Annotated in this window: 163 protein-coding genes, 1 tRNA gene and 2 pseudogenes; 63 read left to right on the top strand and 103 right to left on the bottom strand. The window is 62.4% G+C overall.

Annotated features, from left to right (window positions below; genetic code table 11):
* Positions 1-153 precede the first annotated feature (153 nt).
* Both NKI67_RS20170 and NKI67_RS20165 read right to left on the bottom strand, forming a co-directional pair.
* A complete protein-coding gene (locus tag NKI67_RS20170; RefSeq protein WP_023674933.1) occupies positions 154-1260 on the bottom strand; it encodes an aldo/keto reductase in 1107 nt (368 codons plus the stop codon).
* Positions 1261-1314: 54 nt separating this feature from the next.
* Positions 1315-1743, bottom strand: a complete 429-nt coding sequence (locus NKI67_RS20165) for a nuclear transport factor 2 family protein (RefSeq protein ID WP_023674932.1) — start codon at positions 1741-1743, stop codon at positions 1315-1317.
* Positions 1744-1857: 114 nt separating this feature from the next.
* On the opposite strand from NKI67_RS20165, the gene NKI67_RS20160 reads away from it, so the two are divergent.
* Positions 1858-2796: a LysR family transcriptional regulator gene (locus tag NKI67_RS20160; protein ID WP_023674931.1), complete on the top strand. Its 939-nt coding sequence runs from the start codon at positions 1858-1860 to the stop codon at positions 2794-2796.
* On the opposite strand, the gene tsf is transcribed toward NKI67_RS20160, so the two are convergent.
* The 5 genes from tsf to NKI67_RS20135 all read right to left on the bottom strand — a co-directional run bounded on the left by tsf (position 2797) and on the right by NKI67_RS20135 (position 7425).
* The gene (gene tsf, locus NKI67_RS20155) at positions 2797-3720 is read right to left on the bottom strand and encodes a translation elongation factor Ts (RefSeq protein ID WP_352471655.1); all 924 of its coding nucleotides are present in this window, start codon (positions 3718-3720) and stop codon (positions 2797-2799) included.
* A gap of 119 nt (positions 3721-3839) precedes the next feature.
* The gene (rpsB, locus tag NKI67_RS20150; RefSeq protein WP_031211288.1) at positions 3840-4637 is read right to left on the bottom strand and encodes a 30S ribosomal protein S2; all 798 of its coding nucleotides are present in this window, start codon (positions 4635-4637) and stop codon (positions 3840-3842) included.
* Positions 4638-4841: 204 nt separating this feature from the next.
* Complete coding sequence (locus NKI67_RS20145; protein ID WP_352455747.1) at positions 4842-5120, bottom strand: DUF4031 domain-containing protein; 279 nt, start codon at positions 5118-5120, stop codon at positions 4842-4844.
* 43 nt (positions 5121-5163) lie between these two features.
* The gene (locus NKI67_RS20140; RefSeq protein ID WP_352593433.1) at positions 5164-6462 is read right to left on the bottom strand and encodes a lysophospholipid acyltransferase family protein; all 1299 of its coding nucleotides are present in this window, start codon (positions 6460-6462) and stop codon (positions 5164-5166) included.
* Between the two features lie 135 nt (positions 6463-6597).
* Positions 6598-7425, bottom strand: a complete 828-nt coding sequence (locus tag NKI67_RS20135; RefSeq protein WP_023674927.1) for a cell envelope integrity EipB family protein — start codon at positions 7423-7425, stop codon at positions 6598-6600.
* A gap of 138 nt (positions 7426-7563) precedes the next feature.
* On the opposite strand from NKI67_RS20135, the gene NKI67_RS20130 reads away from it, so the two are divergent.
* The 4 genes from NKI67_RS20130 to NKI67_RS20115 all read left to right on the top strand — a co-directional run bounded on the left by NKI67_RS20130 (position 7564) and on the right by NKI67_RS20115 (position 10577).
* Entirely contained in the window at positions 7564-8028 is a 465-nt protein-coding gene (locus NKI67_RS20130) for a RidA family protein (RefSeq protein WP_352593436.1), read from the top strand.
* Positions 8029-8042: 14 nt separating this feature from the next.
* The gene (locus tag NKI67_RS20125) at positions 8043-8771 is read left to right on the top strand and encodes a glycerophosphodiester phosphodiesterase (protein ID WP_023674925.1); all 729 of its coding nucleotides are present in this window, start codon (positions 8043-8045) and stop codon (positions 8769-8771) included.
* A 40-nt stretch (positions 8772-8811) separates the two neighbouring features.
* Positions 8812-10026, top strand: a complete 1215-nt coding sequence (locus NKI67_RS20120; protein WP_352636757.1) for a GNAT family N-acetyltransferase — start codon at positions 8812-8814, stop codon at positions 10024-10026.
* Positions 10027-10145: 119 nt separating this feature from the next.
* A complete protein-coding gene (locus tag NKI67_RS20115) occupies positions 10146-10577 on the top strand; it encodes an HIT family protein (RefSeq protein ID WP_352593442.1) in 432 nt (143 codons plus the stop codon).
* Between the two features lie 96 nt (positions 10578-10673).
* Here NKI67_RS20115 and clpA read toward each other — a convergent pair whose 3' ends face one another.
* From clpA to NKI67_RS20100, 3 genes are all read right to left on the bottom strand, one after another.
* On the bottom strand, positions 10674-13142 hold the full coding sequence (gene clpA / locus NKI67_RS20110; RefSeq protein ID WP_352593445.1) for an ATP-dependent Clp protease ATP-binding subunit ClpA: 2469 nt from the start codon (positions 13140-13142) through the stop codon (positions 10674-10676).
* A gap of 6 nt (positions 13143-13148) precedes the next feature.
* Positions 13149-13475, bottom strand: a complete 327-nt coding sequence (gene clpS, locus NKI67_RS20105; protein WP_023674921.1) for an ATP-dependent Clp protease adapter ClpS — start codon at positions 13473-13475, stop codon at positions 13149-13151.
* Between the two features lie 274 nt (positions 13476-13749).
* Positions 13750-14079: a phasin family protein gene (locus tag NKI67_RS20100; protein ID WP_352471661.1), complete on the bottom strand. Its 330-nt coding sequence runs from the start codon at positions 14077-14079 to the stop codon at positions 13750-13752.
* Between the two features lie 298 nt (positions 14080-14377).
* Between NKI67_RS20100 and NKI67_RS20095 the strand changes: the two genes are divergently transcribed.
* The gene (locus NKI67_RS20095) at positions 14378-15763 is read left to right on the top strand and encodes a D-alanyl-D-alanine carboxypeptidase (RefSeq protein ID WP_352593448.1); all 1386 of its coding nucleotides are present in this window, start codon (positions 14378-14380) and stop codon (positions 15761-15763) included.
* Between the two features lie 47 nt (positions 15764-15810).
* On the opposite strand, the gene NKI67_RS20090 is transcribed toward NKI67_RS20095, so the two are convergent.
* The 4 genes from NKI67_RS20090 to NKI67_RS20075 form a co-directional block, all read right to left on the bottom strand.
* A complete protein-coding gene (locus NKI67_RS20090; RefSeq protein WP_352593451.1) occupies positions 15811-16509 on the bottom strand; it encodes a DnaJ domain-containing protein in 699 nt (232 codons plus the stop codon).
* Positions 16509-17240 (bottom strand): vWA domain-containing protein, encoded by a 732-nt coding sequence (locus tag NKI67_RS20085; protein ID WP_352593453.1) that lies wholly within the window; start codon positions 17238-17240, stop codon positions 16509-16511. The genes NKI67_RS20090 and NKI67_RS20085 overlap by 1 nt, the downstream gene beginning before the upstream one ends.
* 124 nt (positions 17241-17364) lie before the next feature.
* Positions 17365-17802 (bottom strand): DUF1489 family protein, encoded by a 438-nt coding sequence (locus NKI67_RS20080; RefSeq protein WP_023674916.1) that lies wholly within the window; start codon positions 17800-17802, stop codon positions 17365-17367.
* Positions 17803-17887: 85 nt separating this feature from the next.
* Entirely contained in the window at positions 17888-19291 is a 1404-nt protein-coding gene (locus NKI67_RS20075; protein ID WP_352624899.1) for an L-serine ammonia-lyase, read from the bottom strand.
* Positions 19292-19461: 170 nt separating this feature from the next.
* Between NKI67_RS20075 and NKI67_RS20070 the strand changes: the two genes are divergently transcribed.
* Positions 19462-20205: a DUF599 domain-containing protein gene (locus NKI67_RS20070; RefSeq protein ID WP_023674914.1), complete on the top strand. Its 744-nt coding sequence runs from the start codon at positions 19462-19464 to the stop codon at positions 20203-20205.
* On the opposite strand, the gene NKI67_RS20065 is transcribed toward NKI67_RS20070, so the two are convergent.
* From NKI67_RS20065 to NKI67_RS20040, 6 genes are all read right to left on the bottom strand, one after another.
* Entirely contained in the window at positions 20154-20948 is a 795-nt protein-coding gene (locus NKI67_RS20065) for a YdcF family protein (protein ID WP_023674913.1), read from the bottom strand. The two genes, NKI67_RS20070 and NKI67_RS20065, sit on opposite strands and share 52 nt — an antisense overlap.
* A 29-nt stretch (positions 20949-20977) precedes the next feature.
* The gene (locus NKI67_RS20060) at positions 20978-22543 is read right to left on the bottom strand and encodes an amidase (RefSeq protein ID WP_352624901.1); all 1566 of its coding nucleotides are present in this window, start codon (positions 22541-22543) and stop codon (positions 20978-20980) included.
* On the bottom strand, positions 22543-23001 hold the full coding sequence (locus tag NKI67_RS20055) for a GNAT family N-acetyltransferase (protein WP_352620059.1): 459 nt from the start codon (positions 22999-23001) through the stop codon (positions 22543-22545). The genes NKI67_RS20060 and NKI67_RS20055 overlap by 1 nt, the downstream gene beginning before the upstream one ends.
* A gap of 7 nt (positions 23002-23008) precedes the next feature.
* Entirely contained in the window at positions 23009-23296 is a 288-nt protein-coding gene (gatC, locus tag NKI67_RS20050) for an Asp-tRNA(Asn)/Glu-tRNA(Gln) amidotransferase subunit GatC (protein ID WP_023674910.1), read from the bottom strand.
* Between the two features lie 76 nt (positions 23297-23372).
* On the bottom strand, positions 23373-23789 hold the full coding sequence (locus tag NKI67_RS20045; RefSeq protein WP_352471669.1) for a hypothetical protein: 417 nt from the start codon (positions 23787-23789) through the stop codon (positions 23373-23375).
* A 24-nt stretch (positions 23790-23813) separates the two neighbouring features.
* Complete coding sequence (locus tag NKI67_RS20040; protein ID WP_352646493.1) at positions 23814-24521, bottom strand: metal-dependent hydrolase; 708 nt, start codon at positions 24519-24521, stop codon at positions 23814-23816.
* Between the two features lie 116 nt (positions 24522-24637).
* Between NKI67_RS20040 and ruvX the strand changes: the two genes are divergently transcribed.
* Positions 24638-25123: a Holliday junction resolvase RuvX gene (ruvX, locus tag NKI67_RS20035; RefSeq protein ID WP_023674907.1), complete on the top strand. Its 486-nt coding sequence runs from the start codon at positions 24638-24640 to the stop codon at positions 25121-25123.
* On the opposite strand, the gene NKI67_RS20030 is transcribed toward ruvX, so the two are convergent.
* From NKI67_RS20030 to NKI67_RS20020, 3 genes are all read right to left on the bottom strand, one after another.
* Positions 25090-25401, bottom strand: a complete 312-nt coding sequence (locus NKI67_RS20030; RefSeq protein WP_352448794.1) for a DUF6105 family protein — start codon at positions 25399-25401, stop codon at positions 25090-25092. The two genes, ruvX and NKI67_RS20030, sit on opposite strands and share 34 nt — an antisense overlap.
* Positions 25401-25955, bottom strand: coding sequence for a hypothetical protein (locus NKI67_RS20025; RefSeq protein ID WP_352646491.1), 555 nt, complete (start codon positions 25953-25955; stop codon positions 25401-25403). Before NKI67_RS20025 ends, NKI67_RS20030 begins: the two co-directional genes overlap by 1 nt.
* 159 nt (positions 25956-26114) lie before the next feature.
* Positions 26115-27743 carry a DNA alkylation response protein gene (locus NKI67_RS20020; RefSeq protein WP_352455730.1) on the bottom strand — a complete coding sequence of 543 codons (1629 nt, stop codon included), beginning with the start codon at positions 27741-27743 and terminating at the stop codon, positions 26115-26117.
* A 155-nt stretch (positions 27744-27898) separates the two neighbouring features.
* Between NKI67_RS20020 and NKI67_RS20015 the strand changes: the two genes are divergently transcribed.
* From NKI67_RS20015 to NKI67_RS19995, 5 genes and pseudogenes are all read left to right on the top strand, one after another.
* On the top strand, positions 27899-28861 hold the full coding sequence (locus NKI67_RS20015) for an aspartate carbamoyltransferase catalytic subunit (RefSeq protein ID WP_023674903.1): 963 nt from the start codon (positions 27899-27901) through the stop codon (positions 28859-28861).
* Positions 28861-30147 carry a dihydroorotase gene (locus NKI67_RS20010; protein WP_352646489.1) on the top strand — a complete coding sequence of 429 codons (1287 nt, stop codon included), beginning with the start codon at positions 28861-28863 and terminating at the stop codon, positions 30145-30147. The genes NKI67_RS20015 and NKI67_RS20010 overlap by 1 nt, the downstream gene beginning before the upstream one ends.
* A 58-nt stretch (positions 30148-30205) precedes the next feature.
* Positions 30206-30793 carry a glycerol-3-phosphate 1-O-acyltransferase PlsY gene (gene plsY, locus NKI67_RS20005; protein WP_352455728.1) on the top strand — a complete coding sequence of 196 codons (588 nt, stop codon included), beginning with the start codon at positions 30206-30208 and terminating at the stop codon, positions 30791-30793.
* Positions 30790-31914: pseudogene (gene dprA, locus NKI67_RS20000) on the top strand (DNA-processing protein DprA). Before plsY ends, dprA begins: the two are co-directional and overlap by 4 nt.
* A gap of 46 nt (positions 31915-31960) precedes the next feature.
* Positions 31961-32356: a hypothetical protein gene (locus NKI67_RS19995; protein WP_352646487.1), complete on the top strand. Its 396-nt coding sequence runs from the start codon at positions 31961-31963 to the stop codon at positions 32354-32356.
* A gap of 88 nt (positions 32357-32444) precedes the next feature.
* Here the strand turns inward: NKI67_RS19995 and NKI67_RS19990 are convergent.
* Positions 32445-32520: transfer RNA gene (locus tag NKI67_RS19990), tRNA-Lys, on the bottom strand.
* Positions 32521-32837: 317 nt separating this feature from the next.
* Here NKI67_RS19990 and NKI67_RS19985 point away from each other — a divergent pair.
* Positions 32838-33311, top strand: a complete 474-nt coding sequence (locus tag NKI67_RS19985) for a BA14K family protein (RefSeq protein ID WP_023674898.1) — start codon at positions 32838-32840, stop codon at positions 33309-33311.
* An 86-nt stretch (positions 33312-33397) separates the two neighbouring features.
* Here NKI67_RS19985 and glpK read toward each other — a convergent pair whose 3' ends face one another.
* From glpK to NKI67_RS19910, 15 genes are all read right to left on the bottom strand, one after another.
* Positions 33398-34891 (bottom strand): glycerol kinase GlpK, encoded by a 1494-nt coding sequence (glpK, locus tag NKI67_RS19980; protein WP_352568714.1) that lies wholly within the window; start codon positions 34889-34891, stop codon positions 33398-33400.
* Positions 34892-35036: 145 nt separating this feature from the next.
* Positions 35037-36764, bottom strand: a complete 1728-nt coding sequence (locus NKI67_RS19975) for an ABC transporter substrate-binding protein (protein ID WP_352646485.1) — start codon at positions 36762-36764, stop codon at positions 35037-35039.
* 78 nt (positions 36765-36842) lie between these two features.
* Positions 36843-37109, bottom strand: coding sequence for a DUF2160 domain-containing protein (locus NKI67_RS19970; protein ID WP_031211283.1), 267 nt, complete (start codon positions 37107-37109; stop codon positions 36843-36845).
* 173 nt (positions 37110-37282) lie between these two features.
* A complete protein-coding gene (locus NKI67_RS19965) occupies positions 37283-38197 on the bottom strand; it encodes a carbohydrate ABC transporter permease (protein WP_352523506.1) in 915 nt (304 codons plus the stop codon).
* Between the two features lies 1 nt (position 38198).
* The gene (locus tag NKI67_RS19960; protein WP_023674893.1) at positions 38199-39065 is read right to left on the bottom strand and encodes a carbohydrate ABC transporter permease; all 867 of its coding nucleotides are present in this window, start codon (positions 39063-39065) and stop codon (positions 38199-38201) included.
* Between the two features lies 1 nt (position 39066).
* Positions 39067-40134: an ABC transporter ATP-binding protein gene (locus tag NKI67_RS19955; RefSeq protein ID WP_352455722.1), complete on the bottom strand. Its 1068-nt coding sequence runs from the start codon at positions 40132-40134 to the stop codon at positions 39067-39069.
* 9 nt (positions 40135-40143) lie between these two features.
* On the bottom strand, positions 40144-41223 hold the full coding sequence (locus NKI67_RS19950; RefSeq protein ID WP_254817350.1) for an ABC transporter ATP-binding protein: 1080 nt from the start codon (positions 41221-41223) through the stop codon (positions 40144-40146).
* A gap of 39 nt (positions 41224-41262) precedes the next feature.
* The gene (gene glpD, locus NKI67_RS19945) at positions 41263-42789 is read right to left on the bottom strand and encodes a glycerol-3-phosphate dehydrogenase (RefSeq protein WP_023674890.1); all 1527 of its coding nucleotides are present in this window, start codon (positions 42787-42789) and stop codon (positions 41263-41265) included.
* A gap of 125 nt (positions 42790-42914) precedes the next feature.
* Positions 42915-43682: a DeoR/GlpR family DNA-binding transcription regulator gene (locus NKI67_RS19940; protein ID WP_023674889.1), complete on the bottom strand. Its 768-nt coding sequence runs from the start codon at positions 43680-43682 to the stop codon at positions 42915-42917.
* A gap of 129 nt (positions 43683-43811) precedes the next feature.
* Complete coding sequence (locus NKI67_RS19935; RefSeq protein WP_023674888.1) at positions 43812-45224, bottom strand: pyridoxal phosphate-dependent decarboxylase family protein; 1413 nt, start codon at positions 45222-45224, stop codon at positions 43812-43814.
* A 61-nt stretch (positions 45225-45285) separates the two neighbouring features.
* The gene (locus NKI67_RS19930) at positions 45286-46017 is read right to left on the bottom strand and encodes a proteasome-type protease (protein WP_023674887.1); all 732 of its coding nucleotides are present in this window, start codon (positions 46015-46017) and stop codon (positions 45286-45288) included.
* Positions 46018-46048: 31 nt separating this feature from the next.
* On the bottom strand, positions 46049-46843 hold the full coding sequence (locus NKI67_RS19925; protein ID WP_023674886.1) for a transglutaminase family protein: 795 nt from the start codon (positions 46841-46843) through the stop codon (positions 46049-46051).
* Between the two features lie 61 nt (positions 46844-46904).
* A complete protein-coding gene (locus NKI67_RS19920; RefSeq protein WP_023674885.1) occupies positions 46905-47846 on the bottom strand; it encodes an alpha-E domain-containing protein in 942 nt (313 codons plus the stop codon).
* 185 nt (positions 47847-48031) lie between these two features.
* Complete coding sequence (locus NKI67_RS19915; protein ID WP_023674884.1) at positions 48032-49444, bottom strand: circularly permuted type 2 ATP-grasp protein; 1413 nt, start codon at positions 49442-49444, stop codon at positions 48032-48034.
* Between the two features lie 172 nt (positions 49445-49616).
* Complete coding sequence (locus NKI67_RS19910; protein ID WP_023674883.1) at positions 49617-49853, bottom strand: Lrp/AsnC ligand binding domain-containing protein; 237 nt, start codon at positions 49851-49853, stop codon at positions 49617-49619.
* 241 nt (positions 49854-50094) lie between these two features.
* Between NKI67_RS19910 and NKI67_RS19905 the strand changes: the two genes are divergently transcribed.
* Positions 50095-50514 carry a DUF4864 domain-containing protein gene (locus NKI67_RS19905; RefSeq protein WP_023674882.1) on the top strand — a complete coding sequence of 140 codons (420 nt, stop codon included), beginning with the start codon at positions 50095-50097 and terminating at the stop codon, positions 50512-50514.
* A gap of 9 nt (positions 50515-50523) precedes the next feature.
* Here NKI67_RS19905 and NKI67_RS19900 read toward each other — a convergent pair whose 3' ends face one another.
* From NKI67_RS19900 to coaD, 8 genes are all read right to left on the bottom strand, one after another.
* Positions 50524-51933: a glycosyltransferase family protein gene (locus NKI67_RS19900; RefSeq protein ID WP_352646483.1), complete on the bottom strand. Its 1410-nt coding sequence runs from the start codon at positions 51931-51933 to the stop codon at positions 50524-50526.
* A 185-nt stretch (positions 51934-52118) separates the two neighbouring features.
* Entirely contained in the window at positions 52119-53249 is a 1131-nt protein-coding gene (tgt, locus tag NKI67_RS19895; RefSeq protein WP_352568723.1) for a tRNA guanosine(34) transglycosylase Tgt, read from the bottom strand.
* A gap of 24 nt (positions 53250-53273) precedes the next feature.
* Entirely contained in the window at positions 53274-53543 is a 270-nt protein-coding gene (locus NKI67_RS19890; protein ID WP_352646481.1) for a hypothetical protein, read from the bottom strand.
* On the bottom strand, positions 53533-54618 hold the full coding sequence (gene queA / locus NKI67_RS19885) for a tRNA preQ1(34) S-adenosylmethionine ribosyltransferase-isomerase QueA (protein WP_352568725.1): 1086 nt from the start codon (positions 54616-54618) through the stop codon (positions 53533-53535). The genes NKI67_RS19890 and queA overlap by 11 nt, the downstream gene beginning before the upstream one ends.
* A 12-nt stretch (positions 54619-54630) precedes the next feature.
* Positions 54631-55029 (bottom strand): hypothetical protein, encoded by a 399-nt coding sequence (locus NKI67_RS19880; protein ID WP_352568726.1) that lies wholly within the window; start codon positions 55027-55029, stop codon positions 54631-54633.
* On the bottom strand, positions 55026-55538 hold the full coding sequence (locus NKI67_RS19875) for a peptidylprolyl isomerase (protein ID WP_352568728.1): 513 nt from the start codon (positions 55536-55538) through the stop codon (positions 55026-55028). The genes NKI67_RS19880 and NKI67_RS19875 overlap by 4 nt, the downstream gene beginning before the upstream one ends.
* A gap of 29 nt (positions 55539-55567) precedes the next feature.
* On the bottom strand, positions 55568-56158 hold the full coding sequence (locus NKI67_RS19870; RefSeq protein ID WP_352471695.1) for a peptidylprolyl isomerase: 591 nt from the start codon (positions 56156-56158) through the stop codon (positions 55568-55570).
* Between the two features lie 75 nt (positions 56159-56233).
* Complete coding sequence (gene coaD, locus NKI67_RS19865; RefSeq protein ID WP_023674874.1) at positions 56234-56734, bottom strand: pantetheine-phosphate adenylyltransferase; 501 nt, start codon at positions 56732-56734, stop codon at positions 56234-56236.
* Between the two features lie 195 nt (positions 56735-56929).
* On the opposite strand from coaD, the gene NKI67_RS19860 reads away from it, so the two are divergent.
* On the top strand, positions 56930-57082 hold the full coding sequence (locus NKI67_RS19860) for a hypothetical protein (RefSeq protein WP_352646477.1): 153 nt from the start codon (positions 56930-56932) through the stop codon (positions 57080-57082).
* A 54-nt stretch (positions 57083-57136) separates the two neighbouring features.
* Here the strand turns inward: NKI67_RS19860 and gyrA are convergent, their stop codons facing one another.
* Positions 57137-59947: a DNA gyrase subunit A gene (gene gyrA, locus NKI67_RS19855; protein WP_023674872.1), complete on the bottom strand. Its 2811-nt coding sequence runs from the start codon at positions 59945-59947 to the stop codon at positions 57137-57139.
* A 148-nt stretch (positions 59948-60095) separates the two neighbouring features.
* Positions 60096-60923 carry a helix-turn-helix transcriptional regulator gene (locus NKI67_RS19850; RefSeq protein WP_352593499.1) on the bottom strand — a complete coding sequence of 276 codons (828 nt, stop codon included), beginning with the start codon at positions 60921-60923 and terminating at the stop codon, positions 60096-60098.
* A gap of 86 nt (positions 60924-61009) precedes the next feature.
* On the opposite strand from NKI67_RS19850, the gene NKI67_RS19845 reads away from it, so the two are divergent.
* Positions 61010-61540, top strand: coding sequence for a hypothetical protein (locus tag NKI67_RS19845; protein WP_352646474.1), 531 nt, complete (start codon positions 61010-61012; stop codon positions 61538-61540).
* Between the two features lie 74 nt (positions 61541-61614).
* Positions 61615-62244: a MarC family protein gene (locus NKI67_RS19840; protein ID WP_023674869.1), complete on the top strand. Its 630-nt coding sequence runs from the start codon at positions 61615-61617 to the stop codon at positions 62242-62244.
* An 8-nt stretch (positions 62245-62252) separates the two neighbouring features.
* Here the strand turns inward: NKI67_RS19840 and NKI67_RS19835 are convergent, their stop codons facing one another.
* Positions 62253-62678, bottom strand: a complete 426-nt coding sequence (locus NKI67_RS19835) for an OsmC family protein (RefSeq protein WP_352646472.1) — start codon at positions 62676-62678, stop codon at positions 62253-62255.
* A gap of 123 nt (positions 62679-62801) precedes the next feature.
* Positions 62802-63314 carry a single-stranded DNA-binding protein gene (locus NKI67_RS19830; protein ID WP_023674867.1) on the bottom strand — a complete coding sequence of 171 codons (513 nt, stop codon included), beginning with the start codon at positions 63312-63314 and terminating at the stop codon, positions 62802-62804.
* Between the two features lie 208 nt (positions 63315-63522).
* Here NKI67_RS19830 and NKI67_RS19825 point away from each other — a divergent pair, with 208 nt between their 5' ends.
* From NKI67_RS19825 to NKI67_RS19785, 9 genes are all read left to right on the top strand, one after another.
* Positions 63523-63912, top strand: coding sequence for a cupin domain-containing protein (locus tag NKI67_RS19825; protein WP_352646470.1), 390 nt, complete (start codon positions 63523-63525; stop codon positions 63910-63912).
* A gap of 82 nt (positions 63913-63994) precedes the next feature.
* A complete protein-coding gene (locus NKI67_RS19820) occupies positions 63995-64309 on the top strand; it encodes an ArsR/SmtB family transcription factor (protein WP_352448759.1) in 315 nt (104 codons plus the stop codon).
* Positions 64310-64335: 26 nt separating this feature from the next.
* A complete protein-coding gene (locus NKI67_RS19815) occupies positions 64336-64830 on the top strand; it encodes an SRPBCC family protein (protein ID WP_352646467.1) in 495 nt (164 codons plus the stop codon).
* Between the two features lie 26 nt (positions 64831-64856).
* Positions 64857-65462 (top strand): ATP-dependent Clp protease proteolytic subunit, encoded by a 606-nt coding sequence (locus NKI67_RS19810; RefSeq protein WP_352502501.1) that lies wholly within the window; start codon positions 64857-64859, stop codon positions 65460-65462.
* Entirely contained in the window at positions 65459-65857 is a 399-nt protein-coding gene (locus tag NKI67_RS19805) for a hypothetical protein (RefSeq protein ID WP_352593513.1), read from the top strand. The genes NKI67_RS19810 and NKI67_RS19805 overlap by 4 nt, the downstream gene beginning before the upstream one ends.
* Positions 65858-66553: 696 nt before the next feature.
* Positions 66554-69475, top strand: coding sequence for an excinuclease ABC subunit UvrA (gene uvrA, locus NKI67_RS19800; RefSeq protein WP_352646465.1), 2922 nt, complete (start codon positions 66554-66556; stop codon positions 69473-69475).
* Positions 69475-69885: a DUF302 domain-containing protein gene (locus tag NKI67_RS19795; RefSeq protein WP_352593519.1), complete on the top strand. Its 411-nt coding sequence runs from the start codon at positions 69475-69477 to the stop codon at positions 69883-69885. Before uvrA ends, NKI67_RS19795 begins: the two co-directional genes overlap by 1 nt.
* Complete coding sequence (locus NKI67_RS19790; RefSeq protein ID WP_352593522.1) at positions 69882-70352, top strand: GNAT family N-acetyltransferase; 471 nt, start codon at positions 69882-69884, stop codon at positions 70350-70352. The genes NKI67_RS19795 and NKI67_RS19790 overlap by 4 nt, the downstream gene beginning before the upstream one ends.
* Positions 70353-70380: 28 nt before the next feature.
* On the top strand, positions 70381-71187 hold the full coding sequence (locus NKI67_RS19785) for a DUF72 domain-containing protein (protein WP_352646463.1): 807 nt from the start codon (positions 70381-70383) through the stop codon (positions 71185-71187).
* A gap of 46 nt (positions 71188-71233) precedes the next feature.
* Here NKI67_RS19785 and NKI67_RS19780 read toward each other — a convergent pair whose 3' ends face one another.
* From NKI67_RS19780 to urtA, 6 genes are all read right to left on the bottom strand, one after another.
* Positions 71234-71434 carry a hypothetical protein gene (locus NKI67_RS19780; protein WP_023674857.1) on the bottom strand — a complete coding sequence of 67 codons (201 nt, stop codon included), beginning with the start codon at positions 71432-71434 and terminating at the stop codon, positions 71234-71236.
* A gap of 212 nt (positions 71435-71646) precedes the next feature.
* Positions 71647-72342, bottom strand: a complete 696-nt coding sequence (gene urtE, locus NKI67_RS19775; protein ID WP_126041867.1) for an urea ABC transporter ATP-binding subunit UrtE — start codon at positions 72340-72342, stop codon at positions 71647-71649.
* A gap of 70 nt (positions 72343-72412) precedes the next feature.
* Positions 72413-73159, bottom strand: coding sequence for an urea ABC transporter ATP-binding protein UrtD (urtD, locus tag NKI67_RS19770; protein ID WP_023674855.1), 747 nt, complete (start codon positions 73157-73159; stop codon positions 72413-72415).
* A 7-nt stretch (positions 73160-73166) separates the two neighbouring features.
* Positions 73167-74399: an urea ABC transporter permease subunit UrtC gene (gene urtC / locus NKI67_RS19765; RefSeq protein ID WP_352622614.1), complete on the bottom strand. Its 1233-nt coding sequence runs from the start codon at positions 74397-74399 to the stop codon at positions 73167-73169.
* Complete coding sequence (gene urtB / locus NKI67_RS19760) at positions 74396-76012, bottom strand: urea ABC transporter permease subunit UrtB (protein ID WP_352622616.1); 1617 nt, start codon at positions 76010-76012, stop codon at positions 74396-74398. The genes urtC and urtB overlap by 4 nt, the downstream gene beginning before the upstream one ends.
* A 100-nt stretch (positions 76013-76112) precedes the next feature.
* Entirely contained in the window at positions 76113-77423 is a 1311-nt protein-coding gene (urtA, locus tag NKI67_RS19755) for an urea ABC transporter substrate-binding protein (RefSeq protein WP_023674852.1), read from the bottom strand.
* Between the two features lie 301 nt (positions 77424-77724).
* Between urtA and NKI67_RS19750 the strand changes: the two genes are divergently transcribed.
* Positions 77725-78120, top strand: coding sequence for a hypothetical protein (locus tag NKI67_RS19750; RefSeq protein WP_023674851.1), 396 nt, complete (start codon positions 77725-77727; stop codon positions 78118-78120).
* A gap of 46 nt (positions 78121-78166) precedes the next feature.
* On the opposite strand, the gene NKI67_RS19745 is transcribed toward NKI67_RS19750, so the two are convergent.
* Positions 78167-78877 carry a purine-nucleoside phosphorylase gene (locus tag NKI67_RS19745; RefSeq protein ID WP_023674850.1) on the bottom strand — a complete coding sequence of 237 codons (711 nt, stop codon included), beginning with the start codon at positions 78875-78877 and terminating at the stop codon, positions 78167-78169.
* A gap of 82 nt (positions 78878-78959) precedes the next feature.
* Entirely contained in the window at positions 78960-81533 is a 2574-nt protein-coding gene (cckA, locus tag NKI67_RS19740; protein ID WP_023674849.1) for a cell cycle histidine kinase CckA, read from the bottom strand.
* Positions 81534-81736: 203 nt separating this feature from the next.
* Between cckA and NKI67_RS19735 the strand changes: the two genes are divergently transcribed.
* Positions 81737-82489: a hypothetical protein gene (locus NKI67_RS19735; protein WP_352568747.1), complete on the top strand. Its 753-nt coding sequence runs from the start codon at positions 81737-81739 to the stop codon at positions 82487-82489.
* A gap of 83 nt (positions 82490-82572) precedes the next feature.
* Here the strand turns inward: NKI67_RS19735 and dksA are convergent, their stop codons facing one another.
* Positions 82573-82989 carry an RNA polymerase-binding protein DksA gene (gene dksA / locus NKI67_RS19730; RefSeq protein WP_023674847.1) on the bottom strand — a complete coding sequence of 139 codons (417 nt, stop codon included), beginning with the start codon at positions 82987-82989 and terminating at the stop codon, positions 82573-82575.
* A gap of 260 nt (positions 82990-83249) precedes the next feature.
* Here dksA and NKI67_RS19725 point away from each other — a divergent pair, with 260 nt between their 5' ends.
* The 4 genes from NKI67_RS19725 (at position 83250) to NKI67_RS19710 (ending at position 87028) form a co-directional block, all read left to right on the top strand.
* Positions 83250-83753, top strand: a complete 504-nt coding sequence (locus NKI67_RS19725) for a SixA phosphatase family protein (protein ID WP_352568748.1) — start codon at positions 83250-83252, stop codon at positions 83751-83753.
* Between the two features lie 63 nt (positions 83754-83816).
* The gene (locus NKI67_RS19720) at positions 83817-85295 is read left to right on the top strand and encodes a YcjX family GTP-binding protein (RefSeq protein ID WP_352568749.1); all 1479 of its coding nucleotides are present in this window, start codon (positions 83817-83819) and stop codon (positions 85293-85295) included.
* Positions 85292-86386: a YcjF family protein gene (locus NKI67_RS19715; protein ID WP_352568750.1), complete on the top strand. Its 1095-nt coding sequence runs from the start codon at positions 85292-85294 to the stop codon at positions 86384-86386. The genes NKI67_RS19720 and NKI67_RS19715 overlap by 4 nt, the downstream gene beginning before the upstream one ends.
* 87 nt (positions 86387-86473) lie before the next feature.
* On the top strand, positions 86474-87028 hold the full coding sequence (locus tag NKI67_RS19710; protein ID WP_352568751.1) for a hypothetical protein: 555 nt from the start codon (positions 86474-86476) through the stop codon (positions 87026-87028).
* Positions 87029-87091: 63 nt separating this feature from the next.
* Here NKI67_RS19710 and NKI67_RS19705 read toward each other — a convergent pair whose 3' ends face one another.
* A complete protein-coding gene (locus NKI67_RS19705; protein WP_352568752.1) occupies positions 87092-87358 on the bottom strand; it encodes a hypothetical protein in 267 nt (88 codons plus the stop codon).
* Positions 87359-87588: 230 nt separating this feature from the next.
* Between NKI67_RS19705 and NKI67_RS19700 the strand changes: the two genes are divergently transcribed.
* Both NKI67_RS19700 and NKI67_RS19695 read left to right on the top strand, forming a co-directional pair.
* Complete coding sequence (locus tag NKI67_RS19700; RefSeq protein WP_352636778.1) at positions 87589-89424, top strand: monovalent cation:proton antiporter-2 (CPA2) family protein; 1836 nt, start codon at positions 87589-87591, stop codon at positions 89422-89424.
* A gap of 17 nt (positions 89425-89441) precedes the next feature.
* Entirely contained in the window at positions 89442-89993 is a 552-nt protein-coding gene (locus NKI67_RS19695) for a DUF924 family protein (RefSeq protein ID WP_502894566.1), read from the top strand.
* Positions 89994-90017: 24 nt separating this feature from the next.
* On the opposite strand, the gene folK is transcribed toward NKI67_RS19695, so the two are convergent.
* Genes folK through folP form a run of 3 tightly spaced genes read right to left on the bottom strand, consistent with a single transcriptional unit; the run spans position 90018 to position 91734 of the window.
* Positions 90018-90542 (bottom strand): 2-amino-4-hydroxy-6-hydroxymethyldihydropteridine diphosphokinase, encoded by a 525-nt coding sequence (gene folK, locus NKI67_RS19690; protein WP_352455684.1) that lies wholly within the window; start codon positions 90540-90542, stop codon positions 90018-90020.
* A complete protein-coding gene (gene folB, locus NKI67_RS19685; protein ID WP_352568755.1) occupies positions 90526-90885 on the bottom strand; it encodes a dihydroneopterin aldolase in 360 nt (119 codons plus the stop codon). The genes folK and folB overlap by 17 nt, the downstream gene beginning before the upstream one ends.
* A gap of 3 nt (positions 90886-90888) precedes the next feature.
* The gene (gene folP, locus NKI67_RS19680; protein WP_352568756.1) at positions 90889-91734 is read right to left on the bottom strand and encodes a dihydropteroate synthase; all 846 of its coding nucleotides are present in this window, start codon (positions 91732-91734) and stop codon (positions 90889-90891) included.
* 96 nt (positions 91735-91830) lie between these two features.
* Here folP and NKI67_RS19675 point away from each other — a divergent pair, with 96 nt between their 5' ends.
* The gene (locus tag NKI67_RS19675) at positions 91831-92448 is read left to right on the top strand and encodes a DUF922 domain-containing Zn-dependent protease (protein ID WP_023674836.1); all 618 of its coding nucleotides are present in this window, start codon (positions 91831-91833) and stop codon (positions 92446-92448) included.
* Positions 92449-92649: 201 nt separating this feature from the next.
* Entirely contained in the window at positions 92650-94131 is a 1482-nt protein-coding gene (locus NKI67_RS19670) for an MDR family MFS transporter (protein ID WP_352568757.1), read from the top strand.
* A 27-nt stretch (positions 94132-94158) separates the two neighbouring features.
* Here NKI67_RS19670 and NKI67_RS19665 read toward each other — a convergent pair whose 3' ends face one another.
* The 3 genes from NKI67_RS19665 to NKI67_RS19655 form a co-directional block, all read right to left on the bottom strand.
* Positions 94159-95187: an NAD(P)/FAD-dependent oxidoreductase gene (locus tag NKI67_RS19665; protein ID WP_352568758.1), complete on the bottom strand. Its 1029-nt coding sequence runs from the start codon at positions 95185-95187 to the stop codon at positions 94159-94161.
* A gap of 82 nt (positions 95188-95269) precedes the next feature.
* On the bottom strand, positions 95270-95590 hold the full coding sequence (locus NKI67_RS19660; protein ID WP_023674833.1) for a 2Fe-2S iron-sulfur cluster-binding protein: 321 nt from the start codon (positions 95588-95590) through the stop codon (positions 95270-95272).
* A 97-nt stretch (positions 95591-95687) separates the two neighbouring features.
* The gene (locus NKI67_RS19655; RefSeq protein WP_352646500.1) at positions 95688-96056 is read right to left on the bottom strand and encodes an Hpt domain-containing protein; all 369 of its coding nucleotides are present in this window, start codon (positions 96054-96056) and stop codon (positions 95688-95690) included.
* Between the two features lie 285 nt (positions 96057-96341).
* Here NKI67_RS19655 and NKI67_RS19650 point away from each other — a divergent pair, with 285 nt between their 5' ends.
* Positions 96342-102728 carry an apolipoprotein A-IV repeat region-like domain-containing protein gene (locus tag NKI67_RS19650; protein ID WP_352646460.1) on the top strand — a complete coding sequence of 2129 codons (6387 nt, stop codon included), beginning with the start codon at positions 96342-96344 and terminating at the stop codon, positions 102726-102728.
* Positions 102729-102832: 104 nt separating this feature from the next.
* Here the strand turns inward: NKI67_RS19650 and NKI67_RS19645 are convergent, their stop codons facing one another.
* The 4 genes from NKI67_RS19645 to NKI67_RS19630 are packed head-to-tail and all read right to left on the bottom strand — an operon-like array spanning position 102833 to position 106915.
* On the bottom strand, positions 102833-103486 hold the full coding sequence (locus NKI67_RS19645) for an ABC-type transport auxiliary lipoprotein family protein (protein ID WP_352568761.1): 654 nt from the start codon (positions 103484-103486) through the stop codon (positions 102833-102835).
* A gap of 37 nt (positions 103487-103523) precedes the next feature.
* On the bottom strand, positions 103524-104897 hold the full coding sequence (locus tag NKI67_RS19640; RefSeq protein WP_023679998.1) for an MlaD family protein: 1374 nt from the start codon (positions 104895-104897) through the stop codon (positions 103524-103526).
* Between the two features lie 13 nt (positions 104898-104910).
* Positions 104911-105729 (bottom strand): ABC transporter ATP-binding protein, encoded by an 819-nt coding sequence (locus NKI67_RS19635; protein ID WP_352568763.1) that lies wholly within the window; start codon positions 105727-105729, stop codon positions 104911-104913.
* Between the two features lies 1 nt (position 105730).
* Positions 105731-106915, bottom strand: coding sequence for an MlaE family ABC transporter permease (locus NKI67_RS19630; RefSeq protein ID WP_352568764.1), 1185 nt, complete (start codon positions 106913-106915; stop codon positions 105731-105733).
* A 78-nt stretch (positions 106916-106993) separates the two neighbouring features.
* On the opposite strand from NKI67_RS19630, the gene dgcA reads away from it, so the two are divergent.
* Entirely contained in the window at positions 106994-107977 is a 984-nt protein-coding gene (dgcA, locus tag NKI67_RS19625) for an N-acetyl-D-Glu racemase DgcA (RefSeq protein WP_352646457.1), read from the top strand.
* Here dgcA and NKI67_RS19620 read toward each other — a convergent pair.
* Both NKI67_RS19620 and NKI67_RS19615 read right to left on the bottom strand, forming a co-directional pair.
* Positions 107948-109165, bottom strand: a complete 1218-nt coding sequence (locus NKI67_RS19620) for an MFS transporter (protein ID WP_352502483.1) — start codon at positions 109163-109165, stop codon at positions 107948-107950. The two genes, dgcA and NKI67_RS19620, sit on opposite strands and share 30 nt — an antisense overlap.
* A gap of 127 nt (positions 109166-109292) precedes the next feature.
* Positions 109293-110114, bottom strand: a complete 822-nt coding sequence (locus tag NKI67_RS19615; protein ID WP_352568769.1) for a UDP-2,3-diacylglucosamine diphosphatase — start codon at positions 110112-110114, stop codon at positions 109293-109295.
* A gap of 120 nt (positions 110115-110234) precedes the next feature.
* Between NKI67_RS19615 and NKI67_RS19610 the strand changes: the two genes are divergently transcribed.
* The 5 genes from NKI67_RS19610 (at position 110235) to NKI67_RS19590 (ending at position 114637) form a co-directional block, all read left to right on the top strand.
* A complete protein-coding gene (locus NKI67_RS19610) occupies positions 110235-111014 on the top strand; it encodes an SDR family oxidoreductase (protein WP_352448726.1) in 780 nt (259 codons plus the stop codon).
* An 85-nt stretch (positions 111015-111099) separates the two neighbouring features.
* The gene (locus NKI67_RS19605) at positions 111100-111477 is read left to right on the top strand and encodes a hypothetical protein (protein ID WP_352646455.1); all 378 of its coding nucleotides are present in this window, start codon (positions 111100-111102) and stop codon (positions 111475-111477) included.
* 52 nt (positions 111478-111529) lie between these two features.
* Positions 111530-111793 (top strand): hypothetical protein, encoded by a 264-nt coding sequence (locus NKI67_RS19600; protein WP_352568771.1) that lies wholly within the window; start codon positions 111530-111532, stop codon positions 111791-111793.
* The gene (locus NKI67_RS19595; RefSeq protein WP_352568772.1) at positions 111790-112098 is read left to right on the top strand and encodes a hypothetical protein; all 309 of its coding nucleotides are present in this window, start codon (positions 111790-111792) and stop codon (positions 112096-112098) included. Before NKI67_RS19600 ends, NKI67_RS19595 begins: the two co-directional genes overlap by 4 nt.
* A gap of 214 nt (positions 112099-112312) precedes the next feature.
* The gene (locus tag NKI67_RS19590) at positions 112313-114637 is read left to right on the top strand and encodes an NADP-dependent malic enzyme (protein WP_352568773.1); all 2325 of its coding nucleotides are present in this window, start codon (positions 112313-112315) and stop codon (positions 114635-114637) included.
* Positions 114638-114649: 12 nt separating this feature from the next.
* On the opposite strand, the gene NKI67_RS19585 is transcribed toward NKI67_RS19590, so the two are convergent.
* On the bottom strand, positions 114650-115270 hold the full coding sequence (locus NKI67_RS19585; protein WP_051406245.1) for a DUF1287 domain-containing protein: 621 nt from the start codon (positions 115268-115270) through the stop codon (positions 114650-114652).
* 263 nt (positions 115271-115533) lie between these two features.
* On the opposite strand from NKI67_RS19585, the gene NKI67_RS19580 reads away from it, so the two are divergent.
* A complete protein-coding gene (locus tag NKI67_RS19580) occupies positions 115534-116748 on the top strand; it encodes a DUF2865 domain-containing protein (RefSeq protein ID WP_352568774.1) in 1215 nt (404 codons plus the stop codon).
* Here the strand turns inward: NKI67_RS19580 and gltX are convergent.
* The 5 genes from gltX to NKI67_RS19555 form a co-directional block, all read right to left on the bottom strand.
* Positions 116666-118039, bottom strand: a complete 1374-nt coding sequence (gltX, locus tag NKI67_RS19575; RefSeq protein ID WP_352568775.1) for a glutamate--tRNA ligase — start codon at positions 118037-118039, stop codon at positions 116666-116668. The two genes, NKI67_RS19580 and gltX, sit on opposite strands and share 83 nt — an antisense overlap.
* Positions 118040-118172: 133 nt before the next feature.
* Positions 118173-119978, bottom strand: a complete 1806-nt coding sequence (locus NKI67_RS19570; RefSeq protein WP_352568776.1) for an ABC transporter ATP-binding protein — start codon at positions 119976-119978, stop codon at positions 118173-118175.
* Positions 119979-120353: 375 nt separating this feature from the next.
* On the bottom strand, positions 120354-120755 hold the full coding sequence (locus NKI67_RS19565) for a GNAT family N-acetyltransferase (protein WP_352455666.1): 402 nt from the start codon (positions 120753-120755) through the stop codon (positions 120354-120356).
* A gap of 26 nt (positions 120756-120781) precedes the next feature.
* A complete protein-coding gene (locus tag NKI67_RS19560; protein ID WP_352568778.1) occupies positions 120782-122464 on the bottom strand; it encodes an NAD+ synthase in 1683 nt (560 codons plus the stop codon).
* 65 nt (positions 122465-122529) lie between these two features.
* Positions 122530-123243 (bottom strand): DNA-3-methyladenine glycosylase I, encoded by a 714-nt coding sequence (locus NKI67_RS19555; protein ID WP_023680014.1) that lies wholly within the window; start codon positions 123241-123243, stop codon positions 122530-122532.
* 83 nt (positions 123244-123326) lie between these two features.
* Between NKI67_RS19555 and NKI67_RS19550 the strand changes: the two genes are divergently transcribed.
* Both NKI67_RS19550 and NKI67_RS19545 read left to right on the top strand, forming a co-directional pair.
* Positions 123327-123890 (top strand): DUF1003 domain-containing protein, encoded by a 564-nt coding sequence (locus tag NKI67_RS19550; protein ID WP_352646450.1) that lies wholly within the window; start codon positions 123327-123329, stop codon positions 123888-123890.
* Positions 123887-124474: a DedA family protein gene (locus NKI67_RS19545; protein WP_023680016.1), complete on the top strand. Its 588-nt coding sequence runs from the start codon at positions 123887-123889 to the stop codon at positions 124472-124474. The genes NKI67_RS19550 and NKI67_RS19545 overlap by 4 nt, the downstream gene beginning before the upstream one ends.
* A gap of 3 nt (positions 124475-124477) precedes the next feature.
* Here the strand turns inward: NKI67_RS19545 and NKI67_RS19540 are convergent, their stop codons facing one another.
* From NKI67_RS19540 to NKI67_RS19515, 6 genes are all read right to left on the bottom strand, one after another.
* Positions 124478-125065, bottom strand: a complete 588-nt coding sequence (locus NKI67_RS19540; protein WP_031212865.1) for a hemerythrin domain-containing protein — start codon at positions 125063-125065, stop codon at positions 124478-124480.
* 101 nt (positions 125066-125166) lie between these two features.
* Complete coding sequence (locus NKI67_RS19535) at positions 125167-125526, bottom strand: diacylglycerol kinase (RefSeq protein WP_031212866.1); 360 nt, start codon at positions 125524-125526, stop codon at positions 125167-125169.
* A gap of 76 nt (positions 125527-125602) precedes the next feature.
* The gene (locus tag NKI67_RS19530) at positions 125603-126022 is read right to left on the bottom strand and encodes a GFA family protein (RefSeq protein ID WP_031212867.1); all 420 of its coding nucleotides are present in this window, start codon (positions 126020-126022) and stop codon (positions 125603-125605) included.
* Between the two features lie 149 nt (positions 126023-126171).
* Complete coding sequence (locus NKI67_RS19525) at positions 126172-127545, bottom strand: class II 3-deoxy-7-phosphoheptulonate synthase (protein WP_023680020.1); 1374 nt, start codon at positions 127543-127545, stop codon at positions 126172-126174.
* 179 nt (positions 127546-127724) lie between these two features.
* Positions 127725-131222, bottom strand: a complete 3498-nt coding sequence (gene mfd / locus NKI67_RS19520; RefSeq protein ID WP_352594484.1) for a transcription-repair coupling factor — start codon at positions 131220-131222, stop codon at positions 127725-127727.
* A gap of 13 nt (positions 131223-131235) precedes the next feature.
* The gene (locus NKI67_RS19515; RefSeq protein WP_023680023.1) at positions 131236-131523 is read right to left on the bottom strand and encodes an FAD assembly factor SdhE; all 288 of its coding nucleotides are present in this window, start codon (positions 131521-131523) and stop codon (positions 131236-131238) included.
* Between the two features lie 91 nt (positions 131524-131614).
* Here NKI67_RS19515 and recG point away from each other — a divergent pair, with 91 nt between their 5' ends.
* Positions 131615-133723: an ATP-dependent DNA helicase RecG gene (recG, locus tag NKI67_RS19510; RefSeq protein WP_352594485.1), complete on the top strand. Its 2109-nt coding sequence runs from the start codon at positions 131615-131617 to the stop codon at positions 133721-133723.
* Here recG and NKI67_RS19505 read toward each other — a convergent pair.
* Positions 133675-134427, bottom strand: a complete 753-nt coding sequence (locus tag NKI67_RS19505; protein ID WP_023680026.1) for a DUF502 domain-containing protein — start codon at positions 134425-134427, stop codon at positions 133675-133677. The genes recG and NKI67_RS19505 overlap by 49 nt on opposite strands.
* 80 nt (positions 134428-134507) lie before the next feature.
* Positions 134508-136331: a glutamine--fructose-6-phosphate transaminase (isomerizing) gene (gene glmS, locus NKI67_RS19500; protein WP_352646448.1), complete on the bottom strand. Its 1824-nt coding sequence runs from the start codon at positions 136329-136331 to the stop codon at positions 134508-134510.
* Positions 136332-136558: 227 nt separating this feature from the next.
* On the opposite strand from glmS, the gene NKI67_RS19495 reads away from it, so the two are divergent.
* Positions 136559-136912: a hypothetical protein gene (locus tag NKI67_RS19495; RefSeq protein WP_023679968.1), complete on the top strand. Its 354-nt coding sequence runs from the start codon at positions 136559-136561 to the stop codon at positions 136910-136912.
* A 1-nt stretch (position 136913) separates the two neighbouring features.
* On the opposite strand, the gene glmU is transcribed toward NKI67_RS19495, so the two are convergent.
* Together glmU and NKI67_RS19485 are read right to left on the bottom strand one after the other, a co-directional pair.
* Positions 136914-138275 carry a bifunctional UDP-N-acetylglucosamine diphosphorylase/glucosamine-1-phosphate N-acetyltransferase GlmU gene (glmU, locus tag NKI67_RS19490; RefSeq protein WP_352646446.1) on the bottom strand — a complete coding sequence of 454 codons (1362 nt, stop codon included), beginning with the start codon at positions 138273-138275 and terminating at the stop codon, positions 136914-136916.
* Positions 138276-138404: 129 nt separating this feature from the next.
* The gene (locus NKI67_RS19485) at positions 138405-139352 is read right to left on the bottom strand and encodes an AraC family transcriptional regulator (protein ID WP_352646445.1); all 948 of its coding nucleotides are present in this window, start codon (positions 139350-139352) and stop codon (positions 138405-138407) included.
* A 129-nt stretch (positions 139353-139481) separates the two neighbouring features.
* Between NKI67_RS19485 and NKI67_RS19480 the strand changes: the two genes are divergently transcribed.
* Positions 139482-140387, top strand: a complete 906-nt coding sequence (locus NKI67_RS19480) for an SDR family oxidoreductase (RefSeq protein WP_352646442.1) — start codon at positions 139482-139484, stop codon at positions 140385-140387.
* A 53-nt stretch (positions 140388-140440) separates the two neighbouring features.
* Here the strand turns inward: NKI67_RS19480 and NKI67_RS19475 are convergent, their stop codons facing one another.
* Positions 140441-141187 (bottom strand): cytochrome c biogenesis CcdA family protein, encoded by a 747-nt coding sequence (locus tag NKI67_RS19475; RefSeq protein ID WP_352594490.1) that lies wholly within the window; start codon positions 141185-141187, stop codon positions 140441-140443.
* Positions 141188-141374: 187 nt separating this feature from the next.
* Between NKI67_RS19475 and NKI67_RS19470 the strand changes: the two genes are divergently transcribed.
* The 9 genes and pseudogenes from NKI67_RS19470 (at position 141375) to rpmG (ending at position 151055) form a co-directional block, all read left to right on the top strand.
* On the top strand, positions 141375-141752 hold the full coding sequence (locus NKI67_RS19470; protein WP_352594491.1) for a COG4315 family predicted lipoprotein: 378 nt from the start codon (positions 141375-141377) through the stop codon (positions 141750-141752).
* Between the two features lie 446 nt (positions 141753-142198).
* Positions 142199-144814: a type I DNA topoisomerase gene (topA, locus tag NKI67_RS19465; protein WP_352646440.1), complete on the top strand. Its 2616-nt coding sequence runs from the start codon at positions 142199-142201 to the stop codon at positions 144812-144814.
* A 6-nt stretch (positions 144815-144820) separates the two neighbouring features.
* Entirely contained in the window at positions 144821-147127 is a 2307-nt protein-coding gene (gene rnr, locus NKI67_RS19460; protein ID WP_502909354.1) for a ribonuclease R, read from the top strand.
* Positions 147127-147579 (top strand): DUF983 domain-containing protein, encoded by a 453-nt coding sequence (locus NKI67_RS19455; protein ID WP_352646438.1) that lies wholly within the window; start codon positions 147127-147129, stop codon positions 147577-147579. The genes rnr and NKI67_RS19455 overlap by 1 nt, the downstream gene beginning before the upstream one ends.
* Before the next feature lie 72 nt (positions 147580-147651).
* Positions 147652-148385 (top strand): annotated as a pseudogene (locus NKI67_RS19450) (NUDIX hydrolase).
* A 16-nt stretch (positions 148386-148401) separates the two neighbouring features.
* On the top strand, positions 148402-149577 hold the full coding sequence (locus tag NKI67_RS19445) for an MFS transporter (RefSeq protein WP_023679978.1): 1176 nt from the start codon (positions 148402-148404) through the stop codon (positions 149575-149577).
* A gap of 109 nt (positions 149578-149686) precedes the next feature.
* Positions 149687-150148 carry a YqfO family protein gene (locus NKI67_RS19440; protein WP_352455649.1) on the top strand — a complete coding sequence of 154 codons (462 nt, stop codon included), beginning with the start codon at positions 149687-149689 and terminating at the stop codon, positions 150146-150148.
* 51 nt (positions 150149-150199) lie between these two features.
* The gene (locus NKI67_RS19435) at positions 150200-150568 is read left to right on the top strand and encodes a YybH family protein (RefSeq protein WP_352455648.1); all 369 of its coding nucleotides are present in this window, start codon (positions 150200-150202) and stop codon (positions 150566-150568) included.
* A 319-nt stretch (positions 150569-150887) separates the two neighbouring features.
* Positions 150888-151055 (top strand): 50S ribosomal protein L33, encoded by a 168-nt coding sequence (gene rpmG, locus NKI67_RS19430; RefSeq protein WP_006201775.1) that lies wholly within the window; start codon positions 150888-150890, stop codon positions 151053-151055.
* Between the two features lie 68 nt (positions 151056-151123).
* On the opposite strand, the gene NKI67_RS19425 is transcribed toward rpmG, so the two are convergent.
* The 8 genes from NKI67_RS19425 to NKI67_RS19390 form a co-directional block, all read right to left on the bottom strand.
* The gene (locus NKI67_RS19425; RefSeq protein ID WP_352646436.1) at positions 151124-152191 is read right to left on the bottom strand and encodes an ABC transporter ATP-binding protein; all 1068 of its coding nucleotides are present in this window, start codon (positions 152189-152191) and stop codon (positions 151124-151126) included.
* A gap of 4 nt (positions 152192-152195) precedes the next feature.
* On the bottom strand, positions 152196-153044 hold the full coding sequence (locus NKI67_RS19420) for a carbohydrate ABC transporter permease (protein ID WP_352455646.1): 849 nt from the start codon (positions 153042-153044) through the stop codon (positions 152196-152198).
* A complete protein-coding gene (locus tag NKI67_RS19415) occupies positions 153044-153967 on the bottom strand; it encodes a carbohydrate ABC transporter permease (protein WP_352455645.1) in 924 nt (307 codons plus the stop codon). The genes NKI67_RS19420 and NKI67_RS19415 overlap by 1 nt, the downstream gene beginning before the upstream one ends.
* A gap of 214 nt (positions 153968-154181) precedes the next feature.
* Complete coding sequence (locus NKI67_RS19410; protein ID WP_031212851.1) at positions 154182-155459, bottom strand: ABC transporter substrate-binding protein; 1278 nt, start codon at positions 155457-155459, stop codon at positions 154182-154184.
* A 29-nt stretch (positions 155460-155488) separates the two neighbouring features.
* A complete protein-coding gene (locus NKI67_RS19405; protein WP_352646433.1) occupies positions 155489-156676 on the bottom strand; it encodes a PLP-dependent transferase in 1188 nt (395 codons plus the stop codon).
* Positions 156673-157407, bottom strand: a complete 735-nt coding sequence (locus tag NKI67_RS19400; protein WP_023679986.1) for a FadR/GntR family transcriptional regulator — start codon at positions 157405-157407, stop codon at positions 156673-156675. The genes NKI67_RS19405 and NKI67_RS19400 overlap by 4 nt, the downstream gene beginning before the upstream one ends.
* 462 nt (positions 157408-157869) lie before the next feature.
* On the bottom strand, positions 157870-159243 hold the full coding sequence (locus tag NKI67_RS19395) for a PleD family two-component system response regulator (protein ID WP_352568801.1): 1374 nt from the start codon (positions 159241-159243) through the stop codon (positions 157870-157872).
* A gap of 33 nt (positions 159244-159276) precedes the next feature.
* Positions 159277-159693: a response regulator gene (locus NKI67_RS19390; protein WP_348625950.1), complete on the bottom strand. Its 417-nt coding sequence runs from the start codon at positions 159691-159693 to the stop codon at positions 159277-159279.
* A gap of 172 nt (positions 159694-159865) precedes the next feature.
* On the opposite strand from NKI67_RS19390, the gene NKI67_RS19385 reads away from it, so the two are divergent.
* Complete coding sequence (locus NKI67_RS19385; RefSeq protein ID WP_352568802.1) at positions 159866-160165, top strand: DUF3572 domain-containing protein; 300 nt, start codon at positions 159866-159868, stop codon at positions 160163-160165.
* A 190-nt stretch (positions 160166-160355) separates the two neighbouring features.
* Here the strand turns inward: NKI67_RS19385 and NKI67_RS19380 are convergent, their stop codons facing one another.
* Positions 160356-161696 (bottom strand): hypothetical protein, encoded by a 1341-nt coding sequence (locus tag NKI67_RS19380; protein ID WP_352646496.1) that lies wholly within the window; start codon positions 161694-161696, stop codon positions 160356-160358.
* Between the two features lie 303 nt (positions 161697-161999).
* On the bottom strand, positions 162000-162575 hold the full coding sequence (locus NKI67_RS19375; RefSeq protein WP_023679991.1) for a GNAT family N-acetyltransferase: 576 nt from the start codon (positions 162573-162575) through the stop codon (positions 162000-162002).
* Positions 162576-162643: 68 nt separating this feature from the next.
* Here NKI67_RS19375 and NKI67_RS19370 point away from each other — a divergent pair, with 68 nt between their 5' ends.
* A complete protein-coding gene (locus NKI67_RS19370) occupies positions 162644-163972 on the top strand; it encodes a DNA polymerase IV (RefSeq protein ID WP_352568804.1) in 1329 nt (442 codons plus the stop codon).
* A gap of 248 nt (positions 163973-164220) precedes the next feature.
* On the top strand, positions 164221-164508 hold the full coding sequence (locus NKI67_RS19365; RefSeq protein ID WP_352568805.1) for a GIY-YIG nuclease family protein: 288 nt from the start codon (positions 164221-164223) through the stop codon (positions 164506-164508).
* A 623-nt stretch (positions 164509-165131) separates the two neighbouring features.
* Here the strand turns inward: NKI67_RS19365 and NKI67_RS19360 are convergent.
* Positions 165132-165638: a hypothetical protein gene (locus NKI67_RS19360; RefSeq protein WP_352568806.1), complete on the bottom strand. Its 507-nt coding sequence runs from the start codon at positions 165636-165638 to the stop codon at positions 165132-165134.
* A gap of 173 nt (positions 165639-165811) precedes the next feature.
* Between NKI67_RS19360 and NKI67_RS19355 the strand changes: the two genes are divergently transcribed.
* Positions 165812-166693 (top strand): DMT family transporter, encoded by an 882-nt coding sequence (locus NKI67_RS19355; RefSeq protein WP_023679994.1) that lies wholly within the window; start codon positions 165812-165814, stop codon positions 166691-166693.
* Positions 166694-166707: 14 nt separating this feature from the next.
* On the opposite strand, the gene dnaE is transcribed toward NKI67_RS19355, so the two are convergent.
* Positions 166708-170235 carry a DNA polymerase III subunit alpha gene (gene dnaE / locus NKI67_RS19350; protein ID WP_352568807.1) on the bottom strand — a complete coding sequence of 1176 codons (3528 nt, stop codon included), beginning with the start codon at positions 170233-170235 and terminating at the stop codon, positions 166708-166710.
* 586 nt (positions 170236-170821) lie between these two features.
* The gene (locus tag NKI67_RS19345) at positions 170822-172834 is read right to left on the bottom strand and encodes an acetyl-CoA carboxylase biotin carboxylase subunit (protein ID WP_352646430.1); all 2013 of its coding nucleotides are present in this window, start codon (positions 172832-172834) and stop codon (positions 170822-170824) included.
* Between the last annotated feature and the right edge of the window lie 291 nt (positions 172835-173125).

The raw sequence follows: 173125 nt of genomic DNA, 5'->3' as shown, positions 1-173125 counted from the left end.
GTTGTGGTTAATCACCGCTCTCGGCGTCTGCTTCGGGGGGGTGTGTGGGTGGGGGCCCCCCCAAAAATCTGGGGGTCTACTTTCTACCGTGGGGGCGCTCGAGCCCCCGGGGCCCCCGAGCCGGAAAGTTGAGATCGTGGACCGGGATAGCCGTCAGCTCACGCCGGCAAAAGTGCCTCGCATGAGCAGATCCGGCAGATAGCTTGCCGGCTTACCGCCAACCGCCTGCCCACCGGTCAGGCCGCCTTGTATTTCAGGGCCGAAGAACGAATACGGAAAGGGCGTGACCGGCCGGCTCACCGCATCGAGCCGTGCCCGAAGATCTTCGGGAATGTCGAAATCAAGCGCGCCGAGATTGTCCTTGAGCTGGTCAAGCCTGGTGGCGCCGACGATGACGGATGCAATGCCTGGCCTGTTTGCCGTCCAGTTCAAGGCGATCTGGGCCATGCTGCGGCCGAGCTGGCCGGCAACCCTCTCCAGTTCGGCGACGATTTGCCAGTTGCGATCGGTGAATTTCTGGAAACCGGGATTGGTCGAACCACGCATTGTCTCCAGCCGGCCACCATCCTCGACGATTGTATCGAAACGGTATTTTCCGCTGAGCAGGCCGCTGGCCAATGGACTCCAGACCATGATTCCGGCGCCATAGCGCGTGCCGAACGGCACGAACTCGTGCTCGATGTTGCGCTCGGCCAGCGAATATTCGAGCTGAAGCGCCGAAACCGGTTCATAGCCGCGATGCTCGGCGACGGCCTGCGCCCGGCTTGCGTACCAGGCCGGCACGTCGGACATACCGACATGCCGGATCTTTCCGGCGCGCACCAGATCGTCCAGCGTCCGCATCACCTCCTCCGGCGGCGTCAGCCTGTCCCAGGTATGGAGGATGTAGAGGTCGATGTAGTCGGTGCCGAGCCGCTTCAGCGAACCGTCTATCGCCCGCAGGATGTTCTTGCGGCCGTTGCCCCCGGCGTTCGGGTTGCCCGGTTCGGCGTTGTAGGTGAATTTGGTACTGATCACCGCCTTGTCGCGCAGCCCACGCTCGGCGATGAATTCGCCGAGCCAGGTTTCGGCCGTGCCACCGGTATAGAGATCGGCGGTATCGAAGAAATTGCCACCGGCTTCGACATAGGCATCAACCAAGGCGCGCGCGGTTTCCTTCTCCGCGCCCCAGCCCCATTCCGTGCCGAACGTCATGGTGCCGAGCGCCAGGCGGGTGACACGCAGCCCGCTGTTGCCGAGCGTGTAGTAGGACATGGTCATGGATTTCTCCTGAAGTTTGAAAAGCGGGATTGAGGTCTTGCCTGGGATACGCAGTCAGGCCTTGGCCAGCGCATCGACCACCACCTGGAAGCGGCGCGGATCGAAATAATCGTGGTAGGTGCTGATCAGACCGCTCTTGAAGTGGAAAATCGCGATATTGCTGTTGGTGTATTCAGTGCCGCCGATCAGCACCGCGCGGTTCTTGTACTCAACGACGATCGCGTCCGAATCCGCTGCCGGATAGATGGCTGTCAGCTGCGAATCGAAGGATTCGAAATTACCGAAGAGGCCTCGGAAGGCCGCCAGGATCGCGGCTTTACCATCGATGCTGTTTCCAAATCCTGCCGGCGGGTAGAAGACAAGTATACGGCCATCTTCAGCCCAAAGGTCGCCCCATGCCTCAATGTCCTTGCGGTGCATCAGATCAAAGAATTTACGCACGGTCTCGAGATTACGGGTTCGTTCGGAATCGAGGTCGGTCATTAGACGTCTCCTTGGCTGCTCGGCGATTGCCGTGTGATGCAGCCAAAGATGCGCCCTCCTTTCTCCGCCGATAAGATTGCATTATCCGAATGGACTATGCGATATCATGCATGAATGGACCGCGATCTGCTTAGCCACCTACCTGTAATCGTTGCCGTCGCGCGGCGTGGCGGCTTCGCGCCGGCAGCCGCCGAGCTCGGCATGAGCCCGTCAGCGGTCAGCCATGCGGTTCGGCTGGTAGAGGAGCGAATCGGCCAGCCGTTGTTTGCCCGCACCACGCGCAGCGTCTCGCTGACCGAGGCTGGCACCGCGCTTGTCGCTGCGGCGGAGCCGGCGCTGGAAGACATTGCCGACCGGATCGAACGTATCCGCTCTGTCAAAGGCCGGGCAAGCGGACTGCTCAGGATCAACGCGCCGCGTTTGGCGCTGCCTCTGGCGCTGATGCCCATCCTGACGGCGATGGCGGAACGTTACCCTGACGTGACGGTGGAGATCGTCACCGACGAACGTCTGAGCGATATCGTCGGCGAGGGTTTCGACGCCGGCATCCGGCTGGGCGAGATGATCGCCGAGGATATGGTGACGGTGCGACTGACAGGGCCTTTCCGCAGCATCATCGTTGCCTCGCCGGCCTATGTCGGCCGGCGCGGGCGGCCATGGGCGTTGGCCGATCTCGCCGCGCACAACTGCATCGGCTATCGGCTGTTGCGATCACGTGCGCTCTATCGCTGGGATCTGTCCGATCAGGGCAAGGATATCAGCGTCGAGACACGCGGCAGCGTGGTCGTCAGCGATCCGCTGTCGGCAAGGGAAATGGCGCTTGCCGGCATCGGCCTCGCCTATCTGTTCGAGCCGCTTGTCAAGCCCGACATCGAGGCAGGCCGGCTGGTCGAAGTCCTTGGCGAGGCATCGATCGAGGAACCGGGACTGTTCCTCTATTTCCCGCGCCGCGCCGCGATGGCCCCGAAGCTCCGCGCCTTCATCGACACCGCGCAAGAAATCGGCCGGGCATCCTCGCGGATACCCGGCCGAAAAAGCCTTTCAAACGAATAGTTACTTCTTGACCGCTGCCGCGACTTCCGCCGCGAAATCGGTCTCTTCCTTCTCGATGCCCTCACCGAGCGCGAAGCGCAGATAGGCAGCGATTTTGGCTGGCGCCCCGATTTCGCTTTCGGCATCCTTCAGCGCCTTCTCGACGGTAATGTCGGGATTGAGCACGAAAGCCTGCTTGAGCAGCACGACCTCTTCATAGAACTTGCGCAAACGGCCTTCGACCATCTTCTCGATGATCGCTTCCGGCTTGCCGGACTGGCGCGCCTGGTCGGCGAAGATCGCCTTCTCGCGTTCCACTGCGGCCGGATCGAGCTCTTCGGTGGTCAGGGCCATCGGATTGGTGGCAGCGACATGCATGGCAACCTGACGGGCGAAGGCGTTGGCGGCATGCGCGTTGCCTGTCGTCTCGATGGCCACTAGCACGCCGAGCTTGCCAAGGCCGTCGGCGACTGCATTGTGAACGTAGGTTGCGACAGCGCCGTGCTCGACGGTGAGCTTGGCCGAGCGGCGGAAGCCCAGATTCTCGCCGATGGTGCCGACAGCGTCCTTGATGGTCTCGGCGACCGACTTGCCCGAGCCCGGATAGGGAGCGGCGGCAACGGCCTCGGTCTTGCCGCCATAGGCAAGCGCGACCTTCGCGACATTGGCGACGATCTCCTGGAACGCAGCATTGCGGGCAACGAAGTCCGTCTCGGAATTGACCTCGACAATCGCTGCCTCGCGGACGCCGGAATCTACGCCGATCAGGCCTTCGGCAGCGGTACGGCCAGCCTTCTTGTCGGCCTTGGAAATGCCCTTCTTGCGCAGCCAGTCGATGGCTTCTTCCATATTGCCGTTGGTCTCGTTCAACGCCGCCTTGCAATCCATCATGCCCGCGCCGGTCAAGTCGCGGAGTTCTTTGACCTGTGCAGCCGAAATGCTCATTGTCGCCTCTTTGTCTAAATGCACTGACGCACCATCGATTTTCGATGATGCGCCTGGTGCCGGTAGCGCTTACCGCGCCAACATATTGGAAAGATGAAGGCCGCAGCCGGCCTTCGCTACTATGCTTCCGGGGTCTGGGCTGCCGGGCTCTCGGCGGCCGGGGTCTGATCGAGCGCCGGTTCGACCGGAGCCTCGACCGATGCGCCGATATCGACACCGAGCGCGCCCTGCTGACGGGCGATGCCGTCGATAGCTGCCTTGGCGATCAAATCGCAATACAGCTGGATGGCGCGGGCCGCGTCGTCATTGCCGGGGATCGGGAAGTCGATCTTGTCCGGGTCGCAGTTGGAATCGATGATGGCAACGACCGGGATGCCGAGACGCTTGGCCTCGAGAATGGCGATCGCTTCCTTGTTGGTGTCGATCACGAACATCAAATCGGGCGTCGAACCCATATCCTTGATGCCGCCCAGCGCCTTGTCGAGCTTCTCACGCTCGCGGTCGAGGTTGAGGCGCTCCTTCTTGGTCAGGCCCTGAGCCTCGCCGGCCAGCATTTCGTCGAGCTTGCGCAGGCGCTGGATGGAATTCGAGATCGTCTTCCAGTTGGTCAGCATGCCGCCGAGCCAGCGCGAGTTGACATAGTACTGGGCCGAGCGCTGCGCGGCATCGGCGACGATGTCGGAGGCCTGGCGCTTGGTGCCGACGAACAGCACGCGGCCGCCCTTGGCAACAGTGTCGGAAACCTGCTTCAGCGCCTGGTGCAGCAAAGGCACCGTCTGCGAGAGGTCGATGATGTGTATGTTGTTGCGGGCGCCGTAGATATAGGGCGCCATTTTCGGGTTCCAGCGGTGGGTCTGGTGGCCGAAGTGAATGCCAGCTTCCAATAGCTGGCGCATGCTGAAATCAGGCAGAGCCATTCTTATTTCCTTTCCGGTTAGCCTCCACGGACACAGGCATTTTTGGACTTTGTCCTCGAACGCCACCGGAGGTTTCAGCCGGATTTCTCCCGGGCAGACACCAAAGTCCGTGTGTGGAATGAGCGCGCATATAGAGGGGAAGCGCGACAAACGCAAGCGTTGTGGCGTCTTGTGGTTCAGCGTGCGGCGATCAGCGCACCGGTGTCATCGCCGCATCTTCCCCTTCGGCACCCGCACACGCCGGAAAACGGCGACGATCTCCTCGCGGCTGCATTCGATGGCGCCTAACCGCACTGCGCGGTCGCGCTCGAACCCGGTTATGTCATAATGCGGTGCCGATGTCTTCGGCGGTCCTTGGTAGGACGCGCGCTTGATGCCGAGCTGCCCGGCAAAGCGATGCAGCTCGTCGGTGTCGTCTGCCAGCAGATGGCACCAGCGGTGGCCGATCCATTTCCAGATCGCCGCATCGACATAGACCGCCATGAGATTTGCCGCACTCCTTCATCTTGCGCCGACCAACACGCCGCTAACGATGATAGAAGGGATTGGCATAGAAAATGAAGCCGCCGCCGGCCTCGAGTTGCGTCATCGTCCTGGTGACGGTCTCCTGCATCCGGTCGTGCAGTTCGGCGAGTGCCTCCTCGACGGAGCCTTGATAGGCGTGCAAGCCTAGCGGCTCCGGTACCCGGACATAGGCGCGGCGTGGGCCTGCCGGCTGCGGCACGAAACGGTTGATCGTATCGCGCAGCGTACCCTTGCAATAGTCGTTGCGGATCCGCTTCAAATGTTCGGCGATCTCCTCCTGCGTGATGCGCGGATTGGCTGAAGCCCACGGCCCGACACGCTGCAGGCGCTGGATTGTATCTGCCAGCGTTCGGACCTGCTTCTGGATTTCGGTGCCGTCCATGTTCTCCCCCAGCCAGCGCCGCGACCGGCGCAAAAGCTCGGCAGTGTCGAGCGTGCCGGCGTCGACCGAGACAAGTTCGGCAAGGCGACGGCCGAGTTCGGTCAGCAGGTCCTTTTGACGTGCGTCGTACGAAGCCCGCTCATCGGACCGCAGGCCATATGCAGCCTCATCGCGCGACAGCAAGGTCGCATAGATATGATGGATGCGCTCCGGCAGCGAATTGGCGGCACGGCGTTCGATCTTCAGGCTGTGCTCGACATAGGCGCATTCCTTTGCCAGCGCTGCCTCGACATTCCCCGTGAAAGCAAGCTTCCAGATCACGGGCGCGATCCAAACCTTGAAGTCCGGATCCGTCAGGCGGCCGCGCTTCAGCGCCTCGAACCCCATTTCGACCGCGCCCGGCAGCAGCGGGGCAATGATGTTGGCATGCCAGCCGACACCGCCTTCGGGATGCAGGAGCACGCCGTGCCCCTTCAGCGCCCAGGCCACCGAATGTTCCTTGGCGGCCGCGCTGTTGCCCGGGATTTGCGCGATCAGATTGTTGGCCAACCAGAATTTCTGCATCAGCCGGCCAAGCCCGTTGACGACGCCGTGCGTGGCCCAGGATGCCGCCAGCGGGCTTACCCGCGAGACGACCTCCTTGTCGATCATCCAGTCGGTAAAGAATTCGGGATGGTTGGGCGTGATGAACGTCGCCTTGCCCGCGCCGCAACAAGCCTTCAGCCTTTGCCGGTCATTCTCCGGAAAATCGATGTGGCGGACATTGGCGACGCCGCGCAAACCGGCCAGACGGTTGAATGGCAACAGGTCGCGAAACCCCGGAACGCCGTGCAGCATGACAATCCGGTTGACGAATGTCATAGCGTTGATCAGCGTCGCATTGGGCCGCGGCGCCACAAAAACGTCGATCCTGCTCAACCTGCTCCCCCGCGGCCCATACTGTCATAAGACGTTGATAGGCAATTGCGGCATGCTCAAGTCGATGCGACTTGCCCCGCAAGATTAAGCGCTACCATCCCGGATAGCGGCCGGCGGCTTGCCGTTCACTCGAGCTTATTTAGACGGGCAGGTCTTTGGCTGATCGAACAGCGACAGATTGACCAATTTGCCGGTCATTGAGAACTCGCCATAGTCCATGACGAGATCGCGCGTGATGCCGTTCTTGTGCAGCTTGAAGCTGATCCGGTATTCCGGCACCTCCTCGCCGCCTTTGTCGGCATCATCGAAATAGGCGATGTCGACCGGCCAGTATTTGTCGGTGGCGAGCTTGGCCAGCGCCGGCGCTTCCGGATCGGCATTGTCGGCATCGGCTTGCTTGCCGACGACGACGGTGGTGGTCACCACCTTGTTGGCATCCTCAGAGCCGTCGAACAGGTTGGTTTCGTAGAAACGCTCGCCCTTTTCCGCCTTGCCGATCATTTCGACCATTTGCTGGGTCGGGAACTGGGTCGGCGCGAGTTCCAGGCTGTTCTTCTCGGGCTTGTCGATATCGACCTTGAGACCGTTGGCTTCCTTCGTTGCGGTACCCTTGACCTCCTTGTCGAGGTTCTGGTCGACAAAGGATTTATTCACGAAGGAGAAGGTCTTGCCCTCGGCATCCTCGAAGGTGGTCATCTGCTGGTCGGTCAGCCTGGTGTTGTCGCTGGTTACGATCTGGGTCACCAAACGGAACTTTACTGTATAGCCCTCGCAAGGCGAGCCGTTGAACTCGTAGACCATGCGGCCGGTGATGCCGGTAATACCGGAACGGTCTGAAGCCTTGTCGAGTGAAATGTCGTAAACAGCACGATGCGCCTGCAGCGCAGGCACCGCAAAAGCGGGAGCCGCCCAGGAAGCCGCTGTCAAGAGAACGGCGTTGAATGCGAGGCGCGTTGCGCGCATGGGGTGCTCCGATCATCGCGGCTAATGGCAGGCCGCATGGAAAGATGGTCCAGCTTAAAAAAAGTCGTGGCGGAAGCGAGGCAAAAATAGCAATTTCGGCCCGGCCTGCGCGGCACCTTCAAGCAATAGGGAAATAGCATGAGCGAAACAATCGAAAAGCGGCTAAGCGATCTCGGCGTGACGCTGCCGGCCGCCGCCGCGCCCGCCGCCAATTACGTGCCCTATTGCCGGACCGGCAATCTGCTGTTCACCGCCGGGCAGTTGCCGCTCAAGGACGGCAAGCTCCAGGCGAGCGGACTGCTTGGCCGCGATGTCGACACCGCGACCGGCAAGGAAGCCGCAAAATACTGTGCGATCAACATATTGGCCCAGGCTCAGGCGGCACTTGGCGATCTCGAGAAAATCCGTCGCTTGGTGAAGATCACCGTCTTCGTCGCCTCGGCACCGGATTTTGTCGAACAGCATCTGGTTGCCAACGGCGCCTCGGATTTTCTCGCCGCCGTGCTCGGCGATCGCGGCAAGCACGCTCGCTCCGCCGTCGGCACCGCCTCCCTGCCGCTTAATGCCGCAGTGGAAATCGAAGCGATCTTCGAAGTCGAATGACCGGGACTGCAACCATGACCGATCTTTCCTGGCTGACCGCCCGGCCCGTCGCCCATCGCGGCCTCCACGACATGAACAAGACGCGCTGGGAGAACACCCTTTCCGCCTTCGCTGCGGCGGCCGAGCGCGGCTACGCGATCGAATGCGATGTGCACCTATCATCCGACGGCGTCCCCGTCATCATCCACGATGGCGATCTGCGGCGGCTGACCGGCGAGGACGGCTTCGTCTGGCAGCGTACGGCTGCAGAGATCACGGCGCTGAAGGTCGGCGGCACCGCCGACCATTTGCCGACGCTGCAGCAGGCGCTTGATCTGGTCGACGGCCGTGTGCCGATGGTTGTCGAGCTGAAAGGTGCTGCCGGGCACGACGAAGGCCTGGTCGAAAGCGTCGGCAAGATGCTCAAGCATTACAAGGGCAAGACCGCGATCATGTCGTTCGACCATTGGCTGATCCGCGAGTTCCCGAAATATGCACCCGGCATACCCGGCGGGTTGACCGCCTACGGCAACGACAACCACCTGATCGAGGCGCATTTCGCCATGCTGGCGCATGACATCGCCTTCACCTCCTACGCTGCCGGCGACCTGCCGAACCGGTTCGTCTCCTTCGTGCGAGAGAGACTCGGTATGCCGGTGATCACCTGGACCGTGCACGACCAGCCTGCCGTCGACCTGACCTTCAAATATGCCGACCAGATGACATTCGAAGGATTCGAGCCCGATCTGGTACGGCTTGCCTGAGCGGGCTTGTATGGGTCCGCAGCGAGCTTAAGTAAGCCTCATGGATCAAGGGGACGACTGCGAAAGACAAACGGCGAATGCGGAGCTGTCGATCCGCATCGCCGCGGGCATCGGCGCCTTTACCAGCGCTGAATGGGACAGCCTCGGCGGCACTACACGCGGCGATGCAGAATACGGCTACAACCCGCTTGTTTCATTGGCCTTTTTGAGCGCGCTGGAAGATTCCGGCTGCGCTGTTCGGCGCACCGGCTGGCAAGGCCATCACCTCAGGCTGGAAACCGCGCGAGGCAAGTTGCTCGGAGCGGTCCCCTGCTATCTGAAGTCGCACAGCCAGGGCGAATATGTCTTCGACCATGGCTGGTCGGACGCGTTCGAACGCGCCGGCGGGCGCTACTATCCGAAGCTGCAATGCGCGGTGCCGTTCACACCCGTCACCGGCCCTCGCCTGCTGGTCGGCAGGGGCGAGGACAGCCCCACCGTCAAGGCCGGTCTTGCGGCCGGTCTGAAGGCGGTGACGGATAAGCTCGGCGTGTCTTCCGCGCATGTTACTTTCGCGCCGGAGGACGACGTCCAGATATTGGCGGCGGCCGGCTTCCTGCATCGCACCGACCAGCAGTTTCACTTCTTCAACGAAGGCTTCTCGAGCTACGACGATTTTCTCGCAACATTAGCCTCGCGCAAGCGCAAGGCAATGAAGAAAGAGCGGCGCGAGGCCCTCGCCGACGGCATCTCGATCGACTGGCTGACCGGCAAGGATCTGACCGAAAAGGCCTGGGACGACTTTTTCGCGTTCTACATGGATACCGGCAGCAGGAAATGGGGCCGGCCCTACCTCAACCGCGATTTCTTCTCGCTGATCGGCGAGCGCATGGCCGACGACATCCTGCTGGTCATGGCCAAACGCAACGGGCGCTACATTGCAGGTGCCATCAACTTCATCGGCTCAGACGCGCTCTACGGCCGCAATTGGGGCTGCATCGAGGACCACCCATTCCTGCATTTCGAGGTCTGCTACCATCAGGCAATCGATTTCGCCATCTCGCGCAAGCTGAAGGTGGTTGAAGCCGGTGCGCAGGGCGAGCACAAGCTCGCGCGCGGCTACCGGCCCGTGACGATGCATTCGGCGCACTACATCGCCCATCCAGGTCTGCGCAATGCAGTGGCCGACTACCTCCAGCGCGAGCGGCGCGAAGTCGAGCGGATGAGCGAATATCTGGAAGAGCACACCCCGTTCCGCAAGGACATGGCGGAGTAGGGTAGCGAGCCCAATCGCTCAGCCGAGCGGGCCGGCACGGCCGATGTCGACCGATCGTCTTGCCCGCCCGGAACAGCTTCGCTACACGAGACAGCGAGCCAAGAACCGGAGCGCGCGCCATGGCCGAAGCAACCTATGACAGCAGCAACATCTTCGCCAAAATCCTGCGCGGAGAAATCCCTTCGCACCGCGTCTACGAAGATGACGCGGTCATCGTCTTCATGGATGTGATGCCGCAAGGGCAGGGTCACACGCTAGTGGTGCCGAAAGCGCCGTCGCGCAACCTGCTTGACGCGGATCCGGCGGCGCTTGGCCCGCTCTTCGCTCACGTCCAGAAAATTGCGCGGGCCGTAAAGAAGGCCTTCGATGCCGATGGCGTCACGGTTATGCAGTTCAACGAACCAGCTTCGGGGCAGACTGTCTTTCACCTTCACGTCCATGTCATTCCGCGCTTCGAGGGCATTCCCCTGAAACCGCACAGCGGACAGATGGAAAAGCCTGAAGTCCTGGCCGAGAACGCCGGCAAGATACGGATGGCGCTGGCAAGCTGAACCGGCGCAAACCGCTCCGGCGGGCGCCGGGTGCTTAATCGGAAGGTGTCACAAAAAAAGCCCCGTTTCCGGGGCTTTTTTTGACTTGCGGATTCGTCAGTTCTTACGCGGCAGTTGCGGCACAAGGCTGCGCTTGCCACCATCCTTGCCTTTCGGCTCCGGCTTCTGCGCCACCGCCTTTTTCGCGGCGGGCTTTTTCGCCACCGCCTTCTTGGCCTTCGGCGCGTCGTCCGGCTCTTCCTTCTTCGGCTTCACCGGCGCCTCGTCGGCGAGCGATTCGAGCTTCAGGCCGGTCTCGCCGGTTTCCTTCTTCTCGACAGTGACACGTACTGTGCCGCCCTTCTTGAGCTTGCCGAACAGCACCTCGTCGGCCAGCGGCTTCTTGATGTGCTCCTGGATGACACGGCCAAGCGGCCGGGCGCCCATGCGCTCGTCATAGCCCTTGTCGGCCAGCCATGCGATCGCCTCCTGCGACAGGTCGAATGTCACGCCGCGCTCGGAAAGCTGTGCTTCCAGCTGCATGACGAACTTCTGCACCACCTGATGGATGACCGGCACCGGCAGCGAGCCGAACGGAATGATCGCATCGAGACGGTTGCGGAACTCCGGCGTGAACAGCCGGTTGATCGCCTCGACATCGTCGCCTTCGCGCTTGGTCGAACCGAAACCGATGGCCGCGCGCTGCGCGTCGGACGCGCCCGCATTGGTGGTCATGATCAGGATGACATTGCGGAAGTCGATCTGCTTGCCGTTGTGGTCGGTCAGCTTGCCGTGATCCATGACCTGCAACAGGATGTTGAACAGATCCGGATGCGCCTTCTCCACTTCGTCCAGCAACAGCACGCAATGCGGATGCTGGTCGACGCCGTCGGTCAGAAGGCCGCCCTGGTCGAAGCCGACATAGCCGGGAGGCGCGCCGATCAGCCGTGAAACGGTGTGGCGTTCCATATATTCCGACATGTCGAAGCGGATCAGCTCCACGCCGAGCGAGGCGGCGAGCTGCTTGGCCACTTCCGTCTTGCCGACACCGGTCGGACCCGAGAACAGGTACGAGCCGATCGGCTTTTCCGGTTCCCGCAGGCCGGCCCGCGCCAGCTTGATGGCCGAAGTCAGCGCGGTGATCGCGGTGTCCTGGCCGTAGACGACGCGCTTCAACTCGATGTCGAGACCTTGCAGCACCTTCTCGTCGTCGGCGGAAACCGTCTTCGGCGGGATACGCGCCATCGTGGCGATCGTCGCTTCGATCTCCTTGATGCCGATGGTCTTCTTGCGCTTGGCTTCCGGCACCAGCATCTGCGAGGCGCCGGTCTCGTCGATCACGTCGATCGCCTTGTCCGGCAGCTTGCGGTCGTTGATGTAACGCGCCGAGAGCTCGACCGAAGCCTTGATCGCCTCGCTCGTGTAGCGAACCTTGTGGAACTCCTCGAAATAGGGCTTGAGGCCCTTCATGATCTCGATGGCGTCCTCGACGGTCGGCTCGTTGACGTCGATCTTCTGGAAGCGCCGCACCAGCGCGCGGTCCTTCTCGAAGAACTGACGGAACTCCTTGTAGGTGGTCGAGCCGATGCAGCGGATCGCGCCGGACGACAGCGCCGGCTTCAACAGGTTCGACGCATCCATGGCGCCGCCAGAGGTGGCCCCTGCCCCGATCACGGTGTGGATCTCATCAATGAACAGCACGGCGCCGGGATAATCCTCGAGCTCCTTGACGACCTGCTTCAGCCGCTCCTCGAAATCGCCGCGATAGCGGGTGCCGGCCAGTAGCGTGCCCATGTCGAGCGCGAAGATGGTGGCATTGTGCAGCACTTCGGGAACGTCGCCCTCGACGATACGCTTGGCGAGGCCTTCGGCGATTGCCGTCTTGCCGACGCCGGGATCACCGACATAGAGCGGGTTGTTCTTGGAGCGGCGGCACAGCACCTGGATGGTCCGGTTGATCTCGCTCTCGCGACCGATCAATGGATCGATCTTGCCGGCCTTGGCCTTGTTGTTCAGGTTGACGCAATAGGCAGTCAGCGCGTCCTGCTGCTGCTTCTTCTTGCCGCCTTCCTCTTGCGGCTCGGCCCCGCTCTGGCCGCCTTGCTCGTCGTCGGCGCCGCGCGGCGTCCGCGTCTCGGAAGCGCCGGGGCGCTTGGCGATGCCATGCGAGATATAGTTGACCGCGTCGTAGCGGGTCATCTGCTGTTCCTGCAGGAAGTAAGCGGCGTGGCTCTCGCGCTCAGCGAAGATGGCGACGAGCACGTTGGCGCCGGACACCTCCTCGCGACCTGACGACTGCACATGGATCACCGCGCGCTGGATGACGCGCTGGAAACCGGCAGTCGGCTTGGAATCTTCATCGTAGCCGGTGACGAGGTTGTCGAGCTCGGTGTCGATATAGGTGAGGACCGTATGCTTCAACTCGTCGAGATCGACGTTGCAGGCACGCATGACGGCCGCCGCCTCGGTGTCGTCGATCAGGGCGAGCAGCAAATGTTCAAGGGTTGCATATTCATGGTGCCGCTCATTGGCGAGCGTCAGCGCTTGGTGAAGCGCCTTTTCCAGGCCTTGGGAGAAAGCCGGCATGTTACCTCACTTCTTCTCCATCACGCATTGCAGCGGATGCTGATTCTGTCGGGCGAAATCCATGACCTGAGCCACTTTGGTCTCGGCCACCTCGAATGTATAGACCCCGCACTCGCCCACCCCATGATTGTGAACATGAAGCATTATGCGTGTGGCGGCTTCGCGGTCCTTCTGGAAAAAGCGCTCCAGCACGTGGACCACGAATTCCATGGGTGTGTAGTCGTCGTTAAGAATGAGGACCCGATACAGACTGGGCTTCTTGGTCTTGGTTTTTGTGCGCGTGATGACGGCCGTGCCGCGACCGGCCTCATTGCCGTTGCTGCCGTTCTGCATTCGCACCACGTAGCTCGTGGCAGTCAAACCTGTAGTCACGTAGTCCTGCCTCTTTCGAATCCTCATGCATGCTCGACATGTAGGTGTTCGATGGACGATTTTAAGCCCTTCTGTTTAGCTGACAATATGGCTAGGTGGCCAAACTTGACCGATTTTTCAAATCGTGAAGACCGCAGGCCCCCGATTTCGAGCTGGCATGAAAAAACCCGGCCGCGCGTTCGCGACCGGGTCTGTCTTTGCAAGCCCAGGGGCCGGCTCGGAATGTTCGTCGAATTTACTTCGCCTTGGCGACGATCGATTCGAACGGCTTGTAGGCTTCCTTGGCGAGTTCGGCATAGAGATCGCCAAGCTTGGTGGCTTCGGTGACGAAGCTCTCATAGGACTGCTTGGCATAGTCGGACTGGATATCGATCGCCTTGTCCAGCGACTTGGCGGAAAAGAGCTTCTCAACAGCGGCGCTGCCGGCTTCGAAGCTTTTCTTGGTGTACTCGCCCGCCTCGGCGGCGATAGCCTGCGCACCCTTGGACAGCGAGGCGAAGCTCTTCAATCCGGTGTCCGCAAATTCCTTGCCGTATTTGCTGAAATCTTCATAGGTCTGGGTCATTTCACGCATTCCCTTGAACGGTTGCCTTGGACGATAGACGCGGCTTGTCCGGGCCGCGTTGTGCAATGCGTGTAAATATATTGTGCAGTGCACAAAAGTCAAGATTCCCGCGGCAATGCGGATCGTGAGCTGCCGGCAATCGCTAAGATTCGAATAAAGAGAAGCTCAATCCCACAGAAAATGGTGAACGCGGCGGTTACCATAAACGGATTGGTAACGCTGCCCGCGTTAGCGTGGCCGGAGGTGAGGCAGGACCCTTTGCCGCCTCCAAGGCAACGGAAATTCAAAGGAACTATCAGTGCGTAAGGCGTTGTCGGGCTTCGTTTCCAAATCCGCGTCCCCCCTCAAAACGATCATGATCCTCGCCATGGCGATGAGCTTCGTCGTCGCGGACGCGGCCTCATCCATGGCGGCCAAGTCGGCGGCCATCGTCATCGATGCCAAGACCGGCAAGGTGCTTTATTCGTCGGACGCCGATGGCCGGCGCTATCCGGCGTCGCTTACCAAGATGATGACGCTCTATCTGACGTTCGAGGCGTTGGCGAAGGGCAGGATCAGCAAGAATTCCCCGGTCGTGTTCTCGGCCAATGCCGCTGCCGAACCGCCGACGAAGCTCGGCGTCAAGCGGGGCGGCTCGGTCACGGTCGAGACCGCGATCCTGTCGATGGTGACCAAATCGGCAAACGATTCCGCAACAGCGCTTGGCGAGATGCTCGGCGGCAACGAAGCCAATTTCGCCCGCATGATGACCGCCAAGGCGCGGGCGCTGGGCATGAGGGGAACCGTTTTCCGCAACGCCAACGGCTTGCCTGATCCCGGCCAGTTCACGACCGCGCGCGACATGGCGATGCTCGGCATCGCCCTGAGAGAGCATTTCCCGCAATATTACGGCTATTTCTCGCAGCGCTCCTTTCTTTACGGGCGGCAGCGCATCAACGGCCACAATCGTCTGCTCGGACGCATCAAGGGCGTCGACGGCATCAAGACCGGTTACACCCGCGCCTCCGGTTACAATCTGGTCTCCTCGGTCTCGGATGGCGATCGGCGCATCGTAGCGGTGGTCATGGGCGGCAGGTCCGGCGGCAGCCGCGACAGCCAGATGGCCGGGTTGATCAATGCCTACATGCCGCAGGCGTCGTCGCGCGGCGGCGGCGTGCTGGTTGCCAAGGCCGGCGGCAATCCGATTTCAGCCTTGGCCAAGGTGCTTCTACCGAAGCATGACGCGCCGACACCGGACAGTAAGCCGGACGACGATGCCGTTGCCTCTCTTGTCGAGGAAAATGCGCCCGTCGTTGAAGAGACCGCTCCGGTCGTTCAGGCCAAGAGGGTCAAGACGACGGCTGTGTCGACGGTGGACGACGTGGCGACAGCCCGGGTCGCCGCAGCCTATGCCGAACCGGCGGCAGAGGTCGATCCGGTCAGCACGGCGTCGGTGCCATCCGGCTGGGCAATACAGGTCGCCTCTTCGCCAAAACAGGCCGAAGCGAAGGCTTTCCTCGACAAGGCGACGAAGCAGGCGCCCTCCGTTCTGACCGATGCCTCCGGTTTCACCGTCGCCTTCGACAAGGACGGTGTCACCTACTACCGCGCCCGGTTCGGTGGTTTCGGTTCGAAGACGGCTGCCTGGAAAGCCTGCAACGCTTTGAAAAAGAAGAAGATCGAGTGCTACGCCGTCCAGCAGTAAGCGGCGCGCGAAACGATATCTTTCCCGAAGTTCTGCGTCGAAGGAGACTAGTTGTGATTGGAGAGCAAGACGTCCTTGGCTTCATTGATCCGCGCCGCCAGGAAAGACGTGCCACCGATATCGGGGTGCAGGCGCTGCATCAGGCGGCGGTGCGCCTTGCGGACATCCGCCGCGGCAGCCCCCGCTTCAAGACCAAGGATCTTGTAGGCCTCCTCCTTAGTCATGGCGCCAGAACCTGGCGCAACACCCAGCCCTTCGCCACCATTCGCATCAGCGTCTTTGCGCCAGATGGGAAATCTGCCGTCAAGATACGTCTCTAGCAATTGGCGGCTCTCCGGATCGCCGGAGAGTTCGCGATAGAGTTGCTGCAATTCGGCAAGCCCCATCGAGCCAAGCATCTTGCCTTCATGGCGCCCAGCCAGCACAAGGCCTTCGAGGCCGCCGGTATCGTGATCGAGTTCCATCTCAAGCGCCGCCGTACGAACTGTGGAACGCTTGCCTGGTGCCAGTTTTGCCGCCGGCCGATTCATGCGCATGGAGCCGTACCAGGCGAGCGCAGCCGACAGGATCAAGCCGCCGATGCCCTCGCGCCCGACCAGCAGCACGGCGACGCCGACCAGCCCGAGCAGCACAGGTCCAAGCGTCCTCATGCCGCCTGCAAGCTTCGCCGGATCGGCGCGCAGGAAGACAGTGACCGTGCCGAGAAACACCAGAAGCAATGCTACGAAAGCGATAATCGCGCCCATCAGTTTCCGCCGCCCCGCATATGCTCGATCATCAGCCGATCCTCCGGCCTGCCCCGGGCCTCCAGTGCTTTCAGCCCGCCGGTCGCAAACACGGCGACAGACGAAAGCAGGCCGGCCAACGTCGCGGCAGCCCGCCGATCGAACCGGAACCAGGCCCCTTTCGACAGCCGCGCAATTTCCTTGAACGCCTTTTCCGCAGCGGCATCATGGCCCTCCTGAAAGACGAAGACAGGAACGCCGTGCAGACCGAGGCTGCCGGCCTTTTCGGCCAGATCATCTATGTTTTCTTCCATCGCGTCGCCGATATAGACCAGCGCGTTGACCTTGGCCGCCGCCGTCTGTTTCAGCGCATGGGCGAGCACCTTGCCGATCTGGGTATGGCCGCTGCGGCAGTCGATGCGCGTCATCAGCTGTTTCAGAGCTTCGGTATCGGTGACGAATGCGGACGAGCGGCACTCGCCAAGGCCGCGAAAATAGACAAGTTGAACCTTGAGCGCCCCGGCCTTGCCGACGGCGTCGAACATCTCGGCCTGCAGCGCACAGGCGAGATCCCAGGTCGGCTGGCGGCTCATCGTCGCGTCGAGGGACAGGATCAGCCTACCTGAACCGGTGGCGGATGCAGCGAGCGTCCTTGCCTGACGGAGAAACGCGTCGATCTCGCCGGTGCTCGATTGAGACTCGACCGGCGCAGGATTGGCCTTTGCAGACACGGGCTGCTTCTTGTCGCTCATGACATTCAAGATGTGGCGTTGTTCCCCGGCTTGCAAGCCCAGATGAGGCGACCTGGAGGACCGGTGATGATGGCACCTGCGGACAACGCTTCGGCTGGTGGTCTTGGCGTTGCGTTTCTTGGCGTCAGAGCAGGCCGAGATCGGCAAGCTCACGCCTGAGCTTCGGCGGCATCTCGATCAGCCCGGCTTTGCCCTTGCCGAGATCGGCCGGCGCGTCCGCCGGCTTCAGGTAGCGCCACCCCTGGAATGCACGGCGCGGTTGCCAGTCAGTGCGCACGACCTCGGGATCGAGGATCAGATGGCAACGGCCGATGCCCTCGTCATCGGTGAAGGGCCGGATTTCGGTGATCAGCTGGCGGCATTGGACATTGCCCTTGATCACCCAGTAGAGCGAGCCGCCGCCGGTAATCTCGGCGCCACGCGTCGGCACCATGCGGGTGGTGTGGTAGTGCTCGGCCGGTTCGCCGGCGCGGCGCCGCTCGTCGAGACGGAAGGCAATCCACTCTTCCAGATCCTCGACGCTGTCACAGCCGACGCAAAGCTTTATGAGATTGAGAGACATCGTTTAAGGTTTAGTCCAACACGCGAACGCGTCAACGGCCTGATCGACTTCTCCACAGTGGTGGTCCATGCCGCCAGATTGGCGCTCAACACTCCACGACATTGACGGCCAATCCGCCAAGGCTGGTTTCCTTGTACTTTTCGTTCATGTCGAGACCGGTCTGGCGCATCGTCTCGATCGCGGCATCGAGCGGCACGAAATGAACGCCGTCGCCCTTGATGGCCAGCGAAGCGGCGGTCACCGCCTTGACGGCACCAAGCGCGTTGCGCTCGATACACGGCACCTGCACCAGGCCGCCGACCGGATCGCAGGTCATGCCGAGATGATGTTCCAGCGCGATCTCGGCAGCATTCTCGACCTGCTCGGGCGTGCCGCCCATGACGGCGCACAATCCCGCCGCAGCCATTGCCGAAGCCGAACCGACCTCGCCCTGGCAGCCGACTTCCGCCCCCGAGATCGAAGCATTGGTTTTGATGATGCCGCCGACCGCCGCCGCCGTCAGCAGGAAATCGCGGATGCTGGGCTGGTCGGCTTCGGGATGGAAATGCAACCAGTAGCGCAGCACTGCGGGCAGAGTGCCGGCCGCCCCATTGGTTGGCGCGGTGACGACACGGCCGCCGGCAGCGTTCTCCTCATTGACCGCCATCGCATAGATCGAAAGCCAGTCGTTGGCGAGCAGCGGGTTGGGCCGGTTCTGCTGCCATTGCTCCTGCAGCTTGTCGTGCAGCATCCGGGCACGGCGGCGCACCTTGAGTCCGCCCGGCATGATGCCGTCTTGCGACAGGCCGCGCTCGATGCAGCCCTTCATGGCGCTCCAGATGCCGTCGAGGCCGGCGTCGAGCTCCCCGCGCGACATCTGCGTCTCCTCGTTGACGCGCTTCATCTCGGCAATGGAAAGCCCGCTTTTCGCTGCCATGGACAGCATTTCGACGGCGTTCTTGAACGGATATGGAACCTTCTTGCCTTCGGTTGTCGCCGAGCCCCTCGCCTTCATCCGCTGCAATTCTTCCTCAGAAACGACAAAGCCGCCGCCGATCGAATAGTAGACGCGCCTCAGCAGCAACCGGTCGCCGGCATCATAGGCAGAGAAGGCCATGCCGTTGGCGTGACCCGGCAGTGGCGTCTTGCGATCCAGCACAAGATCCGTTGCCGGGTCGAAACGGTAGGACGAATGGCCGCGCGGCGAAATCCGCTTCTCGGCGGCGATGCGAGCGACGATGCCGTCTGCTAGGTCGGGATCCACCGTCTGCGGCGTCTGGCCGGCGAGGCCGAGCACCACGGCACGATCGGAGCCATGGCCGATGCCGGTATAGGCGAGCGAGCCATGCAGGCTGGCCGCGATCCGGTCGACCTTGGCGCCGGCCGGGCGCGGCCAGTCGTCTCCCGCAATCTCGTCGAGAAACCGCCGCGCGGCCGTCATCGGCCCCATCGTGTGCGAACTCGATGGGCCGATGCCGATCTTGAACAAGTCGAAAACCGAAAGGAACACGTGGGCGTTTTCTCCTGGGACCCTGTTGAGGTCTACATATAGGAATTCCCATGATGTTTTCCGCTGTTTTAAGGACCGCGGCGCTGCACCTGCCGACCTTGTTTGCTCCGGCAGCGACATTCCAGCTTCGACCATCGAAGCGCCCCCTCCGCCTGTGGTAAAAGCAACGCATGAGCGATTCCTTTCACCTATCGACGGCCGACCTTGCGGCGCTGGGGTTCTTCCTTACCGCGTGGGTGCTGCATACGCTCGCCGCCGACGGAATGCTGGTCAGCCGCATGTCGCTGACGAGGGCTATGAACGCGCAGCGCGAGGCCTGGATGCGGACCATGGCCGAACGCGAGATCCGCATCGTCGACACCGCTATCATGAGCGGGCTGCAACAGGGGACCGCCTTCTTTGCCTCCAGTTCGCTGATTGCGATCGGCGGCTGTTTTGCCCTGCTCGGCGCCTCCGATCAGGTTCTGACCGTGCTGAGCGACCTGCCGTTTGGCGCCACGTCCTCACGCGCGGCCTTCCAGACGAAGGTGTTCGGGCTGGTGCTGATCCTGGCCTTTTCCTTCTTCAAGTTCGGCTGGGCTTACCGGCTGTTCAACTATTGCTCGATCCTGATCGGCGCCGTGCCGATTCCACATGGCGAGGCGTCGCGCAATCCGGTCACCGAAACGGCGGTGTGGCGTGCCGCGCGCATGAACATGCTGGCCGGAAAGCATTTCAATTCGGGCCTGCGCGGCGTGTTCTTCTCGATCGGCTATCTTGGTTGGTTCGTCGATCCCACCGTCTTCGTGCTATCGACGCTGCTGCTTCTGGCGGTACTGGTGCGCCGCCAGTTTTTCTCGGCGGCGCGGCAGGCGGTGCTCGGTCAGCCGCCCGGTCCGGGGAAAGGCCGATCGATGCGGCCCGACAGCCAATAAGCGGTGAGCCCTATCCATTCGCGGATCGCAACAGTGGTGACCTCCAGCCAGTCGCCGGGATAAGGCAAGGTGCCGATGCTTTCCTTGCCGGAAGTGCGATAGTCGACCGGCCACGGAACGGTCGAAAAGCCGGCTTTGTCGAACAGCGCCTTGGCGCGTGGCATGTGGAAGGCCGAGGTCACCAGCAACCAGGTCTCGCCCGGTTTCGGCGTCACCAGTTCCCTGGTAAAGACAGCGTTCTCGTAGGTGTTGCGGGATTTGTTCTCGAGGATCAGCCGATCGGCCGCCACGCCGAAAGCGGCAAAAAAACGCGGCGCGGTATCTGCATCGCCTTCGCCGCCGCGGAACGTTTCGATGCTGCCACCGGAGATAACGACTTTCGCTGTCGGGAACCGCCGCGCCAGCACGGCCGCCTCGACCATCCGGTCGCCGCTGGAGTTCATTTCATAGCCGCCACGCACCAGATTGACGGCGCCATCCAGACTGCCGCCAAGCACTATGATACCGTCAACCTTTTCCGGCAGCGGCGGCCTGGGGAAGCGTTCCTCCAGCCGATTGAGCATCATGGGGCCGAGCGGGCTCCATATCGAAACCGCCAGAATGAGGAAGGCAAGAGCGCTGCCGGCGGTCGCCAACCGTCGCCGCCCGAACATCGCCGCGATCAGCCCCGCCAGCAGCAGGAAGATCGCGAGATTCAACGGCTCGACGAAGAACCCGAGAACCTTGGAGACATAGAAGAACATCCCTCACCCCCTCAAGATGAGAAACGATCCTACCACCATTTTTCCGGCTGAAATGTGCCCGCCGCCTGTTCGATGACATGGGCGGTCTGGAACAGCGTTTCCTCGTCGAAGGGCCGGCCGATCAGCTGCAGGCCGAGCGGCAGCCCCTTGGCGTCGAGCCCGGCTGGAACCGCTATGCCGGGCAAGCCGGCCATGTTCACCGTCACCGTAAAAATGTCGTTGAGATACATCTTGACCGGGTCGGCGGCCATGTCCTCGTCGGCGATGCCGAAGGCAGCGGAAGGCGTTGCCGGCGTCAGGATGACGTCGACGCCTGCTGCGAACACATTTTCGAAATCGCGCTTGATCAGGTTGCGAACTTTCTGCGCCTGCAGATAGTAGGCATCGTAATAGCCGGCGGAAAGCACATAGGTGCCGATCATGATGCGGCGCTTGACCTCACGCCCGAAGCCGGCGGCGCGGGTCTTTTCATACATGTCGACAATGTCCTTGCCGGGCACGCGCAACCCATAGCGGACGCCGTCGTAACGAGCGAGGTTGGACGAGGCTTCGGCCGGCGCCACGATGTAATAGGCCGGCAGCGCATATTTGGTGTGCGGCAGCGAGATATCGACGATCTCGGCACCAGCATCCCGCAGCCAGGCAATGCCTTTCTGCCACAGCGCCTCAATCTCCGCGGGCATGTCGTCGACACGATATTCCTTGGGAATGCCGACCTTCATGCCCCTGATCGGGCGGCCGATCGCCGCCTCGTAGTCCGGCACCGGCAGGTCAACGGACGTCGTGTCCTTCGGGTCGACCGAAGCCATCGACTTCAACAGGATCGCGGCATCGCGCACGTCGCGCGCGATCGGCCCGGCCTGGTCGAGCGACGAGGCGAAGGCTACGATCCCCCAGCGCGAGCAGCGGCCATAGGTCGGCTTGATGCCGACTGTGCCAGTGAAGGCGGCGGGCTGGCGGATCGAGCCGCCGGTATCGGTGGCGGTGGCGCCGGCGCACAGGAAGGCCGAGACCGCTGATGCGGAGCCACCGGACGAACCGCCCGGCACCAGTTGGGCATTGTCCAACGTGCGCGCGGTCCTGGTGCCGCCCGCCGAAACGAAGCCGCCCTCGCCCTGATGCGTCGTCGGCATCACCACCGTGTCGAGGCGCGAACGCCGCCACGGGTTGATGACCGGCCCGTAATACGAGGTCTCGTTGGACGAGCCCATGGCGAACTCGTCCATGTTGAGCTTGCCGAGCATGACGGCGCCATCCGCCCAAAGATTGGCGGTGATAGTCGATTCATAGCGCGGCTTGAAGCCATCCAGCACATGGCTGCAGGCCTGGGTGTGGACACCTTCGGTGCCGAACAAATCCTTGATGCCGAGCGGGATACCCTCGAGCGACTCGCCCTCGCCCTTGGCCAGTTTCGCGTCGGAGGCCTTGGCCATGTCGCGCGCCTTGTCGTCGGTGACCACGACGTAGGCATTGAGCGCCGGATTGGCTCGCTCGACCGCCGATAGATAAGCCTCGGTGATTTCGGTGGCGGTGATCTCCCTGGAGCGCAATTTGGCGCGGGCCTGCGAAATCGTCAGCTGGGTAAGGTCGCTCATCAGGCAAGGCTCTTTTCGTAAAACACCGACCACTCGGAATCGGGATAATCCAGTACCGGGCCGCAACGCGAAAAACCGGCGCGTTCGTAGACGGTCCAGGCGGCGGGATGACGGTCGCCCGTCTCCAGCACCAGACGCTTAAGCCCTTCTTGGCGCGCCAGCGCCTCGATACGCTCGACAATCTTCGCGCCGATCTTGTGGCCGCGATGCGAAGGTCGCGTATACATGCGCTTGACCTCGCCTACGACAGCATCGTGGCGCTTCAGTGCGCCGCAACCGATGGCAAGGCCGTTGTCGCGGGCGATGAAGACGGTCGTGTCGCGGTCCGCCATCTGCTCGACCGTCAAATGGTAGCAATGCTCCGGCGGCGTCAGCTCCAGCAATGTGGCGTTGAGCTCCTCGACCAGCCCACGCACATCGTCCTGCAGCGGCGTCTCCGTGGCGATCTCGATTGCCATCGGCCAGCTACTCCACGACCTTAGGCACAAGGAAGAAATTCTCTTCGGTCGCCGGTGCATTGGCGACGATGTCGGCTGCCTTGCCGCCGTCGGTGACGACGTCCTGGCGCTTTTTCATTGCCATCGGCGTGACCGAGGTCATCGGCTCGACGCCGGAAACATCGACCTCGTTCAACTGCTCGACAAAGCCCAAAATGGCGTTCAATTCGCCGGTCATGCGCTCTGCATCCTCCTCGCTCACCGCAATACGGGCAAGATGCGCGACGCGCTTCACGGTTTTTATATCAACGGACATGTTTGTGCCTCGGGGAAAACCAGCGCTATAGCGGCGCGGCGCGTGCCGCGCAACATGCATCGTGCCTTCAACTGCCCTATGGCATCGCCACGCCGTCGCAGAGGAAATAACTGCCGCCGTTGCCGCTCTGCTCGCCTTCGTCGGCGGCAGGCCGAACCGATACCAAGTCGATCTGCTTCGGGCTCATCTGTGTCAGTGAGAGAACATCGGGAAAGACGTAGCCCGGCTCCTGGCATATAGCGGTCACCGCCCAGCTTGGTGAGCGTGTCGCTTTGGTGATCTGCAGGAATTCACAATTATATTCGATGCTTTCCAGGCCATTTGCCGACAGCACGATATTGCCGCCCTCGATCACCGTCTGCAGCGTATCCTTTTTGGCCTGCGCGCAGAGGTCCTCCGATTGCAGATAGACGCCCTCGATGAAATTTTCCGCGGCCAGCGTCGGCGACGCGGCAACCAGCATGGAAATGCAAAGAGAATTTCTCAAGCGCATCGTATCGTTCCGGACCGGCTTTCTTTACACCGTAATCGTCTCGCCGATCTTCGGCAACGCAACTTTCACACCCGATCCATCCAGCCCGGCCACGAATTTGTCGGCGGTCTGATCGATCATCGGAAATGTGCCGAAGTGAGCGGGAACGACCGTCTCGAACTTGAAGAAACGCTGGCAGGCAAGGGCTGCTACCGCGCCACCCATGGTGAAGCGGTCGCCGATCGGCACGATGCCGATCTTCGGTTCGTGCAACTCGTTGATCAGCGCCATGTCGGAAAAAATGTCGGTGTCGCCCATATGATAAAGCGTCTTGTCCTCGGGAAAGTGCAGGACGAGCCCACCAGGATTGCCGAGATAGGTATTCTGGCCACCCTCGCCCGGAAAGGACGATGAATGCAGAGCCTGAACGAAGGTGGTGGTGAAGCCGCCGCAATCGACGGTGCCGCCGATATTGCCGGGATTGATCTGCTTGTCACCGACGCCCTTGCCGACCAGGTACATGCAAATCTCGAAATTGGCGACCAGCATCGCGCCGCTCTTCTTGAGCACTTCGATGGCGCCGCTGATGTGGTCGCTGTGGCCATGGGTGAGCAACACGTGCGTGATCCCTTCGGCCGGCCCTTCCCAGCCGCCCGTCCATGACGGATTGCCGACCAGATAGGGGTCGATGAGGATTTTCGCGCCTTCGATTTCGATTCGGAATGCCGAATGTCCGTACCAGGTCAGTTCCATCAATGCTTTCCTCGATTTTTGCTTCGGTAGAGGATAGAACGCCGACGGCGAAATTAAAGTGCCGCGCACGCTTTGCGCGTATAGGACGTGCGGCGTCGCGGTCAAAGGAAAAGCCGTTGGGCATCATCACCATCGAGGAGTTGCCGGCCCGGCTTGGCGGCGGCAAGACCCTGGCCGGTCTCGACCTCGGCGACAAGACAATCGGCGTGGCGGTTTCCGACCGCGGCTTGTCGTTCGCCCACCCGCGCCCTGTCATCATGCGCAGGAAATTCTCGCTCGATGCCGCAGTGCTGCTCGCTCTGCTACAGAAGGAAAATGCCGGCGCCGTGGTGATCGGCCTCCCCATCAACATGGACGGCTCCGAAGGCCCGCGCGCCCAAAAATCCCGCGCTTTCGTGCGCAACATGGCTGGATTGACCGATCTGCCCTTCCTCTTTTGGGACGAACGGCTGTCGACGGTGGCGGCCGAGCGGACGCTGATCGAGATGGATTTTTCCCGCAAGAAACGCGCCGGCAAGATCGATTCTGCGGCGGCCGCTTTTATCCTCCAAGGTGTTCTCGACCGGCTTCAGGCGCTCGGCGTCGATGCCTGGTCGAAATAGCGGTTGCGCATCGCCGTGATCCAGCCACCAATCGCCTTGCGGCGGCGAAATGCCCAGAACGCCACCAGCAGCAGCCCATCGAACACGCAAGCTTTCGCCACCATGCCCGGAATAAGCGCCGGATCAACGCCGAGCATCTGTCCATAGAGCTGGAAGACGAGATCGTGTAATTGGCGGCTCAGGATGACATAGCCGAAATTGATGTCGTTGAGCGACAGAAAGAACCAGCCCCAAAACAAGAGGAGCGGAGCCGCCCACAGCGCGAACAAGGTGCGCATCAGCGGTCATCCCTCGAATCCAGCCGGCCGGAAATGCGGGCAAGCGAGGAATTATGCGCCGCTGCCTTGGCCATGACATGCGCGGCCGCTCGGATTTCGCCGGTCCCTGGAACTGCCGCGGCAACGGTCGACCGCCGCTCCGCGAGCATCGCGACATAGGACGCCAGAAGTGCCGCCAATTGCACCGCGACAATCATGAACAGCCCATTGATGCCTTGCGCGGCGCCGCCGATGACGATCAGCGACAGCACGCCCAAGGCGGAAATGAAGGCGATTCGCATGACGCTATCGGCGGGATCCGGGTTGGTCGTGTCGCTGGTCAGTGCTTCAACAAAGGCCCAGCAGAACAGCACCGCGACGACAAGCAGTGCCACGGCGAGCGGCGCCACAACGACGGCGTTTTCGAGATCGGCAAATCGAGTGTTCTGGACGGGAACGCCCAGTACGCCAAGGGCCGTCGCCACGCCTCGATTCCCGTCGATGCAAATGAACGCCAGCAGGGCGAAAACGGCCGCCCAATGCAATGCCAGAAAAGAGCTCAGAATATGCCGCATGACGCTCCTGCTTCGCAGGGCAAAGCCGCTCAAGCTGAACAATCCTTGCCTTAACCATAACACTGGGCTTTGCCACCGGCCGCCGCAATGGAAACCATTCGTTAAGGTTAACGGCCATCCACAGGGTCGCGAGAGCGGCAGCGAATTGGGCGACGGCCCTTAGTTGATCGGCGGGTAGAGCGTATCGATGATCATGCGCGCATCATGGCGGGAATCGATCATGCCATAGGTATTGCGCCACTGGCCGGCGAGGCGCGTTTCGACGAAGGCGTCGGCGATCCGCCCTGCCCCCAGCCTGCGAAGCTCTGCTGCCGCCGCCGACAATGCCAATTGCTCGGTCAAGAGCCGCGCCGAGCCCTCGTCGGTTGCAGCGACCTGCATTGCCGCCTTGAGCACGCCGACGGTGCCGCGTCCGCCGGCGCCGAGATCGCGGTCGATGCCGGCCAGCACGTCATCGAACAGGCCGGGTGCACGCCCCAGCACACGTAGCACGTCGAGCGCCATGACGTTGCCGGATCCCTCCCAGATCGCGTTGACCGGAGCTTCGCGATAGTAGCGGGCGAGCGGCCCCTCCTCGACATAGCCATTGCCGCCGAGGCACTCCATCGCTTCATAGAGCAGCGGCGGCGCAATCTTGCAGACCCAGTATTTGACGACCGGCGTCATGGCGCGGGCGAAGGCCGCCTCGCCGCGGTCGCCGGCCGCCTCGTCGAAGGAGCGCGCCAGCCGGAACGACAGCGCGGTAGCGGCGGCAACGTCGAGCGCCATATCGGCCAGCACACGCTGCATCAGCGGCTGCTCGATCAGATTGGTTCCAAACACCTTGCGGTGCCGCGTGTGGTGGACGGCCTCGGCCAGTCCGGCCCGCATGATCGCCGATGAGGCGACGGCACAGTCGAGCCGCGTCAGGGTCACCATGTCCATGATCGTCTTCACGCCCGCGCCGGGCTCGCCGACCATCTCGCCGATGGCATTGACGAATTCCACCTCCGACGAGGCATTGGATCGGTTGCCGAGCTTGTCCTTCAGCCGTTGAAAACGGAAACCGTTGCCGGATCCGTCGCCGAGCAAGCGGGGAACGAGAAAGCACGACAGTCCCTCCGGCACCTGTCCGAGCACCAGGAAGGCATCCGACATCGGCGCCGACATGAACCATTTGTGGCCGGTCAGGCGATAAAACCCGCTGCCGGCGCGCTCGGCCCTGGTGACGTTGGCACGGACATCGGTGCCGCCTTGCTTCTCGGTCATGCCCATGCCGAGCGTCAGCCCGGCTTTTTCGACCGGAGGCTTCTGGCTTTGATCGTATTTGCGCGTCGTCACCCGAGGCGCCCATTCGCGAAACAGCTTCGGGCTGGCCATCAGCGCTGCCAGCGAAGCGCTGGTCATGGTGATCGGGCAGAGATGTCCGGTCTCGAGCTCAGCCGTGAGGTAAAAGCGTGCAGCGCGCACCTGGTGGCGGCGGCCGATCTCGGCGTCGCCATTCTCCCAGACCGACGAATGCAGCCCGTTGGCAACAGAGCGGCGCATGAGCGCGTGATAGGCGGGATGGAACTCGACCTGGTCAATGCGCCGGCCCTGGCGGTCATGGGTCCTGAGCTTCGGCATCTCGACATTGGCAAGACGGGCCAGTTCCTGCGCCTCATGGGTCAGAACGAAACGGCCAAGCCCATCGAGGTCCTTGCGCACCGGATCGGAAAAGCGCTCGGCAAGCTGGATCAGCAACGGATCGCCCCGCCAGGCGTTGCCGCCGGCCAGCGGCGGCGGCTGGTTGGTCACGTCGTCAGTCACGCTTCGTCCTTATCACCTGAAGGCTGCGAATCCAAAGCCAAGGCGGTTTATAGCCTATGGCCAGCGGCGCGCGACGAAAATACCGGGGAGAACCAATCCAATCCCAAGCCGGTGCTTGCAGCCGCGGAGCCTCCCCCCTATAGCAGCGACTTGAGATGACCGACGCATCGTCCCTGCCGCTTTATCCCCACCGCCATCTTCTGGGCATCCGCGATCTTTCCCCTGCCGACATCGAGCTTCTGCTCGACCGGGCGGACAGGGCCGTTGCCATCTCGCGGCAGTCGGACAAGAAGACATCGACGCTGCGCGGCCGCACCCAGATCAATCTCTTCTACGAAGCCTCGACCCGTACGCAATCGTCATTCGAGCTGGCCGGCAAACGGCTCGGCGCCGACGTCATGAACATGTCCGTAGCGAGTTCGTCGGTGAAAAAGGGCGAGACGCTGATCGATACGGCGATGACGCTGAATGCCATGCGTCCCGACATATTGATCATCCGCCATCAATCGGCCGGCGCGGCAGCACTTCTTGCCCAAAAAGTCGGCTGTTCGGTGGTCAATGCCGGCGACGGCGCCCATGAGCACCCTACCCAGGCGCTGCTCGACGCACTGACCATCCGCCGCGTCAAGGGTCCGTTGCCGAAGCTGATCGTGGCGATCTGCGGCGACATCCTGCATTCGCGCGTGGCCCGCTCCAACATCATCCTGCTCAACGCGCTTGGTGCCCAGGTCAGGGTCGTCGCCCCTTCGACGCTTTTGCCCGCCGGCATCGAGAAGATGGGCGTCATCGTCACCCGTTCCATGGCCGAGGGTCTGAAGGACGCCGACGTGGTGATGATGCTGCGCCTGCAGCGCGAACGCATGGAAGGCGCTTTCGTACCGTCGGTGCGCGAATATTTCCGCTATTTCGGCCTCGACGCGGAGAAGCTGAAGGCGGCCAAGGACGGTGCGCTGGTCATGCATCCCGGCCCGATGAACCGCGGCGTCGAGATCGCCTCCGAGATCGCCGACGGCCCGCAAAGCGTTATCCAGGAACAGGTTGAGATGGGCGTCGCCGTGCGCATGGCGGTTATGGAAGCGCTGCTCGACCCCCGTCGAAACCACGAGGGCCGCGCCTGATGAGCATAACGGTCTTCAGCCGGGCCCACATCGTCGACCCGTCGCGCGGCATCGATGAGGTCGGCACCGTCATCGTCGAAGGCCGCAAAATCGTTGCCGCCGGCAAGGCGGCTTTGAACCAGGGCGCGCCCGAAGGCGCCACCATCATCGACTGCGCCGGCAAGACTATCATTCCTGGATTGATCGACGCGCGCGTCTTCATCGGCGAACCCGGCGGCGAACACCGGGAGACCATTGCTTCGGCGAGCATCGCTGCGGCGGCCGGCGGCGTCACCTCAATCGTCATGATGCCCGATACCGACCCGGTGATCGACAATGTCGCACTGGTCGAGTTCGTGCTGCGCACCGCCAAGGACACCGCAATCGTCAACATCTTGCCGGCAGCAGCGATCACCAAGGGGCTGGAAGGCCGCGAGATGACCGAATTCGGCCTGCTGCGCGAGGCCGGCGCGGTCGCCTTCACCGATGGCCGGCATTCTATTGCCAGCGCGCTGGTGATGCGCCGCGCGCTGACCTATGCGCGCGATTTCGGTGGCGTCATCGCGCATGAAACCCAAGACGCCGACCTCGCTTCGGCCGGCGTGATGAACGAAGGCCTTTACGCAAGCTGGCTTGGCCTTGCCGGCATTCCGCGCGAAGCCGAATCGATCCCCCTGGAGCGCGATCTCGCGTTGGCTCGGCTGACCGGCGGCGCCTATCACGCTGCCAAGATTTCGACGGCTATGGCGGCAAGCGCGCTAGCACGCGCGAAAGCCGATGGCGCCAATGTCACATCAGGCGTGTCGATCCACAATCTGTCGCTCAACGAGAATGATGTCGGCGAGTACCGCACCTTCTTCCGGCTGACGCCGCCGCTGCGCGCGGAGGAAGACCGGCTGGCGATGATCGAAGCGATCAAGGACGGCACCATCGATCTCATCGTCTCCTCGCACGACCCGCAGGACGTCGACACCAAGCGCCTTCCCTTTGCCGATGCCGCGGCCGGCGCCATCGGCCTGGAAACGCTGCTAGGCGCAGCGCTGCGGCTCTATCACAATGGCGACGTGACGCTGCTCCGGCTGGTCGAGACACTGTCGACCGCGCCGGCAAGATTGTTCGGCCTGCCCGGCGGCACGCTGAAACCGGGGGCATTGGCCGACCTTTCGCTCGTCGATCTGGACGAGCCATGGGTCGTCAGCGAGAGCGGCATCCGCTCACGCTCGAAAAACACCTGTTTCGAAGGCGCTCGACTGCAAGGCAAGGTCTTGCAAACGATGGTGGCGGGCCGCACAGTGTTTTCGGCCTAGGACGAAAACAGGCGTCACGGCTTAAAATCCGCTCAGCCAAGGAAAGTTCGGGGGAACAATGGCTTACAGTCCCGTCTTGGCATTGGTGTTCGGCTATCTTCTCGGCTCGATCCCGTTTGGCCTGCTGATCACCCGTGCCGCCGGCCTCGGCGACGTGCGCAACATCGGCTCCGGCAACATCGGCGCCACCAATGTGCTGCGCACCGGCAACAAGAGCTTGGCCGCGGCCACGCTTCTGCTCGACGCCCTTAAAGGCACCGCGGCGGTGCTGATCGCAGGTCGCTTTGCGCCCGAGCTCGGACTTTGGGCCGGCTTCGGCGCGTTTTTAGGTCATCTCTTTCCGGTCTGGCTCGGCTTCAAGGGGGGCAAGGGTGTCGCCACTTACCTTGGCGTGCTGATCGGCCTTGCCTGGCAGGCGGCGCTGATCTTCGCCGTCGTCTGGCTGGCGGTGGCCTTCCTGTTCCGCTTCTCCTCGCTTGCGGCATTGACGGCAGCAGTCGTGGTGCCCATGGCGCTGTATTTCCTGAGCACGCCGCAGATTGCCGGGCTTTTCGCGGCGATGAGCCTAATCGTCATCGTAAAGCACCGCGCCAACATTGCGCGGCTGCTTGCCGGCACCGAGGGTAAGATCGGGGCCAAGGAGTGAGCGAGCCCGACGCCGGGCCGCGCCTCAGCGACCGGCAGCGGCTGAGCTGGCTTCGTCTGATCCGCACGCCGAATGTCGGCCCGGCTTCCTTTCGCGACCTGATCAACCGGTTCGGTTCGGCCGAAGCAGCGCTATCGATGCTGCCCTAGCTTATGATTTCGGGTGGCGACAAAAAAATCGTCCGCATCCCGTCCATTGCCGAGGCCGAGGCGGAGCTGGAGACCGCCCGGCGGGCTGGCGCCCGCTTCGTCGGCATCGGCGAAGCGGATTATCCGCCGCTGATGAAAAGCATGGATCATCCGCCGCCGCTGCTCGCGGTCAGGGGCAATAGCGCGGTGTTCCGCTTGCCAGCGGTCGCCATCGTCGGCGCTCGCAACGCATCGCTGGCCGGCATCAAGATGGCGCGGATGCTGGCGGCGGATCTCGGCCGCGACGGCTATGGCATCGTCTCCGGCCTGGCGCGCGGCATAGATACGGCCGCGCACCAGGGCAGCCTTGCGACTGGCACAATCGGCGTGCTCGCCGGCGGCCTCGATTTGCCCTACCCGCCCGAAAATGCCGGCCTGTGCGACGAGATCGCCGAGCGCGGCGGCGCCATCATTTCCGAAATGCCGTTTGGCTGGCAGCCGCGCGCACAGGATTTTCCGCGCCGCAACCGGCTCGTCGCCGGTGCTGCATTGGGATTGGTGGTGGTCGAGGCCGCACAGCGCTCCGGCTCACTGATCAGCGCCCGGCTTGCCGGCGAGATGGGCCGGCTGGTCTTTGCCGTTCCCGGTTCGCCGCTCGATCCGCGCGCTGCCGGCGCCAATGGCCTGCTCAAGGATGGCGCAACCCTTGTCACCGAGGCCGCCGATATCACCAGTGCGATCGCCCCGCTGGTCGGCGCCTGGGCCCCAAGGACATCGCCGCTTGAGGAGCCGCCCGACTTTTCGGCAACGCCGCCGCCGCGCGAGGACGACCGCGACCGCGTCGTCGAGGCGCTCGGCCCGACGCCGGTGGCGGTAGACGAGATCATCCGCCACACCGGCCTGCATCCCGCGCAAGTCTTCATGGTGCTGCTGGAGCTCGACCTCGCCGGCCGGCTCGAACGCCACGCCGGCGGCAACGTCTCACTGATCTGACCGAGAGCTTGCGCATGTCACGGCAAGCAATCCCGACGTGATCCCGATGGCCGATCCGAGCAACAAACCAAAGCAGACGCTGTTCACTCGCACGACGGCCCTCGTCTGGTCAGCGCTGAGCGTCATACTGGCGCTGCAATGGTCGATGGATCTCGGCATGTCGGGTTTTCCCGACGGCTACATAACGCCCTTCGCAAGAGCGACCAGCACGCTTTTGGGCATTCTGACGGCAGCCTGCATGGCCCAGGGTCTCTACTTTTTCTTGGCCGGTGTGTTGGGCAGGAAGGTAAGCGCTACCCGTCTCGGTGTACAAATCCTTGCCGCAGCGGTTCTTACCGTGGCGCCAGTGCTTATCGTGAAGGATTGTCCGGGTTCTCAGCTGTGCAGCAAGGCCTATGAGGCACTCACAGGCACCATGCTGGACGATGGGGCGGGCGGCTAAAGCCACTGCATGCGTTCGGCACGAGGTTGTCACCCAAGTCTTAGGTACAATCTGTTACCTATGTCTCCGGGTTGGACACTTTTGATTTTGGTGAGCGCGATGGGATTCGAACCCATGACCTACTGATTAAAAGTCAGTTGCTCTACCGGCTGAGCTACGCGCTCCCGCGGGCTCAGAAAGGCCGCCCTCGAAATTGCGCGGAACATAGGGAGAGTGCCTCTGCCGGTCAACCGGAAAAAGACGGCTCGCAAACCGGACTGTCCTGCAGTGTCATCATGCCGTGCGGAGCGCTTCGGCGTCGACGGAACGGCCTCGTTCTCGCGCAAGACCGAAGCTCGCCCTCTATGCCGACAAAGGCAAGCAGCAAATCGGAAGAACCTTTGCGGATCAGCAACTTGGGATTTTTGGCGGAACAATTTGCGCAGCCTGCCCGTTTCCCGCGATAAGGGACATGCGTTTCAAGGAGAAGACGGAGAAGACCATGAATAGGATCATGTCGGGCCTGCTGGCGACCACTCTTTCGATCTCATTCGCTGCCGCGGAGATCGTGCCAGTCAACGCTCAGCCCAGCTATGCGCCCCCGGCCCAGGGGCTCACCTCGAATGTCCAGACCGTCCAGTACGAGCCGTGGCGGAGGCACCGGAATTTCAATCGCGATTTCTCGCGTCGCGATTTCCGTCGCAATTTTTCGCGTGACGACGGCATGTACTGGCGTGGCCATCGCGGCTATCGCGAATATCGTCGCGGCTATCGCCGTCACGGCGATTTCTGGTTCCCGCTGGCTGCGTTTGCTACTGGAGCGCTGATTACCGGCGCGATCGTCAACCAGAATCGTGTCTATCGTGGCGATGCCCACGTGCAGTGGTGCTATGACCGTTATCGGAGCTATCGCGCTTCTGACAACACTTACCAGCCCAACTACGGTCCGCGCCGGCAGTGCCGGTCGCCTTACTGAGTCCCAGATTAGAGGCTGCAAGCCCGCGCCCGAAACGGCGCGGGTTTTTCATTAGTGCGAATCCCGGGGCATCGGGGCATCCCTGCCTATTGCGTACTTAGCGTCCTGCGCACAGCGTGGCGCCAACCGGCCAGCTTGGCCGCACGTGTCGAAGCATCCATGTCCGGCTTGAACCGGCGCTCGAGCGCCCAACTCCTGGCGAATTCCCGCGCCTTCGGCCAGACACCGGCCTTCGAGCCGGCCAGCCATGCCGCACCGAGTGCTGTCGTCTCGAGAATTGTCGGCCGGTCGACCGGCGCATCGAGAATGTCGGCCAGCCGCTGCATGGTCCAGTCCGACGCCACCATGCCGCCATCGACCCTGAGCACGGTCTTGGCCGAGGCGGCCTTCCAGTCCTTGCGCATGGCGTCAAGCAGGTCGCGTGTTTGGAACGCGACTGATTCCAGTGCCGCGCGGGCAAATTCCGCCGGCCCCGAGTTGCGGGTCAGCCCGAAGATGGCGCCGCGCGCTCCGGCATCCCAGTGCGGTGCCCCGAGCCCGACGAAAGCCGGCACAAGATAGACGTTCTGCGTCGGATCGGCTTCCGCTGCCAATTTGCCGCTATGCTCGGCCTTGCCGATTACCTTGATGCCGTCGCGCAGCCATTGCACGGCGGCGCCCGCGATAAAGATCGAGCCTTCCAGAGCGTAGGTGGTCTTGCCGTTCAGCCTGTAGGCGATGGTGGTCAAAAGCCGGTTCTTCGAACGCACCAGATCGCTGCCGGTGTTGAGCAGCGCGAAGCAACCGGTGCCGTAGGTGGATTTCATCATGCCTGGCTCGAAACAGGCTTGGCCGATCGCCGCCGCATGCTGGTCGCCGGCCACACCGAGGATTCTGATCTGTGCACCAAACAGGCTTTTGTCGGTGATTCCAAAATCATCGGCACAATCTTTCACCTGCGGCAGCATTCTTGCAGGTATGCCAAGAATGGCCAGCAGCTCGTCGTCCCAGGCGTTTTGTTCGATGTTGTAGACCAGTGTGCGCGAGGCGTTGGTGGCGTCAGTGGCGTGGACCTTGCCGCCGGTCAGCCGCCAAATCAGGAAACTGTCGATGGTGCCGGCCAGCAGCTCGCCCTTCTCGGCGCGTTTTCTTGCGCCCTTCACCTTGTCCAGCATCCAGGCGATCTTGGTGCCGGAGAAATACGGATCGAGCAGCAGGCCGGTCTTTTTCGTGAATTTCTTCTCCAGTCCCAGCTTCTTCAATTTCTGGCACAGCGGCGCGGTGCGGCGGTCCTGCCAGACAATCGCGTTGTGGATCGGCTTGCCGGTCTCCTTGTCCCAGATGACGACGGTTTCGCGCTGGTTGGTGATGCCGATCGCCGCGACATCCGCCGCATTGCGGCCGGCTGTCTTCAGCGCAGCCTCTACCGTTTCCACGACACTCGACCAGATCTCCTCGGGATCGTGCTCGACCCAGCCGGAGGCCGGATAATATTGCGTGAATTCCTTTTGCCCGCTGCCGACGACCATCATCTTGTCGTCGAACAGGATCGCCCGGCTCGATGTCGTCCCCTGGTCGATTGCAAGGATATATCCGGTCATTCTCTCTCCCGTCGAAGCGAATTCAAGGTGCTACGATGTCTCGACGCCAGATGGCGCGGAGCCGTTCACGCAAACAGGGGAGACGGCAACATGCCGCCTCCCCTGAGCATGGCGATGCGGGCGCGGACGCCCGCATCAAACGGTCCTATTGCTGCCAGCTCTTCACCAGCTCGTCGTAGTTGATGGTGACCGGCTTTTCCTTCTCGTTCTCGATCTTGAGCTGAGGAGCGAGATTGCCCTTCTTGACCGCGTCCGTATTCCAGTAGGCGAGGTCATGCTCTTCGGCCATCTTCGGGCCGATATCGCCCTGGACGCCCGACTTCTCGATGCGGCTCATCACCTTTTCCTGCTCGCCGCAGAGCGAGTCCATCGCTTCCTGCGCGCTCTTGGCACCCGACGAAGCATCGCCGATCGCCTGCCACCAGAGCTGTGCCAGCTTAGGATAGTCCGGCACGTTGGTGCCGGTCGGCGACCACTGGACGCGCGCCGGCGAGCGGTAGAACTCGATCAAGCCGCCGAGCTTTGGCGCACGTTCGGTGAAGCTCTTGTCGTGGATCGTGCTCTCGCGGATGAAGGTCAGGCCGACATGGCTCTTCTTCACGTCGACCGTCTTCGAGGTGACGAACTGCGCGTAGAGCCAGGCGGCCTTGGCGCGGTCGGTCGGCGTCGACTTCATCAGCGTCCAGGAACCGACGTCCTGATAGCCGAGCTTCATGCCGTCCTTCCAGTAGACGCCATGCGGCGACGGCGCCATGCGCCATTTCGGCGTGCCGTCGTCGTTCAGCACCGCCTTGGCGCTGGCGTCGACCATGCTGGCGGTGAAGGCGGTGTACCAGAAGATCTGCTGGGCAACCGCGCCCTGCGCCGGAACTGGCCCCGATTCGGAGAAGGTCATGCCTTGGGCTTCCGCCGGTGCATAGGCCTTCAGCCAATCGAGGTACTTCTGGATGGCATAGACAGAAGCCGGGCCATTGGTGTCGCCGCCGCGCGCCGTGCAGGAACCGACCGGACGCGAATTCTCGTCGACCTTGATGCCCCATTCGTCGACGGGCAGACCGTTCGGAATGCCCTTGTCGCCATTGCCGGCCATCGACAGCCAGGCGTCGGTGAACCGCCAGCCGAGCGACGGGTCCTTCTTGCCATAATCCATATGGCCGTAGACCTTCTTGCCATCGATCTCACGCCCGGTGAAGAACTCGGCGATGTCCTCATAGGCCGACCAATTGACCGGCACGCCGAGGTCGTAGCCGTATTTGGCCTTGAAGTCCGCCTTGTTCTTCTCGTCGTTGAACCAGTCGTACCGGAACCAGTAGAGGTTCGCGAACTGCTGGTCGGGAAGCTGGTAGAGCTTCTTGTCGGGCGCGGTGGTGAACGAAGTGCCGATGAAATCCTTCAGGTCGAGATTCGGGTTGGTGACATCCTTGCCGTCGCCTGCCATCCAGTCGGTCAGGTTGCGCACCTGCTGGTAGCGCCAGTGCGTGCCGATCAGATCGGAATCGTTGACCCAGCCGTCATAGAGGTTCTGGCCGGTCTGCATCTGGGTCTGGATCTTCTCGACGACGTCGCCTTCCTGGATGACGTCATGCGTAACCTTGATGCCGGTGATGGCCGTAAAGGCCGGCGCCAGCACCTGCGATTCATACTGATGCGTGGCGATGGTTTCGGAAACCACCTTGATATCCATGCCGGCGAAAGGTTTCGCGGCATCGATGAACCATTGCATCTCGGCTTCCTGGTCGGCGCGCGAAAGCGTCGAAAGGGGCCCGATTTCCTTATCGAGGAAGGCCTTGGCCTCGTCCATTCCGGCATAGGCATTGCTTGCCCCGAGCAACAGGACAAGCGCAGTTGTTGATGTCAAGAATTGCCGTCGCATGTATTTCCTCCACTGTTAAAGTTCAAAGTGCGATCTGGATCGGCGGCCGGCACGCCGCCGTTCCAACAGTTTCCCCCTCTATACGTAGCGGAACACGCCGACGGCGTAGACCACGGAGAGAGCGAGAGCCCACCACAGATTGGGTCCGACTAGACCCAGCCAAGCGAGATGGATAAAGGCGCTGCCAAGCAGCGACAGGAACAGGCGGTCGCCACGCGTCGTTTCGAACCGCAGCACGCCGACGCGCGGATTGCCGCCCGGCGAGACGTATTCCCACGCCGCCATGCCGCAAAGCAGCAGAAAGATGGTTCCAAAGAAGGCCGCGGTCGGCCACGTCCAGGCCATCCACGAAAAATCGAGGTTGGACGAGAGGTTAAATCCCCACAGGCGGATATTGGCCGGATCGCTGAAGCCCACCGTTATTGCCACGAAATCGATTTGAAGTGCCACCCAGGCCACGACGACCAGGGCGAGAAGCAGCACGGCCCACCACCATGGGCTTCTGTCGACCTGCTCCATCATACCCTCCCCAGGGCAAAGCCCTTGGCGATGTAGTTGCGCACAAACCAGATGACGAGCGCGCCGGGAATCAGCGTCAGCACGCCGGCTGCGGCGAGCAGCCCCCAATCCATGCCGGCGGCCGAAACGGTGCGGGTCATGGTCGCGGCGATCGGCTTGGCATCGGTTGTCGTCAGCGTACGGGCGATCAAGAGCTCCACCCACGAGAACATGAAGCAGAAGAAGCACGCCACGCCGATGCCGCTCGCAATCAGCGGCATGAAGATCTTGATGAAGAAGCGTGGGAACGAATAGCCGTCAATATAGGCGGTCTCGTCGATCTCCTTGGGTACGCCCGACATGAAGCCTTCGAGGATCCACACCGCCAGCGGCACGTTGAACAGGCAATGCGCCAGAGCCACGGCGATGTGGGTGTCGATAAGGCCGAAGGCCGAATAAAGCTGGAAGAATGGCAGCGCGAACACCGCCGGCGGCGCCATACGGTTGGTCAGCAGCCAGAAGAACAGATGCTTGTCGCCGAGGAAGCGATAGCGCGAAAAGGCATAGGCAGCAGGCAGTGCCGCAGCCACCGAAATCACCATGTTCATAACCACATAGGTGATCGAGTTGATGTAGCCAGAGTACCAGGACGCGTCGGTGAAGATGGTGCGGTAATTCGCCAATGTCGGTGCGTGCGGGTAGAGCGTCAGCGACGAGACGATCTCGCCATTGGTCTTGAAGCTCATATTGATGAGCCAGTAGATCGGCAAAAGCAGAACGATGATGTAGAGCGTCGGCACGATCCACCACCAGCGCGACTCCTCGCCGCGACGGCGCATCAGCCGTGCGATCTCGTCCTGCCGTAGCGTGCTGGCAAGCCCTTCCGAAGCTGTCGTCTCGCTCACTCTGTCGGCTCTTTCGTCAGCGCGGCTCATCTCAGCGCTCCGCGTCGTAATTGGTCATCACGGTGTAGAACACCCATGACAACAACAGGACGATAAGGAAGTAGACCAGCGACATCGCCGCCGCCGGGCCGAGGTCGAACTGGCCGAGCGCCGTCTTGACGAGATCGATCGAAAGAAAGGTCGTCGAGTTGCCGGGTCCGCCGCCGGTCACCACGAACGGTTCGGTGTAGATCATGAAGCTATCCATAAAGCGCAGCAGCACGGCGATCAGCAGCACGCGGTTCATCTTCGGCAGCTGGATGTAACGGAACACCGCCCAGCGCGAGGCACCGTCGATCTTGGCCGCCTGATAAAAGGCATCCGGGATCGAGACCAGGCCGGCATAGCAGAGCAGAACGACGAGGCTGGTCCAATGCCAGACGTCCATGATGATGACCGTGACCCAGGCGTCATATGGGTCTTGCACATAATTATAGTCGATGCCGAGCGCGTTGACGTAATAGCCGAGCAGGCCAATGTCGTTGCGCCCGAACACCTGCCAGATGGTGCCGACGACGTTCCACGGGATCAGCAGCGGCAACGCCATCAAAACAAGGCAAACAGGCACGCCCCAACCCTTCTTCGGCATATTGAGCGCAATGAAGATGCCGAGCGGCACTTCGATCGCCAGGATGATGAAGGAGAAGACAAGGTTGCGGATCATCGCCTGCCAGAAGCGGCTGGAGGAAAGCAGTTCCTCGAACCATTCCGTGCCGGCCCAGAAGAAGACGTTATTGCCGAAAGTGTCCTGCACCGAATAATTGACGACCGTCATCAGCGGTATGACCGCCGAGAACGCCACCAGCAGCAGCACCGGCAGCACCAGGAACCAGGCTCTGTTGTTCCAGGTCTTTTCCACTTCAGGCTCCCATCTCGACGCGCCAGGAATCGGCATAGATGTTGATGCCGGCCGGGTCGAACCGCACCTTCGGATCAGCCGGAACTGTCTCGTCCTCGCCGATGACGGCGGCGATCTCGCGTCCTTCGAGATTGGCACGGACCACCTTGTGGCGGCCGACGTCCTCGACCTTGCTGACCCGGACGGCCATGCCCTGGCTGCCCAGGCGCACATATTCGGGACGGATGCCGAGCTCGATGGCGCCGCCGCCCGCCTTGGGCACGCCCGGCAGTTCGATCTGCTGCGAGCCCAGCTTCGCTGTCTTGCCGTCGATCGCCACCGGCATGACATTCATGCCGGGCGAGCCGATGAAATAGCCGACAAAGGTGTGGCGCGGGCGCTCGAACAGCTCCGCCGGTGTGCCGATCTGCACGATTTCGCCGTCATACATGACGACCACCCTGTCGGCGAAGGTCAACGCCTCGGTCTGGTCGTGCGTGACATAGACCATGGTGTAGCCGAAGCGGCGGTGAAGCTGCTTCAACTGCGAGCGCAGCACCCATTTCATATGCGGGTCGATGACGGTCAAAGGCTCGTCGAACAGGATGGCATTGACGTCGGAGCGCACCAGCCCGCGTCCGAGCGAGATTTTCTGCTTCTGGTCGGCGGTCAGTCCGCGCGCCTTTCGTTTGGCCATATCGGCCAGCCCGGTCATCTCCAGCGTCTCGCGCACCTTGCGGTCGACGTCGGCCTCCGGCACGCCGCGATTGCGCAGCGGGAATGCCAGATTGTCGTAGACGGTCATCGTGTCGTAGATCACCGGGAACTGGAAGACCTGCGCAATGTTGCGCTCTTGGGTCGACAGATTGGTCACGTCCCTGCCGTTGAACAGCAGCTGGCCATGCGAGGGATGCAGCAATCCCGAAATGATGTTGAGCAGCGTGGTCTTGCCGCAGCCGGATGGGCCGAGCAGCGCATAAGCGCCGCCATCCTCGAACGTGTGGTGCACTTCCTTCAGCGCGAAATCGGCATCCGTGCGCGGGTTCTGCAGATAGGAGTGGCGGATATGATTGACATCGATGCGCGCCATCGCTTCCTCCTAGGCCGCCAGCTTCGGCGCGGCCACGGCGCGGCCGTGCTCGTCGAAGACCATGATGTGGCGCGGGTCGATGAACACCTCGACCTCCTCGTCCGGCTCGAAGTCGCGAATGCCGTGGGTCAGCATGACCCAGCGCGCATCGGCAAAATCGAGATGGATGAAGCTTTCCGATCCGGTGATCTCAGTGATCGTCACCTTTGCGCGCACCGGCACTGCGGCGGCGTTGGGCCGATCGAGGGACAGATGATGCGGCTGGAAGCCGATCGTATAGATCGCATCGGCAATGCCGAAGAGTTCCGCCGGCACCGGCAATTTCACGCCGCCCTCGAGCAGGAAATCCAGGCCCTTCTTGGCAAGCACGATGGTGTTGAGCGGCGGATCGGCGAAGGTTCTCGCCGTCACCAGATCGACCGGTTTGCGGAACACTTCGATGGTCGGCCCGAACTGGGTGATGCTGCCCTCGGAAAGCGTTGCCGTGTTGCCGCCGAGCAGCAAAGCCTCGTGCGGCTCGGTCGTGGCATAAACAAAGATTGTACCGGCGGCCGCGAAGACTTTCGGCAGTTCCGCGCGTAATTCTTCACGCAGCTTGTAGTCGAGATTGGCGAGCGGCTCGTCGAGCAGCACGAGGCTGGCATTCTTGACGATGGCGCGGGCCAGCGCGGTGCGCTGCTGCTGGCCGCCCGACAGACTGAGAGGCGTCCGGTCGAGATAGGGCGTTAGTTTGAGAAGGGCGGCGGCATTGCGCACCTCCCTGTCGATCGTTGCCTGATCCGTGCCGGCCACCCGCAGCGGTGAGGCGATGTTTTCGTAGACCGTCATCGCCGGATAATTGATGAATTGCTGGTAGACCATGGCGACGTTGCGCTTTTGCACCGGCATGCCGGTGACATCCTTGCCATCGAACCAGACCGAGCCCGAGGTCGGCACGTCGAGGCCCGCCATCAGCCGCATCAGGCTGGTCTTGCCGGAGAGCGTCGGCCCGAGCAGGACGTTGAGCGAGCCGTGCTGAAGCGTCAGCGAGACGTCGCGGATATGTTCCGCCGCACCCACCGTCTTCGTCACGTTTCTCAGTTCAAGCATGATGCCTCCTCCCAGGCTTTCTGCATCAGTCGGCCGTTCCTATTCGGCAGCCGCTACGTGCTGCCGGCTTATTCCGCGCATGAACTCGTCGAGCACTGCCGCCTGCTCACGGCTGAGACGCAGGCCGCGCTTGGTCCGGCGCCACAATACATCCTCGGCAGTCATCGCCCATTCGTTTTCGACGAGGTAGCGCACCTCGGCTTCGTAGAGATCGGCGCCGAAGTTACGGCCAAGATCGACGTTCGACTTGGCGAGGCCCAGCAGCTTCCTTGCGCGGGTGCCGTAAAGCCGGGTCAACCGGCGGGCCAGCCGGGCGTCGAGGAACGGGTACGCCGTTTTCAGTTTCGCCACCTCGGCATCGAAGCCGGTGACGGGAAAGTCACCGCCGGGCAGCGGCGCGTTTGCCGTCCATGGTTTGCCGCGCTTGCCGAGAAAACCCTCGATCTTCTCGAGCATCGATTCCGACAATCGGCGGTAGGTCGTGATCTTGCCGCCAAAGGCGTTGACGATCGGGGCGGCACCCTCGCCTCCATCGGCCTTCAGCACATAGTCTCGGGTGGCTTCCTGCGCCTTTGAGGCGCCATCGTCGTAGAGCGGTCGCACCGCGGAATAGGTCCAGACGATATCCGACGGCTTGACCGGCTGCGCGAAATATTCGCTTGCCGCAGCGCAGAGATAGTCGATCTCGGCGTCATTGATCCTGACGTTGTGCGGATCGCCGGGATAGTCACGATCGGTCGTGCCGATGAGCGTGAATTCGTCCTCGTAAGGGATGGCGAAAATGATGCGCCCGTCCTTGTTCTGAAAGAAATAGGCGCGTGGGTCGTCGAATTTCTTGCCCACGACGATATGGCTGCCTTGTACGAGGCGGACATTGTGCACGTCGTTCAAGCCGACGGTGGCCGACAGCACCTGATCGACCCACGGGCCGGCGGCATTGACCAGCAGCCGCGCCTTGACCTCCTCGGTATCGCCGGTCCGCACATTTTCAAGCCTGACCGTCCAGAGATTGCCTTCGCGGCGTGCGCTGACGACCTTTGTTCGGGTTCGAATGGTTGCGCCGCGCTCGGCAGCGTCGCGGGCGTTCAACACAACCAGCCGGGCATCGTTGACCCAACCGTCCGAATATTCGAACGCCTTTCGAAACAGCGGCTTCAGCGGCTTGCCGGCCGGATCCTTGGCCATGTCCAGCGTTTTCGTCGGCGGCAGCAATTTGCGCCCGCCAATATGGTCGTAGAGGAAAAGCCCGAGCCGGATCAGCCAGGCCGGACGCAGTCCCTTGGCGTATGGCAGCACGAAGCGCATCGGCCAGATGATGTGCGGCGCGTTCCTCCACAGGACCTCGCGTTCCATCAGCGCTTCGCGCACCAGACGGAATTCGTAGAATTCGAGATAGCGCAAGCCGCCGTGGATCAGTTTGGTCGAGCCGGAAGAGGTCCCGCTGGCCAGATCGTTCATCTCGGCAAGAAAAACCGAAAAGCCACGTCCAACGGCATCGCGGGCGATGCCGCAGCCATTGATGCCGCCACCGATGACGAAAATGTCATGAATCGGTGATGCGCTCAAAGAATCCTCCCTCGATTTCGCATTGCAGCATTTTTGGGTTCTTGCGAAACCGTAGAGGGATTATTTCGAAATGATAACGAATGTCAAACGAAATATGATGGGCGGAAGATGCCGCTACGGCATCTCTAGGAGAGCGACGTTTCGATCAGCTGAACTTCTGCCTCCTGGCAGATCTTACGCACCGACGGGATGTCGCAACGATCGGTGATAAAGGTGTTGACCTGCGACAGATGGCCGATGCGGACGGGCGCGGTGCGCTCGAATTTGGTCTGGTCCGACACCAGGATCACATGTCGGGCGTTGGCGATGATCGCCTGAGCCACCTTCACCTCGCGAAAATCGAAGTCGAGCAGTGCGCCGTCATGGTCGATGGCCGAGGCGCCGATCACCGCAAAATCGACCTTGAACTGCCTGATGAAATCGACCGCTGCCTCGCCGACCACACCGCCGTCGGAACCGCGCACGACACCGCCGGCGATCACGACCTCGATCGAAGGATATATGCGCATCCTGTTGGCAACATTGATGTTATTGGTGATGACCATCAGGCCGCTGTGATCGAGCAGCGACTTGCTGACAGCTTCCGTCGTTGTCCCGATATTGATGAACAGAGACGCGTTGTCGGGGATCAGCCGGGCTGCTGCGCGGCCGATCGCCTCCTTCTCCTCGGCGGCGATCTTGCGCCGAGCCTCATATTCCATGTTCTCGATGCCGGAGGGGAACAATGCCCCGCCATGGATGCGGGACAAAAGCCGCTGGTCGCAGAGATCGTTGAGATCCTTGCGGATCGTCTGCGGCGTCACGTTGAAATGCGTCGCCAGCTCCTCGACCAGTACGCGGCCATGGTCCTTGGCCATCTGGATGATTTCGGAATGACGCGGCGACAGATACATCTAGCAACCTCTCATTTTCGTTTCTCTCGTCTATAGCTGAAAACGAAAGCCATGAACAGGTATGGGCCCGGCTAATGAAAATCGGGCGACTGCAGAGAGAAAAGCTCCGGCGCAATCTCGACGAGGGTATCAACTCAGCCCCCGCGCGATCTCAGTGATGACCTCGAAAGCAGTATCGACGTCCGCCGCAGTCGTTTCGAACTGCCCGACCTGAAAGCGGATCGCCACCTGTCCGTCCACCCGGGTCTGCGTCAGGTAAATGCGGCCGTCATCGTTGATCGCGTTGACCAGCCGCAAATTGTGCTCGTCAAGGCCGATTCCCGCAGCCGCGAGATGGCGGAATGAGAATAGCGACAGCATCGGTTCCGTGACGATCTCGAAATCCGGTTCCCGAGCCAGCCGCGCGGCGAGGCTCTCGCTCCAGGCGACATGGTTGCGGATCATGTTCCGCAGATTTTCCAAGCCATGCGCACGCAGCAGGAACCAAAGTTTCAGCGCGCGGAACCTCCGTCCGAGCGGCACCGACCATTCGGAGTAGTTGATGACCCCGTCGCGGCCATGCGTTTTCAGGAATTCGGGCTTGATCGCCAGCGTGCGGACCAGGTCTTTCGGCTGGCGGATGAACTGCATCGAGCAATCGAACTGTGCCCCCAACCATTTATGCGGGTTGAAGACGATGGAATCGGCATTTTCGGCGCCGGTCCAGAAATGCCGGAACTCGGGGCAGATCATGGCGGAGCCGGCCCATGCGGCATCGACATGCAGGTAGAGCCCGTGCCGCTTCGCCACCTCGGCAACAGCCGCCACGTTGTCGGTGCCGCCGGTACTTGTGCCGCCGACGCTGGCGATGATGCCCGCCGGCAGCATGCCGTTTTCGCGGTCGGTAACGATCGCGGCTTCCAGAGCCGTCGTCTGCATGGCGCGGAAGCGTCCGGCGACCGGAATGCGCACGAGGTTCGCCTCGCCGATGCCCGACACCCAGATCGCCCGGTCGATAGAAGTATGGACTTGGTCGGAAGAATAGATCCGCACGACCGGCTGCCCTTGCAAGCCGTTCTTGTTGCCTTGCCAGTCGAGCGCGCGCTCGCGCATGGTCAGCACGGCGGCAAGCGTCGCCGATGAAGCCGAATCCTGCATGACGCCGGAAAATCCCTCCGGCAAACCAAGCGCCTGCCGCATCCAATCGACGACCCGCGTCTCGAGCTCGGTTGCCGCCGGCGAGGTCTGCCAGAGCATGCATTGCGCGGCCATCGCGGAAACCAGATACTCGGCCACGACGGAGACCGGCGCCGCATTGGCCGGGAAATAGGCGAAGAAACGCGGATGCTGCCAGTGCGTCATGCCCGGCAATATCTTTTGTTCGAAATCGGCGAAGATTGCCTGCATCGTTTCGCCGTCTTCCGGCGGCGCGGCATCGATGCTTTTGAAGATTTCGCCCGGCTCGACAAGCGGCCGCACCGGTCTTTCGCGAAGGCTGTTTCTGTAGTCGACGCCCCATTCAGCCGCTCGCAGCGACCACTCGCGGAATTCGTTGCTATTCATCTTCTTCGCCTCCGTGGCGCCTCATCGAGCCGCGGTCAAAGAGCACGAAAAACGAAGGTTTTCATTCGGGAAAATCAGGCAGACTGGCAAAGGCGGTCTTCAGCGCGTTCGACCAGCTATCCGAGATCGTACGATAATATTGATCGTCCTGGTTTATTCGCTTTTTGAGGCCGACCTTGAAAGTGTCCTTTTCATAGAACAGCAGGTCGAGTGGCAGGCCGACCGACAGGTTCGACTTCAGCGTCGAGTCGAACGACACCAGCAGCAACTTCACCGTCTCGGCGAAACTCATCGTCCTTTCATAAGCGCGGATAATGATCGGCTTGCCGTATTTGGTCTCACCGATCTGGAAGAACGGCGTGTCGTCGGTGGATTCGATGAAATTGCCTTCCGGATAGATCATGAACAGGCGCGGCGGGCTGCCCTTGATCTGACCGCCAAGGATGAAGGAGGCGTTGAAGTAGGAGTCCGCCTTTTCGCCAGCCGGCGACGAACTGGCGATGACCTCCTTGACGGTGTCTCCGACCAACCGGACTGTCTGGTACATGGAGGGCGTTTCGAGCAACGTGGCACGGCGCTCCGCCACTGCCTTGGTGCGTTCGTCGAGCAGGCTGACCACGGCCTGCGTCGTCGCCAGATTGCCGGCCGACATCAAAACGATGACGCGCTCGCCCGGCTCTTCCCAGACATGCATCTTCCTGAAGGTCGAGATCGAATCCATGCCGGCGTTGGTGCGCGTGTCCGACATGAACACGAGCCCGCGATCGATCTTCAGGCCGACGCAATAGGTCATCGAATCTCTTTGGCAACAATCTTGCCGGGGATTACTGCTCCACGGTGACGGTGACCGCAAGCTGTTCTTCCGCCTGTCCCAGCCGAATTCCAGATACCGGCATGGCGTCGCGATAATCGCGGCCGGTCGCCACCTTCACATAACGCTCGTCCGGAGAAATGCCGTTGGCGACATCGAAGGCGACCCAGCCGAGGCCCGAGACATGCGCCTCGGCCCAGGCGTGGCTTGCCACCTGCTCGATGGCCGCATCCATCATCAGGTAGCCGCTGATATAGCGGGCCGGAAAATCCATGGCACGCGCCGCGGCAACGAAGATGTGGCTGTGGTCCTGGCAAACGCCGGTCTTGAGCGCCAGGGCCTCTTCGGCCGGCGTCGTCACGTTGGTGGTGTCCGGCGTATAAGCGACGCGCTCGCCGATCACCGCCATCAACCGGTGCAGCCTTTCGATGTCGGTACCCTTGCCGACCGAGGCAGCAAGCTCGCGAATGCCGCTGCCGATCGTCGTCAGCGGCGTTTCCTGGCCGAACAGCCAGAGCGGCGCGAAACCCTGGTGCGGTCCGCAGACGCCAGCGGTGTCGCGCGTCACCACTTCGCCGGCTGCTTCGACGGTGATGAAGTCGCGCTCGCCCTCGACGCTCAACAGCCGGGTATCATTGCCGAAATGGTCGGTGAAGCGCACTTCCTCGCGTGCGCCTTCGATCTTCAGCGCCCAGGACAGTACCGTCTGAGTGCGCCCGTTCACCGGGAGCAGCCGCAAACGCTGCAACAGATACTGCACCGGCGCATCGTAGCGGTATTCGGTTCGGTGGGTGATCTTCAGCCGCATCGCTCTCGTCCCTGGAGCATGAGCTTTTCCGAAAACCGATCTCCGCCTTTTTGGATCATGCTCAATAGAACCTGTAATCCTGCGCGATCTCGTCGCCGAGCCTGGTGTTGTCGCGGATGAAATTGGCTAGGAATTCGTGCAGGCCGGCGTCGAAAATATCCTTGATCGACCCGGCCGTCAGCATGGCCTGGGTCTTGGCAGCCGTCGCATGACAGGCGTGGCGCTCCCCATAGTCGTCACCCAGGAATTTGAGATGCTCCGTCAGGAAGCGGTAGCAAAAGGTCAGCGAGCGCGGCATGCGGACGTTGAGGATCAGATAATCGGCGATGTTGCTCGGCTTGTAGTCGGCATCATAGACCCAGCGATAGGAACGGTGCGCCGACACCGAGCGCAGGATCGATTCCCACTGGTAGTTGTCGAGCGTCGAGCCGACCCAGGAGATCGACGGCAACAGAACGTAGTATTTCACATCCAGGATGCGCGCGGTGTTGTCGGCGCGTTCGACATAAGTGCCGAGCTGCGAAAAATCGAAAATCTCGTTGCGCAGCATCGTGCCGTAGAACGAGCCGCGGATCAGCGCCGTCTCGCGCTTGATTGCGTCGAGCGCGTTGGGCAGGTCGCGCTCGTCGATCGGCTTGGCCAGCATCCGCTTCAGCGACATCCAGGCTTCGTTGATGCTTTCCCAGGTTTCACGCGTCAGTGCGGTACGCACCATGCGGGCATTGTTACGGGCCGTTTCGATAGACGACATCGTGCTCGACGGGTTCGATGTGTCGCGCAGCAGATAGTCGGCGACATTGGCGGCGGTGTAGTCGGAATATTTCTGCGTGAAGCTGGCGTCCGAACCGGCGCTGAGCAGCACCGAATTCCACTCCTCCGAAGCGTTCTGAGTACGAGTCAGCGCCATGCGCAGGCCGGCATCCACCAATCGCGCCATGTTTTCCGCCCGCTCGATGTAGCGGTTCATCCAGTAGAGCCCGTTGGCGGTGCGGCCGAGAAGCATGTCAGGCGGTCCTGTGGTGAATAGTGAAAGGTGAATGGTGAATGGTGACTATCCAGATTCCAGGGCACGATTCCGCGCGCTTCACTTCAGGGCATTTCACCAACATCAACGACCCATATCCTTATCTATTCACTATTCACTATTCACTATTCACTATTCACCATTCACTATTCACTACTTCCACTCTAATCATCTAACACCCACGTATCCTTCGTGCCCCCGCCTTGCGAGGAATTGACGACCAGCGAGCCTTCCTTGAGCGCTACTCGGGTCAGCCCGCCGGGCACGATCTGGATACGGTCGGAAACCAGCACATAGGGGCGCAGATCGACATGGCGCGGCGCCAGCCCCTTGTCCGTCAGGATCGGGCAGGTCGACAGCGCCAGCGTCGGCTGGGCGATGTAGTTCGACGGTTTTGCCGCGAGCTTTTTGGAAAACTCTTCGCATTCCTTCTTGGTCGCCGCCGGACCGACCAGCATGCCGTAACCGCCGGAGCCGTGGACTTCCTTGATAACCAATTCATCGATGTGCTCGAGCACGTATTTCAGGCTGTCCGGCTCCGAGCAGCGCCAGGTCGGGATGTTGCCGAGCATCGCCTTGCGGCCGGTATAGAATTCGACGATTTCGGGCATGTAGGAATAAATCGCCTTGTCGTCGGCGATGCCGGTTCCCGGCGCATTGGCGATCGTGATGTTGCCGGCGCGGTAGACGTCCATAATGCCCGGCACGCCAAGTGCCGAGTCGGGGCGGAAGGTCAGCGGATCGAGGAACGAGTCGTCGACACGACGGTAAAGCACGTCGATCTGCTTGTAGCCCTCGGTGGTGCGCATCGCGACATGGCCATCGACGACGCGCAGATCCTGCCCTTCGACAAGCTGCACGCCCATCTGGTCGGCAAGGAAAGCATGTTCGAAATACGCCGAGTTGAAGCTGCCCGGCGTCAGCACGGCAATGGTCGGCGCGCCCTTGGTGCTTTGCGGCCGCACTGCCGCCAGCGACTGGCGCAAGAGCTGCGGGTAATTCTCAACCGGCCGCACCTTGATCTGCTGGAACAGCTCGGGAAAGAGCTGCATCATCGTCTCGCGGTTCTCCAGCATGTAGGAGACGCCGGACGGCGTGCGCGCGTTGTCCTCCAGCACGTAGAACTCGTTCTCGCTGATGCGTACGATGTCGACGCCGATGATGTGGGTATAGACGCCGGCCGGCGGCCGCACCCCGATCATCTCGGGCAGGAACGCCTCATTCTTGGCGATCAACTCCTTCGGCACCCGGCCGGCGCGCAAGATCTCCTGGCGATGGTAGATGTCGTCGAGAAAGGCGTTCAGCGCCTGGACGCGCTGCTCGATGCCTTGCGTCAGCCGTCGCCATTCATTGCCCGAAATGATGCGCGGAACGATATCGAAGGGTATCAGCCGCTCCGATGCTTCCTGCTCGCCGTAGACGGCGAAAGTGATGCCTGTCTTGCGAAAGACGCGTTCGGCGTCCTGCATCTTCTCGGTAAGTCTGGCCGGGTCCTGTTCCTTCAGCCAGCGATCGTAAGCCGAATACGGTTTTCTCAGCCCGGAAACTTCCGGAAGCATTTCATCGAACGCTGCCAATCGCATACTCCCCTGTGGCGCCATTTCACTGGCCTCGCTGGAGAAAATCAAGCGCAATCGGTGATTTGTTGGGCGCCGGCGATCAGTATATCGCACTTGCCTAAAATTAAGGCAGCACCAATAGGGCCTTGATCAGGCTTTGCCTGGTGTCCGGGCAGATGCCGGATGCGGATCAAAACGCGCGAAAGGTGACGACCGTGAACGTGTCCTTGATACCGGGAAGAATCTGCACTTTCTCGTTGACGAAGTGGCCGATGTCTTCCTCGTCGTCGACATAGAATTTGGCGAGCAGGTCGTAGTTTCCGGCTGTCGAGTAGATTTCCGAAGCAATCTCGGCATCGGCCAGGGCGCTGGCAACGTCGTAGGCCTTGCCCAGATCGCACTTTATCTGCACGAAAAATGCCTTCATTGCCTGGTCCTGCTCACATCGCACGCTCTAGGTATAATCGAGCGGCCCTTGTGGCAGACTGCCGTTCGCCTTTCAAGCATCGGCAATCGCTCAGGCTGTTCTCGCCTCGACAATGCGTCTCGGTCTGGACACGGACTGCCACGCCGAATGTTTGCGCTCGGCTGAAACCCTGAAGCACTGCAAAGCGTATGGTATCATGTACCTTCAGGCAGCGATTTCTCAGGGACAACGGAGACAGGCCATGCGCCGCGCGTTTTTCGCATTCGCAGTCGTTCCATTCATTTTCGCATCCCAGGCCTTTGCTGGCGACGCCGAAGTCAAAGCGGCGCAGACGGTCATCGATGGGCAGTTGAGGGCCTTCATCGCCAATGACGGAATGACGGCCTACAGCTTTGCCGCACCGAATGTGAAGCGCATCTTTCCGACCGTCGATACCTTCATGAACATGGTGACCAACGGCTATCCGCCGGTGCGCCAGCCGCAGACCTACTCCTTCGGCAAGGTTCGCGAGACGAGCCCGACCTCGATCATCCAGCAAGTGCTGATCGTCGGCCCGGATGGCAAGGACTACGAGGCGGTCTACACGCTAGAACTACAGCCTGACGGCAGCTTTCGGATCACCGGCTGCAGCCTGCGTGCGTCCACGTCGCTCAGCACCTAAAGGGGTGTTTCAATCCTGTCGCCGGTAGAGCGTCCAGCTCAGGCCTGAAAACCCCCAATGCCTCGACGCATCGGCCCGTTCATAGGCCAGAGCGCATGCGGCCGTCGGTTCGACATGTTCGGCTTGTTTGTCCACGTCCCCCTCGAGGACCAGCCAGGCGGGCCGTTCGGTGCACATCCCGTCGTCTGGAACCAGCAATGCCCGACGATCCATTCGCGCCGCAAAATAGTCGACGACAATGGGGGTGCGGAAATTGCCGTCGCTGGCATAGGTGGTTGCGCCGTTCCTGGTCATTTCATCGACGATAGCGGCGTAGGAGCCGCGTCCATATTGATAGAACTGAAGCAGCGACGAAATGCTTCCACCCACCACGATCACCAGCGCTCCCATCGCAAGCAGCCTGGCAGTCCCGCGAGCATCCAGGCCGCGGCCAATCATCTCGCCGGCCCAGAGCAGCAGCAATGTTCCGCTGATGATGAAATAGCGTGGGAACTCGAGGTTGGGCAGATGCGCCGCCGCCATGAGCAAAGGCAGTCCGATAATCCCGATCGCATAAAGGCTGGCTCGGCGACCGCGCCAGACACCGGCGGAGAGGCCGACAAGACAGCAGGCGGCAACGATGTAGGGCCCGTCACCGAACCAGGGTGGCAGCCCGAACAGAGAGCGGATCATCCCGCCATAGCCCTGCGCGAAGGCGGCAATCGAGAACGGCGAAACACCACCGACACTGAAGCCGAACAGCCTGCCGCCGACAAACACGCCGACAGCCAGCGGCAGCACGGCAAGCAAGCCCGGCAGGAAGATCGACGCCAGGTCCGCAACGACACGGCCGACCTTCGCCGTACGCTGCCAGGCGAGCCAGGCGGTCCATATTGCGAGGACCGCCACCATTCCGATCATGGTGAGGTGGCACAGGAAGCCGAAAAGGATCGCCGCTGCCAAGGCCACGCCAGACCACCGTCTACTGTCGAGCCGGCGCTCCAGAAAAATGACCGAAAGCAGCGTGAACAGCACAAGGCCGGCATAGCCGCGCGCCTCCGAGCCGTAATGGATCATTGGGTAGCTCACGGCAAACAACAGGCTTGTGGCAATCATCGCCTGTCGTCCGCGCGATGCGGCGCTCGCTGCCGCCGCACCGATCGTGGCAACACCTAATGCTATCGACAGACCTCGCTGGATCAGCGGCGAAGCATCGGGGCCAATGAGATAGAGATAGACCGAGTTGAGGAAATGATTGTTGTCGTGATTGACGCGCCAGAATATCTGGTCGATCGAGGTCAGCGGCTCGATCAGCGCAAAGCTCCAGATCTCGTCCAGCCAAAGGTCGCCGCGCGCGCCAAGTAAGCGCAAGACCAGGCCGGTCACTGCGATCGCCAGAGCGGCAAGCAACGACCCCGCCGTCCATTGCTGGACAGCCACGGAAGGCGAAGGCTCGGCGATGCCGTTCGTCCGCACCGTCGTGCCAGGAACTGAAACTTGCCCCGAAACGAACAGGTTCTTGATCCTCGCCCGATGTCGTCCGGCAATGCTTATTAGGCAGTCGTTTCAAAACAGTTCATGGAAGGGGCAACTCCTCCCTGGAGCCGGATTCCTGGCGAGCATGCCTACCGGACGGCGAGGTCACCGTTTGCCCATTGCTGCGTGATGATCTCGGCTTGTTCGGCGAACCTGCCAGCCTCGATCGCTTCACGAATGTCGCGCATCAGCTGCTGGTAATAGGACAGATTGTTCCAGGTCAGGAGCATCGCCCCAAGCGCCTCTTGCGAGCGCACCAGATGGTGCAAATAGGCCCGCGAATAGTCGCGTGCGGCCGGGCAGTCGCTTTCCTCATCGAGCGGACGCGGATCGTCGGCATGGCGGGCGTTGCGCAGATTGACCTTGCCGCGCCGTGTGTATGCAAGGCCGTGGCGCCCTGCCCGCGTCGGCATCACGCAGTCGAACATGTCGATGCCGCGCGCCACCGACTTCAAAATGTCGTCCGGGGTGCCGACGCCCATCAGGTAGCGCGGCCGGTCAGCCGGCAGCTCCGGGCAAGTGATGTCGAGCATCTCCAGCATCACCGCTTGCGGCTCGCCGACAGCCAGCCCGCCGATCGCGTAGCCCTTCAGCTCCATTGCCTTCAGCGCCTGCGCCGAGCGCAGCCGCAGATCCGGCACGTCGCCGCCTTGCACAATGCCGAACATCGCCTTGCCGGGCTGCTCGCCGAATGCCGTCTTGCAACGCTCGGCCCAGCGCAACGACAACTCCATGGCACGCTCGATCTCGTTCTGCTTGGCCGGCAGCGCTGTGCATTCGTCGAGCTGCATCTGGATGTCGGAATCGAGCAGCCCCTGGATCTCTATCGAACGCTCCGGCGACATCTCGTAGGCGCCGCCGTCGATATGCGAACGGAAGGTAACGCCGTTCTCGGTCAGTTTCCGCAGCTTCGACAGCGACATCACCTGGAAGCCGCCGCTGTCGGTCAGGATTGGATGCGGCCAGCGGGCGAATTCATGCAGGCCGCCGAGCCGCGCCACGCGCTCGGCGCCGGGTCTCAGCATCAGGTGGTAGGTGTTGCCGAGGATAATGTCCGAGCAGACGCCGCGCACCTGATCCATATACATGGCCTTCACCGTGCCGCCGGTGCCGACCGGCATGAAGGCAGGCGTGCGGATTTCGCCGCGCGGCATGGTGATTACACCACGCCGCGCCCTGCCGTCGGTCGCCAGCACCTTGAAGGTGAATGCGTTAGTCATTGAATGCGTTAGTCATTGAATTCCCTAGCCATCGAACTCTTTGTCGAATACCGGCGCGTCCGGAGCCTGCTTATCGAGTGATTGCCGGTAGCGGATGCAGCCGCGCATGAATTTCGACCACGGTGGCACGGCAATCGCCGGCTCGGTCTTTTCGGGCAAAAGCGACCAGAGGTCGGGATGATGCCAGCACAGATCATGGCCGGTGGCGTCGCGGTGTTGGCGGATTCCGGCGCGCAGTTTCCTGACCTCGGTGATCAAGGCTTCGCGGCCGAAGGTTTCCAGGTCATCGTCCATTACTATCCTCCCTGAACAGAAGACTTGCGTCTCCATAGGAATAAAACCTGTAGCGGTTCTCGATCGCATGCGCATAGGCCGCGCGCATCGTCTGCAAACCGCAGAAGGCCGAAACCAGCATGAACAGCGTCGAACGCGGCAGATGGAAATTGGTCATCAGCATGTCTGCGGTCTTGAAGCGATAGCCGGGCGTGATGAAGATGTCGGTCGGGCCTGACCATGCTGCCAGCCTGCCGTCCTCGCCAGCCGCGCTCTCCAACAAGCGCAGCGATGTCGTGCCGACGGCGATAATGCGCCCTCCTTTTGCTTTCGCCGCATTCAGCGCCTCGGCGGTTTCCGGGCTGACCGAACCGGTTTCGGCGTGCATCTTGTGGTCGGCGGTGTCGTCCGCCTTCACCGGCAGGAACGTACCGGCGCCGACATGCAGCGTGACGAAACGGCGCTCTATGCCCTTGGCGTCGAGCGTCGCAAACAGCTCCGGCGTGAAATGCAGCCCTGCCGTCGGCGCGGCCACGGCGCCCTCCTCCTTGGCATAAATGGTCTGGTAATCGCTGCGGTCGCGTTCGTCGTCGTCACGCTTGGAAGCGATGTAGGGCGGCAGCGGGATGTGGCCGACGGCATGCAGCGCCTCGTCGAGGAACGGACCTGACAGGTCGAAGCCGAGCAGCACCTCGCCACCTTCTCCCTTCTCGATCACTGTCGCGTCGAGCTGGCCGAGAAAGCAGGAATTGGCGTCATGACCGAAATGGATGCGATCGCCGGCGGCGATGCGCTTGCCCGGACGCATGAAGGCGAGCCACCGGTCGGGCGCCATCCGCATATGCAGCGTGGCTTCGACCTGCGCTGCTGCTTCGCCGCGCCGCCTGATGCCCTTCAATTGTGCCGGAATGACCTTGGTGTCGTTGAAGACCAGCACATCACCGGCCTTGAGCAGGGCCGGCAGGTCGCGCACCGTCCGGTCTTCGAGCCCCTCACCCGGCCTGACCACCAGCATCCTGGCACTGTCGCGCGGCTCGGCTGGGCGAAGCGCGATGCGCTCCTCCGGCAGATCGAAGTCGAAAAGATCGACGCGCAAGAAATCCCCGCCTCAAGGTTCCGGGCAGGTCACCGCCCAGGCGCCGACACTGTCTATGCTCAGCGTACCGCCCATTGCGAAGCTGGACTGCTCGCTGGCCTTGACCAGCCGCAATTTGGCGACGATCGAGCTGAGGCCCTCATCAGTGAGATCGATCAGCATGCGCTCGTCGTCTTCGAATGCCTGTCCAACGATGACTTTCGTTGAGCCTGCCTGTCCGTCCGTGGTCCATGTCTTGCCGCCGGCATCCAGCCACACACGAGCCACCGCAATGACGGCCGTGTGTCCCATCAAAACATCAATCGATGCCGCGCCGCCGTCGGCGCTGCAGACGATCGATTCCGTTGCCAGCGCCGGAGTGGCCGCCGCGACGAGCACAAATGCGATGGCCGCGACAGCCCGGCCGGTCATTTCACGTCGGCCGCGACCTTGAGCGACACGATCTTGTCAGGATCCTGCACCGGTTCGCCGCGCTTGATCTTGTCGACGTTGTCCATGCCTTCGATGACCTGGCCCCATACCGTGTACTGGCGGTTGAGGAAGGCGGCATCGTCGAAGCAGATGAAGAACTGCGAATTGGCCGAGTTCGGGTTCTGCGAGCGCGCCATCGAGCAGGTGCCGCGGCCGTGGTTGGTGTTGGAGAACTCGGCCTTCAGATCGGGTTTGTCGGAACCGCCAGTGCCGGCGCGCGATGGCGCGAAAGACGGCTTGTTGGAATTGCCGAACTTCACGTCGCCGGTCTGCGCCATGAAGCCGTCGATGACGCGGTGGAAGACCACGCCGTCATAGGCGCCTTCGCGCGCCAGCTCCTTGATACGGCCGACATGGCCGGGCGCCAGATCTGGAAACAATTCGATGACGACCTTGCCCTTGGTCGTGTCCATGATAAGCGCGTTCTCGCGGTCCTTGATTTCGGCCATGTCAGAAATATCCTTTTGAACAATTGGGGTTACTTGCCGTCCGCGGCGATGCGCACCTTGATCATGCGATCGGGGTCGGTCACCGTCCCGTTCTGCGCCTCGTCGCCTTTCTTGATGTGGTCCACCAGCTCCATGCCGCTGACGACATTGCCAACGATGGTGTACTGGCCATCGAGCGGCGGTGCCGGCGCGAACATGATGAAGAATTGCGAATTGGCGGAATTCGGATCGTCGGAGCGGGCCATGCCGACCACGCCGCGCTGGTAGTGCTCGGTGCTGGAGAATTCGGCCGGCAGGTCAGGAAGATCGGAGCCGCCGGTGCCGACAGCGTCGGCATTGAAGCCGCTCTTCATGTTGCCGAACTTGACGTCGCCGGTCTGCGCCATGAAGCCGTCGATGACGCGGTGAAAGGCGACGTTGTCGTAGGCGCCCTGGCGCACCAGCTTTTTGATCTGCGCGACGTGCTTCGGCGCAAGGTCGGGCCTCAGCGCGATGGTCACGTCGCCGTCCTTCAGCGTTACGATCATGGTGTTTTCCGGATCGGCGGCAAAGGCCGACACGGATGCGGTCACAAGACCGGCAAGCACGGCAAGCAAGAAGGCAAGCTTTTTCAGCTGCATGGGATCTTTCTCCGAATATCTTCGTTCATGCATGTCGTTACCCAAAGCCGGGTTCCACTTTTGGGTGACATGCATTTATTTCGCGAATTTGGCGGTGAGCGCGCCGGCCACGGCCGCCGGCACGAAGGGGCGGATGTCGCCTCCCATCGAAGCTATCTGGCGCACAAGTGTGGCGGTAATGGTGCGCACTGAAGGGCTGGCGGGCAGGAACACGGTCTGCAGCTCCGGCGCCATGGTCTCGTTCATGCCGGCCATCTGCATCTCATAGTCAAGATCGGTGCCGTCGCGCAGGCCGCGGATGATGATCGAGGCGCCATGCTTCCTGGCCGCATCGATCACCAACCCGTCGAAGGCGACTACTTTGATACGCGCACCGTCGCTGCCGAATTCCGCCTTCGCGGCCGTTTCGATCAGGCCAACCCGTTCCTCGAAGGAAAACAACGGCTTCTTGCCGGGATGGATGCCGATCGCCGCATAGATTGTATCCGCCACGGCCAGCGACGCCTTCAGCACGTCGAGATGGCCGTTGGTCAGCGGGTCGAAAGAGCCGGCATAAAGGGCGATGCGTTCGGTCATGGCAGGTGCTTCTAGCGAGCCTCTCCCCTAAAGGCAAATCCGATCGCCAGCCCGCCCCGTGAACCTTTTGGCCGACGTGAACGACAGATGAATGTGCCGCTCACAACAGCTTCACGCAGTGTTCACTAAGTTGCCGCTGCAGAAGATGAAACCAAACACCCATCTAATCGTTGTTAGGCGCAGGAGAACATGCACATGCTGATCTACATCCTCGCCACCGCAATGACCGTCGCCATGCTGATCGCTACCGTATTCGGGTTGCATCAGGAAGCACAGCGCGTCCCCGCCAAGGCCAATACCAAGCGGTTCGAAGGCTTCGGCAACCGCAAGCCTTATCGCCACTTCTAGATTGCGGGGTGTCTTCACACGCCGGCCCATAGGGCTGGCGCCGTCGTGGCAAACTCACTCGACGGTAGTATCAGGCTCCCCACCTTCGGCATCGGTGGAAGCGCCACCTTCAGCATCGACACTCTCTTCGATCTCCTCGTCGGCTTGCGGTTCTGAAATCCGCTCCACCGAAACGACCTTCTCGCCCTCTGCGGTATTGAAGATAGTAACGCCCTTGGTGGCGCGGCTGGCGAAACGAATGCCGTTGACCGGGACGCGAATTACGGTGCCGCCATCCGAAACCAGCATGATCTGATCGTCGTTGCCGACCGGGAAGGTCGCCACCAGGCGGCCGATTTCGGCCGTTTTCGAGACGTCGGTGGCGCGAATACCCTTGCCGCCACGGCCAGTCAGGCGGAAATCGTAGGACGATGAACGCTTGCCGTAGCCATATTCCGTCACCGTCAACACGAACTGCTCGTGCGCCTTGAGGAACTCATAGCGGTCGTCGGAAAGCTCCGCCTCTTCGCCGACCTCTTCATTGGTGAGCTGGATTTCTTCCTCCTCGCCGGCCGCAATGTCAGCAGCGAGCCGGCGTTCGGCCACCACCCGCTTGAGGTAGGCGGCACGTTCCGCCGGCGGCGCATCGACATGCTCGATCACCGCCATCGAGATCACCCGGTCGCCATCGGCCATCGCAATGCCGCGCACGCCGACCGAATTGCGGCTCTGGAAGACGCGTACGTCGCTGACCGGAAAGCGGATGCACTGGCCGGAACTTGCCGTCAAAAGCACGTCGTCATTGTCGGTGCAGGTCTCGACGCCGAGGATCTCGTCGCCTTCCTCGTCCAGCTTCATGGCGATCTTGCCGTTGCGGTTGACCTGGACGAAGTCCGACAGCTTGTTGCGACGTACGGTGCCGCGCGTGGTGGCAAACATGACGTCGAGCTCGCCCCAACTCGTCTCATCCTCCGGCAGCGGCATGATCGTGGTGATGCGCTCGCCCTGTTCGAGCGGCAGCATATTGATCAGCGCCTTGCCGCGCGATTGCGGGTTGCCGATCGGCAGGCGCCAGACCTTTTCCTTGTAGACGATGCCGCGCGAGGAGAAGAACAGCACCGGCGTGTGCGTGTTGGCGACGAACAGCCGGGTGACGAAATCCTCTTCCTTGGTCGACATGCCGGAGCGGCCCTTGCCGCCGCGGCGCTGCGCCCGGTAGAGCGACAGCGGCACGCGCTTGATGTAGCCGGAATGGCTGACCGTGACGACCATGTCCTCGCGCTGGATCAGGTCCTCGTCTTCCATGTCCGCCCCGCCCTCGGCGAGCTCGGTGCGGCGCGGCGTGCCGAACTCGTCGCGCACGGCGATGAGCTCGTCCTTGACGATCTGCTGGACGCGGGCGCGGGACGAGAGGATGTCCAGGTAGTCCTTGATCTCGTCGCCGATCGTGTTCAGCTCGTCGGCGATCTCGTCGCGGCCGAGCGCGGTCAGGCGCTGCAGGCGCAGTTCGAGGATGGCGCGCGCCTGCTCCTCGGAGAGATTGTAGGTACCGTCCTCGTTGATGCGATGGCGCGGGTCGTCGATCAGAAGAATCAGCGATTCCACGTCGCCCGAAGGCCAGCGCCGCTCCATCAACTGCTCGCGCGCCGTCTGCGGGTCCGGAGCGCTGCGGATCAGCTTGATGACTTCATCGATGTTGGCAACAGCGATGGCAAGGCCGACCAGCACATGGGCGCGGTCGCGCGCCTTGCGCAGCAGGAATTTTGTGCGCCGGCTGATCACCTCCTCACGGAAGGCGACGAACGCCTTCAGCATGTCGGTCAGAGTCAGCAATTCCGGCTTGCCGCCGTTCAGTGCCACCATGTTGGCGCCGAAGGATGTCTGCAGCGGGGTGAAGCGGTAAAGCTGGTTGAGAATGACATCGGCGACCGCGTCGCGCTTCAGTTCGATGACGACGCGGTAGCCCTGCCGGTCGCTCTCGTCGCGAATGTCGGAAATGCCCTCGATGCGCTTGTCGCGCACCAGCTCGGCCATCTTCTCGATCATCGACGCCTTGTTCACCTGATAGGGAACCTCGGTGATGACGATCGATTCCCGATCGTTGCCGCGCGCCTCGACGTTGACGCGGCCGCGCATGACGATGGAGCCGCGGCCGGTCGAATAGGCGCTGTAGATACCGGAACGGCCAAGCACGATGCCGCCGGTCGGGAAATCCGGTCCCGGAATGATCTCCATCAGCGCCGGAAGGTCGATCGCCGGATTATCGATGAGGGCAATGGCGCCGTTGCAGACCTCGCCCAGATTGTGCGGCGGGATGTTGGTGGCCATGCCGACGGCGATACCGCCGGAGCCGTTGACCAACAGGTTCGGGAAGCGCGCCGGCAGGACTTTCGGTTCGCTGCCGGACGCATCGTAAGTGTCCTGGAAATCGACTGTGTCCTTGTCGATGTCTTCCAGCAACTCATGCGCGACCTTGGTCAGCCGCGATTCCGTGTAGCGCATCGCCGCCGGCGGATCGCCGTCGATCGAGCCGAAATTGCCCTGCCCGTCGATCAGCGGCACGCGCAGCGACCAATCCTGCGCCATGCGCACCAAAGCGTCGTAGATCGAGGCGTCGCCATGCGGATGGTATTTACCCATCACGTCGGCGACCGGGCGTGCCGATTTCACATATTTGCGGTTCCAGTGATAGCCGCTCTCATAGGCGGCGTAGAGGATGCGGCGATGCACCGGCTTGAGGCCATCGCGCACGTCCGGCAGCGCGCGGCTGACGATCACGCTCATGGCGTAATCGAGATAGGAGCGCTGCATCTCCTCGATGATGGATATCGGCTCGATGCCGGTGGGGCCGCCGTCGGCGCCGCGCGGTGTCTTTTGGTCGGTCAAATCGGATCACAATCTAATCAGGAATCACTTGGTGCTTATATAGGAAGCCAGCCTGAAACTCCAACAATCGCGGCAGTTTTCCAGTGTGGTTTTTAGCGGCAAATTCAAAAGGATAAACCAATTGCGACGATATGGCCGTGGCACCCTTTCACGGGCGTCGCCGGCGGGCGCGATAAGTACCCGGCGCCTCGCCCATCAGCCGCCGGAAACGACGATTGAAGGTTGATAGATCGTTGAATCCCGCCGAAAAGGCAATCGCCGAAATCGTCTGATCCGACGTCCGGAGCCGCACGGCTGCCCTGTGCAGCCGCGCTCTCAGCAGGAATTGGTAGGGCGTCATACCGGCGACGTGCCGGAAGGTGCGCAGGAAATGGTAAGGGCTGGTGGCGGTCTCGTCGGCGAGTTCGGCAAGCGAGATCGGCCGGTCGGCATCGACTTCGATGCGCCGCACCGCTTCGGCAACACGCTTCTGGTCACGGCGGCTCGGCGTCCGTCCCCGATCCGTGGCGCTGCAAGCCGCTGTCACCGCGGCACCGGCAATGCGCAGGGCGAGTTCCTCGAACGCGCCGGTGTCGGCCATCTCGCGCGCCGCCTCCGCTTCGGCAAGCAGCGGCACCAGCGCCGGCAAGGGCGGCAGGCGCGGCGTGCCGAAATCGAGCGTCTTCGTGCCCGGCACGTCGGCGACGATCCGCTCCATATAGGCCGGTCCGAAATGGAAGGAGAGGCAGCGGTCGCCGGCGCCATGCTCGTGACCGCATTCATAGCATGTGCCGGGATTGCCGAGCAGGAGCGCGCCCGGCGCCAGCATCGCCGTGCCCTCGCGCGCACGATAGCGGAAGGTGCCGTTGGTTACGGCGGCAACGCAGAAATCCCGATGCTCCTCCTCGAATGGCCTGTCGGCGGCGCTGGCGGTGCAGATGACATCCGACACCTGCCAGCCTCGGCCCGACGCCAGCCTGTGCGCGCTCGTCGTCATCGCCGAAACATAGCAACTTTTCCCAAGCGCAGAACCCCTGTGAGCCTCTATGCTTGCCGGTCTCCTGACAAGATGAGAGCGAAGCCATGTCCAATTCCTTTGCCAAGGCCCTGCACAGCGGTGGGCCCGTACCGGCCCTTGCCGAGAAACTGAATCTTTATGGCCGCTTCATCGGCGCCTGGACGTTCGACGCCACGCGCCATCTCGAGGACGGTCAGGTGCTGACCGGGCGCGGCGAAGTGCATTTCGGCTGGGTGCTCGAAGGCCGCGCGATCCAGGACGTATGGATCCTGCCTGCCCGTGACGCCGGCCCCTCGCCCTCGCTCGGCAAATGGACCTTCTATGGCACGACGTTGCGCGTCTACGATCCCGGCGTTGACGCCTGGCACATCTTCTGGAGCGATCCGCGCAATCAGTACTACAGCCGCCAGCTCGGCCGTGCCGAGGGCGACACCATCATCCAGCAAGGCGCAGACGGCACCGGATCTGCTGTGCGCTGGAGCTTTTCGCGCATCACCGAAAATTCGTTCCGCTGGCTGGGCGAACGCTCACAGGACGACGGCGCCACCTGGCGTCTCGAAGTCGAGTTTCTGGCGCGCCGGGCCGTCAGCCCCTGATCCGCACGGTTTCCACTGGCTCCGCTTTGCTCTACCAATCCCGTTATCCGGCTTTGCCGGCGGGGAGGGTCAGCATGCCGAGCTTCGACAGCCTGTTCAACGCCTTCGTCACCATACTGGTGACGATCGATCCGCCCGGCCTGGCGCCGCTCTTCCTCGCCGTGACCCGCGGCATGAACCGCGAGGAGCGCAACCAGGTCTCCGTGCGCGCCTCGGTCATCGCCTTCCTGGTAATGGCGTTGTTCGCAATCGCCGGCGCGTCGATCCTGTCAGTCTTCGGCATCACTCTGCCGGCCTTCCGCGTCGCCGGCGGCTTTCTGCTGTTCTTCATCGCCTTCGAAATGGTGTTCGAGCGCCGGCAGGACCGCAAGGAGAAGATCGGCGACGTCGCCATCACCAGGGACATGATCCACAACATCGCCGCCTTTCCGCTGGCGATCCCGCTTATTGCCGGTCCCGGCGCGATTTCGGCGACCGTCCTGCTCTCAAGCTCGTTTCAGGGTTTGGGGGCGCAGACAGCCCTTGTCGGCATCATCGCCATCTGCCTCGTCATCACCTACCTGGTGTTCGTGCTGTCAGAGCGCATCGACCGTATCCTCGGCCAAACCGGCCGTTCGATCCTGACAAGGCTGCTCGGCGTCATCCTGGCGGCGCTCGCCGTACAGTTCGTCGCCGACGGCATCAAGGCGCTGATGGCGACGTAGGGACAACCCTACTTCGCTGTCGTTTCAATGACTTCGAAGTCGTGGGTAATCTCGGCAGTCTTGGCCATCATTGCCGAGGCCGAGCAGTATTTGTCGATCGAAAGCCCGATCGCCCGCTTCACCTTGTCGTGTGATAGCGCCCGGCCCTTGACGACAAAATGCATGTGAATGCGGGTGAACACCCTGGGATCGGCTTCTGCACGGTCGGCATCGAGTTCGACCACGCAATCTTCGACCGCCTCGCGCCCCTTTTCGAGGATATGGACCACGTCATAGGCCGAGCAGCCGCCAGTGCCGATCAGCACCAGTTCCATTGGGCTCGGCCCCGGCGTCTTGCCCTCCGGCCCGAACGCAGTGCCTAGCACCAGCTTGTGCCCACTGGCGGACTCGCCAACGAAAGTGCGCTCCTCGACCCATTTGACCCTTGCCTTCACCTGATACGTCCTTTCACCGCTCAAACGCACAACGTCCCGAAAATCCAAGACAGATTTTCGGGACGCCATTTCGTGGCCAAGGTGCCGGCGCTTTTCGTCGCAAGGGCAGTCCGCCCCGAGAAATCAGAACGGGATTTCGTCGTCCAGCTCGCGCGACGAACCACCGCCGCCGCCCTTGTTGGCGCCACCGCGATTGAAACTTTCGCCCGGGCCGGACTGGCCGAAATCGGAACCGCGGCTCGCACCACCACCGGCATAGTTGCCGACCTGGCCGCCGCCCTCGCCCCGCGCATCGAGCATCTGCAGCTCGCCGCGGAATTTCTGCAACACGACTTCGGTCGTATAGCGGTCATTGCCGGTCTGGTCCTGCCATTTGCGCGTCTGCAGCTGGCCCTCGACATAGACCTTCATGCCCTTCTTCAGATACTGCTCGGCCACCTTGGCGATCTGGTCGTTGAAGATCACGACATTGTGCCACTCGGTCTTTTCCTTGCGCTCTCCGGATGTCTTGTCGCGCCAGCTTTCCGACGTCGCGATGCGGATGTTGACGACCGGGTCACCCGAATTCAAGCGGCGGATTTCAGGGTCCGCCCCGAGGTTGCCCACCAGAATGACCTTGTTGACGCTACCCGCCATGATACTTCTCCGCGCTCATCCGAAACCGAATTTTTGTCGCCGCACCTTACAGGCTATGGACAATCCCTGCCTGTCGTCGCTGCCTTTTCCCACAAGGTTTTTGTTCTCTTTTCGTTCTATAGGAGAGGCCCTGCACTGTCAATAGTTGTCAGTAAGAAGTAGTGTCTTGGCGTCGAATTTCCACAGACCATGGGATCGAGGCGAACGCATGAAGATGGTTGCGCACGACGATCAGCCGCAAGAAGAATGGCGGACGGGAGTAAAGACCCGCATGCATGTCTCGGCCTGCAACGGCGCAACTCAACTTTGCATATTCGAACAATGGGTCGAACCCGCGGTTGGCGCCCCGACACATTGGCACCCGGTCGAGGAAGTGCTTACCGTCATCGCTGGCAGGGCCGAGATGTGGATCGACGAAGAGCATCTCGTCTTGACTGCCGGACAGTCGCTTGTTGTTGCCGCGCACAGGCAACATGGCTTCCGAAACGTCGGCTCCGAATTGCTTCATATTCATGCTGTGCTCGCGTCACCAGTTTTCGAGGCGACGTTCAACGGATCCCCCGACATGGTGAGACGCTGGCCTCCAGCGAGTTTGTAAAACCTCGCCTGTCTTAAAAAACACCGCCTGTCTTAAAAAACACGGCTTGCCAAACCGATAAGTATTGACTTATGCTTTCGGCATGATCGAAGCAGACATTTTTCGGGCACTAGCGGATCCAACGCGTCGCGCCGTCTATGAGCGGCTCGCCGACGGCGAGATGACGGTGTCGGAACTGCGCACTGGCATACCGGTATCGCAGCCGGCGGTATCGCAACATCTCGCAGTGCTGCGCGGCGCCGGCCTCGTGGTCGAGCGCCGGGCCGGTCGCAATGCCTATTACCGCGTCGATCCGAAGGGGCTTGCGCCACTGCTCGGCTGGATCGAACGCTACCGTGCGTTCTGGCCAGAGCGCATCGAAAGACTCAAGACGGTTTTGAAGGACATGGACCAATGACCAGCCGAGGCACAGAACGCGCCGAAATGGCCGCAGACAAGATCGAGTTCGAGTGCGAGCTGCCCGAACCGCCGGAAAAGGTGTGGCGGGCGCTGACGGTGCCGGACCTGCTCGCGGCCTGGATGATGCCGAACGACATCAAGCCCGAAATCGGCAACCGCTTTGCCTTTAAAGCGCCGAATGCGCCGATCGAGTGCGAAATCCTCGACGCGGATCCCGGACGGCTGCTGCGCTATTCCTGGCGGGAGCGGCCGGCGCCCGGCGATACGCAGGTGCCGCCCGGCAGCCCCCTGGACAGCGCAATGAACGACAGCCCAGTGGACAGCATCGTCACCTTTACGCTCGACCGCACCGTTTCCGGCGGCACGCATCTGCGCATCGTCCATGATGGTTTTGCTCGGGCAGCAGTGCCGGAGATCGCGATGGCAGGCGCCGGTTGCCGGCTTTCGTTTGAAGCGCGCACTCCCAGACACAAGCAGATCGCCGCAAACACGCCGCGCCTCTTCCTGCGCGCGGCCTGAACGACAACAGTCAACGGAGAGAACCGATGAGCGGCCTTGCCAATCTGGTGCCAATGGTGATCGAGCAGTCGAGCCGCGGCGAACGCGCCTTCGACATTTTTTCGCGGCTGCTGCGCGAGCGCATCGTCTTCATCAACGGGGCGATCGACGACGGCACCTCGGCGCTGGTCTGCGCCCAGCTTCTGTCGTTGGAATCCGACAATCCCGACAAGGAGGTCTCGCTCTACATCAACTCGCCGGGTGGCGTGGTGACCAGCGGTTTCGCGATCTACGATACGATGCAGTATATCAGCTGCCCGGTCTCCACGGTTTGTATGGGCTTCGCCGCCTCGATGGCCTCGTTCCTTTTGATGGCCGGCACACCGGGGCGGCGGATCGCGCTACCCAACACCAGCATCGTGCTGCATCAGCCTCTCGGCGGTTTCCAGGGCCAAGCCTCCGATATCCAGCGCCATGCCGAGGGCATCCTTCGCACCAAGCGGCGCATGACCGATCTTTACGCCCGCCATTGCGGCCGCACCTACGAAGAAGTGGAACGCACGCTCGACCGCGACTTTTTCATGACCGCGCAGGAGGCCAAGGATTGGGGCCTCGTCGACCATGTTTTCGACACTCGCAAGCAGGCCGCATGAACGAGCCGGGCCGGCGGACGGAACTGACGCGATTGAGCGCCCGCAATTTCAGCGACATCGGTCTGGTCTTGCCGCTATCGCGGCACTATAGTCCGGCGATGACCGCCAGCCGCTCGTCCAGCCTGTTATGCCTTGCTATCGCTACCGTAGCCGGCACGAACATGCTGGTGGGTATGGCACTTGCCCAAGATAATTCGATGTCTTCGCAAAAGGGCGCCCTGCCCGGTGTGACCAGCGATTATCGCATCGCCGAGCCAGCGCCGCGGCCTGAGCCTGACGATATGGCTCCAGGCAGCGGCAACGGCACCTTCAAGATTGGCGATACCGACGTTCGGATTTCCGGTAGCATCACCATCGATGTCGCTACCGGCGGGATCAGGCCCTCCAGCCGCTAAGCTCGCCTGGTGTGAACCACAAATATTGCGCTTCAAACGAACAGCCCCGCCATTGCGTTTGCAACTGACGGGGCTTCTTGGATCTGAAATCCAAATTGCCGGGAGTGTACTGCCGGCATTTTATTTCGGATGCTTCGCGGCACTCAGCCGACGATCCGACTAGCAGTCTCTGATTTTATGGGGATCAGCAGGTCCGTTTGGCGGGCAGCGAAAACGCCTGACCCTGGCCACTTATACCTGCCGCGGCTCCAGCGACACGTGGAGCCTCAACGAACAATCCGGTGGAGTCATGCCTCTGCTCTCCTTCTGTTGGTTGCGACTGTCGTCGTCGAAGCGCTCATCGCATAACCCGCGGCGTCTCGCAGGCTAGCCCCAGGCCGCGAGGCCATCGAAAGACGGCCGGCTTCGTTGACGTCTGGAGTCTGCCCCCACGGTGCAGGGACGTCAACCTTGAATAGCCGATTACCGAAAAATGTGATCGCGAGACGTTTTGGGAAGCCGGCCCCACGGGCAGCTTTTGTCAGGAGCGTGTTCGGCCTTTGTTCTTTCCGCTTGCCCGTTCGCGCGAAAGGCGGTTAAACGCTTTGGTCGAGAGTTGTGGCGTCTCTCGAAAAGGCGGCGAAATTGCCTACATAGGGGGTGGTCGGGAAAACCCGCCCATCCCACGAATTCCAGATTCTGAGGCGGCGACCGGCGATGGCCGACCATAAATATCTCTCCATTCGCGGGGCACGCGAACACAATCTGAAGAATGTCGATCTCGACCTGCCGCGTGACAGCCTGATCGTCATGACCGGCCTGTCGGGGTCGGGCAAGTCGTCGCTTGCCTTCGACACCATCTACGCCGAGGGCCAGCGCCGCTATGTCGAGAGCCTTTCGGCCTATGCACGGCAATTCCTCGAAATGATGCAGAAGCCGGACGTCGACCAGATCGACGGCCTGTCGCCAGCCATCTCCATCGAGCAGAAGACCACCTCGAAGAACCCACGTTCGACGGTCGGCACCGTCACCGAGATCTACGATTATATGCGGCTTTTGTTCGCCCGCGTCGGTGTACCCTATTCGCCGGCCACCGGCCTGCCGATCGAGAGCCAGACGGTCTCGCAGATGGTCGACCGGGTGCTTGCAGTCGTGGAAGGCACCCGGCTGTTCATCCTGGCGCCGATGGTGCGCGGCCGCAAAGGCGAGTACCGCAAGGAGCTGCTGGAGCTGCAGAAGAAGGGTTTTCAGCGCGTCAAGGTCGATGGCGTCTTCTATGAGATCGCCGACGTGCCGGCGCTGGACAAGAAGTACAAGCACGACATCGACGTCGTCGTCGACCGCATCGTCGTGCGCGGCGATCTGGCGACGCGGCTCGCCGATTCCATCGAGACCGCGCTGAAGCTGGCCGACGGGCTGGCGGTGGCGGAATTTGCCGACAAGCCGCTCGACGCCAGCCAGACCGGCGAGGATTCGGTCAACAAATCGAAGAACGAGACGCATGAACGCATGCTGTTCTCGGAAAAGTTCGCCTGCCCGGTGTCCGGCTTCACCATTCCCGAGATCGAGCCCAGGCTGTTCTCCTTCAACAATCCGTTCGGCGCCTGCCCGACCTGCGACGGGCTCGGCAGCCAACGCGCCATTGATGCCAGCCTGGTCGTGCCCGACGAGAATGTCTCGCTGCGCGCCGGCGCCGTCAGCCCTTGGGCGAAGTCGAGCTCGCCCTACTATGCGCAGACGCTGGAAGCGCTGGGCGTTGCCTATGGCTTCAAGCTCGGCGACAAGTTCAAGGATTTGAGCGAGGAGGCAAAGCAAGCCGTCCTGCACGGCACCGGCGAGCGCGAAATCACCTTCCATTACGATGACGGCCTGCGCTCCTACAAGACGACGAAAACCTTCGAGGGCGTCATCCCCAACCTCGAGCGCCGCTGGAAGGAAACCGAATCCGCCTGGATGCGCGAGGAGATCGAGCGCTTCATGTCGGCCACGCCCTGCCCGGCCTGCCGCGGCTATCGGCTGAAGCCCGAGGCGCTCGCGGTCAAGATCGCCGGCAAGCACATTGGCGAGGTCACCGAGCTGTCGATCCGCAAGGCCGACCAGTGGTTCACCGACCTGCCTGCATCGCTCAACGACAAGCAGAATGAGATCGCGGTGCGCGTGCTCAAGGAAATCCGCGAGCGGCTGCGCTTCCTCAACGATGTCGGTCTCGACTATCTGACGCTGTCGCGCAACTCCGGCACGTTGTCGGGCGGCGAGAGCCAGCGCATCCGGCTGGCTTCGCAGATCGGCTCCGGCCTGACCGGCGTGCTCTATGTGCTCGACGAGCCGTCGATCGGCCTGCACCAGCGCGACAATGCCCGCCTGCTCGACACGCTGAAGCATCTGCGCGACATCGGCAACACGGTCATCGTCGTCGAGCATGACGAGGACGCCATCCTGCATGCCGACTACGTCGTCGATATCGGCCCGGCGGCCGGCATCCATGGCGGCCACATCATCGCCCAGGGCACGCCGCAGCAGATCATGGCGACGCCCGCTTCGATCACCGGTAAATATCTGTCGGGCGAGCTGGAAGTGGCGACGCCGGCAGTGCGGCGTGAGGCCAAGAAGAACCGCCGGCTGAAGGTCGTCGGCGCGCGCGGCAACAATCTGAAGAACGTCACCGCCGAAATCCCGCTCGGCACGTTTACCGCCGTCACCGGCGTATCCGGCGGCGGCAAGTCGACCTTCCTGATCGAGACCCTGTTCAAGGCGGCGTCGCGCCGCATCATGGGCTCGCGCGAGCATCCGGCCGAGCATGACCGAATCGAGGGGCTGGAATTCCTCGACAAGGTCATCGATATCGACCAGTCGCCGATCGGGCGCACCCCGCGCTCCAACCCTGCCACCTATACCGGCGCCTTCACGCCGATCCGCGACTGGTTCGCCGGCCTGCCGGAGGCCAAGGCGCGCGGCTACCAGCCGGGCCGCTTCTCGTTCAACGTCAAGGGCGGCCGCTGCGAGGCCTGCCAGGGCGACGGCGTCATCAAAATCGAGATGCACTTCCTGCCCGACGTCTACGTCACCTGCGACGTCTGCCACGGCAAGCGCTACAACCGCGAGACGCTCGACGTCCTGTTCAAGGGCAAATCAATCGCCGACGTTCTCGACATGACGGTCGAGGAAGGCGTCGATTTCTTCGCCGCCGTGCCCGGTGTGCGCGACAAGCTGGAGACGCTGAAACGGGTCGGCCTCGGCTACATCCATGTTGGCCAGCAGGCAACGACTTTGTCGGGCGGCGAGGCGCAGCGCATCAAGCTTGCCAAGGAACTGTCGCGCAAGGCGACCGGCAAGACGCTCTACATTCTCGATGAGCCAACCACCGGCCTGCATTTCCACGACGTCGCCAAGCTGCTTGAAGTGCTGCACGAGCTGGTCGACCAGGGCAACACGGTCGTTGTCATCGAGCACAATCTAGAGGTGATCAAGACCGCTGACTGGGTGCTCGATCTTGGCCCCGAAGGTGGTGACGGCGGCGGCGAGCTGGTAGCGTCCGGCACGCCTGAGGACATCGTTCGCGAAAAACGCAGCTATACCGGGCAGTTCCTGAGGGAATTGCTGGAGCGGCGCCCCGGAGGCAAGCGCGAAGCGGCGGAGTGATGGCAAAGAACGGTCTCATCACGGTCCAAAGCCGCTTCGGCGTGGCCGAAACGATCGATCGCCTGGTCGGGACTGTGGAACGTGCAGGATTGCTGGTCTTCGCCCGCATTGACCACGCCGCCGGTGCGCGCAGTGTCGAAGCTTCTCTGCGTCCGACCCAGCTTCTGATTTTTGGCAACCCGAAAGGCGGCACGCCGCTGATGCAGGACCGGCAGCTTGCCGGCATCGATCTGCCGGTCAAGGCACTGGCCTGGGAGGACGAGCAAGGCAAGGTCTGGCTCTCCTACAATGACGCGCACTGGCTCGCCGAGCGCCACGGCTTGGGCGACGCCAGTCGCAATGCCGTCGCCGCGATAGCGGCCGGCATGGACAAGGTGATTGCGGCCGCTGCCGGCGCGGGCCAGTTTTGATCATGAGAGCCGCTCGGGCCGATGATCTCCCCATGGTGATCTCGCTCACCACCGACGCCTACGCGCCCTACACTGCCCTGCTCGGCGCACCGCCGATCCCCGTCACCGAGGACTATGCGCCGCGCATAGAACGCGGCGAGGTCTGGCTTTCGGAGCAGGACGGACAGCCGGCCGGCTTGATCGTTCTCGAACGACATGCGGACCATACAATGATCTTCAGCGTCGCCGTTGCGCCCGCCTTTCAGGGCAAGGGTTTCGGCATCGGGCTGCTCGACTGGGCCGAGCAACAGACGCGCTTGTGGAGCTTGCCGGAAATCCGACTCTACACCAATGCCAGAATGGAACGGAACGTTTCGTTGTATAAGGCCTACGGCTTTCGCGAAACGGGTCGCCGGCCCAATCCATATCGGCCAGGATGGACGATCGTCGACATGGCGAAAGCCGTCGAGACGACCGCCATCGCGTGATCCTTTTCTGCAAACCGGGAGGACGACCATGACTCAATCAGGAACAATCCGCGCCGGCATGGGCGGCTGGACCTTCGAGCCGTGGGACACGTCCTTCTACCCGGACAAATTGTCGAAGGCCAAGCAACTGCATTATGCCAGCCGGCAGGTGCTCACTATCGAGGTCAACGGCACCTATTATTCGAGCTTCAAGGAGCCGACCTTCGTCAAATGGGCCAACGAGGCGCCGGATGGTTTCGTCTATTCGCTGAAGGGCAACCGCTTCGTCACCAACCGCCGCGTGCTCGGCGAGGCCGGGGAATCGATCATGCGCTTCCTCGGGTCGGGCGTCGCGGCACTTGGCGACAAGCTCGGGCCGATCCTGTGGCAGTTCGCGCCGACCAAGAAATTCGACCCGGACGATTTCGAGGCCTTCCTCAAGCTGTTGCCGGAAAAGCAGGACGGCGTTGCGCTGCGCCATGCGGTCGAGGTGCGCAACGACAGCTTCGTCGTGCCGGAGTTCGCCGCCTTGGCGCGAAAGCACAAGGCCGCCATCGTCTATGCCGACCACGCCAAATATCCGGGGATTGCCGACGTCACCGGCGATTTCATCTATGCGCGGCTGCAGACCGGCAGCGACGACAATCCCGATTGCTACACGCCAAAGGCGCTCGATGAATGGGCGGCGCGCGCAAAAGCCTGGGCGGAAGGCAAGGTGCCGGCCGACCTGCCGCGTGTCGCTCCTTCAACCGACGCGCCGGTCAAGCCACGCGACGTGTTCGTCTACTTCATCACCGAGGGCAAGGTCCGCGCTCCATTCGGCGCCATCGCGCTGATGAAGCGGGTCGCAGGCTGACGCCCCCGCTGTCGGTGGTCTGCCTGGCCGGGTCCTCAATTACCGGCTATGCGGCGCGCTCGTCCGGACGCCGATCAACCCTGACAATCTCGTTGAAAGCATCGAGATCGACATAGAAGACCTTGGTGATCTCCGCGATGAGTTCGTCGTGGTCATACCCCTGCGATTTCAGAATGTTGATGGCTGTCAGGATATCGACGCGCTCCGTGAGCCGTCGTTTCTGGTAGTCCTCGACATAGCGCTCCATTGACTGGCCCTGGCTCCCAAGCACCCGAAATGTTGGACGACAACAGATCGCTGGAAGGGCTTGCGCGCAAGCGTGCCGACGCGGGCCGCGCCTTCCCCTGATCTGCCAAGTTGAAACTGGTACGGAAAGCGGCCGACTCACCAAGGCCAAGCAAAATCTAGCACGCAATCTGCAGCGCGCCAGAGTTGCAAAGTAACGGAATCAATAAGAATTCAGACAGTCAGGAATTTGCGGACGTCCGCCCGGTCGAGATCCTCGGCGGGGCCGGTATGGACGATCTGACCGCGGTCCATGATGTTGACCTCGTCGGCCAATTCCCGGCAGAAGTCGAGATATTGTTCGACCAGAAGCACGGCGATACCGGCCTGGTCGCGCAGATAGCGGATGGCGCGGCCGATGTCCTTGATGATCGACGGCTGGATGCCTTCGGTCGGCTCGTCGAGCACCAGCAGCTTCGGCCGCATCACCAGCGCCCTGCCGATGGCAAGCTGCTGCTGCTGGCCGCCGGAAAGATCGCCGCCGCGGCGCGCGAGCATCTGCTTCAGCACCGGAAACAATTCGAAGACGTGACCGGGAATGTTGCGATCGGCGCGCTTCAACGGCGCAAAACCCGATTCGAGGTTTTCCCGCACCGTAAGCAGCGGAAATATCTCCCTGCCCTGCGGCACGAATGCGATGCCCGACCGGGCGCGATCATACGCCGCGCTCCGGTCGAGCGCCTTCCCCTCGAAGGCAACGCTTCCGCTCGTCAGCCGGTGATGGCCGACGATCGATCTCATCAAACTGGTCTTGCCGACGCCGTTGCGGCCGAGCACGCAGGTGATCTTGCCGGCGCCGGCCTTCAGCGAGACGCCGCGCAGCGCCTGGGCAGCCCCGTAGTGCAGCGTGGCATTGGAGACTTCGAGCATGGTCAGCGTTTTCTCCAACGCGTGAAGAACGAAAGGTCGAAATGATGGAACGGAACGCGCCAGACCATGTTCATCTCCCCAGATAGACTTCGACGACGCGCTCGTCGGCCGAAACGAAGTCGAGACTGCCCTCGGAAAGCACCGAGCCTTCGTGCAGGCAGGTGACCTTGACGCCGAGCTCGCGCACGAAATGCATGTCGTGCTCGACGACGATGACAGAATGGTCGCGCGCGATGTCCCTGAGCAGCCGCGCGGTTTCCTCGGTCTCGGCGTCGGTCATGCCGGCAACCGGTTCGTCGACCAGCAGCAGCTTCGGATCCTGCGCCAGAAGCATGCCGATCTCGAGCCATTGCTTTTGGCCGTGGCTCAGATTGGCGGCGAGTTCGTCACGCTTGTCGCCAAGCCGAATGATGCCGAGGATGTCGTCGATCTGCCGCACGTCCGCCGCCGAGCGACGATGGAACAGTGCCGGGAAGATCGAGCGCGGGCCTTTCAGCGCCAGCATCAGATTGTCCTCGATCGTGTGGCTTTCGAAGACGGTCGGCTTCTGGAATTTACGGCCGATGCCCATCATGGCGATTTCGGCCTCGTCGTGTTTGGTCAGGTCGACCTCACCGTTGAAGAAAACTTCACCCGCGTCGGGCCGCGTCTTGCCGGTGACGATGTCCATCATCGTCGTCTTTCCGGCGCCGTTGGGGCCGATGATCGCCCGCATCTCGCCCTTGTCGAGCACCAGCGAAAGGTTGTTGATGGCGCGAAACCCGTCGAAGGAAACCGACACGCCGTCGAGATAGAGGATGGTGTTGCTCTTCGACATCAGGCCATCACTCCGCCGGCTGCGGTTCGGCGCCGGAGGCCGACCAGTCGCCCGGCCTTCTCGCCGCCGAGCGGTCGGTTTTCGGCGGCACCGGCGCATCGGGATCGATGCCGACTTCCTCGGCAACCGAGGCCGCCCGCAGCGCCTTGGCGTTGCCGCGCCAGGAATCCCACATGCCGATGATGCCCTTGGGCAGGAACAGCGTGACGGCGACAAACAGTCCGCCCAGCGCAAACAGCCAGAATTCAGGCAGCACGCCGGTGAACCAGGATTTACCGGCATTGACCAGAAGCGCGCCGATGATCGGCCCGACGATGGTGCCGCGCCCGCCGACGGCCGCCCACACCACCACCTCGATCGAATTGGACGGCTCGAATTCGCCAGGGTTGATGATGCCGACCTGCGGCACGTAAAGCGCACCGGCGATGCCGGCCATCACCGCCGACAGGGTGAATGCGAACAGTTTGACGTTCTCCGCCCGCCAGCCGAGGAAGCGTGTGCGGCTTTCGGCGTCGCGCACCGCCATCAAAAGCTTGCCGTACTTGGAACCGACGATTGCCCAGGTGACGAAGACGGCAAACGCCAGCATGACGGCGCTGGCCGCGAACAGCGCCGACCGCGTCATGTCGGCCTGCACGTTGAACCCTAGAATGTCCTTGAAATCGGTCAGGCCGTTGTTGCCGCCGAAACCCATGTCGTTGCGGAAAAACGCAAGCAGCAGCGCATAGGTCATCGCCTGGGTGATGATCGACAGGTAGACGCCGGTGACGCGGCTGCGGAAGGCAAACCAGCCGAAGACGAAGGCGAGCAGGCCGGGCACCGCAAGCACCATGATCGCGGCAAACCAGAAATGGTCGAAACCATACCAGAACCATGGCAATTCCTTGTAGTTAAGGAACACCATGAAATCCGGCAGCAGCGGATTGCCGTAGACGCCTCGCGAGCCGATCTGGCGCATCAGATACATGCCCATCGCATAACCGCCGAGCGCGAAGAAGGCGCCGTGGCCGAGCGAGAGGATGCCGCAATAGCCCCAGACGAGATCGAGCGCCAAGGCGAGCAGCGCGTAGCAGAGGTATTTGCCGGTGAGCGCAACGATATAGGACGGCACGTAAAACGCACTTGTCGGCGAGACCGCAAGATTGAGCAGCGGCACAATGATGGCGACCGCCAGCAGGATGAAGATGGTGATGGCGACACGGCGGTCGGCGCCGGCGGCAAAGAAGCGTCCCGTGATCATGCTTCCACCGACCTGCCCTTGAGCGCAAACAAGCCGCGCGGGCGTTTCTGGATGAACAGGATGATCAGCACCAGAACGACGATCTTGCCGAGCACTGCTCCGGCATAAGGTTCGAGGAACTTGTTGACGATGCCGAGCGAGAAAGCGCCGACCAGCGTGCCCCAAAGATTGCCGACACCGCCGAAAACGACGACCATGAAGCTGTCGATGATGTAGCCGCGGCCGAGATTGGGCGAGACGTTGTCGATCTGGCTGAGCGCGACACCGGCGATGCCGGCAATGCCGGAGCCGAGTGCAAACGTTAGCGCATCGACCCAAGGCGTCCTGATGCCCATCGAGGCGGCCATGCGGCGATTGGCGGTGACGGCACGCATCTGCAGCCCCCAAGGCGTGCGTTTCATCACGTAGAGCAGCACCGCGAACACGCCGAGCGCGAATACCAGGATCCAGAGCCGGTTCCAGGTCACGGCAAGCTGGCCGATATTGAACGAGCCGGACATCCAGGACGGGTTGCCGACCTCCTGGTTGGTCGGCCCGAAGATGGTGCGTACGGCCTGCTGCAGGATCAGCGACACACCCCATGTCGCCAGCAGCGTCTCCAGCGGCCGTCCATAGAGGAAGCGGATCAGCCCGCGCTCGATGACAAGGCCGACGAGCGCCGCCACCAGGAAGGCCAGCGGCAGGGCGATGACCAGCGACCAGTCGAACAGACCGGGAAAGGAATTACGGATAACCTCCTGCACGACGAAGGTCGTGTAGGCGCCGAGCATGACCATCTCGCCATGCGCCATGTTGATGACGCCCATGACGCCGAAAGTGATGGCAAGGCCAATCGCCGCCAGCAGCAGCACCGATCCAAGCGATATGCCGTACCAGATATTCTGGCCGGCATCCCACAGCGCCAGCGTCGAATTGATGTTGGCGATCGCAGCCGTCGCCGCGTCTTTCACCGCACCTTCGGAACTGGCCTCGACCGACGTGAGCAGCGACACCGCATCGCGGTCGCTGCGCGCACCGATGAGCGCGATTGCCGCCAGTTTGTCGGCCTCCGGCCTGTCGGAAACGAGAACCGACGCGGCGCGGGCCTGTTCTAGCAGCGCCTTGACGCTTGCCACGCTCTCATTGGCGATGGCGGTGTCGAGCGGCTCGATGTTTGCCGCGTCGGGCGTTTTGAACATGGTGTCGGCGGCGGCAATGCGCACGGCCGGATCCTTTGAGCCAAGCGTCAGCGTGCCCAATGCATCGCGAATGACGCGGCGCAGCGTGTTGTTGACCTTGATCTTGGTGATGTCGGCCTTGGCAGCTTCGCCCGATCTTTCGCCGGTAAGCGCATCGAGCAGCTCGATGCCGTCGCCGCTCTCCTTACCGACAAAGACCAGTGAATCGGCCTTGCGCACGTAAAGGCTGCCCTCCGCAAGCGCGGCAAGCGGCCGTTCTACGGCCGGATCGCCGGAAGCCGCAAGCTCCCGCACCACGGCTTCTATCGCCGGAAAATTGGCGGCGGTGGCGAATTTGGCGATGACCACGCGCAGATCTGCTTCGCTGGCGTTCGACGGCAGCAGCGTCCCCTGGAGAAGGAGCAGCATCAGGCCAATCGCGCGGATCAGGATCATTGGTTTCTGGTGGCTCTTGAAGATTGAATGTCGCCTCCGGGCAGGCTGGAGGAGGAGCCTGCCCGGAGGCTTGCGGGTCTGGGAGGACAGACCGGGAGGATCAGTTGGTTCCCTTGCCGCCGCATTTGCCGGTGGCAACGTTGAAGTTGCCGCAGGACAGAGGCGCGCGCCAATCGGAGATCAGGTCCTTGGAGTCAGGCAGATAGTCGGACCACTCGTCGCCCATCACCAGGCCCGGCGTCTGCGAGACGGTTTCGAACTGGCCGTCGGCCTGGATTTCGCCGATCAGCACCGGCTTGGTGATGTGATGGTTCGGCATCATCGTCGAATAACCGCCGGTCAGGTTCGGCACCGAGACGCCGACCATGGCGTCGATGACCTTGTCCGGATCGGTGGTGCCGGCCTTCTCGACCGCCTTCACCCACATGTTGAAGCCGATATAATGGGCTTCCATCGGGTCGTTGGTGGTGCGCTTGTCGTTCTTGATGAATTTGTGCCAGTCGGCGATGAACTTCGCGTTCTCGGGCGTGTCGACGCTCTCAAAATAATTCCAGGCGGCGAGATGGCCGACCAGCGGCGCGGTGTCGAGACCGGCAAGCTCTTCCTCACCAACCGAGAAGGCCATGACCGGAATGTCCTCGGCCTTGATGCCCTGGTTGCCGAGTTCCTTGTAGAACGGCACATTGGCGTCACCGTTGACGGTCGAGACGACGGCGGTCTTCTTGCCGGCCGAACCGAATTTCTTGATCGCCGAGACTTCGGTCTGCCAGTCGGAGAAGCCGAACGGCGTGTAGTTGACCATGATGTCTTCGGCGGCAACGCCTTTCGCCTTCAGGTAGGCTTCGAGGATCTTGTTGGTGGTGCGCGGGTAGACGTAGTCGGTGCCTTCGAGCACCCAGCGCTTCACCGAACCGCCATCCTCGCTCATCAGATAATCGACGGCCGGAATGGCCTGCTGGTTCGGCGCCGCACCGGTGTAGAACACGTTGCGCTCGCTTTCCTCGCCTTCGTACTGGACGGGGTAGAACAGGATGTTGTCGAGCTCGCTGAACACCGGCAGCACCGATTTGCGCGACACCGAGGTCCAGCAGCCGAACACCGCGGCGACCTTGTCCTTCGAGATCAGCTCGCGCGCTTTTTCTGCGAACAGCGGCCAGTTGGAAGCCGGATCGACGACCACCGCCTCGAGCTTCTTGCCGAGCAGGCCGCCCTTGGCATTCTGCTCTTCGATGAGCATCAGCATGGCGTCCTTCAGCGTCGTCTCCGAGATCGCCATGGTTCCCGACAGCGAATGGAGGATGCCGACCTTGATGGTGTCGTCGGCCGCCCTGGCGGGAATGCTCATCAGCAGGCCGGCGGTGACCACGCCGGCCGAAAACATTTTTGTTATTGTCGAGAAACTGCCCCTCATACTTTTAAACTCCCAAGCTGGTTAACTGCATCGGAACAGGACCATGCAACGGCTGTGCCAATCACCGGCGAAAGATCGGAGTGTTTGAGATTTCCCAGCCCTGTCAGTCGGTTAATGTATTAGCCGCAGGAGATGAACCTCCCCTGCCAGGTTTGAAATGAGAAAAGATCACTCGTATCAGCCTAAGTTTTACTCACATATAGGCCAATGCCCGAATTTTGAGCAGCATCATATGAGCGCTGGCGAGGATTGCAGCGCCGCAGCGAAATGAGGCAAGTTCGAACCCTTAACGGGGGACTCCATGGCCTTCAGAGCTTCTTGCATTTTCACCGCCATGCTTCTGCTGGCGGCGACGACCGTAGCGCGCGCCGGCTTCAGCGACGGCAAGCTGCCGGACGGCTCCTATCATTGCGAAGTCTATCTGCTTGGCATGTTCCTCAGCCTCGGCGACATCACCATCAAGGGAAACGTCTATAGCGGTCCGGTGAGCTTCGGCATCGCGCCGCAAAGCTACAATTACCAGATGGATGCAGACGGCGTGATCACCTGGCTGGGTCCGCTGGGCGGCTACACCAGTGGCGGCAACTCGATCTCGCTTACGCAGGCGACGCTGGAAAGCGGAACCACCCCGTCCTTCGATATCATCATGAAGCAGCCAGACGGCGCCTTTACCGCCTCGACCTGCACGAAGCGTTGAAAAGTACGGAACCTGGCGAGGTTCCGTACTCCGAAGTAGAAGCCGCCTAGCTCTCCGCCGCCATGTCGAGCGCCAGCCGGGTCATATCGGTGAAAAGGCCCTGGCGTTCGGAATAGTCGGTCTGCTCGCCGGTTGCCACATTGTCGACGACGGTCAGGATCGACAGCGCCCGGGCGCCGAAATCGGCCGCAATGCGGTAGAGTGCGCTGGTTTCCATATCCACGGCGAGCGCCCCCTGTGCCTGTGCTTCGGCAAAGCGTTCGCGCCCCAGCGGATGATAAAAAATGTCGCTGCAGATCGTCAGCCCGGCCCGATGGTCGATCCCGAGTTCCGAAGCCCGGGCCAACGCCTGGGCCAACAATGCAGGATCGGGGCCGGCATCGGCACGATAGAGACCAAAAACCTGGCCGCTCTCCGCATTTTCGCCGCGCACCGATTGTGCGATCACCAGGCTGCGCAGCGCCATCTCGGCGGTCAGGCCGCCGCAGGTGCCGGTGCGGATCAACGTTTTCGCACCGTAGAAATCCAGCAGCTCGTGCACGTAGACCAGGAATGACGGGACGCCGATGCCGGTGGACTGGACGCTGACAGGCTTGCCGCGAAACAACCCGGTAAAGCCGAGCGCGCCGCGGCGGCGGTTGACGCAGCGCGACGCTTCCAGAAAGGTCTCCGCCATCCATTCAGCGCGCTGCGGGTCGCCCGGCAGCAGCACCGTGCTTGCGTAGTCGCCTTTGCTAGCCTCGTTGTGTGGCGTCACGGCATGCTTCCAAAACCCGTCGCCCGTTTCGCCTGCAATCATGGCAGTCTCACGACATTGCGCAAGCGGAGCGTTGGAAGGGTCAGGATTCCAGCATGTCCTTTACGATCGTGGCCAATTGCTTGAGCGAAAACGGCTTCGGCAAGAAGCCGAAATGCGCGTCGGCCGGCAAGTTCTTGGCGAACGCGTCTTCGGCATAGCCGGACACGAAGATAAACTTGATGTCGGGCTGCCGTTTGCGCAATTCGCCAAGCAGCGTCGGGCCATCCATTTCCGGCATCACCACGTCCGACACCACGACGTCGACCTTGCCGCCGAGCGCTTCGTAGACTTCAAGCGCCTCGACGCCCGACGACGCCTCGTGGACGGTGTAGCCGCGCGATTTCAGCGCCCGCATGCCGCCCATGCGCACGGCGTCCTCGTCCTCGACCAGCAGCACCGTGGCCGAGCCCGACAGATCCTTGGCTGAGTCGGCGATCTTGGCAGGGGCGGCCGGCACTTCTCCAGCCTCGCCCGCCTTCCTTGCCTCCGCAATGTGCCGCGGCAGGAAGATGCGGAACACGGATCCCTTGCCGACTTCGGAATCGCAGAAGATGAAGCCGCCTGTTTGCTTGATGATGCCATAGACCATGGACAGGCCGAGGCCGGTTCCCTTGCCAACCTCCTTTGTCGTGAAGAAGGGCTCGAAGATCTTTTTCAGCACATCAGGCGCGATGCCGCTGCCGCTGTCCTCGACCTCGACCAGCACATAGTCGGCCGGAGTAAGTTCGCGGTAGGAAAAGGTCTTGCACTCTCCGGCGCTGACGTTGCGGGTGCGTACGGTGAGCTCGCCGCCGGCCGGCATCGCATCGCGTGCATTGACCGCCAGATTGACCACCACTTGCTCGAATTGCCCGATATCGACCCTGACCGGCCACAGGTCGCGGCCATGGTCGATTTTGAGCTTGATGTCGTTGCCGACCAGCCGGGCAAGCAGCATCCTTAGATCTGCGAGCACGTCGGTCAGGTTGAGCACCTCCGGCCGCAGCGTCTGCTTGCGCGAGAAGGCCAGCAACTGCCGCACCAGCGAGGCCGCCCGGTTGGCATTCTGCTTGATGTTCATGATGTCCGGGAACGACGGATCGGACGGCCGGTGGTTGGTCAAAAGCAGGTCCGAGGCCATGATGATGGCGGTCAGCACATTGTTGAAATCATGCGCGATGCCGCCGGCGAGTTGGCCGACCGCCTGCATCTTCTGGCTCTGCGCCATCTGGCCCTCGAGGGCCTTTTGCTCAGTGGTCTCCACGGCATAGACGATGGCCGATTCCTCGGCGCCCTCGCCACCGGTACCGTCTGCGACCGCGTTGACGTAGAAGCGTATGTGGCGCTCCTCATTGCCGGGCAGCACCGTATCGATCGGCTCGATGTCAGCCTGTTGCTGGCGTGCCTTTTCAAAGGCCGCGGCGAAAGCCGGCCGGTCGCGCTCGTGGATCACCGTATCCAGCCGCACACGCCGATCGACCGCATCGCGGTCGACGACCGAGGAAAACAGCGACAGGAACGGCGCATTGGTGCGCAGGATGCGGCCGGCATGGTCGACGCCGGCTATCGCCATCGGCGTCGAGTTGAAGAACCGCGTGAAGCGTATTTCCGATGCGCGGAGGTCGGCCGAAGCGTCCTCGCCTTGCGTCCGGTTGAGCACGATGGTGCGAGTCGGGCCGTTGAGCCCCTCTCGGCTGGCCGAGACACGATGCATGAAGCGCACCGGCAGCGCCTCGCCGGTCATCGTCGTCAGATCGAGGTCGATAACGGCATTGCGCGTGGTACCAGCGTCGGCCTTGACCGAACGGACCAGCGCCATGCCGTCGCCGGCGACGATCTCCGGCAGCGTGATGGCGCCGGGAGTGAAGCTGGCCAGGTCGATGCCCAGCCACTCCGCAAGGGTCGCGTTGATATAGGTGACGCGGCCTTCCTGGTCGGCCGAAAAGAAACCGGCCGGCGCATGGTCGAGGTGATCGATCGCCTTTTGCAGGTCGAGAAAGAACCGCTCCTGCTCGGCCCGTTCCTGCGAGATGTCGGCAAGCTGCCAGGCAAGCATGGGCAGCCGCTGGCCGGGAACGCTGAAGGCGCGGGCCCGAACGCGGTACCAGCGAGCGCCCGGTTCGGCGCCTGGCCGAATGGACTGCGCGAGCCGAAACTCGCCGTCGCCAGGCTGGCCATCACGCAGGCCGGACGCCAGCCGGTATATGGTCACCGAGGCCTCGGGAACGTCTGAAAGCAAACCTTCGACGGTCTTGAGGTCGGCGGCCGACTCGGCACCCGTCATATCGGCATAGGTCCGGTTGGCGTAGATGATACGGCCTTTGGTGTCGGTGACCAGGAGACCTTGCGACATCGAATCGACGAAAGCTTTCGACAGTTCGTCGCTTGTCGAGCGCGGCGTGATGTGCACGAAGCCGATCGCAGTGGCGAATAGAAAGCCGACGCCGATCATCGCCAGCACGCCAAGCATGCCGAGCAGGAATGGATCGCCAAGGCGCTCGCGGAAAAGGCCGAAGACGATCGCTGCCCCAGTCAGGACGACGATGAAGACGATGAGCCGGGTGACCGCTCCCGGCCGCGTGTTCTGGTCGACGATAGGTACCGGATAGAAATCGCCGCGCGCTTCCTTGGCCATGTGCCCCCTGCTCGTGAATTCCGGTGTCGGTTGAATCATATTCTCAGGGTTGGGAAAAGGCCCGGCTGCAGATGTCCGTTAAAAATGACGCCGTTCGGCTCCCGGCGTTTCAAGCTGTTCACGAAGCGTGAAAGGCAACTTGCGGTGGCCTGCCGCAACAGTCTAGTGTCGCCTCTCTTCGAAAGCTGATTTTGGGGGAACCAATGCTGCAATGGCTGGATGGCGTGGCGGGTCCTGGTTATGCCGCAGCAATCCTATGGACGTTTGCAGTACTTGTCCTTCTGCTCATCATTCTTCTTATCATCAGGCTGGTCCGCAGCCTGACGTTCGGGACATTCGTCGCCGGCGGCAGGAACCGCAAGACGCGGCTGGCTGTCATGGATGCCACAGCGGTCGACAGTCACCGGCGGCTGGTGCTGGTGCGCCGCGACGATATCGAGCACCTGCTCTTGATCGGTGGTCCGACCGACGTCGTCGTCGAGCGCGACATCAGGCTCTCGGCGCTGCGGCGCCCGGCATTGACCGGAGACAACGGCCACCAGCCGGCAGCAAGGTCGGCTTCGATCACAGCCGCGCCGGCGAGGCAAGCGCCACCGCAGCCGGCAGGCGTAACCGCGACCCCTGTCCGAGCCCGCCAGACGGCGACGATGCCGGCAACAATGCCGGCGCCGGCGCCGAAACCGGCATCGAACGTCACGCCGTTGCCAAGTTATGGATCCGTCAACGCCAATGCCTCGCGGCATGCGCAGCCGCCGGCAAGGCAGGACCCCCCGGCAAGATACGAGCCGCCGGCACAGCACGAGTCGATTGACGATGCGCTGATGAAGGAGCTGGAGGTTTCCCTCGACGAGCCACGCTTCAGCCAAACGCCGAGCAAGCCGGTGGCGAAGGCGTCGCCCTCTCTCGACGACGAGATGACGAAGCTCCTCGGCGAGTTGTCCAATCAGAAAAGATAGGCCGATAGCGAACGGCCAATGAAAATGGCCGGAAAACCGGCCATTTTGAACGCTTTACCGATGCCGCTGTTTTTCCCGGCGACTCAGTCGTCGCGGTAGACCTTCTCGCGCCGCTCATGGCGCTCCTGTGCCTCGATCGACAAGGTGGCGATCGGGCGCGCGTCGAGCCGCTTCAGCGCGATCGGCTCGCCCGTCTCCTCGCAATAACCGTAAGTGCCTTCGTCAAGGCGCTGGAGGGCCGAATCGATCTTGGAGATGAGTTTTCGCTGGCGATCGCGGGCGCGAAGTTCGATGGCGCGGTCGGTTTCCGAGGAGGCGCGATCGGCGAGGTCGGGGTGGTTGGCGTTTTCCTGCTGCAGGATTTCGAGAGTTTCGCGCGCTTCGCGCAAGATGTCGTTCTTCCAGGTGACGAGCTTCATGCGAAAGTAGGATTTCTGCCGCTCGTTCATGAACGGCTCGTCTTCGGAGGGTACGTAATCGGCGGTAACGATGTCGTTCATTCGACTCACCCAACAAACCCCAAATTTGGCGCCTATATATTCGCGGACCGAAAGCTGCACAAGGTCAATCGACGACAGTTTCACGCAATTGTTAGTCTCGGACAAACCACCATCGGCGATGCCCTTTTTGCGAAGAATACGACCGAATTCGTACATGATTCGCTATGCTTGAGGGTCGCTTGCCATTGCGCACGGAGCTCTTCTGATGGCAAATCCTGCGGCGTGCTGACGGGTTCGGTGCCCGGCACAACGGGGATCCGGTGACCAGACTTTACCTGCTGAGGCATGCGAAGGCCGGCTGGGCGCTGCCTGGCGTGGCTGACTTCGACCGCCCGCTCGATCCATCCGGCTTCGCCGATGCCGAAGCGATGGGCGTGCTGATGCGTTCCCGCAAATACGCACCGGCCCGCACCCTTTGCTCAAGCGCCAAGCGCGCCCGCCAGACGCTGGAAAGCTTGGCTGGCCATACGGACACGGGCCGGGTGCTGTTCTGTGACACCCTCTACAGCGACGATGCCGCCGCGTACCTCACTGCCATCCGGCAGAATGGCGGGCTGGAGGCCCTGCTCGTCATCGGCCACAATCCGATGATCGAGGATCTCGCCATGGCGCTCTCAGGCGACGGCGACGAGACCGCGCGGGCCATGCTGAACCACGGCTTCCCGACCTCCGCACTTGCGGTGGTCCGGTTCTACGGCAGTCTTGCCGAGGCTGCGCCGGGCGCCGGCTATCTCGAAGCCTTCCTGACGCCTGCCGATATCTGAGGCCATTTCAAAGCCGCCCATCAAAGCCTATATCGGATCCTGACCGGCCCGCGAGAACAGATTTTGGCATCATCGCTGACGACTTTCACCGACGAGGCGAAGATTGCCTTGGATACGTTGTCAGGCCGCGCTGCCGGGCTTTTCGCTCCGTCGCTGCGTCTTGGCGTGACCGGGCTGTCCCGCGCCGGCAAGACGGTGTTCATCTCGGCCCTTGTGCACAATCTGGTCCATGGCGGACGCTTGCCGCTGTTTGAGGCACAAAAATCTGGGCGCATCGCCCGGGCTTTTCTCGAAGAGCAGCCGGACGACGCGGTACCACGCTTCCTGTACGAGGATCACATCGCAGCTCTTGTCGACGACCGCATCTGGCCGGATTCGACGCGTGCGATTTCCGAACTGAGGCTCACCATCGAATACGAATCGGCCTCTGGCTGGAGCCGCATGTTTTCCGCCGGCAAATTGTCGGTCGACATCGTCGATTATCCCGGCGAATGGCTGCTCGACCTGCCGCTGCTCGGCAAGTCCTACGCCGATTTTTCGCGTGAGGCCTTCGAGATGGCCGTGTTGCCGGTGCGTGTCGACCTTTCGCGGGAATGGCGGGCGCTCTCCAATCCGGTCGACCCCAACGCCGAGGCCGACGAGATGACGGCGCGCCGTCTCGCTGAGAGCTTCGCGGCCTATCTCAAGGCCTGCAAACTCGACGAGCGGGCGCTTTCGACCTTGCCGCCCGGCCGCTTCCTGATGCCCGGCGATCTTGAAGGCTCGCCCGCTCTCACCTTCGCGCCGCTGCCGAATCTGGGCGGCCGGCGCGCCCGCTCGGGATCGCTGCAGGCTATGATGGAGCGGCGCTACGAGGCTTACAAGACGCATGTCGTCAAACCGTTCTTTCGCGAACACATCACGCGTCTCGACCGCCAGATCGTGCTCATCGACGCATTGCAGGCATTGAATGCCGGCCCCGGTGCGATGGCCGATCTGGAGCGCGCGGTCACCGAAATCCTGTCCTGTTTCCGGCCCGGCCGGGGCAACTTCCTGACCGACGTGTTTTCGAGGCGCATCGACCGCATATTGGTGGCCGCGACCAAGGCCGACCATCTGCACCACGAAAGCCACGACCGCCTGCAGGCCATCGTGCGGCGGCTAGCCGACCGAGCCGTGGCGCGGGCGAATTTCACCGGCACCGACGTCGACGTCGTCGCCATGGCGGCCATGCGCGCGACCCGTGAAGGCACGGTCAAGCAGGGCCGCGAGACTTTGCCGGTCATTATCGGCACGCCATTGCGCGGCGAAAAAATCAACGGCGAAACCTTTGACGGAAAGACCGAAACAGCCATATTTCCCGGGGACTTGCCGGAGAAAGTTGATGCGTTATTCGACGTTTCCGAATCGGCCCGCCGGCAGAACAATGACGACCCCGCGATCCGCTTCGTGCGCTTTCGCCCGCCGAAACTCGAGCGCACCGCCGAGGGCGTCACGCTGTCGCTGCCGCATATCAGGCTCGACCGCGCGCTGCAGTTCCTGATCGGAGATCATCTCGCATGAGTGCGCCCCGCAGACCGGCGGCCTTTCGCATAGAGCCGGAGCCCCAGCAGAAGGAAGATTCGACGGCTCACCATGCTGCGTCCGAGGCCGCGCCGGCGCGAAAGCCGCGTACCGTGACGGCGGATCTTGCCGTGGTCACACCGGCGGAGATCGACGTCTTCGACGAGGCTGATATCGTCGCTGCCGAACCGCCGCCGGCGATTGCGCCGCGAAAACGTTCGCCGCTTGGCAGCCTGTTCTTCGGCGCGCTGGGCGTTCTGGTTTCGTTCGCCGTCGGCCTCTGGACCGACCAGCTGATTCGCGACCTGTTCGAGCGCGCCGAGTGGCTGGGCTGGCTGGCTGCCGCTATGGCCGCGATCGCCATCCTGGCGCTTCTGATCATCCTCGTGCGCGAATTCATGGCGATTGCCCGCCTTGCCGAGGTCGAAAAGTTGCAGAAGCGGGCGCTCGATGCGATTGCCCGTGACGATCCGAAGGCCGCCCGCGCCGTGGTCGACGAGTTGTCGGTCTTTGTCTCGGCCAAGCCTGAAACCGCGGCCGGCAGGCGCTCGCTGGCCGAATTGCGCGGCGAGATCATTGACGGCGGCAATCTGGTACGGCTGGCCGAGATCGAGATACTCGGCCCGCTCGATGCCCGCGCCAGGGTGATGATCCTCGAAGCGGCGAAGCGCGTCTCCCTGGTGACCGCGGTCAGCCCCCGCGCGCTGGTCGACGTCGCTTATGTCGTGTTCGAAGCCGGCCGGTTGATTCGCCGGCTGTCGGAGCTTTATGGCGGCCGCCCCGGCACGCTTGGCTTTTTTCGCCTGGCGCGCAGCGTTCTGGCCCATCTCGCGGTCACCGGGTCGATCGCCGTCGGCGACAGTTTCGTCCAGCAGATCGTCGGCCACGGCCTTGCCGCCCGGCTCTCGGCCAAGCTCGGCGAAGGCGTCGTCAACGGCATGATGACTGCGCGCATCGGCATTGCAGCGATGGAAACCGCAAGGCCCCTGCCCTTTTACGCGGTCAGGCGGCCCGGATTGGGCGATTTCCTCTCCGCGCTGACCTCCTTTGCAGCAAAGAAAGAAAAAGAAACATCCGCTTCCGGAACGTGACTATTGCCTTGGGGTGACAAAGCATTAACCAATCTTGTCCATGGTCGGAAGCGTCCAAACCAGTCTCTTTGTTGCCGGGTGTCGTCGATGAAAAGCGTTATTCTGTCCAGCGGGCTGCCCGTGGCGCTCGCGCTTGTCTCAACCGTCGGCATTGCCGGAAAGACCTCGGCGGCGGAACCGGACAAGCAGTTCTTTCGATCGGTCGAAGGCAAATGGGTCGGCCCCGGGGAAATCGTTGCCGGCAAATACAAGGGCACGAAATTCACCTGCAGCTTCATCGGCTCGACGCCTGACGGCAAGGTCGGCATGTCGCTCGACGGCGGCTGCCGGGTAGGCATGTTCACCCAGCAGATGTCGGCAACGATCGAACACAAGGGCCGGCAGGGCTACAAGGGCAGCTTTATGGGCGGGGCCGCCGGCTCCGGCCTCGACATTATCGGCGGCAATGTCGTCGATGTGCACAAGGTGGTTTTCACCATCAATCGCAATCAGTTGCGCGGCGTGATGCAGGCGCTTGTCCCCGACGACAATTCGATGACGGTGACCGTTGCCGTGCGCGTCGACCAGCAGCTGGTCCCGGTCATCGGCATGAAGTTGAAGCGGGTCGATACGGTAGAAGTTGGCTCCATCTCTCCGAACTGAGCCCCGGCATGAAAAAAGGCGGCAGACAAACGGCGCCGCCCTCTTTGACATGCAAATGGGCGCTCAGTCCTTGATCGCGGCAATCACTTCGTCATAGGCCTTGCAGGCCTCAGCCGCTGTCGTGCCGCTCTGATATTTGGTTGTGACCGCCTGGACCTTGGCCCCGAGGTCGGCTGCCTTGGCCGGATTTTTGGTAATCGCAGCCTGAAGTGCCGCAGTCATGTCCTGGGCCTTCTTGGTCAGCATCTCGGTCGTGCACTCCGGCGCCTTCGAACAGGCAGAACCGGCAAGTGCCGCGATGCCAACGGCAAGCAGCAAAAACGTCTTCATGTCAGTCATCTCCTCAAAAAAAGGGCCGCGACTTGATCGTCGCTCGCCCTTCACTGGCCGAAGCCGGGCGTCCTTAGCGCCGGATTGCTGGAACAAGCAACGCGCGGGAGCCCATTATCCTGTTCAGTGCGCCTGCAATATCGCCTTCACAACGCGCCGGATTCGCACTGTTCGATCCGCCCCGAAGCCCCTATCTTGGCCGCTTGTTGCAAGAGAGCGGAACGGCAGGCATGGCGGCAGAGGCATCGAACGGCGATCTGATCCAGGTGGTGGCGCTGCTCGCCGCCGGCGTCGTTGCGGTGCCGATCTTCAGGCGTTTGGGACTTGGCTCCATCCTCGGCTATTTGACGGCCGGCGTCGTGATCGGTCCGTTCGGACTGCGCATCTTTTCCGAATCGGAAGCCATTCTTCATGTCGCCGAACTCGGCGTCGTCCTGTTCCTGTTCATCATCGGGCTGGAGATGCAGCCGTCACGGCTATGGGGCCTGCGCCGCGAGATTTTCGGGCTTGGCGCGCTGCAGGTCGGCGTCTGCGCGGTCCTGCTGACCGGCGTCGGCCTTGCGGGAGGTTTCCCGATCGCGCAATCCTTCGTCGCCGGCGCCGGTTTCGTACTCACCTCGACGGCAATCGTCATGCAATTGCTGGAAGAACGCGGCGAACTGGCCACGCCCAAGGGCCAGCGCATCGTCTCGGTCCTGCTTTTGGAAGACCTGGCCATCGTGCCATTGCTGGCGCTGATCGCCTTCCTCGCGCCGGGCGGCGCCGATATGAGCCTGTCGGATCGGTTGACGGAGGTCGGCATCGGCCTTGCCGCGATCGTCGGGCTGGTGCTTGCAGGACGCTATCTGCTCAATCCGTTCTTCCGTATCCTGGCGGATGCGCGCGCCCGTGAGGTGATGACCGCAGCCGCCCTTCTGGTCGTGCTCGGGTCGGCGCTCGCCATGCAGCTTTCCGGCCTGTCGATGGCCATGGGCGCCTTCCTGGCCGGCGTGCTTTTGTCGGAATCGACCTTCCGCCATCAGCTGGAGGCCGACATCGAACCGTTCCGCGGCATTCTGCTCGGGCTGTTCTTCCTCGCCGTCGGCATGTCGCTCGACCTGCATGTGGTCGTCGTCAACTGGCAGCTCATTGCCATCTATGTCGTCGCCTACATGATGATGAAGGCGATCGGCATCTATATCGTCGCCCGCATTCTCAAAACCGGCCACCGGGAAGCGCTCGAGCGCGCGGTCTTCATGGCGCAAGGCGGCGAATTCGCCTTCGTCCTCTATTCCGCAGCGGCGGCTGTCGGTATCATCGATAGCCAGGCCAATGCGATGCTGACCGCCATCGTCATCATTTCCATGGTGCTGACGCCCTTAGCGATCATAGCATTGCGGTATCTGACGCCACGCGACGAGCAGTCGCTTGAAGGCGTCGATGTCGCCGACGGCCTGACCGGCAGCGTGCTGATCATCGGCTTTGGCCGGTTCGGCCAGATCGCCAGCCAGCCGCTTTTGTTGCGCGGCATCGACGTCTCGATCATCGACAATGAGGTCGAGATGATCCAGGCAGCGGCCGATTTCGGCTTCAAGGTCTATTACGGCGACGGCACGCGGCTGGACATCCTGCGTGCCGCGGGAGCCGGGCGCGCACGCGCCGTGCTGATCTGCGTTGACAAGCCCGATGCCGCCGTGCGCATCGCCGAGCTCATCAAGGCGGAGTTTCCGTTGCTGACGGTGCTGGCGCGGGCTTTCGACCGCGGCACGGCGTTGCAGCTCATTCGTGCCGGCGTCGACTATCAGCTCCGCGAGACGTTCGAATCGGCGCTTGTCTTCGGCGGCTCGACACTGGAAGCTCTCGGCGTCGATCCGGAAGAGGTCGCCGAGGTAGTCGAGGACGTCCGCCGCCGCGATGCTGCCCGTTTCGAACTTCAACAGGCAGAAGGCATCCGCGCCGGGCGGCGCTTCCTCAAAGGCAATATCGGCACCCCCATCCCGACGCCGCTCAGCACGCCACGGCGCGTGGGCCAGGCGCTCAACGAGGAGACCGCCGGCGTGCTGCAGAAATCCGAACCGGCCGATTAAACGTTGGAAAGACGCGAATGATGAACGAACTGGACGAGCGCGCTGTCTCCATCACCAGATTCTGGCGCGACGCCGGGGAGGACGCGTGGTTCGAGAAGAACGACGCCTTTGATGCCGACTTCCGCACCCGGTTTCTCGATCTGCACTTTGCCGCCGCCCGCCGCGAATGCGACGGCTGGTCCGAACACGCCGAAGGGTCGCTGGCACTGATGATCCTGCTCGACCAGTTTCCGCGAAACTGCTTTCGCGCCACCGGCCACATGTACGCCACGGACCCGCTGGCGCGGCATTTCGCCGGGAAAGCGATCGCTGCCGGCCATGACCTGGCACTCGACGAAGAGCTCCGCGTTTTTCTCTATCTGCCCTATGAGCATTCGGAGGACCTCGCCGATCAGCTCAAATCGGCAGAGCTTACCGCCGCCAAAGCCCCGATCTATCTGAAATATGCGATCGAGCATCGCGACATCATCCAGCGCTTCGGCCGCTTTCCGCATCGAAACAGGATGCTTGGCCGCGAGACGACACCGGACGAACAAATGTTCCTCGACGGAGGTGGGTTCTCCGGCTGATTTCAGGCACCGATGGCGGCAGCGTCAGGTTTTCCACCAATCCCGGCCTGACGGCAGCCGTTCAATGCCCGATGTGTCGACGGCGGCCAGCCGTTCCGATACGCTTTTGCCGTCGACCACAAGCTCCGGCGCAATTTCTGCCAGCGGCGCCAGCACGAAGGCGCGCTCCAGCATGCGCGGATGCGGCACCTCCAGTCCGGTCTCGTGGATGATGCGGTCGCCGAACACCAGAATGTCGATATCGATCAGGCGTGGACCCCAGCGCTCCTCGCGCACCCGCTTCAGTTTTCGCTCGGCGTCGAGGCAAAGGTCGAGCAAAGCCCGTGGCGCGAGCGCGGTCGAGATTTCGGCCGCCGCGTTGAGGAAATCCGGCTGATCGAGCTTGCCCCAGGGCGGCGTGCGGTAGAGCGACGAAACGGCAACGACGCGCGTTCTCTCGTTGGCATCCAGAATGCCCAGTGCCGCAGCCATCGACTTCGCCGGATCACCGAGATTGCCGCCAAGGCTGAGATAGACGGTGTTGTTGTTATTACTATTCTGGCCAGACAACGGTCACCTCGACATGATCGAGCACACCCGGCACCGGGGCGTTTGGCTTGCGCACGGTGATTTCGGCCTTTTTGATCTGCGGAAACCGCGCCGTCAGCGCCCTCGCCACTTCGAGCGCCAGCGCTTCGATCAGAAAGCGCCGTTCGCCGGTAATGATCTTCTCGATGACCGCAAAGGCGATGCCGTAATTGACGGTGTCCTCGATGGAATCCTCGACCAGCGCCTGCCCGGGATCCACCGTGAGTGCCGCATCGACATAAAAGCGCTGGCCGAGCGTCTCTTCTTCGTCCAGCACACCGTGCCGGGCAAAGAAGGCGCAGTTCTTCATGCGGATGACATACATGGCTCAGCTTTCCCCGATCTCACGTGCCAGCATAGCATCGGCGATGGCCAGCGCATCCACGTTGATTGCGACATCGTGGACGCGAAAGAGATGCGCGCCTTTGAGCCTCAGGATAACGCTGGTGGCCGCGGTCCCGGCGCCTCTTGCGGCTGCGTCGCGGCCGGTGACGGTGCCGATAAAGCGCTTTCGCGATGTGCCGGCCATCAGTGGAAAACCCAGCGCATGAAGCTCGGAAAACCGTGCCATCAGGTCAAGATTTTCCGCTGCCGTCTCCTTGGCAAAGCCGAAGCCCGGATCGAGCACGATATGGTCGTCGGCAACACCGCTCCGCCGCGCGATTTCCAGCGACTTCCTGAGGAAGAAGAGCTGATCGGCAATCACGTCGGGCAGTTTCTGCCGGTCCCGTCCAGTGTGCATGACGACAAGGCCAGCGCCGGTTTCGGCCGCGACCCGGGCAATGCCCGGTTCGCGCTGCAGGCCCCAGACGTCATTGACGATATGCGCGCCGGCTTGGACGGCAAGCCGGGCCGTATCCTCGCGATAGGTATCGACCGAGATCAGCGTTCCGCCAGACGTCGCGAGCGCCTCGATGACCGGCAATATGCGAGCCTGCTCTTCCTTTGCGGAGACCGCAGACGCCCCGGGACGTGTCGATTCTCCGCCGATGTCGATGACGGAGGCCCCCTCCTCGACCATGCGGCGCGCCTGAGCCACTGCTTTTTCCGGCGCATCGAACAGGCCGCCGTCGGAAAAACTGTCCGGCGTGATGTTGAGGATGCCGACGACCACGGCCTTGCCGCCAAGGTCGAGATGGCGTCCGTGCGCCAATTGCCATCGCCCTGTCATCATTGCCCATCAACCATGTTCGATCTCGCGGCGTGGCGGGGGATCAATTCCGTTGCGCCGAGGACGGCGGTAAAGCAAGGTGGGGAAAGAGGCAACACGATGAAACGATCCCTCCTCTGCGCCCTGATGCTCGCTCTGACCGCATTCCCGGCCGGCGCTGCAACTCTCGTCAAGACATATAGTTATTTCCCGATCGGCGGCAGGACGCTCGACGACATCGAGACCCAGCTGTCGAAACTCGGGCCTCAGGTGAAAAGCACCGGGTCGCGGCATCCGGGAGCTACCCAGATGGCGTTCACCACCCGCGTCAGCTATGCGCAAAAGCCGGGCTCGTGCTGGATTGCCGACGCTGTCGTCACCGTCAAGGTCAAGGTCATCCTTCCTGAGTGGCGCCGCCCGCGCAAAGCCGATGCCGGCGTCAGGCTGTTCTGGGATACGTTGTCCGCCGACATCAAGCGCCATGAGGAACGCCACGTCGAGATTGCCAAGAACCACGGCCGCGAACTAGAAGACGCCTTGAAGGCGAGCTACCCGGAAAAGACCTGCGAACTGGCAAAGGCCAAGGCCGCAAAAATCACTGCGGCCATGCTTGCCAAACACGACCAGGACCAGATGCGCTTCGATCGCGTCGAAAGCGCCAATTTCCAAAGCCGCATCCTGCGGCTCTTGCACTATCGCATCGAGCGCATTGAGAACGGCCGGCTCGCTCCCGGCTGACTCCGCGTCGTCGGACAAAGCCAATTTTGCCGAAACATAGTGCCAGCTTCGGAAAACTTTCGAGCCGCTGTCGAAATCGGCCTATAGCGAACGACATATGCCAGGTTCGCAGGGATCAGCCTCCGGCAAACGCCAATCGGCGTACCTAGATGCTTCCCAGCCCGTCGCGGACGTGCACGCAGGCATAATGGATGAACGGATATGGACCAGGCTGTCGACAAGCAAACGATGGTGGAAACCAGCGCGCCGCTGACCGAAACCGAGAAAAACGCCATCATCGGCGGCGTGCTTTTGTCGATGCTGCTGGCGGCGCTCGACCAGACCATCGTCGCGCCGGCGATGCCGACGATGGCCCGTCTGCTCGGGCATGCCGAATATCTGCCATGGATCGTGACCGGCTATCTTCTGACCGCGACCGCCGTGGCGCCGCTCTACGGCAAGATCTCCGATATTTATGGTCGCCGGCCGACCGTCTATGCTGCAATCCTGATCTTTCTCGCCGGCTCGCTGGTCAGCGCCACGGCCCCTAACATGCTGGTCCTGGTTGTCGGCCGGGCGATCCAGGGCGCCGGTGGCGGCGGCCTGTTCGCCCTGACGCAGACCGTGATCGGCGACCTCGTGCCGCCGCGCGAGCGGGCCCGATACGCCGCCTGGATCTCGGGCACATGGGCCGTCGCCAGCATCGCCGGGCCGCTCCTCGGCGGCACCTTCGCCGAACATCTGCATTGGTCGCTGATCTTCTGGATCAACATTCCGCTCGGCCTGCTGGCCATGGCGATCATCAACAACCCGCTCAAGAAGCTGCCGATCGCCGCAAAACATCACCGCATCGACGGCCTCGGCGCGCTGCTTCTGGTCGCGGCCACCTCGCTGCTGCTGCTTGCCTTGAACTGGGGCGGCAGCGAGTATCCGTGGCTGTCGCCTGAAATCCTTGGACTGCTCGCCTGCTCGGCGGTGTTCTGGAGCGCGTTCGCGCTGCGGCTCATGCGCGCGGCCGAACCGCTGATCTCGCTCGAAGTGCTCGGCAATCCGATCGTTCTCGCCGGCACATTGTCGATGTTCCTGCTGCAGGCCGCCAATGTCGGCTTGTCAGTCTATCTGCCGGTCTACCTGCAATCGGTCGTCGGCCTGTCGGTCAGTCAATCGGGCACCGCGTTGCTTGGGCTGATGCTCGGCACGGTGGCCGGTGCGACATTCAGCGCGCGAATGATCCCGCGCTTTTTCCACTATAAGCGCATTGCCATGATCGGAACTGTTTTCTCGATCCTGTGCCTCGGCGTGCTCAGCCTGGTCGCCGGGCATGCCTCACTTTTGCTCGTCGAGGTGTTGACGACCTGCGTAGGCCTGGGTACAGGCACGACCTTTCCGGTTGCCACCGTCTCGGTCCAGAACGCCGTCGATCGCATGCACCTTGGCGTAGCGACCGGCGTTCTCACCTTCCTGCGCTCGCTGGGCAGCGCGCTTGGCGTCGCTATGCTGGGTGCCGTCGCCCTTGGTTACGGGCTGCCGCTGGCCAGCGAAGGCACGCAGCCGGCCGGCCATATCGCTTCGGCCATGCCGTTCGTGATGATCTTTCTTGCCGCGGCCGCGATCTTGCTGTTGTCGCTCATCACGCTCTGGCTGATGCCGGAGAAAACGCTTCGCGGCCATGCCGAGGCTGTGGCTCCAGCCCTGGCGGAGTAGACCGGCCCGACGAAAATATGGCGAGGTTCAGTCGACCACGCCGAGCTTCTTCTGCAGACTGGTTGACGAGGTCGTATACTGAAAAACGATGCGCTCGCCGGGGCTGACGATGCGCTTGGCCGCTTGCGCCATCAAGGCGACCTCGTGGAAGCCCGACAGGATCAGCTTCAGCTTGCCGGGGTACCAGTTGATGTCGCCGACGGCGAAGATGCCGGGCACCGACGTCTGGAATTTTTCGGTGTCGACCGGGATCAGGTTCTCGTGGAGGTTGAGGCCCCATTCGGCGATTGGGCCGAGCTTCATCGTCAGGCCGAAGAACGGCAGCATCCGCGTACACGGCACTTCGATATCGCCCTCCGGCCCCTTGATGGTGGCGGAGGCGAGCTGGCCGTCGGCGCCGGTCAGGCCAGTCACCTGTCCGACCTGGAATTCCAGCTGCTTCATCTCCTGCATGGCATACATCTTGTTGACGCTGTCGGGCGCTGCACGGAATTCGGGCCGCCGGTGCACCAGCGTCACGCTCTTGGCAACCGGCTGCAGGTTCAGCGTCCAGTCGAGCGCCGAATCGCCGCCGCCGACGATGACGAGGTCGTGGCCGCGAAAGTCCTCCATCCGGCGCACCGAGTAGAACACGCTCTTGCCTTCATAGGGTTCGATGCCTGGAATCGGCGGGCGCTTCGGCTGGAACGAACCGCCGCCGGCGGCAATCACCACAATTTTGGCTTCGAACACCTCGTTTTCGTCGGTAATGACGCGGAAGCTGCCGTCCTCCAATCTTTCCAGGCTCGAAACCATGCGGCTATAGGTGAATTCGGGCTTGAACGGCGCGATCTGCTCAAGCAGCTTGTCGACCAGGCCTTGCGCCGAGATCGAGGGCCAAGCCGGAATGTCGTAGATCGGCTTTTCCGGGTAGAGTTCGGCGCATTGCCCGCCGGGCCGGTCGAGTATGTCGATCAGATGGCACTTCATGTCGAAGAGGCCGAGCTCGAATACGGCAAACAGGCCGACAGGCCCTGCCCCGACAATGAGTACGTCCGTCTTGGTGATAGCGGTCATGAAGCATGCGCCTCTATGGGAAAACGGCGCGACACTGCATGACCATTGGTCCGCTGCCAAGCGGCAGCCGCAAAAATCGGCTTCAGCCCTGGCGGGCCGGCACGCGCACGACCAGCCCGTCGAGGGCGTCGCGCACCTTGATCTGGCATGACAGCCGCGAGTTCGGCTGGACCTCGTAGGCGAAATCCAGCATGTCCTCTTCCATGGCTTCCGGCTCGCCGACCTCCGCCGTCCAGGCTTCGTCGACATAAACATGGCAGGTCGCGCAGGCGCAGGCGCCGCCGCATTCCGCTTCTATTCCCGGCACCGCATTGCGGATCGCATTTTCCATGACGGTCGAGCCGTTTTCGGCATCCACGTCAAAATGCGTGCCGTCATGGGCGATGAAGGTCAGCTTGGTCATTTGTCACCTGAAGGGAGTCTGAGCCGACATAATCACTCTGCCGGACAAGTCAACTGCGGCGCGAAAGCGCCCGTGCGTGGCGTCTTTGGGATAAGTCCTATCGGCTGATGGCGGCGACGAAGTCGCGCACTTCTTCGATCAGCGAGCCAAGCCGCATCAGCGTGCTGGCGTCTTCGGGCCGGCATTCGATCGCGCTGGCGCAATCGGCAATGGCGAAGGCGCCGACCCCGCGCGCCGAGCCTTTGAGCCCGTGTGCCAATAGCAGCCGCTGCCTGACATCCGCATCGACGATCTTGTCGCGCACCGACAGCGCCTGCTGCACGAACAGAGCCAGCACCTCCTGCTCGAGGCTCCGATCGCCCATCGTCTGGCGCGCAAGATGCGCCAGGTCGATCGGCCGCGCCCCGGCTGTCCCCGACACGTCGCCGCCGGGCATCGAGAAGGCAATGCCGTTTTCGCCACGTATCACTTTGAGACTCCGTTCTTCGACCGCCGCAAAAACTAGGCGTATCCGGTGGACAACGGGTTAATGATTGGCCCGGAAAAATGTCGCGATAACGGCGCCGGAATCACGGCTGTGTTAACCTTATATTTAAAGTTTTACGTATCGGGCGGAATGCATGTTTTCTTTACCCGGCTGTGTCATTACGATACGACAGGTCCATTTTCAGCCTCCTGCGCGGGACACGCTAGGCAGAATCAATAAGCAGAACCATAAGTCCCGCGGCAGCTTGTACAGGGTAGCGAAGGCATGGCGAAGAAACCAACGACGACAAGAACGCTCGACAGCGACGTAGCCAGGGAACTTGAAAAGGCACTTGATATCGATCTGAGCGGCGATGCCGGCGGCGACTTCGACATGGCTGCATCCATGGAAGATCTCGAAGCGCAAATATCGCAAGCCGCCGACGAGCTGGCGCGCGAAGGTCGCAGCCAGAACCAAGCGCCTGCCCCGGACCAGACCCAGAACGCGGCACCTGCCGCCAATCAAAGCCAGATCGCAAATCCCACGCCAAAGGCCAAGCCGGCTGAGTTGCGTCCTGTCGCAACGCGCAATGGCTCGCAGCCGGCAGCTTTCTCGCCGGCCAACGACGATCGTCAAAAAGACTATAAGACGCTCCTGCACACCCTCAATCGGCGCGCCTCGAACACGATCTACTGGGTCGTGGCTTTCGTTTCGCTGGCCTGGATCGCCGGCGCTGGCGGCCTTGCGAACCTGTTGTTCGGACCTGGCATCTGGAACATCCGCACCTTCGATCAGTTTTTCGCCCGTCCGGAGCTGATCGGCCTGGCGGTCGCGGCAATCGTGCCCGTCATCCTGTTCTGGGCATTCGCAGTGATGATTCGCCGCGCTCAGGAGATGCGCCTTGCCGCGCAGTCGATGACCGAGGTGGCCTTCCGTCTGGCCGAGCCGGAAAATCTTGCCCAGGATCGCGTCATGATGATCGGCCAAGCGGTTCGCCGCGAGGTGGCAGCCATGGGCGAAGGCATCGAACGCACGCTTGCGCGTGCCGTCGAGCTCGAAACGCTGGTCCACAGCGAGGTGAACCAGATCGAGCGCTCCTATTCAGAGAACGAGTCCCGCATCCGCTCGCTGGTCGACGGGCTGGGCAGCGAGCGCGAAGCGGTCGTCACCCATGCCGAGCGCGTGCGCGCCTCGATCACCGGCGCCCACGAGACACTGAAAGACGAGATCAACGCCGCCAGCGATATCATTCGCGACAGCATTCTCAACGCCTCGACCAAGCTGTCGATGACGATCAACGAATCCGGCGATACGCTGATCGACAGGATCAACGGAAGCTCGTTGTCGATCTTCGATTCGGTGGAAGGCCGGCTCGAGTCGATCACCGATCGGCTGTCGACGTCGGGCGAGGCCTTCGCCAGCCTGCTCGACACCCGGATCGCCAAGCTGACGGACACCACCGATGGCCTGACGCGGTCACTGACCGACCTGCTCGACGACCGCACGAGCGGCATGGTGTCGCTGCTCGGCGGTGCCGCCCGCACACTCAATTCGGAATTCGAAGCCAGCCTCAACGGCATCGAGCGGGCGCTTGCTGAACGTGGCCAGGCGCTGATCAGCGAGTTCCAGACCCGCGCCGAGGCGCTCGACACCGGCACGCAGAAGCTCAACGCCGCGCTGGAGGCTCGCGCACGCCAGATCAACGAGACGCTGGTCGAGCGCGCGCGCGAAATCGCCCACACCTTCCAGGATAGCAAGGAGACGCTGTCGGCGATGATCGATCAGGGCAAGACCCAGATCGGCGCCGACATGGCCGACATCATTTCATCGACCTCGACCATGCTTGAAGCCCGCGCCGGCGATTTCGCCGGGCGCATGGAAGCGGCGCGCCATGTCGTATCGCGTTCGTTCGATACGGACATCCAGCGGCTTGCCGATGCTCGCGCCGGCATCGAGGAAGCCGTCGAGAACCACAGCCGCAAGCTTTCCGAAAGCCGCGACCGGATGGCGGCGGCAATGCAGGCCGATCTGGCGAAGTTCGCCGAAGGTCGCGCCGAAGTCGACGCAGCGGTGGCTAACCAGGTGCAGAAGCTAGCCGAAGGCCGCGGCCTGATCTCGCGCGCCCTTGAAGAGGATCTGCGCAAGGTCAACGAATCGCGCGCAGCGATCGACGCTTCGCTGGGCAGCCATCTCGAAAGCCTTGAAGAGGGTCGCAACAGGCTTGCCCAGGCCTTGAACGAAGACTCCGGAAAACTCGTGCAAGCTCGTACGATAATTGATGAAATGGTTGCCGGGCACGTCGGCAAGCTCGCCGAAGGCCGCAGCATCCTTTCGCGCGCGCTCGAGGCCGACCTCGGCAAGCTGGCAGAGAGTCGCGCCAGCATCGACGGCCTCGTCGCCGGTCAGGTCGAAAAGATCGCCGAGGGTCGCGCCATACTCGCCAGTGCGCTGGAAGCCGACATCGCCGGCATCAATGGCCTCATCGAGGCGCATTCGGCGAAATTGGCGCAAGACCGCAGCGGCCTTTCCCAGTCACTCGATAACGACCTGTCCGACATCAGGAGCCTGATCGCCGATCATTCTGGCAGGCTCGCCGATGACCGCAGCCTGCTTTCGAAGACGCTTGAAGACGATCTTGCCAAGCTGGCCGAAAGCCGGTCGAGCATCGATGGGCTGGTTGCCGGCCAGGTCGAGAAGCTGGCCGAAGGCCGCGACATCCTCAAGCGCGCGCTGGAATCGGACCTGAACGCGATCAAGGGCGTCATCGCCGGCCAGTCCGAAAAGCTGGCGGAAGACCGTGGCCAGCTGTCGCGGGCACTGGAGAGCGACCTGCAGGCCGTGCGGGGCGTTGTCTCCGATCACATGAACAAGCTCGCCGAAGACCGCTCGACCCTGTCGAAGGCGCTCGAAGACGATCTCGGCAAGTTGGCCGAAAGCCGCTCGAGCATCGATGTGATGGTTGCCGGCCAGGTCGAAAAGCTGGCAGAGGGCCGCGACATCCTCAAGCGTGCGCTCGAAGCCGATCTGAGCACTGTCAAGGATGTCATCGCCGGCCAATCCGAGAAGCTGGCGGAGGATCGCGGTCAGCTGTCGCGGGCACTGGAGACCGATCTCGAGACCGTGCGGGGCGTCGTCTCCGAACATATGAACAAGCTCGCCGAGGACCGTTCGGCCCTCTCGAAGGCGCTCGAGGACGATCTTGCCAGGCTGGCAGAGAGCCGGTCGAGCATCGACGGGCTGGTCGCCGGCCAGGTCGAGAAGCTGGCCGAGGGTCGCGACATCCTCAAGCGCGCCTTGGAAGACGATCTTGCCAAGCTGGCCGAAAGCCGCTCGAGCATCGACGGACTGGTTTCCGGCCAGGTCGAGAAGCTGGCCGAAGGCCGCGACATCCTCAAGCGCGCCTTGGAGGCCGATCTCAGCACGATCAGGGGCGCCATCGCCGATCAGTCGCAGCTATTGACCGATAATCGCGCGCAGTTTTCGCGTGCGCTGGAAGCCGATCTCGGCAACGTCAACAGCCTTGTCGCAACCCACGCAGAGAAGCTCGTCCAGGACCGCTCGACCCTGTCGAAGGCGCTCGAGGACGATCTCGCCAAGCTGGCCGAAAGCCGCTCGAGCATCGATGGGCTGGTTGCCGGCCAGGTTGAGAAACTGGCGGAAGGCCGCGACATACTCAGGCGCGCGTTGGAAGCCGATCTGGAGAGGCTTGCAATGAGCCGCAGCGAAGTCGACGAGATCGTCGCCGGTCATGTCGGCAAGCTGAGCGAGGGCCGCGACATGCTGACCCGCGCATTGCAGGACGATCTCTCCAGGCTCGCCGAAACGCGTAAGGATGTCGACCGTTCGCTGTCCGGCCATATCGACCAGATCGCCGCCAGGAGCACCGACATCTCCGATGCGATCGCTGCGGACGTAGAAAAGATCGAGCAGGCGTTCAGCCGGCAGACAGGCATCATTGAAGAGCGCGCCAGCACAATGGAGCGGGCGCTGTCGACGGGTGTCGACAACGTGCGCAGTGTGCTCGAAAGAAGCGCGGTCTTCGTCGCCGGCGCGCTGCGCGAGAAGGTCATGGAAGTTACGAGCGCGCTGCATGAGCAGGCGGGCGCGGCATTCAGCGATGCCGACCGCAAGATCGCCGAGCGCGCCGAGCAGACCTCGGCCGCCCTGCTCGCCAGGGCGGAGGACATCGCCCGCACCTTCGAGGAGGCGGATCGTCGCCTCGCCGCCCGCGCCGAGGACACGTCGAGCGCACTGATTGCCCGCGTCGACGACACGTCGAACAGCTTGCTCGCGCGTGCCCAGGAAACGGCCGATCAGCTGGCAGCCAGAGCAAGTGAGATTGCCGGTACCTTCGACGCGGCGGACCACCGGCTGGTCTCTCGCGCCATCGAAACGGCCCAGTCGCTGGCGGCACGTGCCGGCGACATCCTGCGCAATTTCGAAACAGCCGACGAGCGGCTGGGCGTGCGCATCGGCGAATCCGCCGAAGCGCTCGCGGCACGTGCGTCGGATCTCGGCCGCATTTTCGATGCCGCCGACCAGCAACTTATTTCGCGCATTGCCGAAGGCTCCGAAGCACTTTCGGCCCGTGCGTCCGAGATCGGCCGCATCTTCGAGGAGGCGGATCATCGCCTGGTGTCCCGTATCGCTGACAGCAGCACCGCAATCGGCGAACATGCCGACACCATTGTCGGTGCCTTCACCAGCACCGAGCAGCGGGTTGCCGAACGCGCCAGGCAGACTGGCCAGGAACTCGCCGTCCATGCCCGTGAAATCGAGCAGCTGCTTGCCGGTGCCGACGAACGCCTGGCATCGAGTGCTGCCGCCACTGCGGCCCGCGTCGAGGAGCAGGTCGCCAGCGTCGAGAACCGCCTCGCCTACTCCGCCGAGACAATGGGCCAAAAGCTCAACGAACAAGTCTCGGGTGCCGAGGCGCAGTTGGTCTCGCGTGCCAACTCGATCGCCGAGACCTTTACCGCGGTCGGCCAGCATATCGGCCAGAGCACCAACGACGCTGCAAAGACCATCGGTGCCAATACTCGCGAACTCAATACGATGCTTGCGGCACGTTCGGCCGAAATATCGAAAATCCTGGACGAGACGGCACGGCCTCTGGTCGAGCGCTTCGCCCAGGGCGGCTCCGAGCTGCAAAAGAGCATGGAAGAGGTCACCGAACGTGCGACCGAGAAGCTGCGCAATCAAAACGCCGCCCTCGTCGATGCCATCGCCAGCCGCACGGCCGAAACCCTGTCGGCCGTCGAAGGCGCGCGCTCGACGCTTGCCGACAGCGTTGCCGACCTCATCGGCCGCATGACCACCTCCAGCTCGCAGCTCGGTCAATTGATCGAGCAGGCGGCGACCAATCTCGGCCAGGTCGACGAACGCCTGACCGGGAGCACGCAAAGCTTCGCGGCGACCACGGAAAAGACCGCGCAGACCTTCGCCAGTTCGGCGCGTCTGGTCGATTCGAACACGACGCGGCTCACCGAGCTGTCGTCGTCGACCTTGCGCGAGGTTGCTTCAATCGCCACCAAGTTCGACGAGCACAGCCGGTTGCTTTCCAGTGCCTCGGACCTGTTGAGCTCGGCCCAGAGCAATCTTGAGCACACGCTCGAAAGGCAATCGTCGCTGGAGGACCTTGCCGTCGGCCTTGTCAAGAAGTCGGAAGATCTCGAAAGGGTCATGCGCTCGTTCGAGAATCTGGTCGGCCAGACGCTGCAGAACGCCGAAGGCAAGACGCTGGAATCCGCCGACAAGATCCGTACCGCGATTTCCGAAGTGGTCGATTCGGCAACCAAGCGCTTTGCCGATGCGACCGAGGAGATGCGGCGTACCGCCGGCTCGATCAAGAGCGAGCTCGACCTCACCCGGGCCGAGCTTAAGAAAGGCGTCATCGAGATGCCGGAAGAGGCAAAGGAATCAACCACGGCTATCCGCCGTGCCGTTTCAGAGCAGATCAACGCGCTGAAGGAACTTTCTGAAATCGTTGCGAAATCTGGCCGCAGCGCCGACAGTTCGGAACAGCGCAACCTGCGTCCGGCGCCGCAAGCGCCTGCCGCACGCCCCGCCGAACCGCCACGTCGCCCGGCTCCGGCTCCCGAACAGCGCCGTGCACCGCAGGCGCCTTCGGGCGAGACGGCGCTGCGCGGCACGCTCGACCTCGAACGTCCCGCAGACCAAGCGCCGCGCCAGCGCGACCCCAACGGCCGCACGCCGCAGGGCGGTTGGGTGCGTGACCTCCTGACCGGTGCATCACGCGAAGACGACGCCAAGCCGGCAGCGCCTGCCGAAGCGCCGCGCCCGGCTCCCGCTGCGCGTTCGCCGCTTCATGTCGTGGAATCGCTGAACTCGCTCTCGGTCGATATCGCACGCGCCATCGATCACGATGCCTCGATCGAGCTGTGGAACCGCTACCGGCGCGGCGAGCGCGACGTCTTCACGCGCCGACTTTACACGCTGAAGGGCCAGCAGACGTTCGACGAGATCCGCCGCAAATATCAGTCAGAGGCGGAGTTCCGCGCTGCTGTCGATCGTTACTGCGACGATTTCGAAAAGCTGCTCAAGGACGTGTCGCGCAACGACCGCGACAACATCATGGCGCAGACCTACCTGACGTCGGATACCGGCAAGGTTTACACCATGCTGGCCCACGCCAGCGGCCGCCTGCACTAAGCGGGCGACAGAGAACAAACGAAAAGGCGGGATTTCCCGCCTTTTTCATGCCGTACTGAATTCCATTGGCGCTGTAGAGTGCCGTGCCGGCAGTTCCGGCTGTGTCAGATCACGGTGTCCGTCCAGCGGACGATTTGCCCCGCCGCATCGCCGAACGCGGCATCGAGCGCGCCGACATAGGCCTGGTTGCCATTGCCCGAAACGGGCGCGATTGCGCTAAACGTCTTCGAAGACCGCACTTCACCGTTGCGATCGTTCAACAGGCGCACGAACAGCTCGACCTCGGCATGTTCGCCACCGTCGACACGCACCTCGAACGAGCGGATCTCGACGATCACCTGATAGTCGATCGCCAGCCCCTCGCCTGGCTTGCCGACGCCGGTGAAGCTGCCCGAGCGCTGGAACGTCTCTGCCAGCCGCGCCTGTACGATCATCGGCAGCCGGTCGGCCCATTGCGCGCCCTTGAGATACTGGATCGATCGCGGCGATGGCTTAATGACGATGTTCTGGCTGTCCAGCGCCTTGAGCGCCGATGGCTGAGCGATGAGTATCTGGCGACGGCTGTGGGCACGCGCTTCCAGCGACGGCGCCGAAAGCTCAAACGTATCCAGCGGCGCCGGCTTGCCGCCCAGCGCCGCGCAGCCGGCGAGCGAAAGCGCCAGCAGTGCCGCTCCGGCCTTGAACCCACTCGATCTGACGCTGCCTGAACTGATCGACTTCAAACGCGATCCCCCCCGGATCGTGGAAACAACGCGCATCCGCAAGCTATGTTCTTGCGGTGGGCGCAGGCCGAAGTCAACGGCGCACCCTGCCGTCGAACTGCCGGACCTCACCCTCGCCGCCGGACAGGATCCGCTGTGGATTGCGGCTGAGGTCGGTCACCGCCTCTTCGATGCGGTTGATCGAACGACGGCTGTCCTGGACCAGCGATTCGACGTTTTGCAGCCCCTGTCCCGAGAACCGCGCCAGATTGTCGGTGATGGTGCCGAGGCGGGCGTTCAGCGTGTCGGCGACCTGCTTGAACGATTTGAGCGTCGCCCTGGCATCGGCCATGACGCCGTCGGCCTGACCGGAGCCGAGCAGTTTGTCGACCTTGGCAAGGATACCGTCGACTCGCACCGAGGCATCGTTGAGGCGTCCTGCGAGCTGGTGCGCGTCTTTGATGGTTTCGTCGATGTCGTCGGCCCGGTTGGCGAACTTGTTGGTCACCTTGGCGATGTCGGCGGCAGCTTCATTGGCGTTTTCGCTGGCCTTCTGGATATTGGCCAGCGCGGTGCGAACCTCAGCCGGATCGATGCCGTCGAGAACGCCGTCGACCTTGGCCAGCGTGCCTTGCGTCTTCTGGGCGAACTCGTTGATCGAGCCTACTGCGGTGTCCACGTTCTTGATGACCGTGTCGAACTGCTTGCTGGTTTCCTTGAGGTTGGAAGTGACCGTGTCGACATTGGCGACGATGCTCTTGATCTGGTCCTTGTCGACGGCGTTGAGTAGCCCTTCCGCCGCCTTCAGGGTGCCGTCGAGCTTGCCCGAAACACCCTTCAGTTCGTCCGCCAGCGAGCTGACGCTGGCCAGGAACTTGTCGACGCCGTCCGCATTCCTGGCCAGTGCATCGGAGAAGGTCTGGACATTGTTGACGGTCTGCGTCAGCGGCCCGCGAACATCCTTGGTGAAGCCTTCGAGCTCCGAAAGGACCTTGTCGGCGCGGGTGAAGATGTTCTGCGCTGTCTGTAGCAGATTGGTGACCGCCGACGGGTTGGCAACGATCTCGGCGACACGGCCTTCCTTTTCCGCCTCGTCGAGAAGTTTTGGCTCTTTGGGGTCGGCGCCCTTGAGCTCGATGTTGGCCTGGCCGGTGAGGCCGGCAAGCCCGATATCGGCCTGCGTCGATTTGGTGATAGGCGTATTCCGGTCTATTTCGGTGTCGGCGATAGCAGCGGTCGGATTGTCGACGTCGATATAGACACGGCGCACGTCGCCGACTTTGACGCCATTGAACAGCACGAAGCTGCCACGGCCGAGCCCCGAAGCGGAGCCTGGAATGCGCACGCGCAGCACCGTCGTCTCACCCTTTTCGCCGATTGCCGCCGTCCAATAGACGAAAGCGAAAGCCGCGAGGATCGCGGCCAGCGTGAAAATGCCGACAATGACGTAGTTGGCCCTGGTTTCCATTGCTCACTTATGGCTATGCGCGCGCCGCAAGATCAAGTTGCCGGGCGCGTTTTCCGCGGAAATAGGATTTTACCCAGGGTTCCTCGCTCCTGAGCATGTCGTCGATCGTGCCCTCGACCAGCATTTTCTTGTTGCCGAGCACCGCCACGCGGTCGCACGCCGTAAACAGCGTGTCGAGATCGTGTGTGACCATATACACGGTCAAATCCATCGTATCGCGCAGCTTGACGACCAATTCGTCGAACTCAGCCGCGCTGATCGGATCGAGCCCGGACGTCGGTTCGTCGAGGAAAACGATATCCGGGTCGAGTGCCAGGGCGCGCGCCAGCGCAGCACGCTTGATCATGCCGCCGGAGAGCTCGGAGGGGAATTTCTGCGCCGCATCCGGCGGCAATCCGACCAGCTCGACCTTGAGCATGGCAAGTTCGTCCATCAGCTTCTTCGGCAAATCGAGATATTCGCGCATCGGCACCTGGACGTTTTCGAGGACCGTCAGCGCCGAAAAAAGGGCGCCATGCTGGAACAGCACGCCAAGCCGCATGTCGATGCGAAGGCGCTCCCTTTCGGTTGCCTTCTCGACGTCAACGCCGAACAGTTTGATTGTTCCCGATTGCTTGCGCGTCAAGCCAAGGATGGTGCGCAAGAGAACAGATTTGCCGGCACCGGAGGCACCGACGAAGCCGAGAATCTCCCCGCGCCAGATATCGAGCGACAATTTGTCGAGAACGACCTGGTCGCCGAACGACACCGTGATGTCGTGCGCCGACAGCACGATCTCGTCTTCTTTGGCTTTCGCCGCCACCTTGGTCGTGTTTGTGCCCGGCAGCGCCATGTCAGAACTCGATCGCTGCATAGAACATGGCGAAAAGCCCGTCGAGGATAATGACCACGAAGATCGACTTCACCACTGAGGCGGTCACATGCTGGCCAAGCGATTCGGCGCTGCCGCCAACCTTCATGCCCTCGACCGAGGCAATTATGCCGATGATCATGGCCATGAACGGCGCCTTGATCAGGCCGGCAAAGATGGTGCTGAGGTCGATTGCGACACGCAGCCGGTCGATGAACGCTGCCGGTGCAATATCGGAGTAGAGCCATGCAGCCAAAATGCCGCCGCCCAACGCGGCAAAGTTGGCGACGATCGTCAGGCAAGGCAGCGCGATGACCAGCGCGACCAGCCGCGGAAACACCAGCACGCCGATTGGATTAAGACCGATCACCTTCAGCGCATCGACCTCCTCGCGCATCTTCATCGAGCCGATCTCGGCGGTGATCGCACTGCCGGAGCGGCCGGCGATCATGATCGCCGTCATCAGCACGCCGAGCTCGCGCAGGATCAGCACCCCGACCAGGTCGACGACGAAGATGTCGGCGCCGAAATAGCTGAGCTGATAAGCGCCTTGCTGGGCGACGATCGCACCGACGATGGCCGACATCAGCACGACTACCGGTATGGCGCCGACACCCATGCGATCGATCTGGTTGAAGATCGCCGCCATGTTGACGGCATGGCCACGGCCAAGCTTCATCTGCGAGCCGCGTATCGTGGCGCCGAGGATATTCATTGCGGCCAGGAAATCGTCGCGCATCTCATAAACGCGCCGGCCAACCGCCTCGAGCCCGCGAATGATGATGTTGGGCGGCTTTGCCGGACCTGATTCGGGCTCGCGTCGGACCGCATCACCGACGGCGCCGAGCAGGATCGAGGCAATCTCGCTTTGCCCCTGCATCGTGATCTCGACGCTCTTCTTTTCGAAGCTGCTGACCAGGCGGTCGATCAGCCACGCCCCGGCAGTGTCCATCTTCTCGATTTGTGAAAGGTCGAGCGCCAGCGTCTTGAAGCCGCCGCGCTTCTCGATCTTACGCATCTCGGCATCGACCAGGGCAACGGTACGTGTCGTCCAGGTTCCCGAGAAAGCGCAGCCGAGAACGTCGCCCTCCTCGCCGATCGCGATGCGCGGCTGGTGGTCGGGCTCCGTGGCAGGGCCGCTTGCGTCGCGTTTGCGGATGGTCAACATGGCATCCTGTTTAGCCTGACGGGGCCGACCTGTCGATTTGCCGATATCCTCCTTGTCGCACAGCTGGAGCAGAAAAATATGGCGCGTGTCATTTCGGTCGAGGCCGAGCGCTTTCCGATAGCCGGGACCTTTACCATTTCGCGCGGCTCGAAGACCGAAGCGGAGGTGATTTCCTGCGCCATCACCGAAAACGGCCGTACAGGACGCGGCGAATGCGTCCCTTACAAGCGCTATGGCGAGACCATGGAGGGTGTGCGCGACGCGATCGAGGCGATGCGCAGCGAGATCTCGCGCGGCATCAGCCGCATCGCCCTGCTCGATGCCATGCCTGCCGGCGCGGCACGCAGTGCCATCGACTGCGCGCTCTGGGACCTGGAAGCGAAGATCAGCGGAACACCGGTGGCGCATACGATACGAACCGTTCCGTTACGACCGCTTGAGACGGCGTATACATTGTCGCTCGCCGAGCCGGAGGCGATGGCGGCGCAGGCCCGCGCTAACGCCCAGCGCCCGCTACTCAAGGTCAAGATCGGCGGCGACAACGACATCGCGCGCATCCGTGCAGTGACGGCGGCAGCACCCGACAGCCGAATCATTCTCGACGCCAATGAGGGCTGGAATGACGACAATATCGTCGCAAACCTCGCCTTTGCCGCCGAGCACGGTATCGCCTTGATCGAACAGCCGCTGCCGGCGGGACATGACCGTATTCTTCGCCACATCGCGCATCCGGTACCGATCTGTGCCGACGAAAGCGTGCACGAGGCGAAGGACCTTGAAGCGCTTGTCGGCCTTTATGACGCCGTCAACATCAAGCTCGACAAATCGGGTGGCCTGACCGCTGCACTCGTGCTTCGCGACCGCGCCCGCGAACTGGGTCTTGGTGTCATGGTCGGCTGTATGGTCGGCACATCGCTTGCGATGGCGCCGGCCGTGCTGTTGGCGCAGGATGCCGATTTCGTCGATCTCGACGGTCCGCTGCTGCTGGCCCGCGACCGCGTTCCCGGTCTCGTCTACCAAGGTTCGCTGGTGTCACCGCCCGAGCGGGCGCTGTGGGGCTGAACGCGCGGCAAGCCCGATCAGAGCCAGGCCCGTCAGGGCGATCGGGATCATCGCAAAGAAGCCATTCGCGCCGAAGCGGTCGTAAAGAGGACCGGAAATCAGCGTCGCCGCCGCCATGAAGAAGCCATTGGAGAAGTAGGCGATGCCTTGCGCCGCCCCGGTGCGTTCTTCCGCGACCGTCTCACCGATCATCTTTTGCAGGCCGATCAGCACCAGCGCCACAGAAACCGCGTGCAGCGTCTGGATCGCGAAAAACCCGCCAACGCCAAGCCCAAGCGGCCAGATCAGCGGAAAGGCGAACCAGCGCACGATCGCGCCAATCCCGGCAATCAGCATGATCGAGACGACCGAGAAGGAGGCGAAAGCGCGGGTGAAAACGACGAACATGCATATCTCGGCGACGACGCCCCACCCCCACAGAAGCCCGACAACCGAATCGCTGATGCCGATCGACTTCCAGTAGATCGACACGAAACCGTAGAGAAATGCGTGGCTGGCGGTGATGACGCCGACGCCTGTCGAAAAATAGAGGAAGTACCGGTTGAGGAGTTTCGGTGCCGATTGCTGGATATCGGCGGCCGAAAGCGGCGAGGCGCGGCGTGGACGGCCGAGGCGCGGCGCAATCAGTCCGGCGGCTAGCGCGGCAAACAGCGCCGCGAAGATGATCACCGGGACAGCCTGGGCACCGCTCGCCGACAGGATGAAACCGCCGGCGAGATTGGCGCAGAGATAGGAGATCGAGCCCCATTTGCGCATGCTTGCGTAATTCGAGCCGAAGCGGCGAACACCTGAAAGGGCGAGCGAATCGGCAATCGGCGAATGCGGCGTCCAGACGACCGTCAGGGCCAACGACACGGCAAGTACCGTTGCGTAGGTCGGCGGCAGGAGGTAGCCGGCGGACAGGATCAGCGATGCGGCGACCAGCGCAACATAGACATTGGCGCGGTCGCTCGCTTTGTCTGCCAGCGCAGTAAGAAAAGGCGTCGTCGCCACGCGCAGGAACATCGGCGCGGCGAGGATCACGGCTATCTGTTCGGCATGGAACCCCTTCGCCTGCAGCCACAGCGGGAAATACGGCACATGCGTCCCGAGCGGAACGAAGAGCGTAAAGAAGATCAAGCTCATGCGCAGTTCGAAATGGCGTGGCTTGACGAGCTGTTCGGGCGAAAGCGGCGGCAGCGAGGACATTGACAGGCGATCCGTCGGCACGGCATTCAGCCGGGTCGGCCCGCCACACCTGCCGCTGCTTAACACGGCGAAAAAGTCGATGAAACCGCTGGACTAACCGATTGAAGCGAGATGCGGCCGGATTTGGTCAAGCCGCCTGGACTGCCCTGCCCTTGATGTCGATCGGCACGAGCACCTCGCTGCCGACCGGAGTCTCCGGCAGGACATGCGCCCAGTGCAGGATCTCCATCCGGCCGTCAAAATGCTCGACCACCGCCGTGCAGCTCTCCACCCAATCGCCGGTGTTGATGTATTGCACGTCCTCATAGCGTTCGATCGCGGCATGGTGGATGTGCCCGCAGATCACGCCGTCGACATGCGAGCGGCGCGCCTCCTCGGTCAGCACGGTCTGGAACGAGCCGATGAAATTCACCGCCTTCTTGACCTTGACCTTGGCCCAGGACGAGAACGACCAGTAAGGCAGGCCGAGCACCTGGCGCAGGCGCGTGATGACGCGGTTGACCAGCATCGCCGCGTCATAGGCGTAGTCGCCGAGATAGGCCAGCCAGCGCGCATTATGGACGACGGTGTCGAACTGGTCGCCATGGATGACAAGAAGGCGTTTGCCATCGGCCGTCTCGTGGATGGCGCGATCGGCGACGACAATGCCGCCGAAATGCACGCCCTGGAACTGGCGCGCGAACTCGTCGTGATTGCCGGCGATGTAGGTGATGCTGGCGCCCTTGCGCGCCTTGCGCAGCAATTTCTGGACGACGTCATTGTGGCTCTGCGGCCAATGCCAGCTTCGTCTCAAGCGCCAGCCGTCGACGATGTCGCCGACGAGATAGATGATATCGGCATCGTGATGGCGCAGGAAATCGATCAGGAACTCGGCCTTCGCCGCCTTCGATCCGAGATGGACGTCGGAGATGAACATGCTGCGGAAAGTGCGGGGCTCTGCGCCGGACATCATTTGTCACCGTTGCTTTCGCGTGAGGCTATGCCCCGATTCATGCAACAACCGTATGACGGTTGCGATTGGTCCAGCCATCCGGATAGGTTGCCGCGGCAATCGGAGGAGAAAATCACCATGGATCTCGGCATTCGCGGCAAGAAGGCCATCGTCTGCGCTTCCAGCAAAGGCTTGGGACGCGGCTGCGCCATGGCACTGGCAGAGGCAGGTTGCGATCTGGTGGTCAATGGCCGCAACGCCGACGTGCTGGCCAAAACTGCCGCTGAACTGCGCGAGAAATTCGGCGTCAAGGTGACCGAAATCGTCGGCGACGTATCCAAGCCCGATGTCCAGAAGGCGCTGCTTGCCGCCTGCCCCGATCCCGACATCCTCGTCAACAACAATGGCGGTCCGCCGTTTCGCGATTTCCGCGCGCTCGACCGCGAAAAGATCCTCGAAGGCGTCACCCAGAACATGGTGACCCCTGTCGAACTGGTTCAGGCGGTGATCGACGGCATGGCGGCGCGCGGCTTCGGCCGCATCGTCAACATCACCTCGCTGTCGGTCTATGTTCCTATCCCCGGCCTCGACCTGTCGTCCGGCGCCCGCGCCGGCCTCACTTCGTTCCTCGCCGGCGTCGCGCGCACGGTGATCGACCGCAATGTGACGATCAACAACATGCTGCCGGGAAAACTCGATACCGACCGGCTGCGCGGCCCGCACGAGGCCGGCACGCCCGAAGATCCGGCCGCCGCCGCCGCGCGCAAGGCGCAAGCAGCGGCCAATGTTCCGGCCAAGCGACTCGGCACGCCGGAGGAATTCGGCCAGATCTGCGCCTTCCTGTGCTCGGTCCATGCCGGCTATCTGACCGGACAGAACATACCGGTGGACGGCGGCCTCTATGTCAGCGCGTTTTAGTGGGTATCTGACGCTTTGGTATCCGCTGGGAACGGCGGGAAACGACCCATTGCGGACGTTGTAGCCATCAGCATAAGCTCCGCCAATGCAACACTCGTCCCTCGTATCCTTCCTCAACGGCGACAAACTACCGGACGAGCTTTGGCAGGAGATTGAAGCCGAAGTGACCGAATGCGTGACCGCCGCATCCAAGCCTGGCTCCGTGGGGCATGTCATCATCACTGAGGGGCCAAATACGATCATTGACCGTCGGCATGTGGACGTGCTGGTTAACGGGCTGGCGGACGGCACGCTCCCGGTCCAAGCCGCCGCCTATGTTGCCGATGCGCTGATCATGAGCGACGACTTCAACTTTGCGGACGAGGGCGTCTTGGAGGTTCTGTTCTTCCTGTCAGACGAGAGCGCGCCCCTTTCGCGAGAAGAGGTGCAAGCGCTGCAGAGCCGCCTTTCGACGGGACTGTAGCGTCCGCTTTCCATCCATTGCGGGCCTTGCGTCTTTCGCAGATACTGGCGGCATGGTTGAACTGGCCGGGCGGAATTATGAAGCAACGATTGGCAGTGATGTTCAACGGGATGGCATGTACCTGGAGCTCGTCGACCAGGACAATCACATAGTGGGCGAGATTTTTTTCTCGGACATTGATGGAAAGATGACGATTACCTTAGGTCAGCCCGAGGTTTCCGTTGAAGTAGTCGAATGGATGATTGCTAAAGCCAAGGTTCGCCTGCCACCGACTGATCCTGTTTCTCCTAACGACGGATCGGGAGGAGTACTGTGAAAACCTTCGCAGAAAGAATGATCGGCAAGTCGATACGGTCCGTTGGAAGAAGTGAAGAAGGGTACGGGATTACTGTTCTTTTCTCCGACGGCACCGGCCTTACCGCCTATTCAGAGGTGTCGCTGCGCATGAGTGACGCAGCAAGCGGTTCGCACATCGAACGCGTCACATCTACCGATCAAGAGATTACCTTTCACTTGGAAGGGGATGACTTCGTCGCGATCTCGACCGACCGTCAAAAGCACGACGCCGTCGAGTTGTTCGTCTACCAAGACACGGACGGCACCTTTATCGTCGAGAACTAAGCGACCGCCCTCCACACATAATGATCATTCGAACCGGCGCCGACATAGCTCGCCGCAGCACTACTTCGTCGCAAACATCTTCCACAGCAGATCGCAAAGTTAGGCTAATGCGAGGCAGAGCGTCGCGCTTGCGACATATCACCCCTCGAAAAGCTGCGGCTGCATGCTAAGAGACTCAAAACACCAAACGGACTGAACTGAGGAGGCGGCCGTCATGACAGGCGAAAGCAAGAAGGCGGCCCGATCCGACCTCGACGAAGCAGCGCTCTATTTCCATAAGCACCCCCGTCCCGGAAAGCTGGAAATCCAGGCGACGAAGCCACTGGGCAATCAGCGCGACCTGGCGCTTGCCTATTCGCCGGGGGTCGCCGCCCCCTGCCTTGAAATCCGCGACGACCCGGCAACCGCCGCCGACTATACAGCCCGCGCCAATCTGGTCGGCGTTGTCACCAACGGTTCGGCGGTGCTGGGCCTCGGCAATATCGGTCCGCTCGCCTCCAAGCCGGTGATGGAAGGCAAGGCCGTACTGTTCAAGAAGTTCGCCGGCATCGACGTCTTCGACATCGAGATCGATGCACCGGGCATCGAGCGCATGGTCGAGACGATCTCGGCGCTGGAACCAACCTTCGGCGGCATCAACCTGGAAGACATCAAGGCGCCCGAATGCTTCGAAGTCGAGGAACAGTTGAAAGCCCGCATGGGCATACCGGTCTTCCATGACGACCAGCACGGCACCGCCATCATCGTCGCCGCCGCTGTGCTCAATGGGCTGGAATTCGCCGGCAAGTCCATCTCCGACATCAAGATCGTCACGTCGGGCGCAGGTGCTGCGGCGCTTGCGTGCCTCAACCTTCTGGTCTCGCTCGGCGCGCGGGTCGAAAACATCTGGGTCACCGACCGGTTCGGGGTCGCCCATAAGGGCCGCGTCGAGGAGATGGACCGCTGGAAAGACCCCTACGTGAAGGATACCGAGGCGCGCGCGCTGGCTGACGTTCTGCCCGGCGCCGACGTGTTTCTCGGCCTGTCTGCCGCCGGCGTACTGAAACCGGAACTGCTCCACCACATGGCGCCCAAGCCGTTGATCCTCGCGCTGGCCAACCCCAATCCCGAGATCATGCCGGAAGCGGCGCGGGCAGCACGGCCCGACGCGATGATCTGCACAGGCCGCTCCGATTTCCCCAACCAAGTCAACAACGTACTCTGTTTTCCCTACATCTTCCGTGGCGCGCTGGATTGTGGTGCAAGCGCCATCAACGAAGAGATGAAAATGGCCGCCGTGCGAGCGATTGCAGCGCTTGCCCGCGAAGAGCCGTCCGACGTTGCCGCGCGTGCCTATTCCGGCGAGACGCCGATCTTTGGTCCGGAGTTCCTGATCCCCTCGCCTTTCGATCCGCGGCTGATCCTGCGCATTGCCCCTGCTGTCGCCAAGGCAGCGTGCGAGACCGGCGTCGCGACCCGGCCGATCACAGATTTCGCCGCCTATATCGACAAGCTGAACCGCTTCGTCTTCCGCTCCGGCCTGGTCATGAAGCCGGTATTCTCGATGGCCAAGACGTCGAGCGCCAAGCGCGTCATTTATGCCGACGGCGAGGACGAGCGCGTGCTTCGCGCCGCGCAGGTCGTGCTCGAGGAAGGCATTGCCGAACCGATCCTGATCGGCCGCCCGCATGTCATCGAGGTGCGGCTGAAGCGCTACGGGCTGCGCATCAAGCCGGGCATCGATTTCGGCTTGATCAACCCGGAAGACGATCCGCGTTACCGCCACTATGTCGACCTTTTGATCGAGCTTGCCGGCCGGCGTGGGGTGACGACGGAAGCCGCGCGCACCATGGTGCGCACCGATAATACGGTGATCGCGGCCCTTGCCCTGAAGCGCGGCGACGCCGACGCCATGGTCTGCGGCCTCGAAGGCCGATTCGAGCGCCATCTGCGCAACGTGACGTTGATCATCGGGCCACGCGCCGGCATTAGGGATCGCGACCTGTCGACGCTCTCCATGCTGATCTCGCAGCGCGGCATCATTTTCCTCACCGACACCCATGTCTCCGTCGACCCGACCGCCGAAGAAATAGCGGAAATGACCGTTTTGGCGGCCGAGGAAATTCAGCGTTTCGGCATCGAGCCCAAGGCAGCCCTGCTTTCGCATTCTGATTTCGGCTCTCGCGATTCGCCAAGCGCCATGAAGATGCGGCAGGCAGCGGCAATCCTGGCGCGCATCGCGCCCGACCTGCAATGCGACGGCGAGATGCATGCCGACTCGGCACTATCGGAGCAGCTGCGCCAACGCGTCTATCCGCATTCGCGGCTGAAAGGCGAAGCCAATCTGCTGGTGTTCCCCAATCTCGATTCGGCGAACATCACACTGACGGCGCTGCGCACAATGATGGACGCGCTGCATGTCGGCCCGATCCTGCTCGGCACCGACAGCCCGGCGCATATATTGACGCCGTCGGTGACGTCGCGCGGCGTCGTCAATATGACGGCACTGGCCGTGGTCGAAGCCGCGCACAAGGCGCAAGCCATCGTCGATCTGGAATAGCCGCGGGCTTTCTCAGATTGGCCTGAACCGGAAATGTCCTGTCTGCCTGAAGGCAAACAAAGTGTCCTCTTCCCTGGCGCCGCCGCCGATATTGTGAATGACCAGTCTTCTTGTCGGTACCAAAGTGGAGCGATTGGACGACACGATGGCAATATGCGACAGATTGCCGGGCAGCATCTGGGCGATGAGATCCCCTGGCCGATAGTCGGCCGGGTCTTGGCTGACGGGCAAGGCAGCACCGCGCCGCTCGAAATAGACCGCAAGGTTGGGCACACGGCGGTGGTCGATGTTGCGGTCGGGCGCCTTCAAGCCCCAAGCCTTCGGATAGGCGGCAAAATTGGCCCGCATATCCTCATGCACCAATTCTTGCAGGTCGAGATCGAAGGCGCGGCGATAGGCACGGATCACGACATCCGTGCACACACCCCGCTCGGGCCCAACGTCCCCGCCCGGATAGGCCAGGCGTGTATAGGTCGGATCGTAGAGCATGGTGACGCCGATCTGCTCACGGGCAGCTTCGACCAATTTGGTACCCCAATCCGGCGTGATGGGCTTTTCCTGCGCCATGGCATCCGGCATCGCCAGGCACAAAAGACCAAACTGCACTGCGGCTCGACGGGTAATCGCGGTCATGCCAAGCCTCCGGGCATTCTGGATCCGGGCATTCTTCTGGGCGAATACGCCTTTTTCGTGCATCGCCAGGATGTCTCGGTCGTGGCTCTGTCCGAGTATGTCGTGCGGCGTGGTCGATATGACAGCGCTGGTCGTGGTCGAAGCCGCGCACCGGCGCAAGCCATCCGATTTGGGATGAAGCCGGAATCGGCGGTATGCTAAACAAACGGTTAACCGCAAGCGCGGTAGCTTTCTGAACGACAGGCAGGCGGAGTTTCGGAGGGATGACGGGCGCATGTTGGAAGCTGACGCGGGCCGCCGCGCTGCTCGGCGCTCTGCTACTGTGCGGCATTGCCGTCACTCAGGCGCAGGCCGCTCCGCGCCTCTGCCGCCAGCTTGAAGCCGATCTTGCCGCCGCTTCTCGTGGTGGCGGCGGCAAACCGGCTTTGCTCAGGAAATATGACGACGCAATCGTCCGGCAGCGCCAGCAGATTTCAAAGGCCGTCAGCCAGGCCAGCAGCGCCGGCTGCGGCTTTTCGCTGTCTCGCCGCAACGCCAATGCATGCGCGGCACTCGACGCCACCATCGATCGCATGGCAGCCAATCTCGACGCCCTCCAGGCCAAGCGCGCCGACCTTGCCGGCGGTGGTTCGCGACGCGATCGCGCGCGCATATTGACGTTGCTTGACGCCAATGGCTGCCGCGATGATGGGGCGGCGCGGACGCCCGCGCCGGTCCGCGAAGCCAGCCGTGAAAACGGCAAGCGAAACCTGCTCGACCAGCTTTTGGGCAGTGACGCAACTGAACCCGGTGCGCCCGATCAGCCTGAAGAGCCCGACCAGGCTGAAGAACTAAGTCAGCCGCGCAACATTCGCACCATGCTCAACAACGCCGACGAGTTGGGCCAGCCGCGAGGCGAATTCCGCACCATGTGCGTGCGGACCTGCGACGGTTATTTCTTTCCGATGTCGAATGCCGCCTCACTGGGCGATTTCGAGCGCGACCAGAAGAATTGCGAATCGAGCTGCCCCGGCACAGAAATGCAGGTTTTCTACACGCGCGGCATGAATGGCGATTCGGCGTCCATGACGTCTTCGGTGACCGGCAGGCCTTATATCGAACTGCCGACGGCCTACCTCTACAAGCAGTCCGACATGCCGCGGCCGCCGACCTGCGGCTGCAATGCCGCGCAGAATTTCGAGATCATCGCCGGCAACCCGCCAACCCGGGCACAATCTGAGGCGAATGTAGAGAGTACCCCGTTCATTCCGCTGCCGGTTGCTAGGCCTGATCCGGGCGCCGACCCGGAGTCCTTGGCCAATGCGCAAGACGGTCTCGACCGTGAGGCGATCAGACGCCTTGCCGTCAAGCCCGTGCCTTCGCCGACGTCCCTGCCCCCGCCAGAACAGCGCAAGGTCAGGGTCGTCGGGCCAACGTTCCTTCCCGACCCAGCAGCGGCAACAGATCTGCAAGCTCCGGACCCGAAGGCTGTCCCGTAAGCGCCAGCCTGAGCGGCATGAACAGCGCCTTGCCCTTACGGCCGCTCGCCTCTCGGATCTTGCCGGTCCAGTCTTTCCAGACGGTGCCGTTCCAAGGCTCCTCCGGCAGCAGTTCGAACGCCTGGCGAAGAAAGTCGCGGTCATCGTCGGAAAACTCCGCCGGCTCCTCTGGACCGTCTCGAAGCGTACGCCACCAGATCGCCGCATCGGCCAGCCTGTCGAGATTGCCGCGCACGGCCAGCCAGAAAGGCTCGGCCTGTTCGCCGGAGATGCCGAGCACGATCAGCCGGTCGCGCGCCTCGGAAAACGGCATGTGATGCAGCAGCGTGCGGTTGAGCACGAAGAGCTCGTCCGGGTCGAATTTGGCGGCGGATTTCGATGTTGCAGCCGGATCGAAGCGCTCGGCTAGCTCGGCCATCGTTGGCACCGCCACGACGTTTTCCGAGGTGCCGACGAGCACCGCCAGCGAAGCGATCGCCATCGGCTCGATGCCGCTCTCACGCAGGCTCTGGATGGACAGCGCGCCGGTGCGCTTCGAAAGTCCCTCGCCTGATGCCGTTGTCAGGAGATTGTGGTGGCCGAACACCGGCGGCTCCGCGCCAAGTGCTCGGAACAGGGCTATCTGGACGCCGGTATTGGTGACGTGGTCGTCGCCGCGAATGACATGGCTGACGCCCATGTCGATGTCGTCGACAACCGAAGGCAATGTATAGAGGTAGGTGCCGTCCTCACGCCGCAGAACCGGGTCTGAAAGCGAGGCGAGGTCGACGGTCTCTTCGCCGCGCACCAGGTCGTTCCACTGGATTTCGGTGCGCTCCGGCTGCAGCGGATCGCTGCTGAAGTTGGGCAGCAGAAAGCGCCAGTGCGGCCGCCGGCCATCGGCCTCATATTCCGCCACCTGCTCGGGTGCCAGCGTCAGCGCCTCGCGGCCATAGACTGGCGGCAGGCCACGCGTGCGGCGCACCTTGCGCCTCAGGTCGAGCTCTTCAGGCGTCTCATAGCAGGCATAGACGAGGCGCGCCTCCTTCAGCTTCTGCAGTGCGGCATCATAGATTTCGACCCGCCGCGACTGATACTCCGTGGCGTCGGGGAAGATGCCCAGCCAATGCAGGTCATAAAGGATGGCGTCGGAAAATTCCTGCGTCGAACGGGCAACGTCGGTGTCGTCGAAGCGCTGGATGAAGCGGCCCTTGTTCTTGATGGCGAACAGCCAGTTGAACAGAGCGGTGCGCGCATTGCCGATATGGATGCGGCCGGTCGGTGACGGGGCGAAACGGACGGTAACTGTCATGAGCGGGGCGTACCGGATGGTTTTGCTATTGACAAGACGCGCCCCCGCGCTCGGCGGCAGACATAGAACATGACGAAGGCGAAGAAAAGACTGCAGCGCCACGCGTCCATCAGGACGCGCGGCGCCGCAACCGTCAGATCACCATGCCTTTGGTCAGCTCAAGCGCCTGGCGTTCGAACAGCCGGCGGTAGATGCCGCCTTGCAGCCGGATCAGCTGGTCATGCGAGCCCTCTTCGACGATGCGGCCGCGATCGAACACCAAAAGCCTGTCCAGCGCCCGCACCGTCGACAGCCGGTGGGCAATGACCAGCGTCGTGCGGCCGACCATCAAGCGCTCCATCGCCTGCTGGATCAGCACCTCCGATTCCGAATCGAGGCTCGACGTTGCCTCATCCAGGATGAGAATGCGCGCATCGGCAAGAAAGGCGCGTGCGATTGCAACGCGTTGACGCTCACCACCCGATAGCTTTACGCCACGCTCGCCGACCAGCGTGCCATAGCCTTTCGGCAAATTGGCGATGAAGTCATGCGCGCTGGCCAATCGCGCCGCGTGCTCGATCTCGGCCTGCATGGCGGCCGGCCGGGCATAGGCGATGTTTTCGGCCAGCGACCGGTGAAACAGGATCGGCTCCTGCTGGACAATCGCGATCTGTGCGCGCAGCGACGCCTGCGCCACATTGGCAATATCCTGGCCGTCGATCAGGATATTGCCCGCAGTCACGTCGTAGAGGCGCTGGATCAGCTTGACGAATGTCGTCTTGCCGGAGCCCGAATGGCCAACCAGCCCAACCCGTTCGCCCGGCGCGATGTCCACCGAAAAGTCGCGATAGAGCGGCAGGCGGTGGCTGCCATAATGGAACGTGACCTTGTCGAAGGTGATACGGCCATCGGTGATCCGGATCGGTTTGGCTCCGGGCCGATCCTCGATGCCGAGTGGTTCGGACTGGAAGTCGACCAGTTCCTCCATGTCGTTGATCGAGCGCTGCAGATTGCGGATATGTGTGCCGATGTCGCGCAGATAGCCTTGCAGCACGAAGAATGAGGTCAACACGAAGGCGACATCGCCGGCGCTCGCCTGCCCCCACGACCACAACAGCAGGGAGAATCCGATAACCGCTGCCCTCAAAAGCAGCAGCATCGTCCCTTGCGTGGTGCCGTTGACGGTGCCGCGCATCCAGGTGCGGCGCGTGCGACCGCGCCATTTAGCGACGACCTCGGCAAGCCGTGTCTCCTCGCGTTCCTCGGCGCCAAAACCCTTGACCACGGCATTGCAGCTCACCGCGTCGGCCAGCGAGCCGCCGAGCCGTGTATCCCACGCATTGGCAAGCCTTGCCGCGGGCGCGACATAGCCAAGCGACAGCATCGTCGTCACCGCGATGAACAGGACCGAACCGGTGGCGACGACAGCACCCATCAGCGGCCAGAACCAGCCAAGCAGCAGCGTCGAGCCGACGAGCATGACGACCGATGGCAGCAGCGCGATCAGGATCGTGTCGTTGAGCAGGTCGAGCGCCCACATGCCGCGCGTTATCTTGCGCACCGTCGATCCGGCGAAGCTGTTGGCGTGCCAGTCGGTGGAGAAGCGCTGGACGCGGTGGAAGGCGTCGGCGGCGATATCCGCCATCATCTTCAACGTCAGCTCGACAATGGCCATGAAGGCGAGATTGCGCAGCACGACACCGGTGAGCGCCAGGGCCACCAGCATCGAAAAGGCCGCTGTCGCCGCGTTCCACGCAACATCGTCGGCCGCAGCACTGCTGGCGACGGCATCCACCAGCCGGCCGGAATAGAGCGGCGTCAGCACGTCGGCCAAGGTCGAGAGCAGGAACGTGCCCATAATGCCGGCAAGCCGCCACGGCTGACGCCGCCAATGGCTGAGCGTGAAGCCAAGAACGCTGCGAAAGGCGCCCGCGCGCAAATCTATTCGAAAACGAGTCATGATGTCATTCGGGCGCAAACGAGCCCGATCCCACGAAAGTAGAAATTGAAATACCGCGTCGGCGCCGCTAGGCGCCCGGAGATGCGGAGGTTTGGCGTATTTGGCGGCCCTGTAGAGGGGCGGCGACCGGCAGCGGCGAAATACCTGCCTCGGTTCAGCCTTGCCGCGAGGCTATCTCGCGGCGCGCTGACCAAGACCTAGGCTTCGCGGCCTCGCATAACGATGTCAAATCCTGGCATTCGGTTCCTCCTGAAGGGGAATCGCGGAGAGGTGTTTATAGAGACGCCTCAACGCCGCGCCAAGTCACTAGATAGCCCAAAGCGCATCTGGTCCAAGCAGTGAGACGATTTTGCAACAATCGCGGGTTGTGCGCCCTCATCGGTCGAAGCGCATATAGCGGCCGTCGGTGGAAGGCCTGAAGCCGAGCTTCTCGTAAACCGCATGGGCGTCGTTGGTCGACAGGCTCCAATGCGTGACCGTCTTGACGTCCGGGTGGTCGATAAGCGCCTGGACAAGCCGGGTTCCGATGCCTTGTCCGCGATACCCCGGCCAGACAATTATGTCGGCGAGATAGGCAAATACCGTACGGTCGGTGATCGCCCGGCCGAAGCCGACCTGATTGCCGCCGACATAGGCGCCGACGCACAGTGAGTTGGCGAAGGCGCGGTGGTGCTGTTCGTCGCTGCGGCCACTGCCCCAATAGCTCTCCTTCAAAATGTCGGACGTCGCCCGGAAATCGATCCGCGACAGGTCGAAGCTGATTTCAAGGTTGGCCATGGCTAAACCGTTATGCAGCCAATCGCCTACCCGCCATCCCTGAACCGGTTGGTAATGGGATAGCGGCGGTCGCGGCCAAAGTTCTTCCTGGTGATCTTCACGCCGGGCGCCGCCTGCCGGCGTTTGTATTCGGCGACGTAAAGCAGGTGCTCGACGCGCGTCACCGTCGCCCGGTCATGGCCGCGCGCAACGATGTCGTCGACACCCATCTCGTTTTCGACCAGACATTCCAATATGTCGTCGAGCACCGGATAGGGCGGCAGCGAATCCTGGTCCGTCTGGTTCTCTCGCAGTTCCGCCGAGGGCGCCTTGTCGATGATGTTGTTCGGGATCACCTCGCCGGACGGACCGAGCGCACCCGGCGGCATATGCGCGTTGCGCCAGCGCGACAGCGCATAGACCTGCATCTTGTAGAGGTCCTTGATCGGATTGAAGCCGCCATTCATGTCGCCATAGAGCGTCGCGTAGCCGACCGACATCTCGCTTTTGTTGCCGGTGGTGACCACCATCGAGCCGAATTTGTTGGAAATCGCCATCAGGATGGTGCCGCGGGCCCGGCTCTGCAGGTTTTCCTCGGTGATGCCTTCCTTGGTGCCCTCGAAAAGCTGTGTCAACGTGTGCAGGAAGCCCTCGACCGGCTCGAAGATCGGCACGATATCGTAGCGGCAGCCGAGTGCTCGGGCGCAGTCCTCGGCATCCTTCAGCGAGTCCTTCGAAGTGTAGCGGTAAGGCATCATCACGGCGCGCAGCCGTTCCTCGCCCAGCGCATCGACGGCAAGTGCCGCGCAGATCGCCGAATCGATGCCGCCGGAAAGGCCGAGCACGACATTCTTGAAGCCGTTCTTGTTGACGTAATCGCGCAGGCCCAACATGCAGGCGCGGTAGTCGGCCTCCTCCTTCTCCGGGATTTTCGACATCGGTCCGTCAGAGCAGACCCAGATGTCATTCTTTCGCTTCCAGGTGGTGACGTTGACCGTCTCCTCGAACTGGCTCATCTGGAAGGCCAGCGTCTTGTCAGAACCTATGGCAAACGATGCGCCATCGAAAACCAGCTCGTCCTGGCCGCCAAGCTGGTTGGCATAGATAATCGGCAGTCCGCATTCGATGACCTGGCGGATGACGATCTGGTGGCGGACGTCGACCTTGCCGCGGTAATAGGGCGAGCCGTTCGGGACCAGCAGGATTTCCGCGCCGCTTTCGGCCAGCGTCTCGCAGACGGCAACCTCGCCCCAGATATCTTCGCAGATCGGCACTCCCACGCGCACGCCGCGGAAATTGACCGGCCCCTGGATCTCGGGGCCGGCCTGGAAGACGCGCTTCTCGTCGAACTCACCGTAATTCGGCAGATCGAGCTTGTAGCGTTCGGCAAGGATCTTGCCGCCATCGGCAAAGATGATCGAATTGTGCGTGCCGGTCTTGCGCTTCAACGGCGTGCCGATGACGAAACCCGGGCCGCCGTCGGCGGTATCGCCGGCGAAATCCTCCGCCGCCCGCTCGCAGGCCTTCAGGAAGGCGGGCTTCAGCACCAGATCCTCAGGCGGATAGCCGGCAAGGAAAAGCTCGGTAAACAGCACGAGGTCGGCGCCTTGGCGGGCGGCATCCGCCCTCGCCTCGCGTGCCTTGGCAAGATTGCCGGCGACGTCGCCGACCGTCGGATTGAGCTGGGCGACGGCGATGCGCAATATGTCTGGAGCGGTCTTGTCTGTCATGCCCGTGGGTTTAGCGCGGCAAAATTCGTCGAGCAATGGCGTTCGTTTGGACCAAACAGTCGATCCTATTCGCCCATATATTCGCGCAAGGCTTCCGGCGGATGGTTCTCGCCGATCGACATTGCCAGAATGCGCGAAATGTGCCGGCGCGGCAGCCCGGTTTCCGCCGCCCAGGCGTTTATCTGCACTTGGATCTTGTCCAGGTCCTTCTTCGATGTCGGGCTCTGCGCGAGGTCGAGCCCGGCGTCGCGCAGCGCTGCCGTCATGTCGGCCGAGACGATGAAGGCGTCCCACTCCAGCCAGCGCAGAAAATACTGGCCGGTATTGCCGCCGAGCCGGCTGCCATGCTTGCCGAGATAGGCCATCAATCCGACCTGGTCATCCGCCGGCCAATTGGCCAGGAACTTGCCGAAGCTGCCATGCTCCTTCGACACGCGCGCGACGAAGGCTGCGTTGTCGCGTACGGATTTGATCTTCTGCGGATTGCGGACGATGCGCTTGTCGGCTGTGAGATCGTGCCAGAAATCGTCAGGCTGGAACAGCAGCCGCCTCGGCTCGAAGCCAAGAAATGCTTCCTCGAAACCCGGCCATTTCTGCTCGATGACCCGCCAGACAAAGCCGGCGGCAAAAACCCGCTCGGCCATGGTCGACAGGATCCGGTCGTCCGCAATTTTTGCCACCGCGGCATTGTCGGGCATAGGACCCAGCAGCGACGTCAGCGCTGCCTCACCGCCTTTGCGCTTCGCTGCACGGGCGCGAATTTTCTGAAAATCCACCATTGTTTCCTGACCCCATCGCGTCAATCTACCACTTCCCGTATGAACCGGCAGCTTCTACCTCATCGCTGACGACGGAGGCGACGATGAACAATACGATCGAGGACCTGGCAAGCCGCTGGCTGAAGCGAAAGCCGGACGGCCTCAGCGCGCTCGAAAGCCGGGTACTGCAATCTACGCTCGAGCGCACCACGATCTCCAAGGACACCAACAAGGCCGTCGCCTTTCACCAGACGTTTGGAGATCGCCTGGCCGACACCATCGCACGGATCGGCGGCTCGTGGTCCTTCATCCTGGCATTCATTGGCTTCCTGATCCTGTGGACGGCAGGCAATGTCTGGCTCTTGTCGCGCGCCGCCTTCGATCCGTATCCCTTCATCTTTCTCAATCTCGTGCTTTCCATGGTTGCCGCCCTGCAGGCGCCAGTGATCATGATGGCGCAGAACCGCCAGACGGAGCGCGATCGAATCGACGCCGCCCACGACTATGAGGTTAATCTCAAGGCCGAGATCGAGATCATGGCGTTACACGAAAAGCTCGACGAACTGCGCCACAGCCAGATCATCGGCATGCGAGACGAGATCGCCCGGCTGGCCGAGCAGGTGAAGCGCATCGACGACATTCTGTCGAAGCAGCGAACGTCTTCATGACGGAAGTCATCCATCGTCTCATTGAGCAATATGGATTGGTCGCGGTTTTTCTGGGCTGCGTCGCCGAGGGCGAAAGCGCCGCAATTCTTGGCGGTTTTTTTGCGCATCAGCATGTCTTCGTCCCGTGGCAGGCGTTTCTCGCAGCCGCGCTCGGCGCCTTCGGTGGCGACACCTTGTTCTTCATCTTGGGACGGAGCTTCGCCGACCATAAATTCGTGATCAGGCTCCGAGCCCGGCCGGGCTTCAGCCACGCCTACCGCCTTGTCACCTCTCATCCCAACATTTTCGTGCTGTCGAACCGTTACATCTATGGCCTGCGACTGGTCGGCGGAATCGCGGCCGGGCTGTCGGGCATCGCCGCGGCGCGCTTCATCATCCTCAACGCCATCTCGTCGGTAGTCTGGGCGGCACTGTTCTGCACTGTCGGTTATGTCTTCGGGCTGGGCGCGGAGCACATCGTCGGCCAGGCGCTGGCCCGCCACGAGCGGTTGCTGATCGCTCTGGCAATCGGCCTCGTTGTGGCCATCCTCGGCTGGCTCGCGGCCCATATCGTCGCCAAGAAGGAACTCCACAAGGGAAGCTGATCGTCAATCAATGCCGAGCGCACGATCACCCTTCTCGAGGATCAGCGGAATGATCAGGTCTTCCTCGTCGGCAAGATGCCGGGTCAACATGGCGATCAGCCGGCTGTTCTCGTCAGCATAGGCATCGGCGGCGAAACGCTGTTTGTCTTCGCTCTCCTGAAGCGTGCGGATGAAGGCATTTGCCGCCTGGCCATTGCGCTCCAGTCCCTCATGGATTGTGTGGTGATCGGCATCCAGGATTTCGAAGCCGCGCTTCAGACGGGTCTCGGCCCTGGCGAAGACCGGGAAATAATGATGGTCCTCGACATTGTGGTGGCCGTCGAGATTGCCGAGGAAATGGTTGAGGCGCGGCGCGAACCAGCGCGCGAATTCCGGCGCGTTCAGCCTACCTTCTCGATAATCGCCGATACCATTGGTGAGCATGCCGCCAAGCTCGCGGAACATATCGTGCCGCTGCAGCCACATATTGGCCACGCCGTGGATGTTGGCATGCGCCTGCCAGACCTCGCGTGGAAATTTTTCAACCAGCCAGCGAAGATCGTCCGGCAGGCCCTCACGTTCGAGCAGCAGAAATCCGGCGGTATCGGCCATATCGGTCTCCTCAGACCATGATCCCGAAAAGTGGTACCGGTTTTCGGAAAAGATCATGGTCAAAACGAGAAATGCAGTGACGGCATGTAGTGTCTGAAACCTCAGATCGGTACCCCGAGGATCCGCTCGATGACGGCGACGCCCCAGACGCCGGCAGCGATCACCACCGAAATCAGCACCGCCAGCGAACCGCAATCCTTGGCCAGTTGGATATCGATGTTGAATTCGCGGCTGAACGCGTCGCATGCCGCCTCGATGCCGGTATTCAACACCTCGATCATGATCATGAGCAGCACCGCGCCGATCAGCAACGCATAGCCGCGCCACGATTCCGAAAGGAACCAGCCGAGCGGCAAGGCAAGCACGAGCAGTGTCAGCTCCAACTGGAAAGCCTCCTCGCCGGCGGCCAGTTTGCGAAACGCCCGCACCGAATTGTAAAAAGCGTCGATCAGCCGCTGCATGCCAAAACCCTTCGGAATCACCGGCAGGGGATTAGCGCAATGGCTGGACCAAGGGAATAAGGCGACCTCTTCAAAATCAGTCGCCTGCCACCTTGATCGACGGTGTCGACTTCTCGAACTGCGGCAGCCCGTCATCGATGGCGTAATAATCGCCCTTGTCGCCGACGAAGATATGGCATTCTCCTTGAAGCCCGGTTGGCGCGTCGAACAGCCCTGCCATGACCGAAACATAGCCATCATCGCTCGGCTTCCAGAACAGCAGAGAGCCGCATGTCTTGCAGAAGCCGCGTCTGGCGAACGAAGAAGCCTCGTACCAGGTGATGCTCTCCGCGCCGGTGATTGTGATGTCGCGGTCGGCAACATTGGTCGCCGCATAAAAATGCCCGCTCTGCTTCCGGCACTGCGAGCAATGGCAGTAGACGACACCGCGTAGCGGTCCTCGTGTCTGGAACCGCACTGCCCCGCACAAGCATGATCCGCTGTGACTGTCAGCCATGTCGGCCTCCCGATGCAATTGCCATCGCCTGGCAGGATTCCAGTTTTGCGCGCGTTAGGCACGAGCAAATGCGACACCGGCGGGATTGAATACAAAAAGCGCCGGTTTTCGCCCGGCGCTTCTTCAATGACATCAAAGTTCAGATCGTATCAGCCGTTGACGGCCTGCTTGTGCTGGACCGGATGGGTCTTCTTGAGCAGATCGGAGACCAGGAACGCCAACTCGATCGCCTGGTCAGCGTTGAGGCGCGGATCGCAATGGGTGTGGTAGCGATCCTGCAGCTCTTCGGCGGTGATGGCGCGGGCGCCACCGGTGCATTCCGTGACGTTCTTGCCGGTCATCTCGACATGGATGCCGCCCGGATGCGTGCCTTCGGCGCGATGCACCTCGAAGAAGGTCTGCACCTCCTTCAGGATGCGGTCGAACGGCCGTGTCTTGTAGCCGGCGGCCTCGATGGTGTTGCCATGCATCGGGTCGGACGACCACACCACGCTGCGGCCTTCCTTCTGCACCGCGCGCACCAGCTTCGGCAGGTGGTCAGCAACCTTGTCGGAACCGAAACGCGCGATCAGCGTCAGCCGGCCGGGCTCGTTCTCCGGATTGAGCAGGTCGATGAGCTGCAAGAGGCCATCCGGCGTCAGCGACGGGCCACATTTCAGGCCGAGCGGGTTCTTGATGCCACGGCAGTATTCGACATGGGCATGGTCGGGCTGGCGCGTTCGATCGCCGATCCAGATCATGTGGCCGGAGGTGGCGTACCAGTCGCCGGAGGTCGAATCGACGCGGGTCAGCGCCTCCTCATAGCCGAGCAGCAACGCTTCGTGGCTGGTGTAGAAATCGGTCTCGCGCAGCGCGTAATTGGTCTCCGAGGTGATGCCGACGGCCTTCATGAAGTCCATCGTCTCGGTGATGCGGTTGGCGAGAGACTCGTATTTCTCGCCCTGCGGGCTGTCGGACACGAAGCCAAGCATCCATTGATGCACGTTCTCCAGGCTGGCATAGCCACCTTGGGCGAAGGCACGCAAAAGGTTGAGCGTGGCCGCTGACTGGCGGTACGCCATCTCCTGCCGCGCAGGATCGGGAATGCGCGACTTGGCATCGAACTCGATGCCATTGATGATGTCGCCGCGATAGCTGGGCAGCGTCACACCGCCCTTGGTCTCATTGTCGGACGAGCGCGGCTTGGCGAACTGGCCGGCGACACGGCCGACCTTCACCACCGGCTGTGCGCCGGCGAAGGTCAGCACCACCGACATCTGCAAGAAGACGCGGAAGAAGTCGCGGATATTGTCGGCGCCATGCTCGGCGAAGCTCTCGGCGCAATCGCCGCCCTGCAGAAGGAATGCGTCACCGGCAGCGACGGCTGCAAGCTGCTTCTTCAGCTTGCGTGCCTCACCTGCAAAAACCAACGGCGGAAACGTGGCAAGCTGGGCTTCCGTGTTCCTCAGCGCGGCAAGTTCCGGATAGGCAGGAACCTGCTGGATCGGCTTAGCTCTCCACGAATTCGGCGACCATTTCGTCATCGAAGCACCTAACGCTCTTTCACACGGACGCCATCGCCCGCCAATCCGCCCCACATGGGGTCGCGGCTCCATACACGAAGCCGATTTCCTATTCTAGACCGGAAGTGGTCGCGTGGCGAATGAGCACGGCACGGCGAAAGTGCCGGTGCGGCTGTGCCCAGACCACCAGCGACGCGCTGCTACGCCGCCTTCTCCACCAGCCGCGCCAGCTGCGTCATGACAACCGCTGAGCCAGCCAGCCGCTTCTCGGGCGTCGCCCAGTCACGGCTGAAGACGACGCTCTGGTCCGGACGGATCTTGGCCAGCGAGCCCTGTTCGCCGATGAGCTTGACCAGCCCGACCGGATTGGGGAATTCCCGCTTGCGGAAATGGATGACGACGCCTTTCGGCCCGGCGTCGAGCTTCTCCACGTTGGCCTTGCGGCAAAGCGCCTTGATGAAGACGATCTTCAACAGATGTTCAACCTCTTCCGGCAGCGGCCCGAACCGGTCGATCAGCTCGGCGCCGAAAGCATCGATCTCTTCCGTATTTTCGAGATCGCCAAGACGACGATAGAGCGCGAGCCTCAGCTGCAGGTCCGGGACATAGCTTTCCGGGATCATTACCGCCGTGCCGACGGCGATCTGCGGCGACCAGCCGCCGTCCTGCACCTCGCCGGAATCCTTCACTTCGGCCACCGCCTCCTCCAGCATCTGCTGATAGAGCTCGAAGCCAACCTCCTTGATGTGCCCGGACTGCTCTTCGCCGAGCAGATTGCCGGCGCCGCGGATGTCGAGGTCGTGGCTGGCCAGCTGGAAACCGGCGCCTAGCGTATCGAGCGACTGCAGCACTTTCAGCCGACGCTCGGCTGTATCGGTTAGCTTGCGGTTGGCGGGCAGCGTGAACAGCGCATAGGCGCGCACCTTCGAACGGCCGACGCGGCCACGCAACTGATAGAGCTGCGACAGGCCGAACATGTCGGCGCGATGCACGATCAGCGTGTTGGCGGTCGGTATATCGAGGCCGGATTCGACGATGGTGGTCGACAAAAGCACGTCGTACTGGCCGTCATAAAAGGCATTCATGATATCGTCGAGCTCGCCGGGCGGCATCTGGCCATGGGCCACCGCCACTTTCAGCTCAGGTACAGATTCGCGCAGAAAATCATGGATTTCCGCGAGATCGCTGATGCGCGGTACGACGTAGAAGGAATGGCCGCCGCGGTAGCGTTCTCTGAGCAGCGTCTCGCGGATGACCAGCGGATCGAAGGGCGAGATGAAGGTGCGCACCGCCAGGCGGTCGACCGGCGGCGTGGCGATCAGCGACAGCTCACGCACACCGGTCAAGGCAAGCTGCAGCGTTCGCGGGATCGGCGTCGCCGACAGCGTCAGAACGTGGACGTCGGTCTTGAGATCCTTCAGCCGCTCTTTGTGCTTGACGCCGAAATGCTGCTCCTCATCGATGATCAGCAGACCAAGATTCTTGAACGAGATCGAGGAGCCGAGCAGTGCATGCGTGCCGACGACGATATCGATCTGGCCTTCGGCGATGCCCTTCTTGGTCTCCGCCAATTCCTTGGCGCCGACCAGCCGCGAGGCCTGGGCGACGCGGATCGGCAGGCCGGAGAAGCGCTGCGAGAAAGTCTTGAAATGCTGGCGCGACAACAATGTCGTCGGCACCACTATGGCCACCTGAAAGCCTTCCATCGCCCCAATGAAGGCGGCGCGAAGTGCAACTTCGGTCTTGCCGAAGCCGACGTCGCCGCAGATCAGCCGGTCCATCGGCTTTCCGGCGCCTAGATCATCCATGACCGAATCGATCGCCGTCTGCTGGTCATCGGTCTCCTCATAGGGAAAACGCGCTGCAAACTCGCCATAGAGGCCTTCCGCCGGCACCAGCGCCGGTGCTGCCCGCATCTGCCGCTCGGCGGCAATGCGGATCAGCTGCCCGGCCATGTCGAGCAGGCGTTTCTTCAGCCGCGCCTTGCGCGATTGCCAGGCGCCACCGCCAAGCTTGTCGAGCGTCGCCTCGGCCGAATCCGAGCCATAGCGCGACAGCAGCTCGATGTTTTCCACCGGCAAGAATAGCCGATCGTCGCCGGCATAGTGGATCTCGAGGCAATCGTGAGGCGCACCAACCGCCTCGATGGTACGCAACCCGATGAAACGGCCAATGCCATGGTCGGCATGGACGACGATATCGCCTGACGACAAGGCCGAAGCCTCGGCGATGAAGTCGGACGCACGCTTCTTGCGCTTCGAGCGCCGGATCAGCCGGTCGCCGAGAATGTCCTGCTCCGCGACGACGACCAGTTTCTCTGTCTCGAAGCCGGATTCGAGCGGCAGCACGGCCAGTCCCGCCTGCCCCGGCTCAAGCTTTTCGGCTTCTGCAAGCGTCGCCACCGGCTTCAGATTGCCAAGATGATGCTCGGCCAGGATCTGACCAAGCCGGTCGAGCGAACCCTCAGTCCAGCCGGCGACGATGACGCGGCGGCGTCCAGCGCGCTCGTCGGAAATGTGTTTTACGACGACGTCGAAAACGTTGGCGTTAGGATCGGCGCGTTCCTCGACGAAGCTGCGGCCGTGGCGCGAGCCGGCATGGAACACCTTTTTCGCGCCGGCATCGGGCGCGTCGAAGGCCGTGAAATCTATCGCCTCGCGCGGGCCAAGCGAGGCAATCAGGTTCTCGGGCGACAGATAGAGCAGATCCGGCGGCACCGGCTTGTAGGGCACCGCGTCCTTCAAGGCGCCGTCGGCCTGCTTCTTGCGCGCTTCGTAGTGGTCGAGGATCAGAGTGTGGCGCTCGGCCAGTGCCTCATGCGCCAGATGGTCGAAAACCACAGGCGCATCGGGCAGGTAGTCGAAGACGGTTTCCAGCCGCTCATAGAAGAACGGCAGCCAGTGCTCCATGCCGGCAAACCGCCTGCCCTCGCTGACCGCCGCATAGAGCCCATCGTCGCGGGAGGGCGCGCCAAAGGCTTCGATGTAGGCGCGGCGGAAGCGGCTGATGGTTTCCGGCGTCAGCGCCACCTCGCTCATCGCCTGCAGCGCCATCGATTTGCGTTGGCCGATGGTGCGCTGGGTTGCGGTGTCGAAGACGCGGATCGATTCCAGCGTATCGCCGAAGAAATCGAGGCGCAGTGCCTCCATCCAGCCGGGCGCGAAGAGATCGAGAATGCCGCCGCGCACCGCAAATTCGCCGATGCCGCGCACCGTCGGCACTCGCTCGAAGCCGGAAGTCTCCAGCCGCGACACCAGCACGTTCATGTCTATCTGGTTGCCGGGTTTGGCGTGGAAGGTCTGCGCCTCGACGAGTTCAGCCGGCGGAATGCGTTGCAACAGCGCATTCGCGGTGGTGAGGACGACGGCGCGGTGCGGCTTTTTCGCCAGCGCAATCATTGCGGCCAGTGCGTCGAGCCGCCTTGCGGCGGCATCGGCGCCGGGCGAGACGCGGTCGTAAGGCAGGCAGTCCCAGGCCGGCAGTTCCAGCACCGGCAGGCCTGGAGCGGCAAAGGCAAGCGCCTCGACGATCGCCGGCAGACGCTGGCCGTCGCGCGCCACGAACAGCACCGGCTTGTCAGGGGCGATCTCGTGCGCAGCCTGCACCAGCGCAAAGGCTTCGTAGCCGTCGGCGACGCCATCGACGATGAACTGGCCGGCGCGGCCTTTCGGCAGACCGATCGTAGGGATAAGGCTCATGGCTACACGTTGTTCAGAAGGTCATCTCCCGGCGCGAAGCCAGGATTTTTTGCAGGACGGCACAGTCGATATCCGCCGGAACCGGGCGTTCGCCAGTGACGAGAGGCAGGAATTCGGTGTCGGGAATGTCGAGGAGCCTCTCATATTGGTCGATTTCGTCGCCGGTCAAGGCGCCGATCTCGGCGTCGGCGAAGCTGCCGAGTATAAGGTCCATCTCGCGCATGCCGCGGTGCCACGAACGAAACAGAAGCTTGCGGCGGCGGGCATCGAGCCCCTCGCTTGATCGTTTCGTTCCGGTCATCTTGCAACATCCTTGCCCAGGCGGCGCATATAGCGTGGATAGAAGGCGGTGTCAGCCTTGCGCTACAGTCGCCGCAACATAAGCTGACATCATGCGTCCCTCCCTCCTCGATCCGCTGTTTGTCCCGATCACCTCGCTTGTCGGGGTCGGGCCAAAAGTTGGCGCCCTGATCGAAAAAGTCGTAGCAGCCGACCTCGGCGACCGGGCCGCGCGCGCCGGGGACCTCTTGTTCGTGCTGCCGCATACTGTCATCGACCGCCGCAACCGGCCCGGCATCGCCGGCTCGGCCGAGGGCGCCATCGTCACACTCGATGTATGCATCGACCGCCACCAGCCGCCGCCACGCGGCAACAGGTCGGTCCCGTACCGAGTCTACGCCCATGACGACACCGGCGAGATCGCGCTGACCTTCTTCCATGCCCATGCCGCCTATCTCGAAAAAGCAATGCCCGTAGGCGAGCATGTCGTCGTCTCCGGCCGCATGGAATGGTTCAACGGCCGCCCGACCATGGTTCATCCCGACCATATCGCACTTGCCGGCGACACGGAAAACCTTCCCTTGGTCGAGCCGGTCTATCCGCTGACCGCCGGGCTCTCTGGCAAGGTGCTGCGCCGGGCGATTGGCCAGGCGCTGGCCCGCCTGCCGGTGCTGCCCGAATGGCAGGACGGTGAGTTCCGGCGCCGCCATGCCTTTCCTGCTTTCAGCGATGCGCTCAACCGCATCCACAATCCTGCCGACCCGATCGACGTCTCTGTCGACGGCGCAGCGTGGCGGCGCCTTGCCTATGACGAGTTCTTGGCCGGCCAGGTATCGCTGGCGCTGGTGCGGGCCAAGGTCCGCCGATTATCTGGCCGGCCACTCGTCGGCGACGGCCGCATAGTCGAACAACTGCGCGTGGCACTCCCCTATTCGCTGACCATGTCGCAGGAAATGGCGCTTGCCGAAATCAACGCCGATCTCGGTGACCCCGAACGCATGCTGCGCCTTTTGCAGGGCGATGTCGGCTCCGGCAAGACGGTGGTCGCGCTGCTTGCCATGGCGCGTGCCGTCGAGGCCGGCGGCCAGGCGGCATTGATGGCGCCGACCGAAATCCTGGCGCGCCAGCATCTGGCAACGATTGCGCCGTTGGCGGAACGGGCCGGCCTGCGTGTCGCCGTCCTCACAGGTCGCGAAAAGGGCCGCGAGCGTGCCGACACGCTGACCGGGCTGGCCAATGGTGACATCGACATCGTCGTCGGCACCCATGCGCTGTTCCAGGAAACGGTGACGTTCCGTGACCTCGTGTTCGCCGTCGTCGACGAGCAGCACCGTTTCGGTGTCCACCAGCGCCTTGCGATCACCGCCAAGGGCGACGCGCCCGACATGCTGGTGATGACGGCAACGCCGATACCGCGGACGCTGGTGCTGACTGCATTCGGCGACATGGATGTGTCGAAGCTGACGGAAAAGCCGGCCGGCCGCCAGCCGATCCGCACCGTCACCTTGCCGCTTGAACGGCTCGACGAACTGATCGGACGCATGCTCGACGCCGTCGCCGATGGCCAGAAAATCTACTGGATCTGTCCGCTGGTCGAGGAATCCGAGGAGATCAAGCTGATGTCGGCCGAGGACCGTTTTGCCTCGCTGGAGCCGCTGTTCGGCGACCGCATCGGCCTGGTGCACGGCCGCATGAAAGGCACCGACAAAGACGAGGCGATGCGCGCCTTCAAGCAGGGTGACACCCGTATCCTGATCGCCACCACAGTGATAGAGGTCGGCGTCGATGTGCCTGATGCGACAATCATGGTTATCGAGCATGCCGAGCGTTTTGGCCTTACCCAGTTGCACCAATTGCGCGGCCGGGTCGGGCGTGGCGACAAGCCTTCATCGTGCGTGCTGCTCTACAAGGATCCGCTCGGCGAGACGGCAAAACGCCGTTTGTCGGTAATGCGCGAGACCGAGGACGGCTTCCGTATCGCCGAAGAGGATCTGAAGCTGCGCGGCGAAGGCGAGTTGCTCGGCACCCGCCAGTCCGGCACGCCGGGCTTCCAGGTGGCGCGCATCGAGGCGCATGCCGACCTGCTCGAGGCCGCTCGGGACGATGCGCGGCTGATCCTGTCGCGCGATCCGGAATTGCAGTCCGATCGCGGCACGGCGCTGCGCCTGTTGCTCTATCTGTTCGGCCGCGACGAGGCCGTGCGGCTCCTGCGTGCCGGCTGAGGCATCGTGTCGAGCGGAGGATTGGCAAGCGCGCCGTGGATCTGCTCGCCGTTCACCGTCACCATTTTGACTGCCGGCGCCACCAGGCCGGCCGAAACGATCAGCTTGGCTCCGTCCTCGATCGTCATGTCGAGCAGCACGATGTCGGATTTCGGCACATACATCAAAAAGCCCGTCGTCGGATTGGGCGTACACGGCATGAACACGGCAATCAGCGGATCGCCTTCCCGGTCGAGCTTCTGGTTGATCTCGGTTTCTTTCTCGCTGGCGACGAAGACAAGCGACCAGACCCCTTTACGCGGATATTCGACCAACCCGACCTGGCGGAACATGTCGCCCTTGTTCGACAGCACGGTCTCGAAAATCTGCTTCAGCGAACGGTAGATGCCGCGCACCAGCGGCATGCGGCCAAGCAGGCGCTCGCCGAAGTTGACGATGGCGCGGCCAACGATATTGGCGGTCATAAAGCCGATGAAGGTGATGAGGATCAAGGCAACGATCAGCCCAAAACCCGGCACTGGAAACGGCAGGTAGGTGTCCGGATTGTAGCGTACCGGAATGTAGGGTTTCACCCAGGAATCGACCCAGCCGATCAGCGACCAGGCAATGTAGGCAGTAATCGCCAGCGGCGCGCAAACGACGAAGCCGGTCAGGAAATAGTTTCTCAGCCGGGTCATGCCTGAGGTCTTGAGAGCATCCGACATGGTTCACCGCAGCGTGTGTTTGCAGCGCGACACTACTGAACCCCAAGGCGCTTTGGAATGGCGAAGTTTTTAAACGAGACCTATTCCACCGTTACCGATTTCGCCAGGTTGCGAGGCTGGTCGACATCCGTGCCCATGAACACGGCGGTGAAATAGGCGAGCATCTGGATCGGCAGCGCGTAGATGATCGGCGAGATGATTTCCGGCACGCCCGGCAAAACGATCGTCTCCATCGTCTTCACCGTAGCGTGTGCGGCGCCCTTGCTGTCGGTGATCAGGATGATCTTGCCGCCGCGTGCCGCGACCTCCTGCATGTTCGACACGGTCTTTTCGAAGATGCGGTCATGCGGCGCGATGACGATGACGGGCATGTTCTCGTCGATCAGCGCGATCGGGCCGTGTTTCAACTCGCCGGCAGCATAGCCTTCGGCATGGATGTAGGAGATCTCCTTGAGCTTCAGCGCACCTTCCATGGCCAGCGGAAAATTGGTGTCACGGCCGAGATAAAGCACATTCTTGTAGTGCGAGAGGTCGCGCGCGACCTTTTCGATCTGCCCGTCGAGCTTTAGCACCTGGTTCGCATAACGCGGCGCTTCCGACAGCTCGCGTATCAGCGTTTTCTCCTGCTCCTGCGAAATCGTTCCGCGCGCCACGCCCGCCCGCACCGCCAGCGAGGCCAGCACGGAAAGCTGGCAGGTGAACGCCTTGGTCGAAGCGACGCCGATCTCCGGGCCGGCCAACGTCGGCAGGATGACGTCGGATTCGCGCGCCATGGTCGATTCGCGCACATTGACGACCGCGCCGATCTTCATGCCGGCCTTGCGGCAGTAGCGCAGCGACGCCAGCGTGTCGGCGGTCTCACCCGATTGCGAGATGAAGAAAGCGGCATCGTTCTTCGACAGCGGCATCTCGCGGTAGCGGAACTCCGAAGCGACATCGATGTCGACCGGCAGCCGCGCATAGCGCTCGAACCAGTATTTGCTGATCAGCCCGGCGAGATAGGCGGTGCCGCAGGCCGAGATCGCCAGCCGGTCGATCTTGGCGAAATCGAACGGCAGGTCGAGCGGCTTCGAGACGCCGCTGACGAAATCAACATAATGCGCCAGCGTGTGCGAGATCACTTCCGGCTGCTCATGGATTTCCTTTTCCATGAAATGGCGGCGGTTGCCTTTGTCGACCATGAAGCTCGTGCTGAGCGACTGTTGGCGTTTGCGGTCGACCTTGTTGCCGCCCATGTCGAAGATATCGACCTCGTTGCGGCGCACCACCGCCCAGTCGCCGTCTTCCAGATAGGTGATCGAATTGGTGAAAGGGGCAAGCGCAATGGCGTCGGAGCCAAGGAACATCTGGCCGTCGCCATGACCGACCGCGAGCGGCGGGCCGTTGCGCGCGCCGACGATCAGATCCTCGTCGCCCTTGAACATGATGGCGAGCGCAAAGGCGCCTTCCAGCCGCTTCAGCGCCTTGTGCGCCGCCTCAACCGGCTTCAGCCCCTTGGCCAGTTCGCGCGCCACCAGATGAGCGACGACTTCGGTATCGGTCTGCGAGGCGAAACTGTAGCCGTCGCGCATCAGCTCGTCGCGCAATTCGGCGAAATTCTCGATGATCCCGTTATGGACGATGGCGACGCCGTCGGAAAAATGCGGATGCGCATTGCTCTCGTTCGGAACGCCATGTGTGGCCCAGCGCGTGTGGCCGATGCCGATCATGCCGTCGAGCGGTTCGTCCTTCAGCCGGCGCTCGAGATTGACCAGCTTGCCCTCGGCGCGGCGGCGGTCAAGCCTGCCGTGCTCGATCGTGGCGACGCCGGCCGAGTCATAGCCGCGATATTCGAGCCTTTTCAGCGCATCGACGATAAGCGGCGCAACCGGCGAGTTACCGACAATTCCAACGATACCGCACATGGCGCTTGCCCCCGATTCCGACCTCAAACCCGGCGCTATTTAGAGACTGCCGGGCTGTCGCGAAAAATCACATTCCATTTCGTCCGGTATCAGCCGGACTATCCTGCACAGATGCACCATGACAGGGCGCACTTGCAATCCGGTTACTGCAATTGCTCAGTTTCTCCGCTTATGTATCCTATCTCGGCTCAACGGCTCCAGAAATCAGTCAAAGACATGATGCGGCTATGAACGAACGAATTGACACGGTGACGCTTTGGCGTCCGGTTGGGCCCCGCGAACTGGAGTTGATCCAGAGGGCAGGGATGCGCGCCTTTCCCCCTCGACTTGCCGATCAGCCGATCTTCTATCCGGTCACCAGCGAGGCCTATGCCACCCAGATCGCCCGAGACTGGAATGTGCCCGCGAGCGGATCAGGTTTCGTGACGCGTTTCGAGGTGCGTCGTAGCTTTCTGGACCGTTACAGCGTCCAGCATGCCGGCAGCCGGGCGCATCTGGAATACTGGATCCCGGCCGAAGACCTGTCGGCCTTCAACGATGCAATCGTTGGCGAAATCCAGCTTGTCGCCGAGTTCCGCTAGTCTACCCTTTTTTGCGGGCCGCCGCGGCCTGAGAAAAACGCTCTCGCAACTCCTTGCCCTTGCCGGCTAGAGTCCGCTGGCGGGCGCGGCCGAAGGCCAGCGCATCGTCGGGTACGCTTTCGGTGATGACGCTGCCCGAGGCGATGTAGCCGCCCTTGCCGATCGACACCGGCGCCACCAGCGAGGAGTTCGAGCCTATGAAGGCGCCCTCGCCGATATCGGTGAAGAATTTCGAATAGCCGTCATAGTTGCAGGTGATGGTGCCGGCGCCGATATTGGCGCCGGCGCCGATGCGGGCATCGCCGATATAGGTCAGATGGTTGACCTTGGCGCCCTCCTCGACGATCGCCTGCTTGACCTCGCAGAAATTGCCTACCTTGGCCTTGGTTTTCAGATCGGCCCCGGGCCGCAGCCGCGCGAACGGCCCGACATCGCAATTCGACGCGATGGTGGCGCCTTCGATATGGCTGAAGGCATGGATCTTGGCGCCCGTGGCGATTTTCACGCCCGGCCCGAACCAGACATTGGGTTCGACGATCGTATCGGCGCCGATCTCGGTGTCGTGCGAGAAGAACACAGTTTCGGGCGCAATCAGCGTAACGCCAGAAAGCATCGCCTCGCGCCGCCGGCGCGCCTGCCAGATACCTTCCGCCTGGGCAAGCTCGGCACGGTTGTTGATGCCGAGCGCGTTCTCGAAACTTGCTTCGGTGGCGACCACATCAAATCCCTGCGCAGCGGCGATCTCGACGATGTCGGTGAGATAATACTCGCCCTTGGCGTTCTTGCTGCCGACTTCATCGAGCAGCTTCAGCGCGTGCCTGCCGGCGACCGCCATCAGCCCGCCATTGCAGAAGGTAATTTTCTTCTCCTCGTCCGAGCAGTCCTTCTCCTCGCGGATGGCCACGAGCTTGCCGGCCTTTTCGATAAGCCGGCCGTAGCCCGAAGGATTTTCCGTACGGAAGCCGACCACGACGACGGCCGTACCTTCCGCCAGCTTCAGCCGCGCCGCCGCGAGCGCTTCCGGATCGATCAACGGCGTGTCGCCAAACATCACCAAGATGTCGTCATAACCTTTTGATATTGCTGCGCGTGCGGCAAGCACGGCGTGCGCGGTGCCGAGACGTTTTTCCTGAACGAAAGCCTCGGCCTTCGGCGCAAACTTGAGTGCGGCCTTGCGCATCTCATCGGCGCCATGGCCGATCACCAGCGCCAACTCGCCGCTGCCGGCGGCTTCGGCCGCCTTGACGACATGGGCAACCATCGGCAGGCCGGCGATTGTGTGGAGCACTTTCGGCACTGCACTCTTCATGCGCGTGCCTTCGCCGGCGGCGAGGATGATGGACAGGCAGGTTCTCTGGCTCATGGGATGGCAACCGTTGAAAGGGGTCTGGAATCGAAGCGTTAGTAGCACTGGCGCCATGCTGCACCAATGCGGTTAAATTCCGGTGAGACGGTGGAACCTCCAACCCGTGACACGCTCAAGCCGATCGGCTCAGGCGGCTTCCGCCTCGTTGCGTGATGCGAAACTGGAGGCTCGGCCACGGCCGTATTGCCGTGGCGAACAGTTCATGACCCGCTTGAAGGCTGTGCTGAAGGCGCTTTCGGATTCGTAGCCGAGCGAAAGCGCTATGACGGCGACGGGATCGCTGGAATTCGTCAGCCGTTCGCCGGCCAGCAGCATTCGCCAGCGCGTCAAATAGTCCATCGGCGACGCGCCAACCGTCTCCTTGAATCTGAGCGCAAAGGTCGATCGCGACATGCCGGCCCGTTCCGCCAGTTCCTGTAACGTCCAGCCATGCGCCGGATCGTCATGCATGGCGCTGATCGCCGCGCCGATCTGTTTGTCCGCCAGGGCAAAGAGCCAGCCGATGCCACCTTTCAATCCTTCCGAAAGATGCAGCCGCAGCGCCTGAACCAGCATCATGTGGGCGAGGTGCTGGATCACCAGAAAGCCGCCCGGTTGTGGCTCGCGCAGCTCCTGCATCATCCGCTCCACCGACCAGCGCAGCGCCGACTGGTCCGACTCTTTGCGGATATGCACAATGGCTGGCAGCATCCGCAACAGGATGCCGGCATGATTGCCGCCAAGCGCGAAGCGGCTGCTGACCAGAAAGAAATCACCACCGCCATTGTGGGTCACGACACCGCCGGCTCGCGCAGGCGGAAAAATCTTGACGGCTTCAACAGGCGTCAAGCTCATGTCGCTTGCAAGGCGGAAAGGCCGTCCACTCGGCAGCAGGAAGCAGTCTCCCGTCTCAAGGCGCACTGCGTCAGCAACGCCCTCCACAGATAGCCAGCACCGGCCGGAGACCGCCGCTCCGGTCTTGATGCTTTGCTGCTGGTCGGGGAACTGGATCGACCATTCACCACCAGCATCGAAACCGGCCGACATATAGTTTCGCGGCTTCAGCAGCGAGAGCACATCTGAAAGGGGATCCACAGGTCATTCCGGACGATTGCGAAGATAATACGGACTTTATCGCATAGATCGTATTTTCTCAAGCGCCTATCACGACATAACTGAGCCGCGAAAATGGTCGTGGTCAGAAACGAACAAGGAGAAGTCGTGATGCGTGTTTTCGTTACCGGAGCGACCGGATTCGTCGGTTCTGCCGTCGTTCAAGAACTCATCGGCGCCGGCCATCAGGTGCTCGGCCTCGCCCGCTCGGCGGCGTCGGCCAAGTCGCTTGCAGCCACCGGAGCCGAGGTGCATCGAGGTGACCTCGAAGACCTCGAAAGCCTCAGCAGGGGCGCAGCGGCAGCTGATGGAGTGATCCATACCGGCTTCAACCACGACTTCTCGAAATTCGCGCGAAATTGCGAGATGGACCGGCGCGCCATCGAGGCCTTGGGCGGTGCACTCGAAGGCTCCGAGCGGCCCCTGCTCGTAACCTCCGGAACCGCGCTCCAGGCGCGGGGCCGTATCGCGACCGAGGAAGATGTGCCTGTCCCCTCTTCCGCTTCGTATCCCCGCGCCTCCGAAGCGACAGCCGCCGCGCTGGCGGCACGCGGCGTGCGCGCGTCGGTTGTGCGCCTTCCTCCGGCGGTCCATGGCCAGGGCGACCACGCCTTCGTTCCTATTCTCATCGACCTCGCTCGCAAGAAGGGCGTGTCGGCCTATATCGGCGAAGGGCTCAATCGCTGGCCTGCCGTGCATCGGTTCGATGCCGCTCGCGTTTACCGGCTTGCGCTCGAGCATGGAGCCGATGGCGGGCGATATCACGCGATCGCCGAAGAAGGCGTGCCGTTCAAGGACGTCGCCGGCGTGATCGGCCGGCACCTGAACGTGCCGGTGGTCGCCAAGTCCGCGGAAGAAGCCGCCGATCATTTTGGCTGGTTCGCGATGTTCGCGGCGATGGATGTCCCGACCTCGAGCGAGCGGACTCGCGCGCTGCTGGGGTGGGCGCCGAGCGGACCCGGGCTCATCGCCGATATCGACCAGCCGGGCTATTTCGAAGGTGAATGGACCGCGTAGCTGCGGTGCCTTGCGCCGCAGCTACGGCCTCGCGCTTCGGCCGGGCGGCAAACCTATCCCAATTGCCCCAGCACCGGGAAAGTCTCGAGCAACCAATAGGACACCGCCTGCACGCCGCCGGTCAGGAAAAACACGCCGGCGACCACCAGCAACGCGCCGATGGCCTTTTCGACGCGGCCGAGATGGACGCGGAATTTCCCGAGAAAGCGCATGAAGGCGCCTGAAAACAGCGCCGCAACGAGGAAGGGAATACCGAGGCCGAGCGAATAGGCGGCAAGCAGCAGCGCGCCCTCGCCCACCGTCTCGCGGCCGCCGGCAAGCGTCAGGATCGGCCCCAGCACCGGGCCGATACAGGGCGTCCAGCCAAAGGCGAAGGCCAGGCCCATTACGTAAGCGGCGATCAGGCTGGCCGGCTTGCCTTGTGACTGGAAGCGCGCCTCGCGTGAAAGCAAAGGGATGCGCAGTACGCCGAGGAAATTCAGCCCCATCAGGATGATCAGCACGCCGGCTGCCATCGCCAGCGGCTCCTGCCAAACGCGCAGCAAATGGCCGATCGTCGAGGCACCGGCGCCGAGCGCGACGAAGACAGTCGAGAAGCCGAGCACGAAGGCGATGGAGGAATTGATCAGCGCGCCTCGCGCCCCGGCCTTTGCCGTAATGCCGGCTTCGCCGCGGAAATCGTCGACCGAGACGCCGGCCATATAACATAGGTACGGTGGCACCAGCGGCAGCACGCAAGGCGACAGGAACGAAATCGCTCCCGCCCCGATCGCACTGACATAGCCGACGTCCAATGCCATTTCCGTCTCCCGATGACTGCGCAGCCATATAGCCGCGACAACAGCTGTCCGCCAATCACCATCGCGTGGCCCCATCACATTGGGTAGCAAGCCGACGCCCGCCCGGGAAGAAAGGGCAGCCAGGCAGCGTTGATCAAACGAAGCTGCGTTGTTCCGCGCGCTTTTCGAATGATCCAGGGAGAAGTCCATGAAAACGATCGCAACTGGCATGGCCGCGCTTTTGCTCGGCACTGCCGCATCCTTCGCCGCCGAGGCGTGGAAGGAAGCGGAGGTCGGCAGCACCAAGATCTACACCGACGCCAGCGGCATGACGCTCTACACCTACGACAAGGACGAGGCGGGCAAGTCGAACTGCTACGACAAATGCGCCGCCAATTGGCCGCCGCTGAAGGCTGACGCCAACGCCAAGGCCGAGGGCGAGTGGACGATCGTCGACCGCACCGACGGCACCAGGATGTGGGCCTACGAAGGTAAGCCGCTCTACACGTTCATCAAGGACAAGAAGGCCGGCGACGTGACCGGCGAGGGTGTCGGCGGCGTCTGGCATATCGCCAAGGCCGACTAGGCCTTGAGCTTCTGATCGGCTGTAACAGGCGGTAACACGGCTGGTCGCTGGGAACTCGACCCAACCGCCCCGGCGGCCAGCTTTTCAGCACGGTACTTCCTTGCGACTGTCCGAGCAAAATGCCGGGCTACCGATTGCGCGCTTCACAGCATCTGTTCAAGCAGGGCTGGCGCGTGCTCGATGTTTCTCTTATATCCGCGGGAGAGTTTGTCCCGTTCTCCAGGATCAATTGCCGGGCTTGTCCAGCGATAGGCTGCCCATTTCCCTTATCCAGGATTGCGGAAAATCGCATGGCGCCGTTGGGTTGCGCATTCGGTACAGGGCCGCATTTTGACTGCTTGGCCTTGACCGGATGCAAAAGCGCGGCCATGTGAGCGACACATTGAACGAGATTTCGTCGCGCGCAGCGGAATTCTTCTGCCGCATCACAACTGATATGAGACCGTATGGACGTCGTCGTCGTCGAATCGCCGGCCAAGGCGAAGACAATCAACAAATACCTCGGCAAGAACTACAAGGTTCTGGCCTCGTTCGGCCATGTCCGCGATCTGCCGGCCAAGGATGGCTCGGTGCGTCCGGATGAGGACTTTGCCATGTCCTGGGCCGTCGACACCGCGTCTGGAAAGCGTCTCGCCGATATTGCCAAGGCGGTCAAGGACGCCGACGGGCTGATCCTCGCCACCGATCCGGACCGCGAGGGCGAAGCGATCTCCTGGCATGTTCTGGAAGTGCTGAAGCAAAAGCGCGCGTTGAAGGACAAGCCGGTCAGCCGCGTCGTCTTTAACGCCATCACCAAGGCGTCCGTGCTGGAGGCGATGGCCAATCCGCGCCAGATCGACGCGCCGCTGGTCGATGCCTATCTCGCCCGCCGCGCGCTCGACTATCTGGTCGGCTTCACGCTGTCGCCCGTGCTGTGGCGCAAGCTGCCTGGCGCCCGCTCCGCCGGCCGCGTCCAGTCGGTGGCGCTGCGTCTGGTCTGCGACCGCGAATCCGAGATCGAGCGCTTCATCCGCGAGGAATACTGGCAGGTCGCCGCCATTCTCGGTACGCCGCGCAAGGAAAATTTCGAGGCGCGGCTGACCGCCTTCGAGCGCAAGAAGCTGCAAAAGCTCGACATTTCTAACAAGGCGCAGGCCGACGACATCAAAGCGATGCTCGAAGGCGCCAGCTTCAAGGCGGCGTCTGTCGAAGCGAAGCCGACCAAGCGCAATCCCGGGCCGCCCTTCACCACCTCGACGCTGCAGCAGGCAGCCTCATCGGGTCTCGGCTTTTCGGCCAACCGCACCATGCAGGTGGCGCAGCGGCTCTATGAGGGCATGGAGATCGGCGGTGAGACCACCGGCCTGATCACCTACATGCGAACCGACGGCGTGCAGATGGCGCCGGAGGCGATCTCTGCCGCGCGCGATGCGATTGCCAAGGAATTCGGCCCTAAATACCTGCCTGAAAAGCCGCGCGTCTATTCGGCCAAGGCCAAGAATGCCCAGGAGGCGCACGAAGCGATCCGTCCGACCGATTTCATGCGCACGCCGGCTTCCGTCAAGCAGTATCTCGACGCCGACCAGGCGCGGCTTTACGAGATGATCTGGAAACGCGCCATCGCCAGCCAGATGCAGCCGGCCGAGATAGAGCGCACCACGGTCGAGATAGAGGCAGTCAACGGCCCGCGCACCGCCGAGCTTCGCGCTGTAGGCTCGGTTGTTCGCTTCGACGGCTTCCTTGCCGCTTACATCGAGCAGAAGGAAGAAGATTCGGAAGACGAGGAAAGCCGCCGCCTGCCCGAGATCCGTGCCGGCGAGCAGCTCACACGCGAGGCGATCAACGCCACCCAGCACACCACCGAGCCGCCGCCGCGTTATTCGGAAGCTTCGCTGATCAAGAAGCTGGAAGAGTTGGGCATCGGCCGGCCGTCGACTTATACGGCGATCCTGAAGACGCTCGAGGATCGTGACTATGTCACCATCGACAAGCGCAAGCTGGTGCCGCAGGCAAAGGGCCGGCTCTTGTCGGCCTTCCTCGAAAGCTTCTTCGAGCGTTATGTCGAGTACGACTTCACCGCTTCGCTGGAGGAAAAGCTCGACGAGATTTCCGACGGCAAGCTCGCATGGAAGGACGTGCTGCGCGATTTCTGGAAGGATTTTTCCGGCGCCGTCGCCGACATCAAGGAGTTGCGCGTCACCGACGTCCTCGATGCATTGAACGAGGAACTGGCGCCGCTGGTCTTTCCCGCGCGGGAAGACGGTTCGAACCCGCGCATCTGTCCGAAATGCGGCACCGGCAACCTGTCGCTGAAGCTCGGCAAGTTCGGCGCCTTCGTTGGCTGTTCGAACTATCCCGAATGCTCCTTCACCCGCCAGCTCGGCGACGCCGCCAATCCCAATGGCGAGAACGGCGGTGGCGAAGACGGCACCAAAGTGCTCGGCAAGGACCCCTATACCGCCGAGGAGATCACGCTGCGCAATGGCCGGTTCGGCCCCTATATCCAGCGCGGCGACGGCAAGGATGCCAAGCGCTCCAGCCTGCCCAAGGGCTGGACTGTCGATTCGATCGATCACGAAAAAGCACTCGCCCTTTTGTCGCTGCCGCGCGACGTCGGCAAGCATCCGGAATCCGGCAAGATGATTTCGGCCGGGCTGGGGCGCTACGGGCCGTTCGTGCTGCATGACGGCACCTACGCCAATCTCGACAGCATCGAGGACGTGTTCTCGATCGGCCTCAATCGCGCCGTCTCCGTGATCGCCGAGAAGCAATTGAAGGGCAAAGGCGGCCGCAATGGCGGCACAGCCGCTGCGCTCAAGGAACTTGGCGAGCATCCTGCCGGCGGCGGCAAGATCGTCGTGCGCGACGGCAAATACGGGCCTTATGTGAATTTCGGCAAGGTCAATGCGACGCTGCCGAAGGGCAAGGATCCGCAATCGGTGACGATCGAGGATGCGGTGGCGCTCATTGCGGAAAAGGAAGCCAAGGGCGGCAATGGCGCCAGGAAGCCCTTCCGCAAAGCGGCCGCGCCTGCGAAGAAATCGGCTGCGGCTAAAAAACCGGCGACCAGGAAAAAGGGATAGGACGGGTTGGCGCGCAAAGTCTCCGGAAGAAGCCACGGCGATCTGCGCACCGCCGATACCCGTGCCAAGGTCAGGGACAATTACCGGCCTTCACGCGAAGAGATACTGCGTCACATCGCCGAAAATCCGGACCGCGCCGGAAAACGCGACATCGCCAAGGCGTTTGCGCTGCGCGGCGAAGACCGCATCTGGCTGAAGGACGTCTTGCGCGACCTGCAGGATGAAGGCCTGCTGACCAAGGAGCGCAAGCGGCTTGCCCGTGTCGGCGCCCTGCCCCACGTCGCGGTGCTCGACATCTTCGGCCGTGACGCCGACGGTGTGCTGCTGGCGCACCCGACCGAAGCGATTGGCAATGGCGAACCTCCGGTCATAGCGATCCGCGTGTCGCGCGGCGGCAATGGGCCGACGCCTGGCATCGGCGACCGCGTGCTGGCCAAGACCTTTCCGACCGACGATCCGGCAGGCCCCGCCTATACCGGCCGGGTTATGAAGATATTCGAGAAACGCACCGATGCGGTTCTCGGCGTTTTCCGTGTGCTGAAGGACGGCACGTTCCGCATCGAGCCGGTGGAAAGGCGTCAGCCGGAGCTGGTCGTCGACAAGGAATTCCAGAACGGCGCCAAGAACGGCGACCTGGTCGAGGTCGAGCCGGCGCGGGCCTCGCGCTACGGGCTGCCGCGAGCCAAGGTTCTGGCGGTGTTGGGGTCGCTGACCAGCGAAAAGGCGGTCTCGATGATCGCCATCCACGCACACGACATTCCGCATATTTTCCCCGCCGACGTCATCGCCCAGGCGGAGGCAGTCAAGCCGGCGACGCTTGCCGGCCGCGAGGATTGGCGCGAGCTGCCGCTGCTCACCATCGATCCGGCCGACGCCAAGGATCATGACGACGCGGTGTTCGCTATGCCCGACACCGACGAGAAGAACGCCGGCGGCGTGGTTGTCACCGTCGCCATTGCCGATGTCGCTGCATACGTGCGCTATGCCACGGCGCTCGATCGCGAAGCGCTGAAGCGCGGCAATTCGGTCTATTTTCCCGACCGAGTCGTACCGATGCTGCCGGAGCGCATCTCGAACGACCTCTGTTCACTGCGCGAGGGCCAGGATCGTCCGGCGATAGCGGTGCGTATGACTTTCTCGGCCGATGGCCACAAACTCAGACACTCCTTCCATCGCGTCATGATGAAGTCGGCGGCGAAACTCGCCTATCAGCAGGCGCAAGCGGCGATCGACGGCGCACCGGACGACACGACTGGCCCGATCCTCGATACGGTGCTGAAGCCGCTATGGGACGCCTACGCGATCCTGAAGCGCGGCCGCGACACGCGCCAGCCGCTCGAACTCGATCTGCCCGAGCGCAAAATCCTGCTCAAGCAGGACGGCACCGTCGACAAGGTCGTCGTGCCGGAGCGGCTCGACGCGCACAAACTGATCGAAGAGTTCATGATCCAGGCCAATGTCGCCGCCGCCGAGACACTCGAGGCGAAGCGCCAGGCGCTGGTCTACCGCATCCACGATGCGCCCTCGCTCGCCAAGCAGGAATCGCTGCGTGAATTCCTGCAGACGCTCGGCCTGTCGCTGGCGCGCGGCGCGCAAATGCGGCCGAACCAGTTCAACGGCATCCTCGCTCGCGTGCGGGGCGCCGACAATGAGGGGCTGGTCAACGAAGTGGTGCTGCGCTCGCAGAGCCAGGCCGAATATTCGCCCGCCAATATCGGCCATTTCGGCCTCAACCTGAAGCGCTACGCGCATTTCACCTCGCCGATCCGTCGCTATGCCGACGTCATCGTGCATCGTGGGCTGATTGCCGCACTCGGCCTTGGTCCGGGGGGCCTGACGCAGGACGAGGCGGAGCGGCTGGAAGAGGTCTCGGCGCTGATTTCGGCGACCGAGCGGCGCGCGATGGCCGCCGAGCGCGACACGGTCGACCGGCTGATCGCCGCCTATCTCGCCGAGCGCATCGACGACCGTTTCGACGCCCGCATCTCGGGCGTCACCAAATCGGGCCTGTTTGTCCAATTGCCGCAGTATGGCGCGGATGGCTTCATTCCGGTTTCAACCCTGGGCGGCGACTACTATATATACGACGAAACTGCTCGATCGCTTTTCGGAGAACGCACCGGCAAGGGCTATCAGCTTGCTGATCGCGTCGAGGTTCGCCTGATCGAGGTGGCGCCGATGGCCGGCGCGATGCGTTTCGAGATGCTGACCGAGCCAAAGCCGCTGCCCGGCTCCAAACGGTCGTTCCACAAGGCCAAAGGCCGCGCCCGGGCGTCGCAATCGCGTCCAGGCTCCCGCGGCAGGAGACGGTAATGCCAACAGAACTGCAGGTGGAAGAACGGGTTTTCGGCGGCGAACATCACTCGGGCCGGACCGCCCGGCCGCTATGGACGGCAATGAAGCGCGGCATGCTCGGCCGCTGCCCGCATTGCGGCGAGGGCAAGCTGTTTCGCGCCTTCGTCAAGACCGTCGACAAATGCGATCATTGCGGCGAGGAGCTCCACCACCATCGCGCCGACGACCTGCCGGCCTATCTCGTGGTGGTCATTGTCGGCCACATCGTGCTCGGCGCCTTCATGGGTGTCGAGGCAACCTCGACGCTGTCGACCTGGCAGCACATCGCCATCTGGGTGCCATTGACCATCATTCTGGCCGTCGTCCTGCTGCAGCCAGTCAAGGGCGCTGTCATCGGCCTGCAATGGGCATTTTATATGCACGGCTTTGGCGGTGAAGAAGATCTGATCGAGTCGCATCCCGAGGCTTGAAACCGAGGCTGGCGCAATCGGCATGGCTGGACGCCACTTCCGCATCGGAGAAGATTCCGCTAGGTCGAGCGCATGGACGTTATGACCAAGGCGGAAGTCGACAAGGTTGAGCGGAACGCGCTCGATGCCAAGCCTATACGCCCGCGCGACGCCGCGACGCTGATCCTGCTCGACCGCAAGGGCGACGAGTCCTGGTGCTGATGGGCCGGCGCCACGCCCGTCATGCCTTCATGCCGGGAAAATTCGTGTTTCCCGGCGGCCGCACCGATCCGGCCGACAGTCGCATCCCGATAGCCACCGCACTTCATCCCGAGGAAGAAGCGAGATTGACCGCTGGCATCGGTCGCACCAGCCCGGCTCGCGCCCGCGCCATTGCCTTGTCGGCAATCCGCGAAACCTATGAGGAGGCCGGCCTGCTGATCGGTCAAAAAGGCGTGTTCGCAACCGCCAGGCGCGACTGGCAGGGCTTTGTCGAACACGGCGTCATCCCATCACTGCAAGCGCTGCGCTTCGTCGCACGCGCCATCACCCCGCCCAACCGGGTGCGCCGCTTCGATACGCGCTTTCTCGCCGCATGGCGCGACGATGTCGCCGTGCAACTGCCGGATGGCGGTCCGACCGACGAGTTGGAAGACGTCGTTTGGCTGCCGCTGGCCAAGGCCCGGCAAGCCGATATTCCAGACATCACGCGCACGGTCCTGGAGGAGCTGGAAACCCGGCTCGCCCGGGATCCGCTGCTGAGCCCCGGCGGTCCCGTGCCGTTCTACCGGCTTGTCCGCAATCGCTTCGTCCGCGAAATTCTCTAGAGCAGCCAGGCATTCCATGACAGTCGATATCCAGCCGCAGGGCAAGGAACGCGTACACTGGCTGCCGATGGTCGCGGCGATCTCGTCGATCAGCGTCGTCGGCATTGCCATCGGCCTTGGCATGCCGCTGCTCAGCGTGATCCTGGAAACGCGTGGCCATTCCGCGTCGATGATCGGTCTCAACACCGCGGTCGCCGGCCTCGCCTCTATCGCCGGCGCGCCGCTCGCCACTCCGCTTGCCATGCGGTTCGGGGTCGCCTGGACGATGCTTGCCATGATTGCGGCCGGAGCGCTGGCCTTTGTCGGTTTCCATTTCGCGCCAGCTTTCTGGATGTGGTTTCCGCTGCGCGTGCTGCTGCATATCGCGCTGACGGTGCTGTTCATCCTGTCGGAATTCTGGATCAGCACCTCGGCGCCGCCACACCGGCGCGGACTGGTCCTCGGCATCTATGCCACCGTGCTGTCTCTCGGCTTTGCCGCCGGGCCTTGGCTGTTCGCCCATCTCGGCAGCAGTGGCTTCCTGCCCTTCGGCGTTACCATCGCCTTGGTTACGCTCGCTGCCATACCGGTCCTGGCGGCACGCAACGAGAGCCCGACGATCGTCTCGGACGGCGAAACCAGCAATTTCCTGCGTTACATCTGGCTGGTGCCGACGGCAACCGCCGCCGTGCTGGTGTTCGGCGCGGTCGAGACCGGCGGCTTTGCACTGTTCCCGGTCTACGGTAGCCGCATCGGCTACTCAGAGGCGGACGCCGCCCTTTTGCTCACCATGATCGGGCTTGGCAATGTGCTGTTGCAGATCCCGATCGGCATGATCAGCGACCGCGTCAGCGACCGCCGCTATCTGCTGATGGCCTGTGCCACTGTCGGGCTTGCCGGCACGGTCTTCATGCCGTTCTTCGCGCATAACTGGCATTTGATGGCAGCGCTTCTGTTCATCTGGGGCGGTGTGGTCGCCGCTATGTATACAATCGGTCTTGCTCACCTCGGCTCCCAGCTTTCCGGCCACGAACTGGCCTCCGCCAACGCCGCCTTCGTTCTCTGCTACGGCGTCGGCATGGTGCTTGGCCCGCAGGCAATCGGCATCGGCATGGACGCTTTCGGGCCGTCGGGCTTCGGTTGGGCGCTCGGCCTGTTCTTCGCCTGCTATATCGTGCTGGTCGGCACCAGGCTGCTCCGCAAAATCCTCTGAGTCGGCCCAGCTGCCGACATCGCTCCCACTGCTGACCAACTCCTGACACAACCATGTCAGGAGGGCTCGAGTATATGCTCCCCCAAAATGCATAGCAGGGAGACCTCGGATGATCGATAGTGGCTTTGAAACGAAATCGCTGCGGATGGAATTGCTGCTGCTGGTGACCTTTCAGGCACCGGCAGCCGATGTCGACCGCATCATGGAGGCGGTGGTCGCGATCGTACCGCTCGGAATGGGCAAATATGACAGCAATGCTTTCCAGTCGGCGGACGGCATCGAACGCTACCGGCCGCTTGAAGGTGCCGCCGCCGGCGCCGAGACGGAATTGCGCAGGCGGCCAGGGACTGTCGAGGTGTCGTTCGAACTGCCTGACGACCAGAAGCTCGCCGCTCGCGTCGTCGAAGCGATTTACCAGGTTCACAGCTATCAGGAGCCGGTGATCCGCATTCAGCCACTGCTTGCCAGCCGCTCCAAGGGTCTCGACGACCGCGCCAACCCGAACCGCTGGTGGAACACGACGGGAGACTGGAAGAAGGCGTTGCAACGGGAAACCGTCGCGGCGGAGTGACCGGAACCTGGTCGTATCTCGGTTTGAATTTGGCTGTCAGGAAGCCTGCCGATGAATGATGAAGCAAACCGCAAACCGGCAAGCGATCCCCAGGACCTGGCGCGGCTATTGGTTTCTCGCGAGCAAGCGGGAGACGCGGAAGGAATGGCTGCTCTTTACGAACCCGGTGCCATCCTCGCTACCGGCAACGGACAGTTGGCCTGCGGCAGAGATGCCATCCGCCGATTTTACGCCAAGTTGGTGGCAGCGGGACGAAAGTTTGATCTCGGAGATCAGCGTCCGGCTATCATCAACAGGGATTTGGCGCTCACTTCCACGCGCCTTGCCGATGGCACCGTTACTGCGGAAATCGCTCGCCGGCAAGGTGACGGGAACTGGCTTTGGGTGATCGATCAGCCGTCCATCGCTCGATACTCATAGCTAGCATTCAAACTGAGACGCCACCCGGAGGACGGCCGGAGGCACACAGGAGCCTCCCGCGGCTGTCGGCACCCAATCAAATTGTCGGGTTTTGGTAGCACATCAATGTCCGCTTCGTCCCCAGCCTCCATCGGCTGGCAATAAACCCGGACAACTCATGTGCTACCTAATCCGGACAACTCATCTGCTTACGACACAGAACCTGGACAAGGGTTGACTTTCCGGGCGCGTTCTTTATGTGTCGCGGCAAGTTTCCCGCGTCCGGGTGTTTCCCGTGCTCCAGCGGCCAAAACTCCACGAACATTAACGGACGAACATCATGGCCAAAGCCGCAAACATCAAGATCAAGCTTCTGTCGACCGCCGACACCGGTTTCTTCTACGTGACCAGCAAGAACAGCCGCACCAAGACGGACAAGCTGTCGTTCCGCAAATACGACCCGGTCGCCAAGAAGCACGTCGAATTCAAGGAAACCAAGATCAAGTAATCGGGGTTTTCTCTCGCGGTACCGAAACGCCGCCTTCCGGGCGGCGTTTTTCATTTCGGGATGCAGGATTAGCCGATGCGATCGCCGCTTGCCGGATCGAACAGATGGAGCGATGCCGGATCAGCCGATAGGCGCACGGCCTCACCCGGCTTCACGCTGGCCCGGCCCATGGCAAACACGCAGACCTGCTGGCCGGCAAGCCCGGCATAGAACTGGGTGGACAGGCCGAGCGGCTCCACGACACCCACCTCGCCCTTCAGCGCGCCATTGTCGGCGAGCCGGATATGCTCGGGCCGCAAGCCGACGGTGATCGCATCGCCATCCCTGAGCGGCAAGCCGTCCGGCAGCCTCAGCTTCTGGCCGTCGGCCAGGATGGCATCCGGCTTGGCGCCCTTTTCAACCACGGCAGGCAGAAAATTCATGCCGGGCGAGCCGATGAACCCGGCGACGAACATGTTGACCGGCCGGTCGTACAGATCGAGCGGCACACCGACCTGCTGGACGAGGCCGTCATGCATGACGACGATGCGGTCGGCCATTGTCATCGCTTCGGTCTGGTCGTGGGTGACATAGACCGAAGTGGTCTTCAATTGCTGGTGCAGCGCCTTGATCTCGGCACGCATGTGAACGCGCAGCTTGGCATCGAGGTTCGAAAGCGGCTCGTCGAAGAGAAAGACCTTCGGGTCGCGCACGATGGCACGGCCCATGGCGACGCGCTGACGCTGGCCGCCAGACAATTGCCGCGGCAGGCGCTGCAGAAACGCACCGAGCCCGAGCCGCTTGGCGGCACTGTCCACCCTTGCATCGATCGCCGGCTTGCCGGCCTTTCTCAGCATCAGGCTGAAACCCATGTTCTTCGACACGTCCATGTGCGGATAGAGCGCGTAGGACTGGAACACCATGGCAATGTCGCGGTCCTTTGGCGCAATGTCGTTGACCAGGCGCTCACCAATATGGATTTCGCCGTCGGAGACTTCCTCCAGCCCGGCGATCATACGCAGCAGTGTCGATTTCCCGCAGCCGGACGGGCCGACCAGAACGACGAACTCGCCGTCGGCGATTTCGAGATCGACCGCGTGCAGAACGCGCACGGCTCCATAGTCTTTGCGGACTTTGTCGAGTGTAACGGAGGCCATCGATCTATCCCTTGACGGCACCGGCGGTAAGGCCGGTGACGAGGTAGCGTTGCAGGAAGGCAAAGAAGACGCAGACCGGGATCAGCGCCAGGATGGAAGCAGCCATCATCTGTCCCCAGTCGACCGCGAATTTGCCGATATAGGTGAGCAGGCCGACCGCGAAGGTCTTCTGGTCGTCGCTGGAAATCAGCATCAGCGCAAACAGCAACTCGCTCCAGGCGGCGGTAAAGACGAAGCCGAGCGTCGCGCCCATGCCGGGTAGCGTCAGCGGCACGATCACCTTGCGCATCGCCTGCAGGCGCGTGCAGCCGTCGATCATGGCTGCCTCTTCCAGGTCTCGCGGGATGCCGTCGAAGAAAGATTGCATCAGGAAGGTCGCAAAGGCCGTATTGAACGCGGTGTAGATGATGACGAGGCCGGTCAGGCTGTTGATGAGGCCGATCTGTCCCATGATGCGGTAGATCGGCGGAATGACCATCACCAGCGGAAAAGTCTGGGTGAGCAAAAGCAGGATGGCCAGGGTCGCCTTGCCGCGGAAGGAAAATCGCGACATGGCGTAGCCGGCCAGCGTGGCAATGACCGTTACGAAGGCTGCCGTCGACACCGAAACGATAACGCTGTTCAGGAAATAGCGCGGAAAATCGGTGGCTTCGAGCACGGTGACGAAGTTCTGCAGCGTCGTTTGCGACGGCCAGAAAGTGATGCCTTCGGAATAGAGCAGCCGCTCCGGCGTGACCGAGATCTTCAACGTCCAGAAGATCGGGAACAGCGCGAAGGCCATATAGGCGGCGATGGCGCCGTAAAGGCCGATGCCGCCGAGAATGCGCGAGGAGACGGAGCGTCCGGCAATCATCAGACGTGCCTCACCAGCGATCGGCGGATGCCTATCAGCGCAATCGCATAGACGATGAGCAGCACAAGCAGCAGCACCGCCACCGCCGAGGCATAGCCCTTATCCAGTGACTTGAACGCGCTGACATAGATATAGACCGGCACCGTGGCGGTCGAACCGGCAGGCCCGCCTTCGGTCATGACGAAGATCAGGTCGGCGAATGTGGCGATCCATATCGTGCGCAGCATGACGGTAATGACGATGGTCGGCGCCAGGAACGGCAGCGTCACCTTGGTGAAGCGCTGCCACGGCGAGGCGCCGTCGATCGCCGCCGCCTCATGCAGTTCTGACGGGATCGACTTCAACGCCGCCAAAAGCGTGACGGCAAAAAAGGGAATGCCGAACCAGACATTGGCGACGATCGGCCCCCACATGGCTGTCGAGGGATCGGAGAGCACGTTGGTTGGCTCGGCTTTCAGCCCCAAGGCGTAGAGCCAATGCGGCAGCGGCCCGATGATCGGGTTGAACAGCCAGGCCCAGGTCAGGCCCGAGAGGAAGGACGGTACCGCCCAAGGCAGGAACACCACGGCCTGCACGATCTTTCTGCCCCGGAACGGCGTATCGAGCAGCAGCGCCAGGCCAAGTCCAAGGAAAAATTGGAAGAACAGGCTGGCTGCCGTCCACCATAGCGTGTTGACGAGCGCCTGCCCGAGCACAGGATCCGACAGCATCGCCTGATACTGCCCAAGCCCGACATATTCGGATTTGAAAGCGGAGAATTTGCGGAACGAGTAGCCGACACCGATAACCAGCGGCACCAGGAGCACGACGACCAGCAGCGCGATCGCCGGGCTGAGATAGAGCCAAGGCTCGATCGCGGCATGGGATAGCCGCTTCTTTCGCGGCCTGCCGGCGGATCGGATTTCGGACACGGCATAGGTCATTGGTACTTGATCGTCTCCTGGGTAAGCACGGGCTGGCGACAGCGCCTTCCCCGTTTACGGGGAGATGCCGGTCCACCCTCCGCAGCTGCAGCGCAGCTGCTGCGGAGGACGGGCAGGCAGATGAGAAGCAGCGCGAGCCAAGTCGGGTTGGCGCCGCCCCTCATCCGTCACGTCGTGACACCCCCTCCCCGTGAACGGGGAGAAGGAACAAAAGCTATTTCTTGTTCTTGGCCAGCCAGTCCTGCTGTTCCTTGGTCAGGAACTTGGCCCATTCGTCGGCCACGTCCTTGGCCGCCTTCTGGCCAAGAAGCACTTCCTGAAAATTCTTGATCGCCACCTGGTCTACGAAATTGCCAAGGTTTTCCAGATGCGTCGGAGGCGTCACCATCTCGTATTTGTCGCCGTTGTTCAGTTCCTCGAACCAGCCTTTGAACTGCTCGGTCCTGAAGTGGGCGTCCTGGTCGGCGCCGTTGTGGATTGGAATGACACCGACTTCCTTTGCCCATTCCAGATTGTCCTTGGGCGACAACAGCGTCGCCATCAGCTTCCAGGCATCGTCCTTGTGCTGGGAATTGGCGAACATCGCCCAGCCGGCATAACCGAGCGTCGGATAGGATTTGCCGCTCGGCCCGACCGGCATCGGTGCCACGGCGAAGTCGTCGGCGCTCATCTTGTCGGCGATGCCGAGCAGCGCGTCGGGATCCTGGTTCAGCATGGCGCAGGTGCCGCTGTAGAAGCCGGTGACGGTCTCGTTAAAACCCCAGCTCACCGCATCTTTCGGCGCCAGGCCGTTCTTGTACATGTCGGCGAGCATCTGCAGGCCCTTGACCGAGCCTTCCTCGTTGATGGTCGAGGTGCCGTCCTCGTTGAAATAGCCGCCCTTGCCGGCTGCGATGTTCATGAACATATGCATGCCGTTGAAGGCGCCCGGGCCGCCGCGCAGGCAGTAGCCGTATTTGCCCGGTATCGCCGAGATTTTTTTGGAGTCCTCGACGAATTCATCGAGCGTCGCCGGCGGACCGTCCAGACCGGCCTCCTTGAACAGCTTCTTGTTCCAGAACAGCGCGTTCAGGTAATAGCCGTAAGGGATCATGTACTGCTTGTTATCGACCGTCGAGCCGAACTGCTTGGCACGCTCGCCCAGCGTTTTGGCATCGTCCCATTTGGCCATGTATGGCCCGAGATCCTCGAGCTGGCCGTTGGTCGCATAGAGACCCATCCAGCGTTCCGGCATCTCGACGATGTCGGGCGTGTCGCCGGCCTGCACCATGGTGAGGAACTTCTCGAACGCCTGGCCCCAGGGCAGCGATACCAGCTCGACCTTGACACCCGGATTGGCCGCCTCGAATTCGGCGATCTGCTTCTTGAGGAATTCGGTACGCGGCGGGCTGGTGATGACCTCGACCATCTTGACCGTGGAATCGGCCAGCACGCTGCCGGCGGAAATCGCCAGACCCGCGACGGCACCAAGAAGGATGCTCAGTTTTTTCATGTTCAGCACTCCCATTTTGAACGGCTCCTTTATCTTTTTGCTCTGTCGAAGGCCCGGGCAACATCCGCCCACAGGTCTTCGACACTTTCCAATCCGACACTGAAGCGGATGGTTCGTGGGCTGACGCCGAAGCGCGCCATCGAATTCAGGCCCGGCGTCTGCTCGAGCGAGGCCTTTGCCGGAACGACCAGGCTTTCATGGCCGCCCCAGCTGACGCCGATGCGAAAGAGTTTCAGCGCATCGACGAAAGCCGGGATGTCGACGTCTTCCGTCACTTCGAACGAGAACAGCCCGGCATAGCCGGCAAGCGTCGCCTTGCCTGGATGGTTGGAATAGGCCGGGTGGTTGACCCGCTCGACATGGTCATGCGCTTTCAGCCGTTCGGCGATGGTCAGCCCGCTCTTCATGTGATGCGGCAACCGCAGCGGCAATGTGCGCAGGCCACGCAGCAACAGCCAGGCCTCGAAAGGCGAAAGTTTGCCGCCGAGATAGGAATAGGTCTGCTCGTTGATATGTCGGATATGGGCGGCCGAACCGGCCACCACACCGGCAACGGTGTCGCTGTGGCCGCCGAGATATTTCGAGGCCGAATGCAGCACCAGGTCGACACCGTGCGAAATCGGCTTCTGGAACACCGGCGTCGCCCAGGAATTGTCGATCGAGGTGATGATGCCCTGCTCTTTGGCCAGCCGCGCCAGGTGGGTTATGTCCTGGAGCTCGAACATCATCGACGTCGGGCTTTCCAGGTAGAGCAGCTTGGCGCCGGGAAGTGCTGCCGCGACCGCGTCCGGATCGGAACCGTCGACATAGTCGACCTTGATGTTGAGCCGTGGCAAAAGCCGTTCGAACAGCCGGTAGGCATCGCCGTAGCAATTGCGCACGACAACCATGCGCTCACCGGCACCGACGAAAGCAAGCACCGTGGCGCTGATCGCCGCCATGCCGCTGGAAAAGCCGCGCGCGGCCTCCGCGCCTTCGAGAGCGGCGACACGCGCCTCGAACTCCATGACCGTCGGGTTGTCGCCGCGCGAATAGATCGGCTGACGTCGCCTGCCGGCGAATGTGTCGGCCATCTCGGAATAGTTGGCGAAGGTGAAGAGCGAAGTCTGGTAGATCGGCGGGACCACCGCGCCGCCGGGGAAAGGCTCGTCATGGGCGAGAAGCGTCGCTGCCTCGGCGAGATAGTCGTTTTCGAAACCGGCGGGATGATCGCTCATTTCTGGCCTGAAAGTTCGAGTTTGGCCGCGCCGCGCTTCAGATCGTCCTCGACGGTGGCGATCAGCTTGAGCGCCTCGGCCCGGGCCCCCTCCGGATCGTGCGCGGCGATGCGTTCGTAGATGGTGCGGTGGTAAGGAAAGCTGGCGTGGCCGAAATCACGCACGCCGAGCGGATGCTCCCAGAAACGATGGAACAGTTCGTGCATGGCGGCGATGATCTGCTCGAACAGCGGATTGCCGGAACTGCGGTAGATCGACTGATGGAATTCCCAGTCCTCCTCCGCCGACATCCCGGCGCGGGTGTGGAAGGCCTGCTCCATAATGTCGAGCTTGCGCCCGATCTCGACGAGATCTGCCTGGCCCGCGCGGACGGCGCACAGGGCGGCGGCTTCCGCTTCCAGTGCCCGGCGGATTTCCAGCGTCTGCATCAGGCTGGTGAAATCATTGCCGCCGGCCAGCGTCAGCGGCATGTGCAGCATGTCCAGCGAGACCACTCCCTTGAGATAGGTGCCGCTGCCTTGCCGCCGTTCGACCAGGCCGAGCCCTTCCCAGCGCGTCAGCGCCTCGCGCACGGTGTTGCGGCTCACCTTGAGGCGCTCGGCAAGGATGCGTTCGGTCGGCAGTCTCTGGCCGGGCCCGAGAGCTTCCCGCATCACAAAGCCGGCCAGCGCCTTGAGCACCGCGTCGTCGCGAGCAGTTGCCTGTATGGGGGAAAGGCCGAATTCGGTCATGCCAACGGGTCACCAAATGGCTCAATGGTCCAACCAATTTCTGCATAGAAGACGGGCCCTGTCAACCGACTGCGGGCGCATACGCTCTGCCCAGCCGGCTATTTCAAAGGGCGCTGTCGCTGCCGTAACAAAAACCAAGCGTTTTCCGGGTCTTGGCGTAGAATCCTGATGTATTTTGAAAATTGGGGGCCGGCCGGCGTTTGGCAGCGGTACGAGGAGGCCACTATGTGCCAGCGCCGGCCGGCCGACCCCACGGACCCAGGAGATGCGGCGGACCTGAGCATCATGGGGTATTCTTCGGGTCGAACCGGCGATCTAGCCTCGTGCCGGTTACGTCTAAGGGCTGCACATTTGCGCAACAACTTATGGAAATCAACCGTTTCTTAACCAAGCCTCGCAAATCGCTTAGATTAAGGTAAATTCGTAACCTTGTCGCGTTGACCGGGCAATTGGTGTTCGGTGCTAAGCCGCCTTGGCGACGACGCGATTGCGGCCGCCGCTCTTGGCTTCGTAGAGCGCGAGGTCGGCGCGTTTCATCAGCGCCGAGACCGTGTCTACCCCCTTCAGCACCGACGACACGCCGACGCTGACGGTGACTTCGACGGCCTTGCCTTCGGTGCCGACGGCAAACGGCAGCTGGGCGATTTCGGCGCGAATGCGCTCGGCGACCTTTTCGGCTACCGCGCCGTCGGTGTCCGGCATCACCACGACGAACTCCTCACCGCCGAAGCGGCAGGCCAGGTCGATGCCGCGCACATTCTTGCGCAGCCGCCGCGCGAATTCGCGCAGCACGTCGTCGCCGCCGTCATGGCCATGCGCGTCGTTGATGCTCTTGAAGCGGTCCAGATCGGTGATCATCACCGACAGCGGCCGGCGCCGTGCCACGGCGCGGTCGAACAGCGTCTGCAGATGGCTGTCGAGATAGCGGCGGTTGTGCAGGCCGGTCAGGGCATCGGTCACCGCCATCTCGATGGTCTGGGTGACGCTGGCGCGAAGCTGGTCGTTGTAGCGCTTGCGGCGCACCTGCGTACGCAGCCGCGCGGTCAGCTCCTGCTGGTCGATCGGCCGCATCAGATAATCGTTGATGCCGAGTTCGAGGCCGCGGATGATACGCCCCTCCTCGCCCTCGTCCGCCAGAAGGATGATCGGCAGGAAACGGGTGCGATCGAGCGAGCGCAATTGCGAGCAGAGCCTCAGCGGGTCGAAATCGGCGAAGGCCGTCGAGATCATCACGCATTCATACGGCTGCTCGGCGGCCTGGAAGAAGCCGGCATGCGGATCTTTGGCGACGTCGAGATCGGCACTGCCGCGCAGCATCTTCTGGATGCGCTCGAACGAGGATTTGCGCTCGTCGACCAGCAGCACCTTCGGCACCGCATCGTCAGTAGCGAAGTTGCGGCTCAAAAGCTCCTCGATGCCGATATTGCGTGTCGTCGAGGCGCGCAGCCGCAGCTCGTCGGTCAGCGATTTCAGCCTGACCAGGCTCTTGACGCGCGTCATCAGTTGCAGATCGTTGACCGGCTTGGTCAAAAAATCGTCGGCGCCGGCCTCGAGGCCGCGCACCCGGTCCGAAACCTGGTCGAGCGCGGTGATCATCACGACAGGGATGTGCGATGTCGCCGGGTCGCCCTTCAGCCGCCGGCAGACCTCGAACCCGTCCATATCGGGCATCATCACGTCGAGCAGCACGACGTCGACCTTGCCGTTCTCGCAGATCTCGATCGCGTCCGGCCCGTTGGTGGCGGTCAGGACCTCGAAATATTCGGCGAGCAGCCGAACCTCCAGCAGCCTGACATTTGCTGGGATGTCGTCGACGACGAGGATCCGCGCGGTCATTTCACAAAGCTCCGGCTCGGCTGGAAAGATACATCAGGCATCGCCCAGGTAGGATTTGATGGTTTCGATGAAACGCGGCACCGAGATCGGCTTGGAGATATATGCCTCGCAGCCGCCCTGGCGAATGCGCTCCTCGTCCCCCTTCATCGCGAAGGCGGTGACGGCGATGACCGGGATGACGTGGAGATCATCGTCCTCCTTCAGCCATTTGGTGACCTCGAGGCCCGACACTTCCGGCAGCTGGATGTCCATCAGGATGAGGTCCGGCCTGTGCTGCCGCGCCAGATCCAGCGCTTCCAGGCCGTTGCGTGTGCGCACCGTCTCGTAGCCGCTCGCTTCGATGAGGTCGCGAAAGAGCTTCATGTTGAGCTCGTTGTCTTCGACGATCATAACCTTCTTTGGCATCGATTTCCCGTCCCGGCTGGCCTTCCACTCGAAGGGTGCCGTCATGCGCCCCTTGTCGGCACGCACCAAACCTGTTCCCACTATACGGCAATATGATTGACGAAACGGAAACCGGTCGCCCTAAAAGCGTTCGGATTCCAGGTCGGCGAGCTTGCTGCCGGCGACACTTGCCACTACTGCGAAAACAGAACGATTCCGCCCATGAAGGAAGGTAGCGATGGCAAACGCAGCGTCAATGCGCGAGGAAGCGGAAACGGTTGCCGTAAAGGCGTTGGGCTTCGTCGCCGCCGATTCGGAACTTCTGCCCCGCTTCCTGGCGATCACCGGCATCGAAGCCCATTCCATCCGCCGGGCGGCGGGCGAGCCGGGATTCCTGGCCGGCGTGCTGCAGTTCATCCTTGCCCACGAGCCGACGTTGATGCGTTTTTCCGAGGAGACCGGAACGCCGCCCGCCGCAGTCGGCAAGGCATTGCGGGCGCTGCCGCTCGGCGACGACAATCATGAGCATTCGATATAAGCGGCGATCCCGAGACTGCGGGCAGATCGCGGCGGCGAAAATCGTGAGCGCACTCGGGCGTTAACGCCAGCCGCTTCTAGAGCAATTCCAGGAAAAGTGTGAAACGGTTTTCCGTCCGGATTGTGCAAAAACAAAGACATGGAGCGGTTCGGCGTTTCCGGGAAACGATGAACCGCTCCAAGCTCGGCGCTTAGGGTTTCAACTTCGCCCCTGCCCCGCCATTGTCATTCTCGCCCGAGCCATGATCCGGAACGGTAGCCTCGCTTGGGTCCATGACGGGGTTGTCCTGAACGGCATCGGCCGGCTTCAGCATGGCGCCGTTGACCGTGACCGAACCGTCTGCCTTAGCGTTGACGACCCATTCCAGTCGACCATCCGGCAGCGCCTTGCCAAATCCTTTGACGGCGAGTGCGAAGGGGAAATACTGCGCCGCTTCCGGCTCGGTCTTGGCCGCCGTCTGCAGAGCCTCCACAATCTTGTCATAGCCCGCGACATCGATGGTCATGCTCGCCTCGGGCTTCTTGCCGGGGAACGTCATTTCACCTTCCATCGCAATCTCGATGTTGCCGTTCTTGATCGTGCTGTGTCCGAGAATGGCCTTTGGCGTCTTGGCCAGGAAATCGGCGAAGATCTGGTTGCCGAAATCTGCCGGCAGCGGTGGATCCTTGCTGAAATCAAGGGTTTCGATGGTTTTCTTCGCCATGCTGTCCAGATCGATGTTGGTGCCGCCGAAGTTGAGGTCGATATCCGTCGGCAGCAACGCAACGCTCCAGCTGGGCAGCACCTGCTGTGGTATTGTCAGGCCGGAAACCTTGAACGCGTAGTTGATCTTGCCGTCCTTGGCGATGCCGTCCATGCCGACGGCGGTATTCAGTTGCGTCGCACCGAACTTGCCTACCGGGCTCTCCACCACAAAGTCCTTGAAGCCGTAGGTGCCGTCGATCCGCTCCCACAATGGCAGTGCTGCCGTCAGAAGCGATTTGAACTCCGCCTCATCCGCCTTGAATTTGGCTGCATCATCAGTCGCCACGATGAAAGCAAGCAGGTCGAGCAGCGGCTTTGTCCGCAAACCCTTGCCGGACGCATCCACGGAAAGTTCAGGCGCTTTTACAGCAGCCGGAAAACTCAACCCACTTTTGGGATCGTTGACTTTGATCGTTTCGGCGAAGTTCGTTATTTTTTCCATCACCGTGAAATCGATGCCGCCATTTGCGGATTTGGTCGAAACTATTACGGCAGTGCCAGCACCGACCGTGACATCCGCCTGCTGCTTGGGCTCTCGGGTGGTCATCGTCATGCCAGCCATCGAACCGGTTGCGCTCGCGAAAGCGGCCAGGTCGGGGTCATAAACTCCGGTGAACTTGTTGTCCGACACGGAGAAGTCGATGTGCTGCGCCCCCTCAGGGCCAACGAAATCGATAGACCCCTTCGGGGACACGTCCGCCGAAACGTCCCAGTGTCCATCTTGGCGTGGCTTGACCAAGATGAAGTAAGGCGTGACGTCGAACTTGAAGGCTTGCTGCTTTGCCATCAAATCCGTGACTGGCTTGAAGTCGAAAGCGAGCTTGTAGGCATCGCCGTCGACTGAAATTTTCACGAACCCGATATCGAACAGCTTCTTGCCGATGTAGTGCGCCAGATCGTCGGAAAGCTGCTTCGCGCCTTGCCTGTCGACCGCTTGGCCGAAGGCCGGTGCGCTGCAGGCAAGAAGTAAAACAAGTGGCAAAACGCGCTTCATCTCGATCCTCACTTAATCGCGGCCCTCAAGCCGTTCTATCACTGGTAGGCAAATACCATCGCAGCCGCAAGAGAAGGCCTATGTGTTGCGGAGCTGTTACAGCACCAGCCGCATCAGCGGTCGGCCTGGCTTACGTTCGACCAACCGCTGGAACCCGGCCTTTTCGAAGACCCGCGACGAGCCGACGAACAGCCCGATCGAGCGCGAATCCTTCGATAGATCGATCGGGCAGGCTTCGATCAGCCGCGCTCCGTTCTGGCGGGCGAACTCGATGCCGCCTTGGACCAGGCGGTGCGACAGGCCCTTGCCGCGTGCTTTGGTGCGGATGAAGAAGCAGGAGATCGCCCAGACGCCCGGATCGCTGGCGTCGGCGGGGTCGATCGGCGCCGACCCCCTGCCCTGGTTGTTCCATTCGGGCACGTCGGCACGCGGGCCGATCTGCATCCAGCCGACCGCCTGGCCACCCTCGAAGGCCAACAGGCCGGGCGGCGGCCCGGCCTCGATCCGCGCCTTGATGTGGTCCTTGTTGCGCTCCCGGTTGCTCGCGCGGCGCGCTGCGGGCGACAGCCGGAAATGTGTGCACCAGCAGCCGTAGCAGGCGCCTTGCCTACCGAAAAGATCTTCGAAATCCGCCCAAAGCTCGGGCACTAGCGGCGCTATGGTCGTATTCATGAGCTCTCTCCCGGCCCACCGCCTTGTCGTGGCGTCCGTCCTGACGTACCATTGCATTTGTTCTCTTTATGTTCGCAGCGATGGCGGCCCCTGTCAACAATCCCGAACACGGTTTTTGCCGCGACTGCCTGAGTTTTCAGCGCAGCGAGGCAGGCCGTTGCGAGCGCTGCGGCAGTCCACGGCTCGCCCGCCATCCGGAGCTCTACCGGCTGCGCCTTGCCCATATCGATTGCGACGCGTTCTACGCGGCGGTCGAAAAGCGCGACAACCCGGCGTTGAAGGACCGGCCATTGATCATCGGCGGCGGCAAGCGCGGCGTCGTCTCCACCGCATGCTACATTGCCCGCATCCACGGCGTGCGCTCGGCAATGCCGATGTTCAAGGCGCTCGAAGCCTGCCCGGAAGCGGTGGTCCTGCCGCCGGACATGGAAAAATACGTGCGCGTCGGCCGCGAGGTGCGCGCCATGATGCAGGCGCTGACGCCGCTGGTCGAGCCGCTCTCGATCGACGAGGCCTTTCTCGACCTCGCCGGCACCGAGCGCCTGCATGGCCTGCCGCCTGCGGTGGTGCTGGCGCGCTTCGCACTCGGCGTGGAAAAGGAGATCGGCATCACCGTTTCGGCCGGCCTTTCCTACTGCAAGTTCCTGGCCAAGGTGGCGTCGGACTTCCGCAAGCCGCGCGGCTTTTCGGTGATCGGCGAGGCCGAGGCTATCGGCTTCCTGGCCGAGCAGCCGGTGACGCTGATCTGGGGGGTCGGCAAGGCCTTTGCCGCCACGCTCGAGCGCGACGGCATCCGCACCATCGGCCAGTTGCAGCGCATGGAACGTGGCGATCTGATGCGCCGCTACGGCGTCATGGGCGACCGGCTCTACCGGCTTTCGCGCGGCGAGGACGACCGTCGCGTCGTTCCCGACCAGGACGCGAAAAGTGTGTCGGCAGAAACCACTTTCGATACCGACATCGCCTCCGTCGACGAACTGGTTTCGGTGCTGAGGGCGCTGTCGGAAAAAGTCTCGGCCCGGCTGAAGAAATCCGGCATTGCCGGACGCACCGTCGTCCTCAAGCTGAAGACCCAGGATTTCAAGATCCGCACGCGCAATCGCCAGCTCGGCGATCCGACCCGGCTGGCCGACCGCATCTTTCAGACCGGGCTCGAGCTGCTGCGCAAGGAAGCGGATGGCACGAAATACCGGCTGCTCGGCATTGGCGTCAGCGATCTCTCCGACGATGACCGGGCGGACCCGCCCGACCTGGTCGACGTCCAGTCACGCAAGCGCGCCATGGCCGAAGGCGCCATCGACACGCTGCGCGGCAAGTTCGGCCGCAGGGCGGTGGAAACCGGCTATACCTTCGGCAAGGGCCGCGATGCCCATCCGCCCGAACCGGTCGAGGACTAGTTCCTCTGCACAGAGGTTTTGGTTCTTTGACAGAGCCTGAAAGGGCTGTGGATGGGAGCCTGCCGATCGGGCTGCCAATCTCCAAGGTTGCGATTAGCGATAAGCCACCACGTCTTCGTCATCCCAGGGCGGAGCAGGAGCGAAGCGACGTCGCGGAGACCCTGGGATCCATGCCGTGACGTCAGCCGAAGAATACAGCGGCTCAGAACGGCGCTTGTATCCGCAACTGTGCCAGCTACCCTTCAGCCATGACCGGCTATACCTACATGACCGCGAGCCAGAAGCGCGGCACGATCTACATCGGCGTCACCAACGATCTCGGCCGCCGCATGCCGGAGCACAAATCCGGCCAAGGTTCGCGCTTCCCCGGCCGCTACGGCGTGCAGCGCCTGGTCTGGTACGAGGAACATTTCGACATTCGTGACGCCATTCAGCGCGAGAAGTCGCTGAAGCGCTGGCCGCGGCAGTGGAAGATCGAGCTGATCGAGAAGACCAATCCAGAGTGGTTCGAGCTTTTTCGCGGAACGGGGTGGTAGTTCGGTTCTGGTCCGCAGGCGCACTGCCGCGTGATCCCAGGGTCTGCGCCGCGTCGCTTTGCTCCTTGCTCCGCCCTGGGATGACGAATTGGAGGGATGTTTCAGCCAATCTCCGAAGTTAGCGGTTTGCCACTGAAATTGGCCGCTGACAGAACTATCGACGGTTGCTGCCGATCGGCTTAGCGATTAGCGCAAACGCCCATCGCTTCGTCATCCTGGGGCGGAGCAAGGAGCGAAGCGACGCGGCGCAGACCCCTGGATCCATGCCGCGACATCAGAGCGCTGCCGTGGTGCGGAATTGTGCTCCGCTGCACTCTTCGGCTAAGGTTACCGCATGGATCCCAGGGTCTCCGCGACGGCGCTTCGCTCCTGCTTCGCCCAAGGATGACGAAGTTGGGGAAGTTTCGGCCGATCCCGAATGTTTATGAAGGTCCAACGAAACGAACGATGAAATCTTGGCTGCCGATCGGCTTCCAACCTGTCAAGATCGCTGTGCCGGGACTGACTGCTGCCCACCCCGAGCCGTCGTTCGCGTCGGTACTAAGCGTCAGATTTTCACAACCAGACCATGATCCCGAACCGAAGGTCCGCGTACGCGAAAAGATCATGATTAAACAAGAAGATCACGTGCGCTGCAGATCGATCCGGGTGGTCACCACACTTTTCCCGGTTTTCGGATCGGTATCGACGACGATCAGCCGCATGCCATCCTCGCCGTTCTTCTCGACCGTCATTTGCGCCTTGCGATCGCCATTGACCTCCTTCGCCCAACGGATGCCGAGATTGATTGCGTTGCCGGAGCGGCTGCCGCTCAATTGCGCCGGCCCGGTGCGCGATCCGACATAGGTGCCGGTGTATTTCGTCCCGCTCGATTTGAGATCGGCGCTGATGGCGCGCGTTACCACGATAAGACCGCGGCAGCTGCCGTCGAGCGATAGCGAGCTCGACGTTGCGTCGGAATTGAAATGACAGGAGACATTCACCGTCGGCGCATCGGTGGTCACCTTGACGATGCCTTTGCCGGCGAAATTCCCCTGGAATGAGCGAAGAAAATCCGGATCGTCGGCATGCGCTGCGCCGGCCCCGGCCGTCAGGCAGCCGGCAAGTACAAATCGTGCGAATGATTTCATCGGACCGCTCCTCGTTGGTATCCAAAACACAGAACGCAAGCAGTGACAGACCAACGCTTCCCTCAGTCGCGAGTTCCGGCTTCAACATCACTGCGTGAAGCGCTGCACGGCTGGCCCAGCCGAATGCGTCGGCTAGCGGTTGCGATGAGCGCTCCGGCTTGCGACATAGCCGCATGGCACCCGCACCCTCGATCCCCAAGGCCGCGTTCTGGATGGCGCTGTCGATCGCCTCGTTCCTGGCGATGTCGGTGGCTGGCCGCGCCACGACGGCCGAACTAAACGTCTTCCAGGTGCTCGAGCTGCGCTCGGTGATCGGCTTTTTCATCCTGTTGCCGCTGGTCATGATGTCAGGCGGTTTTGCGGCGATGCGCACCGGACGCCCGCTGGCTCATATCGCCCGCAACGTCGTCCACTATACCGGCCAGGCTGCCTGGCTCTACGCCCTGACGCTGATCCCGCTTGCGGTACTGATCTCGATCGAATTCACGACGCCGATCTGGACTGCTTTGCTGGCCGTCGGTTTCCTCGGCGAAAGGCTCTCCCGGCCACGGCTCGCAGCGATCGTGCTCGGGCTGATCGGCGTTGTGATCATCGTGCGTCCGGGCGTCGGCGCGGTCAATCCGGGACATGTAATCGTGCTGGGAGCCGCGGTCTGCTTCGGCGTCTCGGTGGTCCTCGTCAAGTCGCTGACGCGGACGGACAGCGTCGTGCGCATCATCTTCTGGATGCTGATCATCCAGTCGCTGCTTGGCCTGGTCCCGGCGCTTTACGAATGGCAAAACCCGCCGCTTGAGCTCTGGCCGTGGATCCTGCTCATCGCCTTCACCGGCATGTCGTCGCATTTCTGCATGGCCCGCGCACTTGTCTATGCCGATGCGACGGTCATCTCGCCAATGGACTTTTTGCGCGTGCCGCTGTCGGCGGTGATCGGATGGCTGCTCTATCACGAGCAGATCGACGCCTTCACCGCCGGTGGCGCCCTGCTGATCCTCATGGGAAATCTGCTCAACCTGCAGCGGAGAGCACCGCAACCGGCGGAGATCGCCGCTTCATAAGCGTGCGCTAACTCTTAGACCAGTTCCACCTCGACCACGCCCGGCACCGCCCGCATCGCCGACGCGATCTGAGGCGATACGCGGTAGCGGTTGGGCAACTCGATCTCGACCTCGCCCTCGCCGCCTTCCTTGATGACGATGATGCTCACCTGACTGTCGCCACGCTGGCCAAGCTGCGATTGGATTGTCGATGCCGGTGCGTCATTTCTGACGAAGATGCGCAACGCTTTCTGGATACGGCTTGCCTCTTCCTCCAACGACTGCACGGTCTGGATGCGCAGATTGACGCCTTCAGGCCTGTCCTCGGCCGAAACGGTGATCACCACCGAGCGGCCGGGTTCGAGCAAGTCGCGGTATTGCGCCAGCCCCTCGGAAAACAGCACCGCTTCATACTGGCCGGACGTGTCGGAGAATTGCACGACGCCCATCTTGTTGCCGGTGCGCGTCTTGCGCTCCTGCTTGGTGGTCACCGTGCCGGCGAGCCGGCCGGCGGCAGCACCGCGTTTAACGGCGGCCGAAAACTCGCCCCAGGTCTGCACCCGCATTTTCTGCAGCGCCGCCTTGTATTCGTCGAGCGGATGCGCCGAGAGATAGAACCCGACCACCTGGAATTCACGGTGCAGGCGGTCGGCGGCGAGCCAGGGATCGGTCGCCGGCAAGTTGAGCGCCTGCGACTGTGCGCCGAGCGAGGCGCCAAAGATGTCATGCTGGCCGGTGACGGCATTCTGCTGCGCCAGCGACGCCAGCCCCATCATCCGCTCGACGCCGGCCATCATCGCCGCGCGGTCATGACCGAAGCAGTCGAGCGAGCCGGCCATGATCAGGCTTTCGAAGACGCGCTTGCCGACGATCTTCGGATCGACCCTTTCACAGAAATCGGCGAGGCTCTTGAAGGGTTTTTCGCCGCGCGTGGCGACGATGTGCTCGACCGCCGCGTCGCCGACGCCCTTGAGCGCGGCCAGCGAATAGAAGATGCGGTTCTCGCCTACCTCGAAATCCCGGAACGACGTCATGACCGACGGCGCCACCACCTCGATGCCGAGGCGCAGCGCATCCTGGCGGAAATCGGCGAGCTTGTCCGTATTGCCCATGTCGAGCGTCATCGATGCCGCCAGGAATTCGACGGGGTAATGCGCCTTCAGATAGGCGGTCTGGTAGGAGACGACGGCATAGGCGGCGGCATGCGATTTGTTGAAACCGTAGTCGGCAAACTTTGCCAGCAGGTCGAAGATGAAGTCGGCTTGCGGCTTGCCGACGCCGCGCTCGACCGCGCCCGAAACAAAGCGCTCGCGCTGCTTGTCCATCTCGGCGCGGATCTTCTTGCCCATGGCGCGGCGCAGCAGATCGGCTTCGCCCAGCGAATAGCCGGAGAGCTCCTGCGCGATCTGCATCACCTGTTCCTGGTAGACGATGACGCCTTGCGTCTCCTTGACGAGATGGTCGATCTTCGGGTGGATCGACGCCATCTCCTCCTCGCCGTGCTTTCTGGCGTTGTAGGTCGGTATGTTCTCCATCGGCCCCGGCCGGTAGAGCGCGACCAGCGCGATAATGTCCTCGATACAGTCGGGCCGCATGCCGATCAGCGCCTTGCGCATGCCGGCACTTTCCACCTGGAACACGCCGACCACCTCGCCGCGCGACAGCATGGCGTAGGTTTCGGGGTCGTCGAGCGGAATGTGGGCAAGATCGATCTCGATGCCGCGGCGGCGGATCAGCTTGACGGCCCTGTCCAGCACCGTCAGCGTCTTCAGGCCAAGGAAGTCGAATTTCACCAGCCCGGCCTGCTCGACATATTTCATGTTGAACTGCGTGACCGGCATGTCCGAGCGCGGATCGCGGTACATCGGCACCAGCTCCGACAGCGGCCGGTCGCCGATGACGATGCCGGCGGCGTGCGTCGAGGCGTGCCGATAAAGACCTTCCAGTTTCTGCGCCGTATCGAGCAGCGTCTGCACGATCGGCTCACGCTCCGCCTCTTCGGCAAAGCGCGGCTCGTTGGCGATGGCGTCGGCGAGCTTGACCGGATTGGCCGGGTTCGACGGCACCATCTTGCTCAGCTTGTCGACCTGCCCGTAAGGCATCTGCAGCACGCGGCCGACGTCGCGCAGCACCGCGCGCGCCTGCAGCGTGCCGAAGGTGATGATCTGGCCAACCTGGTCGCGGCCGTATTTCCGTTGGACGTAGCGGATGACTTCCTCGCGCCGGTCCTGGCAGAAGTCGATGTCGAAGTCGGGCATCGACACGCGGTCGGGATTGAGGAAGCGCTCGAACAGCAACGAAAAACGCAGTGGGTCGATGTCGGTGATGGTCGTGGCATAGGCGACCAGCGAGCCGGCGCCCGAACCGCGGCCCGGGCCGACCGGAATCCCTTGTGCCTTGGCCCATTTGATGAAGTCGGCAACGATCAGGAAATAGCCCGGATATTTCATCTTCTCGATGACGCCGAGCTCGAAATCCAGCCTTTCGCGATATTGCTCGACGGTATAGCCGGGCGTCGGCCCGTGCGCCGCCAGCCGCGCCTCTAGCCCTTCATGCGCCTGCCTGGCAAGCTCCTGCGCCTCAGCCTTCACCGCAGCATCGGCGTCGGCGACATCGCGGCCGGCAAAGCGCGGCAGAATCGGATTGCGGGTCTTCGGGTAATACGAGCAGCGCAGCGCGATCTCGACGGTGTTGTCGATTGCTTCCGGCAGGTCGGCGAACAGCCTCGCCATATCGGCCTGGCTTCTCAGGAAGTGGTCGGGCGAAAGGCGGCGGCGATTGTCGGCCGCAACCACGGAACCTTCGGCGATGGCGATCAGGGCGTCATGCGCCTCATAGTCTTCACGAGAGAAGAAAAACGCCTCGTTGGTGGCAACCAGCGGCAGATCGTGGCGGTAGGCGAGATCGACCGACGACTGCTCGATGGCGCGGTCGTAGCCGGAGACCCGCTCAAGCTCGACATAGAGCCGGTCGCCGAACAGGCTCTTGAGCGCCGAGAGCCGGGTCTCGGCGAGTTCGCGGCGATCCTGTTTCAAGGCAGTGCCGATCGGACCGCGCGGCCCGCCCGTAAGGCAGATCAATCCGTCGGTGTGGCCCTGCAGCATCTCGCTCGTCAGATGCACCGCTTCGCCGGGCGGTGTCTCGAGGTAGACGCGGCTGACCAGCCTGACCAGATTGCCGTAGCCGGCCTCGGTTGCGGCGATCAGGACGACCGGCCGCATCTCCGGTCCTTGCCGCCTGCGGTCGCGCTGGCTGTCGCTCGCCTCGCCGGAAAAGGCGAGGTCGATCTGGCAGCCGATGATCGGCTGGATGCCGTCCTTTACCGCCTTCTGGGCGAATTCCAGCGCGCCGAACAGATTGTTGGTGTCGGTGACGGCGATTGCCGGGCATTCGTCCTGCACCGCATGGCCGACGATCTTGCCGAGCTGCAAGGCACCTTCGAGCAGCGAATAGGCCGAATGCACGCGCAGATGAATGAACCGACGCGCCGCCGCCTCCGCCCGCGACGCCTTTGCATAGGCCTCGCGCAGCAAGGGATCGCGTGGAAGTCTTTCATCCGCCATGGTTTTTTCGCGCCGCCTCACAAGGACTCAGTCGATGAAGATGTATTGTCCGGCACCGGGTAACACGAGTCCAGCGGTAGTGATTGGAGCTTTGGAAGTTTAGAGCAACCGCCGAAGCTGCCAATCTCCCCCCTCGTGGGGGAGATGTCCGGCAGGACAGAGAGGGCGCTGTCCCGCCAACCTCAGGTCGGAAACACAAAACCCGCCACAGCGGGCGGGTCATTGGAGCCAATTAACACCATAGCCAAATTAGTAGCATAGCTGCCGGCACAAAGCAAGAACAAAATACGCTGTGACGGCAAAAAAGTGCGAATTCCTCACGGCCTCGCCTTGTCCCTCCTCAAGCGAGCATGCTCAACCAATTGCAAAGTCGCGTTCCTTCGCGCCCCCCTCTGTCCTGCCGGACATCTCCCCCTCTAGTGGGGAGATTGGCCATCATCTCGGCTTTCGCCAATTTCCAACGTTGCAGGAGCGAGCGTGGCGCCGAGGCTGCCAATCTCCCCCCTGGAGGGGGAGATGTCCGGCAGGACAGAGGGGGGCGCTGTCCCGCCAACTTCTGACGGGCGTCGAGGGCGGATTTCAGTACTCACGCAAATTCCATGATCACCGCGTCGACGGCAAGGCTGTCGCCGGGCTTGGCGTTGAGCTTCGAGACGATGAGATCGCGCTCGGCGCGCAGCACGTTTTCCATCTTCATCGCCTCGACCACGGCAAGCGTCTCGCCGGCCTTGACCTCCTGCCCCTCGGCAACGGCGATCGATACGACGAGGCCGGGCATCGGGCAAAGCAGCATCTTCGAGGTATCCGGCGCCACTTTTTCCGGCATCAGCCTTTCGAGCTCGGCGGTGCGCGGCAGCATGGCGCGGGCTGTCACCGAGATGCCTTTCCAGGCGATGCGGAACCCGTTCAGCACCGGCCTGACTTGCGCCGCGACCTTGCGGCCGCCGACCGCGCCGCGCCAGATGAGATCGCCCGGCCGCCAGTCGGAGGCCACCGTCAGCGGTTTGCCGCCGTCGATTGTGAGGTCGAGCTCGATCGGAATGGAAATCATGCCTTCGACGACGGCAACCGAAAGATAATCCCGGCCGATCTTCACCACCCAATCGCGTTTCAAGGCGCCCGAATGCGGCGCCAGCCGCCCGCCCAGCCGGTCGAGCCGGTCGCGGCGCAGCAGTTCGACCGCGGTTACGATCGCGGCCAGCACCGCGTTTTCTTCGCTGTTCGGCACAATGGGCGCGAAGCCGTCGGGATATTCCTCGGCGATGAACGCCGTCGATAGCCGCCCTTCCCGCCAGCGCGGATGCTGCATCAGCGCCGCCAGGAACGGTATGTTGTGCTCGATGCCGTCGACGACGAAACTGTCCAGCGCTTCCGACATCGCGTCGATCGCCGCCAGCCGTGTCGGCGCCCAAGTGCACAGCTTGGCGACCATCGGGTCGTAGAACATCGAGATTTCCGAGCCTTCGGTGACGCCGGTATCGTTGCGGATGACGATTTCGCCGAATTTTCCCTCTTCCGGCGGCCGGTATTTCGTCAGCCGGCCGATCGACGGCAGAAAGTTGCGATACGGGTCTTCGGCATAGAGGCGGCTTTCCACCGCCCAGCCGTTCAGCTTGACGTCGCTCTGCTTGATGGCGAGCTTTTCGCCGGCCGCCACGCGGATCATCTGCTCGACCAGGTCGATGCCGGTGACGAGCTCCGTCACCGGATGCTCGACCTGCAGCCGCGTGTTCATTTCCAGGAAATAGAAGTTTTTGTCGCTGTCGACGATGAACTCGACCGTGCCGGCGCTCTGGTAGTCGACGGCCTTGGCCAGCGCCACCGACTGCTCGCCCATGGCTTTGCGGGTCTTGGCGTCGAGGAACGGCGACGGCGCCTCCTCCACGACCTTCTGGTTGCGGCGCTGGATCGAGCATTCGCGCTCGCCGAGATAGAGCGTGTTGCCATGCGCGTCGGCGAGCACCTGGATTTCGATATGGCGCGGATCGACGATGAATTTTTCGATGAAGACGCGGTCATCGCCGAACGAGCTTTTGGCCTCCGACCGCGCCCGGTCGAAGCCGTCGCGCACCTCTGCCTTGCTCCAGGCGATGCGCATGCCCTTGCCGCCGCCGCCGGCCGAAGCCTTGATCATCACGGGATAGCCGATTTCGCCGGCTATTCTTTCGGCATGGGCGGCGCTTTCGACGACGCCGAGCCAGCCGGGCACCGTCGATACCTTGGCCGCGTTGGCGAACTTCTTCGATTCGATCTTGTCGCCCATCGCCTTGATGGCCTTGGGCTTCGGGCCGATGAAGACGATGCCTTCCTGCTCCAGCGCTTCGCAGAAGGATGCCTGCTCGGACAGGAAACCGTAGCCGGGATGCACGGCCTCTGCTCCTGTCGCCTTGCAGGCGGCGATGATCTTTTCCGCGACCAGATAACTTTGCGCAGCCGGCGAAGGCCCGATATGCACCGCCTCGTCGGCCATTTCGACATGCACGGCGTCGCGGTCGGCGTCGGAATAGACCGCGACGGTGGCGATGCCCATCTTGCGCGCCGTCTTGATCACGCGGCAGGCGATCTCGCCACGGTTGGCGACCAGGATCTTTGTGAACATGCAGGCCTCGTCCCTCGGCTGCCCTTCTTTTACGGGCTTCCCGTTTTATGGGCTTCAGGGGGCCGGTCAAGGCAAAGTCGGAGCCTATCCCGCATGCAAATCGGCGGGCGCTGACGAAAATCCGGGGTCAGAACGTCGCTTCGTGCATAGCGCAGAGCTGAATGGTAAGTTAAATCTAACCTGGATTGCAGACTGCCTTGGGAGGATGCCTGATGAAAACGCGCGCCGCTGTCGCCGTCGCCGCCGGAAAGCCGCTGCAGATCATGGAGGTCGACCTTGAAGGTCCCCGTG

Origin of the sequence: Mesorhizobium sp. M0408 (assembly GCF_040321495.1) — a bacterium.
In the GTDB taxonomy this organism is placed as follows: domain Bacteria; phylum Pseudomonadota; class Alphaproteobacteria; order Rhizobiales; family Rhizobiaceae; genus Mesorhizobium.
The sequence above is the reverse complement of the archived record's forward strand: the minus strand, read 5'-3'. Positions and strand labels throughout refer to the sequence as shown.

Bases quoted from the DNA above. Each gene is read 5' to 3' on its own strand.
- NKI67_RS19810 (WP_352502501.1), top strand. From the start codon at position 64,857: ATGAGCGGCCTTGCCAATCTGGTGCCAATGGTGATCGAGCAGTCGAGC.
- NKI67_RS20040 (WP_352646493.1), bottom strand. From the start codon at position 24,521: ATGGAACTGACCTGGTACGGACATTCGGCATTCCGAATCGAAATCGAA.
- urtA (WP_023674852.1), bottom strand. From the start codon at position 77,423: ATGAGGGGCAGTTTCTCGACAATAACAAAAATGTTTTCGGCCGGCGTG.
- NKI67_RS19940 (WP_023674889.1), bottom strand. From the start codon at position 43,682: ATGTATCTGTCGCCGCGTCATTCCGAAATCATCCAGATGGCCAAGGAC.
- NKI67_RS19415 (WP_352455645.1), bottom strand. From the start codon at position 153,967: ATGACCTATGCCGTGTCCGAAATCCGATCCGCCGGCAGGCCGCGAAAG.
- NKI67_RS19565 (WP_352455666.1), bottom strand. From the start codon at position 120,755: ATGGCCAACCTTGAAATCAGCTTCGACCTGTCGCGGATCGATTTCCGG.
- NKI67_RS20080 (WP_023674916.1), bottom strand. From the start codon at position 17,802: ATGTCTCTCAATCTCATAAAGCTTTGCGTCGGCTGTGACAGCGTCGAG.
- gltX (WP_352568775.1), bottom strand. From the start codon at position 118,039: ATGACAGTTACCGTCCGTTTCGCCCCGTCACCGACCGGCCGCATCCAT.
- NKI67_RS20090 (WP_352593451.1), bottom strand. From the start codon at position 16,509: ATGGGCGCGATTATCGCTTTCGTAGCATTGCTTCTGGTGTTTCTCGGC.
- NKI67_RS19410 (WP_031212851.1), bottom strand. From the start codon at position 155,459: ATGAAAAAACTGAGCATCCTTCTTGGTGCCGTCGCGGGTCTGGCGATT.
- NKI67_RS20070 (WP_023674914.1), top strand. From the start codon at position 19,462: ATGAGCGATTCCTTTCACCTATCGACGGCCGACCTTGCGGCGCTGGGG.
- dksA (WP_023674847.1), bottom strand. From the start codon at position 82,989: ATGAACGACATCGTTACCGCCGATTACGTACCCTCCGAAGACGAGCCG.
- NKI67_RS19615 (WP_352568769.1), bottom strand. From the start codon at position 110,114: ATGTCCGGCGCAGAGCCCCGCACTTTCCGCAGCATGTTCATCTCCGAC.
- NKI67_RS19995 (WP_352646487.1), top strand. From the start codon at position 31,961: ATGGCCGATCCGAGCAACAAACCAAAGCAGACGCTGTTCACTCGCACG.
- NKI67_RS20135 (WP_023674927.1), bottom strand. From the start codon at position 7,425: ATGCGCGCAACGCGCCTCGCATTCAACGCCGTTCTCTTGACAGCGGCT.
- clpA (WP_352593445.1), bottom strand. From the start codon at position 13,142: ATGCCGGCTTTCTCCCAAGGCCTGGAAAAGGCGCTTCACCAAGCGCTG.
- NKI67_RS19850 (WP_352593499.1), bottom strand. From the start codon at position 60,923: ATGACGACGAGCGCGCACAGGCTGGCGTCGGGCCGAGGCTGGCAGGTG.
- urtC (WP_352622614.1), bottom strand. From the start codon at position 74,399: ATGATCACGGGACGCTTCTTTGCCGCCGGCGCCGACCGCCGTGTCGCC.
- NKI67_RS19470 (WP_352594491.1), top strand. From the start codon at position 141,375: ATGAAAACGATCGCAACTGGCATGGCCGCGCTTTTGCTCGGCACTGCC.
- NKI67_RS19545 (WP_023680016.1), top strand. From the start codon at position 123,887: ATGACGGAAGTCATCCATCGTCTCATTGAGCAATATGGATTGGTCGCG.
- NKI67_RS19495 (WP_023679968.1), top strand. From the start codon at position 136,559: ATGAACGAACGAATTGACACGGTGACGCTTTGGCGTCCGGTTGGGCCC.
- glmS (WP_352646448.1), bottom strand. From the start codon at position 136,331: ATGTGCGGTATCGTTGGAATTGTCGGTAACTCGCCGGTTGCGCCGCTT.
- urtE (WP_126041867.1), bottom strand. From the start codon at position 72,342: ATGCTCGAAGTCTCCAATGCCACGCTGCACTACGGGGCTGCCCAGGCG.
- NKI67_RS19420 (WP_352455646.1), bottom strand. From the start codon at position 153,044: ATGATTGCCGGACGCTCCGTCTCCTCGCGCATTCTCGGCGGCATCGGC.
- NKI67_RS20065 (WP_023674913.1), bottom strand. From the start codon at position 20,948: ATGTTCTTCTATGTCTCCAAGGTTCTCGGGTTCTTCGTCGAGCCGTTG.
- NKI67_RS19600 (WP_352568771.1), top strand. From the start codon at position 111,530: ATGGTTGAACTGGCCGGGCGGAATTATGAAGCAACGATTGGCAGTGAT.
- NKI67_RS19505 (WP_023680026.1), bottom strand. From the start codon at position 134,427: ATGTCGGATGCTCTCAAGACCTCAGGCATGACCCGGCTGAGAAACTAT.
- NKI67_RS20160 (WP_023674931.1), top strand. From the start codon at position 1,858: ATGGACCGCGATCTGCTTAGCCACCTACCTGTAATCGTTGCCGTCGCG.
- NKI67_RS19370 (WP_352568804.1), top strand. From the start codon at position 162,644: ATGTTCGCAGCGATGGCGGCCCCTGTCAACAATCCCGAACACGGTTTT.
- NKI67_RS19635 (WP_352568763.1), bottom strand. From the start codon at position 105,729: ATGGCGCTGCCGGGCACAAACACGACCAAGGTGGCGGCGAAAGCCAAA.
- NKI67_RS19530 (WP_031212867.1), bottom strand. From the start codon at position 126,022: ATGGCTGACAGTCACAGCGGATCATGCTTGTGCGGGGCAGTGCGGTTC.
- NKI67_RS20085 (WP_352593453.1), bottom strand. From the start codon at position 17,240: ATGAGCGACAAGAAGCAGCCCGTGTCTGCAAAGGCCAATCCTGCGCCG.
- NKI67_RS19700 (WP_352636778.1), top strand. From the start codon at position 87,589: ATGGCGGCAGAGGCATCGAACGGCGATCTGATCCAGGTGGTGGCGCTG.
- NKI67_RS19440 (WP_352455649.1), top strand. From the start codon at position 149,687: ATGATCGATAGTGGCTTTGAAACGAAATCGCTGCGGATGGAATTGCTG.
- NKI67_RS19815 (WP_352646467.1), top strand. From the start codon at position 64,336: ATGGCCGCAGACAAGATCGAGTTCGAGTGCGAGCTGCCCGAACCGCCG.
- dgcA (WP_352646457.1), top strand. From the start codon at position 106,994: ATGGCGCGTGTCATTTCGGTCGAGGCCGAGCGCTTTCCGATAGCCGGG.
- NKI67_RS19825 (WP_352646470.1), top strand. From the start codon at position 63,523: ATGAAGATGGTTGCGCACGACGATCAGCCGCAAGAAGAATGGCGGACG.
- NKI67_RS19525 (WP_023680020.1), bottom strand. From the start codon at position 127,545: ATGACGAAATGGTCGCCGAATTCGTGGAGAGCTAAGCCGATCCAGCAG.
- NKI67_RS19705 (WP_352568752.1), bottom strand. From the start codon at position 87,358: ATGAAGACGTTTTTGCTGCTTGCCGTTGGCATCGCGGCACTTGCCGGT.
- NKI67_RS20115 (WP_352593442.1), top strand. From the start codon at position 10,146: ATGGCCGAAGCAACCTATGACAGCAGCAACATCTTCGCCAAAATCCTG.
- NKI67_RS19830 (WP_023674867.1), bottom strand. From the start codon at position 63,314: ATGGCGGGTAGCGTCAACAAGGTCATTCTGGTGGGCAACCTCGGGGCG.
- NKI67_RS19715 (WP_352568750.1), top strand. From the start codon at position 85,292: ATGAGTGCGCCCCGCAGACCGGCGGCCTTTCGCATAGAGCCGGAGCCC.
- NKI67_RS19935 (WP_023674888.1), bottom strand. From the start codon at position 45,224: ATGAATAGCAACGAATTCCGCGAGTGGTCGCTGCGAGCGGCTGAATGG.
- NKI67_RS19795 (WP_352593519.1), top strand. From the start codon at position 69,475: ATGGCAAAGAACGGTCTCATCACGGTCCAAAGCCGCTTCGGCGTGGCC.
- NKI67_RS20055 (WP_352620059.1), bottom strand. From the start codon at position 23,001: ATGGCAATCGAGATCGCCACGGAGACGCCGCTGCAGGACGATGTGCGT.
- NKI67_RS19780 (WP_023674857.1), bottom strand. From the start codon at position 71,434: ATGGAGCGCTATGTCGAGGACTACCAGAAACGACGGCTCACGGAGCGC.
- NKI67_RS19620 (WP_352502483.1), bottom strand. From the start codon at position 109,165: ATGTCCTCGCTGCCGCCGCTTTCGCCCGAACAGCTCGTCAAGCCACGC.
- NKI67_RS19750 (WP_023674851.1), top strand. From the start codon at position 77,725: ATGGCCTTCAGAGCTTCTTGCATTTTCACCGCCATGCTTCTGCTGGCG.
- NKI67_RS19710 (WP_352568751.1), top strand. From the start codon at position 86,474: ATGAAAAGCGTTATTCTGTCCAGCGGGCTGCCCGTGGCGCTCGCGCTT.
- NKI67_RS19570 (WP_352568776.1), bottom strand. From the start codon at position 119,978: ATGACTCGTTTTCGAATAGATTTGCGCGCGGGCGCCTTTCGCAGCGTT.
- glmU (WP_352646446.1), bottom strand. From the start codon at position 138,275: ATGAGCCAGAGAACCTGCCTGTCCATCATCCTCGCCGCCGGCGAAGGC.
- NKI67_RS20170 (WP_023674933.1), bottom strand. From the start codon at position 1,260: ATGACCATGTCCTACTACACGCTCGGCAACAGCGGGCTGCGTGTCACC.
- NKI67_RS20010 (WP_352646489.1), top strand. From the start codon at position 28,861: ATGAGCATAACGGTCTTCAGCCGGGCCCACATCGTCGACCCGTCGCGC.
- NKI67_RS20045 (WP_352471669.1), bottom strand. From the start codon at position 23,789: ATGCGCTTGAGAAATTCTCTTTGCATTTCCATGCTGGTTGCCGCGTCG.
- NKI67_RS19380 (WP_352646496.1), bottom strand. From the start codon at position 161,696: ATGGCAAAGCAGCAAGCCTTCAAGTTCGACGTCACGCCTTACTTCATC.
- NKI67_RS19390 (WP_348625950.1), bottom strand. From the start codon at position 159,693: ATGACGGCACCCTTCGAGTGGAAGGCCAGCCGGGACGGGAAATCGATG.
- cckA (WP_023674849.1), bottom strand. From the start codon at position 81,533: ATGGCCAAGGAAGCGCGCGGCGATTTCTATCCGGTACCTATCGTCGAC.
- NKI67_RS19360 (WP_352568806.1), bottom strand. From the start codon at position 165,638: ATGAAATCATTCGCACGATTTGTACTTGCCGGCTGCCTGACGGCCGGG.
- tsf (WP_352471655.1), bottom strand. From the start codon at position 3,720: ATGAGCATTTCGGCTGCACAGGTCAAAGAACTCCGCGACTTGACCGGC.
- NKI67_RS20030 (WP_352448794.1), bottom strand. From the start codon at position 25,401: ATGCGCACCTTGTTCGCGCTGTGGGCGGCTCCGCTCCTCTTGTTTTGG.
- tgt (WP_352568723.1), bottom strand. From the start codon at position 53,249: ATGACTAACGCATTCACCTTCAAGGTGCTGGCGACCGACGGCAGGGCG.
- coaD (WP_023674874.1), bottom strand. From the start codon at position 56,734: ATGACCGAACGCATCGCCCTTTATGCCGGCTCTTTCGACCCGCTGACC.
- NKI67_RS19925 (WP_023674886.1), bottom strand. From the start codon at position 46,843: ATGCGGCTGAAGATCACCCACCGAACCGAATACCGCTACGATGCGCCG.
- NKI67_RS19955 (WP_352455722.1), bottom strand. From the start codon at position 40,134: ATGGCGCGCATCGATGTCAATCATATCCGCCACTCCTATCTGCAGAAC.
- NKI67_RS19820 (WP_352448759.1), top strand. From the start codon at position 63,995: ATGATCGAAGCAGACATTTTTCGGGCACTAGCGGATCCAACGCGTCGC.
- NKI67_RS19580 (WP_352568774.1), top strand. From the start codon at position 115,534: ATGACGGGCGCATGTTGGAAGCTGACGCGGGCCGCCGCGCTGCTCGGC.
- NKI67_RS19610 (WP_352448726.1), top strand. From the start codon at position 110,235: ATGGATCTCGGCATTCGCGGCAAGAAGGCCATCGTCTGCGCTTCCAGC.
- NKI67_RS19675 (WP_023674836.1), top strand. From the start codon at position 91,831: ATGAAACGATCCCTCCTCTGCGCCCTGATGCTCGCTCTGACCGCATTC.
- NKI67_RS19785 (WP_352646463.1), top strand. From the start codon at position 70,381: ATGACTCAATCAGGAACAATCCGCGCCGGCATGGGCGGCTGGACCTTC.
- NKI67_RS19560 (WP_352568778.1), bottom strand. From the start codon at position 122,464: ATGACAGACAAGACCGCTCCAGACATATTGCGCATCGCCGTCGCCCAG.
- NKI67_RS20025 (WP_352646491.1), bottom strand. From the start codon at position 25,955: ATGCGGCATATTCTGAGCTCTTTTCTGGCATTGCATTGGGCGGCCGTT.
- NKI67_RS19930 (WP_023674887.1), bottom strand. From the start codon at position 46,017: ATGACCTATTGCGTCGGCCTGAAGATCGATCGCGGGCTCGTGTTCATG.
- NKI67_RS19870 (WP_352471695.1), bottom strand. From the start codon at position 56,158: ATGCAGCTGAAAAAGCTTGCCTTCTTGCTTGCCGTGCTTGCCGGTCTT.
- urtB (WP_352622616.1), bottom strand. From the start codon at position 76,012: ATGATCCTGATCCGCGCGATTGGCCTGATGCTGCTCCTTCTCCAGGGG.
- NKI67_RS19985 (WP_023674898.1), top strand. From the start codon at position 32,838: ATGAATAGGATCATGTCGGGCCTGCTGGCGACCACTCTTTCGATCTCA.
- NKI67_RS20165 (WP_023674932.1), bottom strand. From the start codon at position 1,743: ATGACCGACCTCGATTCCGAACGAACCCGTAATCTCGAGACCGTGCGT.
- dnaE (WP_352568807.1), bottom strand. From the start codon at position 170,235: ATGGCGGATGAAAGACTTCCACGCGATCCCTTGCTGCGCGAGGCCTAT.
- NKI67_RS19880 (WP_352568726.1), bottom strand. From the start codon at position 55,029: ATGACCGGCCGGGCTGTCGCGGCCATCGCATTTGTGCTCGTCGCGGCG.
- NKI67_RS19515 (WP_023680023.1), bottom strand. From the start codon at position 131,523: ATGACCGGAACGAAACGATCAAGCGAGGGGCTCGATGCCCGCCGCCGC.
- NKI67_RS19920 (WP_023674885.1), bottom strand. From the start codon at position 47,846: ATGCTTCTCGGCCGCACCGCCAACGGGCTCTACTGGATGAACCGCTAC.
- NKI67_RS19910 (WP_023674883.1), bottom strand. From the start codon at position 49,853: ATGAAGGCATTTTTCGTGCAGATAAAGTGCGATCTGGGCAAGGCCTAC.
- rpsB (WP_031211288.1), bottom strand. From the start codon at position 4,637: ATGGCTCTGCCTGATTTCAGCATGCGCCAGCTATTGGAAGCTGGCATT.
- NKI67_RS19555 (WP_023680014.1), bottom strand. From the start codon at position 123,243: ATGGTGGATTTTCAGAAAATTCGCGCCCGTGCAGCGAAGCGCAAAGGC.
- NKI67_RS19585 (WP_051406245.1), bottom strand. From the start codon at position 115,270: ATGACCGCGATTACCCGTCGAGCCGCAGTGCAGTTTGGTCTTTTGTGC.
- NKI67_RS19425 (WP_352646436.1), bottom strand. From the start codon at position 152,191: ATGGCCTCCGTTACACTCGACAAAGTCCGCAAAGACTATGGAGCCGTG.
- NKI67_RS19695 (WP_502894566.1), top strand. From the start codon at position 89,442: ATGATGAACGAACTGGACGAGCGCGCTGTCTCCATCACCAGATTCTGG.
- NKI67_RS19805 (WP_352593513.1), top strand. From the start codon at position 65,459: ATGAACGAGCCGGGCCGGCGGACGGAACTGACGCGATTGAGCGCCCGC.
- NKI67_RS19640 (WP_023679998.1), bottom strand. From the start codon at position 104,897: ATGGAAACCAGGGCCAACTACGTCATTGTCGGCATTTTCACGCTGGCC.
- NKI67_RS19735 (WP_352568747.1), top strand. From the start codon at position 81,737: ATGCTGCAATGGCTGGATGGCGTGGCGGGTCCTGGTTATGCCGCAGCA.
- NKI67_RS19365 (WP_352568805.1), top strand. From the start codon at position 164,221: ATGACCGGCTATACCTACATGACCGCGAGCCAGAAGCGCGGCACGATC.
- NKI67_RS19455 (WP_352646438.1), top strand. From the start codon at position 147,127: ATGCCAACAGAACTGCAGGTGGAAGAACGGGTTTTCGGCGGCGAACAT.
- NKI67_RS19590 (WP_352568773.1), top strand. From the start codon at position 112,313: ATGACAGGCGAAAGCAAGAAGGCGGCCCGATCCGACCTCGACGAAGCA.
- NKI67_RS19355 (WP_023679994.1), top strand. From the start codon at position 165,812: ATGGCACCCGCACCCTCGATCCCCAAGGCCGCGTTCTGGATGGCGCTG.
- NKI67_RS19630 (WP_352568764.1), bottom strand. From the start codon at position 106,915: ATGTTGACCATCCGCAAACGCGACGCAAGCGGCCCTGCCACGGAGCCC.
- NKI67_RS19905 (WP_023674882.1), top strand. From the start codon at position 50,095: ATGCGCCGCGCGTTTTTCGCATTCGCAGTCGTTCCATTCATTTTCGCA.
- NKI67_RS20145 (WP_352455747.1), bottom strand. From the start codon at position 5,120: ATGGCGGTCTATGTCGATGCGGCGATCTGGAAATGGATCGGCCACCGC.
- NKI67_RS19645 (WP_352568761.1), bottom strand. From the start codon at position 103,486: ATGCGCGTTGTTTCCACGATCCGGGGGGGATCGCGTTTGAAGTCGATC.
- NKI67_RS19535 (WP_031212866.1), bottom strand. From the start codon at position 125,526: ATGCAGCGGCTGATCGACGCTTTTTACAATTCGGTGCGGGCGTTTCGC.
- NKI67_RS19385 (WP_352568802.1), top strand. From the start codon at position 159,866: ATGGCAAACGCAGCGTCAATGCGCGAGGAAGCGGAAACGGTTGCCGTA.
- NKI67_RS20120 (WP_352636757.1), top strand. From the start codon at position 8,812: ATGGATCAAGGGGACGACTGCGAAAGACAAACGGCGAATGCGGAGCTG.
- NKI67_RS19965 (WP_352523506.1), bottom strand. From the start codon at position 38,197: ATGAGCCGCGCTGACGAAAGAGCCGACAGAGTGAGCGAGACGACAGCT.
- plsY (WP_352455728.1), top strand. From the start codon at position 30,206: ATGGCTTACAGTCCCGTCTTGGCATTGGTGTTCGGCTATCTTCTCGGC.
- NKI67_RS19475 (WP_352594490.1), bottom strand. From the start codon at position 141,187: ATGGCATTGGACGTCGGCTATGTCAGTGCGATCGGGGCGGGAGCGATT.
- topA (WP_352646440.1), top strand. From the start codon at position 142,199: ATGGACGTCGTCGTCGTCGAATCGCCGGCCAAGGCGAAGACAATCAAC.
- NKI67_RS19860 (WP_352646477.1), top strand. From the start codon at position 56,930: ATGCTGATCTACATCCTCGCCACCGCAATGACCGTCGCCATGCTGATC.
- NKI67_RS19435 (WP_352455648.1), top strand. From the start codon at position 150,200: ATGAATGATGAAGCAAACCGCAAACCGGCAAGCGATCCCCAGGACCTG.
- NKI67_RS19890 (WP_352646481.1), bottom strand. From the start codon at position 53,543: ATGGACGATGACCTGGAAACCTTCGGCCGCGAAGCCTTGATCACCGAG.
- NKI67_RS20125 (WP_023674925.1), top strand. From the start codon at position 8,043: ATGACCGATCTTTCCTGGCTGACCGCCCGGCCCGTCGCCCATCGCGGC.
- NKI67_RS19875 (WP_352568728.1), bottom strand. From the start codon at position 55,538: ATGGCCGAAATCAAGGACCGCGAGAACGCGCTTATCATGGACACGACC.
- clpS (WP_023674921.1), bottom strand. From the start codon at position 13,475: ATGCAGAACGGCAGCAACGGCAATGAGGCCGGTCGCGGCACGGCCGTC.
- recG (WP_352594485.1), top strand. From the start codon at position 131,615: ATGCGTCCCTCCCTCCTCGATCCGCTGTTTGTCCCGATCACCTCGCTT.
- NKI67_RS19665 (WP_352568758.1), bottom strand. From the start codon at position 95,187: ATGACCGCTATCACCAAGACGGACGTACTCATTGTCGGGGCAGGGCCT.
- NKI67_RS19445 (WP_023679978.1), top strand. From the start codon at position 148,402: ATGACAGTCGATATCCAGCCGCAGGGCAAGGAACGCGTACACTGGCTG.
- folB (WP_352568755.1), bottom strand. From the start codon at position 90,885: ATGTATGTCATCCGCATGAAGAACTGCGCCTTCTTTGCCCGGCACGGT.
- folP (WP_352568756.1), bottom strand. From the start codon at position 91,734: ATGATGACAGGGCGATGGCAATTGGCGCACGGACGCCATCTCGACCTT.
- uvrA (WP_352646465.1), top strand. From the start codon at position 66,554: ATGGCCGACCATAAATATCTCTCCATTCGCGGGGCACGCGAACACAAT.
- NKI67_RS19345 (WP_352646430.1), bottom strand. From the start codon at position 172,834: ATGTTCACAAAGATCCTGGTCGCCAACCGTGGCGAGATCGCCTGCCGC.
- NKI67_RS19975 (WP_352646485.1), bottom strand. From the start codon at position 36,764: ATGCGACGGCAATTCTTGACATCAACAACTGCGCTTGTCCTGTTGCTC.
- NKI67_RS19660 (WP_023674833.1), bottom strand. From the start codon at position 95,590: ATGACCAAGCTGACCTTCATCGCCCATGACGGCACGCATTTTGACGTG.
- NKI67_RS19840 (WP_023674869.1), top strand. From the start codon at position 61,615: ATGCCGAGCTTCGACAGCCTGTTCAACGCCTTCGTCACCATACTGGTG.
- NKI67_RS19400 (WP_023679986.1), bottom strand. From the start codon at position 157,407: ATGACCGAATTCGGCCTTTCCCCCATACAGGCAACTGCTCGCGACGAC.
- NKI67_RS19395 (WP_352568801.1), bottom strand. From the start codon at position 159,243: ATGACCGCGCGGATCCTCGTCGTCGACGACATCCCAGCAAATGTCAGG.
- NKI67_RS20100 (WP_352471661.1), bottom strand. From the start codon at position 14,079: ATGACCCAGACCTATGAAGATTTCAGCAAATACGGCAAGGAATTTGCG.
- glpK (WP_352568714.1), bottom strand. From the start codon at position 34,891: ATGACCGGATATATCCTTGCAATCGACCAGGGGACGACATCGAGCCGG.
- NKI67_RS19650 (WP_352646460.1), top strand. From the start codon at position 96,342: ATGGCGAAGAAACCAACGACGACAAGAACGCTCGACAGCGACGTAGCC.
- mfd (WP_352594484.1), bottom strand. From the start codon at position 131,222: ATGAGCCTTATCCCTACGATCGGTCTGCCGAAAGGCCGCGCCGGCCAG.
- rpmG (WP_006201775.1), top strand. From the start codon at position 150,888: ATGGCCAAAGCCGCAAACATCAAGATCAAGCTTCTGTCGACCGCCGAC.
- NKI67_RS20130 (WP_352593436.1), top strand. From the start codon at position 7,564: ATGAGCGAAACAATCGAAAAGCGGCTAAGCGATCTCGGCGTGACGCTG.
- NKI67_RS19845 (WP_352646474.1), top strand. From the start codon at position 61,010: ATGTCCAATTCCTTTGCCAAGGCCCTGCACAGCGGTGGGCCCGTACCG.
- NKI67_RS20060 (WP_352624901.1), bottom strand. From the start codon at position 22,543: ATGAGCGACCTTACCCAGCTGACGATTTCGCAGGCCCGCGCCAAATTG.
- NKI67_RS19670 (WP_352568757.1), top strand. From the start codon at position 92,650: ATGGACCAGGCTGTCGACAAGCAAACGATGGTGGAAACCAGCGCGCCG.
- NKI67_RS19605 (WP_352646455.1), top strand. From the start codon at position 111,100: ATGCAACACTCGTCCCTCGTATCCTTCCTCAACGGCGACAAACTACCG.
- NKI67_RS19375 (WP_023679991.1), bottom strand. From the start codon at position 162,575: ATGAATACGACCATAGCGCCGCTAGTGCCCGAGCTTTGGGCGGATTTC.
- NKI67_RS19950 (WP_254817350.1), bottom strand. From the start codon at position 41,223: ATGCTTGAACTGAGAAACGTGACGAAGACGGTGGGTGCGGCGGAACAT.
- NKI67_RS19405 (WP_352646433.1), bottom strand. From the start codon at position 156,676: ATGAGCGATCATCCCGCCGGTTTCGAAAACGACTATCTCGCCGAGGCA.
- NKI67_RS19970 (WP_031211283.1), bottom strand. From the start codon at position 37,109: ATGGCCTGGACGTGGCCGACCGCGGCCTTCTTTGGAACCATCTTTCTG.
- NKI67_RS19540 (WP_031212865.1), bottom strand. From the start codon at position 125,065: ATGGCCGATACCGCCGGATTTCTGCTGCTCGAACGTGAGGGCCTGCCG.
- NKI67_RS19480 (WP_352646442.1), top strand. From the start codon at position 139,482: ATGCGTGTTTTCGTTACCGGAGCGACCGGATTCGTCGGTTCTGCCGTC.
- gatC (WP_023674910.1), bottom strand. From the start codon at position 23,296: ATGTCCGTTGATATAAAAACCGTGAAGCGCGTCGCGCATCTTGCCCGT.
- NKI67_RS19550 (WP_352646450.1), top strand. From the start codon at position 123,327: ATGAACAATACGATCGAGGACCTGGCAAGCCGCTGGCTGAAGCGAAAG.
- NKI67_RS20015 (WP_023674903.1), top strand. From the start codon at position 27,899: ATGACCGACGCATCGTCCCTGCCGCTTTATCCCCACCGCCATCTTCTG.
- urtD (WP_023674855.1), bottom strand. From the start codon at position 73,159: ATGTCGAAGAGCAACACCATCCTCTATCTCGACGGCGTGTCGGTTTCC.